Source organism: Flavobacterium kochi (assembly GCF_048286715.1).
GTDB lineage: Bacteria > Bacteroidota > Bacteroidia > Flavobacteriales > Flavobacteriaceae > Flavobacterium.
Window position 1 is genome coordinate 1 of record NZ_JBLVPW010000005.1, and the last position, 230,686, is coordinate 230,686.

Genomic DNA, 230,686 nt, shown 5'->3' on the forward strand with positions numbered 1-230,686 from the left:
TATCGGCTGAATAGGTCAATTTACAAAGATTCTATTTTTGATAATATATTCAAACGATTAGTCTCACATCCGCATCGGGGCTGGAAACAAATCGTAGTGATTAAGTAAGTAACTCGAAAAAATTAATTGGCAAGCGCATTCAAATGTCCCTTATCAATAACAAAACTCGTGAGCTATGGTCCCATTTTATGCCAAGACGAAAAGAAATACAAAACAACATTGACACTAATCTTTATTCGATACAGTTATATGACCCCTTGTATTTTAATAATTTCAATCCAAACACCACTTTCGAGAAATGGGCTGCAATAGAAGTTCCCGATTTTAATACTATTCCCTATGAAATGGAAACCTTTACCTTGCTAGCAGGATGCTACGCCGTCTTTCAACATAAGGGACAAAGCACTGCTATCTTCGAAACTATTTTCAGGACATGGTTACCGAATTCAGAATACCTTTTAGATAACAGACCTCATTTTGAACTGTTAGGAGCAAAATATAAAAACAACGATCCCGATTCGGAAGAAGAAATTTGGATACCCATAAAAGCTAAATAAGCAGCATTATATACCTTTAACTTTTTGATACCGATGATAACGTATTAATATGCCCAATCAGGCAAAAAATAATTTTCAGGAACCGCTTTTTCAATATTAAAAATGAATATATTCATGTTAAAATTATGTTAAAATAAAACTAAACAACTGTTTAAGTTAAACGGTTGTTTAATTTTGTGACACTATTTAAAGTGTATGGGTTCAGTTACTAATTTTAACGAAAAACAAATTAAGATACTTGAGGTAGCGGAAACGCTATTTGCTGAAAAAGGTTTTGATGGCACTTCAATCAGGAACATCGCTAAAGAAGCTAAAATAAACATAGCCATGGTTTCCTATTATTTTGGATCCAAAGAACGCTTACTGGAATCCCTAATTATATATAGAACTTCCGATTTAAAATCTCAATTAGATACATTAATGCAAGAAAACCTCGAGCCGATTGAAAAAATCAATAAGTTAATCGAGCTGTATATTAATAGAATCAATTGTAATAAAGGAATATACAGAATTCTACATTTCGAGTTTGCCACAAATAAACGGGACTTAAATTTTCAATCTTTCACTGAATTAAAAAAAGGAAATCTAAAATCCTTGGAATCCATTATCGAAGAAGGTCAAAAAAAGGGCGTTTTTCGAAAAGATATTATTATTCCGCTGATAACTCCAACAATCCTTGGTACGTTCTTTCATTTTCACATGAACAAACCTTTCTTCGAAAATTTACTAAACTTGAAAACCGAAGACTTATATAATAATTACATTAAAACCAATTTGACAAAACACATCCAACAAACAATAAAAGCCCTTCTGATATATGAAAGTTAGTCAATTAATGCTCTTTGGGATTTTCTTTATCGGAATTTCATCCATAGATGCACAAGAAAAAACGAGTTTAACGCTCGACGAAGCCATCCATTTGGCTTGGACAAAAAGCAATGAAGTTAGTTTAGCCAATACTAAAGTGGCTACTAAAAAATATGAGTTGCAATCGATAAAAAACAATCAATATCCTGATTTAAAAGTCTCAGGGCAATATCAAAGATTGGCAAAGGCTTCTGTCAATCTAAAAATAAACAAAAGCGATAATTCTGAACCGATGCCAGTTGTAGATCAATTGATGATTGGTCAAGTCAACGCCAGTGTTCCTGTTTTTGCCGGTTTTAAAATCCAAAACAGCATTAAGGTTTACGATAATTTATACCAGGCAGAAACAGCAACGGCTTCGCAAACAAAGGAAGAAATTGCAATGAGAGTGATTAATAGTTACGCCAGCCTGTACAAAGCGCAAAAAACCATAGAATTATTAAAAGAAAATCAAAAAAGTGCACAACAACGTGCTACTGACTTTGGTGAATTAGAAAAAAACGGTATCATTCCAAGAAACGATTTACTGAAATCTCAGTTACAGGTTTCTAAAATTCAATTGTCAATTGACGAGGCTGCCACTAATTTGAGCATCGTAAATTTCTCTTTGGTTACCTTGTTAAAATTACCCGTTGAAACACAACTAGAAATTCGAGAAAGTGATTTTGCCAACTTTCAGATGGATAATGTCCCAGCTAATGAAGAGCCGGCATTACAAAATCGTAAAGATTTAGAAGCAATTCGGTTTCAGGAAAAAGCAAGTCAAGCCAATATAAAAATGGCAAAAAGCGCTTATTATCCGGCTGTGTCACTTATTGGAGGCTATACCGCATTAGACTTAAAAAATGTAGTTACGGTTCAAAATGCAATGAATTTTGGAGTTGGTATTTCGTATGATTTAAGTTCAATACTTAAAAACGGAACCATGGTGAAACTAGCGGAAAGTAAATCACTGGAAGTACAAAACTCTGAAGCAATCCTTACCGATTATATCAAAATTCAAGTCCAAAAGGCAATTGAAGATTACAATTTAGCCTTAAAACAAAATGTAGTTTATGGACAGGCAGTAGAACAATCGGCAGAAAATTACAGGATCATAAAAGACAAGTACGACAACGGGCTTTCTGATACCAATGATTTACTGGAAGCAGACGTAGAGCAGCTGGGGTCAAGAATTAATAAAGCATTAGCAAAAGCAAATATTATTCAGAAATATTACGAACTGCTTTCTGTTACCGGACAATTATCACAATCATTCAATCTTTCAAAAATATAATTATCAATCACATGGAAAAGAAAAAAACAAATACAAAATTTATTATTATCCTAGTGGCTTTGATCGTATTAGGCGGAACTTATGGAACCTATAAATACATGCACTCCTTATCGCACGAAGAAACCGATGATGCGCAGATTGAAAAAAACATGAATCCTATTATTCCTAAAGTTTCAGGATATGTGGATAAAGTATATATAAAAGACAATGACTTTGTAAAGAAAGGTGATACGCTTTTTACCATTGACAAAAGAGATTATCAATTGAAAATTGATGAAGCGGTTGCTTCATTGCTGGCTGCAGAAGGAAATTTTGAAGTTTCAAAAGCAGATATCGGTAGCGCTTTGGCAAACATTTCTGTTTCTGATGCGAATGTACAATCGGCTGGTGGAAATCTTGAAACTGCAAAAATCAGATTAGGCAGAATCACCAGTGATTACAATCGTTATGAAAATTTATATAAAAATCATTCGATAACGAAACAACAATATGAACAAGCTTTAGCTGCCAAACAAGAAGCAGAAACTCAAATTCGCATTTTAAAACAACAAGAAAAAGCGAGTTCGTATCAAAAATCAGTTATTGTAGCCAAATCAAAAGTTTCTGGTAAACAAACTGAAGTGGCTGCTGCCAACATTAAAAGAGCGGAAGCCATGCTTGAGGCTGCAAAATTAAATTTATCCTACACTGCAGTTACCGCGGCTATTGATGGTCAGGTTTCAAAAATTGATATCCAACCGGGGCAATTAGTACAACCGGGACAATCTCTCTTTTATATCATTAATAATTCTACAGCTTGGGTAATTGCTAATTTTAAGGAAACGCAATTGAACAAAATGATTATTGGGCAAAAAGTAACCATCAAAGTTGATGCTTATCCTGATTATGATTTTGAAGGTTCCGTTACTTCATTTTCTCCTGCAACCGGTTCCCGTTTTTCTATCCTGCCTCCGGACAATGCAACTGGAAATTTTGTAAAAACCATTCAGCGATTACCTGTAAAAATAAGCCTGAATGCATCCAATGATGTTGAAAAAATAAAATTATTACGACCGGGAATGAATGTTGATGTTGATGTACATTTAAACTAAAATGGTACAAGTAAAAGAAGAAGATGATTTAGTAGAATACGGTTACAGACGAGTTCTAATTACGATTACAGCAGTACTTTGTGCATTGCTGGAAATCGTAGACACCACTATTGTCAATGTAGCCTTAACGAACATGAGAGGAAGTCTGGGCGCAACATTAAATGACGTGGCCTGGGTTATTACTGCCTATGCTATTGCAAATGTTATCGTAATCCCAATGACAAGTTGGCTTTCACAACAATTTGGGAGACGAAATTATTTTGTTGTGTCCATCATTATTTTTACCGTTTCCTCCTTTTTATGTGGTAATGCCAATAATATATGGGAACTGATTGCCTTTAGATTTATTCAAGGTCTGGGTGGTGGTGCCTTATTAGTTACGGCTCAAACTATCATAACGGAGAGCTATCCCGTTGCAAAACGTGGCATGGCGCAGGCTATTTATGGAATGGGGGTAATTGTTGGGCCTACTTTAGGCCCGCCATTGGGTGGTTACCTTGTCGATAATTTTTCCTGGCCTTATATTTTTTATATCAATATTCCTCTTGGAATCATTGCCACCATTTTGGCATTGAGTTTTGTAAGAAGCCCTAAATTTGGTGAAAAATTAAAAGCCAAGCAGGTCGATTGGCTGGGGATTTTTCTTTTGACGGCTTTCATCGGTTCTTTACAGTTTGTGTTAGAACACGGTCAGCAAGATGATTGGTTCAATAATAAGGTAATTACATTTTTAACCGTAGTATCCGTTTTTGGTTTAATATTGTTTATTTGGAGAGAATTGACCTACAAACATCCTATTGTGAATTTAAGCGTTCTAAAAGATGGAAATCTAAGAATAGGAACCTTAATGTGTTTCATTTTAGGATTTGGACTCTATGGTTCGACTTTAATTATTCCAATTTACACACAAGCCATTTTAGGATGGACAGCCACAGATGCGGGTTTATTGCTTATTCCAGGTTCAATTACCACCGCTATTATGATGCCCATTATTGGTAAATTAATTCAGAGAGGCGTTCCCCAAGGTTATATGGTTGGTATTGGATTTTTAATATTCTTTTTCTTCACCCTTATGATGCACAATAGCATGACGCCCAGTACCGGAGTGGAACATCTTTATTGGGGATTGATTTTAAGAGGAATCGGATTAGGATTACTTTTTGTGCCAATAACAACCCTTTCGCTGTCAACATTAAAAGGGAAAAACATTGGTGAAGGCGCTGCTTTTACCGGAATGATGCGACAATTAGGAGGTTCCTTTGGAATCGCAATTATCACTACTTTCATCACAAGATTCAGTCAGGAACATCGGGTGAATTTGGTTTCCCATTTAGATGGAAGCAGATTAGAAGTACAACAACGCGTAATGATGTTGCAAAAAGGTTTTATGTCAAAGGGATTTTCGACTAACGAATCGTTAAAAAAAGCCTATCAAGTCATTGATTATTCAGTCATGAGACAAAGCACCGTCTTATCCTATATGGATATTTTTCTTTACCTCGGCGTTATGTTTTTATGTTGCATTCCAATAATCTTTTTAATTAAAAAAGGGAAGAACAAAATTAATCCTGCAGATGCAATGCATTAATGGCAAATTAAAAAAATGCCGGTTTTCAGTACGAAAATCGGCATTTTTTTAAATAGTGAGATCCTATTATCGAGTAAAAACCAAATGATTCCCTTTTGATAAATTAGCATCAAATTGATAGCCTTCATAATTGAAACCTTTTAAATCATCAATTGTTTTTGCACTGGTATCAATGATATAGCGGACCATCATTCCCCTGGCCTTCTTGGCAAAGAAACTGATTATTTTTAGTTTTCCATTTTTATAATCTTTGAATTCCGGAGTAATTACCGGAACTTTCAGGGCTTTTACATCAATCGCCGAAAAATATTCTGTACTGGCTAAATTGATAAATAATTCTCCTTTTTTAAGTTCTTTATTTAATGTTTTTGTAATGGTTGGTTTCCAAAATTCGTATAAATTTTTGCTTCCGCCTATAGGCAGTTTCGTCCCCATTTCCAATCGATAGGCTTGTATCAAATCCAATGGTTTCAATAATCCATATAAACCGGATAGTATTCTCAAATTATCTTGCAACATTTCTAATTTTTCTATCGGAATCGAATAAGCATCTAATCCGGTATATACATCTCCGTCAAAAGTAAAAACTGCCGGACGTGCATTTTCTGCCGTGAACGGTGTTTTCCATTCCTGGTTGCGTTTCCAGTTCAAATCTGCGAGTTTATCTGAAATACTCATTAAATCAGACAGCTGGGCAGGCTTCTTTTCTTTTAAAACTTTATGCACTTGTCGTGATTCTTTTAGAAACTGGGCATCTGTGTGAAGTGAAGTGGGTAACTCTTTTTCAAAATTTAAGGATTTGGCTGGCGATATAACAATTTTCATATACTATACTCTTTCAAGTTCTTTTATTAATTGTTTCAAAAGTACAAATTGAAAACAAGAAAGTAGGAATCTATGAATTGATTTGTTGAATACTATAATAGAAAATGAAAATTGCCATCAAAATTATTTGTGTATTTTTGATTTTTGAAACAAACCAAACCATCATTCCCATTATGAATTCAACTGAAATTAGAAAAGCCACGCTATCCGATCTTGAAGCAATACAAAATATAAGTACCCAAACTTTTATCGAAACATTCGCAGCTGTAAATACTCCCGAAAACATTGCTAACTATATAACGGAAAGTTTTAATTCTGAACGATTAACGGCTGAATTAAACAATATAAATTCTCATTTTTATCTAGCCACTATAGGGAACGAAATACTGGGTTACTTGAAAATAAATTTTGGCGAAGCCCAAACCGAAACCATAAATAAAAATGCTTTAGAAATACATCGAATTTACGTTTCACAAGCTTTTCACGGAAAAAATATAGGTCAATTATTGATTGACGAAGTAAAAAAAATTGCACAACAAACTGGTGTTGATTACATTTGGCTTGGTGTCTGGGAAGAAAATCACAGAGCACTTAGATTCTATTCCAAAAATGGTTTTCTCGAATTTGACAAACATGTTTTTACATTAGGAAACGAAGAACAAACCGACTTATTGATGCAATTTGTACTAAATAAAAAAAAGTAATGAGCACTAATCCATCCCTTGACATAAATAAACCAACCCGTATTCTTAATGCCGCCGTAATTGTGGCAGCACTGGGTTATTTTGTTGATATTTATGATCTATTACTTTTTGGCATTGTCCGTACCGATAGTTTGAAAGAACTTGGAATTACAGGTGATGCGATACGGAATCAAGGCGAATATTTGATTAGCATGCAAATGTTTGGGATGCTCTTTGGTGGTATTCTTTGGGGAGTTTTAGGTGATAAAAAGGGACGGATTTCAGTTTTATTTGGTTCCATCTTAATTTATTCTGCAGCGAATATTGCCAATGGAATGGTAACTACGGTCGATGGCTATGCTTTTTGGAGATTGATTGCCGGAATTGGTCTTGCAGGAGAATTAGGTGCCGGGATTACTTTGGTTACCGAATCCTTACCGAAGGAAAAACGAGGTTATGGAACTATGATCGTCGCTTCTGTGGGGGTTTCCGGAGCGGTGGCTGCTTATTTAGTCTATCAGATTTTTCAGGACTGGCGTTTGTGTTACTATGCCGGTGGCATTCTAGGAATACTTTTACTCTTTCTAAGAATCAGCATTACTGAATCTGGAATGTTCAGAAAAGTACTGGAGAGTGAAGAAAAGAAAGGTGATTTTTTGTCTTTATTCACTGATAAAAAGCGGTTTTCAAAATATTTTCAGTGTATTCTTATAGGAGTCCCTCTATGGTTTTTAGTTGGAGTTTTAATTACTTTTTCCCCTGAATTTGCCAAAGCTCTTGGTGTACAGGGTTTCGAGACTATTGCTGCGGGGAAAGCGATTGCTTTTTGCTATGCGGGATTAGTTTTTGGGGATATTGCCAGCGGTTTATTAAGCCAGCGGCTGAAAAGTCGAAAAAAGATCATGCGTTTGTTTTTGATATTTAATCTAATTATGGTTTTCGTGTATTTGAATGCCTTTGGAATTACAGCTTCCACTTTCTACATACTTTGTTTTATTATGGGATTCTCTGTAGGTTACTGGGTCCTATTCGTGACCATTGCAGCGGAACAGTTCGGAACCAATATTCGGGCAACGGTAACGACAACAGTTCCTAATTTTGTTCGTGGTTCCCTTCCATTAATTATCTTGATTTATGGCTTTTTCAGAGACCATCTTTTTGATGGTAATATTCTCAATGCAGGTATGATTGTAGGATCAATTCTGTCTGTGACGTCAATTTTAGCTCTTGCAAAATTAAAAGAAACCTTCCACACTGATTTGAATTATACTGAAAATAGTTTTTTATAAAAGGAATAATATTTGTGTTTGAAAAAGGATACGTTTAATTTTACCAATGCATCTTAGCATGCCAAATTAGTTATTTACAAATGACCAAAAATACACATTGGAACATACTTTTATCGAATCGGGTAGATAAAAAAGTCTTTATTGAAACTTTGATTTCAGGAGAAGCCAAAGGAGAATTAATTGCTTTTAATGAACTCAAAGGGATTCTTTTTTCTGCCATCGCTATTGAAAAATTCATCGAAAAAGAAGATCGATACGATAGTGTTGAAGCCGCTCACCAATCAAACCGAAAATTACGTACGTTTTCCTCCGGTGAACAAAAAAAGGAGTTTTTACGCTATTGTATCAATCAAAATCCGGATTATATCATTTTTGACAATCCTTTTGATCATCTAGATCAATCCTCGCGGGCCGCACTATTCAGTTCACTCGAGAAATTATCGGCTTCCGTCCGCATCATACAATTGGTTAATCGCGCAACTGATTTGCTTCCTTTTATTCAAAATAAAAGGCATATAACTGATAATTCTTTTGCTTTAAACAAAATTAGTGCAGCAGAAACAAATCAAAAAACAGCGGTAAAGCCCCTGCTGCCAAAATCCTTGAAACCTTTTGATTATAAAGAAAGTATCCTGATAAAAATGAATGGGATTTCCGTAAGTTATGACAACAGAACTATTGTGGATTCAATTTCCTGGACGATCAAACAAGGGGAATTTTGGCAACTTGTTGGCCCAAACGGTTCTGGAAAAAGCACGCTTTTATCCATGATTACAGGAGATAATCCAAAAGGCTACGGACAAGAATTATATCTTTTTGGAAGAAAAAAAGGTAGCGGTGAAAGTGTCTGGGAAATCAAGAAACAAATTGGTATTTTCTCAACGGCAATGATGGAATTATTCCAAAGAAATAATACTTTAGAACAAATGATTCTTTCTGGATTTTTTGATTCTATCGGATTGTACACCGAACCAACCACTTTACAAAAACAAATTGTTGCGCAATGGCTTGATGTAATTCAGATGAGCCATTTAAAAAACAAAATATTCAATCAACTCTCCATGGGCCAGCAAAGAGTAGCACTGATAGTTCGTGCCGTTCTCAAACACCCGCCATTAGTCATTCTGGATGAACCAGTGGAAGGCTTGGATGATGCAAATGTAGCCCTGGTCATACAACTCATCACTATCTTAATGCAAGAAACGAAAATGACCATTCTATATGTTTCCCATCGAATAGAACCGATGCTCGCTCCTACTTCTGTTTTTGAATTAATTCCAACAGCAACGGGCTCCATTGGCAAAATAAAATTTCATTCAGAACTTAATTAAATGGCCTTGAATATTTACCACTTGCTTAAAATCAAAATATTCCCATGCCTAATATAGAAAACGGAATTGCTTAAATTTGAAAAAAACATACCTTTGATTAAAATGCGTATTGCACTTCATTAGTTTGTGGGCTAAATCCAGCTTCCTTAATCTATTATTATTTCAGCGGTCGCAATACAAACCATTCAATTGAAATTTACACTATGAAATTATTCTTAACGTTACTTTTTTCTGCTCTTTTGAATATTGGTTACGCCCAATCAGCTGATGAGTATTTCGAAAAGATTAGAAATAATGAAGCTGCATTAACTGCTTTCTTTTCTCAGATGCCAAAAGGAGGCGATTTACACCATCACTACTCCGGATCGATCTACGCTGAACCTTTATTGGAACGAGCCATTGCGGATGATTTTTATCTCAATACTGAAACCATGCAGGTGAATAAAGAAAAACCATTGGTTGGGAACTGGGAACAATTTTCAGCACTAAAAAGCAATGGTGAATTGGATGCTTACAAACAAAAAATCATGCAAAAATGGTCTGTAAAAGATTACAATCATGTGGATTATCCTTCGGACAAGTTGTTTTTTGAATCGTTTATGAAGTTTGAGCCAGCAATCAAAGGTAATTTTGGACCAGGGGTACTGGAACTAAAAAATAGAGCCATTACAGAAAACGTCAGTTATATTGAAACGCAATTAGCTACGATTCCGTGTACTATGAACACGGATGATTTGACAAAATTCAATACTCGATTACGACAATTATCAAAAATAAAAGACGAAAAAACAATTATAAAATCGCTGGATTCTGTTTATAATGTATTACTGCAAAAGAATGCGGCATCGTACGCCACTGATTTCAATGTAAACTTTGTAGCCAAACTTCATAACGACCTTAAAATTGATGATGCGAAGTTCACGATGCGTTATCAAAATTTTGTATTGCGTTTTATGGAACCGGTTGATTTATTTAAAAATCTGGTCATAGCCTTTATCTCAGCCGACAGCAGTCCGCTTATGGCGGGTGTTAATATTGTTTCACCAGAAGATGGCGAAACATCCATGAAAGATTATTGGCTGCACATGGTGATGTTTAAATATTGTCATTCTCGCTATCCAAATGTAAAATACACGCTGCATGCCGGTGAACTTACTCTTGGTTTAGTTCAACCCGAAGACCTAACCTGGCATATTAATGCCGCTGTATATCTTGCCGGAGCCAACCGTATTGGTCATGGCGTGGACATGGCGTATGAACAAAATTCGTATGATTTATTGCGTTATATGGCTAAGAAGACAATTCCCATCGAAATAAACTTAGTGAGTAATGAATTCATTTTAAAAGTAAAAGAAAACCGCCATCCGTTGACATTGTACAAAGAATTTGGTGTTCCCATTGTTATCAGTACTGATGATGCAGGGATTTTACGAACCAATATGACGGAGCAGTATGTTGTACTGGCCAAAAGATATAAAAACATCACTTACGCTGATATTAAACAATTTGTTTATAACAGTATTAATTATAGCTTTATAAAAGAAACTTCCGTAAAAAAACAACTGCTTCAAAACCTCGACTCTCGATTTAAAACTTTCGAAGCAAATTATCCTCTAAAAAAATAATTTTCAGAGCCCGTTAGCAATGGTTTTAAAAAATAAAATCAATAAAAAAGCATCACTTGGGGCCTTTTATTTCCTGTTTAACGGTTAACTATAAAAAATATTTTTCAAATAATTAATTTCACTATATTTGATATACCTACTTAATTACTATACCCTTACAATTACAAAAAAAATCATTTTATACGTTTCATTTCTTTATTTTAATTGTTTAAAAACAGGATAAATTATTGAGCAATGAGAAAATCTTTAATTTGGTATTTAAGAAGGCATCCTTTACTATACGAAGCACGATTTAGGTTATTATCTAAGAACGCATCTATTGATCGTGTAGAAAATTTTTGCTACAACAACATAAATAAGGCAGCCGACATTCCGGAAATCTACTTTGAGTTAAATCCTCTAATTTTCGATACAATAAAAGTCGCATTAAGTGATATTGATAAAGCAAAACAAATAGCCATTTGGCTTAGAAACAATATAAAAGGTGGCCCGGGACTAGGCAAATCATCTGCAATTGCCTTAAGAAAAATGATGAACGGCGAAGGAGGGGTTTGTAGCGATTTTTCGCAAGTCTTCAATAATTTTTGTGTGATAAATGATTTAAAAGTAAAAGAATGGGGGCTGAAAGTAATCTCAAATGATCCTACTCTTAAAGGCGGTCATGCGTTTAACGAGGTGTATTCCAAAGAATTGCAAAAATGGTTTATAATTGATGTTTCCAAGTCACTGCTTTTCTATCCTGTTAATCCAACCATTCCCTTATCCATTTTCGACTTGGTCACTCTAAAAAATAAAAATGAAAAAGTAAGCTTTTCGTGTTTTAACAAAAATACCGTACCTGACTGTAAGAGGATAACTGATATTTATATAACTTCTTATTCTGCGCCTTTTTTAATTACAAATTATTCCAATAAAACATACGACTCCTATTTAAACAAATTAAACTTTCTTCCAGAACCCCTTGTTCATGGATTATTATTTCTCCTTGGAAAGAGCTATGCTTTTGAGTTTCCGAAATATAAATAATAGATTCGCAAATCACGAATTTCACTATATTTTGGAAATACGAATTTATTTAGAATCCATTATGACCATTGCATGACCTATTTTTAGAATTTTTGATTATGACAAGGCCAAAGCATTTTATATCGAATGGCTAGGTTTTAAAATCGACTGGGAAAATAAACCGGACAATGCTCCTATTTATCTGCAAATATCTCTAAATGGTATTGTTATTACCAGAGCATCACGGCGATTGCAGTCCAGGAGCACGAGTACATATTGAAAATTTTCACAATCTTACAGCCTTTTACGAAAAAATTATTACCAAAAACTACAAATTCAACAGGCCCAGTTTTGACAAAGCCTCATGGAACCCCAATACTATTTGTATGCAAGCCACTGACCCTTTTGGGAATCGATTAACTTTTACGGAGGAATTATAAAATAAAACATTCAATTATCTACAGGCGGTCCGCAAAGTGTGTGATTGTCCCTAAAGAAGTTAAAAAGAGTTTAAAACGATAAAAGAGCTACGATCTGGCAGCCTCTCTATATAATTGTTTTTCCAAGTTTTAATTTGCCTGTTTATTCCTGTTTGGTCAGCCATAAAATAATACCGTATGAAGCCCAAGAATAACATCTTTTTTATTTTTTCAAAAATTTTAAAGCTTTCATTTGAAAATAATATTTAAAAAGTGATTTTTTTTATGCTTTTTCATAATATTTTCTTAAATTGGCACTATAAATGACAAGCCTTTGGATCTTTTACAAAGAAAAAAGTAGTATACCACAACAATTAGTAGCACTATTGTAAAAGTTATTTAAAAAAAGACAATCTTTATTTCCAGTATCCCGATAGTTAGCGGATAAACAAACAAATACCACAACGGCACTATGCTAAAAATAGTTAGTTCAAAATAACCATATTGGTTGTAATTAAAATAATTACAAATCAACGTGTTAAAATAATATTGAAACGAATCTAAATTTTCAAAAAACAAAACGAATAGACTTTCAGGGAATTGCCTTTAGAATATTAAAAAATAGGCAAAAAATATTCGAAGCCCAATACTTTTATAATTGCATAAGACATTTAATATCAAGATCCGAATCAATAAAATTAATTTATTTTAAAAACAGGGGCTATGAAATTCAATTTTGAAAAAAAATTAACCTTTCTATTTATTCTAACAACCCTAGTTTTAGTATTGTTATTGATGGTATTCTATAACAATAATCAAAAAATAAAAACTACGGGCAATTGGGTTGAACATACACAGGAAGTACTTCGCAAGAACGACAAGGTGCTTTTAGATGTTCTGGATATTGTAACCGGCTCAAGGGCATATTTTTTTTCAGGGGATCAAGTTTTTTTAGAACACTACTATAAATCCTCTAAAACAATAAAAGGAAATATAGCGGCACTGACAGCACTTACCAAGGATAATGTTAGGCAGCAAGCGAGAATTGATTCCTTGAAAAATATGATTGAGAAACATTTGATTTACACGAAAAAACTTATTGAAATCAAAAAAAACAGTAGCCTGAGTGAAACCGAAAAAACAGTTATCAACCATAAGGGCACTCTTTTTACCAATAAAATTCGATTATTAATTGATCAAATTAATAGTGAGGAACTTTTTTTGCTCAAACTGAGAAAAACAGAAAATGAAAAAAGTATAAAAGAATTCGAACGGCTATTTTTTATTCTTCTTTTTTTCTTTTTAGTCATCCTGTTACTGGTGAGCCTTGTAATTATTAAGAACCAAAAAACAAGAGCCAAACATGAAATAGAATTAAATAAATCAAAAGAACTTTTCTCCAATTTATTTAATCACAATCCCTCGGCTATTGTAATCAGTCGACTCAAGGATGAAAAAATAATAAATACTAATAATAGCTTTCTGGAACTATTTGGTTTTTCAAACCTTGAGGAAGTCATTGGTAAAACTGCTGCTGAATTAAATATCTTATTCAATCCGATTCAAAGAGAAGAAATTTTTCAAGTCCTGAAAGAAAATAAAATTGTAAAAGGAATTGAAACTACGATGCAAACTAAAAAGGGTGCTATCCTATGGATTTCTACCTCTATTCTTTTACTAAAAGTAGACAATACATCCTGTCTTTTTTCGGTTTCAATTGACATTACGGAGCGAAAAAAAGCGGAAGAGCAACTGTTAATAGCGAATAAAGAGTTGGAAAATTATATTCAGCAATTAGCAGAAAGTGAAGAAAAATTCCGAGTAGTCTTAGATTCTGCCCGTATTGGAGCATGGGATTTGAATTTGGTTAATGGCACCGCCTGGCGCTCCTTATTGCACGACCAAATATTCGGTTATGACGATTTTTTACCGGAATGGGGGTATGAGATTTTTATAAAACATGTAATTCCTGAAGACAGAAAATATGCTGAGCAACGATTTGAGGAAGCGTATTCCAAAGGCAAGTTCAGTATGGAATGCCGCATTAAAAAAGCAAACGATACCATTCGGTGGATTTCAGCGCAAGGCCTTGTTTATAAGAACGAAAAAGGGGAGTTAACCAAAATGATGGGAATAGTTATTGACATTACTGATCGTAAAAATTCAGAACATCAATTGAAAGTTATTACGGCAAAACTAAAAGAAGCCCAGACACTGGCAAAAGTTGGCAATTGGGATAGTAATTTAGTTACCAATACCGATACGTGGTCTGACGAAGCTTTTAAAATTTTGGGGGTTGATCCAAATACAACGGTAGCGTCATTAGAGACCTATTTTTCCTGCATACACCCAAATGATCTGGCTTTTGTAAAAGAAAAAGTAAATGAAGTTTTCACCACCTTGAAAGGAAACACATTCAATCACCGAATAAAAAGACAAGACGAAACAATCATTCACGTCCTTTCTCAAACTAATGTAGATTTTGATGAAAATAATAAACCGAGACGTTTTTTCGGAATTGTTCAGGATATAACAGAAATAAAAAATGCCGAAGAAAAATTAATTGAAATAAATCAAGAATTGGAGTCTTTTTCGTATTCCATCTCTCACGACTTACGTGCTCCGCTACGTGCCATCAATGGTTACGCACAAATACTCAATGAGGATTACGGAGAAAAGTTAGATCAGGAAGGAATGCGTATTCTTGAAACAATAAGATCCAATGCCACCAAAATGGGAACCCTCATAGACGACCTGCTTGCTTTTTCGCGTCTTGGACGAAAAGAGATGCAGAAAACCGAAGTGGATATGAATCAATTAATCGAAAGTGTCATCAATGAAACCAATAAATCAATAACGTACAAGGCCAAAATCAATACCGCCCATCTCCATAAAGTGAAAGCAGACTATAGTTTGCTTCACCAGGTAATGTTCAATCTTGTTTCGAATGCCATAAAATACTCTTCAAAGGGAGAAAATCCTATCGTGAGAATTTCTTCAGAAGAGAAAAACGGTGAAATTATATTTTCAGTAAACGATAACGGTGTAGGTTTCGACATGCAATATTCCGATAAATTATTTGGTGTATTCCAGCGCCTGCATTCCTACGAGGAGTTCAAAGGGACAGGAGTTGGCCTGGCAATTGTTCAACGAATTATTATCAAACACGGCGGAAAAGTTTGGGCAGAAGGAATAGTAAACAAAGGAGCGACATTTCATTTTTCATTAACAAAAAACTAAAACAACATGAACAACTTACAAATTCTTTTAGTCGAAGACAATATGAACGATGCCGAATTAACCATTCGAGCACTGAAAAAAAATAATCTGGCAAATAAGTTAATTCATCTTAAAGATGGAGCGGAAGCGCTGGATTTTATCTTTGCAAAAGGCGAGTATTCTGATCGAGAGATGGATAACATCCCAAATGTAATTGTTTTGGATTTGAAAATGCCGAAAGTAAATGGCATAGAAGTATTGAGGAGAATAAAATCCGATGAGCGCACAAAAAGAATCCCCGTTGTGGTACTCACCTCTTCGAAAGAAGATCCGGATATCCAGGAATGCTACAGCTTGGGCGTAAACAGTTATGTGGTGAAGCCTGTGGAATTCGACCATTTCGTTAAAGCGGTGAGCGACTTAGGATTGTACTGGATGATATTAAACCAACCACCACAATAAAATCACTATGGAAAAGATATTAAAAATATTAATACTGGAAGACAATAAAAGCGATGCAGGGTTACTCCTGTATGAACTGAATAAATCCCGATTGATTTTCACTTCGGAAATTGTCGAAACTCGTGCAGCTTTTGAAAATGCTCTTGATATCTTTAAACCTGATGTCATATTATCCGACTTCAATCTTCCCTCATTTGATGGAGCCGTAGCGTACCGCATTAAAGAAAAAAAATATCCAGAAATTCCATTTATTATTGTTTCAGGAACTATTGGAGAAGAAAATGCGGTTGAACTTATTAAAAATGGCGTTACTGATTATGCACTGAAAGATAAACTTTTTACACTACCCCTTAAAATCGAACGTGCATTGAAAGAGGCCGAAGAAAAGAAAGAAAACAAAGAGGTCAGCGAACGCTTCAGCCTGGCTGCAAGAGCTTCCAAAGACATAATATATGAATGGAAGATAAACGATGATGTAATTTGGAGAAATGATGCCTATTATAATTTTATGGAAATAGAGAAAGAAAAAGAATGGATAGACCTCGCAAGTTGGTGCAATTCCATTCATCCTGATGACCAGGAAAGAGTGACAAACAGTGTTACAGATTTTTTTAAAAGCAAAGAAATTTTTTGGTCCGGTGAATATCGTTTTCTGGATAATAAAGGAAAGATTTATTATTTTGTTGACAAGGGGTACTTACTACGAGACCAAAATGGAGCCCCCTTCAGAATGATCGGGTCGATCGCTGATGTTACCGACCTAAAAGATTACATAACCCAGCTCAAAGAAATGCTTTTTATGACTTCTCATAGAGTACGACAACCCATTGCAAATATTTTAGGGCTGTCAAATGAACTTGATGATCCATTAAATGATCCGGCAGAATTAAAACAAATAGTCGATTATATAAAATTTTCTGCAATCAATCTTGAAGAATTTACCCATGAACTAAATCATTTTATTCAAAACTCAAAAGATAAAGCAGAAAATAAAATCCAAAACTAGGAGATTTGCCAAGGGGAACGAAGTTGGTATATACTCCAATAATAAAATGAATATACTTAATCTTAGCATGATAAATAAATAAACAATACAAATCAGCATTATATTTAGCTCCTGGGAACAGCTATTTCATATTTAAGATAATACCAGCCAAAAATTATAAAAGTAAAAAGCCCCTTGGGGCTTTTTACTTTTAATCTTCTTCTTCCTCTGTGCTATGCGATTTTGAATACCCTCGCCATTTTTCAATACAATCCTGAAAATCCTGTGGAAGTTCCGTATCAAAACGCATCATCTCACCGGTTGTAGGATGGATAAATCCCAAAGTCTTCGCATGTAAAGCCTGTCTTGGCAATGCTTTAAAGCAGTTTTCTATAAATTGTTTGTATTTAGTAAACGTAGTTCCTTTCAAAATCAAATGACCACCATAACGCTCGTCATTAAACAGCGGATGTCCGATGTGTTTTAAATGCGCTCTAATCTGGTGCGTTCTCCCTGTTTCCAGTTGGCACGAAATCAAAGTTACGTAACCAAAACGCTCCAAAACTTTATAATGTGTGACGGCAGGTTTCCCTATTTCCGGATCAGCAAAAACCGCCATTTGCATGCGGTCTTTCAAGTGGCGCGCCAAGTTTCCTTCAATCGTTCCCTTTTCTTCGACAACATTCCCCCAAACCAAAGCAATATACTCCCTTTCAGAAGTTTTAGCCTCAAATTGTTTGGCAAGATGCGTCATAGCTGCTTCAGTTTTGGCAATAACCAACAGACCCGAAGTATCTTTATCAATTCTATGAACAAGTCCCGGACGTTCGCTGCTGTTCATTGGCAAATTATCAAAATGATATGCCAAGGCATGCACCAAAGTTCCCGTATAATTTCCATGACCAGGATGAACCACCATTCCCGGCAATTTGTTTATCAATAACAAAGTCTCATCTTCATAAACAATATCAAGCGGAATATTTTCCGGTATAATATGGTTTTCATAGGGAGGATGCGTAAGCATTACCCGTACAACGTCGTTGGCTTTCACTTTGTAATTCGACTTCACGATGGCATCGTTTACAAAAATATTTCCTTCCGTTGCAGCGGATTGTATTTTATTTCGAGTTGCATTTTGAATCAAGCCCATCAAATATTTATCAATTCGCAAAGGTGTTTGTCCTTTAGGAACTTCAAACCTGAAATGCTCAAATAACTCTTCTTCTAAATCTATTGTATCTATATTATTGTTCATTTTCTGGTGTTGCTTCTACCGGTTTTGCAAGACTGTCTACTGCAGCACTTTCCTCTTCATAACTCATTTTCCCGTCTCCTAAAACCAAATCGATCTTGGATGATTTCAAGACTCTGTCTCCAACTTTCAGGTTTCTGCCTTTGTAACGCATTTCCAGCACCATATCTTTTCCAAGATTGGGAACATAAGTAATAGTTCCTTCTTCCAGGCCTAAAGCTTTCAATGTTGGCACTGCTTCACGATATGTTTTTTCAATCAAATCAGGAATTCGCACAGACGAAAATCCAGAAGCGTTGATTTTGATATACACTTTTCGACCCACTTTTACTTTCGTTCCCGGCAGCGGATCCTGCTCCACCACACTAAACTTAGGAAAATCACTTCTAAAATCCACGCTGTCCAAAAGCACGTAATCTAAATCCAATTCATCCAGTTTATCCTCGACTTGTTCTTCAGTTAGCTTGCGCAAATCCGGAACAGCAATTTCATGACCATGATCCGTTGTAAACGTCAACCAGTGCATAAACAAATAGCCTAAAACAGCAATAATGGCAAGAGCAATTAATACTTGCCCAAAAAAGACACGGCTTGTAAGATACTTACGTAAAGTCATAAATTTATTTTTATATGCGGCAAAGATAAAGCTATTTCGTTTCAAAAAAAATGATAATTTTGTTTAATCGTTTTTAGGAGCTATTTCCCGCTATCCGCTTGTATTTTTCCTTTTTTAAAGAAAAAAGCAAAGGCGCTATCGGCTAGAAATCGTTTTACAAACAACTTTATTTTTTCAAAAACCTGAGAACCAAAAACCCAACACCTAAAACACAAAAAATGAAAAACATTGCCATCATCATGGGCGGATATTCCAGCGAGTATAAAATCTCACTAATCAGCGGAAACGTCGTATATCAATTTCTTGACAAAACTAAATACGACGGATTCCGAATCCATATTTTCAAAGAAAAATGGGTCTATGTTGATGCCAATGACACTGAATTCCCTATTGATAAAAATGATTTTTCAGTAACGGTAAACGGAACTAAAATCACTTTCGATTGCGTTTTCAATGCCATTCACGGAACACCGGGTGAAGATGGATTAATGCAAGCCTATTTCGAATTGTTGCAGATTCCACAAACATCCTGTGATTATTACCAGGCAGCATTAACGTTCAATAAACGTGATTTATTGTCTGTTTTAAAACCATACGGGATAAAAACGGCCATTTCTTATTACTTAAATAAAGGAGACATCATCAACACAGAGGAAATTGTCACTAAAGTAGGACTTCCTTGTTTTGTAAAACCCAATAAAGCCGGTTCCAGTTTTGGAATTTCCAAAGTAAAAACCATCGCTGAATTACCAATCGCAATCGAAACGGCATATAAAGAAGACAACGAAATCATCATAGAAAGTTTCCTTGACGGTACTGAAGTTTCCGTTGGTGTTATCAATTACAAAGGAACTGTAACCGTTTTACCAATAACGGAAATCGTTTCTGACAATGATTTCTTCGATTATGAAGCCAAATATTTGGGCAAATCACAAGAAATCACACCAGCCAGAATCTCGGATGAAATGACGCAAAAAATAAACGAAATAGCCAAACGCGCGTACAATGTCCTAAAAATGAAAGGTTTTTCAAGAAGCGAATTTATATTGGTAAACGGAGAACCACACATGTTAGAAATGAATACTATTCCAGGACTAACCACCGAAAGTTTAATTCCGCAACAGGCCAAAGCGGCTGGAATTTCGTTGGAAGACCTCTTTACTAATGCAATTGAATTAGCTTTAGTTTAAAAATAAAAAAAATGAGAAAAGCCATATTCCCGGGTTCGTTTGACCCCATCACCTTAGGTCATGAAGACATTATCAAAAGAAGTATTTCTTTATTTGATGAAATCGTAATTGCCATTGGTATCAATGCCGAAAAAAAATACATGTTTTCACTGGAAGAAAGAAAACGGTTTATCGAAGAAACATTCAAAAACGAACCTAAAGTTACGGTAATTACATATGAAGGTTTAACTATTGACCTGTGTCATAGAATTAAAGCCGATTTTATCCTTCGTGGTTTGCGCAATCCCGCCGATTTCGAGTTCGAAAAAGCCATTGCCCATACCAACAGACGTTTATCAAAAATAGAGACGGTATTTTTATTGACTGCAGCACGAACTTCGTACATCAGTTCCAGTATTGTGAGAGATGTCATTCGTAATGGAGGGCAATATGAAATGTTGGTTCCCGATGCAGTTCGAGTAAAATAGTGATCCGTAAAAAACAAGATTGTTGACTAACAAACAGTAGAATATAAATTTGTGAAAGGAGACAATTAGCTGTATTTTCACCAAAAACAAAAGCCATCAGACATGAGTATAGAAAGAGAATTAAATAAACGCAGTGGATCTAAATGTGAACTTTGTGGTGCAACTGAAAACCTAAAAGTATACCAAGTGTTACCTACAAAAAAGGGAGGAATAGATGAAAGTATTTTAGCTTGCCCCACGTGTATTGATCAAATCGAAAATCCGGATACTGTAGATTTAAACCATTGGAGATGTTTAAATGACAGTATGTGGAGTGACCATACCGCAGTACAGGTAGTAGCATGGAGAATGTTAAGTCGTCTTCGTGCAGCAGGTTGGCCTCAGGAATTACTGGACCAAATGTATTTAGATGAAGATACTTTAGCTTGGGCTCAGGCAACTGGTGAGGGTGAGGATGATGAAAACAAAGTGATTCACCGTGATAGTAACGGAGTAATTCTGGAACACGGTGATTCTGTGGTTTTAATCAAAGATTTGAAAGTAAAAGGCTCAAGTATGGTTGCTAAACAAGGAACTGCAGTTCGTAACATTAGATTAGACCATGAAAATGCTGAATACATTGAAGGAAAAGTTGATGGCCAACAGATTGTAATTATTACACAATACGTGAAAAAGATATAGTTTGCAGATTTCAATTTGCAGCAAACAAAAAAAACGTCATAATGACGTTTTTTTTGTTTTAGTTAGGAGCGATTTAACCTTCTTTATCCGAAAGCTACTCCTCTTCTTTCTTCATCACTTTTCGAGCCACTTCAATTTTAAATTTCTTGCCTTTCATTTTTTCGTCTTTGATCGCATGCAGTAAATCTTTTACTTTATTGAATTTCACGGCTGCAAAAGAGATAAAATCTTTTACTTCGATTAATCCTAAATCCCCTTTCTCTAATTTCCCTTTTTGAGAAAAGAAACCTACAATATCTATTTTATTGAGTTTATTTTTCTTTCCGCCACTAATATAAATTGTCTGGAATTCAGGAGGTTCTGGTAATGAAGTCGAATTTTCCACCTTCAAAGCTTCCACACCATAATTGATGTAATCCATCTTTTTCTCACTTTCATGAGCAATAATATAAGCCGTTCCAGATGCCAGCATACGTGCTGTACGACCGTTTCTATGGGTGAATTCGTCTTCTTTTGATGGCAGATGATAATGAATTACGTGATTCATTTCTGGAATATCAAGTCCGCGCGCAGCCAAATCAGTTGTTATTAAGTAGCTTACACTTCCGTTTCTAAACTGGATTAAAGCGCGTTCCCGCTCATCCTGATCCATTCCTCCATGATAGTACGTAGCATAAATTCCTTTTTCATTTAACGTATCGCTAATACGTTCTGCAGCATCACGATGATTACAAAAAACAATTGCCGATTGTGATTTCAAAGAACAAATCAAATTAAACAAACTTCCTATTTTATCTTTCTCCTTAGAAACAACCATTCTCATGGAAAGATTTGTTTCTTCTTCATTTTCCGGAATAAAGTCCAAAATTGTTGGGTTAACCACTTGTGTATATTTTGGAATCTCAATATCGGAAGTCGCCGAAACCAAAACACGTTTGTTCACTTTTGCCAGTTTTCCAATGATAAAAGACATTTGTTCATGGAAACCCAATTGCAATGATTTATCAAATTCATCCAGAATCAACGTTTGAATTTTATCCACACGAAAAGTTCCTCTGTCGATATGGTCTGCAATTCTCCCTGGCGTTCCTATTAAAACCGCCGGCGGATTGCTTAAATTCTTAATTTCCGTATCAATCGAATGTCCACCGTAGCAGACATTTACTTTATAATCGGTCCCCATTTTTTTCCAAACTTGTTCAATTTGCAAACCCAATTCGCGAGATGGAACCAGAATTAAGCATTGAACTGATTGAATTTCTGGCTGTAACATTTCTAAAACAGGCAGCAAAAAAGCCAGTGTTTTTCCTGAACCTGTTGGCGAAAGCAATAAAACATTGCTATCATTCAGTATAGCATCTTGCGCTACCACCTGCATTTCGTTCAGGCTTTCGATGCCTAAATTCAAAAGTATATTGTTGGAATGGTGTTTCTTATTCATTTTGCAAAGGTAATTAAAATAGTTAGCAGTTTTCACTGTTCGTCTTCAGTTTCAAGAAGGCAACTGAGAAAAGGGAATAACGGTACTTTGAGAAGATCCAAAACCAAAAAAACACAAGTATGCGATCCATTACGACTGCAAACTGCCATCGGAACGATACCCACGGGAAGGATTATTATCATCAGCGTTTAGTGATTTTCTTTAGAATCTAAGCGCAATATATGGATCACCAGACCGCATTTTAGAAAAGGGGGCTAAGTAACAACTGTTACTTAGCCCCCTTTTCTAAAATCCAAAAACAGCACTAATTTACGGATGAAGATTCTTTTCTTCTTCAAACAATAACTTTATGTTCTCGTAAGAGTTTTTTAAAGCTTCCTTAATTTGCTCCGGATTCATCCAGGCTACTTTTTCGATTCCTTCTTCTAATTGCCCTTCCGGAGTACCTTCAAAATCAGATTGCATTTCGAACCAATGTGTAATTTTTAGTTTGTACTTTCCATTGCGTTTGAAAACATGATACGTTTTTTGAAGTTTATGGGAAATTGTTAAACCATTTACACCAGTCTCCTCCTCTACTTCACGCATGGCTGTGGCTTCAATTTCTTCACCTTTTTCAATTCCGCCCTTTGGTAAATCCCATTTTCCATTTCTGAAAATGAATAAAACCTCCCCTTTTTTATTGTAAACTAAGCCTCCGCCTGCTTTGTTAACAGGAATTTTTGCTTTCAAAGTCTTCATAATCTCCTTTTCATCAGGATGATACAAGTACGCTTTTTGAATTTTATTTTGAAATATTTTTACTATAAGTTGCTCTATGTCAATACTTTCTAATAAAAAAAGTTGAAAATCAGTCTCCTTGGAGATGTGATTTGTCAAAAAAAGTGGTTTGTCGTTAACAAAAACTTTATACATTTGTACTATGATTTTTAATAAAGATACAGCCGAAAAAACAGCCGAATTGCTTTTGCAAATAAATGCAATTAAATTGAATCCAGGAAATCCTTTTACATGGGCTTCAGGATGGAAATCTCCTATTTACTGTGATAACCGATTAATACTCTCATTTCCAGCCATAAGAAATTATGTCCGGGATGAATTTGCCAAAAATATTGAAAAACAATTTGGTAAACCTGATGTTATTGCCGGAGTAGCCACTGGAGCGATAGGAATTGGAATGTTAGTTGCCGAAAGTTTAGGGTTACCATTTGTGTATGTTCGTCCAGAAGCAAAAAAACATGGAAGGTTAAACCAAGTGGAAGGTTTTTTACAAAAAGGACAAAATGTTGTTGTTGTAGAAGACCTGATAAGTACCGGAAGCAGCAGCTTACTTGCCGTTGAAGCCTTACGTGCAGCAGGAGCAAACATAAAAGGTATGGCAGCCATATTTACCTACGGGTTTGACGTAGCAAGCCAAAATTTTGCAGCCGCAAATATTGATTTATTTACACTTAGTAATTATCAAAATTTGTTGAATTTGGCTGTTGCCAAAAAATATATTACCGAACAAGAGGAACAAACCTTGAGAGAGTGGAATGTGAGTCCGTCGACTTGGAATATTGAAGTTTAAAAAATTAAAAAACACAATCCGCTAAACTATGAACTTACAAAGTCCAAAAGTTACTGTTCCTAAGCCAGCTCAAGAATTATTTAATTTATTGAGTGATGTAAAAAATTTCGAAAAATTAATGCCTGAAACAATTGCTAAATTTGAAGTTATTGGAGACGATGCCTTCATTTTTGGATTGAAAGGTATGCCGGAAATAAAATTAAAAATGAAAGAAAAAGTGGCGCCAAACAAAATTGTTTTGGGTGCTGCAAGTGATAAACTTCCATTTACTTTAATAGCTAATATTGGTTCTGTTTCTGACAATTCAAGTGACGTACAACTTGATTTTGAAGGAGAATTCAATCCAATGATGGCCATGATGATAAAAGGTCCTATTGGAAAATTTATCGAAACATTGGCCACTAACATGGCAAAACTGTAAAAACTTATTTTTTTAAAACAAATAACAACCTTTTAGTGCAAACTGAAAGGTTGTTTCGTTTACCTTAAAATCAGATCCTATCCAATGCTGTAAAAATTAATACAACATTTGAATTTCCTTGATGTCAAATTCAGAAATGGTATCATCTTCCAACAGAACCTGAAGTTTCCCCACAACAGAAACACCTTGGATAATTCCCATAAAATTCTGATTACTTTGATCCGAAAAAGGCATTGGAATTCCTTTTTTAAATAATTTTTGGATGTAATCATACCATAAAAAATTAGACACTTGTCTCCATAATTTAATATTGGATTCTATCTTTTCCAAAATTAAAAAAAGTAACTTCTCTCTGTCAAATTGTGTGTTGCAAATAACCGCTAAAGAAGATGCTTTTGGCAAATTTTCAAAATTAGTTTGATTTACATTTAGCCCTAAGCCCACAATGGAAACAATAGTACCATCACTTTTAATACTATTTTCTATCAAAATGCCACCTATTTTTTTATTGTATGACAATATGTCGTTTGGCCATTTTATGCTTAGATCAGGAATCTTATAAGTTTCCAAAACATCAATTACGGCAAGTGAAACTACGATATTCAAATTGTATATTTCACAAATATTCGATAAAAAATCCTTTATCAAAACACTCATTATTAAGTTTTTACCAACTTCAGAAGCCCAAACAGCGCCCATTTGTCCTTTACCCTTTGTTTGGCTTTCAGCAGTAACAACGGTGAAATTTTCCACTTCCTGTTTGTTCGATAACCCTTTTAGGAATTCATTTGTAGAATCTATGGCATCGAGTTTGATAACTTTCATATACGTTTTTTTGTGAAACAGAATTTAATATTATGTTAAGGTTCAAAAATAATCACAAAAAATGGTAACTTTACAAACTTATATAAAAATAATTCATGGCGAAAAAGACTATAAACAATGATGTCCTGTTGGCGAATATCATTAAAGGAATAGAAGAGGTAAAAGGAAATGATATCGATATTCTTGATTTAAGAGAAATAGACACCGCAGTTTGCGACTATTTCATCATCTGCAATGGAAATTCAAACACTCAAGTTAATGCTATCGTTAACTCTATACAAAAAACAGTTTCAAAAGAATTAAAAGACAAGCCTTGGCATGTTGAAGGAACTGATAATGCAGAATGGGTTCTTATGGATTATGTAAATATCGTAGTGCATGTTTTCCAAAAACACATACGGGAATATTACAATATTGAGAGTCTTTGGGGTGATGCAAAAATCACTACAATCGAAAACAAATACTAAAGAAACAAACTTCTAATGGCTAAAGATAATAATCCAAATTCGAATAAATTTAAAATAAGTCCTTGGTTAATTTATACAGCAATATTATTAATTTTCTTGTTTATAAGTTTTATAACCGGGGGTTCAAGTATACAAGAGCCAGCACAATTAACTTCATCTAAATTTAATAATTTTTTAGAAAAAGGTCAAATTGAAAAGGTTATTGTTTACAATAAAACAGAAGCTGAAGTATACCTAAACGCTGCAGCTCTAAAAGATCCAACACACAAAAAAGTAGCAAAAGATATTTTTGACAGACCTAATAAAGGCCCGCATTACTCCTTTGATATTGGTAATGATCAAATATTCCAGACTAAACTTGAAAAAGCGGTTAGCGAAGGCAAATTGAAAGATTTTAACTTCTTACCAAAAAATAATTGGTCAGATATTCTAATAAGTCTATTGCCCATTATCATCATTATTGGTGTTTGGATTTTCATTATGAGAAAAATGTCAGGCGGCGGCGGCGGCGGCGGCGGACAAATTTTCAATATTGGAAAATCAAAAGCAAAACTTTTTGACGAAAAAACCGACATCAAAACTACATTCAAGGATGTTGCTGGCTTAGAGGGTGCTAAAGAAGAAATTCAAGAAATTGTGGAATTCTTGAAAAACCCTGAAAAATACACCAATCTTGGAGGGAAAATTCCAAAAGGAGCTTTACTCGTAGGGCCTCCCGGAACAGGAAAAACGCTATTAGCGAAAGCCGTTGCCGGCGAAGCGCAAGTACCGTTCTTCTCTTTATCAGGTTCTGATTTTGTCGAAATGTTTGTTGGTGTAGGTGCTTCACGTGTACGTGACTTATTCAAACAAGCCAAAGAAAAATCTCCAGCTATCATTTTCATTGATGAGATTGATGCAGTAGGTAGAGCCAGAGGAAAAAGCAATATGTCTGGTGGAAATGACGAACGCGAGAACACATTAAACCAGTTACTTACTGAAATGGATGGTTTTGGAACCAACTCAAATGTAATTGTACTTGCTGCAACAAACAGAGCCGATGTTCTTGACAAGGCTTTAATGCGTGCAGGTCGTTTTGACAGACAAATTTTTGTTGACTTGCCAGATATTCGTGAGCGTGCCGAAATTTTTAAAGTACACTTGGCACCTTTGAAAAAAATAGAAGGATTGGACACTGACTTTTTAGCGAAACAAACTCCAGGTTTTTCTGGTGCAGACATTGCCAATGTATGTAACGAAGCGGCTTTGATTGCCGCAAGACATAACAAAACAGCAGTTGACAAACAAGACTTCTTAGATGCTGTTGATAGAATTGTAGGTGGTCTTGAAAAGAAAAATAAAATTGTGACTCCAGAAGAAAAGAAAGCAATCGCTATCCATGAAGCTGGTCACGCAACGGTAAGCTGGATGCTTGAACATGCCGCTCCATTAATAAAAGTAACCATTGTTCCTAGAGGACAAAGTTTAGGTGCAGCATGGTATTTACCAGAAGAACGATTAATTGTTCGTCCTGATCAAATGCTGGACGAAATGTGCGCTACTATGGGTGGAAGAGCAGCTGAAAAAGTTACATTTAACAGAATTTCTACTGGTGCATTAAGCGATTTAGAAAAAGTAACCAAACAAGCTCGTGCGATGGTCACTATTTATGGCTTGAATGAAAAAATAGGTAATGTTACTTATTATGATTCAACCGGACAGAGTGAATATAGTTTTTCAAAACCATATTCTGAAGAAACGGCTAAAATTATAGATGAAGAAATTTCATTACTTATTGAAAGCCAATACCAAAGAGCTATTGAAATATTAGAAGAAAATAAAGACAAACTAAATCAACTTGCCAATATCCTGATCGAAAAGGAAGTTATATTCAAAGATGATTTGGAAGCTATTTTTGGAAAAAGAACATTCGATAAAAATCTAGAGGAAGTAGTCTCTTAAAAAAGTACCTATTATTCAATTATTTTTAAAATCTTAATTCAAAAACCTCTTTTGAATTAAGATTTTTTTATCTTTGGACGTTTTCAAATAATAAATTAAGTAGTTTACAAGAATATGAGTCTTTTTAGAAAAATTTTTGGTTCTAGCAATCCGGCTTCTGACGAAGATAAAGAGAGTGAGTTTAGTAAGTCATTTACTGATAATGCTACCTCTATAGATGAAAAATTTATCTACAATTTTAAAAAAAATGGTGGTAAATTTTTATATTGTGAGAACTCAGAAGAAGTAAAAGAACAATTTGAAAACATACTTGAAGAAAATGACTGGTTTGAAAGTGAAGCCTTATGTTATGAGCCTGCTCTTTTTGGTATGCTGGATGACAATAAGCTTAAGTATGACAAACCTAAAAATCCAAAATTCCTGCTTGCAAGTTGTGAAAATTTAATTGCCGAAGAAGGTTCCATATTATTCTCTTCAAAGCAAATTAAACAAAACAAACCAAATGAATTACCTGCAAACATTATCATTTTAGTACATACAAGTCAGATTCTTGATGCTAAGAGCGATGGACTTAGTGCCATAAAAAAGAAATACCAAACAGATTACCCAACTAATATAACTACAATAAAATATTTCGAAAAAGCCAAAGAGGAGGATTTTACACAATATGGAAGTTCAGCAAAAAATCTATATTTATTGCTTTTAGAAGATCTTTAAAAATGAATGAAACTCTAAAACGAGGTATATCAGGAGCCATTTATATTATATTACTACTCGCTTCTATTTTATATTCAACGGAAAGCTTTTTTATTCTATTTGGAATCTTTCTTATAATTACAGTTTATGAATTTTGTAATTTAATTCAAATACATAAAGCATTTCCAATTCTTTTTGGAACCCTTTTATATACTACAATAACTTTAGTAAGCCATTACAATAAAATCACAACAGATGCCATCAATAGGGCATTCAACACTGATTTAGAAATCTCAGTAAACATTCAACAATTAGACATCGTTTTATTGGTCATAGCATTGGTCGTATCCATAAAATGTATCCTTTTCTTGTTTTATGACAATATTCAAAAAATAAGTACTTCGTCAAAATACCTGTATCTATTAGGGTATATTATATTACCATTTGTATTTATTACTAAAATTTCATTTGGAATAAATGACTATAATCCTAAAATTATAATTGGATTATTCATCTTAATATGGACCAACGATACCTTTGCTTATATCGTAGGAAAATCTATAGGCAGAACTAAATTATTCGAAAAAATATCACCTAAAAAAACGATAGAAGGATTCTTCGGCGGAATAATTTTTGCAGTTTTAGCCGGTTATTTAATATCAAAATACTACATCCGAGCCAATCCTCAATTTAGTGAGAGATCTATCTTAATTTGGACTACAATTGCTGTTATCGTTGGGATTGTAGGCACTATCGGAGATTTAATTGAATCCAAATTCAAACGTATCGCCGGTGTAAAAGATAGCGGAAGTATAATGCCAGGCCATGGAGGCATTCTAGATCGATTAGATAGTGTTATATTTGTAGCACCAATTATATTTTTATTTTACCAAATCTTAAACTATGTTTCATAAAGAAGGAACCCCATCAATTTTATTAGGCATTATTTTTACTGCCGTAGTCCTTTTATTGTCTGATAAATTCATTGACACCAATTGGATTAAAATGTTAATTCAAATAAGTGCGTTCTTGCTATTAATCATTATACTGCAATTTTTCAGAAACCCAAAAAGAACCGTAATCCTTAATGAAAATCACATTCTTGCTCCCGTTGACGGAAAAGTCGTTGTCATTGAAGAAGTATATGAAGGAGAATATTTTAAAGACAAACGTCTGCAGATTTCTATTTTCATGTCGCCTATAAATGTGCATGTAACGCGTTATGGACTAAGCGGAATTGTAAAATTCAGCAAATACCATCCTGGAAAATTCTTAGTGGCCTGGCATCCAAAAGCAAGTGAAGAAAACGAAAGAACAACAGTAGTCATTGAAAATAGAACATTCGGTGCTATTCTATACCGACAAATTGCTGGTGCTTTAGCCCGAAGAATTGTAAACTATGCTGAAGAAGGAATGCAGGTTATTCAGGGAACTGACGCCGGTTTCATAAAATTTGGATCAAGAGTAGATGTGTTTTTGCCTTTAGGTACACCAATCAATGTAGTGCTTAATCAAAAAGCAATCGGAGGAAAAACAATTATTGCCACAAAAGGATAATGATTAAAAAAAAATTAGATACCCGATTTCAAGAAGCAGTTGAAATTGCTTCTGAAATGACCCAGGCATCTTTACCACAGGATGTCCAGCTAAGACTTTATGCTTTTTATAAACAGGCTACTTTGGGAACTTTGGATCTAAAACAAACCTCAAATTACCATTTAAGAGATGCTTTCAAAATAAATGCCTGGATGCAAATAAGTCATCTTACGGCTGATGAAGCAAAAGAACAGTATATCGAAATCATCAATTCGATTTTGAAAAAATAATAGTACTCATGAAAAAGTTTAATTTTTGTATCCCTTGTATAGTATTGGTAACCCTTTTCCTTTCCTGCAATAACAAAAAACTCATTGAAGTTGTAGAGGTTCCGTTACCAACAGCTCAAGAAAAAATATCGATAGGAATTCCTGATGATGTAAAGGCTAATGAAGGCGCTTTTCAACTGGAAAAACTACCCTATTCCTATGATGCTTTAGCACCTAATATTTCGGAAGTTACGCTGGAAATGCATTATTCTAAGCATTATTTGACCTATACCAATAACCTGAATAAAGCGGTAGCCGGAACCGCATTAGAAAACTTAACTATTGAAGAAGTTTTAGCAAACTTAGATTTGAATGATGCCAATACCAGAAATAATGCCGGTGGTTATTACAATCATACTTTATACTGGCAAATTATGTCTCCTAAAGCTGGCGGAAAGCCCACAGCTATTTTAGCTGAAGCAATTACAGCAGATTTTGGTTCATTTGAAAACTTTGCGACCTTATTCAAAGATGAAGCTACAAAACAATTTGGCTCTGGCTGGGTATGGCTTGTAGTTGATAAAGCGGGTAAACTCCAAGTGACAAGCACTCAAAACCAAGATAACCCTTTGATGAAAAATGCGCTTATACCCGGAACACCGATTGTAGCTTTAGATGTTTGGGAACACGCCTATTATTTGGATTACCAATACAGAAGAAAAAATTATATCGATGCTTTTTTTAATGTAATCAATTGGAAAAAAGTGGCTGAAAATTACGATAATGCGATAAAAAAATAATACTCCAGATTTAAATTATAAAAAAATGCAGTTCAAATTGAACTGCATTTTTTGTTTCAATCCTCAGCTTAAAATCAACATTATATAAAACTAATAGCTACTGTAAATTAAGAATGGCTATTTGATTTTCGCCAATTCGTAAATAAACGATTCTGATGGCGCGATTGATATAGGAGTTCTTCCTTCCCCATTCAAAACCCGTAATTGAATACCATTTTTATGATACAACTGATCCGTTAAAGTATAATTTCCGTCTTTTAAATTCCATTTTTGAATAATCTCTGAAGGAATTTTTAGTTCAAAATTACTGGTGGTTAGCCAAGAAAAATTAGTGACCACTATCAATTTCTGTGTGTCTGACCAGCGGACGAAAGCATAAATTCCTGAATCGAAACCAGGAGTTTCATGGCGGTTAACCGTCTGGATTTCTTGGTATTTACCCATTAGCGCGGAACTTGTAAGAGAAAAATTCAGCAATCTCTTGTAAAAATCACGCAAGTCTTTTTCACTTTGCGTTAATTGACCTCCGTCAAATTTTCCTCCGTTCATCCAGCGTTGATGATTTGGAACTCCAATATAATCAAAAATTGAAGTTCTGGAATGGGTACCAAAACCTGCATTTTCGTTTCCGGCCTCTCCTACTTCCTGTCCAAAATAAATCATCGTAGGCGCAGTGCTTATTGAGGTTGAAACTACCATTAAGGGTTTCCCCTTTTCTGGCGATCCCGCAAATTCAGGACTTGCCAAACGTTGTTCATCGTGATTGTCAAGAAAATGCAGCATATGATGCTCAATATCTGCCATGCCTTTTTGTATGTCCGACAATCCATCCGGTAAGGATTTTCCACGAATGACATCTTTCAACTTATCGTACGTTTCTACCTTGTCATACAAATAATCCATTTTACCCAAACGAATGTAATTTCTATATTCATTCGGATTATAGACTTCGGCTAATAAAAAAGCATCTCGATTTTTTGTCTTTATCGCTGAATTCATATAGCTCCAAAATTCATAAGGCACCATTTCAGCCATATCGTACCGGAAGCCATCGACCCCTTTTTCAGTCCAATATAAGGCAATATCCCTGAATTTTATCCAAGAATCCGGAACCTTTTTTCCTTTCCAAAAATCGAAATGTTCTTGATATGATTTTGCATCAAAACCACTGGGAAGTTCTGGAAAATCCTTTGAACCATCAGGACGAATTCCGTAATTTACTTTTACCGTCTCATACCAATCATTGCGATCTGGTTTTGCCAGACGTGAACCGTTTCCAGTCCATTTTGCAGGATATTCTACAAACTTACCATCTGCAAGCGGATTCTTTTCACCATTTAACGGTTGATCAGTATCAGGCACTTCAAAAGGGGTATTCGGAATATAGTAAAAGTTATTATTTCTTTTATATTCCACACTTACATCATCATTTGCACCAAAATCTTTAACCCCCTTAGGATTAGTCTTTCCTTCGTATTTGCGCGCAATATGATTGGGAACAATATCTATAATCACCTTTAAACCCACTTTATGTGTTCTGGCAATTAACGCCTCAAATTCTTGTAAACGATGCACTGGATTGACAGCCAAATCAGGATTTACATTGTAATAATCTTTTACTGCATACGGTGACCCTGCTCTTCCTTTGACTATATCTGGGTCATCATTAGAAATTCCAATGGCAGTGTAATCACGTATCAAGGCATGATGCGGAACTCCAGTGTACCAAATATAGGTAACCCCCAAATCCTTTATCTCCCGTAATGCCTTATCCGTAAAATCATTAAACTTCCCTACCCCATTTTCCTCAAGGGTTCCCCAAGGTTTGTTATTGGTGTTTTTATTTCCGAAAAGACGTGTAAAAACCTGATATACAACTTCCTTCTTATTCAAGACTGTCTCTTTCGGTATTGCGTTCATTTTTAAATCTTTCATTTTACAAGCCGTTGCCAAAAGCCCCAAACTTATTCCTGCAACAATAGTTATTTTTTTTATCATACAAAATTATTTATGCTGATTTCTGTTCATTTTCCGATATTCTAAATCAAATAGAATATCAATTTTTAAATTTAATATATTTTAGAATAAAGAAGTTGCTATCGTTTGAAATTAAAATGACTCCCTTTTTCAAAACAGACACTACAACGAAAGAGTACTATTATTTGTTGATAACTTTAAAAGTAAGCAAGACGGTTTTCGGTCTCCTATCATCTAATTATAAATAAATCCTAATATGGATTAGGATTGTCTCCTTTTTCATAAATTTGACAAAAAATAAATCCCTTGAAGAAATCTCTATTTTTCATTCGTTGCTGTTTACTATTACTCTGTACTAATTTGGTTTTGGCACAGGCACCAAAAAAAATTGTTGTGGAACATTCTGATTATTTTGATGTAAACCAAGTTGAAATACCCGATGCGGTTTTGCTTACCGGAAACGTTCGCGTGAATCATGATGGAGTAGTTTTAACCTGTAATAAAGCCTATTATTTTCAAAAGGAAAATTACATTAAGGCTTTTGGAAATGTACAATTAGTTCAAGGAGACACTTTATTTTTAGACAGTAAATATGCTGAATATAACGGAAATGTAAAGAAAGCATTTGCAACTGGAAATGCAGTGATGAGTTCACCGGATGCTACATTGGCGACAGACACCATAAACTTTGACAGAAACACACAGGAAGTATTTTATAATTCACCAGGCACAATTGTAAATAAGGACAATACGTTAAAGAGTAAATCCGGAAAATATTATGTCGCTGAAAAGAAATTTCAATTTCTCACGGCAGTTACCATCACCAATCCAACGTATGTGATAAAAACAAATCATTTGGATTATTTTAGTAATTCGGGGCATTCCTATCTTTTAGGACCTTCCACAATTACCAGTAAAGCCAATTATATTTATACTGAAAAAGGATTTTATGATACCAAAAAAAATCTGGCCCATTTTCTTAATAAATCCTATATCAGATATGATGATCGGGTAATAAAAGGAGATAGTCTGTATTATGACAGAAACAGGGAATTTGCATCAGCAACACGGAATGTAAAAATAACAGATTCCATCAATCGCGGGATTGTTAAAGGAAATTACGCCGAAATATATAAAAAACAGGATTCTATGTTTGTAACCAAAAGAGCTGTGGCGGTAAACTTTGTCGAAAATGACTCGGTTTACATTCATGGAAAAAAATTAATGGTTACCGGTAAAGAAGGAAACCGAATTATTAGGGCTTTCAACAATGTTCGCTTTTACAAAAAGGACATGAGCGGAAAATGTGATTCGATACATTCGAGTTCAAAAACAGCTTTGACAAAACTGATCGGAAATCCCATACTTTGGAATGGTGAAAATCAGATTACAGGGGATATTATGCATCTTATTGGAAATAACAACACCAAAGAGCTTGATTCGCTCAAAGTTCTCAATAATACTTTTCTGGTCTCGAAAGATACATTGGGAACGGGCTATAATCAGGTAAAAGGGCAAAATCTATTTGGAAAATTTGAGGAAGGAAAATTACACGATGTAGATATAATTAAAAATACCGAAGTCATTTATTACATGCGCAATGATGCCAAAGAACTCATTGGTATCAATAAAAATGTAAGTAGTAAAATCAATATTATCTTTGATAAAAAGACAATAGAAACGATCACCTTTTTCCAGCAAGTGGATGGCGATATTTATCCTGAAAAAGATTTGCCTGAAAACGCACGAAAACTTCGGGGTCTAGTCTGGCGAGGTGATGAAAGGATAAAATCCAAAGACGACATTTTCCCCGAGGAAGAAAATGTGGATAACGATAAAATAGCCAAAGCGACCCAAGTAGAAGAGGCAAAGAAAGATCTCCCCATGAAAATCCGAAAGGAAACATTGAACTATGATAAAAAGAAAGGCAAGAAGTAGTTTGCTGATGCCGGATAACAGATTAAACAAATAGCTTTGAATAACGATTTCCTAAAATACCAAGCACAAACATCTCCCTATCCGTTGGGTATGGAAGTGTCACATGCGGTAGGCTCCTATATTTACGATTCCAATAATAAAAAATATTTAGATTTCGTGGCTGGAGTTTCCGCTTGTGCACTTGGACATCAACACCCAAGAGTCAATCAGGCTATAAAAGATCAGTTAGACAAATATTCGCATGTTATGGTCTATGGCGAATATTCACAAAGCCCGGCAGTCCAATATTGCAAACTATTAGCCTCACTCCTACCCGCCCCTTTAGACAAAACCTACTTGGTAAATTCAGGAACAGAAGCCATTGAAGGCGCTTTAAAACTCGCCAGACGAACTACCGGAAGAAGCCAATTGATTTCGTGTCACAATGCGTATCACGGAAATACTATGGGTTCCATGAGCGTTATGGGTTTTGAAGAACGCAAACAAATTTTTCGTCCGTTAATTCCTGATGTCGATTTCATTACGTTCAACAACGCAGATGATTTACAAAAAATAACAACCAAAACTGCAGGAATTATTCTGGAAACCATTCAAGGTGGCGCAGGATTTATTCAGCCACACGATGATTTTCTAAAAAAAGTACGTCAACGCTGCACTGAAGTGGGCGCGATTATGATTCTCGACGAAATTCAACCGGGTTTTGGGAGAACGGGAAAACTTTTCGGCTTCCAAAATTACGATGTCGTTCCTGATATTGTGGTCATGGGGAAAGGAATGGGCGGAGGTATGCCTGTAGGTGCTTTTACTGCCTCATCTGCCATGATGGATTTGTTGAGTAACAATCCTAAATTGGGTCACATCACGACTTTTGGAGGCCACCCTGTCATTGCGTCAGCTTGCTTGGCGACTTTGCAGGAAATTACTGAGACCAATCTCATGGCCGAAGCAATGGAGAAAGAAAAGCTCTTTAGAACACTTTTGGTACATCCTTTGATAGAAGAAATAAGAGGAAAGGGATTAATGCTGGCTGCAATGACCAAAAGTGCCGATATAACAAACGAAGTGATTCTTAAATGTCAAGACAAAGGACTCATTTTATTTTGGCTACTATTTGAAGGATGCGCAATTAGAATAACGCCTCCTCTTACCATTTCTGAAGAAGAAATACGAGAAGGCTGTAGCATCATGCTTGAAGTAATGGATGAAATTTTGAACAGGAATAATATTTAAAAATACCGCAATTGAGAGCTATTTCCTGCTATCCGTTGCACTATTTTACTTTTTTGACAGCAAAAAAGTAAAAAACTTCCACTACTAGGGCATCAGTATTAAACCAAAGCTTTTTTGTTAATTAAATTGTTCACAACAATTCTAACTTTCCCCCACATTAGAAGTACGATTACCTAAATTTATTTAGGCCAAATTAAAAACACATAGTATGCAATTAAGCAACGAAGAAGAAGACTATAACTTATCATTGTCTAAATTTGAGTCCATGTTGAAAACCAACAAAGTTCTCTTTTTTGACTCCGAAGAATTTGAAGAAATTATTCTTCATTATCTCGATATGGGTAAGGCCGCCTTGGCAAAAAAAGCGCTGAAACTAGCATTGGAGCAGCATCCAAAATCTACCGGACTAAAACTAGTCCAGGTGGAAATGCTTGTATATGATGACAAACTCGAATTAGCCGAAAAGCTATTAAATGAGTTGTACGCCATTGAACCAACCAATGAAGAAATTTACATTCAAAAAGCCAATATCTGTTCTAAAAGAGACCAGCATGAAAAGGCTGTTGAGATGTTGAAAATAGCATTACAATATACTGACGATTATGCCGACGTCTATAATTTAATAGGCATGGAATATCTTTTTATGGATAATCTTGAAATGGCAAAAGAAAGCTTTATCAAGTGTTTGGAAGAAGATTTGGAAGACCAATCAGCCTTGTATAACGTTGTGTATTGTTTTGAATTTTTGGATCAAAATCAAGAAGCTATCACCTATTTAAACATGTACATTGACAAAAACCCGTATAGCGAAATCGCTTGGCATCAGCTAGGTCGTTTGCATTATGGAGTTAAAGAATTTGAAAATGCCATTCGCGCCTTTGATTATGCCACTTTAATCGATGACGAATTCCTAGGTGCTTTTATGGAAAAAGCCAAAGCCTATGAACGTTTAAAAAAATACGCAGAAGCAATAGAAAGCTATAGCAGAACTATTGAATTAGATGATGCAACTTCGTATGCTTTACTCCGTATGGGTAAATGCTATGAAAAGTTAGGCAATAAGGTATTAGCATTAAAATATTTTAATAAAACAGTACATGAAGACCCCCTTTTAGACAAAGGATGGATTGCCATTACTGACTTTTATGTACGCCAAAAAAATTACCAGAAAGCACTATTTTATGTCAACAAAGCGTTAGCCATCGACAACCAAAATCGTTTATACTGGAAACGCTTTGCAACCATTAACAAACAAATGAACTTCTTTGAAGAAGCCGAATTTGGCTATAGAAAAGCGGTTGAATTTGGCGATTACCAGCTAGACACCTGGTTGTTTTGGGTAGATATTCTTCAATTTTTAGGGGAATTCGAAAGTGCTATCCAAACTTTATTGCAGGCTTCTGAATATTTTCCGGAAGAGAATGAAGTTGAATACCGTTTGGCAGGGTTGTATTTTATGATTTCGCAAAACACAAAAGCAAAATTCCATTTAAGTAATGCCATGCGATTGAATTTCGACAATTACATTCTTATTGAAGATTTATTTCCAGTAGTTTGGGCAAAAAAAATGGTCCAAAATTATATTGCAAAATACAAAAAATTATAATGGTTGATATAGTTAGAAAACGCTTTGGTTTATTAGGACGCAACATTAATTATTCCTTTTCGAAAGGATATTTTACCGATAAATTTAATAACGAGAACTTTACAGGTTGCACGTATGAGAATTTCGATATTCCGGAAATAGATGCTTTTCCAGAAATAACAAAAAGCACTTCAGATTTAAAAGGACTGAATGTTACGATTCCGTATAAGGAAACAGTAATTCCATTTTTAGATAAATTATCTAAAAAAGCGGAGCAAATAGGGGCTGTAAATACCATTAAAATTACCAAAAAAGGAAAGTTAAAAGGGTATAATACGGATTATTATGGTTTCAAAAAATCATTACAACCGTTATTGCAGCCACACCATAAAAAAGCCTTAATTTTAGGAACAGGAGGCGCTTCTAAAGGAGTTGCTTTTGCTTTGGGCGAACTGGACATCCCGTACACTTTTGTTTCCAGGGAAGTCAAAGAAAATGCTATCGATTATAACCGAATCAATGCGACAACATTTGACAATTACCAAATCATAATTAACTCCACCCCAGTAGGAACGAGCCCTAATGTGGAGGCGTTCCCTTTAATTCCTTATGAATTTTTCACCAATAAGCACATTGCTTTTGATTTGATTTACAATCCCGCTGAAACGCAATTCCTAAAAAAAGCAAAAGAACACGGAGCCCAAATTAAAAACGGTTTGGATATGCTTATTTTTCAAGCAGAGAAAGCTTGGAAAATTTGGAATAAATAACAATAGTTCCGTTACACTATAAATCGTCTTGTTTTAAAAACTCCTTTACTCGTTTTGTGTAATGGGTGTTTGCGCGTGCTAAATCATGACAATTTTTATCGTACAAACATAATCCATCACCATAAGTACCGATCCATATATTACCAAATTTATCTGAATAAATGACTCTAAGATCATTTCCAGCGATGCTGTTACCGCTTTTAGGATCGCCGAGGTAATGAACCATCTGATTGGTTTTATAAGTAAACCAGTTAAGCCCTCCGCTTGTAGCCAACCATAAATTGCCTTCTAAATCTTCAGCAATTTTTATAACCACATTACTGCCTATACTATTTTTATAATTCGTTTTAAAAAACTTGCATTTTCCATTTTCTAAATTGATTAAACAAAGCCCTTTCGAGGTACCCAACCAGATATTTCCAAGGCGGTCCTGAAAAATAGCATTCAGAACAAATCCTTCTAAATTATATCGGGTAAATTCATTTTTATCGCGATTAAATCTATTTAGACCTGATCTGGTAACTATCAAAAGGGCACCGGTTCTGGCTTCTAAAATATCAGTAACAAAATTATTGGAAAGAGCGAAGCGATTGCCAGGGTCATTTTTAAACACCTTAAATTTATAACCATCAAATCTATTTAAGCCATCCCGGGTACCAAACCACATAAATCCCTTACTATCTTGCAGCATCGCTGTAACAGTACTTTGAGACCATCATTAGTAGTTATTTGCTTAAAACGAAAGTCTTTTTTTTGAGCATGAGCAGCCTTTGGCAAAATCAGAAACAGAAATAATAAGTGAAGACATCTCATTTGATACTATATCAGGCAGAAAGACCAAATTACAATCAATCGTTGTTATGAATTATAAGCTAAAAACACCATTAAAAAAGAAATACCTGGTAATTTAAACACAGCTACAGGAATTATTGGTTACCATACAATTTTTGACCAGAAAATCAGCAAAACTCATAAAAATGCAAAAGCAATAAGGTAAAACAATTCAAACAAAACCGTTGTAAATAACGGCTATTTTTTAGTTAAAATTACACGCTGAAATACAATTCGTAATTAAATGAAAAAAACATAAATCTAAGCTCACCAAACTAACCGGCATCCTATTATCTCCTTTTTCAGAACTAAAAAAATAGCGAACCAATCGCAGGAAATTGCTTCAAAAAAAACAATGTTTTAACATAAAATGACTATAAATAAAGGAAATATTTTGTACTTTCATGCTCCTTTACTATCTTTCGTGTTCGATAAAAAAAATAAAAACCTTATACATTTAAAAAAATGTTAGAAGAAAAGAATGACAACCTGCTTGAAGCAGATGGAAATTTAGAAAACAATTCAGTTGAATTAAGTCAATTCGACGCTGAAGTTTTGGAAAAAACAGCATTATCTACGCCAATTGATCTGCCTGCAGAAGAAAATGTTGTTATCCCTTCTAATGAAGAACTGCCAGAGACTGAAGTTATTTCAGAGACCGAACCTACTGCAGAGACTGAAAATCAGACTGCACTGGATGCAATTGCTGAAACAAACGCAGAAGAAAGTGAAGATGAAACGCTGAAAGAGCGCCATGATATTCCAATGCAGGATTATGATAAATTGCCTCTTGAAGCACTGGTAGAAGAACTTAAGAGTTTAGTTACCAATGAAAAAGTGATGTCAGCAAAGGATCATATTGAAGAAATAAAAAAAGCATTCTTAGCGAAATACAATCATCTTCTTGAAGAGAAAAAAGAGGAGTTTCTTACTGAAAATCAAGATCCAAATGAAGAATTTCAATACCATTCTCCGTTAAAAACTCAATTTGACAAATACTACTCTCTTTTTAGAGATACTAAAAATACACATTTCAAGAGTTTACAAACGAATCTAAAAACCAATTTAGAAAATCGTCTGGCTATTGTTGAGGAATTGAAAGAATTAATCAATCCGCAAGAAAACATCAAAGACACCCTAAAACATTTTAATGATTTAAGAGAGCGATGGAAAAATGCGGGACCAATTCCAAAAGACAAATACAATCACGTTTGGAACAATTTCCATTTTCATGTGGAAAATTTCTATGATTATTTGCATCTTGACAGAGAGGCCAGAGACTTAGATTTCAAACATAATCTGGAACAAAAACAAAAAATTGTCGCGCGTGTCGAAGAATTGGTGAAAGAAGCCGATGTCAATAAAGCATTCCGGGAACTACAGGATTTACATAGAATCTGGAAAGAAGATATTGGACCTGTTTCTAGAGAACATCGTGATGCCATTTGGAACAGGTTTAGTGATTTGACTAAACAAATGCACGATAAACGAGAAGTTTTATTTGAAAATCAAAGAGGAACGGAACTTGAGAATTTAGAAAAGAAAAAAGAAATTATAGCCAAAATTGAAGTTTTAGCAACTGAAAAAGTGAATGCTCATTCGCAATGGCTGAATCAAATAGAAAAAATTGAAGCCTTAAGAACTGCTTTCTTCTCTGCGGGAAAAGTACCGTCCGATGTAAATGAGGAAACTTGGGCAAGTTTTAAAACTGCCGTTAGAAATTTTAATTCTTTCAAAAATTCATTTTATAAAGACATTAAGAAAGATCAAAACGACAATTTAACCAAAAAAACAGCTCTTGTTGCAAAAGCCAAAGAACTGCAGGAAAGTACTGATTTTGCAGCCACTACTCCAATCATGAAGCAAATTCAGGACGAGTGGAAACAAATAGGCCATGTACCCCGAAAATATTCAGATAAAATCTGGAAGGAGTTTAAAGACGCCTGTAATCATTATTTTGACAAATTAAAAGAGCAAAAGAATGAGGAAAATGGAGAAGAAGTAGAAGCTTTTGATAATAAAAAAGTCTATTTAGAAACGTTGAGAGAGTTCCAATTGACTGGTGATCATAAAACGGATTTGGATGCTATAAAATTACATATTGAAACTTGGAAAAACTTTGGAAAAGTCCCTTTCCCTAGAAGACATATTGAAGGGAAATTCAATAAAATCCTCGATGCTCTTTTTGAAAAACTAAGCTTGAGTAAAAAAGATACTGACATGATACGTTTTGCCAATAGAATGGACAATTTATCAGAAAGTAATGATATGCGTAAACTGGATAACGAAAAGATATTCCTGATGCGTAAGATTGAAGAAGTTCAGAATGAAATTTTCCAATTGGAGAATAACATTCAGTTTTTCACCAATACCAGAAATGCGAAAAAAGAAAATTCTATTGTATTAGAAGTTCGTAAAAACATCGCTATCCATAAAGAAAGCCTTGATATTTGGAAAGAAAAGCTAAAACAATTGAGAAATTTGAAAATAGAATAATTTTCAATACTAGTCAAAATCAAACCTCGCCCTTAAACAGTTCGAGGTTTTTTTATGTAAAAGCACTTCAGAATTTAAAATTTTAACTTTCATTTATTAGAAAAAATTACCTGAAATCGGTCGCAAACTTTACATTTGCACAATGGATTGGATTCGGAAAACAATTGTTTTTGTTGGACTTTTAATTGTTTTATTATTTGCTTTAACAGCAAAGCCATCCCCTATTGAAAAAGTTCAATTAGAAAAATCCGGCGCTTCCTTTTCTCCTGACTCCATTCATTCTTCGGTTTTTATTCAGCCTCAAGCAACAAGTACTTTTGGTGTAAATTATAAAACTACCGATTTTGCACTTGTAAAATATTTTGAAAATTTTCTAGTTGCAACTTCGGCTATTAAAGTCAGTACATTTTTTACTTCCTATGCGAAACAAGACATCAACCGATGTGAAATGGTTTCGCTGCTACTCTTTCCTTTTCATTTTTTTTGGTGATTTTGAGACCCTGATTCCACAATTAGAAGTACACTTATCTTCTTTTCAGAATTGATTCCATTTGGTATTCAATTCCATTTATCATGCTATACAATTCACTCAAAAAAATAAAAAAATGGATACATCCGTAACTATAATAGGCTTAATAATCACCTTCTTGATAAGCATTCCGCTCTTCTTTGTATTTCGCTCCAACGTACTCAATAAAAACAAAATCAAAGCGATAAAGCAACAATACAGCCAGAATAATCATTTCAATTTTGAATTGACTGAAACTCAAAACAAAAAAGTATTGGCTTTAGATCCAAAAAACAAAGGGTTTCTTTTAATCGATTTTAACACTGCAAAAGAATCCGTTTATTTTGTCAACTTAATTGATGTTCATTCCTGCAAGCTGGTTCTCACAACTGAAATCAATTCAGACAAAATCCTAAAAATCGAATTTGAATTCGAGCATAAGGAAACAAAAAAAAGGGAACAAATTCTTTTTTATACCATTGAAAATGAAATAGTAGATCAGGTTTGTTTGTATGAAGATAACCAGTTGGCAAAAAAATGGATAAAAATTATTCAGGATTGCATTTCCGGTTAACTATCACTTATTTTTCACTAAAGGGGCTGTTGTAAAGACAGTCTTTTTTTATGCTCCTTTTTTTAACATGATAATTATCATTTTAAATATTTAGGACTAGTGCTACTTTTGACTACTGATAAAGACTTTACTATGAAAAATTCTCTAATTCAAAAATACAATGTTCCAGGTCCCAGATATACTAGTTATCCAACGGTTCCTTACTGGGATGAAACTGATTTTTCTAATGAAATTTGGCTAGAGACACTGAAAAATTCATTTGCAGCAAGCAATGGTTCAGAGGGAATCAGTTTGTATATACATTTGCCTTTTTGCGAAAGCTTATGTACTTTTTGTGGCTGCAACAAGCGTATTACAAAAAATCATGCTGTTGAAAATCGGTATATTAATGCCGTTTTAAAAGAATGGACTTTATATTGTAAAATCCTTGGAGAAAAACCAACCATAAAAGAAATTCATTTGGGTGGTGGAACTCCCACATTTTTCTCTCCAAAAAATTTAGAAGATTTAATAAATGGTATTTTCAGCCATGCCCATAAAGCGGAAGTCCATGAATTTAGTTTTGAAGGACATCCAAACAATACTTCACATGAACATCTGCAAAAACTCTATGATTTAGGTTTCAGAAGAGTCAGTTTTGGTGTTCAGGATTATTCCGAAAAAGTTCAAAAAGCAATTCACAGAGAACAGCCTTTTCACAATGTGGCAAAAGTTACCTTTTGGGCACGGGAAATTGGTTATACTTCGATCGGTCATGATATTATTTTCGGATTACCATTTCAGGAAATTGACGGTATTATCGATACTATTGAGAAAACTAAATCTTTGCAGCCCGATCGATTGGCGTTTTATAGTTACGCACATGTACCTTGGATTAAAGGAAATGGACAACGCGGGTTTAATGAGGGTGACATTCCAAAAGATGATAAAAAGCGAATCCTGTATGAAACAGGCAAAAAATTATTGCACGAAAATGGATATCATGAAATAGGAATGGATCATTTTGCTCTAAAAACGGACAGCTTATATCATGCTTTTCAAAATGGAAAACTACATCGAAATTTCATGGGATACAGTTCGTCAAAAACACAATTGATGATTGGTTTAGGTGTTTCTTCCATCAGTGACAGTTGGTATAGTTTTGCTCAAAATGCAAAAAATCTGGAAGATTACTATCAAATCCTGGAATGGGATAAATTACCTGTTTTCAGAGGCCATTTATTGACCGATGAAGACCTCATCATCAGGAAACACATTCTAAATTTAATGTGTCAATTTGAAACTTCTTGGAAAAACAACGGCGGCTATTTTAATGAAATTCCTGAAGTTTTACTTTTACTAAAGGAAATGGAGAAAGATGAATTAGTAAACATAAATGATACTGCCATTCAGGTTACGGAAAAGGGCAAAGCTTATGTTCGCAATATTTGCATGGCCTTTGATTTGCGATTAAAAAGGAAAGCTCCGGACACTGAATTATTCTCGATGACAATCTAGCGATTGCTGCTCTTAGAAAGTAAAAGCAAGCAGTCTAGTTGCTTCGTGTTTTATTTATAAAATTTAAAATTAATGACAAATAGGTTCCGCTTGCACAAACAAACTCATAGCGGAAGGAGATATATATGGAATTCCTAATCCCAACCCTCTTAAAATAAATAACATGCCAATCACAACGGCTACATAAGGAATTGCTTTTTGGATCCTATTTCGAAGAGCAACGGTCAAAAAAGAATTTACATATACGACGCTGCTCATGAGAGGAACGGTTCCTAATCCGAATACGATCATATACAAAACTCCCAGTCCTCCGTTCTGCATGGCTACAGCGCCAAATAAGGCAACGTAAACCATTCCACAAGGTAAAAAGCCGTTGAGTAATCCAATAGTGAACAATGAGGTATAACTTTTGTTTTTAAACTGACTTCCTAAAGCTGTTTTTACTTTGGACATCAATTTAAAAATGGGCTTTGAAAAATTATATCTAGCAAAAATTTTCTCTGGAGTTAAAACCACAATAATCATGGCTATACCAATGAATATAGAAAGTTTCTGTTGTAAACCAGCCATAAAAAAACCCTTACCCAGCAATCCAAAGATAAAACCAATGGTTCCGTAAGCCACTAATCTTCCCAAATGGTACGTAATAATTTGAGTTGCTTTTTTAACCTGATTTGTTCTGTCCACGGGTAACATCATAGCAATAGGACCGCACATCCCAATGCAGTGAAAACTACTTATTAAACCAAAAATAAAAGCCGTGTACAACATTTAGATTTCAGATTTTTATAATTTAGAATAACGATTTAAAACGAATCTTTATCCTATCTCTTATTTAATATAAATTGTTTCTTTGGTCAAATAGGATTTGCCCTGATATTGCCATTCCATATTAATATCCCAACGACCGCCTGACAAACTTTTTTTAGGTATGAGCAAAGTGGCATTAGATAGTGAAATTGGAATTTCAAAATCTAATTTTTTGTTAGACGGCCTGTATAGGGATACTTTTCCTTTAATGTTTTCTGGGATAAATGCGCCAGAAAACACAATTGTAATTCCTCCTGCTGCGACACTTATTATCGGTTTTTGAACTAAATCATGCGCATTTTGACTGCGTTTCATCTCCTCTCCAAAATGAATATCATGTTTATAATATTCTTCAACAACCAATTCATTGTCATATTTTGAATCCGACTGTACTTTGAAAACAAAATATAAAATGAAAGTCATAAACAATGCAAATGCAATGACAATTCCAGTGCCCCAATTAATTTTCATGCTATTTTATTTATATAGTTTAATTCAAAAAGGATCTGCTAATCAAAACTTCGCGGACTTAAAAAACTTGTTGTGCTAGTTTCAATTTTTTCATTTCCATTGTAAACATCAATTTTTAATTTCGTTTTATCATTTTCCAATACATTTTGATTGATTTCGATAAACAAGGTTCCACCATCCATACCTTGCTTTGGAATTTTGAAATCTTGTTTACCGACTACTTTTAAAGTCCCTTCTATTCCGACTAATTTGAAATGAATATCATTGAAATCACTATTGGTCTTATTTATAATTTTAAAAGTGTATATATTACTAATAGCATCCCCTTTGTGTTGAAATAATTGTCCTGGTAATCTCAAAATACTAGCTTCGACATCTGTGCGCAGAAATAACAATCCAATTAAAATTCCTGTCAAAATAAACAATACAGCTGAGTACCCTTTCATTCTGGCTGTAAACTTGAATTTGGTTTTTTTCTCAATTTCATCTTCCGATGCATAACGAATCAGTCCTTTGGGTAAACCTACATTATCCATAATAGTATCGCATTCATCAATACATGCAGTACAATTGACACATTCTAACTGAACGCCGTTGCGAATATCAATCCCTGTTGGACAGACATTTACACATTGTTTACAATCAATACAATCTCCCTTTCCTGTTACGGTTCGGTCTTCTTGTTTATTGAATTTGGCTCTTCCTAATTCTTTTTCACCACGAACAAAATCATACGCAACATTTATTGATTTATCATCTAATAAAACTCCTTGCAATCTTCCGTAAGGACAAGCGATAATACAAACCTGTTCCCTAAACCACGCAAAAATAAAATAGAATACTCCTGTAAAAATCAACAATGAAACCAAAGTACTTACATGGTTTTCAGGTCCTTCTTCAATCATTAAAAATAATGAATCGCTACTGATAAGATAGGCCAGAAAGACATTGGCAATAAAAAAAGAAATGAGTAAGAATACAGTCCACTTCAAGCCTTTCTTTCTAATTTTCTCCGCATTCCATTCTTGTTTTTCCAAACGAATTTGAGCACCACGATCGCCTTCAATCCAATATTCAATTCTGCGGAAAACCATTTCTAAAAAAATGGTTTGCGGACAAACCCAACCGCAAAATATCCGACCAAAAATTACCGTAAAAAGAATTATGAATACGACTCCGACAATTATAAAAAGAACGAAAAGATAAATGTCCTGAGGCCAAAATGGAAATCCGAAAATATTAAATCTCCTTTCCAATATATTGAACATCATGAACTGATTGCCATTAATCTTTATAAAGGGATTGGCAACAAGAACAATCAGTAAAAAATAACTAACCCATTTTCTATAATCATAAAACTTTCCTGAAGGTTTTTTAGGGAAAATAAATTTTCGATTTCCTTCATCATCAATCGTTCCGATGGTATCTCTAAAAGCCTCGTCTGGTAATTTTGACATTTTTATATTTTTTAATATTTAATCTAAAAACTGCGTCACCGATTTCGCCTTTGACAAGTTATTAGACTAACCTATTATTATTCAACTTCAGTGCTGGAAGCGACCGTTTTAGCCGCATTCTCATCTACCCAAATTTCACCATCCGGTGCTTTTGGATCTTTGGGATTACTCCCTTGTAAAGACAATATATAACTGGCAACATGTTGAATATCTTTTGGTTTTAAAGTACCTTTCCAGGCAATCATTCCTTTTCCGTCCCGACCTCCATTTGTAATGGTATGGAATAGATTTTTAATTCCTCCACCCAAAATCCAATTCGCATCAGTTAAATTAGGTCCAATCTGGCCTCCTGCATCCGCTCTGTGACACGCTGCGCAATTAGTAGTGAAAATTTCTTTTCCCGCAGCCAAATCAGCAGGCTCGGTTAATAGCGTTACTGTCTTTTCATCCATTAAATCAGGAGCCGTTTTCATGTATATAGCAACATCAATTTTGGCTTGAGCCACCTCCTTTTGAAGTTCCACTTCTTGATTGTCAGCACCTAACACTTCGAATCGAACCATATAAACGACACCAAAAAGAATACCTGCATAGAATAAATACACCCACCATGGTGGTAAGTTGTTATCCAACTCTTTGATTCCGTCATAATCGTGTTCCAATAATAATTGAGCTTCATTTTCTAATGGTTCTGATTTGGTTAAACTTTTCATCAGATTTTTGAACCATTCTTTTTCTTTTAGCCCCAAAGAAGCAGCTGCTTCTAATTTTAGTTTTTGCCCCTCTGATAACAGCTGATACGTAATAGCATCAACAGCACTTAATGTAATTTCTATCGCTACCAAAAGGAAAAGAAATACAAACAAAAAGACAGAAACCATCGGGAATTTTATAAATGCCGGTTTATCTCCGGAATCAATAAAATATTCCATTGCTCCAAATACGGCAAAGAAAATAACCGGGACTCTAACATATGCTGGAATTAATTTTTTCATTTTCTAAATTTTAAAAAATTATACTATTTGATTGTCGTTCAAAGGAATTTGACTCAATTCATTAATCTTCTCTTTTTTATATGAGAAAACCCACATGCCAAGTCCTACAAAAAAGACGAAAAAAATTAATAAAGATAAAATTGGATATATCGCAACTCCTTCGATAGTTTCCATGTTGTGTTTTATTTGTTCGAACATGACTTTATTTATTATCTTTTACTTTAATATCTGTTCCAAGTCTTTGTATATAAGCAATCATTGCTACAATTTCTCTTTCATTCATTGGAATAAATTTTTCTCCTCTAGCTGCTGCTTTTTTCTTGCTTTCATTATAACTTTTCACAAAGTCAGGGTCATTTTTCAAGCTTTCCTCTATTTTAATGGCTTGCGTTCTTAAATCCTTCAATCCATTTGCAACTTGAATAACCGTATAAGGAACTCCAAGACTAACCATTGCTTCCATTTTCTTTTGAGTTAAAGAAATATCCATTGGTTTATTATCAAATAACCATTTGTATCCTGGCATAATTGACCCGGCAGATATACTTTGCGGACTCCAGAAGTGGTTAAAATGCCAGTTATCATTGTATTTTCCTCCTACTCTTAACAAATCCGGACCGGTGCGTTTTGAACCCCAGAGGAACGGGTGATCATAAACAAATTCCCCAGCTTTAGATTGTGGCCCATAGCGTTCCACTTCACTACGAAAAGGACGAACGGATTGAGAGTGACACCCCACGCAACCTTCACGAATATATAAATCGCGCCCTTCCAGTTCTAATGGTGAATAGGGTTTTACACTTGTAATGGTCGGAATATTAGATTTAACCATAATTGTTGGTACAATCTGAATAACACCTCCAATTAAAATCGCTATGGTCGCTAATATTGTCAGTTGGATAGGTTTTCTTTCCAACCAAGGGTGAAATTTTTCTCCTTTTACTCTTCCTGAACTGATTTTTACCAGAGCCGGGGCTTGAGCCAATTCATCTTCAATTTTAGAACCTGCTCGTAATGTTTGAACAATATTGTAGACTAAAGAGAGCATCCCTATCAGATAAAGGCTTCCTCCAATAGCTCTCATCCAATACATCGGCATAATTTGAGTCACTGTTTCAAGAAAGTTCCCGTAGGTTAAAGTTCCATCGGGATTAAACTGTTTCCACATAGATGCTTGTAAAAAACCGGCAACATACATCGGAATTGTATATAAGATAATCCCTAAAGTACCGATCCAAAAGTGAAAGTTAGCCAATTTAAGAGAGTACAAAGTACTTTTAGTCATTCTGGGTATCAACCAGTAAATCATACCAAAAGCCATAAATCCATTCCAAGCCAATGCTCCTACGTGAACGTGGGCGATAATCCAATCGGTATAATGTGCAATTGCATTTACATTTTTCAAAGACAACATGGGACCTTCAAAAGTAGCCATACCGTAACCCGTTATCGCTACAACAAAGAACTTCAAAACCGGATCTACACGTACTTTATCCCAAACCCCTCTCAAAGTTAAAAGTCCGTTTATCATACCACCCCAAGACGGAGCAATCAACATGATAGAAAAGGCAACACCTAAATTTTGTGCCCAGTTAGGCAAAGCAGAATATAACAAGTGGTGCGGTCCGGCCCAGATGTAAATAAAAATTAAGGACCAGAAGTGAACAATTGATAATCTATAAGAATATACAGGACGATTAGCTGCCTTTGGAACAAAATAATACATTAATCCTAAAAAAGGAGTTGTTAAGAAAAAGGCAACCGCATTATGACCATACCACCACTGCACTAAAGCATCCTGAACTCCTGCGTAAACCGAATAACTTTTCATGGCTGAAACGGGCAACTCTAAGCTATTAAAAATATGTAAAACAGCTATAGTTACAAATGTTGCCAAATAAAACCAGATGGCTACATACAAATGACGCTCTCTTCTTTTTATCAATGTTCCAATCATATTGATACCCATGACAACCCAAATTAAGGTAATCGCAATATCTATAGGCCATTCTAATTCAGCATATTCTTTTGAAGAACTATAACCAAGAGGCAAAGAAATCGCTGCAGCAACAATAATTAATTGCCAACCCCAAAAATGAAGATTACTTAAAAGATCACTGTACATTCTCGCTTTAAGCAGACGCTGCATCGAATAATACATTCCCGCAAAAAAAGCATTGCCTACAAAAGCAAAAATAACTGCGTTAGTATGTAAAGGTCTCAATCTGCCATAACTCAACCACGAAATTCCATCACTGATGTTTGGAAAAAGGAACATGATGGCCAATGTAAGCCCCACTAACATTCCTACCACTCCGAAGAGGATGGTTGCGTAAATGAATTTCTTTACAATTTTGTTGTCATAATAAAACTGCTGCATTTCCATAATTAAATCTGTTTTTATTTTAAATTATACTCTTTAAGGTTAAAGTTATTGGAAGTTTGCCTCCGCTTACTTTTCTTCTTGTTTTTCAACCCTTGTTGTTTTTTTGGTTGGTTTCAAAAGTTCATCGTCAAAAAGCATCCTGACCGATGGCGTATAATCATCGTCATACTGACCAGTTTTTACCGCTCGTATAAAAGCAATAAAAAAGCCAATCGCAACTACTATACTAATGGAGATTAATAAATAAATGACACTCATACCTTAATTTGTGTTAACAAAATTACTTTTATGTTTTGCAGTAAAACATGACATTTGTCATACTTACGGTTTTACGTGAAAATAGTTGTGAAAAAATAGTTGAAACTTATATAATTTTATTTATTATTTGCATAATAACTACTCATCACAGTTACAAAACTTACGATGGTTATTGTACTTAATGGCATTATAATAGCTGCGACTAGAGGCAATAAATTCCCAGTAATAGCAAATGACAATCCTACAACATTATACAATAAGGATAATGCAAAACTCATTTTGATAGTTGTTATGGCATTTTTAGAAAGCTTTAGGAAATAATTCAATTTCTGAAACTCACCGGCATCCAAAATCGCATCACAGGCAGGAGAAAAAACATTCACGTTTTCTGAAATTGAAATTCCAACGTTACTTTGTGCCAAGGCCCCGGCATCATTCAATCCATCGCCCACCATCATCACATTTTTACCTCCTTCTTGTAGTTTTTTAATGAATTTTAATTTCTCTTCGGGCTTTTGATTAAAAATTAACTCGGTGCCGCTCGGCAAAAGTTTTTCTAAAGTCGCTCGTTCTCCGTCATTGTCACCAGACAAAACCATAATGTGATACCTCCTGCTTAAATCTTTAAAAAGTTCCTCTAAACCTTCTCTATATTGATTGTTGAAAATAAATTTCCCACAATAAACTCCATTTATCTTTATATGAACAGCAGTTTGCTGATTGTTATTTTCTTCCGTTTTTTCTACAAAAACTGCAGAACCAATTCGAATTTGGCATCCAAAAATCTGAGCCTGAATACCCTTGCCTGTAATTTCCTCTAAAGCATCAACCGTTACTTTTTTGGTTTCCTTTTGTAAAATAGGTAGGGGCAAATAATCATATAGCATTCTGCTCAACGGATGATTTGAGGCGCGAAGTACATTTTTAATCAGCAACAAATTTTCATCAGAAAGAGCAGTTCCTTCATACGATATATTCGATTTTTTATTGGTGGTAATCGTTCCTGTTTTATCAAAAACAATGGTGTCCACTTTAGCCAATTGTTCAATCACTAAAGCATTTTTGAGATAGAATTTTTGTTTGCCTAAAATTCGCAATACATTTCCAAAAGTAAAGGGTGCCGTCAATGCCAAAGCACACGGACAGGCAACAATCAATACTGCAGTAAACACATTGAAAGCAGTATTAGCGTCAATAGCAATCCAATAGCCAAATCCTGAAAAAGCAATTAGTAAAAGAATAGGGGTGAAATAACGGGAAATTCGGTCTGTTATCGTTTTGTGTTTTTGCGCCACATTTTTTTGAAAAACATCATTACTCCATAACTGAGTCAAATAACTTTGTGAAACAGAATGTAAAACCTCCATTTCTATTACTTTGCCAATTTGTTTTCCTCCTGCAAATACTTTATCTCCTGATTGTTTTGTAATAGGAACAGCTTCCCCAGTAACAAAACTATAATCGATTGCTGCTTTTTCGGAAATTAAAATCCCATCAACAGGAATAAGTTCTTGATTTCTGATGAGCAATCGATCGCCTTTTTGCACTTCATAAATAGCAACACTTTCTTCTGATAAATCGGTATTAATTTTGGTAATTGCTATAGGAAAATACGATTTAAAATCCCGTTCGAAACTCAAAAACCGATAGGTTTTGATTTGGAACATTTTACCCAAAAGCATAAAGAAAATCAATCCTGTTAAGCTGTCGAAGAAACCGGAACCGTAATCCATTAAGATGTCGAATGTGCTTCGGACAAACATCACAATAATTCCTAAGGCAATAGGGATATCAATATTAAGCATTCTCGATCTGATGCTTTTATAGGCCGAAACATAGTAACCACTAGCCGAATAAAAGAAACTTGGCAACGATAAAGCAAAAATCAACCAACGGAAAAAACCGCGGTATTGATCCAGCCAAAATTCCTTAACTTCAAAATATTCAGGAAATGAAAGCAGCATGATATTTCCAAAACAAAAGAATGCAACGCCTAATTTATAGGTTATACTTCGATTGACACTGTTACTGCCCGTTTCATAATTTTCGAGACTAATGTAAGGTTCATAACCAATGGAACTCAACAAATAAACAATCGTTTTTATGGAAACAACTTCGGGATTAAAAGTGATCCGAACTCTTTTTTCAGGGAAATTGACCTGAGAAGTGCTTATCCCTTTTTGAAGACGCTGTAAATTTTCCAGAATCCAAATACACGAGCTACAATGAATATGTGGAATATTAAGTGAAATAATAGCAGTTGAATTTTCTTGAAATTCCAGCAGCTTGGATACAATACTCTCATTGTCTAAAAAATCATATTTACCATTAATATCTTGTGGGGTTGCTCCAGGGGATTTTTCAAAATCATAATAACAAGTCAAATCGTTGAGGCTAAAAATTTCGTACACGGTTTTGCAACCATTGCAACAAAAATTTCTGGCATCAAAAATAATTTCATCTTCTTTTATAATAGCTAACCCACAATGGAAACAGTTTTGCGTGTCCATAACTTTGCTCATTTTACCTGCAACAAAGGTTGTAAATAGATTACGTTAAAAACATGATATTTGTCATATAAATAGCTAACTTTGTTCAGTTATAAATGTCTTTTCTATCATGAGTAAATGTGAACAATGTATCGTTAGAGAATTCAGCTCTTTGAAAGCACTTACCAAAACTGAATTGGTGCATCTCTCGGACTGTAAAACATCTCGTATTATAAAAAAGGGCGAAGTCATTTTCGAAGAAGGTGAAAATGTAAATGGAATTTACTGCATAAAAGATGGTGTCTGCAAACTAACCAAATTGAGCCCAAACGGTAAAGATCATATTGTAAAACTTGTTACAAAAGGAGAATTATTAGGGCAACGTTCCATGATTAGTGAAGAACCGGTGAATTTGAGTGCTATTGCATTAGAAGACATGGAGGTTTGTTTTATTCCAAAAACCGAAGTAATGAGTTTCTTTGATAGGAACAATCAGTTTTCGATGAATGTGATGAAAACTATTTGTGGTGATCTAAAAGAAGCAGATGACAGCATGGTCAATCTGGCCCAAAAAACAGTCAAAGAAAGATTAGCGGAAACACTTCTTTATTTACACAATACTTTCGGTAAAAATGAAGACAACTCTTTGAAAGTCCAACTTTCAAGAGATGAATTAGCCAGTATGATTGGCACAGCCACAGAAAGCTGTATTCGCCTACTATCTGATTTTAAGAAATTAGGATTGATTGAATTATCAGGAAAAAAGATCGTTTTGAAAGAAATCAATAAGCTAAAAAAATTAGCGGAGTAGCATCATTTCTCTCGCCAAGCTGTTGTATTTGGAGAACCAGGTCTGCAACTGAATGCTACAACTTCTTCGCATCGTTCCAAAAAACATCCATTTCGGCCAAAGTCATATCCATTAATGGTTTTCCCAACTCTTCCGCTTTACTTTCTAAATATTGAAATCGTTTAATGAATTTTTTATTTGTTCTTTCCAAAGCATCTTCGGGATTTACATTAAGAAATCGGGCATAATTTATCATCGAAAATAAAACATCTCCAAATTCGGCTTCAATTTTATCCTGGTCGCCTGCTTCCACCTCAACGTGTAATTCTCCTAATTCCTCTTGCACTTTATCCCAAACCTGATGCGGTTCTTCCCAATCAAATCCTACTCCTTTTACTTTATCCTGAATTCGGCTGGCCTTTACCAATGCCGGCAAACTTTTTGGAACTCCCTCAAGAACAGATTTTTTTCCTTCTTTGAGTTTTAATTTTTCCCAGTTTTGCTTCACCTCTTCTTCGTCCTTTACCACTACATCACTATAAATATGAGGATGACGATGAATTAACTTTTCACAAATTTCATAGCATACATCCGCCATGTCAAAATCATTCGTTTCGCTTCCTATTTTGGCATAAAAAACAATATGCAATAACAAATCCCCCAATTCCTTTTTGACTTCATTTAAATCATTATCTAAAATAGCATCGCCTAGTTCGTAAGTCTCTTCTATAGTAAGATGACGCAACGTTTGCATGGTTTGCTTTTTATCCCAGGGACATTTTTCCCGCAAATCGTCCATAATATCTAATAATCTTTCGAAAGCTTGCAATTGGTTTTGTCTTGAATTCATCGGATCTGTTTTTTTGTAAAAATAAAAAATCCTGTTCAGGAAAATAGCTGAACAGGATTAAATAGTATAAAAAAAATTGAAATTACTCTTTTTTTGCTTTTGCTTTTTTTGCCGTAGCTTTCACTGCTGTCGCTTCAGCAACAGCAACAACTTCCTCCTCAACTAGTATTTCTTCAGTAGCAGCCGACACTTCGTCAATAACCAAACCTTTTGCCTGAAGCATATTGTACCAGTTTAAAACTTTCTTAATATCTGATGGATATACTCTTTCTTCATCATAATCAGGTAAAATTTCTTTAAAATAAGCCGTTAGTATAGCATTATCTTCTTTATGAGAAATTGTTTGACCTTTGTTTTCTTTATCAGCAATTTTTTGCATGATTTCAGCTAATGGTTTTTCGCCCTCATACGTATAAATTGAAATCTCCGACAACAAACTCACATTACTTTTCAAATTTACTGTGATTTTTTTTCCGTCTAATAATGATTCCGCTACAAAACCAGTACGCGTTTGTACTCTTAATACATATAAACCCGGTTTCCCAGAAATGGCTAATATTTTTTCTAAATTCATGTTTTTTTGTAATTATTATTAAGAATTTGACTTATTTATTTTTTTTCATTTATGACCAAAAACCATACCAAGATAAAGCTATAGAAGGTGATTTTACCTTCCTTTTTTACCAAAAAATTTCATTCGGTAGTCTTGGAATGTTTTCCCTTCTAAGATATTTTTAAGTTTTTTTTGAATCAGACGTTTTTTTAAGGTCGAAATTTTGTCTGTAAACAAAATTCCTTCAATATGATCGTATTCATGTTGGATTACTCTGGCAATCAATCCGTCAAAAACTTCAGTTTTCATTACAAAATCCTCTTCGCAATACTCAATAGTTATGGTTGGATTTCGATAGACATCTTCACGAACATCCGGAATGCTTAAACATCCTTCATTGAAACTCCATTCGGGACCTTCTTCTTTTATCATTTTCGCATTGATAAAAGTTCTTTTAAATCCTTTTAATTCCTGTTGTTTGGAATCTTCCAAATCTTCATCATCACTAAAAGGAGTCGTATCGATTATAAATAAGCGGACCGCCAATCCTACTTGCGGTGCAGCAAGACCAACACCAGAAGCATTATACATCGTTTCGTACATATTGGCAATTGTTTCTTTCAAGTTTGGATGTTCCGGTGAAAGAACTTCTCCTACTTTTCTTAAAACAGGATCACCATATCCTATAATTGGTAAAATCATTATTGTTATATTAAGTATTATCTTCTAGAATCTTACTACGCTTCCGTTTAATTCAGTCTGCAAAAATAGTAAAAAAATAGACAATGAATAATCCAGAATTGATAAATAGTATTTTTTTACAATTAAGTCCAAAACACCTCTCTTTATCCTTTGAATAATTCTTACAATTCTTACCTTTGTTTGTAATCCAATGATATGATTTACAGAATCCGAAAATTTACCGACAGCACCTATTTCAACAATGCACTAAAAGTAACAATAGCAGCCGTTATACCTGTTTTGTTATTTTCTTTTCTTGGCAATTTTGAAATAGGATTTACAATAGCCCTGGGCGCTTTTTTCACGTACCCAAGCGACATTCCAAGCACGCTGAAACATAAAATCAATGGTGTTCTGGTTACTGCTTTTCTAGTGGCTGGCCTCAATTTGTTAGTGAATAGCATGCATCCTTATTCTTGGATTTTTTATCCTTTTTTAGCCCTGTTGATTTTCCTGCTATCGATGCTTTCTGTATATGAAAAAAGAGCTACAGCGGTTTCTTTCTCGGCACTACTTGCCGTTGCATTGGCATTTGCACATTTGCATACCGGCTGGCAAATGATTCAATATTCAGGTCTAATTCTTACAGGAGGCTTGTTTTACCTCCTGATCTCACTTATTTTTCATTATGTAAGCCCGCATCGTTATATCGAATTACAAATTGCTGAATGTATCAAACTTACTGCAAAATACTTAAAACTAAGAGGCGATTTATGGACCATCAATGCGGATAAAAAAGCAATTATTGAAAAACAATTGCATCTTCAGGTAGAACTGAATACCATTCGCCAAAATATAAGAGAAGTACTTATTAGCAGTCATACTAATTCTGGTTCTTCTAATCAAAACCGAAAAATGCTTATTGTTTTTATTTCATTGATAGAAATTCTGGAACTTGCATTATCCACCTCTTTCGATCATGATAAACTGCATCAGAAATTTGACGATCATCCAAAGGTGTTATTAACCTATCAAAACCTGGCTTATAATCTTGCGGCAAGTTTAAAACAAGTATACAAAAGTGTACAAAACCGAACGAAATACATTTCCAAGCACAATTTACTTGGGGATTTGAATGCCTTGCAACTTGCCATTACAGAATACGAAAATGACTTAGGAAAAGTTGCTGCTTCTGAAGGTGTTTTCATGCTGACGACCATGCTTCAATATGCCGAAAAACAAGTCGAAAAAATAAAAATTGTAGAACGCGCATTTACCTTAGCTATCAATTCACTGGATTTTAAAGGAAAGGACAAAGACTTGGAGAAATTTCTAACACCACAGTACTACCCGTTGAATACGCTGATAGAAAATCTCAGTTTTTCCTCTACTATTTTCAGACATTCCTTACGTCTAACCATCACCATTCTAATTGGTTTTATCATTGGTAATGCATTGCCATTTCACAATGTCTATTGGATTTTGCTAACTATTATCGTAATCATGCGACCTGGATATGGCTTAACAAAACAACGGTCTTTTCATCGAATTTTTGGAACTATTTTAGGTGGATTAATCGCATTTGGAGTTCTTTCATTGGTACACAATAGCATTGTAATCAGTATTTTTTCGATTCTTTGTATGCTTTTGGGATTTTCATTTACACAAACAAATTATAAAGTCAGCGCTACATTTGTGACTATGTATATTGTTTTTATTTATGGAATATTAACTCCCAATATCACTGATGTTATTCAATATAGAATCCTTGACACTATTGTGGGAGCGGCTTTAGCCTTTCTTGCCAATCACTTTTTATGGCCTTCATGGGAGTTTTTAAATATCCCCATCTATTTGGAAAAATCTATTAAAGCAAATGAAAATTACCTAAAGGAAATCTCTGTTTTTTACAATAAGAAAGGAACTATTTCCACTTCCTACCGATTAGCCAGAAAGAATGCTTTTATCGAAATCGGCAATTTAATGGCTTCCTTTCAAAGAATGATTCAAGAACCCAAATCAAAACAAAAACAACTACCGCAAGTATACAAACTGGCTATATTGAATCATTCCCTACTTTCTGCTTCAGCATCGTTGGGAACTTACATTCAGTCGCACAAAACAACATCGGCTTCTGAGGCATTTAATGTGGTGGTTGATACTGTAATTAAAAATTTGGATAACGCTATTGCGCTTTTGAAAGAAAATGATTTAGATCTAAAAGAAAATCTGCCAAAAGAAGATTTAGCCATGCGTTTTACGGAGTTAAAAAACATTAGAGAAAAAGAATTAAAAGCAGGAGTTCCTATTGATGAGGAAGCATTCCAACTCAAAATGCAGGAAGCACAACTGGTAATAGAACAGTTAATCTGGCTCACTAATTTATCCGAAAACATTGTAAAGACTACAAAAGAATTAATGCAATCTTAAAACAAAAAAAACGCTGGAATAAGATTGAATATCTAAAAACCAGCGTTTTTTATTTTATAGTATAAGAACTAATTATTCAGTTTTAGAATTTCGGCAGTATTCTTTCTAATTTCCTCCAATAAAGCCGGATTCGTATTCAAAGCCTGGCCATACGACGGAATCATCATTTTTAATTTTTCCTGCCATTCCGGTCTTCTCATCTCTTCTTTGAAACACCTTCCTATTAAATCTATCATAATCGAAACTGCAGTTGAAGCCCCTGGAGAAGCTCCAAGCAAAACAGATAATGAACCGTCAGCAGTTGTGATTACTTCAGTACCAAATTCTAGTATTCCGCCTTCTTTTTCGTCTTTCTTTATAACTTGTACGCGTTGTCCTGCTCTTTCTAATTTCCAGTCCTTTGATCTTGCACTAGGAACATATTCTCTTAATGCGTTAATTCTATCTTTTGGTGATTGACGCACTTGCTCAATCAAATATTTGGTAAGGGGAATGTTTTTAATCCCGGCCGCGATCATAGGAATGATATTGTCTGGTTTTATAGACAATGGCAAATCCGAATACGATCCGTTTTTTAAAAATCGAGTGGAAAATCCTGCGAAAGGTCCAAAAAGCAATGCTTTTTCTCCATTTATCATTCGGGAATCAATATGTGGCACAGACATTGGTGGCGCACCTACGCTAGCTTTGCCATATACTTTAGCCTGGTGTTTTGCAATGACGTCCGGATTGGTACATTTCAGCCACTGTCCACTTACAGGGAAACCGCCATAACCTTTCCCTTCAGGAACGTTTGCTTTTTCTAATAATGGTAATGACCCTCCACCAGCTCCTATAAAAACAAATTTAGTATAGGCTTTTCTTTTTTGGCCTGTGGCCAAATCTGTAATTTTTATCCTCCAAGATTTATCCTCACGTTGTTTCAATTTTTTAACTTCGTGATGAAAATGTATTGTAACCCCTTCCAATTGAGTTAAATAATTGAACATGCTTCTGGTTAATTCTCCAAAATTCACATCCGTTCCAATTGCCATCGAAGTTGCCGCAACTTTCTCAGACTCCTTTCTGCCTTCCATAACTAAAGGCATCCATTGCTTTAACTGAGCAAAATCGGTACTAAAAAGCATTTCTTTGAAAAGCGGATTAGCATGTAATACTTCAAATCTTTTTTTAAGGTATGCCACATTTTTATCACCCCAAACAAAACTCATGTGTGGAATACTTTTTATAAAATTTTCAGGGGATGATACTTTTTTCTGTTGGACTAAATAAGCCCAAAACTGACGTGAAACCTCAAAAGATTCTGCAATACTGACTGCTTTTTTAGGACTAATGCTTCCATCTTCACTTTCAGGAGTGTAATTCAGCTCACAAAAAGCAGAATGTCCTGTTCCGGCATTATTCCATGCGTCAGAACTTTCAGCAGCAGCAATGTCTAATCTTTCGTAAATTTCAATTTTTATATCTGGTTGTAATTCTTTTAGGATTAAGCCAAGAGTGGCGCTCATAATTCCAGCTCCTATCAGAACTACTTCACTATTTGTACGAATGGTGGTATCGGGCATAACAATAATTTAAAGCGCAAAGATACTTCATAAAATCACAAAAATTATAACAAATTATTGTTAAAAAGTAAGATATTATGAAAATAACTCAGCCTTTTCGACTGTACTTCTGACCCCAATTTTAAAATTTTTTTCGGGTCAAATAATCCTGAAGCATTATCGTTGCCGAAATCTCATCAATAAGTGCTTTATTCTGACGTTGCTTCTTGTTCAGACCACTGTCAATCATGGTTTGGAAAGCCATTTTTGAAGTAAATCGTTCATCCACCCGAATGACTTTCATATCCGGGAAGTGATTGGTAAAATGCGTTACAAATCCTTTAATTATGGAAGCGCTTTCTGAAGGTTCACCATTCATTTGTTTGGGTTCACCGATAAGCACAGCCTCTACTTTTTCTTTGGCAAAATAAGCTGCTAAAAAAGCAATTGCTGTTGCTGATGGAATGGTAGTTAAACCCGAAGCTATGATTTGCATTTCATCGGTAACAGCAATTCCAGTACGTTTTTGTCCGTAATCTATAGCGAGAATTCTTGGCATTTGTCTATTTTTTTCAAAGGTAACTATTTTAATTTTCCGATCCTCAGCAACAAGGGAAATGTCACTTTCCTGTCATTTTTTTGCCAAGCCGTTTTTAATTCATCAGAGATCAAATCCAAAGGATTTTCATTTTTTTTTGAAATATAATGTTGTGTCGCGGACCATGTTTCCAAATATCCTATGAGCTCTTCAAAAGTCCATGTAAAATGATTTTCGAAAGGTTTTGCAACAATTTCATCAAATGGAAATGGAATCGTTTTATAATTTTCATCCAAATATTTTCGTTCTGTGTCCCAATATGGTCCTACTATATTATGATAAAAATTTTGTATTATTTTATCCGAATCCGCATTTGTGGAAAACAGTCCATAACCCAGCACAGCAAAGACTCCTTCTGGTTTTAAAATCCTGTATATTTCATTATAAAAAGAATCAAAATCAAACCAATGAACCGCTTGCGCCACTGTAATCAGGTCAAATTCACCATTTTTAAAAAAGGTGTTTTCGGCAGCAGCTATTTTATAAATGATATTCTGTGCTGAAATAGCATTATCCAGTTGGTTCTGGCTAATATCAATTCCATAAACTGTTTTAAAAAATCTGGAAAGTTTGTGTGCCACTTGTCCGTTTCCTGTTGCAATATCAAGTGCTACCCCTCTATTTTTGACAAATGAAACCAAATAGCGAATCATTTCATCAGGATATTGCGGCCTAAATTTAGAATACTCACTAGCTTGTTTAGAGAAATTATCTTTCATAGTGTCATGAATCTCATTTATTAGTCAAATTTACAACATTTAAAAAACATTAAATACAAAGCAAGTTAAATCTATAACATTTTCAAATCAATTTGCCTTTTTGCTTTTCGGTAAAAACCATATCTTTGTCAAAAATTTAATTAAAATGAATCCATTACAAACTATTATAGAACAAGCGTGGGAAAACCGTGCTTTGTTACAAGAAGCGACAACAACTGATGCTATCAGAGCAGTAATTGAATTATTAGACACAGGAAAATTGCGTGTTGCCGAGCCTGTTGGCGAGGGATGGCAAGTGAACGAGTGGGTTAAGAAAGCAGTAGTAATGTACTTCCCTATTCAGAAAATGGAAACATTAGAATCCGGCATTTTCGAATATCACGACAAAATGCTATTGAAAAGAGGCTATGCAGAAAAAGGGATTCGTGTGGTTCCTAATGCAGTAGCGCGTTACGGTGCGTATATTTCCAGCGGTGTTATATTGATGCCAAGTTATGTAAACATCGGTGCTTATGTGGACGAAGGAACTATGGTAGACACTTGGGCAACCGTAGGAAGCTGCGCTCAAATTGGTAAAAACGTACATTTAAGTGGTGGTGTCGGAATTGGTGGTGTTCTTGAACCTTTGCAAGCAGCTCCGGTAATTATTGAAGACGGTGCTTTTGTTGGTTCTCGTTGTATTGTTGTTGAAGGGGTTCATGTTGGGAAAGAAGCAGTTCTTGGTGCCAATGTTTGTTTGACCGCTTCTACAAAAATTATTGATGTTACAGGAGCAACTCCAGTTGAAATGAAAGGTTTTGTTCCAGCTCGTTCTGTTGTAATTCCTGGAAGTTACACTAAAAAATTCGCTGCTGGTGAATTCCAAGTGCCTTGTGCTTTAATCATTGGAACCCGTAAGCCTTCAACTGACTTGAAAACGTCTTTGAATAATGCGTTACGCGAATATGACGTAGCGGTATAATCCGTTTTCGTTTAAAAATCTTTATAAAAAGAGCTATTGGATATTTCAATAATTATTGTCAATTACCGTGGTTGGAAAGCCTTAGACGAGTGTTTAGAATCTATTGATACAATTATTTCGAAAACATTCTCATTCGAAGTTATCATTGTCGATAATTTTTCTAATGACGGACAATTTCCTGTTTTTAAACAAAAATATTCCAAGTTTACTTTTATACAAAATTCTGGTAATAATGGTTTCTCAAATGGCTGCAACTTTGGTGCAGCTATTGCTACGGGAAACCATTTCCTTTTTTTAAATCCAGATACAAAACTTACTCTTGAAGCCCTGGAAACGCTTTTACAAACAGCCGTTTTGCATCCTGAAATTGGCATTTTATCTTGTTTGCAAATAAATGAAAACAATGTTTTTTATAAACAGAATAATTTATTTCCGGCTTTAGGACGATTTTTCGGAATCACAAGATCATTTTTCAGAAAGCTGAACAAAGCAAAACTGGAAAGACGTTTTAACAATACCAATGATTTGTTTTACCCAGATTGGGTTACCGGAGCAGTCATTTTCATAAGCAAGAACTGGTTTAACAAAATCAAAGGTTGGAACGAAGATTATTGGCTGTATTTTGAAGATGTTGATCTTTGTAAAAAAATAGCTGATAACGGAGCAATAGTTGCCGTCACCCGAAAAGCAACCATATTCCATCAACACGGCGGTGCATCCCGATTAAATATCAAGACAAAAGCACTTACAAAAACGGAAGTGATTATTTCTAAACACGTTTATATCAGCAATCAATTTTCAATAGGAACACAAATCTATTTGCAGAGCTTATTGATTTTAGGAGTAATAAGTGAGAAAATAATCCTGTCGCTTTTAAGCTTATTTTTATTTTTTATTCCAAAATTAAAAGTGAATCGATTAATGCTTAAAAAGCTGTTCCTATATTATTTTAATGCAATACAAAAACAAACGTGGATCAGTCCTCGTGCGATGAATTACTTGAAAACAAAGGCATAATTTTTTCAAATTTACTTCGAATGAAAATACTTGTAATTCAACAAAAAATGATTGGAGATGTTTTAGTAAGCTCCTTATTATGCGACAATTTGCGTAAAGCCTATCCAAAAGCGCAAATCGATTATATGGTTTACGAATCTACAATTGCTGTTTTGCAAGGAAATACAAGTTTTGACAATCTTATCATTTTTAAAGAAAAGCATCAAAAAAGCAAATGGGAATACCTCAAATTACTAAAATCCATTCGAGCTGAAAAATATGACATTGTTATCGATGCCTATTCCAAATTAGAAAGCTGGCTTGTTGTATTATTTTCGGGTGCAAAACAAAAAATTTCTTATTGGAAAAAAGGAAGAGTCTTTCTTTATACCGATACGGTAATAAGACAAAGAACGACTAATTCTAATTTAGGTCTGATTATAGAGCAGCGATTAGCATTATTGAATCCTTTACATCTGGATAGTGTATTAGAAACATTTCCCAGAATTTTTGTAACGAAAGAAGAGAACAATTTTGCGATTTCTCTTTTTGAATCGCACGGAATAAGCCAATCCAAAAAAACTATTATGCTCAGCATAATTGGAAGCAGTTCTGACAAAACATATCCTCTGGAATATATGTCGCAGTTAGTTGATTTCATTGCAGACAAAGACGATGTGAATATTCTTTTTAATTATTTTCCAAAGCAAATTGGAGATGCAAAAACGATCTACAATGGATGTAAAGAAAGTACAAAACAGAAGATTTATTTCTCCGTCTTAGGAAAAAATATTCGTGAATTTATTGCTATAATGAATTATTGTGACATGATCATTGGCAACGATGGCGGGGCAATAAATATGGCAAAAGCATTAGAAAAACCTTCATTCATACTCTTTTCACCCTGGATTGACAAAAAAGGTTGGGCAACCTTTGAAGATGGAATCAATCATGTTTCGCTTCATTTAAAAGAGTTCAAGCCGAATTTATTTGAAGGTAAAACAGCTAAAACAATAAAAAAAGAAACCGTTTCATTTTACAAAGAGTTTACTCCAGGGTTAATTTTTCCTGCATTAAATACTTTCTTAAAAACTCATTTAAAATAATACTTAAAAGTAAAACGGAAACATATCAGAAACCTGTTTTTTTTTGTAAAACATTCAAAACTAATGAAATACAATCACAATACAAAAATTTCGGTTTTAATAATCACATTAAACGAGGGGAATCAAATGAAAGCGCTTTTAGCTGATTTGAATTTTGCTGACGAAATTATTGTTGTAGATTCATATAGCACAGACGACACAGAGGCTATTTGTAAATCATTCGAAAACGTAAAATTTATTCAAAATAAGTTTGAAAATTATAGTTCTCAAAGAAATTTCACTATTTCACTGGCAAAAAATGATTGGGTTTTATTTCTGGATGCTGACGAAAGATTAACTGCTGAGTTAAAAAATGAAATGGTGGTTACCCTAAAAAATAACCAAACATACGCTGCTTTTTTATTTCCGAGAACTTTTATGTTTGGCAACAAAGCATTGCATTTCAGCGGGAATCAAAATGATAAAATATTTAGGCTTTTCCATAAAAATTATGCTAAATATACATCAGACCGGCTGATTCATGAAAAATTAAAAGTAGACGGAAAAATTGGCATCCTTAAAAACAAACTAATTCATTATTCGTATACCAATTATGACTCCTATAAAACAAAAATAATCCGTTACGGAAAGCTTAAAGCTCAAGAGAAGTATATCAGGAAACAAAAACGTTCCTGGTTACTTCATCTCTTTCATCCAGTCTATAATTTTTTATATAATTATATTGTTCGTTTTGGGTTTCTTGATGGAAAAAAAGGAGTGATTATTTGTTATCTGAATGCCTATTGCATTCATATTAGATATCGGCAACTGCAACGACTTTGGAATAACAAACAACCGCTATCTCCAAAATAGCAGTTTCTTTTTTCTGGCGATTTTTCTATGAAATTTCAGCTGAAAATCATTGGTATAAAAACACATTTTAGTAAAAACTTCATCGTATTTCTTATTATAGAGTTTCGCGTACTCCTGACTCATTACACTCAACATTTCCGGTTTTGGCGTAAGCCTGCTAAAGTTTTTCATGCGGGAATCAAAATCCATAACGTCATGAAAATTCATCCTGTTTAAATCGACCAAGAAAAATTCATACTGATTTTGTCCCCCTTTTTTAATCAAAGTATTTCCCGGCGAGTGATCTAGAAATTCGATTCCTCTCTCATGTAGATCAAAAGTAAACTTAGTAAACTGTCTCAATATATTTTCATGGTCCGGATAATCAGGGTCCAGTACCAATTCCCTAAAAGTCAATTCAGCCTGAAGATGTTCGCTGACATAAAAACTTTCCTGTAGTCCTAACAAGGCGAAATTTTCAAGATAAGCAATGGGCTGTGGAGTTCCAATTCCCCTTTCAAGTAGCCGGTTGGCATATTCGTAAGAGCGTCTGGCCTTAGATTTTCTAAAATATTTATAGGCCACCTGATTAATAGTATTGGGAATTTTAAACGATTTTATGTTGATCATTTTACCTTCCAAATCAAATAATTTAATTTTATTACGTTTTCCATCACCAAAAAGAATCCCTGTCGAATTAAATTTGCTAATGTGATTCTTCAATTCTTTTTCTTTAGAAATGAATATAGTATTTATAAATAGTGGCATGAACAATGGGTTAGCGTATTTTTAATAAGCAAAAATAGTTAAATGCTTTTTTACTTTTTAAAAAAATAGGGCTTAAATAATTAATACTATAAATTTACATTTTAAAACAAATTAAACCTTTTACATTTATTACAGTCTAAAAAAATAAGTGTAACAAAAAAACAGTTACTGTTTATGGCTGTTATTCTAAATTATCCAATGTAATACCTATGATAAAAACTGTTTTTCTTGAAACGCATAACCTTAAAAATAAGGCAACCGGATTAGGCACTTTTAATTATGAGTTAATTAAAGGTTTGTATCAACTAGAATTTAACGGGTTGGAATTAACATTAAATACTCAAGACCCGGAAATGCTTAAGACAGAATTTGGCGATAAATTCAGCTATAACAAGTACACCAACTTGTCGCGTCATCGCATTTTCAGGACTCGAAAAAAGCATGATTTATGGCACTCAGTCAATCAAAATACAAAAGTGGAACCTTTACGAGTAGATAAATATTTGCTTACCATACATGATGTAAATTTTGTAGAGGAAATTTCATCTGACATGAATCATAAAGTAAATAAACTCCTTCTAACAAAATTAGAAAAGGCCACAGCAATTACTTACATCTCGGAATTTGCAAAAAAACAAACCCATCAATACTTTAAAGTTCCAAATGTTCCTGAATATGTAATTCACAATGGAAATCCTATTACAACCATTTTGGATACTTCTGATTTTATCTCAAACATTTCTTTAGACAAACCTTTTTTATACTCAATAGGTGACTTTCTGGAACGAAAAAATTTCCTTACGATAGTAAAAATGATGGTTCATAGTGCCGATTTCAATTTAATTATATCGGGAAATTCCGATAAGCCCTATGGAATTGAAATAGCAAAATTCATTAAAGAGAACAACTTGCAAAATCGCGTTTTTCTAACTGGAAGAGTGGATGACCGTACAAAACAATTCTATTTATCTAAATGCCATGCTTTTCTTTTCCCTTCCATTCGTGAAGGTTTTGGTCTCCCCCCTCTAGAAGCGATGCATTTTGGTAAACCTGTATTCTTATCCAATAAAACTTCCTTACCGGAAATTGGTGGAAAACACGCTTATTACTGGGATAATTTTGACCCGGAATACATGAAAACAATTCTGATGGATGGCTTAAATCATTTCTATAACAATCAAAATGAAATGGAATTACTGATGAAAGAAAGAGCTGAAAGTTTCAGTTGGACAGCTGCTGCCACCTCCTATTTGAAGGTTTATGAGAATTTTTTTTAAAAAATCAAACTGATATTTTTTAACTTAATTCTTTGCAGCAAGTCCCTAAAATATTTTTTTTCGTCCGAAAGCCACTTTGTTTTTAAAATCTTCCATTGAATCTGTACCTCTAATATCAATACGCTGTACTTCGTAACTATTTTTCAAAGGAAAAATATTGATTCTATTCCCAATCCGAAGTCCATATTTAATCCCATACTTTTTTAACAATCCAAAAAACAGCTTCTGATTAACTCCTTTTTTTCTATAATATCCCCCATAAGTATAAGCCAATGCAGGAAAGACTTTTAAATGTTCTTTTTTGACAATTTCCTGACATAATTGCAAATCTTTTTCGATTTCCTCAAGCGTTAAATCAGCGTAATTATCATGTTTAAACGTATGATATCCCAACTCAATATGGGAACCAATCTCTAATAATTGTTGCTTATTCATCAACTTCATATTCTCATTGACATATTTTCCGTTCCAATCAACATCTTGTCCTATTCTGCCTAAAACCATAAAGCAAACTGCTTTAAAATTATAGTGTTGCAACAAAGGGTACAATTCCGTATAATTATCTAAAAACCCATCATCAAAGGTAAGAACAACCATTTTTGGAGCCAACTTCTGCTTTTTGTTTTTCAACTCATCCATTTCCGACATCCAAAGAGTTGTATAATTATTACTTTTTAAATATTCAAATTGTTTAATTATTTTCTCTTTGCTAATTGTTATCTGATCTTCAAAACCATTTATAGAAATGGAATGATATTCTAAAATTCTAATTTTTGATGAAGGGAAATAAAACAATTTAAATTGAAAATTCAGAACAATCAAAAAAACAAATAAGATTAAAAACAATATTGTTATTATATAAATCATCGTATATTTTTTTTTACTGTAATTAAATCAAATTAGTATTTAATTACTTCATTCAAAACATCTAAAATTTTTGTGCCAATTATTAAACGTGTCGAAGTAGTCATCAAAAATTCATACCCATTGTTTTTGAATTTATCTTGCATAGCACTGTTCTCAATTAAAATTTCAACTTTATTGGCAAAATCCATTGCATTGCCAGCTTCTGCTAATAAACCTGTCACATTATCCAATAAGACTGTTGGGATTCCACCAGCTCTGGCAGCAACAACTGGTACATTACACGCATAGCTTTCCAATATTACGCCACCTGTCGCTTCACTTTTAGAGGTAAATAAAAACAAATCAAATTCAGGGAGACATTTATGAATATCATCTCTAAAACCTGCAAAAATAATTTCGTTCTCTAATCCCTTTAATTTAACATAATTCTTGATTTCGAGTTCTAATGATCCTTCACCAATCAAAATATATTTTGCTTTTAATCCTCTTCGATACAATTCTTCTACGGTGTTAACCCAGGTATAATGATCCTTGACTTTACAAAATGCCGAAACATTTCCAATTATTTTATACTCCAACGGTATATTAAATTCTGTATGAAGGAATCCCTTTTTTTTATTATTAACAAACCGCTCCGTATCAACAACACTTCCTATAACCGTCATTGAATCATGATTTTTTATGGAAGGTTTCAGTATATCAAACACCGAATCCGATATACATATAATTTTTTTTATGCCTTTAAAATTGTATTTATATTTTCTAAAAAAATTAGTCCCAATATTTTTAATTAAAGTTCTGCACAATACCATGGGAATTTTTAAACCAAAAAAAATAGCGGATAAAACACTTATGGTGTGTGCTTTACTATTGTGGATCATAATTACATCCGATCCATGCTCCGTTACAATTTTTTTAAATTTTTTAGCAAATCTAAGGTCATATTCCGATTTAAAATCAAATGTTTGCACTCCTAAATTTCTTGCTGTCGCCACTTTATAAATCTCTGAATCAGTCGCACATATAATCAATTGATTTTCAACAAATCCATTATCCCTAAACGATTCATAAATATCTATAATCATTTGTTCATGACCTCGCCAGACATTTGAAGTTGTAAAATGTAATACTCTCATTTGGAAGTCATTTATTGTGCGAATATAATTAATTATCTCAAAATTAAAAATTAAAAAAGATCCCAAAAAATTTTATGAATCATAATCGACTCCAAAAACCTGTAAAATCCAATTTTCCAATTTATATCTATCAAGAATTTCAGGAGCTATTTCCATATATTCTGTTTCGAAAAAACCAAGTGGAATTTCATAATTATTATCAGAAATTACAAAAACATTATTCTCATTATAAAAATCATACGTAACAATATCCTGATTATTAGTAATTAATTTTCTCTTGTAGCCTAAGGCCTCAAAAATACGAAAGCTCAATCCGTATTGATTTTCCTTTTGAACATCGACCAAAACTAAACTGCCTGCTATTATTTTTTTAACATCACTAATAGGTAAGTATTCATTAATGATCTCAATATTTTTATGATCAAATATTTTATCTTTTTTAATTATAAACCGGAAAGAAATGGAATTTTTAGCTAAATAATCAGCCACCTTTTCTAAAAAAGGGAATCTTCTATCATAGGAAGAAATATTAAAAACTTTGTTGACAATTGCATTGTTTTGAATCGTATCATCGTAAATATAATTGGTTAAAAATTGAAATTTATATTTCTCAACATCTTTTTTATCATAACTATAAACTGTATCAAAAAAAGATAAAGTCTTTTTTTGGTTTTTAAAATTTTCGATACCGTCAAATAAAAAGCAGCTCATTACTACTGATTTTTTTCTTAAAAAAACCAACGCTTTTCTCTCGAGTTTATCGGGTCTTATAATTAGAGTCTGATCAAATAAATTTTCTTTACCAATTGATTTTATAATAAAATTTGTTTTATTCTGTTCCTTTAGGCTCGGAAAAAAGAGCATTTTTAATACAAAATTATAAATTTTATACAATGTATTTTCATAAGAAAAAGGGATGCGATCAACATTAATATAAGTCAAATCAACCTTCTCCGATTCATTAAGCTTTTCAACTAAAAAATCAATATAGCCAAATGAATGCGTACTTATTACTGCTATTCGTTTAATTTTTGCCATTATTGCTATCTTTGTAAAATAATCATTTCTAGCAAAAATATAAAGTTATATTTAAATACCTAATATTATAATGAATCAGGAAATACATAATGCTTACGAAGTAATAAAAGACGGTGGAATAATCCTTTATCCTACCGATACCGTTTGGGGAATTGGTTGTGATGCCACAAATCCTGAGGCTGTTGCCAAAATATACAAACTCAAACAAAGAGCCGAAACCCAAAGCATGATTGTTTTGATGAATGGCGAAAAAATGATGTATAATGTATTTAAGGACATTCCCGAAGTCGCTTGGCAGATCATGGATTTATCCGAAAATCCAACAACTTTAGTCCTGGACAAACCAAGAAATATTGCTCCTAATTTAATTGCTCCGGATAACACTTTAGGAATCCGTATCGTGAAAGAACCTTTTTGCTTTAAATTAATGGAAAAGATGAAAAAACCATTGGTTTCAACCTCAGCAAATATTTCGGGACAACCTACTCCAAAAAGTTTCAAAGAAATTAGCCCCGAAATTATAAAAGGCGTGGACTATGTTGTAAATTTGCATCGCGAAAAAATTGCCGGAAAACCATCAACAATTATAAAATTGACGAATGATTCGCAGGTAAAAGTGATACGGAAATAAAATTACGTTATTGTTTATCATTTCGAGAAAACAAAGAAAATGAATGAATTACACAGCAGCCTTAAACAATAAAATTTTCGGAGTCATTTCTCAAGCTTCCCAAGAACTTAACATTGAAAGTTATGTAATTGGTGGTTTTGTGAGAGATTTGATTTTGAATAGAGATTTCAAAAAAGACATTGATATTGTTGCCGTTGGCAGCGGAATCGAATTAGCCTTAAAAGTATCTCAATTACTTCCAAAAAAACCAAAAGTCCAGGTTTTCAAAACCTATGGAACAGCAATGCTGCGTTTTGAAGATACCGAAATTGAATTTGTAGGCGCAAGAAAAGAATCGTATCATTTTGAAAGTCGTAATCCGGTTGTAGAAAACGGAACATTGGAAGACGACCAAAACAGACGTGATTTCACTATTAATGCGTTGGCTTTATCATTAAACACAAAAAACTTTGGCGCATTATCAGATCCTTTTAATGGTCTGGAAGATTTAAAAAATAAAAGAATCAAAACACCTCTGGATCCGGATATTACTTTCTCGGATGATCCATTGAGAATGTTGCGCGGTATTCGTTTTGCTAATCAATTGGGTTTTGAAATTGAAGAAAATTCACTAAAATCTATCGAGAGAAATGCGGAACGAATTAAAATAATTTCGGGTGAACGTATTGTCGATGAATTGAATAAAATACTTTCGACTGACAAACCTTCCGTTGGATTTTTGTTGCTATTCAAAACAGGACTGTTAGACATAATTCTACCGGAATTGACCGCTTTGAATCAGGTAGAAGAAATTGAAGGCCACACACACAAAAATAATTTCTATCACACCTTAGAGGTGGTAGATAACATTTGTCCACATACGGATGATGTATGGTTACGCTGGGCTGCCTTATTGCACGATATTGGAAAAGCGCCAACCAAGCGTTTCAATAAAAAACAAGGATGGACATTTCATGGACATGAATTTTTAGGCGGAAAAATGGCAAAGAAAATCTTTGAACGTTTGCATATGCCTTTGAACCAAAAGATGAAATTTGTGCAAAAAATGGTGATGATGAGTTCACGTCCCATTGTTTTATCGCAAGATACCGTCACTGATTCTGCTGTGCGTCGTTTAGTTTTTGACGCTGGTGAAGATGTTGAAAATTTAATGACCTTGTGTGAAGCGGATATTACCACCAAAAACCCCGGTAAATTCAAGAAATACCACAATAATTTCGAAATTGTTCGCAAGAAAATTGTGGAAGTTGAAGAGCGTGATCATGTTCGTAATTTTCAACCTCCAATATCAGGAGAAGAAATTATGGAAATCTTCAATTTAAAGCCGTCCAAAGAAATCGGAATGCTCAAAGAAGCCATCAAAGAAGCCATATTAGAAGGAGAAATTCCCAATGAATATCACGCTGCTTATGGGTTTATGTTAAAAAGAGCCGAAAAAATAGGACTAAAGATTAACGCTTGTTGAACTAAGAATTAATTGCTTTGAAATGCTTTGCATAAATTAATTACAAAATGAAAAAAGAAAATAAATCAGTTGTTATTTGGTTATTATCAGGCTGTGTATTGATATTTTTAATGGTTGTTGTAGGTGGAATTACACGTTTGACCAATTCAGGACTTTCCATGACCGACTGGCATTTGGTTACTGATACTATGCCACCGCTTTCGGAAGCAAAATGGCAGGATGCATTTGAAAAATACAAACAATTTCCCGAATATCAAAAAATCAATATCCATAACGATTTTACGCTTTCTGATTACAAATTCATTTATTTCTGGGAATGGTTTCATCGTTTTATTGGACGGATTCTGGGTTTTGTTTTCATCATTCCGTTTGTTTATTTTTTAATTAAGAAAAGAATTGACGGCGAGACCTTAAAAAAATGTGGCATTCTTCTGGGAATGGGTGCATTTCAGGGTTTTTTGGGTTGGTTTATGGTAAAAAGCGGTTTGGTAAATAACCCAGATGTAAGTCATTTTAGACTTTCATTGCATTTAACTTTTGCGTTTATCACTTTTGCCTATACGCTTTGGGTCGCCCTAGACCTACTCTACCCTGAAAAGAGAGCAATTGAAAAATCATTACGGACCATTGCCCGCGTAGCGTTAGGCTTTTTATTACTGCAAATTATATATGGCGGCTTTGTTGCCGGTTTAAATGCTGGTTTAATTCACAATCACTGGCCCTTAATGAGTGATGGACAGTTTATCCATGACAGTGTTTTTCTGGAACAAAAAAACTTGTTTTTGAGTTTTACGGAAGGAAAAAGCGGGGTTCAATTTGTACACCGAACCTTAGCCTATTTTGTCGTTGGCCTGATTGTTTTATTGTACTTCAAAAGCATTAATTTCACTTTAGACAAAGAACAAACCAAAGGAATTAAATTGCTTTTATTATTGGTTTTTGTTCAGTTTGGACTGGGGGTTTTAACATTATTATATGGCGTACCTTTGTGGCTAGGACTTTTACACCAAATTAGTGCCTTTTTCTTATTGACTGCAATGACTTTCACGTTACATCGCTTATCAAAATAATTTTTCAATAGTATACCTGACTATATTGTCGCATTTCTTTGCTCATAAACTTAAATGTCTAAACTTGCTGCTCAAGATAAATTTTTAGATTTATCCGATTACGGAAGACCTTTCGGGAAATTTTTAGCCAATCAATTAAAGAATACCCGATTTACTCCTATCCATGTTACGCTGCTTTTTGGGCTTTCAGGAGGTATTGCGATATATTGTGTTTTACAAAATCATTACTATTTAGCTAGCTTTTTCATCATCCTGAAATCGGGAATCGATGCTGCCGATGGAGAATTAGCAAGGATGAAAAACACGCCTTCCTATACTGGAAGATATCTTGATAGTGTTTTTGATATCATTTTAAACTTCCTGCTTTTTATGACCATTTTTTATGTTTCAAAAACTACAATCTGGCTTACCATTTTAGCATTTATTGGCATCCAATTACAAGGAACTTTATACAACTACTACTATGTGATTTTAAGAAACAAATCTGTTGGAGGAGATTCAACCAGTAAAATTTTCGAATATAAATCACCCCAAGCCTTACCAGGAGAAAGTCAAAAAACAGTTGATATCCTGTTCCGGATTTACACTATAGTCTACGGTATTTTTGACAAAATAATTCACACACTTGACAAAGAGGCTTACAAGGTAAAAACATTTCCACATTGGTTTATGACGTTACTTTCAATTTACGGATTAGGATTTCAATTGCTGATTATTGCCGTTATGTTACCAATGAATTTAATCGAATACATCGCTCCATTTTTTATCATTTACTCTTTCTTTATTTTCGTATTAATTGGAATCCGAAAAGCCCTTTTTAAGGTCTAAATTCACCATAGACATAATCTATACATTAATTTCATCTTACTCAACATCATGAATTTAACCATCACTACTTACCTTACTAATTTAACCAAATTTAATCATCGCATTATTTATACTAATATTTAAATCTGAACACAATTTACCAAAAATTAAACAACAAATCGTCATAATTACGCAATAATTTTTCCGTCTTCAAACACCAAATTTGTAAAAGAAATAATAGCAATTTAAAACGATACATTATGCCGAATTCAAAAGAGATTAAAGGAAACTGGAATGAATTAAAAGGGAAACTTAAACAAAAGTACGCCGACTTAACCGATGACGACCTGTTGTTTGAAGAAGGAAAAGAAGATGAAACATGGGGGAAATTGCAACAAAAATTAGGCAAAACTGAAAAAGAAATCAGATCTTTATTTGAATAATTTCAAGATCTAAAAACTATTAAAACGGTTTCAAAAGCGTTGCTGAACCTATTCCTTTTAAGGATTTTGTCTGCCGTTTTGAAACCGTTTTTTTTTACTTTAATTAGCCGATCCAGGTTTTAAATCCGGAAACTTTTTCTCGGCTTACAATCACCTCATCATCTTTATAAGAAGGCAAAATAACCTTCAAACGAGAATTACTGTATAACACAATTTCTTTAATTGCCTTAAGCGGTATAATGAATTTTCGGTTGATCCGAAAGAAATCCAGCGGATCCAATTCCTGTTCCAAAAACTCCAATGTATTTTCAATTAAATAATTTCTGTTGTCGAAAGTATGGAGGTATGTTCCTTTATTTTCACTAAAAAAACATTCGACTTCGTCGGTAGTGATTACTTTCAAATGTTGTCCGATTTTTACCGTAAAACGTTTTTTGTGATTTTTTTCAAATGGATTGGTCAGCATTTTTTTGATTTGCTCAAAGTCCAATTGTACCGTTTTCGGTTGTGGTAACCGAGTTTTAAATTTAGAAACTGCCACTTCCAAATCGTCCTCATCAATGGGTTTCAAAAGATAATCAATACTATTTAATTTGAAGGCGCGCAATGCATATTCATCATAGGCGGTTGTGAAAATTATGGCGCTTTTGATGGCTACTTTTTCAAAAATTTCAAAAGACAATCCATCCGATAACTGAATGTCCAAAAAAATCAAATCCGGATGTTCATTTTTAGTAAACCAACCAATCGATTCTTCCACGGAATGCAGCATTACTCCTACAGGAATATTAAGCTTTTCCAGTTTTCTTTGGAGTAACCTGGCGGCCGGTTTTTCGTCTTCAATTATTATTGTGGTCATTATTTAGGTTTGTTTGGGAATTAGTACTTGAATTCTGATACCTGTTAGCTGAAATTCACTCCCATTTCTCGCTTTTTTCTTTTTCCATTAACTCTTGGATTTTTTTCTCTTCCCACTTTGGTCCAAAAAATATATTTCTCCCAAAAACAGACAGTGCATGGGCTATCAAGCCAATTCCCCAAAACAAGGCTGTTGAAAAAGTTTCCCAGCGCCAGAATAGTTCTTTGTCAAGTAAACTTCGATCAAAACTGGAGATAATAATAAATGCGTTTACGACAAAATAAACCAAGAGATGAACATAAAAACCTTTAATCCTTTTTACTCTTTTATATGCTAAAGTATAGCGTTCGTCAGGATTATACGTTTCAGTATTATAATTATTATTATAATCATTTAGCCTACTTCTTCTAAATCTTCCCATTGCTTCCAATATTAATTATTTCCAAGTTTCCCTGTTTTCTTTTTCCTTATCCATAAACTCCTTGATCTTCTTCTCTTCCCAGTCTTTTCCGATAAATGGCATATAATTAAAAACTTTCATGCCATGAAAAACAACCCCAATTCCCCAACCCAACATGGGCCAATAAAACCATAAATGTTCGGGAGAAGTAAGCAGATTAATCACTACAAGTCCAATATTAACAACAATGTAGGCTACTAGATTCCCATAAAAACCTTTAATTTCTTCTACTTTCTTTTTCGCTTTGAAATAACGTTCTTCCTCTTGATTATTATTTTCCATGATCTTTCTGATTTAAAATTTGCTTCAGGTTTAGCCTTACAATCTTCCAATGGTAACGCAGTATAAAATACTATTTCCAAGCTTTTCTACTGTCTTCTCTTTGCAAAATCTCTTTAATTTTTCTTTCTTCCCACTTAGAGCTGTATCCAAAAACTTTTAAAGCATGCATGACCAATCCAAAACCCCAGCCTCCAGCTGAAAACCAAAACCATTGAAATTGTGGAGAATAAGCGAGATTAATAAACACCAAAAATGGAATAACACAACAATAAGATATCAGATTCCCATAAAATCCTTTAAGTTCTTCAACCCGTTTTTTAGCTCGGTAATATGCACTATTTTCGCTATAATTAGTATTCATTTCCATAACCGAAATTTGTTTAGTTAAAATGGGTATTTTGACCGTAAAAGTTTTTTCATTATGTTCAATCAATACTTTTCTATTGCTAATAATCCCATAGCGATCGATGATGTTTTGCAATCCCACCCCCTGACGCCCCTGTAACACTTCCTTTCTTTGATAAACATTTTGAATAACAAGATAATCTCCTTCAATAGTAATGCGAATGTGCAAAGGTCTTTGTTCACTAACCACATTATGTTTTACTGTATTTTCCAATAAAAGCTGCAAAGAAAGGGGTACAACCTTGGCTTCAGAATTTATATTTGTTGCGGGTAATTCATAAAACAAACTATTCTCAAAACGCATTTTAAGTAAGTTCATATAGGTTTTAGCGAAAGCCAATTCTTCTTCAACCGAAACTAACTCTTTATCTTTTTGCTCCAACACATAGCGGTAAATTTTTGACAATGAAGTCGTAAACCGTTGTGCATTATCTGGATTTTCTTCAATTAAAGAACTTAAAACATTCAAACTGTTAAAAAGAAAATGGGGGTCAATCTGATTCTTTAAACTTTCAAACTTCGCTGAAGCTGTTCCTGCAATTATTTTTTGTTCAGTTACTTCTTTTCGCGATGCCTGTTTCCAATTAGCCATAAAACTTCTCGCATGCATAAAAGTTGAAACACCTAGAGAAAGTATGATATAAAACAAATGAACCCAAATCATTCTCTCACTAAAAAATTCACTGGGATTCATTTTTTGAAAAACTACAAAAGTCAGATAATCAATTCCTAAAACAACTGGAACCGTATACAACACTGTAGCAATTATCCCAAAATACACTCTCAAATTAGTATGCTCCAGCCAATCCCATTTCTTATTGAGAAGCGAGTTAATTACAGCATTCCCAAAACCGATTCCAAAGGAATATAGTGAACTTACCCAAAAAGTGGTCCGTACCGTTTCGAAATCAAAACGCCCTTGAATCAAAGAAAATACAAAAGTAAAAATCAAAGCAATTTTAAGAGAAACAATTGTTCCCTTTTTAAATTCTGTGAATGTATGTATCCTTTGATTTTCCATTTTTGGCTTACGTTTTTTTAGCAATCTTATTTACAGTTTTGCAAAGCTACTGTCGCTCTGTCCAATCCCCATTTTGGAGAGAAAGGAGTTTCCGGTTTAAAAGTAGCAAAAAGACCGATTGCTTTTTCAATTTGACCACACAAAGGTTTTGTATCAATTCCTGTGTATTTCGCTCCCCCTATTTGAAATTCCGCTTTTGCGAAAACAACCCTTGGATTTTCTGGTGCAATCGCTTCAGCTTTAGCATACAATTCCATAGTTTTTGAAGATAATAAAATTCCGTTTGTCATCGGGTCAAAAACAATCCAGGCGGTGTTAATCATAGCTTGCATCACTAATAATTCCGCATTATTTGGATTTTTACCCATTTCTGTATCCAATGCATTTTGAGCTTTTGCAAGTAACAAATTCATCTTATCTTTATCGTGCGTTCCAAAAGCAGTGGTTGTGTTTACCAATGCAACATAATAATTAGGCAACCAATTCGTTTTTTCTGCTGCTGCAATTCTTTCGAATAGATCGGAAGCTTCGGTGTTTTTTCCTTCTTTCCAAAGTCCGAATGCTTTTCCCATTCCTTGCTCAAATTGTCCTTGAGCTGTTAATAAACTACATACAAATAATGCGATTGATGTGATAACTTTTGTCATGATTTCTGTTTTTAAAGGATTACTATTTTGATGATTGAAACTTTTAATTATACTTCAAAAATACCCCTGTTTTTATTCCTATTAAATTTTTACTTACCGAACTGTTGATTTTGATGGATGAATTGTAGTGTCATTAATTAAGGTAATTTCCAATGTATCCAATTTCCCAAAATACCATATACTCATGCCAGTTGAAGAAGAATGAAAAAAAGAAATGGATAAAAGGGGCAGAAAGAAAGCTTAATACGACATAAAAAAAGAGATTTGTTGAGATTCATTTTTAGAGCAATCGGTGGTAAAAAGACATTAATTAGCATTGGTATAGGATAATATATCCACCATTTTAATCCCGCGTTTGCACCATATTTCCCAAATAGCATTCCTATAACTACAACCACAATTGATAAAATATAAATCAAGTATTGCTTCTTACTAAATTCATGCCTTTTAACTACTATTCGGATTACAAACAAGAAAACAAGTAACGAGAACAGGATCATTATTGGAAATCGAGGGAGAAATGGGTTTGATAGTAAGTTCATGTCTGCGTACATAATTATTATTTGATGGCCCTTACAATTGCTTTTTTAAAGATTCTTCAATTGATTCTCTTTTTTATCATTGCTAATAGTCCAAAAGAACCCCAGAAAGAAAAAACGATCCGCTGTTGGTGTAATGGCTGCCCTATTGTAAACACCAGCTGTATTTGGATTTTTTGCATAATCGTAACCATATACATTTTGACTTCCTAAAATATTAGAAACCGAGAAATACAAAATCTTTTGCGAAGTCAATAAATAAGCCCAATTAAAACTCAAACTGTGATATGATTTTGTTTTTCCGTTCATAAACTTTGTTTCGTTTGGATTGTTGTAAGGCCGTCCCGAGCTGTATAAATTAGTAAAACCAATTTGTGATTTCCAATCGTTTATCCAATACTTGGTAACCAGCGACAAACTATGATCGGCAACAAAATTAGGAGTGACTTGAGCACTAAAGTTTTTATAATCTCGCTCGGTATCGATATACGAATACGAAACCCAATATTCTAAATTTTTAATTGATTTTCCGTCTCTCCAAAACAAATCCAAACCTTTAGCATAACCGGAACCATCATTAGAAAATTGGGAGTTGTAATGTATGGATGGTGTATCGTATTTTACTAAATTACTGTAGTCCTTATAATAGGCCTCTGCCCTGAAAGTTTTCCCGTCTTTATTATACTGATAATTCAAAATATAATGTGATGCTTTCTCACTTTCAAACTGATGAAACTTAGAATATTTGATATAATCAGCATTGGGTGTTTGGGAGAAATCTCCGTAAGCCAATGAAAGCTGGCTATTTTTAGCCATTTTGTAGGCCAACGAAATTCTTGGAGAAATGGCAGTTTCATCTAATAAATCATTATAAGAAGTTCGCAACCCCGCTTTTGCTGCAAACTTTTTTGAGAAGAAAACATCAGCTTCGGTATAGACCGCTACGATATTGGAATTATAACCATTGCTAGTTGTTGTTCCTAAATTCTCATTGAAATCCTCATTGAATTTGGTAACAAAATAATCCGCTCCAAAAGACAACTTCACTCTATCGGAAAAACTCTTTTTTAATTTAAATTTCATATGTGCGGAATTTTCATCATTTGCAACGGCATCCGAATCCAGTTTTATTTTATTTTTACTATAGCCATAACTTAAACCGGAGGTAATTTGCCAATTGCTTCCAAAAGTCCCCTTGTAAGAAGAATTAAAATAAAAATTAGCATTATTTAAATCAACCCTGGTTTTTTCTTGTGCATTGATATTCTGCTGATTAATATCGAATTTGGAAGAATCAAAAGCAGCATATACTTTTAATATCCCACTGTTGAAGTTATACCGATACACCGTTTCTCCAGATAAGGATTGATAGGGACTATTCCAGTCTACATTTTGAGGAACTATTGCCTGATATGGCGCTAAATTGATATAAGCGGTATTCACACTCAAGGCGCTTTTTTTCCATTTACGGGTGTTTCCAAAACCCAAACCAACGGTCATTAAAGCGATTTCCGTTTTGTTTTGGTCGGGTTCGTCTTGTGTATTTAACAACAAAACACTCGATAAAGCTTCCCCGTATTCTGCAGAATATCCCCCAGTGGAAAAAGATATTCCACTAAATAAAAAAGGCGAAAACCGACCGCGTGTTGGCAAGTTTTGAGCAGAAGCTCCGTACGGTTGTGCCACACGAATGCCATCCACAAACGTTTGTGTTTCATTGGCCTCGCCACCACGCACAAACAACCGTCCGTCCTCACCCACATTCTGCGTTCCCGGCAACGTTTGCAAAGCTGCAATAATATTTCCTGCCGAACCTGCAGTAGTGACAATATCCAGCGGTTTCAAAACTGAAACCCTTGCCTTATCACCTGCTTCCAAATTCCCCGCGGTAATTATTACGGCATCAAGAGCATTGACATTGTCCCTTAATCTTATGATTTTATTTTTAAAATTCGAAACGTCGATTATCATTTTTGTAGTTTCATAAACTAAAAAACTTACCACCAAAGTCTGATTACCCATGGTACTGGTTGTAAAAGTAAAATCACCTGTTTCAGAACTTGAAGTACCGTCATAAGTCCCTTCGATAAAAATGCTGGCCCCAGCTACTGGATTTCCTTTTTCGTCAACTACTTTCCCGGAAACTGTTGTTTGTGAAAATAGCGTTGCTGAGAAGAGTATAGTGGCAAGCGTATAAATAAACTTCATAATAATTGATTTTTGATCAGGCAAATATCCACTAGAAAAAAGAAACCTGAAAAAAGTTCTTGCTCAACTGTAGAAATTCCAGGATGAGTTGTTTTTTTATATCATTACTACGTGATTAAAAAATCATTTTTTTATCCGAACGTTGTATTGCATCATAAAACCTTAAATTTGTCTTCAATCCAATTTTGAAGAAATGAAAAAATCGATCCTTTTACTTTTAGTGGTATTTTCCACCGCAACACTATTTTCTCAAAAAAACGACGCTACATATAACGAAAAACTGGCCAAAACCTTAAATGCTGATGCTTATGAAATGAAGCCTGTTTTTTGTCTGCTAAAAACGGGAAGCAATACAACAGCAACGAAAGAGGAAACGAACCAATTATTTGAAAGCCATATGGCTAATATCAATCGATCAGCTGTAGCAGGAAAATTGGTTGTTGCAGGTCCTTTTATGAAAAACGGAAGAAACTACTTGAAGCAAACGCTAAAAATTCACGATAAAATCGCCAAAAATAAAATCTAATTTGGTTTAGAAAGCCTTTCTTACCAGCATCTTGAAAAGTACAGTCCGGTATTTCATTGATGACGTTCCAAAAAAAATGACCATGAAAACTGAAAAAGAAAAAATGATTGCCGGAGAACTTTACCTCTCTGGCGGTGAAGACCTTAAAAAAGAGCGCCGCAAAGCTAAAAATTTACTCCATAGTCTCAATGTAACGGAGTACAGGGTCACTAAAAAAGCCCGATTGATACTTGCAGAATTAATTCCGAATGCGGGGAAAAACCTGTACATCGAACCTCCTTTTTTTTGTGATTATGGTTACAACATCATTTGTGGTGACAATGTATATTTTAATGTAAATTGTGTTGTTTTAGATTGCAGCAAAGTAACTATCGGCTCCAATGTATTGTTTGCACCGGGTGTTCAATTGTACACTGCATCGCATCCTATGGATATTAAAAGCCGCCGCACACACGAGTTTTCGAAGCCTATTACCATTGGTGACGATTGCTGGATTGGAGGAAATGCAATTATTTGCCCTGGAGTCACCATAGGAAACGGCTGTGTTATTGGTGCTGGTTCCGTTGTAACAAAAAACATTCCAGACCATTCATTGGCAGTTGGGAATCCTGCAAAGGTGATTCGAAAACTTAACGAATAAATTTAAGATATGACACACATTTTAGCAAAACTCAAAAATGTTCCTTTGGAAGTCATCAAAGGTATTTTAGAAAAAGACAAAGCATTTCATGCCTCCCAGGGAATGTACTTAGAACACCTTTGGCAAAATGCGGACCAGGACAATGAAGTACAATTTCTTTTTAGAATTGATGACATAGAGAAAACAAAAACCTTAATCAATAAGCTTCATTCAGATGCTTTAGCGCAAGAGCCAAATGCGAATCTTCCTGAAATGACTTATTTAAAATAAACGTAAACAATTATGATTTCCATAAACAAAGTGCACCATATTGCTATCATTTGCTCCGACTATCAAAAATCAAAAACATTCTATACCGACGTTTTGGGACTCACAATTATTCGAGAAATTTACCGTGAGGAAAGACAATCCTACAAACTGGATTTGGCTTTAAATGGTGTTTATATCATTGAACTTTTTTCTTTTATAAATCCACCCCAACGTACCTCAGGACCGGAAGCGACTGGATTGCGACATTTAGCATTTGAAGTAAATAACATAGACCAGACCATTGATTTTTTAGCATCAAAAAATAGTGTAGCTGAAGCGATACGTCTTGACCCGACAACAAACAAACGTTTTACTTTTATTGCTGATCCCGATAATCTTCCGATTGAATTTTATGAAAAATAAGCGTATTGAGAGACCCACAAAAAGCATAATTCCTAAAAAAATCATAAAAAAGAACGATTATATTGATTTTTCAATTCAAATCTAAGATTCTTTCTTTAACTTTGTAATACTCTCAAAAACTTTATTTTTCAAATAAATCATTTTATTTTATCTGAAATTAAAATTTGTAAAACATTTTTTAGATGAACAATAGTGCCCGAATTAAAAAAAATTATCAATTAATCAAATTTCAAAAATTAGTCATTGTTTCTGTTCTAATTGGTTTTCTTTCGGCATTTTTAGGGATTTCATTAAAAAAAATAACCGAATATTACGAGGAAATATTTTTTCATCAAACTACTTTAAACCCAATATTCATTATCGTTTTTCCGGTTTTTGGTTTATCCATCATTTATTTCCTGAGAGAATATCTTTTTAGAAAAAAAGAGAACAAAGGGATTAAAGAAATTTTTGAAAGCACGAATTCCAAATCCAAGAATTTACCCAATTATAAAATTCCATCTCATTTTATCAATGGATTATTGACCGGTATTTTTGGAGGATCCACCGGTATTGAAGTTTCTACCGTTGTTGCTTCGGCTACTATTGGTTCTGTAGCGCAAAGAAAACAAAATGTATTCAGACAGTACAAAACCGAATTGATTTGTGCAGGAGTTGCGGCAGGAGTTACTGCTTTATTCAGTAGTCCAATTGCTGGAATTCTTTTTGCGATTGAAGTCATTTCCAGAAAAGTAACCCGAGCTTTTTTAATCAGTAATCTGATTGCGGTCGCTGTAGCTTTTAGTCTTGTCTTTTTATTGGATGAAAAACCTTTGTTTGTTGTAACGATCACCACCTGGCATTTAAAAGCGATCCCGTATTTTATTCTTTTGGGGATTTTAGCTGGTATCAATTCTGTCTATCTCACCCGCTGTGTTTTATTTTTTAAATCCCAATTTTCAAAAATAAAAATTCATTATTATAAGATTCTGATAGGCTCACTAATCCTGAGCATTTCCTTATTCTTTTTCCCACAGCTTTATGGAGAAGGATACCATGCTATCAAAACGATTTTTGTTAATTCGGATGAAGTGACACTATCCTTTCCATTAGTGTTGACATTTATCGGAATCATCCTTTTAAAACCAATTGTAACTTCGGCAACACTTGCCTCTGGCGGTGATGGTGGCGTTTTTGCACCAAGCCTTTTCATAGGTGCCTTTTTAGGATTACTTGTTGCTTTGCTTTTAAACTCTTATTTGTATGCTAATGTCATCCCTGTCAACTTTATGGTTATTGGAATGGCCGCAGTTTTAAGCGCCAGTATTCATGCGCCTTTCACTGCGATTTTCTTAGTTTGTGGATTAACGAATGATTATACTTTATTTCTTCCCATTTTAGTTGTTTGTCTGATTTCAAAATATACAGCGAAAATGATTTATCCGTTTACAGTATACTCCTATTCTACCAGTCTATCAAAATAATAGTTTTATGCCAATTCAAAAAATAAAAAGGAATTATCGCAAAACAAAGTACATTTTATACAAAGAAACTTTAGTTGATTTTAAAGAACATTTTTGGGCTTTTTTAGGTTCATTTATTGGTATTGGATTTATAGCTTACATGCAATCTAAATCTTTATTGCATTCTGATGTGGTATACCTGATTGGTTCTTTTGGTGCTTCGAGTGTTTTGGTTTATGGAATCATCCAAAGTCCATTGGCGCAACCCAGAAATCTGGTTGGCGGCCATTTGGTTTCGGCAATTGTAGGAGTTACTGTCGCCAAATTCACACCGGATATTTTATGGTTAACAGCGCCGCTTGCGGTATCACTTTCCATTGTGTTAATGCAAGTGACAAAAACACTGCATCCGCCGGGAGGAGCCACTGCATTAATTGCCGTAATAGGTTCTCCAAAAATTAAAATGCTGGGCTACTGGTATGTACTTTATCCTGTGTTAAGCGGCGTACTTATCCTTTTGATCGTAGCTTTAATTTTCAATAACATGACCTCGAACAGAAGCTATCCAAATCATAAAAAGTATCACATCCTTAGAAAAAGACTGACCAGTAAAATTAAAAAAAGCATATCGTAAATTAGTCACCTGACCAGCCTTAATTGAAACCGATATTTTTGAAAAAAATCAATATTTCGTACTGCAAGCTATTGCTTGCATTTCATAATAAGGAATTACTTACGCGCTATCCCTATTTATACGCAAAAAAAAATCAACAAATCTGAAATCCGAAATCTAAAATCTAAAATTAAATTTTACCTTTGACCTTTCAACAAAAACAAAGATTATGGTTTATAAATTTAGAGTAATTCTAGACGCAGAAGATGATGTTTTTAGAGACATTGCAATACTTGAAGACGATACTTTAGAAGATTTACACAATGCTATCTTTAATTCCTTTGGTTTTGACGGAATGGAAGTGGCTTCATTTTATACTTGTGATGAAACATGGAATCAGGAAGACGAAATTTCGCTTTTTGATACTGGAGATATTCCAGGTGAGCAAAAAGTAATGAGCGATTATCAGTTATCAGATATTTTAGATAAAAAAAATACCAAAATTATTTATGTCTATGATTTCATCAACATGTGGACTTTCCTTGTAGAATTAGCTGCAGTAGAAGACCAGGTTGTTGGAAACTTATATCCTGAAACCATTTTTTCTCACGGTGAAATGCCTGATGAAGCGATGGAAAAAAGTTTTGAGGCTGATATGCATGATGATATTTACGGTGAATTTGAAGATGATATTGACGAAGAAGATCTGGACATGTTTGAGGGAGATGATAGTTTTGAAGACTTTGGATTTGAAGAGAATTGGAATTAAAAAAATAAGCGATTAAAAATCAAGAACCAAGATGAAAGACAGTAAAAATCTCTTTTATCTTGGTTCTTTTATCTAAAAAAAACATAAAATATGATCAATTTATATAATACACACATCGAAACCTTATCAATTCATAGAGTTGGTAATAAAAGTAGGAATGAAGCACTATTCTTATCGGAGCAACTCTTTAATTTGAATGACGAAATCGTTCCGTTGATGAAGGAATTTTTCTTTAAACCCTTTAGAGAAAAAGAAGAAAATTATTTTCAATTTGCTCATGAAATTGATTTGGATTACAACGACATGTTCAAATTTGCAACAGAAGTTTTTGAGAATCCAAGTACCATTCATGAAGTTTCTAAAAAGATCACAAAGCATTTATTTGAGCAATCCAATCATCCGCACATCAAGAACGGCGAAGTATATGTTACTTATTTAACTAACGTAAGCATTGACAACAATGTTGTTGATGCCATAGGAATTTTCAAAAGCGAGATACAAGCTGATTTTTTACAATTTGAAGAAAAAGAAACGCACCTGGAAATGATTTTGCAACAGGGTGTAAGTTTAAATAAATTAGATAAAGGTTGCTTGATTTTTAATTATAAAAAAGAAGAAGGATATAAAATACTAACGGTAGACAGCAACCGTTATGACGCCAGATATTGGTTGGAACATTTCCTTTCCGTTGATGCTTTTGAGGATGAAAATTTCATCACTAAAAAGTATTTGAAATTCTGTCAGAACTTCGCTAAAGACGTTGTTTTCCCTGCGGAAGACAAAAAAGAAGAAGTGATGTTCATGAACCGTTCTGTAAATTATTTTGCAAAAAATGATCAGTTCGAGGAAACTAATTTCTTAAATGAAGTTTTGGACAATCCTGATTTGATACCAGAATTTAAGAATTACAAAATAGACAAAGGAGAGAAATACAGCATTGAAGATGTAACCTCATTTCCTATTGCCAATGCAGCAGTTTCTGACGCTAGAAAGTCAATTAAAAACGTAATCAATTTAGATACGCATATCCAAATAAAAATGGATTTCATCAATCCTGAAAGTGCCGAAAAATTTGTGGAAAAAGGTTGGGATGAAGAAAAACAAATGTATTATTACCTAGTTTATTTTAATAAAGAAGAGAAGAGCTAGTTTAAGTTCACCTCATTATAGCTATTCAGTCCCCAATTACGAAAAAGTGATTGGGGATTTTTTTGTTTTGCGATAAAAGAATTAAACTAATCACTTTATCGTTACATTTATAGGAATATTAATACTTATTTCGATATTAAATGTATTTAATCGAGTTTATTTGATATTTAAACGGTTAATAACTACGTTTAAGTCCCCAAACCTGAATAACCTAAATAACCTAATATGAACCCATTCGAAATCAAAGAAAAATTTTTAAGTAAAAAAATCCTATGCTCATTATTTGGACATAAAATCATCACCACCAGGAATGTAACAAATCATTTCAAGGAATACAAATGCACCGTTTGCAATCTGGAATTAACTAATGATGAAAAAGGCCAAAAAACATTTCTCACACCAGAACTAAAAGAAATAAATGAAACACTGATCGGGTTTTATAAAAAAAGAGTTCATGTTGTTTCAAACCAGTTTTAACACGCTTATTTACAATTTGAAAGCTGTAATCATCAGCTTTCTATTACGGTCAATTTCATTACATTAAAGTACCTAAGAATTAAACTCAACGTATTGCTAACTTTCTGAAAACCTTAAAAAGATGCTAATCCTTCTCTTACTCCAATCTATAATCGTGTTAAGACAAAAAAATAAATTAAAAAAAAATCTCGTGAATTCAAACATTTACTTCATTAATAAATCATAATTGATTTAAACAAACATCAGTTGCTTACAGTCCTAATTAGAACTTTAGTGCTTTTTTTGGTCCATTAAAGTATAAATTTATTGCAAACGAATTAAAAGCTACTTCTGAAGTATTGATTTCTATTTATTTGTAAATTTACATCTTCATAAAGAAAAGAAGATGACTAATAATCTATTTACAAATAGCCCATTCAAGACCTTAATTTCGTTTCATAAACTTATTGAATCCTTGGAAGAAATTGCGAAAACCAATGTGGATTATCGATCAAATTACGCCAAAGCAGTACTCAAAGAAATCGAACCTTTTCCGCAATTCAGAACAGGGATTGAAAATTTTAATTTGATTCATGAGAACGAAACACTGATAAAATATTTATTAGCAGATCTATTTCCTACCGCCCTGACACAGAACGAAATCAAAGCGGTTACCATCCCTTTTCAAAACTTTACGTTTAATTATACCGAAAGATTCAAAAAAATACTGAGTAATGCCGGAGCAACTTTCGACATGGAAATCAGGGATTTTGATGACAATCAATTCTACATCATGAATTGTATTTTGATTTTGAATACCGTCTATCATCAGCATTTTGATTTCAATAAACCTCTGTTTTACGATATTCCAGATGCAAATGCCATTATGAAGCATTATAGAATTCTGTATAATGCCGATTTTATGGAAATTATTCCTACTGATAAAGCAATACCATTAACCCCTGAAGACATCGATTTATTGATGGATAATTATGATAGTATCGCTTTATGGAAAGAAAAATTTCCATCCGAAAGTTGGATTTTAAAAGGCTTTGGTATCGTTTCTCTATTTGATGCTTCCATAGAAAGTGCCGTTTCAAACTTGAAAAGCAATCTTCTGAAATCAGAAATGGGGCAATCGGATATTAAAGAAAATTTCGAAACCATTTTCCGTTCTATTTTCAAAGTACCCGATTTAAAAATTGGTTTCATCATTTATAATGAAGAGGAAGAAAAGTTTGTAAAACCGCATTATCATGATAAAAAAATGGGCAGTTTCATTCTTGATGAAATGCAAGAAACCGATTGTAAAAATGCCCTTTTTGGTTGTTCTTTGGAAACCATTTTAGAACAAAACAAACCTTTTATAATTTCAAACGTTGAAAAATTTGCCACAACGCCAGGAAATGAAAAATTGGCAGCACATTTTATAAGGCTAAATATCCAAAGCTGTATTCTTGCCCCGGTAATAAAGGATGATAAACTTTTGGGGATTATAGAATTGGTTTCAGCAAAGCCAAGAGAACTTAACAGTATTAATGCAAACAATCTAAATTTGGTTTTACCTTATTTAGTTGATACATTGGAGCGCTACGACAATGATATGCAACACCATGTCGAAGCTATTATTCAGAGGGAGTACACAGCCATTCACCCAAGTGTCTACTGGAAATTCAAAAGAGAGGCGCTCAAATATTTTCAAACTAACAATCCAAATAAAGACTATATCTTTAAAGAAATTGTATTCAAGGAAGTATACCCTTTGTATGGACAAATTGATATTAAAGGCTCCTCAAATCATAGAAATGAAACCGTAAAAGAAGATTTAAAAAACCAGCTGGAGGCTCTTGTTCAAATCTTTGAAAATCAAAATTCAAACAACAACCTGGTTTTATTGGAACAACGAAAATTTGAATTGCAATCGTTACAAGAGCAACTGGAATCTCCACTAAAAGCGGATACCGAACAACAAATTCAACTTTATATTGAACAAGAGATTCATCCAATTTTAAGGAATACAAAAACAAATGTCATCGGAGAAACACTGGAGCAAAATTATTTTGCGAGTTTGGATGAAAAAACAGGAATGTTTTACCAGTCGAGAAAGAAATTTGATAATGCCATGTCTATTGTCAATAAAAAATTAGCTTCAATTCTTGATAAAAAACAGGTAGAAGCGCAAAATATTTTTCCTCATTATTACGAGCGTTTCAAAACTGATGGGGTGGAACACAATCTTTATATAGGTGCTTCCATTACGCCAAATAAAGATTTTGACAGCATATACCTGCATAATTTAAGATTGTGGCAATTGCAAACGCTGTGTGAAATGGAATTGGAACACCATCAACTCAAATCTTCCCTGCCTTACGAACTTGATGTCACTTCGTTAATTTTAGTATTCAGTTCCGCTATTTCAATCCGATTTAGAATGGATGAAAAACGTTTTGATGTAGACGGCACCTATAATGCCCGCTACGAGGTCGTAAAAAAACGCATCGACAAAGCCAATATCAAAGGAACCGAAGAAAGAATAACCGAAAAAGAAAAAATTACCATCGTCTATTCTCATAATAGCGAGGAAACTGAATATTTGAAATACATCAAATTTTTGCAATTCAAAACTATTTTAGAACCCGAAATAGAGCAATTTGAAGTGGAAGAATTACAAGGCGTTTCGGGTCTGAGAGCCATTAGAGTAAAAGTAATTAACAAAAACACAGCCCCTGATTCTAAAAACTATTCCTATCAGGATTTATTGGATGAATTGAGCTAAACTCCAGCCATTTTGAATGCAATGATAAAAGCAATAACTGAGACAACTAATCCTATCATAAAAAGATTATAGGCTATTCGCAATAGCCTATATTTCTTCTCTAAAACTATTCCTAAGAAATATAAATCTTTAATCATCGAATTATAAATGTACTCTCTGTCTTTCATCATTTCGTTCATAGCCCATTCATAGTCTTGCAAAGCCATTTTATAGAAATTACCAAAGAAAAGTAAATTCACTTTTTTATTTTCAATGTCTTGTTTAGAAAAAACGCCTCTTGTTACTTTTGGACGTGTAGAAAGTATGGCAAAAATGATAGTGATTACGCTAGAAATTATCATAATAAAGGTTGGAATCACCAAATGGGCATTTTTTGGGCTATCTAGTTTTGGAATAATCGTAGAAAGTGCAATAGAAATAATAATAGCATTTACAGAAAGTAGAATATTAGCCTTACTATCTGCAATACCGCTCAAACGTGTATGATTACCAAGTGTAACTCTAAAAACAGTATCAATACCTCGCTCCGGCTTTTCCTCTTTTTCTTTCTTTTTATCTTTTTTTTTCAATTTTTTATCTCTTTTATTTTCAGTTACATCGATTTTTTTCTGAAGCCGTTTTATGTTTTCATCCTTTAAAGGCTGCCAATTTTTCAAAGCAAAATCCGTATAAAAACGATGTTTATTCATCAGAAAATCCAGGTTTTCAGTAAACCAATCTTTATCTGACAACACTTTATTTTCTGTATTTTCCCATTCTTTTCTCAACACTTCACAACTGGAGAAATAATCGGCACTAAAAAGATGATAATAGTCAGCGTCTTTTATTATTTTTTCGAGAAGAGTTTGCGGCACATATTCCTTTACTGTAGCTTTAATTAAGTTGACGATTTTTGTGATATAGGCTGCCGATTTTCCTTTTTCTTCCAAAAACGTTGTAACTATAGCACTGCTGCAATTCTCGTGATTGGTACAACCATCAATGTACCCCGTATCATGGAACCAAGCTGCAACAAGCAAAATTTCTTTATCCTCAGCAGCTACATTCATTCCTTCAGCAAGTACCAAAACTGCGGCAACCATCTCACGTGTATGCTTAATATTATGGTAAGTATATGAATTAGAAAGTTTATCTTTGAGTAATTTTACGACAAAATCTCCGGATTGTTCTATAAGATTCATAAGAAATAATTATACTACTAAATTATGGAATTGTTTTTGGATAATCGTTTTAAAAATGGGAATAAAATAAATTTCGGTTTTATTCTTTTGTTTTTACTGCTTCAATCTTGCGCTACACATCATGCGCAGTTTGGTAAAAACATCAAAAATCCGCTATCAGTAAACGCAAGAGATAGCGCAAAAATTGCGCACACCTTTTATTTAATTGGTGATGCGGGCAATGCCAATGAAAAAAGTGCACAGCAAACGATTGGTTTACTGGAAAATCAATTAGAAAAAGCAACCAAAAATTCGACTCTTTTGTTTCTTGGTGATAATATTTACCCAGAAGGATTACCTAATACTGACAATCCAAGTGAGCGACTTAGTGCAGAAAATAAGTTAACTAAGCAACTAAAATTAGCTAAAAACTTCAAAGGCCAAACCATTTTCATTCCTGGAAATCATGACTGGTACAATGGAATCAAAGGATTACAACGCCAGGCTTCCTTTGTAACAGATTATCTGAATGATAAAAAATCATTCTTACCAAGAAAAAGCTGCGCCATTGAAGATTTGGAAATAAATAAAAATTTGACACTTATCACTATAGACAGCCAATGGTTTTTAGAAGATTGGGATAAAAACCCCACTATAAATGATGACTGTGACATCAAAACACGAGAAGCTTTTTTTCTTGAACTAGAAAACATTTTCAATAAAAATCAGGAAAAAACAGTAATTCTGGCACTTCATCATCCGTTGATGAGCAACGGGACGCACGGTGGTCAGTTTTCATTAGAAAAGCAACTTTTTCCACTGGAGCAAAAAATTCCGCTTCCGGTCATCGGTTCCCTGATTAATCTTATCCGAAAAACATCCGGAATAAGCCCTCAGGACATTCAAAACAAAAGGTATACCCAATTTATAAAACGTATAAAAACGCTCCTTCAAAGCCAGAATAATTGTATTGTGGTTTCGGGTCATGATCATAATTTACAATACATCGATAAAGACAATATAAAGCAAATCATCAGCGGAGCCGGTTCGAAATCAGAAGCTGCTAAAGCTGTTTTCCCTAATGACTTTTCTTATGGTGGAAATGGGTACGCCACCCTAGCTGTTTATGAAAATGGTGCTGCAAAAGCGTCCTTTTATGGCCAGGAAAATAATAAAGAGAAACTGATTTTTGAGCAATTCGTATTAGATAAAAAAAAGGATTATAGTACCAAAAAAATTCCAAGCTCATTTGCTAAAACAACAATCGCATCAATTTACTCAGAGCAACAAACCAAAAAATCAGCATTTTATAAATTCCTTTTTGGAAACCATTATCGAAAGTACTACAGTTTACCAATAGAAGTAAAAACGGCTACTATTGATACCCTGTACGGAGGCCTAACACCGAAACGTGCCGGAGGTGGTCATCAATCAAAATCATTACAACTTTTTGATAAAAATGGTAAAGAATATGTAATGCGTGCCCTGAAAAAAAGTACCGCGCGTTTTTTACAGTCGGTGGCTTTTAAAGACCAATTTATCCAAAACGAATTTGAAGATACCTACGCAGATGATCTTTTATCCGATTTTTATACAACTTCACATCCTTATACTCCTTTTACTGTCGGCAATTTAGCAGAAAAAATTGGAGTTGCACATACCAATCCCGTATTGTATTATATTCCAAAACACCAAGCATTAAAAGAATTTAATGCTAGTTACGGTGATGAATTGTATATGGTGGAAGAACGTCCCAATGACAGTCAAATTGCCGTAAAAAGCTTTGGAAAACCAACTGCAATTATCAGTACTGCTGATGTATTAAAAAATCTTCACAAAGACGAAAAATATACTGTGGACGAAAGCAGCTACATCAAAGCCAGACTGTTTGACATGCTCATTGGCGATTGGGACAGACACGAAGACCAATGGCGATGGGGGGAATATAAGGAAGGTAAAAAAATAATTTACAAACCTATTCCTCGAGACAGGGATCAAGCTTTTACAAAATACGATGGTGTCTTACTTTCCATTTTAATGAATATGCCCGCTTTGCGCCATATGCAAACTTTTAAGGCGAAAATTAAAAATGTGAAATGGCTCAATCGTGAACCTTATCCGTTAGATCTGGCCTTCCTTAAAACTGCCAATGAAAAACAATGGGTGCAACAGGCACTATACATTCAGGAAAACCTTTCAGACGCAGCTATAGATGACGCTTTTAATTCATTACCGGCAGCTGTTCAGGATAAAACTATCGAAAGTATTAAACAGCAATTGAAAGTTAGAAAAACACAATTGCAGCACTATGCCACTGACTATTACAAAGTGCTGCAAAAGACGGTTCTACTTGTTGGAACAGATAAAAAAGATAAATTTATAATCCGGAACAAAGCTAAGAATATCCTTAAAATCGAAGTATACCGTTTGAAAAATGAAAGCGAAGAATTACTGTACACCAAAGACTTTACTGCTGGAAAAACCAATAACATTTGGATTTACGGATTAGATGATGACGATATTTTTGAAGTAAAAGGAAAATCAAATTCTGGTATCAATATTCGATTAATCGGAGGACAGGACAACGATTCCTATGTGGTTGAAAACGGAAACAAGGTGAAGATTACTAATTTTAAATCAAAAGCAAATACCTATAGGTTAGATTCTAAAACTAAAGTTCTTTTGACGGATGACTATGAAACTAGCCTCTATGATTATGCAAAACCAAAATACAATGCTTTTTCAGGATTACCGAGCATAGGTTATAATCCTGATAATGGGATAAAATTAGGTTTTATAGCGAACTACACCATTACTAAATTCAATCAAAATCCGTACACGCAAAAACACATCTTGAAAGCGAATTACTTTTTTGCCACCGATGGATATGAGCTGAATTATACTGCTCATTTTCCAAAATCAGCAGGCAAATGGGATTTAGATCTGGAAGCCGAATTCACGAGTCCGAATTTTACAATTAATTATTTTGGTTACGGAAATGAGTCTGTAAATAATGACGAAACTTTTGGAATGGATTACAATCGGGTGCGCCTCAGAACAATAAGGGTTATGCCGTCGATAAAAAAATTGGGAAAATACGGTAGTTCCATCTTTTTTCAAACCTCTTTTGAAAGAATCAGTGTAGAAGAAACGCCTGACCGATTTATAAACATTCCCGGAATCGTAAATCCGGACGTTTTTAACAGTCAAAAATTTGCCGGTGCAACACTGAAATACAGTTTTGAGAATTATGACATCCCATCCTTTCCTACTATGGGAATGGGATTTTCCATCGCCGGAAGCTGGAAAATGAATTTAAATGACACCAAAAGAAATTTTCCTTCGCTAGAAAGCAAACTAAATTTCAACCATAAAATTGATGCCAACGGCAAAATAGTTTTAGCCACTATTGTGAAAGCAAAAGTGTTATTAAATAACAATTTTGATTTTTATCAAGGCGCAACTTTAGGTGGGGATTATGATTTGAGAGGTTTTAGAAATGAACGATTTCTAGGGAACCAATCTTTTTATCAAAGTAGCAATTTACGCTGGAATTTAGGCCAAATAAAAAGAAGTGTTTTACCAATGACTTACGGAATTTTAGGTGGTTTTGATTATGGCAGAGTGTGGCAAAAAAACGAAAATTCCACTAAATGGCATCAATCTTTCGGAGGTGGATTGTGGCTCAACAGTCTAAATGCACTTACCGCGAGAATAACCTATTTTAAAAGTACTGATGAAGAAGCTCGAATCTCTTTTGGTTTAGGATTTGGATTTTAGCTTTTTGACACTAATATGATACACATTTCCGCCAACACTTTTGGTTCTTTCATCGGCTATCAGTAAATCATTATTATCACTGAAGCAAACCGCTTCTTTTTGGGAAAAATGGTTTAATTCTAGTATTGTTTTTGTCCCATGCAAAAAATCATCATCGTTAAAATTTTCGAATAAGAAAACTTTATCATGGGTCAAAATAGCTACTTTCGATTCATCCGGACTTATCGTTGCACTAGTAATAGCGCAATGATTATAGTTGCCGCAAGTTTTGAATTCCCCCATTAAAATTGCCTCATGAAACCCATCCCTATTCGGGATTTTGTATACTAAAGCAGTACCGTCAAATCCTTTGCTTCTGTTTTTGGTGAAGAGATAAAAATTATTTTTAAACTCAAAAAAACCTTCTACATCATAGAACATCGCTGACTTTTTTGGCGGAAAATCCTTTTGTTGCGGATAAGTAAATGAGATTTTATAAGCTGGAACGGCACTTTCAGTTTGTAATGAATTCTTGTCTATTTTATAAATACACAAATCTTTTCTTTCATTGTCATTATTACCAAAATCACCAATATACAAATTTCCATCCTTATCCCTAGTAATATCTTCCCAATCAATATTTTCTGTATTTTCAATGTTGAGCGTTTTTTCAATTTTACCAGTATTGAAATTTAAACCATAAATCGCATTGGCATTACCCTGGTCTTCCAGTGTCCAAAGCAAATTTGTTTCTGACGAATACGTAATCCCGGAAACCTCTTTTAGTGTATTGGGCAAAGAATATAGCTTTTCCAATGCATCCGGATCCTGTTGACAGGATAAAAAAGCAAAAGTAACGAGCACCGAAATATAGTTTTTCAAATTCATGGTATTAGAAATGTAAAGTTATAAAAGGTTAAAATCCAGTATTGAATAAATTTGTGTTTTTAAAATTTCTAGTTATAAATTCAAAAGCGGCACTCATCACATTTCCCATGGATTTTGCTTTTTTAAAATTTAAGTCATTTGTATAACTGTATATTTCTAATTTCAACTGATTCAAATGTTCATCAGTCGATATGGTATCGGAGCCCATGATTTGCAATAATCTTTTGATACGGTTTTCGGCAGAATGTATCCTTTTGGCTAAAACGGCCCGCTCTTCATCTTTATACTGCTCTATAGAACTGCGTTGCAGTTTTTCTTTAACCAACTTTACCATTGGATAATTTTCTTTGAAAAACTGAGGGCGATACACTTTGAAATTTCCTTCATAGCATTGCTGGTCAAAATCAATAGCACGAATTCTATAAACCACCTGATCAAAATCGTGAATAGGAACAATCACATAATTATAAGAACGCATATCACCCAACAATCGAATCATGCAGCGCTCATTGAACTTGACAAATTCTTTTGCAATTTGTGATTTTTCGGTTTCGGTACAATCAGCCAGAAGTGTTTTAATGAACACATCCCCGGCAATTCCCATTATATGTTCTTCGATTAAAGTGTCTTTGTAAACTAAAAAATTTATTTTATCCGGTGACAGAATATGCTCCAATTCCAGTCCGTAAACACGCGAAGCATCCGCTTTCTTAATATAAAAATGCGTGTAATTATCATTCAAAATATTTCTGACTTTGATTCGAAAAGGTTTCGAATTTCCAAAAGTGCAATAATCGATCGAATCAACATTAAGAAATTTAATAATTCCCAAATTACCATCCGAATGTAAAAGAGAATAGATTTTCATCAAAGTCAAATCAATTTCTTTTCTTTCAAATTCATTATAATACACCCGAATCCATAAGGTGTCCTGATCACTTTTATCATATACATTTACAGAACCAGAAAAACGCAACAAATCATCATAAAAAATAGGCACTTTGGAGATTCGGTCAAATCGTTCCAAATAATCCAAAAGCGAATTGTTTATAGGATAAGATGGTTTTTTAAAAAGCATTATTGGCTCACTCATTCGAAATATATTTACTGCAAAATTACAATAAAAATAGAATTCAATAACATCCTAATTTCGAACCTATTCCTGCTTCGTAAATCCAAATGAAAATGTTTTTTTTTATAGAAAGCTTGTGCGACGAAAAAGCAAAAGCGTGCTATTTGTCGTTTTTCCCATGCAAACAAAAATCGTAAAACAAGTTAATAATCCCTTTCCTGGCAGAAGAATATAGAGCCATTTTGTAGGATTTTATTGTAGAAATAATACTACAAAAAAATAAAAAATAAGTTTTTGGTCGACTTAATTTGATTTTTAGCGAATTAATAAATATTTTTATTATTTTAGATATTTCTGTTGCAACAGTGTACCTACTAAAATTGCGGTTTTGCAAAAATAGTGGTGCGTTTTTCAAAATTATTACAAAAAAGAGGGATGTCCTCTTTGTCAATTGTAATTTTATTCAACGATTAAAAAAAAGGACCTGTAACTTAGTCATCTTAGCCTGTAAGAAAATTATTGTGTTAAATAGAATTTTGTTAAAAAAACAGATCAATTAGGAAGCTGATTTAGAAAAAAAAGTTTGTTTTTGGTACAAACAAAAAAAATACTTTTTAACGTTAAATTAAAAAAACACAAATATTTAATTGTCCCCAAGACATTGAAATCTATTTAATACCTACTATGACAAATAAACTTGAACTCTATTTCAAAGCCGCGCAATCAGCTAAAATAGGGATTTGGAAATTGAACTTAAAAACGAATCAGGTATTTTGGGATGCCGTTACAAAAAGTATTCTTGAAGTACCTGAAGATTTCATTCCGGTACAGGAAAGTGAAATTTATTTTTACACAACGGGAGAAAATAGAGACAAAATCAAAAACCTGATCGAGAAAGCTATTAATGAAGGGATTTCTTTTGAAGACAAATTTCAAATCACCACCGTTAAAAATAACATCAAGTATATAGAATGTATCTGTCAGGTAGTCCTGAAAAAGGGAAAACCTGCACAATTATTGGGCACTTTTCAAGACATCACAAAGAAGCAAAATTTAATTAACGAACTTCAATTAATTGTTGAGAAGTTTTCATCAGTTTTTTCCAGTGCCAATGATGCAATTATCGTTATTGATACTTTAAATGGAATCATATCGGATTGTAATACCAGAGCATCCGAACTGACAGGATATGATAATTCAGAATTAATAGGCTTGAACAATTCAGAATTATTTCCCATAAAACACAGAGAAAAAGGGGATGTTTTTATTTCGGATCATTTAATAAAAAATGATTACACAGTTAATGAGACCTATATAATAACCAAATCCGGAGATCTGATACCTGTGGAAGTAGCCTCGGGAAAAAAATTCATGGTCAATGATAAAACGTACCTGGTCTGTTTCTTTAGAAATATCACAGACCGAAAAAATGTTGAGGAACAGCTAAATTTGCTCTCGCTTGCCGCTTCAGAAACGACTGATACCATTGTAATTGCAAATCCAAACGGCGAAGCAATATGGGCAAACAACGCCTATTTAGATCTGACAGGTTTAACGATAGAAGAAGTGATCGGACAAAAGCCCGGATATTTATCTAAAGGCGCTGAAACAGATGTACAAGCTACAGCCATAATGAGAAAAGCAATTCAGGATAAAAAAAGCATTAAAATTATCATTCTGAATTACAATAAGAAAAAAGAAAAATATTGGTTTGAATTGAATATTACTACCGTATTTGACAGTCAAAATAATTTAATCAATTTTGTTGGTGTCGGACGCAATGTTACTTTCAGAATCGAAAAGGAAATGAAACTTAAGCAGCTATTAGAGGTAACCAGCCAGCAAAACAAAAAGCTATATAACTTTGCTCATATTGTTTCCCATAACATTCGTTCCCATACCAGCAATTTAGCGATGATTGTCGATGTGATTGAAAATACCGAAAATACAGCGGAAAAACTCTCCTATTTTGATTTATTTAAAGAAGGAACGGAAAAGCTGTCAGAAACAATTGAATATCTAAATGAAATTATAACTATACAGCAAAAAACCAATATTAATAAAACTAAGATTCGTTTAAAAGACGAAATCGAAAAAACAAAAAAGGCATTGAGTCTGGTTATCAAACAAAGTCAGATAACAATAATCGATACTATTCCCAACGAATTAATAGTGAACGCCATCCCCGCCTACTTAGACAGTATTTTACTCAATTTGTTTACAAATGCAATAAAATACAAATCCCCTACACGTAAAGCTATTTTAGAAATAGGTTATGAAGTTAACGAAAACTTTACCATTATAACTTTTAGGGATAATGGCCTAGGATTAAATTTAAAAAAAAACAGTCATAAAATTTTTGGTATGTATAAAACTTTTCACGGCAATGACGATGCCAAAGGAATTGGATTATTTATAACCAAAAACCAACTTGAGGCAATGGGTGGAAAAATTGAAGTGGAAAGTGAAGTAGGTTTTGGCTCCGTTTTTAAAATTTATTTAAATGAAAAATAAGCTGACTTATATTATTGATGACGATAAACTAACAGTAAAATTACTATCCAAGCTTATTTCAAAAAATGAATTTTGCGAAGAAATCAACTCCTTTTTTAATGCCCAATACGCTTTAGACGAATTAAAAAAGAACTATTCAAATATAGAAAATTTACCCGATGCGATTTTGCTTGATTTAAATATGCCCGTCATGGACGGTTGGCAATTTCTGGACGAGTACATTCTATTGCCAATAAAAAAAGAAATTTCAGTTTTTATTGTCACTTCTTCAATTGACCCTGCTGACATAGAAATGTCAAAAAAATATAATGTGGTAAAAAACTACATTATTAAGCCAATTACCGCTGAAAAACTAGAAGCTGCCTCGCTGTTAATGGTTGCAAAAAAACTAATTCCCGTTTAATAGTAACAAATCTTTATTTTGTTCGTCCTATATAAAACTAAAAAAAGGGGAGCTTTGGAAATCATACTCACTATTAAAAATCTCAACAAACGTTATGGCAGTGTACAAGCCTTGAAAGACGTTTCATTCGAAATCTACAAAGGTAATGTTTACGGGATTCTTGGTCCTAATGGTAGCGGAAAATCGACAACATTAGGGATTGTTCTGAATGTGGTAAATAAAACCTCGGGAGCATACAGCTGGTTTGGAGGTACAATACAAACGCACGAAGCACTAAAAAAAGTGGGAGCCATTATCGAAAGACCCAATTTCTATCCGTACATGACGGCAAAGGAAAATTTAGAATTGGTTTGCAAAATCAAAGGGATTAACTATGCAAAAGTAACCGAAAAGCTGGAATTAGTTGGTTTAACAGACCGCCAAAACAGTAAATTCAGCACGTTTTCTCTTGGGATGAAACAGCGATTAGCAATAGCTTCTGCCCTGTTGAACGACCCTGAAATTTTAATTCTTGATGAGCCTACTAACGGATTAGACCCACAAGGAATTCATCAAATTCGTGATATAATCAAACAAATAGCCTCAAAAGGAACCACTATTTTACTGGCTTCCCATTTATTGGACGAAGTAGAAAAGGTATGTACACATGCCCTCGTTTTAAGAAAAGGTGAAATTTTATATACTGGTTTAGTTGGTGGAATGTCTGCAAATGAAGGATTCTTTGAATTGCAAGCGGATGATGTTGAAAATTTGATATTGGTATTAAAAACACATCCTGCTGTAAAAAGTGTTGTAAATGAAGGAGGAAAAGTTTTGGTTTATTTAAAACAGGATTGGGATGCAAAGGAGCTGAATGAATTCCTTTTTGAAAAAAAAATTGTATTAAGTCATTTGGTTAAGCGTAAAAACAGCTTAGAAGAGCAATTTTTAGAATTAACAAATAACGCAAAACCAACTATCAAAAACTAAAATAATGAAACGACTTCTCTCAATAGAATTACAAAAAATATGGAAAAACAAAGCCAGCCGCGTTTTGACTTTGACTTATTTTATTCTCTTAACTTTTATTGCGTTAATTGCTTCAATCAAATTTGATCTTGGGATTTTCAAGCTTCATCTTGCCGAAATGGGCATTTTTAATTTTCCTTTCATCTGGCATTTTAATACCTACATTGCAGCAATTTTAAAACTATTCCTGGCGATTGTTATCGTTTCAATGATGGCAAATGAATATAGCTACGGTACATTGAAACAAAATTTAATAGACGGAATGAGTAAAAAAGAATTTATTCTTTCTAAATTTCTGACAATCGTTTTATTTGCTGTGATCTCAACCCTTTTTGTGTTTATGATGTCATTAATTCTCGGCTACAGCTTTTCTTCCTACACTGAAATCGGCATCATTTTTTCTGGTTTGCAATATCTTTTGGCTTATTTCATAAAATTAATTGGATTTTTCTCTTTCTGTTTATTTTTAGGAGTATTGGTAAAACGCTCGGCATTTGCGCTTGGATTTCTTTTAGTTTGGAATATTATTGAAGGAATTGTCAAAGGAATTTTAACTTTTAAAATATTTCCCGACAGCAATACGGCATACTATATTACACAATTTTTGCCTTTGGAATCCATGTCTAATTTAATTGTGGAACCTTTCTCCAGATTATCAATTATTAAATCTATTGGAAACCAAATTGGAATGGAGAACACCAAAGATTATAGTGTCCATTTTTCATCTGTTCTAATCGTTTTATGCTGGACTTTCATTTTTTCATTCTTATCGTATCGCGTATTAAAAAATCGAGATTTGTAGTATCTTTACGGAGCTATGAAACGGGTAAAAACAATTTTATTTTACATCCTTATTTGTTGCTCCATATTTAGTGCGGCTGGGCAATCTATTTCAGTAAATGACTCTTATACAGCCCAACAACTTGTAGCGAATATTTTAGTTAACGGTTCTTGTGCTACTATTTCGAATGCAATCGCAACAGGAGATACATTTACTGCCGGTAAAAAAAGCTATGCCTATTTTAATAATCAAGCAGGCAGTTTTCCTTTTACTGAAGGCGTGCTTTTAAGTTCCTGGAGTAGTAAATATTCTGAAGGCCCTTTTCTAAGAGAACCTACCAATGGACCTAACAGTGGGGCATCAACTTGGCTAGGAGATTTAGACTTAGAGCAGGCCTTAGGAATTACGGACACTCGTAATGCAACAGTTTTAGAATTTGATTTCGTATCGCTGACAAATCAAATTAGTTTTAATTATTTATTTGCTTCTAATGAATACCAAGATGATTTCCCTTGCCATTATTCCGATGGTTTTGCCTTTTTAATCAAAGAAACAGGAACAACTACCTATCAAAATTTAGCAGTAATTCCAGGTACCACCACCCCGGTTTCATCACAAAATATCCATCCGCTGATCAATACGTTCAATAGTACCACAGGGCCTAAACCTGGATGCCCGGCGATAAACGATACTTATTTTGGAGGTTTAAATACAAGTCCCACAAACACCAGTCCCATTAATTATAGCGGACAAACAGTGGTGATGAATGCGCAAACCAACGTTATTGCAGGAAAAATGTATCATATCAAACTGGTAATTGCTGATCAGGGGGGTAATTTTTATGACTCCGCCATTTTTCTACAAGCAAAGAGTTTTTCTCCAAAAATCGACTTAGGTCCAGACAGATCAATCACGAATAACCCAATTTGTTTTGGCGAAAGCTATACCATTGACACTAAATTGCCGGCAAGTTATACTTATAAATGGTTTAAAGATTCAATAGAAATAATAGGAGAAACTAGTCCGTCGCTTACCGTTACAGCTACTGGTAACTACAAAGTGGAAGTAACTTTGGCCCCCTCTACCTGTATGGCTACAGATGAAATAAAAGTAGAATATGCTCCAGAAATCATTTTGAATGACACAACACTTTCGCAATGTGATGCTAACAATGATGGAATTACCGTTTTTGATTTGACCCGAGCTGATGCATTGGTAAAAAACAATGCTTCCGGTTTAAGTAACATTGTATATTATGAATCTTTAGCCGATGCCAAGGCACAACTCAATCCAATTGCGAACGCCACAAATTATCAAAACAAAACAACAAACCAAACGGTCTTCGCAAGAACTACAAATTCGTATGGTTGTGCCAATTATGCAAAAGTTACCCTTACAATTTCAAATAATATGATAACTCCTCAAAATCCAATTACAACCTGCGACGGAGATACCGTTCAAGATGGTTTGTATCATTTTGATTTGAACGCACAAGTGACACCCCAAGTTTTGAATGGGTCGCCACCCGGATTAATTGTTGAATACTATTTGAATACCATTGATGCTGTTGCTCAAAAAAATCCTTTACCAAACGTTTTTAATACTACAGTCGCCAATCAACAAATTATTTATGCCCGAATTGTAAATGGTTCTGATTGCTACGCAATTAGTTCTGAAACACTGATAATTAAGACTTTTAATCCACCAAATTTTCAAGAAGAACATGCTAGTTTATGTAATGGAAGTTCCGTTAACTTAGTTGTTAATACCGGATTTTCAGGATATTTATGGAATACTGGAGCAACTACAAATTCAATTACTGTGACTATACCCGGTAATTATTCCGTAAAAGTTACTAATCCAAATGGCTGCACTGCAACGAAGAATTTTGATGTAACGGCATCTGGAATTGCAACCATAACCGGAGCGGCAATAAATGATTTTGATGGAAACGGAAATTCAGTTTTAATTGAATATACAGGAGCAGGCAATTATGAATTTTCACTTGATGGATCGTTTTTTCAAGATGCCCCCCTTTTTAATGCAGTTGCCGCTGGAGATTATTTGGTTTATGTCCGGGATAAAAATGGTTGCGGCCTGTCAAATCCATTTCAAATTTACGTACTCGATTATCCTCGCTATTTCACTCCGAACGGAGATGGATATAATGATTTTTGGAAAATTAAAAACCTTGATCTGTTGCCTAAATCCACCATAACAATTTTTGATCGCTACGGTAAATTATTAAAAGAACTTAGTTCATCTAGCTTAGGTTGGAATGGAAATTTTAATGGATATGCTTTGCCTGCTGATGATTATTGGTTTCATTTAACTTTTGAAGATGGAAGAATAATAAAAGGGCATTTTTCCTTAAAAAGATAAACCTTAATTTCCTATTTTTAGCGAATGAAAAAAAAATTACTTCTTTTCTTTATTTTTTTATCAATTGGCTGTTTTGCCCAATTTAGTAAAACCCACTATATTCCCCCTTTAACCTGCGCCACAAATTTGGCAGGTGATCACTATTTATATATCTCTACGCCAAGTACTATCGATGTCAATTTTAAAATTATAGCCAATGGGGGTAGTATAATAACAGGCGTAGTTAATAAAAGCACCCCCTATATTTATTCTATTGGACAGGGGCAAAATACCCAACTGTTCACTCCAAAAACAAGTATTGGAATTGTAAAAAACAAAGGATATGTAATTGAAGCTGAAGATTTAATTTATGTAAGCGTTCGTGTCAATGCAGGTTTTAATACACAGAACAACGCCTATTCTCATGCTGGTGGACTGGTGTCCAAAGGGAATAGCGCTTTAGGCAAAGTGTTTCGACTGGGCGGCATGTTAAATCCCCTTTTTGACACTACTTTATTAAATTTCGCATCGATACTATCGACGGAAAATGGCACAACAGTGACTATTTCCAATATTGAAGTCGGCACAGTCTTGTCCAATGGCACCACCATTACCGGACCCATAACAGTTACTTTAAACAAGAACGAAAGTTATGTTTTGGCTTTAGAAAATTACAGCGGTAGTGTTTCCAATAGCTCCAAAATGATCGGCGCCTTAGTTGCATCGGATAAACCAATAGTAGTCAATTCCGGTTCATTCGCAGGCAGCAATAGTACAAATCAAATGGGAAGAGATGTGGGATTTGACCAAATAGTTCCTGTTGAAAAGACAGGAAAGGAATACATCTTTGTCAAGGGAAGAGGAACCGATGAACTGGAACGTGTTCTATTGATTGCAAATGTGGATAACACCAAAATTTATATTGATGGCACAAACCTTTTTACAACAATTAATAAAGGAGACCATGCTGATATTGACGGGAGTGCTTTTACCAATGGGAATTTGTACGTTACGACCTCTGAAAGTGTTTTTGCTTATCAAAGTATTGCAGGGTCCCCAGCTCCCGCCAATCAAAATCTTTTTTTTGTACCACCATTAAACTGTGCTACACCAAGCGTTGTTGACAATATCCCGTCCATTGAATCCATAGGAAATATATCGTATACGGGTGGCTTAAATATTGTTACGGAAGCTGGTGCTGTGGTAACTATAAACAATAATCCCATCAACAGTACCCCTGTTGGTGTGGTTGGCAATCCTAATTTCGTCAGGTACACCCTAGATAATCTCACGGGAAATATTGCAATAAAATCGAACAGACAAGTCTATGTTTCTTATTTTGGCACTAACATAAATGCTACCTATGGCGGATATTATTCCGGTTTTGATACTAAACCTGAAATTGTTACTGATAAAATTACTGTGTCCAATTCCGCCTGCATTCCAAATGTAAAGTTAAAAATCAGTACCTTATCGTCTTATGATACCTTTCAGTGGTATTTCAATGATAATCCAATTCCTAATGCCAATTTAAATTCATATACACCTACGCAACCTGGCTATTACCAGGCAAAAGGAAGTATTGTGGGATGCCCCAGCACAATTCCTATTTTTTCTGATAAAATTCCGGTAAGTGACTGTCCGTTGGATTCAGATAATGACGGAACCAATAACAATATCGATATTGATTTGGATAATGACGGTATACCAAATGCTCTAGAAGCCAATACCTCACTTTTGAACCAGTCCAATGCAATCACAAACCCTGCTTATACTGCTACAATAACAGGAAGTGGAACTATTAGCGGAAAACCATTGTATGGATTTGTATCAGAAGTTCCTGCTGGACGGGCAAATTCAGTTGCCTACACGCTAAATCTAACAAAACCGGAAAGTATTAGCATGAATTACATTGGTCAGGATAATTCAAACCAAACTACAGCGGTTTCCGAATATTTGAATACCGAAGGCGATTTTATTTTACAAGTCCCCTCAGATAAAACTATTACCTTAACTGATCCGCAAAATCAATTGCTCATAGACACTAATTATGATGGGATTTATGAAAGCGGAGTGACTGAATTTTCTTCTTTTGAAATCCGTTTCCGTTTGAAAAGTACAACACCATTAGCTCCAGGTTTGGGTAGCTTCCAGTTTTCATCCTATTTAACAAACTCACTTACTTTTACCCATACCAATCTATCCGACACCAGTATCAATAAAGCTATCCTCATGATTAGTCACACTGAAACTTTTGATTCGGATGCTGATACAGTTCCTGATTTATTGGATACAGACAGTGATAATGATGGAATTCCTGATACCATTGAAGCTCAGGGAAAAGGTTTTAAAGTTTTTTCAGGGACTGATTCCAATAAAAATGGATTAGACAATGCTTTTGAGCCTGGTCTAATACGAGTCAATACAGACAACGATATTTTCAGCACTTTCCCTGGTGTCTACGATGTACTCGATTTAGACAGTGACAATGACGGTATTTATGACTTGGTCGAATCAGGAAGTAATGCGATTGATGCCAACAAAGATGGAATTATAGATGGGTTGCCGGTTTCTTTTGGCTCCAATGGCCTGTTTGATGGACTTGAGACCAGTCCAGATAGTAGTAAATTGAATTACCCCGTTACAGATACCGATTCAGACGGAAATTTTAACTATATCGATTTGGATAGTGATAATGATATTTGTTTTGACGTTTTTGAGGCTGGTTTTAACGACCCTGACAATGATGGCATATTAGGAAATAATCCAGTGATTGTCAATCCAAATGGCAAGGTTACTAGTGGTGTGGGTTATAGCAATCCGAATAATAATTACATCATTGGCGCACCAATTGAAATCACTGCACAACCGCAATCAAAACCAACATGTGAATTACAAAACACAACAATTACAGTATTTGACAATGGAGGAAATACCTACCAATGGCAAGTTTCAACTGATGGAACTACCTGGAACAACATTTCAAATAATACAATTTACAGCGGAGTTACCACAAATATTTTGTCCTTAAAAAGTTTGACAAATGCGATGAACGGATATAAATACAGAGTGAAACTGGAAAAAACCGGCAATTCCTGCGGGGTAATTTCTTCCGAAACAACTTTGACGGTTTACCCCTTACCAGTGGTTAATGAGGTCACTATTGTTCAATGTGACGATGATACTGATGGCTTTTCAGATTTTAATTTAACGGTAAAAAACAATGTTATCTCCTCTAATTTTGCATCCGAAACTTTCACCTACTACACCACCCTTTTAGGAGCTCAAACAACCGATACCGGAAAATTAATTCCTAATCCTTTAGCTTTTAGAAACACAATAGCCACTGGCATGCCTATTTGGACCAGGGTAGAAAATACAAAAGGATGTTACTCCATAGCCAAAATTGCATTAGTAGTTTCCACTACCCAAATTCCAGCCTCATTCAGTCGTACTTTTTCAAACTGCGATGACTTAGGCATAGCCAATGACGATACTGATGGAATCGCAACTTTTGATTTTAGCAGTGCAACAACTGATATACTGGCACTTCTTCCCATTCCAAGTTCTTCATATACTGTAAAATATTACAAAAATGAAGCGGATGCCTTATCAGAAAGCGATGAAATTGTAAATACTACGGACTATAGAAATACAGGGTATCCAATGGAACAAAAAATATGGGTTCGTGTAGAAAGTACCGCTGATAATGCTTGCTATGGTTTAAGCCCCCGAATTACATTAAAAGTAAATCCAAAACCTGCTATTGATACCAACGAGGATTTTGAAGAAAACGAATTGGTGTGTTCTAACCTTCCCACGTTCTTTGTAACACTAGATTCAGGAATTATAGATGGTTCGCCAACAAGTAATTATACTTACGTTTGGAAAAAAGATGCAATTATTTTACCAAACGATACGGCACCAACATTGAATGTAAATCAAGAAGGTAACTATACAGTAATCGTGAGCACTCTTGCCGGCTGCAGCAGAACACGAACGATGAAAGTTACCGCTTCGGACGTTGCTAAAATTGCTAATGTTGGTATAGTTGATTTATCCGATTCAAATTCTGCAACAGTAAATGTGACTGGGCAAGGCCAATATGAATACAGCCTGGATGCTCCTTTTGGGCCTTTCCAAGAATCTAATTTCTTCGATAATGTATCCGCCGGGATTCATGAAGTCTTCATTAATGACAAAAATGGTTGCGGAACCGTTAGTCAGACAATAGCTGTGATTGGCGTTCCTAAATTTTTCACGCCTAATGGTGACGGACAAAATGATTATTGGAATATAAAGGGAGTCAATGCTAATTTCAATAAAAATTCAACCATCTATATTTTTAATCGGTACGGCAAACTTCTAAAGCAAATAGTTGTGTCCAGTCAAGGTTGGGACGGTACTTTTTCAGGAGAACTGGTGCCGTCTGATGATTATTGGTACACGATAAAATTAGATGACGGAAGAGAAGTTAAGGGGCATTTTAGTTTAAAAAGATAAAAATATCAAACAATATCCCTGACTTATGTTACTATTTTTTTTTCATATTGATATTAACTATATTTGTTAGTTTATAATAAACATGAAATATAGTCCATTTTTAGCCCTCATCCTTTTTATAATGGCGGTGCCTGCTTTTGCTCAAAAAGAAGCGGCAAATTGGTACTTTGGGGAACAAGCTGGTTTGGATTTTAATTCCGGAAGCCCCGTTGCTTTAACAAATGGTCAATTGAATACTTCAGAAGGATGTACCACTATTTCTGACAAAAATGGGAACCTCCTTTTTTATACTGATGGTTCCATAGTATATGACAAATCACATCAGGTAATGCCTAATGGATACGGTTTATTAGGTCACAACTCAAGCACACAGTCCGCTATTATTGTTCCAAAACCGAGCAACCCCAATTTGTACTATATATTTACAGTAGATCAACCCAATCCTAAAAATGTAGATGATAATCCCTTAAATAATGAAGACCCACCAAATAATGGATTAAATTATTCCTTAGTCGATTTAAGATTAAATAATGGTTTAGGAGATATTTCCACCAAAGAAAAAAACATACATCTTATAACCTATGATACCAATAATGATGAAGAGGTAAAATTTAAATGTTCCGAAAAAATTACGGCCGTACAACACAGTGACGGTATTTCTTTTTGGGTAATTACCCATTTTAAAAGCACTTTTTATTCCTTTAAAATAAGTACGCAGGGAGTCGACAAAAAACCAGTACAAACCACTACACCTTTAAACGTACCCACAGGTGGCTATATTTCTAATGCGATAGGATATTTAAAAACATCCCCAAATGGAAAAAAAATAGCTATAGCAAATTCGTCAGTAAAGCCAAACGATGAATTAGGACCAAAGAACGAAGTCAGAAGAAATACTGGTAATGTTTGGCTTTTTGATTTTGATGCAGCAACAGGAAAAGTAAGCAATGGACTTTCAATTCTAAACGGAACCAATCCTTATGGTGTAGAGTTTTCAGCAAAATCAAAAAAACTATATGTGACCGTCAACCGATTTGATCCAGGAGGGGTTTCTTTGGGAAGTTCATTGATTCAATTCGATCTTAAAAGCGCTAACATTATTGCTTCAAATACAACAATAAATTCCTCTACTAATGTGGCAGGGGCGTTACAATTAGCTCTTGATGAAAAAATATATCGCTCCGGATATGCCGTTCTCACTGATGGCAGTAATAAATTATCGGTAATAAACAATCCGGAATTAGACGGATCAAATTGTAATTTTTTACAAAATGAAATTGATTTGGCCAGAAAAACAGCTAAATTAGGATTACCTCCCTTTATCACCTCTTTATTTCTGTATGCTTTTAGTTATGAGTTTAATTGTGTAGGACAAGCTACACATTTTTACACTAATTCTGTTGAAAAAATAGATGCTGTGCTTTGGGATTTTGGAGATGGGACAACCTCTACCAACAGAGATACATATCATACTTACCCAAAAGCTGGAGATTATAAAGCAACTTTAATAAAAACAGTAGATGGAGAAGATAAAGAGCCTCTTGAAAAAACAATTACTATTTATGAGGTTCCCAAAATACTTTCAACACCCTACAAATTAATTCAATGCGATACACAAGACAGCTCCCCTACCGATGGATTAGCGCTGTTCAATTTGGCTCTAGCCAATGAACCAATAACTTTAGGCCAAAAAGACTTTGAAGTACATTACTATTATAGTGTTAGCGATGCCGAAAATGATAGTCATAATACTTTGTCAATTCCTATAAATTACCGCAACAGTATTCCTGATGAAATGCTATTTGCAAAAGTTACTCAACCCAACTCTGACTGCTATAGTATAGGAAGCGTAATTTTACATGCTACTAAAAGTATTACAATACTACCCGAAGCAATGCACGAATGTGATCTTGGCGAGGGGAAAGGATTGTTTGATTTAGAAGAAAAAAAAGACTTAATAAAAACCGAATTGAATTTACCTCCCGATGTTCGCCTCTTTTTTTATGCTACAGCAGTTGATGCTTCATTGGGAGAAAATGAGCTTGAAGCACGGTATGTATCAGTTTCCAAAACAATATTTCTACGAGCTGAAAATAATGAAGGGTGTTATGGAACTGGAGAATTTGAAATTATAGTGGAACCCGCTCCAAAAATCAATGTTTTAGAAAACCTAATTCTATGCGAAGGACTTACAAATCCTTCTTTAGTACTGGATGCCGGAATTTTGGCTCCGGCACGCATCAGTGACTACACTTATTTATGGTCAACCGGTGAAACAAGCCCCACGATATTGGTAAACAAACAAGGGGAATATAACGTTGTTGTAAAAAACAAATCAGGTTGTTTCACCACGCGAAAAAACATTGTAAAGCTTTCCTATTTAGCAAGAATAAACAACATAATAGTACACGATCTACAGCCAATAAACCAGGTAATCATTGAAGCAACAAATCCAGGTGATTATAAATATATGATTCGGTTTCAAAACAGCAGTGAAACCCCTTTTCAAAGTTCAACCATTTTTGAAAATGTACCAGGTGGCTTTCATGAATTGATAGCTGAAAACAATGACGGATGTGGCCAAATAATGAAAAGTTTCGCAGTATTAGATGCACCAAAATTCTTTACTCCAAACGGTGATGGATATAACGATCATTGGAACTTAAGAGGAATAGATACCATTTTTTACAAAAATGCAGTTATATACGTTTTTGACCGCTATGGAAAATTACTCCGACAATTATCGCCATCAAGCCCGGGTTGGGATGGTACCTTTCACAAAGAACCATTACCGGCAGATGATTATTGGTTCACCATAAAATTAGAAGATGGTAGAGAAGCTAAAGGGCATTTTAGTTTAAAGCGATAGCGTTTTTGATACGACCTTCAAATCTCATATTCGTACTCCATTATTTGGAGATTTGTAGTCATTCCACATAATTCATGCCACTTCAATGCATAAAAAACGGATAAACAGCTAAAACGAAACCATAAAAAAAGCCATTTGAATAAACAAATGGCTTTTATATTTATTAAAAAAATAAAATTAGAATTTAAATCTTTTTCTATCAGTTTCAGTCAAATATATTTTTCTCAAACGAATAGATTTTGGTGTAACCTCTACATATTCATCTTTTTGAATGTATTCTAACGCTTCCTCAAGAGAGAAAATAATTGGAGGAATAATCCTTGCCTTTTCATCATTTCCAGATGAACGAACATTAGATTGTTTTTTCATTTTAGTCACGTTAACACACATATCATCGCTGCGAGAGTTCTCTCCAATTACTTGACCTTCATAAATTTCATCATTAGGATTAACGAAGAATTTACCACGATCTTGCAATTTGTCGATAGAATAAGGAATAGCTTTTCCATTTTCCATAGAGATCAATGAACCGTTGTTACGTCCAGGAATATCTCCTTTGAAAGGCTCGTACCCTATGTAACGGTGTGACATGATAGCCTCACCTGCAGTAGCCGTAAGCAATTGGTTACGCAATCCAATGATTCCACGTGATGGAATGTTGAATTTTATGATCATACGCTCTCCTTTGGCTTCCATGCTTAACATTTCTCCTTTACGGATAGAAACAAACTCTACTGCTCTACCTGAAAGATTTTCTGGTAAGTCAATAGTTAATTCCTCAATTGGCTCACATTTTTTACCATCAATTTCTTTGATAATAACTTGTGGTTGACCAATTTGTAATTCATACCCTTCTCTTCTCATCGTTTCAATAAGAACAGACAAGTGAAGTACACCACGACCAAAAACCATAAACTTATCAGCTGAATCAGTTTCACCCAATTTCATCGCTAAGTTTTTCTCTAATTCTTTTGTCAAACGGTCTCTAATATGACGAGAAGTTACAAATTTACCCTCTTTACCAAAGAAAGGAGAGTCATTAATTGTAAACAACATACTCATTGTTGGTTCGTCAATAGCAATTGTTTGTAAAGCTTCCGGGTTTTCAAAATCAGCGATAGTATCTCCAATCTCAAAACCTTCAACCCCAATGATCGCACAGATATCTCCTGCAATTACTTGTTCTACTTTCTTACGTCCAAGTCCTTCAAAAGTATGAAGTTCTTTAATTCTGGATTTTATTATTTTACCATCTCTTTTTACTAATGAGATTGGCATTCCTTCATTTAAAATACCTCTTTCCAAACGACCAATAGCAATACGACCTGTAAATGCTGAGAAATCTAAAGATGTAATTAACATTTGAGGAGTTCCTTCTGATACTTTAGGAGCTGGTACATTTTTAATAACCATATCCAATAGTGGTTCAATGTTTTCAGTCATAACATTAAAGTCATATGACATCCAGTTATTTTTAGCAGAACCATATACTGTTGGAAAATCCAATTGTTCTTCAGTAGCACCTAATTCAAACATTAAGTCAAAAACTTTTTCATGAACTTCTTCAGGAGTACAGTTTTCTTTATCAACTTTATTAATAACTACGCATGGTTTCAAACCAAGATCTAGTGCTTTTTGAAGCACAAAACGAGTTTGAGGCATTGGACCTTCAAAAGCATCTACAAGTAGACAAACTCCATCAGCCATGTTCAATACACGTTCTACCTCACCACCAAAATCGGCGTGACCAGGAGTATCAATAATGTTGATTTTTGTTCCTTTGTAAACTACAGAAACATTTTTAGAAGTAATAGTGATACCTCTTTCACGCTCTAAGTCGTTGTTATCAAGGATTAAGTCACCTGTGTTTTCGTTGTCACGAAATAACTGACAGTGATACATAATTTTATCAACCAAAGTTGTTTTACCGTGATCGACGTGGGCAATAATTGCAATGTTTCTAATAGATTCCATCTGTGATTTTTAATGGGTGCAAAGGTACACTTTATTTTGACATAAAAAATATTTATGCAATAGTTTACCTATTCTTAACCTTTTAGATCCAAAAAGACTTAATAAATAAAGCTTAAAAATAAGTTTCATATGATGTTTAATAATTAAACATTATTTAATTATATTTGAGTAATGAAAAACAAAACCAATCAAATAACCTTTACCTATATCCTTATCTCCATATTTATGGCTATTGTTTACCATAAATTATTTAAAAATGACGGCCACAATATTAATTACCAATACTATAACTTTATAAAAGATTTATTATTTATTTGCCTGACAGGTATAACTTATAAATTTATTTTATCAAAAAATGACAATAGAAATATAACCATTTTTGAAAGATTAAAGAATACAAATGACGAAATTAAGGAGTCGAATGAAAAATATGACATCGTAGCAAAAGCAACAAGTGACACCATTTGGGATTGGAAAATACAGGAAGACAACTTATCGTGGAACAAAGGAATTGAAACGGTTTTTGGTTACAAAGAAGATCAGGTAGGCGATAGCTCAACGTGGTGGTTTGATAAAATCCATCCTGAAGACAGTATTAAGATGTCTATCAAACTCTATTCATTCATAGAACAAAAAACAGAAAAATGGCAAGATCAGTATCGATTTAGATGCGCTGACAACTCCTACAAATACGTTCTTGACAGAGGATTTCTTCTTAAGGACGAAGACGGAAAAGCCATAAGAATGATTGGAGCAATACAAGACATAACAAAACAAAAAGAAGAAGAACAAAGACTTAAACTATTAGAAACCGTAATTACCCAATCCAAAGATTCCATAATTATAACCGAAGCCAATTTTAACAACGCCCGAATTCCAAAAATAATTTATGTCAATCCCGCTTTTACTATCATGTCCGGGTATAAATCTGAAGAAATTATTGGAAAAACCCCCAATCTTTTTAAAGGCCCCAATTCCGATAAACAAGAGTACAAAAAATTAATTACCGCTTTAAAAAACAAGGAAGAGTGTTTAATTGAGACCATTAGCTATAAAAAAAGCAAAGAAGAATATTGGGTTCGCTTTTCTATGATCCCTATATACAATTCAGAAAATGAACTTTCACACTGGATTTCAATCCAAAGAGATGTTTCTGAAGAAAAGAAACAAGAAAAGGAAAAAGAGCAGCTTATCCGAGAATTAACACAAAACAATAAAGACTTAAAACAATTTTCTTACATTACTTCTCATAATCTTAGAGCACCATTATCTAACCTGACCGGTCTTTTAAACTTAATCGAAGACATCCCTATAGAGAATCAGGAATTAAAAGAAATTCTAAATGGTTTTAATAAATCAACGCATTTATTAAACGAAACAATTAATGACTTAGTAAAAGTAATTATCATTAAGGACAATCCTTCTATTCAAAAAGAAGCCGTACTTTTAAAAGATATCTTTGAAAACGTTTTTAATCAACTCAGTTTTCAAATTGAATTGTATAAACCAATAATTAAACTTAATTTCGAAAAAGTTTCTGTTTTCAATACAAACAAAGCCTACATAGAAAGCATACTATTAAACCTATTGACCAATGCTATAAAATACAAATCTGAAAATAGAAAGCTTAAAATAACAATTAACGCTAATGAAGTTGACGACACTGTTTATCTAATATTCAAAGACAACGGAATAGGCATCGATTTAGAAAGGAACAGAGACAAAGTTTTTGGACTCTACCAGAGATTCCACAATTATCCTGACAGCAAAGGACTGGGCTTATATCTCGTAAAATCTCAGGTTGAAACCATGGGAGGAACGATTAGTATTGAAAGTGAGGTAAACAAAGGAACTACATTCACATTAACATTTAAAAACAAACAATAATGTTAGATCAAATTTTATGCGTTGACGACGACCCCATAACACTTATGTTATGCAAAAAAGTAATCACCAAAGCATCTTTTTCAAATGAAATAATTACTTCTCAAAACGGAGAAGAAGCACTTGATTACTTTAATAAACTAAAACAGATTAACGCTGACGCTGAAAGCAAGTCAAATCATCCTCAATTAATCTTTTTAGATTTAAACATGCCAGTAATGGGAGGGTGGGAGTTTTTAGATATTTTTACTACCAGCGAGTATTCAGAATTCAACACTATAAAAGTAGTCGTTCTTTCTTCCACAATAGACCCTGAAGACTTAGAAAAAGCAAAATCCTATACTATGGTCATTGATTTTCTATCAAAGCCTATAACCACATCAATGCTTGAATACCTAAAAAACAAAATATAAACTATAGATACATAAAAAAAGCTCTCAATAAATTGAGAGCTTTTTTTATGTATATTTTGAAAAATTGTACTAATTACAATTTAGCAACATGTTTCGTTAATTTAGACTTTAAATTAGAAGCTTTGTTATCATGAATGATATTTTTCTTAGCTAATTTATCAATCATAGATATTACACTTGACAATTTAGAAGTAGCATCTACTTTATCAGTAGCTATTCTTAACGCTTTAATAGCATTACGAGTAGTTTTGTGTTGGTATCTGTTTAATACTCTTCTCTTTTCGTTACTTCTGATTCTCTTTAGAGCTGATTTATGATTTGCCATTTTATTGCTTTTTTATCTTTTACTATTTTTTTGTAGTCCGTAAGGGAATCGAACCCCTGTTACCAAGACGAAATCTTGGCGTCCTAACCCCTAGACGAACGGACCATTACCCTCCTAAGTTTTTATCAATCTAAATTGAAATTGTAGCCCGTAGCGGAATCGAACCGCTCTTACATGGATGAAAACCATGCGTCCTAACCGATAGACGAACGGGCCCTTTTTCCCTCTAAGTTCAGGAAAACTTTAACATGCAAAAAAAATAGTAGCCCGTAGCGGAATCGAACCGCTCTTACATGGATGAAAACCATGCGTCCTAACCGATAGACGAACGGGCCCTGCTTCTCTAATGCGGATGCAAAAATACAACTATTTTTGAAACGCACAATAGTAGATGCAAAAAAAATTATTTTTTTTTAATATGCCTTTGCAAACAACACTCTTCCTACCGAGCTTTTCCCAGTAAAAACACAGCTTCCCGCCTCTTCTACTCTATCTAAAGGGATGCATCTGATGGTAGCTTTAGTCAAGTCTTTAATCTTCTCTTCAGTCGCAGCAGTTCCATCCCAATGAGCTGATACAAAGCCTCCTTTAGTATCCAAAACTTGTTTGAATTCATCAAAACTATTTACTTCGGTAATATGGGTGTTGCGATAATTTAAAGCCTTTTCGAACAAATCAATTTGAATTTGCGCCAATAAATCGCTGATATAAGTTACAATTCCATCTTTAGAAACAATCTCTTTAGTCAAAGTATCTCTTCTTGCCACTTCAAAAGTACCATTCTCTAAATCTTTAGGACCAACTGCAATTCTAATAGGCACCCCTTTCAATTCATATTCATTGAATTTGAAACCTGGTTTTTGCGTGGTTCTGTCATCGTATTTAACCGCAATTTTTAATTCCCTCAATTGAGAAACTAAATCAGCAACGACAGTTGATATTTCCTGCAATTGTTCGTCCGTTTTGTGAATTGGAACAATTACCACTTGTATAGGTGCCAAATTTGGCGGTAAAACCAATCCTTTATCATCTGAATGCGTCATCACTAAAGCTCCCATTAATCGCGTAGAAACCCCCCATGAAGTCCCCCAAACATGCTCTTGCTTTCCTTCGGCATTAGCAAATTTAACATCAAATGCTTTAGCAAAGTTTTGTCCTAAAAAGTGAGACGTTCCGGCCTGCAATGCTTTTCCATCCTGCATTAAAGCCTCAATGCAATAGGTCTCCTCAGCTCCAGCGAAACGTTCCGTTTCAGTTTTAAAACCTTTAATTACCGGTATTGCCATAAAATTCTCTGCAAATTCAGCATATACATGCATCATTTTTTCAGATTCTTCAATAGCTTCCGCTTTCGTAGCGTGAGCAGTATGCCCTTCTTGCCATAAAAATTCTGCAGTACGTAAAAACAATCTTGTTCTCATTTCCCATCGTACAACATTTGCCCATTGATTAATCAACAAAGGCAAATCTCTATAGGACTGCACCCAACCTTTGTAGGTTGACCAAATAATAGCTTCACTGGTTGGACGAACAATCAATTCCTCTTCCAGTTTTGCATTAGGGTCTACCATGAGTTTTCCTGGCCTATCCGGATCATTTTTCAATCTATAATGAGTTACAATAGCACATTCTTTTGCAAATCCTTCCGCATTTTTCTCTTCTGCTTCGAACATACTTTTTGGAACAAATAAAGGAAAATAAGCATTTTGATGCCCCGTTTCTTTAAACATTCGATCCAGCTCCGCTTGCATTTTTTCCCATATTGCATAACCGTACGGCTTGATTACCATACAGCCTCTAACTCCTGAATTTTCGGCTAAATCGGCTTTTACAACCAACTCGTTATACCATTTTGAATAATCTTCTGATCTTGTAGTTAAGTTCTTACTCATATTGAATAGTTTGGCACAAATTTTGTTTTAATAATTTTAACTAAATAGTTCCGCAAAACTAACTATTTTTGTATTGTCCAACAATAAAAAACCCCATAGATATGAAAACTAGTACTTTTTCCCTCAAAAACACATCAATTTATTATGTGGTTGGTTTTTTGAGCATTCTGTTAACCTCATGCGGCTCCTATCAAAATAGCTCTTACTACGACGGGGATGGAATTTATGGAAATACAAACCGCAAAACCATTGAAAGAGAGACTCAAAACAACCCAAATAATTACTACAAAAATTATTTTGGCTCTTTACAGGACGGCAATCAATCTTCCGAAATTTTTACTGATGTGGATAGCTACAATACCTATAACGATAGCATCCAAGGCACCAATAAAAATTATGGCGGATGGGGAAGTAATTCCCGTGAAACCATAATAAATGTATCGCCTAATTACTGGGGGCTTTCTTTAGGATACGGAATGGGATATCCTTATTATGGTTATGCAAATTACGGCTATGGTTATCCCTATTATGGTTATGGCTACGGCTACCCTCATTATGGTTATGACTTTTCTAGTTTTGGCTGGGATTATCCCTATTATGGATTTGGATTCGGATTTGGGTACGGATATTCTAATTATGGATATGGGTATAGCCATGGGTATTATAACAATAATTACTCTTACAATCCAAGCAGAAGAGGTTCCTCCCATTCCAATAGCGTAAATGGCAGCAGAAACTATACCAGCAGAAGCTCTAGAGATTACTCCCAAAATGAAACCAATAGTTACAGAGGATCAAACTATAGAAATTCCACTTATAATAGCACCAGAACAAGTCCTACCTTTACAAGAAATCAAAACAATACTTTCAGCAATTCTAACCGAAGAACAAGCACAAACAACTATCGAAGCGAAAGCAACAACACTGCAAGATCTTACACACCAAGCCCAAGAAGCGACAGTAATTCTTCAACTTCCAGATCATATAGCCCGACCTCAAGTGGTTCCAGCTATGGTGGTGGCGGTGGCGGTGGCGGAAGATCATCTGGCGGCAGCGGAAGAAGATAACTTTTACATCTATTTTGAATAAAAAACTAAAACTTACCTGAAATAAAAATGAAAAAATACTTATTCCTACTAATAACCGGCTTCACTTTTGGTGCTGCACAGTCACAAGAAATAACAGACGCAATGCGATATGCGCAGGACAATTTGAATGGAACAGCACGTTTCAGAGCCATGGGCGGCGCTTTTGGAGCGCTTGGTGGGGATTTATCTTCTTTGAATATAAATCCTGCAGGTTCGGCTGTTTTTTCAAATAACCAAATAGGCATGACTTTGAGCAGTTACAACACGAAAAATAATTCCAGCTATTTTGGCACAGAAACCACTGGGAAAGAGAATTCATTTGATTTAAATCAAGCTGGAGGTGTTTTTGTTTTCAAGAACAGAAACACAAATAGCAACTGGAAAAAGTTTTCAGTGGGAGTGAATTATGACAATATCAATAATTTCAACAATTCGTTATTTTCTGCGGGAACCAATCCAAACAATTCAGTTGATAATTATTTTCTAAGTTTTGCCAACGGAGTCCCATTAGATGTATTAGAAAACTCTAGCTATGGAAATTTAGATCATGGGGCACAACAAGCTTATTTAGGATATCAAGGCTATATTATCAACCCTGACACCAACGATCCAAATAATACGCAATACAGTTCAAATGTACCTGCAGGGGGAAATTATTATCATGAAAATACGGTTAGTTCAAATGGTTATAATGGAAAACTATCTTTTAATGCTGCTACATCTTACAAAGACCAATTATATATAGGTGTTAATTTAAACTCTCATTTTACAGATTACAGACAATCCTCTAGTTTTTACGAAGAGAACAGCGCTCCATTAACTTCGAAGTATACCGTGACTAATTTACGTTTTGACAACGAACTTTATACTTATGGAACAGGATTTTCATTCCAAGTGGGTGCTATTGCTAAAATCACCAACGAAGTTCGTTTAGGACTAGCCTATGAATCATCTACCTGGTACCATTTAAGTGACGAGTTCTCACAAAGATTAGTTGCCGTGAGTAGCGCAACAAACCTACCTGATACCAATGATGTTGTCGATCCTCAAGTTACGAATTACTACGAACCTTACAAATTACAAACACCAAGCAAACTTACCGGAAGTTTTGCGTATGTTTTTGGTAAATCGGGGCTGATAAGCATTGATTATGCGATGAAAGATTACAGCAATACAAAATTCAAACCAGAAAATGATTCTTATTTCCGTGATGTAAACAGCTACATGAATTCTGTTTTGGATAAAACCAATGAAGTGAGGGTGGGCGCCGAATACAAAATCGATCAATTGAGTTTAAGAGCAGGATACCGTTACGAACAAAGCCCTTATAAAAACAAAACAACTGTAGGTGATTTAACGGGATATTCAGGAGGTTTAGGATATAATTTTGGTTCAACTAAAGTAGATTTATCGTATTCATCTTCAGAAAGAAATTCTCAACAGGGTTTTTTCAACCAAGGACTTACAGATGGTGCTAAAATAAATACTATCAATAACAATGTTTCTTTGACACTATTATTTGAATTGTAATTTCTCAAAGTAAAAAGAAAAAAAAGAAAAAAAAGAAAAAAAATGACTAACTCCGTTTCATTACAGGGAACGGATTTTTTTTAGCGCTGATAGCAGTGAAATCTTCTTGATTTTTTTTCGAAAGATTGCAACCTGCCGCAGGACCAGCTTCATAAAATACACAAAGATTTATGGTCCTAAAAATAAAAATTGTAATTTTGCAAAATTCCCAAATTATCGGGACTATAATGCTATGAGAACGAAGTCTTTAAAAAAGAATAAAATCAACGTGATCACTCTTGGGTGTTCGAAAAATGTATATGACAGTGAAGTGCTTATGGGACAGCTTCGCGCAAGCGGGAAAGATGTCACGCATGAAGCACCGGAAGCTGAAGAAGGAAATATTATTGTTATAAATACCTGTGGATTTATTGATAACGCTAAGGCAGAATCAGTAAACATGATTTTAGAGTATGCTGATAAAAAAGAAAGAGGCTTAGTTGACAAAGTATTTGTTACCGGATGTTTGTCAGAACGTTACCGACCTGATTTAGAAAAAGAGATTCCAAATGTGGATCAGTTTTTTGGCACTACCGAGCTACCACAATTATTGAAAGCTTTGGGAGCTGATTATAAGCATGAACTATTGGGAGAGCGCTTGACTACAACACCTAAAAATTATGCGTATTTAAAAATTTCCGAAGGCTGCGACCGACCTTGCAGTTTTTGTGCAATTCCATTAATGCGAGGAAAAAACGTTTCACAAACTATTGAAAAATTGGTGAAAGAAGCGGAAGGTTTAGCTAAAAATGGCGTAAAGGAATTGATTTTGATCGCTCAGGATTTGACGTATTACGGTCTGGATCTTTACAAAAAGAGAAATCTTGGAGAATTATTGGAAGCTTTGGTAAAAGTAGAAGGAATTGAATGGATTCGTTTGCACTATGCCTTTCCTACCGGTTTTCCAATGGACGTTCTGGAAATCATGAAACGCGAACCTAAGATTTGTAATTATATCGATATTCCGTTGCAACATATTTCAGATTCTATTTTAAAATCGATGCGTCGCGGAACAACTCAGGAAAAAACAACAAAATTATTAAAAGATTTCCGTGAAGCAGTTCCCGGAATGGCCATTCGTACGACTTTAATTGTAGGATATCCTGGAGAAACACAAGAGGATTTCAACATATTGAAAGATTTTGTTCAAGAAATGAAATTTGACAGAATGGGTTGTTTTGCTTATTCCCATGAAGAAAACACGCATGCGTATTTATTAGAAGATAATGTTCCGGATACAGTAAAACAGGAGCGAGCCAATGAAATTATGGAATTACAATCTCAAATTTCCTGGGATTTGAACCAAGAAAAAGTAGGACAAACATTTAAATGCATCATCGACAGAAAAGAAGGTGGTCATTTTGTGGGCCGTACTGAATTTGACAGCCCGGATGTTGATAATGAAGTTCTTATTGATGCTTCTAAACATTATGTAAAAACAGGGGAATTTGTAATGATAAAAATTATCGAGGCTACAGAATTTGATTTGTATGGTGAGCCCGCTTAGATTTATAATATAGTTTTTGAAAACCTTTTTAAAACATTTAATATGAAAATAGTTCAGTCATTTGTAGTGGGTGCATTTATGTTATTAGCCAGTAACACTATTTCCGCACAATATGGAAATGGATACGGTGGAGGTGGTTATGGCGGTTACGGCGGAAATGGCTATGGAAGCGGTCGTATGAATAGCAGCATGGACCAAGGCAGAAGTCAGGAAAAACCAAAAGAAATTCCTGTTGAAGAGACTGTAGGGAAAATCATGGAGAAAATAAAACCCACACTTACGCTTGATGCGCTTCAAGAAATTGCCATATCGAATATTCTGATTGAAAGCATAAAACGCCAGGGAGTAATCCTAAAACAGGATACCAATCAAAGCGATCAGATGCAAGACATCAAAATACTCAACGAAAACACCGAAAGAAAGATTGTGGAGTTACTGAATGATGATCAAAAAGAAAAATATAAGATTCTTAAGGAAGAAAGTAAAAATCCAAAAAAATCGAAAAAGAAATAGATAGCTCGTATTTTTGGTACATAAAAATGAAATTTAAAATATGAGAAAATCCTTTTACTGCCTGATTTCGGCCATTATAATTACATCCTGCTCTACCAATCCTTACAAAGCCAGTGAGAAAGTATATGACGAAAAACTCAAAACATTAAAGGATCAGATTTCAACTAAAGAATCACAACCTTTGCCTTTTGTGACCGAAGCTGCAATAAGCATTGATACTTTATACGCAAAACAATTGCATATTTTTAAGGATTCTATTTCAAAAATGGGGTCTACCCCTTTGCAGAATGGCATTAATACAGAATGGATAGGTACCGTAAATTTTAATTTACGAAAACCTAACTTCATAATTATTCATCATACTGCTCAAGATTCTTTACAGCAAACCGTAAAAACATTTACAAAAACAGAAACACAAGTAAGCTCCCATTATGTAATTTCAGATAATGGAAAAGTTGTTCAGATGTTGAATGATTATTTAAGAGCCTGGCATGCCGGCACTGGTTCATGGGGGAAAAATACTGATATCAATTCATCCTCTATAGGAATTGAGTTAGACAATAACGGTACAGAACCGTTTACTGAATTACAGATAAACAGTTTACTGGCGCTTCTGACTAAATTAAAAAAAGATTATAATATTCCTGTCCAAAATATCATTGGCCATTCAGACATTGCTCCAACCAGAAAAAAAGACCCCAGTGCTTTATTTCCCTGGAAAATTTTAGCTGAAAAAGGTTTTGGAATTTGGCCTGATGCATTATTACAAACAGCTCCATTAGATTTTAATATCGAACAGGGATTGCGAATTATAGGCTATGATACTAAAAATATTTCAGCCGCAGTAACTGCATTCAAGTTACATTATATTCAATCTCAGGTCGACGATACAATCGATGAAAACACTAAGAATACCATCTACTCTATTTATATGAAACAATAATTTTTTACCTCTAAATAAAATATAGCAGATCGGCTTTTGAAAGATTCAAAAGCCGATTTTTTTTTGTCTGCTACTGTTGTATCAAATAAATTATAAAATGCTTCCTGAAATCAGCCTAAATTATCAATAAGACAGCACAAAAACCCTTACTATCACCTGTCTTGAACCGTCGACGAAGAACTAACTTTGACGGTAAGGGCATCGTCTTTCCAAAGACAAATTACAGTACTTTTTCACCAAAACGCACTTGCATTAGTGAAAATTTACTTTGGTTCCATAAAAAAAGCTGCCAAAATACTTAAAAAGCATCTTGACAGCAAAAAAAAAAATATTATTTTCTGTAGTTAATTAAAAACTATAAGTTGTTCCAAGTAAAACATATGCATTAGAACTTGTTGGAAGTGCATCACTATCCATAAATATATCCTCTGATGAAAGATCAACTCTTACCTCAGGAATAATAGTTAAATTACCAACTTTGTAGTTCAGTGAAAGTGTGTTCCCTACTATACTTGATCCACCCAAAGCAGAAAGAGTTACCGCAGCATCCGTTGCATCAAAATATTCTAATCTGTATGCCAAACTAAGATTGTCTTTTGCTGCATAACTAGCATATCCGATTAAAGCAAACCACTTTTCATCGTTTGCACTCGTCACATCATCATTTATTAGAGCATACGTTCCATTGAATCCTAAAGAGAATTTATCAGAAATCTTTTTAGAAGCCACTATATCGAATTGTGTTTTATTAACAGTAGTTGCAGGATTTGCGCTACCAGACGTTGCATTAAAATAAATACTTCCCGAATCACCAACATAAGCAACCTGTCCTATGAATGTTTTTTGAGTAGAACCCGCTTCAATAGCAGTTTTGAAATCCGTTGGATTAGTTACTCCAGCCATAAAACTAACTTTTCCAGTAGTATATTGCGCTTTTACACCTGTATTAAAAAATGGTCCGTTTGTGAAAGCATAAGACATACTGTAGTTTTTATTATCCACAGCGTCCAACAACTCATATCCTATGTGAGTACCAAAGCTACCTGCAGTAACTTTAAATTTATCAGAAAATTCATACGTAAAATTCAATTGTTTAATCATAAATGAACTTGCATTATCATTGTATGTAAATTCTTTGGCTCTATTTCCAAAACCTAAATCTACAAACACAGATCCTTTCCCCATTTTATGAGACGCCTCAATAGAAGCCATCCCTAACTCAAATGAGTTGTGAGAATTAGTAAAACTAGTTTTACCATTTCCTGCCAAATTAGCAAAATCATATTTGTAATACATATCTGCTGACCCTCCAAAAGTAGTTGCTGGTGCTGGCGTATCTTGTGCAAATGTCATGCTCGTCGTTAGTAAAATTACTAAAATAGTTACTGCTTTTTTCATGTTTAATTTAGTTTTAGTTAGTATTCCGGTTGGTTATTATTTTTATTTAACGCTTATAAACATTCAAATTCGGTACTTTTAATTAGTTGTTCTATTAAAAAAACAGTCCAAATTATTCTTTTACCGCGAGTAAAAGACCTTTTCCTTTTGGCGAATTTATTAACTTTTATTTTACTTGAATAATTAATAATTACTTTTTTAGCTCTTTCTGATAAGAATTATTGATAACAAAAAATCAATAGCGAATAATAGATATTCAATATTAATATTGAAGTATTTTAAAAAATTCACAATGGAAATATTCAAAGACCCCTACTTTTTAATACATTTTCATTAAATATTTCCATAAAAAATGATTTTTTAAACTATTTTTCACTAAAAATACTTTCACACCCCCCTATTTTTTTTGCTAATGTAATTTAAATTATCTTTTCACACTACAAAACAAGAAGCTAATATTACCACGCAATTTCTGATAAAAAAATCAAACTGCAAACAAAAAAATTTCTGATCTATTTAAAAGTGCAAGAAATAAAACGTCTTGCGATGCAAAAAATAGAATTTTACCGAAATTCTTTTTTTTAGGATCAAATAACAATCAATAAATCATAATAATAATTGCGCCAAGAATACGATCCTGCAAACCTCCCTACATTTTGATGAGCGGAACAGATGTTAATTTTATTTTAAATTTCATAAAGTAGTATTGATTTCATTTGTTAAATTCTATTTTTGCAGCAATGAAGCTAATCGCACAAATATTATTGTTTGTTTTTATTGCTTTTCTTTTAACACCAACAATTGTTAGTGCGATACAGAAAAGTAGTGATACTTCTATTACCTATAGTTTTTCTGAGGAAGAACAATTACACAAACAGATTAAAGCAATTTGTCATTTTGATATAGCTTATGAAATAATCAATTTATCGGAGCTAACCTCAAGTCTTATTTTATCTGAGAATTTGTCCAAGCACGATATAATTGCTTCTTCTATATTTATTCCCCCACCCGACCAGGTTTAATACAATCTTGATTTTAAAATTTTAAAATCCAATTCTCACATTATAACAATGTGAACCATTCTTTGTATTCAATTTTCAGTAAGGTATTATGACAAAAAAAATCAATCTTTTTGCTAACCTTAAATCCGATTTCGCATCTGGTTTAGTGGTTTTCTTGGTGGCGCTTCCATTGTGTTTGGGTATCGCAATGGCTTCTGGTGCACCATTATTTTCGGGAATAATTGCAGGTGTTATAGGCGGAATCGTCGTGGGTTATTTGAGTAAATCCCATTTAAGTGTCTCGGGTCCGGCAGCAGGTTTAACCGCTATTGTTCTCACTGCAATTACAGATTTAGGTGCTTTTGATATTTTTCTAACGGCAGTTTTTATTGCAGGTTTAATCCAATTAGCATTGGGATTCATCAAGGCGGGAACCATTTCAAATTATTTTCCAACCAATGTCATCGAGGGGATGTTGGCTGGAATTGGAATTATTATTATTCTTAAACAACTGCCCCATGCTTTTGGTTACGACAGTGATTTCGAGGGAGATCAAGCCTTTTTAGAATTGGGAGGAAGCAATACATTTTCTGCCTTATCGAGCATTTTTAATTACATCCAATTGGGTTCCATAATCATCACGGTACTTTCATTACTAATATTGATTGCCTGGGATAAGGTTCCTTTTTTGAAAAAATTAAAATTAGTTCCCGGTGCACTTGTAGCCGTAGTTGTTGGTGTTCTTTTGAATGAGATTTTTACATCAGCCGGCAGCTCTTTGGCTATTGCCAAAGAACATTTAGTTTCACTACCCGTTCCCACGTCTTTGGAAGAATTCAAACAAATAATTGTCACCCCTAATTTTTCAGGAATTACAAATTCTAAAGTTTGGGTTATCGCCTTTACTATTGCCATTGTTGCTTCGATAGAAACTTTATTAAGTATTGAAGCGGCTGACAGAATGGACGTCCAAAAACGGTATACCGATACCAATGTAGAACTTAAAGCTCAAGGAATTGGAAATATGGTGAGCTCCCTTTTAGGTGGTTTACCATTAACATCTGTAATTGTACGTTCGTCCGCAAATAGTAATTCGGGTGCAAAATCTAAAATGTCAACCATCATTCATGGCTCTTTATTATTAGTAAGTGTCGTAACTGTTCCATTAATCCTGAACAAAATTCCATTGGCAACATTAGCGGCTATATTACTGTTGGTAGGATATAAACTGGCTAAACCGGCAACATTTAATCATTTTTGGAAAAAAGGAAAATATCAGTTTGTACCCTTCATCGCTACATTATTGGCCGTTGTATTTACCGATTTATTAAAAGGAGTGGCTTTGGGAATTATCATCAGTATTATATTTGTTTTAAAGGGGAACTTGAAACGAGCTTACCATTTTAGAAAAGAAGAATATGCAGATGGTGATGTCATTCATATTGATTTAGCACAAGAAGTTTCTTTTTTGAATAAAGCGGCAATTAAATCTACTTTGAATGACATTCCGGAAAACTCAAAAGTAATTATTGATGCAACAGATACGGTTTATATTGCCCATGATATTCTTGATTTGATCCATGAATTTAAAACCACCAGGGCCAAAGAGGATCATATAAAAGTTAAGCTTAGAGGGTTTAAAAAAGCTTATCAGTTAGAAAACAGTGATGAAACGCCAAACAAAGTTACTTTTGAGCATTATTATGATGCGGCGAAAAGAAAAACAGTTCAAAGAGAAATCCTTTCTGAGGATTTTCTTAAGTAATTAATTTTTAACAAAATCTCTTTCCCTTAATAATCATTTTAAAACACTAAAAAAGAGACTATTCAAATTTAACAAAACAAAAAAATGAGCGATTTTTATAAAAAAATATTAGATAACAACAAAAAATGGGTCGAAACCTCTTTGGCTAACGATCCGAATTATTTTGAAGATTTAGCCAAAGGACAAACACCCCCATTATTATGGATTGGCTGTTCAGACAGCAGGGTTCCGGCAAACGAAATAGTTGGAGCCAAACCGGGAGAAGTATTTGTTCATAGAAATATTGCCAATATGGTCGTCCATACGGATATGAATATGTTGAGTGTTCTGGATTATGCCGTAAATGTTTTAAAAGTAAAACATGTACTTGTTTGTGGCCATTATGGCTGTGGTGGCATAAAGGCTGCCATGGGGAATGATTCAATTGGTATTATTGACAATTGGATTCGACACATAAAAGATGTTTACAGATTACACGATCAGTATTTAAATTCAATTACTGATGAGACGGACCGCTTCAATGCTTTTGTCGAAATCAATGTCAAAGAGCAGGTTTTTGATTTAGCCAAAACGTCAATTGTCCAGGCGGCATGGAAAAACGGACAAGATTTAACGCTACATGGCTGGGTTTATGGACTGAATTCAGGTTTTGTAACTGATTTAAATGTAAATATAAGTTCGGAAAAAGATTTGGACGAAGTGTACCAATTGAGATTCTAAAGTAAAAAAATCGCCTTCGGGCGATTTTTTATTACAAATGGTTTATAGGAAACCTATCAAGAATTCAAATTACCTGATAGTGAATGTAACACCCGTTGAAAAGAAATTTCTCACCGTTTTAGTACGATTATCATTCGCGTCAAATTCTTGAACTCCGTAGTCATTATTGGTATATCGAACAAAAACCGGCAAACTAAATTTATCGGTAATTTTAAACTCCTTAGCCACATTTACACCTACATTAGTAAAAGTAAAGCCTGCTTTTCCGTTCGCATCTGCGCCATAATAACCGCCATTTATAACTGCTGCTCCAACAAAAGGTCTTACATCAATACCCACTTTTTCAATAGAACAGGTATATCCCATTTCAGCATAACTAGAAAAGGCCCGAGTCCTTTCATCATTCTCATCATACTTATAATCATTACCTCCTACAATAGTACTCCATTGAAAATCAATTGGTACTCCTTTTTCAGTAAAGTTCAGTAGTACCGAAAAATCTAAAGTCTGAGCAGAACCCTCAGAATAATCAAAATAACTGCTCCGCTCCCAGTCCCTATTTTTTTTGGTAGCTGGCCAATAATAATCACTCAACATTACGCTGACAACCGGTGATAATTGATAGGAGATATTCCAATCGAATTCGTTGTAGGCGTCTGCTGCATCAGAAAAGTTTGTTGTTGCCCATACTCCAACAGACAATTTATCTGTAACGGCATAAGAAAGATACGGTTGAAAAGCGATTTTATCGCCATAATATCTAATTCCTCTCCACAAATAGGGATAGACGATATCCACGCCTGCCGTAAATTTACTTTCAGGGGTTTCTGGTTCGGCGAAAAGCGCACTAACTGGTGCTTCTTGTGCAAATGCCAGACCACCTTTTACTAATAACGCTAAAATCAATAGTGCTTTTTTCATTTTCAATTTTTATTCTTAATTATAATTATTCGATAATTACCGATTTCATATTCATAAATTCCTTGATACCAATTTCAGACAATTCTCTTCCGTAGCCTGATTTTTTGATTCCTCCAAAAGGAATTCTGGAATCAGAACGTGCCAATGAATTTATAAAAACATTTCCAGCTTCAATTTTTCTGGCCAGGCGATAGGCATTTTCACGATCTTCCGTCCAAATAGCCGAAGCCAACCCATATCTATGGTTATTGGCAATCGCGACAGCATCAATTTCATCCTTGGCTCTAATTATGGTTGCCAATGGACCAAAGGTCTCCTCCTGAAAAGCAATATTACCAGGATCGACAAAATCAATCAATGTGGGTTCGAAATTACAATGCTCTCGTTGTCCCCCTAGTACCAATTTTGCTCCCTGCTGTAGCGATTTTTCTAATTGACCACTTAATTTTTCGGCCAAATCCAGTCGCGCCAAAGGCCCCATATTGATTCCATCCTGTAACGGATTTCCCTGATTCAAAGCATTTACTTTTTGGGCAAAAAGGGCCACAAATTCATCCGCTACTTTATCGGTAACGATAAAACGTTTGGCGCAAATGCAAGCCTGTCCCGCATTTAACATTCTGGATTGAGTAGCAACAGTAGCAGCTTTTTCTAAATCGGCATCATTCAGAACAATAAATGCATCCGACCCCCCCAACTCCATAACGGACTTTTTAATATACTTTCCAGCCAACGAAGCCACAGAAGAGCCTGTCATTTCGCTACCAGTCAACGTAATTCCATGAACAATATCGGAAGCGATTACACTTTCGACATGCGTAACATCTATGGTTATTTGCTGAAAAACTCCCTCTGGAAAACCTGCTTCCAGAAATGCATTTTCGATAGCTTTAGCACAACCAATAACATTTCGAGCATGCTTTAAAAGCGTCACATTACCCGCCATAATTGCCGGAGCCGCATAACGGAGTACTTGCCAAAAAGGGTAATTCCAAGGCATAATCGCAAAAACAGTACCCATCGGGTCGTAAACCGACATGCTTGTAAAAGGCGTATCGTATGTTTCGTCTTTCAGCATTTTTTCTGCATTGGCTGCATAGAAATCACAATTTCCTGCTGATTTTTCGACTTCACTAATTGCTTCGGATATAATTTTACCCATTTCACTAGTAATCAATAAACCCAACTCCTCTTTATTAGCTCTCAAGATGTTAGCCAGCTTTTTCATTTTATCAGCTCTTTCCTGAAAAGACGTGATACGCCAGTTCTTAAAAGCATTTTCTGATAATTCCAATTTATGATTCAATTGGCTGTTCGTCAATACCTCGTGTTCCCCTATAATTTCCCCTGAAAATGGATTTATTGATTTGAATATCATTTTATTTTCTATTTAAAATTTACTCCCATATCCCACATTATTTACGCCAATTCCACCTGCACACGAATCAGTTCCCTTTCGCCAGCATCAATAATTTTGACATCTTTAGCCGATACCGGATGGGTTGAAAATTACACAAACGTTTAGGTTACTTTGTTGCTCTTATAATGTAGGGCATTATTCATTTTGCTTGCCTGATAATTTCGCGAATTCCAAATCAGGTTGCGCGAATTTATAAATTTTCATATACATATTTGTTTTGGTATCGAAAACACCTTCCAAAATATGAATTTTGCCTCCCAATAATGCATTCAGATGTTCCATATCACGACACATAACATTGGCTTCTATATCATAGTCCCCTGAAACGGATGCCAAAAAACTGATTTCGGGCAGTTTTGTCAATTCTTCAAAGATAGTGTTCAGATGTGATTTTGGCTTGACTGAAATCAAAACACTTGCGTAAGCATTGAAACCAATTTTATTTGGATCTACCCTTCCTATTATTTTTAAAGTCCCATCTTCAACCAAGTTGATGTAACGGTGCCGTATCGTACTTACAGCCACATTAATTTCTTTTGATATTTCGGTAAATGACATTCTCCCGTCTTTTTGAAGCAATGTCAATATTTGGTAATCCAATTCATCATCTAATACACTCATTTTTTTCTATTTTTAACAACGCTCTGAAAGAACTGTCAGTTTAATAATTTTTTCATACCTTAATTCCATCCAAATTTCGTTGGCTTCAATGGTAAAAACAACATCGTATTTATTAACCCATATTTAATCGCAACTAACTCATATTGTAAATAAATTAATATATTAGTAATTATTTTGTAAATCTAACGATATTTATAATTTATAAAAAAAATACTGTTATATTTTTACTAAATTTTGTATTTTTAAAAAATTAAAAAAGCATAATTATGACATTTGATGAAGTAAAAAACTTTATAAATGGAGAGTTTAGATCAGGAAGCTCTGCCAAAATCCATACTGTTATATCACCTTTAGATGGAAATGAATTGACTACTTTCAAAGAATCCACAATGGAAGATTTGAATACGATTATCCGTTTTGCGCAAAAAGCACAAAAAGCCTGGCAAAAAGTTACCTTAAAGGAACGTGTACAGGTTTTCTATAAATACAAACAATTACTGGAGCAAAACAGTGCTGAACTAACCGAAATTATTTACCGTGAAAACGGAAAAACTCATAGTGAAGCCAAAACCGAAATTGACAAAGCAATTGAACTGACTGAATTTGCCTGTTCACTACCGCAATTTGTAAATGGAGAAAATATGGAAGTAAGTAAAGGAGTCTATTGCTCCTCGACTAAACTACCATTGGGAATTGTAGCTTCAATTGTTCCTTTTAATTTTCCAACTATGGTGCCCCATTGGACTATTGTCAATGCTATCGCATTGGGAAATGCCTTTATTTTGAAACCATCCGAAGCGGTACCCATTAGTAGCCAGTATACAGCAAAATTATTGAAGGAAGCCGGCCTTCCTGACGGTTTATTCAATATTATAAATGGAACACAATCAACTGTTGAGAATCTTTGTGATCATCCGGATATCAAAGCCATTACTTTTGTAGGTTCTACAAAAGTGGCAAAAATAGTATATCAAAGAGCAAGTCATAATTTGAAACAAGTTTTAGCACTTGGCGGAGCAAAAAATCATATCATTCTGCTTCCGGATGCGCATCCAGATATGGTCTCTTCTAATATAGTTGCTTCCATGAGTGGTTGTGCAGGGCAAAGATGTATGGCAGCGGCTACTTTAATAGCTGTTGGAAATTGCAGTGCTATTTTAGACAAATTAATCGATGATGCTAATAAAATTCAGTGCGGAACAACATTGGGCGCCGTGATTTCAAAAGCAGCCAAAGAAAGAATTGAGTCTTATATCACGGAAGCCGAACAACAAGGTGCCAAAATCCTTTTGGACGGTCGCAATACAATTGTTACCGGAAAGGAAAATGGTTTTTATGTTGGCCCAACTATTATAGATTACGCAACCGCCGATATGCGTGTGGCAAAGGAGGAAATATTTGGTCCCGTACTTACTATTGTTCGCGTTAACACGATTGATGAAGCTTTGGCACTTGAAAATGCAAATCCTTATGGAAATGCCTGTTCTGTATTTACACAAAGTGGCGCTTTGGCAAATTATGTTACTGAAAATGCTTCAGCGGGAATGTGTGGCGTTAATATTGGCGTTCCTGTTCCCCGAGAGCCTTTCGGTTTTGGAGGATGGAATGAATCCCGTTTTGGTTCAGGAGATATTACAGGAAAAAGTGCCATTGGATTTTTTACCAAAGAAAAGAAAACGACTACCAAATGGAATCCTGATGCGGGCACCAATTGGATGAGCTAAAATTCTTACCAATCCCGAAGTCACAGGACGCTTCAAAGGAGAGGACGATGAATATTAAATAATAATTTGTATTTTTAATACCCAACCATTAAAAAATAGACAGTTATGATACGAAAAGCTACTTTACAAGATTTAGACCAATTGACGCCATTGTTTGATCAATACTTGGTTTTTTATGGAAAACCCTCCAATTATGAAAAACACAAATCCTATTTAAAAGAACGATTAGAAAATAACGAAGCTATTATTTTTTTAGCTTTTGATGACGATGATAAAGAAAAAGCCGTCGGATTTACTTTAATTTACGTCACCTTCTCTTCTTTAGCGTTACATAAAATACTGATTTTAAATGATTTATTTGTTGACCCAACTGTCCGAAAAAAAAGAATTGGAGAACAATTAATTCTAAAAACTGTTGATTTGGCTAAAGAATTAGGTTCCGATTTAATTCGATTGAGAACAGCAAAAAATAACATCATAGCACAAGGACTCTATCACAAAATGGGGTTCAAAAGAGAGGAATACCTCTACTCGTATGATCTTGCTGTAAAATAAACTAAACCATATCAATAAGAGCATGTTGACTAAAGAGCAAATAATAAACGATAGTAAACAATTCAGCCTGTTTACCTGGGTTGCCCAAAAAAATGTAAATCCCATTCCAATTGAAAGAGCCGAAGGTGTTTATTTATATGAAACAGGCGGAAAAAAAATCATCGATTTCTCCAGCGGATTAATGTCGGTGAATATAGGTCATGGCGACCAGCGCGTTACTGATGCCGTAGTCGAACAAATGCAAAAAGTGAGTTATGTAACCCCTTCATGCACCACCGAAATTCGAGCAAAATTAGCAAAAAAATTAGCAGAGATTTGTCCTGGAGATTTAAACAAAGCTTTTTTTACGCTTTGTGGTGCTTCCTCAATTGAAAATGCCATAAAACTAGCCCGTCTCTATACTGGAAAACATAAAATATTTGGAAGATACCGCGGCTTTCACGGAAATTCTTCTGCAAGTATGACTGTGGGTGGAGATCCCAGAAAACAATATACCGATGCACAGCAATCGACTAATATTTTTCATCTTGACGATCCCTATGATTTTTATGGTTTAAGCGATCAAGACGAAGACACGAGATTAAAATGGAGTTTAGATGCGGTAGAAAGAATCATCTGCTATGAAGGTGGACATACAATTGCCGCCTTTGTTTTCGAAGGAGAAAGCGGTTCTTCCGGTTGCCTTCATTATCCAAAAGGGTATCTAAAAGGGATTAAAGCGTTATGCGAAAAATATGAGATGCTGTTTATTGCCGATGAAGTAATGAGTGGCTTTGGAAGAACCGGAAAATGGTTCGGATTTGAACATAGCGACATTATACCTGACATGATTTGCATGGCAAAAGGCCTGACATCCTCGTATTTACCATTGGGTTGCTTAATGGTTTCAGATAAAATTGCCGCAAAATTCGACGATTCTCCTTTATGGTTGGGATTAACGTATAATTCACATCCCGTTTCTTTGGCTGCGTCACTGGCTGTTGTCAACATTTACGAAAGTGACAACTTAATCGAAAACACCAATAAAATGGGTGCTTATCTGGAGAAACGCATCAACGAAATGCGTTCACAACACCCTTCAATGGGCGATTTTAGAAACAGAGGATTATTGGGTTGTTTAGATGTTGTCAAAAGTAAAGAACCCTATCAATTGATGGCGCCTTTCAATGCTAATGCTGCCGAAATGGAAGTTATGAATAAAGTGGGCGCCAAGTTAAGAGAATTAGGGCTGTACACCTTTGTTCGTTGGGGTTATATTTTTATAGCACCACCTCTAATTATTAACGAAGCTCAAATAGATGAAGGCTTAGCAATTATCTCCCAGGCATTAAGCATTGCTGATGAATCGATAAATTAATAGATTTTTTTTATAATAGTGTAGTACTGAATTAGCTTCTTTTAGCCTTAAAAAAAATATTTTGAAATACTGTCTTAATTAATACAAATAAATTTTATCAATCGGTTTATAATGTACAGAATCACCGGTATTGTAAGGATATAAGATACTGTATTGTTTTTGACTATTTTCTCTTTAATTTTAAACCGAAAAAAAAAAATAAATCATTTAAACTCCAAACTTTCGTTTAGAGTTTAAATGATTTATTTTTCGATGTTATACTTTCGTAAAAGTTCCCGAACCTTAAGCTCGCATTTTGATAATCCTTTGACCGAAAAAAATGTTTGGGACACCACTCCAAAATCGTTGGCTTTGGCTTTATCTGAAGGAGAAAGTCATGAAAAATTTAAATCCTGGTTAGATGAAGCAGCAAAATATATTTTAACTTTAAAAGATGAAAAACGGAAAACCAATTCCTATGCTATATAGCCCCTTTCATGAACTTATAGGAAACTGGTTTTGGTGGTGCAAAAACAATGGAAACCCGACGGAAATCAAAACTTTATGGAAATTCACCATTGATTATTTACAAAAAAAAAGAGGGGGGGGGGGGGGGGGGCATAATTTAATATATATGTACAATACCGCAGATTTCAAAACGAAAGAAGATTTTTCGGAATACTACCCTGGTCCAAATTATGCTGATATTTTGAGTTTTGACACAAAAGATAATTCCTTTATTAAAAATTGCCAAAGACAATTCAAAATAATGGATGAAGTAGCGAAAGAGCAAAATACGATCATGGCTTTTGCCGAAACAGGGTATGAAGCGATTCCTTATGATAAATGGACCGATACGCTTATAAAAGCCATCGGTGATTATAAAATTTGCTATGTATTAGTCTGGAGAAACCGCGGATGGCAAGAAAAAGAACAAAAAATGCATTACTATGCCCCTCATAAAGGACAGCTGAGCGAAAAAGACTTCATAGATTTTTACAATCTTGATACCACTTTATTCGAAAAAGAGGCTGCGAAAGAAAACCTATATAAAAAATAATTAATTGCCTTTATACCTTTAAACAAAAAAAAAAAATGCACAATAAAATAAGTATAAAAGAAAAAGTGGGTTATGGATTGGGAGATGCTGCCTCCTCGATGTTCTGGAAGATTTTCAGTATGTATCTCCTGTTTTTCTACACCGATGTTTTCGGTTTGGCACCTGCTGTTGTAGGGACTATGTTCCTGATCACCAGAATCTGGGATTCCTGTTTTGATCCTCTCGTAGGAATTATTGCGGACCGAACAAAAACACGTTGGGGTAAATTCAGACCTTATTTACTATGGACGGCCATACCCTTTGCAGTAATAGGAATTTTAACATTTTGCACCCCTGATTTTGATCAAAAAGGAAAAATAATCTACGCTTATGTTACCTATTCCCTAATGATGATGGTGTATTCCATCATAAATGTTCCTTATGCGTCCCTTTTGGGTGTTATGTCTTCAGATAGAAAAGAGCGGACCACTCTTTCTTCCTATCGAATGGTTTTTGCTTTTGGCGGCAGTTTATTAGCCCTTTGGTTAATTGAGCCGCTGGTAAATCATTTTGGCGGCAACATGAATTCAAAAATAGGTTGGCTATACACCATCACTATTTTTGGAATGATTACTACCCTATTTTTCTTGGGCTGTTTTTTTCTAACTAAAGAACGTGTTCTACCCATTTCAGATGAGAAACATGACTTAAAAGAAGATCTGAAAGATCTTTGGAAAAACAAACCCTGGTGGATTCTCCTTGGTGCCGGAATTGGAGCCCTAATATTCAATTCCATCCGTGACGGAGCGGCAGTATATTACTTTAAATATTATGTGAGTAATACAGTCAGTTATAGCTTCAATCTTTTTGGAGAACCTTTTGCCATGACTCCAACTTCCCTATACTTAGTGTTGGGTCAGGCAGCAAATATTATCGGTGTGATTGCCGCGACTCCAATAGCAAATACGATTGGTAAAAAGAACACCTTTTTCGGCGCTATGTCTTTAGCTGCTATTTTAAGCGTGATTTTCTATTTTTTCGGAAAAGAAGACATACTGCTGATTATGGTTTTCCAAGTATTAATCAGTATTTGCGCAGGTTGTATTTTCCCATTAATATGGTCAATGTATGCCGATAGCGCTGATTATTCCGAATGGAAACAAGGAAGACGCGCTACAGGACTTGTGTTTTCTGCTTCTTCGATGTCCCAAAAATTTGGATGGACAATAGGAGGCGCAGCAACCGGATGGCTTTTGGGATACTATGGTTTTCAAGCCAATATTGAGCAGACCGCAGTTACTCAAAATGGAATCCAACTGATGTTAAGCATTCTTCCCGCTGCTGCTGCAGTCATTTCCATGCTTTTCATTTTATTCTATCCGCTTACAGAAAAAAAATTACAGATTATCGAACAAGAACTTAGCAACAAAAGAAATTTAACTAATTAATACTTGGTTTTAGAACTTTCAATCATGACTACAAAAAACAATACCTACCGATTTCCAAAAAAGAAAAATCGAAATTGAAACCGAATTTCCACAAATAGCTCTTAAATAAAAAACCATGAAGAATTTAATTTCAAAAATAATACTGTGTTCTTTTTACGTTTGGACAATTACTTGTTCGGCACAAAAACAAGCACCAATAACAGTAAAAGGAACTCAATTTTACAAAGGTGACAAACCGTATTCGTATGTTGGTGCCAACTATTGGTATGGCAGTTTATTGGGTTCTAAAAAAGTAGGGGACCGAAAAAGACTCTTTCGTGAATTGGATTTAATGCAGAAAAATGGAATTGACAATCTTAGAATATTGGTGGGGGCCGACGGAGGGACATATGATTATACCGTGAGTCCGGCTTTGCAATACGAACAAGGAAAATACAATGAGGATGTATTGGACGGTTTGGATTTTCTGATTTCGGAAATGGGAAAACGTAATATGTATGCGGTTTTATACCTCAACAACAACTGGGAATGGTCTGGTGGAATGTCACAATATTTAGAATGGAATGGCTATGGAAAAATTCCGAATCCGAACATTCAGTCCAACACCTGGCCGCAATTTATGGATTATGTGAAGCAGTACCACAGTTGTGAACCGTGTATGGCAGCTTTTGAAAATCATATTAAATACATTTTGGGCAGAACAAATACGTATAATAATAAAAAATATACCGAAGACAACGCTATTATGGCTTGGCAAATAGGTAATGAACCCCGCGTTCTTAGTATTGAAAATGAAGAAAAATTTACGCTATGGCTGAACAAAACGGTTGATTTGATTGATCGTTTAGACCCAAATCACTTGATTTCGACAGGTTCCGAAGGAAAAGTAGGCTCTAATGATGATTTGGCTACTTTTGAGCGCACACACAGCAATGCAAAAATTGACTATTTGACGATGCACATTTGGCCAAAAAACTGGGGTTGGTTCAAGGCTGAAGATCCGAAGTCCACTTTGCCAATCGCAATTGAAAAGGCAACGCAATACATCGACGAACATATTGCTGTGGCAAAAAAATTAGACAGACCAATTGTTATTGAAGAATTAGGTTTTCCAAGAGCAAACGAGAGCCTTTCACCTAAATCATCCGTTGTGGACAGAAATGCATTTTACAAAGCTTTCTTTGACCGACTAATAAAAAGTCATGCCAATAACGAAACGTTGCAAGGAATTAATTTTTGGGGTTTTGGTGGCGAAGGAAAAGCGGTTAACCCTAGTGGGAAATGGAATATCGGGAACCCTTTTACTGCCGATCCTCCGCAAGAGCCACAAGGTTTAAACTCCGTTTTTTCTTCGGATCGATTGACATTGGAAATGGTGAAAATGTACAATTTGAAATTGAAATGATGTTTGTTTAAAATGATTGAAACATCTCACTTAAAAATAAAATCATACACTATTCTTCAACCAAAAAATAACAGCTGCTATTAAAATAAAAAAAGGTAAAATCAAAAATTTCACCTTTTTTTATTATCCCAAAATACTTTCAATGTCGGCTAATTCTTCTTTGGAAAAATCCAGATTTTGCAAACTGTCAATATTGTTATTTAATTGGCCCACGGAACTCGCGCCAATCAAAACAGAAGTGATTCGGTTGTCTTTTAATAACCAGGCCAAAGCCATTTGAGCTAACGATTGATTTCTTTGCTGTGCAATGGCATTCAGTTGAATGATTTTCTGAATTCTTTCCTCCGACACTTCATCCGTTGTTAAATGTCCGTTTGGATTGGAAGCCCTTGAATTTTTCGGAATTCCTTTCAGGTATTTGTCCGTTAAAAGTCCTTGTGCCAAAGGTGAAAATGCAATACAGCCTACACCTTTTTCTTCCAGAACGTCGAGTAAACCGGCTTCTGGCTGTCTCACAAACATCGAATATTTCACCTGATGAATTAAACAGGGTGTTCCCAAACGTTTTAGGATTTCGGTAGCTTCCCTTGTTTGTGCTGCATTATAATTGGAAATTCCGGCATACAATGCTTTTCCGCTTCGTACGGCATAATCCAATGCCATCATGGTTTCTTCCAAAGGCGTTTCCGGATCAAAACGATGCGAATAAAAAATATCTACATATTCCAGATTCATACGCTTCAAACTTTGGTCTAAACTCGATAATAAATATTTTCGGGAACCCCAGTCTCCATAGGGTCCATCCCACATCGTGTAACCGGCTTTGGTAGTAATTACGATTTCATCGCGCAGGTTTCCTTGAAAATTATTTTTTAGAATTTTACCAAAATTAGTTTCCGCAGAACCCGGAACCGGGCCGTAATTGTTGGCCAAATCAAAATGGGTAATTCCTTTGTCAAAAGCGGCTTTAACAATATTTTCTCCATTTTCAAAATTATCTACCGAACCGAAATTATGCCATAAGCCAAGAGAAATTTGAGGTAATAACAAACCACTTTTCCCACATCTGTTGTATTTCATTGTATCAATTTAAAGATTTGATTTTTCAATTTTATAATTTGTAAAATTCGCATTCGTATGTATATAATGCAAATAAACCCGACCTGTTTTTCATACAAATCGGGTTAAATTTATTATATTTAATTTTAAGTAATACAAACTATAGTAAACATTCCTTCTCCCTCTTCTTTGGGAAGTTCGGATGCTTAAGGAAAACCAAAGTATTATTCGCAATCTGAACGTAGTAAAACGGAAACTCATAATTCCATAATTTTCTCCAAGAAGTAATTAAAGCTGAAAAGGTTTTGTTATAAACCGGTGAACCTACATTCGATTCGCCCTAATAGCAATCACACTCGCAATTTTAAATTCCACCAAAGGATAAATCATCACATTAAAAGCCCTCCCTGGTTGGTTTTGGCACTTTCCAATAAAACAGGATCCTTTTGAATTACATCTTCCGGCATCCAAATCTCCGCCGGCGTTCCTCCACAATTCGAGCCGATCAAACCGATAGGCACATTTTTTAAATCCTCCTGCAATCGTTTGGCGAAAAAATAACCTACCGCACTGAAATTTCGTTTCAGGCGTGCATTCTGTCCCTTTACCTGATACATTATTTTACCGCAAATTTGCCATCAGTTAAGGAATAATAAAAAATCGGATATTCGGATTCGTGGCATTCTTCACCTCTTCATCACCGTTTTCAATGCCCCAACTAGCGGACATTTCCATATTGGATTGTCCCGAGCAAATCCACACTTCCCCAATCAAAATATTCTTCAATACAATTTCTTTGCATGCTAACAAAGTCATGTTAATAAGATAATTCTTAAGGGCGGATTGTTTTAGTTATTTTTACATAAATAATCTATATTTTTAATTACATATAAATTAAATGTTGAAAGCGATTTCAGTATAAAAACAACTATAAAAATAGTATGAGTGGAAGTAAAACATCCTTTTTTTTCTGTTTGATAGTAGCTATTAGTATTTCCGCCTGTTCGTCTAAAAAAGCTATAACGCCTTTGTATAATTACACTCCTGACAATCCAGAGCTATACAAGACTATCGTAGCTATGGACAGTGTGTTTTTTGAAGCCTATAACACCTGTAATCTTGACAAGCAAGCGGAAATTTACTCTGATAAAATAGAATTTTACCACGATAAAGGCGGACTGATGACAGCTAAACAGGAAATTTTAGACGGCACAAAAAAATACGTTTGTGGTAAAGTTACCAGGGAATTAGTCAAAGGAAGTATTGAAGTATATCCAATTAAGGATTTTGGAGCTATCGAAATGGGACTTCATAAATTTCACAACAATACCGAAAAGGCTGGAACGCCATCTCATGCAAGTAAATTTATAATCTTTTGGCAGAACAATAATAACGATTGGAAAATAACAAAAGTAGTAAGTCTTCATTAACAACTTTCTTTTCATAATCCTCCTTTTTGTCATTCTAACAAGAAGGGACTCTCCGCTATAATTTTCTTCTATAACACAAAAGCCACCTTTGTCATCAGGTGGCTTTTCAATTTCTGTCCAATACTTACAAAGGAATATTTCCATGTTTTCTTTTAGGAGTCACGCTAACTTTACTTTCAAGCATGCTAAAGGCTTTTATCAATTTGCGTCGGGTATCCTGTGGGAGGATTACCTCATCTACAAAACCGCGTTGGGCTGCGGTATATGGATTTGCAAACAAATCGGCATATTCTGCTTCTTTCTCCAAAAGTTTTGCTTCGTGGTCTTCGGCATCGTTAATTTCTTTTTTAAATATAATTTCAGAGGCGCCTTTGGCTCCCATAACTGCAATTTCAGCTGTTGGCCAAGCAAAATTCATGTCGGCACCAATGTGTTTGGAGTTCATCACATCATAGGCTCCACCGTAGGCTTTACGCGTAATCACAGTTATTCTGGGTACGGTTGCTTCGCTTAAGGCATATAACAATTTCGCCCCATGAACGATAATCCCGTTCCACTCTTGATCAGTTCCCGGTAAAAAACCCGGGACATCCACTAAAACCAATAACGGAATATTAAAACAATCGCAAAAACGGGTAAATCGCGCCGCTTTTTTCGAACTGTTCACATCAAGACAACCGGCTAAAATCATCGGTTGATTGGCTATAATCCCAATGCTTTTTCCTGCTAATCGTGCAAAACCCACCAGGATATTTTCAGCATAATTTTTATGAATTTCAAAAAATGAATCTTCATCAATAATTCCTCCAATCACCTCATGCATATCGTAGGGCTTGTTCGGATTTTCGGGAATAATAGTCGCCAATTCAATACGTACCTCATCGTTCAGTTCATAGGGCAAATTGCGAGGCATTTCTTTATTGCTTTGTGGCAAATAACGCAACAATCGTTTCAAATCTTCCAGACATTCCACATCATTTGCCGAGGTGCAATGCGCCACACCGGATTTAGTGGAATGCGTACTCGCCCCTCCCAATTCCTCCGAAGTTACGGTTTCATTAGTCACAGTTTTTACCACATTGGGGCCTGTTACAAACATATAGCTGGTGTTTTCGACCATCATCGTAAAATCAGTCATAGCAGGAGAATAAACGGCTCCACCGGCACAGGGCCCCATAATAGCCGAGATTTGTGGAATCACGCCCGAAGCTTGCACGTTTCGGTAAAAAATATCGGCATAACCTCCTAAAGAACGGACGCCTTCCTGAATACGTGCACCACCAGAATCATTCAGTCCAATCATGGGCGCTCCCATTTTGACCGCCATATCCATGACTTTACAAATTTTCTCTGCATGCGTTTCGGATAGCGAACCACCAAAAACGGTAAAATCCTGAGCAAAAATATAAACCAATCGTCCATTTATGGTTCCATATCCTGTAATGACTCCGTCACCATAATACAGCTCTTTTTCCATTCCAAAATCAGATGTACGGTGCGTTACCAACATCCCAATTTCTTCAAAAGAACCTTCGTCCATCAAATAATTGATGCGTTCTCTTGCTGTCAGTTTTTTATTGGAATGCTGTTTTTCGATCCGTTTTTTACCACCTCCCAAATGAGCTTGGCCAATTTTATCGTTTAATGTATTTATTTTGTCCTTCATACTGTTCTTTTTTAACCGCCGTTCCCTAATTTTAATTTTTTTTTAATCATTAAGGTATTACCTGTTTTTTTTCACAAAATCAAACTTAATCTCTTAATGGTCCAACAACTATTTTAATTTAGTAAGCGTACGATTTTTTGATCTTCAAAATACTGTTTTAGCGCCACCAAAGCAGCAATTTCAGCTTCTTGTGCCATTTGTTTTTTCAACACATCGGCATTGTAATAATTCTTTACGAAATGAGTGTCAAATTTTCCGGAACGAAAGCCCTCGTGTTCAAAAACAAATTTACCGAAAGGCAACGTGGTGCGAACGCCTTCCACCTGATAGTCTTCAATGGCTTTTAGCATAATTTGAATTGCTTCCTCACGGGTTTCGCCATAAGTGATTAATTTTGCCAGCATTGGATCGTAATAGATGGGAATATCCATGCCCTGCTCAAAACCGTTATCTACACGAATACCCTCACCCTCTGGCAATTGATACACATCCAAATGACCTACGCTTGGTAGAAAATCATTCATGGGATCTTCGGCATACACACGCAATTCCATTGCGTGTCCTTTTATTTTTAAATCTTCCTGTTTGATTGCCAATACTTCTCCTCTTGCCACTCTGATTTGTAATTCAACCAAATCAGTTCCTGTAATCCATTCCGTAACGGGATGCTCAACCTGCAAACGGGTGTTCATCTCCAAAAAGTAGAAATTATTATTTTCGTCCAATAAAAATTCGACTGTTCCCGCTCCTAAATAATCACAGGATTTGGCAACCAAAACGGCTGCCTCACCCATTTTTTTTCGCAGTTCGGGTGTTAAAACCGAAGAAGGAGCTTCTTCTATCACTTTTTGATGACGACGCTGGATACTGCATTCTCTTTCGAATAAATACAAAACATTACCATGACTGTCCGCCATTACCTGAATTTCGATATGTCTTGGTGAGGCTACATATTTTTCTATAAAAACGGAACCATCTCCGAAAGCGGAAATTGCTTCACTGATAGCTCTGTCCATTTGGGATTTGAAATCTGTTTCACTTTCTACAACACGCATTCCTTTTCCACCACCTCCAGCAGAGGCTTTAATCAGAATAGGAAAACCAATTTTCTTGGCAACTACTTTAGCTTTTTCGACATCGGTAATCGCTTCGTCAAAACCGGGAACCATTGGAATATTGTATTGCTTAACGGCATCTTTGGCCGCTAATTTACTTCCCATAATTTTTATTGCTTTCGACTTGGGACCAATAAAGATGATGTTATTTTTTTCTGCTTCTTCCGCAAAATCAGCATTTTCGCTTAGGAATCCATAACCCGGGTGAATCGCATCCACGTTTAAGGCTTTGGCCACTTCAATGATTTTGCTTCCTAATAAATACGACTGATTCGAAGGTGCTTCACCAATCCAGACGGCTTCATCCGCAAATTTTACATGAGGCGCATTTCTATCAGCAGTAGAATATACCGCCACGGTTTTAATGCCCATTTTTTGTGCGGTTTTCATCACCCTAATGGCAATTTCTCCTCTATTGGCAACTAATATTTTTTTCATATTTTAATAAGCAATAAATCGTTTTACTGCAGCACTACAGAAGCTGTAAATACTTGCTGCTCCTTTATTCGAATTCAATTAATAACTGTCCTTTATCTACTGCATCTCCCATCACTACCGAAATCGTTTTGATAACGCCGTCACGAGGAGAAAGAAAACTGTTTTCCATTTTCATGGCCCCCAAAATAATTAAGTTGTCGTTTTCTTTTACACTTTGCCCCACTACAACGCTAATTTCCAGAATCAATCCAGGCATCGGTGCTTTGATAAAATTGACTTGTTTGGTAAGCCCCACTTCAAACCCCATTTCTTTGATGAGAATATCCAAAGGGTTTGAAATTGCAACAACATAGGTGTTGTTATTTACCTTTACCGTGTAGCTTTTTTGAAGAAAATCGGAAGTTAGAATTTCCGCTTTATAAGGGATATTCTGATGCAGTATATGAAATTTATTAGCTGCTACACTAACTGCATCCAGCTGTGAAATACTTTCCATTTCCAAATCAAAATGAAAAGCATCATTAACATTTGCTTTATAACCAATACTCATACATTTATTTATTTAATTGGTTGTAAAAATAAGTAAAGAAAACGTTTTCGTAATCGAAAAATAAAAGTTTTATGCTAATTTGAAATAGATCTCTTAAAATAAATTTACAACATTAACAATCCAAATTCTCTTAGGGTTTTAATTGGTTTTGAGTACCAAAACAATTCAAAGTCTTCCAGTTGCATTTCAAAATCTGTTTTTATTTCTTGAAACGTGTGGATTTTAATATTCGAGACAGCTATTTTCTGAAGCATATTAACCAGCCATTCTCCTTCACTTTTATTGGTTTGAATAGCGAAACTTTCTTTTTTATCATGGAAAGTTAACGACATTAGCTCCCAGGAATTCCCTTTTTTAGACTTAGTAAAATGCTCAACAAATGGCTTCCCTCCTAACCAGACAATTTTGGCAGTGGGCTTACTATTGAAGTTATCGTCTTCTTGCAAAGCATCAAAAATAAAATCAGGAGCTACTTTTGTTTTTGGAATTTTAAATTCAAACCAATCCTGCAACTCATAATCAAAACAGATTCCATGCATGAAATTGAACAAAGATTTCTTGAGTCCAAAACTGAATTTATCATGATCGATTCCTGTTGAATCAGTATAATTAATATCATTGTTGGCAAAAGTTCCTAAGATTTCGGTTTCTTTTACTACACCAAATTTCTCCGGATACAAGCCTACGGGACTGTGCGCCGTCATAGCAAACTGATGCCAAAACCCGGATTGCAACACGCCTACTTCAAATAATTGTCGCACCATTTCGAGACTGTCTACGGTTTCCTGAATAGTTTGTGTGGGGTAACCGTACATCAAATAGGCATGAACCATTACGCCTGCTTCGGTAAAATTTCGGGTGACTTTAGCAACCTGTTCCACCGTCACTCCTTTGTCTATTAATTTCAATAATCTATCAGAAGCTACTTCGAGTCCGCCAGAAACGGCGATACAGCCTGAAGCTTTTAAAAGCAAACACAAATCTCTGGTAAAGCTTTTTTCGAAACGAATGTTCGTCCACCAGGTCACTGCTAATTTTCTTCGAAGGATCTCGAGAGCCAAAGCGCGCATCAAAGCCGGAGGTGCCGCTTCATCTACAAAATGAAATCCGTTCTCACCTGTTTGGGCTATCATCTCCTCCATCCGGTCGCATAATAAACTGGCGGCAACGGGTTCATATACTTTGATATAATCTAAAGAAATATCGCAAAAAGTACATTTTCCCCAATAGCAACCGTGTGCCATGGTGAGTTTATTCCAGCGACCGTCGCTCCACATGCGGTGCATTGGATTCACAATTTCGATAACCGAAATGTATTTATCCAACAACAAATCGGAGTAATCAGGCGTACCCACTTGGGATTGTTTGTAATCGTGTTTTAGGGAATTATTTCTATAGACCACTTTTCCATTTTCTAGCAGAAACGTTCGTTTATAGGAATTGTAATCTGGATTTTCAATAGTAGAAATTAATTCTTCGATTGGCATTTCACCATCGTCCAATGTAATAAAATCGAAAAACTCAAATACACGAGCATCCGAAAGCGAACGCAATTCAGTATTCGGGAAACCACCGCCCATAGAAATCTTAATGTTCGGATAATGCTTTTTCATCCATTGTGCCGAGCGAAAAGCCGCATATAAATTCCCTGGAAACGGAACAGAAATCAGGAATAATGTCGGCTGGATCGTTTCTATTTTTTCTTTTAGAATCGAAAGAAGTAGGTTATCAATATACGTTGGTTCTTGTTGCAAGGCTTCATACAACTCGTCAAAAGAATTCGCACTTCGTCCCAAGCGTTCTGCATAGCGGCTGAACCCAAAATTTGAATCAACGCATTCCACAATAAAATCCGAAATATCTTCGAGGTATAAGGTGGCTAAATGTTTTGCTTTGTCCTGTGTTCCCATTGTTCCGAAAGCCCAATCCAATTCTTCCAATTGTGCAAATCGTGATGCTTCCGGCAAGAAATCTTCCTGACAAATTTGAAGGGCCAATGTTGGATTTTTTCCTTGTAGAAAAGCAATTACTGGATCGATAGTTTTTAGATATTCATCTCGTAGTGCAAGAATTCTTTGACTATTTGGTGTTAGGTTTATTTCTCCTGTTCGGACAGTGCTTTCGCATTGAGTATTCGGTATTGGAAAAGTAAATACCTGGTCCAAACCTTCCTTCGAAAACAATTTCAAAATCACTTCAATTCCCAAATCTGCCTGAATGGATTCAATGTTTTTAGTATTCAGAAAACCTTTGATATAAGCGGTTGCCGGATACGGTGTATTCAGTTGGGTAAAAGGAGGCGTAATTAGAAATAATTTGGTTTTCAAAAGGAATAAGTTTTGTGCAAAAATAAGGGATATTTATGTTCTTTCCACAAAAGTAAAAGTCTGCATTATTATTTATTTCTTGGATCCAAATATAAAACACAGTCCTTTTCAATTTTTATGCAATTTGTAGATATTTAATTACATTTACATTGTATAAATCATTTCCATGAAACATAAATTACTTTTACTGCTATTATTAATCGTTGTCTCATTATTTGCCCAAAATAAAAACCAATCTATTGGTTTCAAAGAAAATAAAGGTCAAATTATTGATCAAAAAGGAAAACCGAATGCGGCGGTAAAGTATCTATTAAACTCAAAAGGATTAAATGTTCAGCTAAAAAAGAATGGATTTTCGTATGACATTTATGAAACTAAAAAAAAGCCTATTAAACAGAATATCGAAGAAAACCTTACTTCTTCTCTATTAGAAAATAATAAAGGCAAAACTTCTAATTACAGGGTAGAACACGTTTTTCATAGGGTAGACATTGATTTTGTCAATGCTAATCCTAATGTAGAATTAATTGCAGGTGAAGCATCAAAAGATTATGATAATTATTACAATGTGCCGAATAAACCTGAAGGTGTTCTTAACGTGCATCAATACCAGCAAATTACTTATAAGAATATCTATCCCAAGATTGATGTAATTTTTTCCATTCCAAAAGACACTTTAAAAACAGTCGAATATAATTTTGTAGTTCACCCGAAAGGCAAAATATCGAACATTCAATTAAAATTTAATGGCTCTAAAACCGATTTAGTTGACAATAAAATTCGAATGAGCGTTCGTTTTGGTGAAATGGAAGAGACCCTTCCTGCCAGCTGGACGGAAGATGAAATTAGTAAAAAGGAAATTAGTATTGGTTACAAAAAAATCAAGAACAATATTTATGGATTTGAAACAGCAAGTACTATTTCGGATAAAACGGTAATTATTGATCCGGTTCCTGTAAGGTTATGGGGAACTTATTATGCCGGAAATAATCAAGATTTCGCAACTGACATTTGTAATGACAACAACAACAATGTATATTTTTCGGGATACACATGGAGTAATTCAAATATTGCTACAGCTGGAACTTACATTGTATCAACGTATACCTATTATTATGGAAATGGTTTTATTGCAAAATTCAATAAAGATGGAGCTAGAATATGGGGAATATATTATCCTGTTGTGCCCACAACCATAAAAGTAGATTCTAATGAGAATTTATATTTTACAGGAAGTGGCGTTGGTATTGGTGTAGCAAATGTATCCACTTCGGGCTCCCATCAGCCCTTACATTCGGGCTATTATGATAATGCCTTTCTAGTAAAAATAAATTCATTAGGAACAAGAGAATGGGGAACCTATTATGGTGGTAATTCATCCGACAGAGGTAAAGATATTAGTTTTGACAATCAAAATAATGCCTATCTAGTTGGTGTTGCAGGAAGCGTGGAAAACATAGCAACTAATAATACCCATCAGCCTACTCATGCATCAGGCTATCTTGATGACGATGGTTTCATTGCAAAATTTACACCTCAAGGAGTTAGAGTTTGGGGTACTTATTTTGGTGGTACTGAAAGCGACGAGATTATTTCTTCAAACATTTCTGACGATGGATTTTTATATGTAACGGGAAATACCCGAAGTAATAGCGGCATATCAACTTCAAGTTCTTATCAACCAAATATAATTGGATATGCCTCAGGGATGATTGCCAAATTTACTTTAGATGGACAAAAAGTTTGGGGGACTTATTTTACAGGAAATACAAGTGCCACTATTACAAAATCAAAATTAAAAAACAATTTTTTATACCTCACTGGTATAACGAACAGTCATGATAATTTGAATAGTATCGGAACTTTTAATCAAAATTTCCAAGACTTACCAATGCATTACGGTTTCAGTAGCTATATTTCAAAATTTGATGTTAACTCACAAAGTCAAGTGTGGGGAACCTATTTTGGAGAGTTCATACAGGATTTAGAAGTTAATTCAAATAATAAAGTTCTTATTACAGGATGTACAGATCAAATTACAGGGATTGCAACTTCTGGAGCATATTCTTCTATTAGTGAAAGAGGAGATGCTTATGTAATAAAGTTAAATGAAATCGGACAAAGGGAATGGGGTACCTATTATGGAGGAAATGGTAGCGAAGGATATAATGGCGCAGCAAATGTTTGTAATAAAATGTCGCTGGATCTCTTGGACAACATCTATTTAGTAGGTAATACAAATAGTACGACCAGAATTTCAACCCCTGGTGCACATCAAGAAAATTATATACTAAATCCATTAGGTGGACTTTATAATATATATTTAGCAAAGCTTCAAGATTGTTCATCCAATCCTACAATAACCTCCAATTCTCCAATTTGCGTAGGCAAAACTATAGAACTAAAAGCATCTGGCGGAACGGACTATGCATGGACGGGACCAAATGGATTTACATCTGCTTTACAAAATCCAGCTATAGTAAATACAACCGCTTTAAATAGTGGCCTATACAGTTGTAGCATTACCGGAACCGGAGGTTGTGACGATACAAAAAAAGTTGCTGTAATTGTCGGAGATATTGAACCACCTATTCCTGACCTTACGACCCTTCCAGTAATAACAGGCGATTGTAATACCATAATTACAACAATACCTACAGCAACAGACATTTGTGCTGCAGTAATTACAGCAACGACCTCAAGTCCGCTCTCGTATAGCTTACCGGGAACATACACCATTATTTGGAAGTATAATGATGGGAATGGAAACACGTCAACACAAAACCAGACCATTATAATTAGTACCCAGCCATTACCAACTGCAGCTTCTACCCAGTCGTTCTGCAGCAACCAAAATGCAAAATTAAACAACGTCGCAATAACTGGTCAAAACATAAAATGGTATAACACATTAGTAAATGGAACACCCCTACTAAATACAACTTCATTACAAAACGGAACTATTTATTATGCTTCACAAACGATTAATGGCTGTGAAAGTGAAAGAACTTCTATTACAATCAATATCCAAAATACCCAAGCTCCAATCGGGAGTGGAGATCAAACTTTTTGCACGAGTCAGAATCCAACTTTAGATACTATGGTAGTTTCAGGAACTGCGATAAAATGGTATAATAGTGTTGGAGTTATTTTATCTACTTCAACTCCTTTACAAGATGGAGCTATTTATTATGCTTCACAAACTGTGAGCGGATGTGAAAGCACAACAAAACTGGCTATTACTGTTTCCTTAATACGCACTTTACCGGCAAATAATTATGCCGAACTATTTTGCGATGATTTGAATGACGGCTTCGAGAAAGTGAATTTATCAGACTACAATTCAAAGTTGATTTCAAATACATCAGGGCATACCTTTTCTTATTATTCGACTTTTTCAGGTGCAGAAAATCAATTGGTAACCAATCAAATTACTACCTTTTCAAATTACAACTTAGCTTTAGAGGATAACAAAATATACGTTCGTATCAATTCGAATACTCCTTGTTACGCGATTGTCGAATTAAAACTAATCCTTTTATCTAAACCAAAAATAACGATTCCAGATGTTATTCCCATTTGTAAAAATAATTCAATTGTGATTGATGCCGGTGCAGGTTTCAATAGTTATTCATGGTCAAACGGAGCTAATACACAGTCTATAATTGTTACGAATCCCGGAAATTTTTTTGTAACAGTAACTGATGATTATGATTCCTTTTATTGTTCGAGCACAAAAAATTTCATAGTAAAAAATTCAAATATCGCCACAATTACTTCCATTGAAACACAAGACTGGACGGACAATCAGAATGTGATAACAATTTATGTTACTGGTGCAGGAGATTTTGAATACTCCATTGACGGAATTCATTTTCAGGATACCAATAAATTTTCGAACATCATTAATGGACAATATACCGTTTCTGTCAGAGACAAAAATGGGTGTGGAACTGTAACCGATGAAGTTTATGTAATGATGTATCCAAAATTCTTTACTCCTAACGGGGATGGCCATAATGACAGTTGGGAAATCAAATTTTCAGATTTTGAAGTTGGTCTAATCGTTAAAATATTTGACCAATATGGAAAATTCATTACAGACTTACAGCATACTACTGGTTGGAACGGGACTGTAAATGGTCAGCCGGCTCCGGCTTCTGATTATTGGTTTGTAGTAAAAAGAGCCAATGAAAAAGAATATCGAGGTCATTTTAGTTTGAAACGATAGTATGATCAAAACTTATGCTCCTTTTTACTAATCATCAACAACGAAAACAAAGAGATACAGGCTGCGGTACTCAGATAAAAACCAACATAGGTCAAACTATAATGTGTCGCCAACCAAATTGCAATCATAGGCGCAAAAGCTGCTCCGATGATTCCTGCCAAATTAAATGCCAAAGAAGTACCCGAATAACGAACGGTTGTAGGAAACAATTCCGACAAGAAAGTACCCAAAGGGCCATAAGTAAATCCCATCAAAGCCATTCCAACACATAAAAACAAAGTCACAAGAAAGGTACTGCCTGAGTTTAAGAAAAAAGAAAATGCAAAACCAAAAATAGCTATAGCAGTTGTGGCATAAATTAGCATCTTTCTACGCCCGATACGATCCGCAATTAGAGCCGAAACAGGAATAAAAAGTGCAAAAAACAATACCGAAAACAATTGCATTAATAGAAAATCTCTTTTGGAATAACCCAAATCAGAAGTTGCCCAGCTGAGTGTAAATACCGTCATGAGATAAAACACTAAGAACGTAGTAATAGCAGCAAATGTGCCAAAAATCAATTGGTTTTTATAAAATTTTAATAAAGTAAAAAATGGGATTTTCACTTCTTCTTGTTCTTTTTTGGAATTTTCGAAAGCGGGAGTTTCGGTAATTTTTAAACGGATATAAAAACCTACGACAACCAATAACGAACTCGCTATAAAAGGGATTCTCCAGCCATAATCTAGAAAAGCATCGGCACTCATCGTATCGGTCAAAACCAAGAAAGTCCCTCCCGAGAGCAATAAGCCTATTGGAGCTCCCAATTGCGGAAACATACCATACCAAGCGCGTTTATTAGGCGGAGCATTTTCGATGGCCAATAATACGGCTCCACCCCATTCCCCACCTAAACCAACTCCCTGACCAAATCGGCACAACATTAATAATAAAGGGGCAGCAATTCCAATGCTGGCATAACTTGGTAAGAAACCAATACTCACCGTTGAAATACCCATGGTCAACAAAGCGATTACTAAGGTAGTCTTGCGTCCAATTTTATCTCCATAATGACCAAAAACTGCAGAACCAATAGGTCGAGAAAGAAACGCTATCGAAAAGGTTGCTAGGGATAGCAAAACCGAATTGGTACTGTCTGCTGAAGGAAAAAATAGTTTCGGAAAAACCAAAACGGCTGCATTTGCATAAATATAAAAATCGAAAAACTCTATCGTTGTACCTATTAAACTGCCAAAAAGAACATGTTTTAATGAATTTTCTTTATTCGAATTTGAATTATCTTTCATGTGAATGTTAAAATATTTCGATAAAAATGGTACTATTTTTCGAAAGTAACAAATATTATAGTTCCAATTATTATTGGTAATTTAGCAACATATAAAAATTTATTATGCCAACCGACTGTATCAGCTATCAGAATTCCGGGTATTTCTCTCCTTTGATGAATGATTATTTAGACCAAAAGACAAACTTAAAACCCTTATATAACAGATTTCCAGCACTTGAAAACTTTGAAGGACAAATACTGGAGAAGCAAGAAAATTTTGATGATACTTCCCGAAAAATATTGGTTTCCGTTTTACAAAAACAATATTTAAATATTGAAACTTCGGTTTTGACCAAACAAAATATTGATGCTTTAGGCAATACAAATACATTTACTGTTACGACAGGACATCAATTAAATTTATTCAGTGGCCCCTTATATTTCTTGTATAAAATAATTTCAACTATTAATTTGACAGCCGAATTAAAAGCGAAATATCCAACGTATCACTTTGTTCCCATTTATTGGATGGCAACCGAAGACCATGATTTTGAAGAAATCAACTATTTCAATTTTAAAGGGAAAAAATTTCGATGGAATAAAGAAAGTACCGGTCCTGTCGGGAGATTATCCACTGAAGGCTTGGATGAGTTCTTTGAACTATTTGGATTGGAAATTGGCTCAAGTTTGAATGCAAACACAATAAAAAAAATATTTGAAGATTCGTACATCAAACATACTAATTTAGCTGATGCTACACGATCTTTAGCCAATACATTGTTTGGAACTTACGGCTTAGTTATTCTTGATGCTGACAATCAAGATTTAAAACGCAACTTCATTCCTTTTGTAAAAGAAGAATTACTGCAGCAGTCTTCTCATTCTTTAGTGCTTGAAACTGCCGAGAAACTAAAAGATTATTTCATTCAAGTAAATCCGCGTGAAATCAATTTGTTTTATATCGAGGATAATTTACGCGAGCGCATCATTTTTGAAAATGGGAAATACAAAGTAAATCATACCAAAATTGAATTTTCGCAAACGGAAATTCTACGTCATTTAGAAAATCATCCTGAAAAATTTAGTCCTAATGTGATTATGCGCCCGTTGTATCAGGAAGTGATTTTACCCAATTTATGTTATATCGGTGGAGGAGGAGAAATTGCGTATTGGTTGGAATTGAAATCCTTTTTTGACGCAGTAAACATTACTTTTCCAATACTTCTATTAAGAAATTCGGTGCTGCTAGCATCAGAAAAACAAGCTAAAAAAGCCGACAAATTGGATTTGACCTGGAAAGATTTATTTTTAAAGCAAGCACATTTAATAAATTCCAAAACCAAGCAATTGTCGGAATTCCCAATCGATCTGGCCAATCTGAAAGAGCAATTACAAAAACAATTTGAAATACTTTATGAAATAGCAAACAAAACAGATGACTCTTTTATTGGCGCGGTTAAAGCGCAAGAAATAAAACAAACTAAAGGATTGGAAAATCTGGAAAAACGATTGCTGAGGGCGCAAAAAAGAAAATTAAGCGATATTTTACATCGTATCACCGATTTGCAAAACGAATTGTTTCCCAATCAAAGTCTACAGGAACGCCAAGCAAATTTTTCGGAATTCTATTTAGAAAACGGAGCACTTTTAATTCCTGCATTGTTACAACAATTAAAACCTTTACAATCTAATTTTGAAATAATTACGGTGTGTTAAAAATCAAAATAACCGCCAAAAAAGAAGAATCAAAGAGCGCCTAATTTGGATGTTTTTGGAGGATTTACTATTTTATTAACTGACCATTGTCTACCATCCGGAAAATTAGACATCGGCATATCCTCCTTTATTACATTCTCAGTGGAATGGCTGTACTGCCACCGATTCGGATTGCTCCTTTTTTCAATAATCCCATGACAGTATCCTGGCTACAACTTTAATTTATGCAACCATTGGCCTTTTATTTTAAGGTCATTTTGTGAACATAAATTAATCTTTAAGGTTTAAATTAAAAAAAATCAGCGTTAATCTTAAATAAACACCTTTTTATTGGTGATTTATTAAAACAAAAACATAAAAAAAGTCTACTTTTGCACCCAAATATAAAAACACAAAAAATGGCTACGAATAGAACTTTTACAATGATTAAGCCTGATGCTGTCGCTAACGGACACATCGGAAACATACTTGCTATGATTACTACTGCAGGTTTCAAAATTGTTTCTTTGAAATTAACACAATTAACTGTAGCTGACGCTCAAGCATTTTATGAAGTTCACGCTGCAAGACCATTTTATGGCGAATTAGTGGAATTTATGTCAAGAGGACCAATTGTTGCTGCTATTTTAGAAAAAGACAATGCTGTTGAAGATTTCAGAACTTTAATTGGTGCTACAAATCCTGCTGAAGCTGCTGAAGGAACAATCCGTAAAGCATACGCTACTTCTATTGGAGAGAATGCAGTTCATGGTTCTGATAGTGATGAAAATGCAGCTATCGAAAGTGCTTTCCATTTTGCAGGAAGAGACCAATTCTAATATTCAGATGACAGTTAGTAGTAACCTGCGTATATTGAATAATTACAAAAAAATCCCATTGATGGGATTTTTTTGTAGCTTTAAAATTCTGAAAATCTGCTATCTCAGAACCACATCCTTCACCACATCACGACGCAGTTCTTCGTTAATCATCGCAACGATTTTTGATTTTCCGTGACTAAGTTCTTCCCTTAATACTGAAGAAGTCAACTCTACATACAAAGTGCTTCCTTTCAAAACTACATTATTGGTATAACTATTCACTCCGTTCCCCATAAGATTTTTCCATGCGTCTTTAACGTCAATTTGATCCATTCCAGGTTGGAGTTTATTCACTTGGATAATTTGTTTCAAAACGTCCCCTATCGTACTTTGATTATTTAACCTTTTTGCCATCACCCAGTAAATTTATTGGTCCCGTTTTCTTGTAATGATATTCCTTTTTCTCTGCATTCAGCAACACTAATTCATCATCCGACAAAGTGATTAATTCCTCACTCCATTTTGTAAAAGGAGTTGAATAATCGATATAAACTTTATCTTCTTTAAATCGTACCGTCACATTTTCATAAGCATCATTCACCAAAAAAGTTCCATCCAATTGTGGCATTACCTTCTTCCGAATTCCTTTATTATTTTTGTTGATTTTAAAATAATCATAGCTTTCATTGATGCTATAATTCTTATCTTTTTCCTTATCAAAAGTGACCTTTTCGATTTCCCAATACCCATTCATTTTAGAAATATCAGTCGGCTTTATCCTTTGCTGACAAGCCACAAACAAGAGTGATATAAAAAGAATCGCAAATGTGTTTTTCATATAATTATTATTTTTAGGAGCTATTTCCAGCTTTCCGCTTCTCTCTTTTTATCTGCTGAAAAAGTAATCAGGGCCTTGGCATTTGAATAAAAGAAGCTTTATTCTATGCACAAAGTTAAACTTAATAAATTCAAAGAAAACAAAAATATTAAAAACACATTAAACTATTTCATATATTTTTGGTCTTAAAGGAATTAGAAATAAATCCCTAAATAAGATGCCAAAAACAATCTACAGCCTGTTTTTCCTATTTTTATGCATGAGCTGCAGTTCAGAATCTGCAGACCCAACTCCTACACCGCCAGAAACACCCTATTTTCCTCCGTTAACAGGTACAACTTGGAAAACAAAATCAATTGCAAGTTTGGGTTGGAAACAAACTGCTGTTCAGCCCCTTTTGGATTATTTAGAATTGAAACACTCTAAAAGCTTCATTATTCTAGTCGACGGCAGAGTTGTAATGGAAAATTATTTCAATGGACATACTGCAACGACAAATTGGTATTGGGCAAGTGCCGGAAAAACGTTAACATCAGCTTTAACCGGAATTGCACAACAAGAAGGATTATTAGACATCAATAATAAAGTTTCGCAGTATATTGGGACTGGCTGGACAAGTGAAACTTTAGCCAAAGAAAACGGCATCACCTGCAAAAACTTGCTCACCATGACCTCAGGACTGGAGGACATTGCTAATGGCGATGCTGTTTCCCCTACAAATCTCCAGTACAAAGCCGACGCAGGAACACGTTGGGCGTATCATAATGTATATGTAAAATTACAAGATGTGGTTGCTCAGGCAAGCGGTCAAACTTGGACAACTTATTTCAATGCCAAATTAAGAGACAAAATAGGAATGGATGGTGCTTGGTTTCAGTCTGGCAACAATTCTGTCTATGGAAGCACGACACGAAGTATGGCACGTTTTGGTTTATTGATGTACAACAAAGGAAAGTGGGACAACACTATTGTCCTAAATGAAAACTATTGCAACGAAGCAACAACCACTTCACAAAACATAAACCTTGGATACGGTTATTTGTGGTGGCTCAACGGAAAAACCAGCTACCATTTACCCCAATCACAACTTACAATTCCCGGAAGTATTATTCGTGGCGCTCCTAATGATATGTTTATGGCTTTAGGAAAAAATGATCAAAAAATCTATATCATTCCAAGCAAGAAAATGGTAGTCATCAGAATGGGAGATGCTGCCGACAATGTCAGCCTGGCCTTGTCCGATTTTGACGAAACGTTATGGGAGAAAATTAATGCTTTGTATCTTAATCTATTTCGTTTTCAATCGTTTCATAAAACCTAAAACAAAGAAAACCAAACCAATTACCAACAAGAAATAATAAAAACCAATACTTTTATCTCGGATAAGATTTGCCAATATAAAGGAAATAATACTTACAAAATAAAAATAAATTGGATTGCTGTTTTTGATGGAAGAAAAATTCATTATCGTATTATTATTTAAAAAAACTATCTACAAACTCATATTTATTAAAAACCTGCAGATCTTCAATTCCTTCTCCAACACCAATGTATTTTACCGGAATTTGAAATTGATCCGAGATTCCAATGACAACTCCACCTTTGGCGGTTCCGTCTAGTTTGGTAACAGCTAAACAAGTAACCTCTGTAGCAGCAGTAAATTGCTTTGCTTGCTCAAAAGCATTCTGCCCGGTAGAACCATCCAAAACCAATAATACATCATGTGGCGCATCACCAACAACTTTTTGCATCACTCGTTTTACTTTGGTCAATTCATTCATTAAATTAATTTTATTATGCAAGCGCCCTGCAGTATCAATAATCACAATATCGGCATTTTGAGCAACAGCTGATTGTAAAGTATCAAAAGCTACTGAAGCTGGATCGCTTCCCATTTCCTGACGAACAATAGGCACTCCTACTCTATCTGCCCAAATCTGTAACTGATCGATCGCAGCAGCACGAAAAGTATCCGCTGCACCCAGAACCACTTTATAACCTGCTTTTTTAAACTGAAACGCTAACTTACCAATAGTAGTAGTTTTACCAACTCCGTTTACTCCTACAACCATTAAAACGTAAGGTTTTGTTTGAGTCGGAATTACAAATTCAGTTGCTTCACCGGAGTTGGTCTCCGATAATAACGAAGCGATTTCTTCTCGCAAAATTTGATTGAGTTCCTCAATGCCCAGGTATTTATCTGAGGCAACGCGGTTTTCTATTCGAGTGATTATTTTCAATGTAGTATTCACACCGACATCTGAGGCAACAAGGATTTCCTCTAAATTATCTAAAACTTCATCATCAACTTTTGACTTTCCGGCAACGGCTTTAGTTAACTTCGAAAAGAAATTTATTTTTGATTTTTCAAGACCTTTGTCTAATGTTTCTTTTTTCTCGGGAGAAAATATTTTTTTAAAAAAACTCATTTTATAAATAGTATTAAGAATGAAGTATAAAGTAAAAGAACCGAATACTATTTTCTGACTGTAAATATAAAAAATAAAAAAGCTACTTCCGAATGAAAGTAGCTTTTCTATATAATGCTATTGTAAATTACTTCTTTTTCAAGAATTCATCAACTGCTTCTGGAGTCATAATAGATTCTACGAATGTATATGCTCCTGTTACTGGAGATTTCACCATTTTAATGGCTTTTGATAATCTCTTAGAAGATGTCTGTAACGATGCTACTGTTTTCTTTGCCATGACTAATTATTATTTAATTTCTTTATGAACAGTTACACGTTTCAAGATTGGATTAAATTTTTTAATCTCTAATCTGTCCGGAGTATTTTTTTTGTTCTTTGTTGTTATGTATCTTGAAGTCCCTGCAACACCTGATGTTTTGTGTTCAGTACATTCTAAAATTACCTGGATTCTATTACCTTTCTTTGCCATCTTGCTATTTTTTTATTTTGGAAGGGATTATTTGATAAATCCTTCTGACTGCGCTTTTTTCAAAACTGCAGCGATTCCATTTTTATTAATTGTTTTTATCGTAGATGCAGCTACTCTTAGAGTAATCCATCTATCTTCTTCTGGAAGATAAAAACGCTTTTTAACTAAGTTCACAGAAAATTTTCTCTTAGTTTTGTTCATAGCGTGAGAAACGTTATTTCCTACCATCGCTCTTTTACCTGTAAGGTCACAAACTCTTGACATTATACTTATCTTTTATCGTTATTCAAAATCAGGGTGCAAAGAAAAGAAAAATAAACCTATTAAGCAAAGAAAATATTACACATTTTTCAAAATTTCTTTCTGCAATAGCTCTAAACTTTTAATTACCGCTCTATCTATCACTTTTTCACGGGGTTGGCCAAAATTAAATTCTTCAACAATTACTTCGCTCGGTGTAGCCAATGCGATAAAAACACTACCAATTTCCGCATCAGAATCCCCTTTTAATGGTCCTGCGTTTCCAGTTGTAGCAATTGCATAATCCGTTTTCATCATCTTTTTAATACTCAGAGCCATAGCTGAAACTACTTCGCTACTCACAACAGAATGCTTTTTTATCAGACTTTCTGGAATACCCAATACATTAATTTTAACTTCTGTCGCATACGAAACCACACTTCCCTTAAAATATTTGGAAGAGCCTGAAACCGAAGTCAAAACTTCAGCGATTTTTCCTCCGGTGCAACTTTCGGCAGTTGAAATGGTTTTATGTTGTTTTCTTAATATTTTTCCTACTACAACCTCAAGGGTTTCATCATCATCAAAACCAACGATAATATCATGAATTATTGCGTCCAGCGCTACTACATTTTCTTCAATGGCGGCTTCTAATTTTTGTTTATCAGTGCCTCTTGCTGAAAGCCGCAAACGAACTCTTCCCGGCGCAGGCAAATAAGCCAATTTGATAAATTCGGGAAGGTTATTTTCCCATTGTTCAATACGTTCGGCAACCATACTTTCTCCTTGACCGTAAGTAAGAATTGTTTTATGAAGAATGTAAGGACGTTTGTATTCACGGACTACTTTTGGAATAATTTCATTTTCAACTAAATACTTCATTTCGAAAGGCACTCCGGGAAGCGAAACAAAAACAGTATTTTCTTTTTTCATCCACATTCCTGGGGCCGTACCTACCTGATTATGAAGCACGGTACATTTTGACGGAACTAATGCTTGATCTTTATTGATTTGAGTAATGGTCCGCTTATAAAAACCTTCGATAAGCTGGGTAACATGCGCCAGAACCTTCTGATCCACAATTAATTCATCTTCAAAATAATCACAAAATGTTTTCTTGGTAACATCATCTTTTGTCGGTCCTAGCCCACCCGTAATAATAACCAAATCCACTTCGTTTTGAAGCTTTACAAACGTATCCAAAATGTGTTTTTTATCGTCGCTTATCGAAATCATTTCATTGATTTCTACTCCAATTTTATCCAACGATTTTGCGATAAAACCAGAATTTGTATCGACAATTTGACCTATCAGAATTTCGTCACCTATAGTAACTATGGTTGCTTTCATTTTTCTTAAGTGAATTTTTTTTTGTGAGATTAATCTAAAAAAGGAACAGCTGCATTAAGTACTCCTTTTTTTTACGTACAGGATAAAAGTAAAAATTCTCCCGATTTCTTCGGGAGATTACTTCGTCACTTCGCTTCGCTCATGTATAACGCATAGCCGAACCTTATTTTTCAACTGGTCACGTCCAAATTTCACAAATCAAAGTCTTTTTTAATTTCTTTAATAGCATCGTTGACCTGAGTCTTAACGCTCTTAAAAGTTTCTTTAATATCTTTCTTTTTACCTTCGACTTTAGTCCAGGCTTCAATTTGAAGAATTTCTTCAAAAGCCACATTTAACCCCATCAAATCCAGCGTTGGTTTTATCTTGTGCGCATAAGCATAAGCATGCTTATGGTCTTTCTTTTTTATTCCTTCTTTGATTTGCAATAAATCTTCTGGAACTTCAGTAACGAACAAAGTCAAAATTTCATTCACAAATTCTGGATCGTTGTCTGAAAGTGCGTACACTTTTGAAAGGTTGTAGTTTATAGCCATTATTTTACTTGTATTCTAAATAGTTGTTGTCCTTCTAAAAACCCTTCTAAAACGTCATCTGGCTTTACAGCAGCGACCCCTTCTGGAGTTCCTGTAAAAATAATATCTCCAATTTTTAAGGTAAAAAACTGAGAAACATACGAAATTAGCTCATCAATTTTCCACAACATACGATTAGAATTTCCTATTTGTACCGTTTTATTATTGTTGGTTAATTCAAAAGTAATATTTTCTAATGAACTAAATTGATTTTTCGGTAAAAATTCTCCTATAACAGCAGAGCCATCAAACGCCTTGGCTTTTTCCCAAGGCAAGCCTTTAGCTTTTAATTTATTTTGCAAATCACGTGCAGTAAAATCGATTCCTACGCTAATTTCGTCATAATATTTATGAGCGAACTTAGGTTCGATGTATTTACCAACCTTATTTATTTTGACAATAATTTCAATTTCGTGATGAACATCTTCCGAAAATTCAGGGATCACGAAAGGATGTTGCTTTAACAAAACAGCCGAATCCGGTTTCATAAAAACCACAGGCTCCGTAGGTCTTTCGTTGTGCAATTCCTCTATATGGCTGGCATAATTTCTACCAATGCAGACTATTTTCATAACTTGGGCTTTGAATTTGCTCCGCCTGCTCGAGCGGAGCTCTCGGGTTGGATTCTGTTTTTTTTTGGAATGTCTTGCACCAATACCTATTACCTAATCCTATTTGGTATTCAGTTTTCGAAGTTTAATGGCCGTTAAAACTTTTTTGGTATACAAAGGGAAATCAGCATTTTGTATCCAACTGAAATAACCTGGCTCTGTTTCCAGAATTTTATCAACCTTCACTCCTTTATGTTTTCCAAAAGTAAAAATCTCCTCATTGTCTTTATCAAAGGCAATCATTCCTGCAAAATCAGCAATCTTCTTTCTTGTAGTGAATTCCGATAAGGATTTCATATCATTTTCCAATTCAGGATAACGATCCAATTGCGCTTTTAATATTTCATAAGTCGCCATGGTATCCGCTTCTGCAGAATGCGCATTTTCAAGTGTTTTTCCACAGTAAAATTTATGTGCAGCGCCTAAAGTACGTTCTTCCATTTTATGAAAAACAGTTTGCACATCAACCGAAACTCTATTTTTCATATCAAAATCGACTCCGGCACGCAACATTTCTTCTGCTAACAATGGAATGTCAAAACGATCCGAATTAAATCCAGCTAAATCGCTGTCTTTAATCATATTATAAACTTGCGTTGCCAATTCATTAAAAGTAGGTTCATTCGCCACTTTTTCATCAGTAATTCCATGAACAGCTGTTGTTTGTGGCGGAATTGGAATAGTTGGATTCACCAACCAAGTTTTACTTTCTTTGTTTCCGTTCGGAAAAACTTTGAATATTGAGATTTCTACAATCCTATCTTTTCCGATATCAATTCCTGTGGTTTCAAGATCGAAAAAGCAAATTGGTTTATTGAGTTTAAGTTCCATTTTTAATTTTTGTATGAGTACAAATATATAGGTTAAACCCGAAATTCACGAATTATAGCGAATTAATTTCATGCAAAAAATCGTGTTTTGCGAGTAAAAAAACGTTCTAAAAACAAAACCCGGCCAATTTTTAAAATCGGCCGGGTTTAAATTGTATTGCACCAATTTTAAAAATCTCTGTCTATATCGAAAGCTTCAAGATACTCCGCCACTCGTTTCACAAAACTTCCTCCTAACGCTCCATCTACAACTCTATGATCATAACTGTGCGACAAGAACATTTTCTGACGAATACCAATAAAATCTCCTTCTGGAGTTTCGATTACTGCTGGCATTTTGCGGATTGCTCCAAGAGCTAAAATCCCCACTTGCGGCTGATTAATGATTGGCGTGCCGAAAACACTGCCAAAAGTTCCTACATTCGTAACCGTATAGGTCCCGCCTTGCGTATCGTCTGGTTTTAGTTTTCCTGCTTTTGCACGACCGCCTAAATCGTTTACTGCTTTTGCCATTCCAACTAAATTTAACTGATCCGCATTTTTAATAACTGGAACAATCAAGTTTCCGTTTGGTAATGACGCTGCCATCCCAAGATTAATGTTTTTCCTCTTGATAATAAAATCACCATCTACAGAAATATTCATTCCCGGAAAATCTTTTATTGCTTTTGCAACTGCTTCCATAAAAATTGGAGTATAAGTCAACTTCTCTCCTTCTCTCTTTTCGAAAGCAATTTTATTTTTTTCTCTCCATTTTACAATATTAGTCACATCCACTTCGATAAATGATTGCACATGAGCCGACGTTTGCACCGAAGCGACCATATAACCAGCAATTAGCTTGCGCATTCTGTCCATTTCAATAATTTCATCACCACCACTTAAAGAGACCGGAGCTGCTTTTTGAGTAATTGGAGCTGTAATTGTTTTTTGAACTGCAGCAACCGGAGTTGCTACTACAGGCTGACTTGTTCTATTTTTTACGTAATCTAAAATATCATTTTTAGTAACCCTTCCTTCTTTTCCTGTTCCGGAAATCGCTTCCAGTTCCGCAAGAGTAACACCTTCTTCTTTGGCTATATTTTTAACCAAAGGCGATAAGAATTTTTCAGAATTTGAGAAATCTGCTGGAACAGCAACCGCTTCCTTGACTGCTTCAACTGTTTTTTCAATTGCTGCCACCTCAACCGAAACCGCAATTTCTTTTGCTGTCTCATTAACAACTGCACCGTCGGTTTCAATAATAGCGATCGTTTGCCCCACCTGAACCAAATCATCTTTACCAAACAATTGTTCCACTAAAACACCCGAAACTTCACTTGGCACCTCGCTGTCTACTTTATCAGTAGCAATCTCGAGTACCGCCTCATCGGCATCAATTTTGTCTCCAACTTGTTTCAACCAATTTGTAATGGTCGCTTCTGCAACGCTTTCTCCCATTTTTGGAAGCTTTAATTCAAATCTTGCCATATTGTTAATCTAAAAGGTGATTTTGATTTTCAGTTTGCGAAATTACTAAATATTTTAAATATAAATTACATTTAATGTAATTTTTCACTCTATTTTTATAATCTCACCTCTTTCGTTACTATTATTACTTCCAATTAAAAACTTAGCGTTTTTTGGTATAATCTTAAAGGTAAATCCTTTATTTCTTGAAGATTCGAGAATTGCAATGCTTTCTTTGAAAGAAACGAATTCGTTATCCAAAATAATTTCGGTCCCTTCCCCGCTCCTTAGCGAAGACGAAATTACCATTTTTTCTGTTTTCAAATCATGAAATGATACTTTTTTTTGCAAAACCAAAGCCAATTTACCTACTAATTTTTCATTTGAGGAATACAGTATGAATGATTTTGGAGCGATTTTTATTCGGGGTTTCCCTTGAAACATTTTAATAAAAGAAAAAAAGACAATCCCTACTTTCATAAAAACACTAAACAGTTCAGAAGCTTTAAAATGTTTTTTATAAAAAAAATGCATCGCCTCTTGAAAACGTTTCATGTAGGTTTCATCCTTAATAGTGCTTTCCCCTTTGTAATGAATAACGGTCGTTTCATGGAAATAATAATTAGACATTCCTTTTTGCAAAACCCTATATGATAAATCAATATCATCCGCATACATGAAACAATCTTCATCAAGACCACCTACTTCAAGATACAAATTTCTTTTCATGAACATAAAGGCACCTACAAGGACAGCTACTTTTCCAGTTTGATTTTCGTTTAAATGCTGTGCATAATACTTCCCGAATGTTCTTGATCTTGGAAACAACTTGTATAAACCAGTAATTTTTGTAAAAGCTACCCATGGTATCGGAACACCCCTCTTACTTTCGGGCAGAAAATTTCCGGTTCCATCGATGAGTTTACACCCTATGATTCCTAAATCGGATTGATTTTCGGCAAAAGTCAATACTTTCGTAAACGTATCTTCTGCGACAACCGTATCAGGATTGAGAATACAGATATAGTCGCCTTGAGCTTGTGCGATTGCTCTGTTATTGCCTTTTGGAAAACCTAAATTCTCGTTGTTTTGAATGAGTCTTACATTTGGGAAACGCTTTTTCATCATTTCGCAACTGCCGTCCTGAGAATTATTATCGATTACAATAATTTCCCCGTCAATAGTTTTCAATGCATTTTGAACACTTAAAACACATTGCTCCAGAAAATACCGAACATTGTAATTGAGAATGATGACGGATAGCTGCATTTTTCAAAGATATATTTTAAGATGCAAAGACACAAAGGTTCAAAGTTTAAAAAATACAAAAAATCGCCTTTTCATTTTTCTCAAAAAAAAAAAAAAAAAAAAAAAAAAAAAAAAAAAAAAAAAAAAAAAAAAAGATTAAACAAAAAAAATGCGAAAGACAATTCCAGACAGACCCGAATCATTAACTTTCGATTTTAATCTTTAAAATCAATTACTTTTAAAGAATAAAACTAATAACGATTCTCTATATTTTTTAAATTCATTGAAAAAGATATTCCTATTATTACTGTTGATTTCTAGTCATTATACGCAGTCCCAAATTTCGGGCTGTACTGATCCACTTTCCAAAAACTACAATCCTATTGCTACTTTTAATGACGGAAGTTGTGCCTATCCACCGGTAAAAATTAAACCACAATATTCCATTATATTAGATGCAATTCTAAAAGAAACTTCTGGCTTAACGCAAAGCGATACTCTTTTATGGACCACTAACGATGACACCGATACAGCTATTTATGCGATGGACACCAAAGGTATTATTCACAATAAAATTCAACTTAAGAATACAATCAATAAGGACTGGGAAGAAATTTCGCAAGACAGTCTTTATTTTTATATTGGCGATTTCGGGAATAATGCCTGCGGAAACAGGAATGACCTGCATGTATTGCGAGTTGAAAAACATTCGCTCTCACAGAACAATCCGAAAATTGACACCCTTTCGTTTTCCTATTCAAATCAAAAGGATTTTACAAAAAAACCACAAAACACCTCTGATTTTGATTGTGAAGCCTTTGTTGTTTCTCAGGACAGTATTTACTTATTTACAAAACAATGGAAACAATCTAAAACAAGCGTATATGTCATACCAAAAATTCCCGGCAATTATATTGCAAAGCTAAAGGAATCCTATGACATAAAGGGATTGATTACTGCAGCAACCTATTTGCCTAAAAAAAAGCTGCTCGTCCTTTGCGGCTACAATACATTTCTATCCCCTTTTATATATCTCTTTTACGATTACAATGATTCCGGTTTTTTTTCTGGGAATAAAAGAAAGATCACTATTGCGCTTCCATTTCATCAGATGGAAGGTATCACCACCCAAGACGGTCTTCATTACTATCTTACCAATGAAAATTTCGCCAGAAAACCAATTATAAATATCCCTCAAAAGTTACATCAATTCGATTTAAGTGCGTTTCTAACCAATTATCTGAAACAATAATTGTTAATGAAAACTTAGATTCCACTAAACTATTGGCAAATCGACATTTAATAGCTTACTTTTGCAAAAAATTTAGCCTTGTGAATTACCTATCTGTCGAAAATATCTCTAAATCTTTTGGAGAAAGAACACTTTTTGAAAATATTTCTTTTGGGATTAATAAAGACCAAAAAATCGCTTTTATTGCCAAAAATGGCTCTGGAAAAACGACCATTATGAGTATTATTAATGGTTTAGACGAGCCTGATACTGGACAGGTCGTTTTGAGAAAAGGCATAAAAATGGCTTTCCTTTCGCAAAACAACAATTTGCAGGACGAACTGACTATTGAAGAAAGCATTTTTGCTTCGGATAATGAGACCTTGAAAGTCATTGAAGCCTATGAAAAAGCATTAGAAAATCCTGAGGATGAAGAAGCATATCAAAAAGCTTTTGACGGAATGGATCAACACAATGCTTGGGATTTTGAAACGCAATACAAGCAAATTTTGTTTAAACTGAAGTTGGAAGATTTTAAACTGAAAGTAAGGAATCTTTCCGGCGGACAGAAAAAACGTTTGTCACTGGCTATCATTTTAATTAATCGTCCAGATTTGCTGATTTTGGACGAACCTACGAATCACCTGGATTTAGAGATGATTGAATGGCTAGAAAGTTATTTTGCTAAAGAAAATATTACGTTGTTTATGGTAACACACGACCGTTTCTTCCTGGAGCGTGTTTGTAACGAAATCATTGAATTAGACAATGGAAAATTATACCAATACAAAGGAAATTACTCCTATTATTTAGAGAAAAAAGAGGAACGTATCGCATCCGAAAATTCAAGTGTGGATAAAGCGCAAAACCTTTTCGTGAAAGAATTGGAATGGATGCGCCGTCAGCCAAAAGCGAGAACGACCAAATCGAAATCGCGGCAGGATGATTTTTATGATATTAAGGAAAAAGCACAAAGTCGCCGCCGTGAAAACAAAGTAGAGCTTGAAATTAACATGGAACGTATGGGAAGCAAGATCATTGAGCTTCACAAAATTTCCAAAAAATTCAAAGATCATGTGATTTTGAATAATTTCAGTTTTGATTTTCAACGTGGAGAACGCATTGGAATTATTGGAAAAAATGGAACTGGAAAATCAACTTTCTTGAATTTATTGACGGGTACTCTTCCGCTTGATGGTGGAAAAGTAGTGATTGGTGAAACGATAAAAGTAGGATACTATACCCAAAGCGGGATTAACCCGAAACCCGGACAACGCGTTATTGATGTGATTAAGGAATACGGAGAATTCATTCCGTTGATGAAAGGAAAATTGATTTCGGCTTCGCAATTATTAGAGCGTTTTCTATTTGATTCTAAAAAACAATATGATTTTGTAGATCGATTGAGCGGCGGGGAATTGAAACGTTTGTACTTGTGTACTGTTTTGATTCAGAATCCTAATTTCCTTATTCTTGATGAGCCTACGAATGATTTGGATATTGTAACCCTGAATGTTTTGGAAAGTTTTCTTTTAGATTATCCTGGTTGTCTTTTAGTGGTTTCTCATGACCGCTATTTCATGGATAAAATTGTAGATCACTTATTCATTTTCAGAGGTGATGGTGTAATTGAAGATTTCCCTGGAAATTATTCTGATTTCAGAGCGTATGAAGACAGCGCCGATGTAGCACAGAAAGAAGAAAACAAAGCAGATAAGAAAGATTGGAAACAAAACAATCCGATAGGAAACCTCACATTTAATGAGCAAAAAGAATTTCAAAAAACGGAACGAGAAATCAAAGATTTAGAAATTCAGAAAGCGACTATTGAGCAATTGTTCTCGGACGGAAAAATTGCTGAAGGCGATATTGAAAAGAAAGCCAACGAATTGAAAAACATCATCAATAAAATTGAAGAGAAAGAGGAAAGATGGTTTGAGCTTTCCGCTAAGATCGAAGCATAAAACCTATTTTATACTATTTACAACCCCAACACTTTTAGCGGTAACGTCTAAAATTGTTGGGGTTGTTTTTTAGAAAAAAAATAATCCATAAAAAACCACATCAAAATCCAAATGCTGTTGTGGTTTTTTCATATGTGTTTTATTTTATAAACTCGTATTGCTTGTAATTGATTTATGCAATAAACAAGGTATGCTTGTGGTAGTTATATAAAATCAAATCGTAAGGAACTAATTTAGGTGCTACTTTTTCTGAAGAAGCATCAAAACTAATATTGTTGTGTTTTCTGAACAAGTAAATTTCTTTCAAACAATTGGACAACCTTTTGTGAATTAATGTCTTAAAAGTCGGCAATTGCTTGTCTCCTACTAACAAATCAATTTGGTAATTAGAACTCGTTTTCGATAGATTATTTCCGATGATTCTTATAGTAAATTTTGTCGGAATTCCGTCTTGTTCCCCTTGATATTGTACTACCATACTATTTAATATTAAAATGTGGTTAAATTAAATTTTATATCTCAACTTTTATATTTGTTGAATTCTGAATTAAAGTTAATAAAGAAAAGAAAACTGCATAATAATAGACCCTAAATTATTAATTTACAACAAAACTAACTAATAAAATGTTTTCAAACCCAATTTAATATTCTAAAAATTTCATAAACTTTATAGTTTTTACCAAGGAATCGGATTGTAATCTTTCAAAAACTTCCCGCACCAATGTTTTCCTGTATTGATACCGTCAAACAAGGGATCCATAACCCGTGCTGCACCATCAACAATATCTAATGGCGGTTGAAAATCTTCTTCTTCCTGTTTTCTTTTGGCTAATTCTGCCGGATCTTCATCAGTAACCCAACCCGTATCTACCGCATTCATAAAAATACCGTCTTTTGCCAAAGTACCGGAGGATGTATGGGTCAGCATATTCAAAGCGGCTTTAGCCATATTGGTATGTGGATGACGGTCTTCCTTAAAAAAGCGGTGGAATTTTCCTTCCATAGCCGAAACATTAATAATGTGTTTTTGTCCCGTATTGTCTTTCTTCATTACTTCTGAAAGGCGGTTGCACAATACAAAAGGCGCCACCGAATTTACAAGTTGCACTTCAATCATTTCGGTCGTTTCGATTTGTCCCAACCGCAATCGCCAGCTATTGGTCTTTCTCAAATCTACCTGCTGCAAATCGGCGTCGAGTTCCCCTTCCGGGAAAACTTCATTCGCTACCAACGCATTATCAAAAGAATATGGAATTTGCGATAATTTGGCAGAAGCCCTTAAACCAATTCCCGGTTCCGGTCCGTGCCAAGTCACAGGCATATTTTGATTCGAAGAAACTCCTGTCGTCAATACTTTTAATTCTTCGAGACAATGGGTATGATCCAGCAACACCTCTTGCGCTTGTTTGGGCAAAGAAGTTATGCAGCGCACTTCGTTTTCCATTAAATGGGTATAGAATCCGGATGGACGTCTCACGGTTTGTGCCGCATTATTGATCAGGATATCCAAACGCTCGTATTTTTGCTCAATAAAATTGCAAAAAATCTCCACACTGGGAATATGTCGTAAATCCAATCCGTGAATTTTTAAACGATGTCCCCAATCCCTGAAATCTTCCTCCTTAGAAAAACGCAATGCTGAATCCACCGGAAAACGTGTCGTAGCAATAACAGTTGCTCCCCCACGCAGCAGCATCAAAGTAATGTGATACCCTATTTTTAGACGGGAACCTGTAATAACGGCTACTTGTCCCTTTACATCTGCCATTTGAAAACGTTTGGCATAGTTAAAATCGCCACAATCGGTACACATCGTATCATAAAAATGATGCATTTTAGTAAACTCCGTTTTACAGACATAGCAATTTCTGGGAGTTTCTAACTCTAATTGTTCTCTTTGATCGAGATGGTTCATCGCCAATAATTTTGGCGCGACAAAAACACTTGCTTCACGGGCGTGACGAATTCCGGTCTCTTTACGAGCGGTTCTGTCCCGCTTTTCCATTTTTCGTTTAATTGCCAGCTTTCCGTTCTTTTTTCTACGGGAAAGTTCGTCACGATCCGGTCTGGAAAACATACCTGCGGCTTTGATTAAAGCGGTTCTTTGCTCTTTCGGGATATCAAATATTTGGTCTGTATCGGTATTCAATTGTGCTAAAATGGCGATGCATCGGTCAATTTCTGCTGAACTTATTGCAATCACATTCTCTATTTCTTCCTTCACCATCATAAAAACGTATATTTTTCTTGGTATCAATTCCAAGGCGGCAAATATAGTCTTTAAAGTCATAACGTCATGATCTTGATTTTCAACTAGCGACTTTTTTGTATCTTCGCGCCTACTTTGCAAATGTCTTTATGTTATTTCAAATAAAACCCTACTTACTATTTCTTTGGCGCTCTAAAAATGAGCATGCCGTACACTCGCCGTTTGTATTTAACGTATTGACCAAATGTTTTTATGACAAAAAATCAAAACCGGAATATGCTATTTTAAGGAATTTCAGAAATTCACTTTTAGAAAATAAAAACGATATTGAAGTAACCGATTTTGGTGCAGGTTCGAAAGTTTTTAAATCCAATACAAGAACAATTTCCAAGATTGCCAAAACTGCAGGAATTACTGCGGGGCGAGCCCAATTATTATTTAGAATTATACATTATTTTCAGCCTGATACTATTTTAGAAATAGGTACCTCATTAGGATTAGCAACTTCCGCCCTATCTTTAGGTAATTTAAAAGCAAAAATAATCACCTTGGAAGGTTGCCCCGAAACTGCAAAAATTGCCCAGGAACAATTCAGACAATTTGGCTTAACAAATATAAATTCAGTTATAACAGAATTTAGTCTGTATTTAAAAGATCAAAACCTAAAATGCAACCCGGGAGTTCTGTTGGATCAGGCAAAGCAAACCCAAAGCCTAATCTATTTCGACGGCAATCACTCCAAAAAAGCCACATTAGATTATTTCGAATTATTACTCCCTACAATAACTAACGAATCCGTTTGGATATTCGATGATATTCATTGGTCATCAGCAATGGAAGAAGCTTGGGAAATCATCAAAAAACATCCAAAAGTAACCGTAACTATTGACACTTTTCAATGGGGACTGGTATTTTTTAGAAGAGAACAGGAAAAAGAGCATTTTGTGATTCGAATTTAGATTTTGTACCTTTAAACTTCAAAACAACACTCATGGACATCAAACAAATTTTTAAGAATAATCGCAACTGGATTGCCAAACAACTTCAATCTGACGAAAATTACTTTAAAAAATTATCAGAAGGGCAAGCTCCTGAATTTCTTTATGTGGGTTGTTCTGACAGCCGTGTTTCTGCTGAAGAACTCATGGGCTTGCAACCAGGACAGGTTTTTGTACATCGAAACATTGCCAACATAGTTCCCAATACTGACCTGAACTCCATGTCAGTTATTAATTATGCCGTAGTGCATCTAAAAGTAAATCATATTGTAGTTTGTGGTCATTATGGATGTGGTGGTGTGCATGCCGCCATGCAACAATCTGATTTGGGCATTCTGAATCCCTGGTTAAGAAATATTCGCGATGTGTACCGAATTCACAGAAAAGAATTGGGCTCCATAACAAATGAGGAAGAAAGATATAAAAGACTTGTGGAATTGAATGTGCAGGAACAATGTATCAATATCATAAAAACTGCCGAAGTTCAAAAAGCAAACAGCGAACGCGATTTAAAAGTTTACGGATGGATTTTTGACATCCACTCCGGTACACTAATTGACCTAAAAATAAACTTTGATGAAATATTAAAGGATATTAAAGAAATCTACAAAATAGCAACATAATTAACTATTCTTTTAAATAACATTTAAACGACAACATAAAGAATCAATATTGGAAAAACTAAGACGTAAAAAAATGACAGCCATCGCTGACTGTCATCTTTCCTTTGAATTAGTAATTCCTTATTCTTTAGCTCTTTTCATTTCTCCTGCTTTCGCCCCCATTCTATTCACTTTCAACATTGGAGCAAATTTGAATTTTAAACCTGCAATTTTTCTATTATCTTCAGATGACAGACCTTCTTTTTCAACAGTGTTTTTTCTACTGTCAAGTGCTTCGTACATTAATTTAATTTCATCCCAGTCTTCACGTGAATAACTGTCTTTGTTATCTTCAACAGTATGGATGAATTGTTGGTAAACGCTATGTATATTATCTTTGTTTACCCAACTAAAATTCATATCATCCCCAATTTTTCCTTGACCAAACAACGCATTTCTTAATTGCTGTTTTGGATTTACTGGTGCAGCAGTAACAGCAGTAACTTGTTGCTCTGCTTTTTCAGCTTCATATTTAACTTTTAAAGCTTCGTATTTGGCTCTACTTGCATCAAGACGCTCCTGCGCTTTTGCGTTATCTTTCATGTTTGCTATGGCAGCTTCAGCTTCTCCACTTTTTAATTCATAAGTAGCCTCAATTCCCTGCCAGTTACCTTTAGCATCTTCTGCAGCAACATTACCAACTGAATCTACGTACATAACGTAGCTATCAACTGTTTTCTCTGCCTGTTCAGCTTTTTCATCCTTACAAGATGTAAATCCTAAAGCGATTACCGCTATACCTAATAATAACTTTTTACTTTCCATAATTTCCTGATTTTGATTAAATATTATTCAAACAAAGTTAAGCAACATTGCTAATAAACCAATGCAAATACAAAAATTTCATAAAATATTCATGTAATTATGAAATAAAAAGAAATAAAGTGTGAATTATATAAATTATTGCTATAATAGTATAAAACAATAAAGAACGATTTTATTTATTAAAAATCGCGTTTTTAAGAGAAATCCCAAAAACCAAAATTGACACTTCTATATAAATTATTTTGCCATTTCAAATTGAAGCGAAAAATTGTAACAAATTTAAAAAATAACTACTTATTACTAATTCAAAAGTCTTTTGTACTTTTAAAATCTAAAATTTAAAATCTCCCTAAGCGCAAACTAAGGGCAAAAATCATAAATCCTAATGACAAACCCGCTAATAAAAATAACCAATATCAAACGAGATTTTGTACTCGGTAATGAAATCGTTTATGTTCTTAAAGGCATTGATTTAGCAATAAATAAAGGTGAATATGTGGCATTAATGGGGCCTTCAGGATCTGGAAAATCTACTTTAATGAATTTATTAGGTTGCTTGGACACACCAACTTCCGGGAGTTACATTCTAAACGGAAAAGATGTAAGCCAGATGAAAGATGATGAATTAGCTGAAATTCGTAATAAAGAGATAGGATTTGTTTTCCAGACTTTTAACCTTTTACCCAGAACAACCGCACTAGACAATGTGGCCTTACCCATGATTTATGCAGGATTTTCAAAATCAGATAGAAATAAGCGAGCCACTGAAGTTTTGGAACAAGTAAATCTTGCCGATAGAATGGACCACCAACCCAACCAACTTTCCGGTGGGCAACGCCAGCGTGTAGCTATCGCTCGTGCTTTAGTCAACAAACCATCTATCATTCTTGCTGATGAACCTACCGGAAATTTAGACAGTAAAACATCGCTTGAAATCATGAAACTTTTTGGAGACATTCATGCCAACGGCAACACGGTAATTCTGGTAACTCACGAAGAGGAAATCGCGGCTTATGCGCACCGAATCATTCGTTTAAGAGATGGAATGATAGAAAGTGACACTACCAAATAGTTTTTTCAGCAATCATTTACTTTGTCAGTCTGCTCCGCTCGTGTCCGGCTATTCGCCTGTATCTCTTTTTATAAAGAAAAAGAAAGAAGACACCGCTATAATCGAGGGCTAGACAATCCAAATTACAATAGTATTTAAAATTCGAAATAACACCTGGCATACAATGAAAATCGCAATACTGACCTGTGAAAAACTCCCCGATTTAAATCCGGAAGATCGAAAAATAATTCCTGCATTAGCAATATATAACATCGAAGCCAAAGCAGTAATTTGGAGTGACAAAACCATCAACTGGACAGATTTCGACTATTTAATTTTTCGCAATACTTGGGACTATTTTGAAAAAGAAGCCGAATTTACCATTTGGCTGAACCAAATAGTAAAATTAGGAATTAAAACATTAAACCCCATTGAAGTAATCAAGCAAAATATACATAAGTTTTATTTGCGAAAAATAGAAAAGCAGGGAATTTTAATTCTTTCGACTGTTTTTATTGATAAAACCGACAATCTGAATCTCCAGAAACTTATTCCCTCACATTGGAAAAAAGCAGTCATAAAACCTGCCTTCTCAGCGGGCTCTTATCTCACGGAAGTATTTGAAGTATCGGATATTGCCAATATAAACGAACGCTATGCAGCAATAGCTTCGGAGAAAGAATTGCTTCTACAGGAATTCATGCCCCAAATTCAGACTTTGGGTGAAACCTCTTTCATCTTTTTTAATAAAAAATTCTCCCATGCTGTAAATAAAAAACCTGTTGACGGAGATTTCAGAGTACAATCTCAATTTGGAGGAAAATACAGTTTGGTTCAACCAAATCAGGCACTTATTGAAAAAGCGCTAAAAATTGTCCATACTTTTCAAGATAATTTACTATACGCCAGAGTTGACGGAATAGTAATTGACAATGAATTGCACTTAATGGAAATTGAATGCATTGAACCGGACTTGTATTTCAATCTTAGTGACGGCTCACTGGAACGATTTGTTACAGCAATAGTGGAATTAATACAGTAAATTTGTTCTTTTAAAATCAAAGAAAACCTTAGATGAAAGTATACACAAAAACTGGGGATAAAGGAACAACAGCTCTTTTTGGCGGAACCAGGGTCCCAAAAGACCATGCCCGTATAGAAAGTTACGGTACAGTTGACGAATTGAATTCCCACATAGGTTTAATTCGGGATCAGGAAATGAATAGTCATTACACAGAAATCCTTCTAGAAATTCAAGATCGATTATTTACCGTTGGTGCCCTATTGGCTACGCCTCCGGAAAAAGAGATAATGAAAAATGGCGCATTGCGCTTAAAAAAACTGGGAATTATAGAATCCGATATTGAATTACTGGAAAATGAAATTGACGCCATGGAAGAAGCATTGCCGCCAATGACCCATTTTGTGCTTCCTGGCGGACATACTACTGTGTCATATTGTCATATAGCGCGTTGCGTTTGTCGCAGAGCAGAGCGTTTAGCAGTGCATTTAAGCCACAATGAACCCGTTGCTGAAATCGCGATCAAGTACCTGAACCGACTTTCTGACTATCTTTTTGTGTTGGCACGAAAGTTGTCTCATGATTTGAACGCTGAAGAAGTTCAATGGATTCCAAGGAAATAACATTTTTGATATCAGAGTACTATTTTTTGATGTCACATTTTTAAAAACTTAGAAATTCATAGGTAATAGATTGAACAACATTATTTTAAAAGATTTAATTACTATTTTTTTTAAATCAAAAAGCGTTAATCTAAAATCAGAAATCAGCAATAAAAAAAACGTTCTTAACTTTTTATTAAAATAAATCGATTTTTACTTGTCTTTTTCAGTAAAAAATTTATTTTTGCACAAAACTAAATCGACAACAGATGTATTGGACATTAGAATTAGCATCATATTTAAGTGATGCCCCGTGGCCTGCTAACAAAGACGAACTTATTGACTACGCTATTAGAGCAGGAGCTCCATTAGAAGTAGTAGAAAACCTTCAATCTATAGAGGATGAAGGCGAGATATATGAATCAATGGAAGAAATTTGGCCAGATTATCCTACAGACGAAGATTATCTTTGGAATGAGGATGAATATTAAAAAAGTAAACCAAGAAAAAGTCTCAAAAGAGGCTTTTTTTTTGTTTAAATTTACACAATTACACAAACAGAAATAAAAACATATTATGAGTTTTATAAACAGTATCATTAAAGTCTTTGTTGGAGATAAATCTCAAAAAGATGTCAAGGCTTTACAACCTTATCTTAACAAAATTAAAACTTTTGAAAACCCTCTAATGGCATTATCTAATGATGAACTTAGAGCGCGTACAGCATTTTTCAAAGAAAAAATAAAACAAGCCCGTTCTGAAAAAGATGCTAAAATTAACGAACTAAAACAGGAAGTTGAAAGCATTGAAGACATTGATAAAAGAGAAGATATTTATATCGCTATTGATGCGCTGGAAAAAGAGGCTTACGATATTTCGGAAAAAACATTAATGGAAATTCTTCCTGAAGCATTTGCTGTCGTAAAAGAAACGGCAAGACGATTTAAAGACAACACTCAAATCGTTGTAACTGCAACTGCAAAAGACCGTGAATTTTCGGCAACTAAAAGCTATATCACTTTAGATGGCGATAATGCCATCTGGGCTAATTCATGGAGTGCTGCGGGTAAAGAAATTACTTGGGACATGATTCACTATGACGTTCAATTAATTGGCGGAATGGTTTTGCATGAAGGAAAAGTAGCTGAGATGCAAACCGGTGAAGGAAAAACATTGGTAGCAACCTTACCTCTTTATTTAAATGCTTTGACTGGAAACGGAGTGCATTTGGTAACTGTGAATGATTACTTGGCAAAACGTGATAGTACATGGAAAGCGCCTTTGTTCGAATTTCATGGATTGACTGTTGAATGTATTGACAATTACCAACCCAGTTCTGAAGGAAGAAAAAAAGCATATAATGCTGACATAACTTACGGAACGAATAATGAGTTTGGTTTTGATTACTTAAGAGATAACATGGCCCATACGCCAGATGAGCTAGTTCAAAGAAAACACAATTACGCCATTGTCGATGAGGTCGATTCTGTTTTGATTGATGATGCAAGAACACCATTGATTATTTCAGGACCAGTTCCACAAGGAGATCGTCATGAATTCATGGAGATGAAACCAAAGATTGAAAACTTAGTTAGTTTACAACGTCAGTTAGCTAACGGTTTTTTATCAGAAGCTAAAAAATTAATTAAAGAAGGAAATACCAAAGAAGGTGGATTCTTATTATTAAGAGCTTACAGAAGTTTACCTAAAAATAAAGCTTTAATTAAGTTTTTGAGTGAAGAAGGAATTAAACAATTGCTTCAAAAAACGGAAAACCAATACATGCAGGACAACAATCGTGAAATGCATAAGATTGATGAAGCGTTGTATTTTGTAATTGAAGAAAAAAATAACCAGGTTGAATTGACTGATAACGGAATAAAATTCCTTTCAGGAGATACTGATTCTGACTTTTTTGTCCTTCCGGATATTGGAACCGAGATTGCAGCTATCGAAAAGAAAAAATTGGATAAAGATACTGAAGCGGAAGAAAAAGAAAAATTATTCCAAGATTTCGGAATTAAAAGTGAGCGTATTCATACGTTGACTCAACTTTTAAAAGCCTATACTTTATTTGAAAAAGATGTAGAATATGTAATCATGGACAATAAAATCATGATTGTTGATGAGCAAACAGGCCGTATTATGGATGGTCGTCGTTACTCTGATGGATTGCACCAGGCAATTGAAGCTAAAGAAAACGTAAAAATCGAAGCTGCCACGCAAACATTTGCAACAGTAACTTTACAAAACTATTTCAGAATGTACAGCAAACTTGGCGGTATGACTGGAACAGCAGTAACTGAAGCGGGTGAGTTATGGCAAATATACAAACTGGATGTTGTTGAAATTCCTACTAACAGAGGAATGTCCAGAAAAGACAAAGAAGATTTTATTTATAAAACCACTCGTGAAAAATTCAATGCCGTAATTGAAGATGTAACCCAATTATCTAATGCCGGAAGACCTGTATTAATTGGAACAACTTCGGTAGAGATTTCGGAATTATTAAGCCGAATGTTAAAAATGAGAGGGGTTACGCATAATGTATTGAATGCAAAAATGCACAAACAAGAAGCTCAAATTGTTGAAGAAGCAGGAAAATCAGGTGTTGTGACGATCGCTACTAACATGGCCGGTCGTGGTACCGATATCAAATTATCTGCTGAAGTAAAAGCTGCGGGCGGATTAGCTATTGTAGGAACGGAACGTCACGATTCGCGTCGTGTCGACCGTCAGTTACGTGGTCGTGCAGGTCGTCAAGGTGACCCTGGAAGTTCTCAGTTTTATGTTTCACTTGAAGACAACCTCATGCGTTTATTTGGTTCTGAAAGAGTTGCAAAAGTGATGGATAGAATGGGATTACAAGAAGGCGAAGTGATTCAGCATTCTATGATGACCAAATCTATCGAACGTGCTCAGAAAAAAGTAGAAGAAAACAATTTTGGTGTTCGTAAACGTTTATTGGAATACGATGACGTTATGAATGCACAACGTGAAGTAGTTTACAAACGTCGTCGTCATGCGCTGTTTGGAGAACGTTTGAAGTTGGATATTGCCAACATGCTTTATGACACTTGCGAATTGATTGTTGATGAAAACAAAGCAACAAATAATTTTAAAAACTTTGAATTCGAATTAATTCGTTATTTCTCTATCACTTCTCCGGTTACCGAAAGTGAGTTTGTGAAATCGAATGAAATGGAATTAACAGGAAAAGTATATAAAGCTACACTTGAATTTTATACTGAAAAAACAGAAAGAAGTGCAAGAGAAGCATTTCCTATCATAAAAAATGTCTACGAAGATAAAAACAATCAGTTTGAGCGCATTGTAGTACCATTTACTGATGGAATCAAGACCTTAAATGTGGTTACCGATTTGAAGAAAGCATACGATACTGAAGGGGCACAACTTGTTGCTGATTTTGAGAAAAACATTACTTTGTCTATAGTGGATGAAGCTTGGAAAAAACACTTACGCAAAATGGACGAGTTGAAACAATCCGTTCAACTTGCAGTTCACGAACAAAAAGATCCTTTGCTAATTTACAAACTGGAAGCTTTTAATTTGTTTAGAGCTATGTTAGACAATGTGAATAAAGAAGTTATCTCATTCTTGTTCAAGGGTGATTTACCAGCTCAAGAGAATCAACAAATTCAGGAAGCAAAAGAAGTTCGTCAGAAAGAAGATTATAAATTGAGCAAAGACGAAATTCCGAATAGCGAAAATATAAATCGTGAAGCTGGCGAAACGCAACAACGACAAGTAACTGAAACTATTGTGAGAGACATGCCAAAAATCAATCGCAATGACAATGTTACCATTAAACAAGTAGCTACCGGAAAAACAGAAACTATGAAGTTCAAAAAAGCGGAAAACCTACTGTCATCTGGAGAATGGGTTATTGTGAATGAATAATCGTTCTGAAACTGCTAAAAATAAAATCCCTAATTACGAAAGTAGTTGGGGATTTTTCATTTGATCCTAATTAAGAAGTGTATTATCGAAATTATTTCACATTTTCCGCAAAATACCGTTCCTCTATTCTTTTAATATCTTTTATCGAATTCTTGGCCCACGCTAATCTTTTTACCAAAATTTCTTCTTCGGATAAATGCCAGTCCAGGTTTGAATTACGCAATCGATTCGTCAAATTTTGAATAATGATTGCCGCTGAAACCGAGATATTCAAACTCTCCGTAAAACCAACCATCGGAATTTTCAGAAAACCATCAGCGCGTTGTAAAATTTCTTCAGACAATCCGTCTCTTTCTGTTCCAAAAAACAAAGCACTCGGTTTTGAGATATCAAAATCCTCTAGCAGACAATCATTTTCATGAGGTGTAGTGGCAATAATCTGATAGCCTTTACTTTTTAATGTATCCACACAGTTGACTATACTGTCAAATGTATTAATATCAACCCATTTTTGAGCACCCATCGCAATTTCCTTATCGATACTTTTTCCGTAACGCTGTTCAATGACATTCAATTCCTGAATTCCGAAAACTTCACAACTGCGCATTACCGCACTGGTATTGTGCATCTGAAAAATATCTTCAACGGCAATAGTAAAATGATTGGTTCTGTTTTCCAATACTTTCAGAAATTTTTCTTTTCGGTTTTCGGTAAGGATATTTTCTAGAAAATTAAGATAATCGATATCAATCATTATGGGTGTTTTTTTGGTAAAAATACTAAAAAAGACTAGCTTTATTCTCTTAATGCATTGTACAAATGAAAAAGAAATTAGTGGTTTTAACAGGAGCGGGAATAAGTGCTGAAAGTGGTATTAAAACTTTTCGTGATAGCGACGGGCTTTGGGAAGGTCATAACGTTATGGATGTTGCAACACCCGAAGGTTGGCATAAAAATCCGGCTTTAGTGCTTGATTTTTATAATCAAAGACGAAAACAACTCAAAGAAGTCCAACCGAATAGAGGACATCAAATTTTAGCAGAATTAGAAAATGAATTTGACGTATATATTATTACCCAAAATGTAGATGATCTACACGAACGTGCTGGAAGCTCTAACGTCCTACACCTTCATGGCGAATTATTGAAAGTGAGAAGCTCTAAAAATGTTAACTACATCCTGGATTGGCAAGATGATTTGAATTTTGGCGATTTCGATAACAATCAAAACCAACTAAGACCCCATATTGTCTGGTTTGGAGAAGCCGTTCCAGCACTTGACGAAGCAATTGCAATAACACAAAAAGCGGATTATTTTGCTGTCATCGGCACTTCGTTGCAAGTCTATCCTGCTGCAGGATTAATCGATTTCACAACTCAAGAAACACCTATTTTTTATATTGATCCAAAACCCATAAAGATCCCGAATCTCCGAAATCCATTAGATGTGATTCCTGAAGTGGCTTCTAAGGGAGTGAAAATACTAAAAAAGAAGCTAATCGGCTTTATTTAAAAACCATTCGTTTTCTATTTTGTCGCGAAAGGTTTATATTTGTGCCTTTCGAACAAACAACACAACAATGACTACTTTAAACGAATTGAATGCTATATCGCCAATAGACGGAAGATATAGAAACAAGACTATTTCGCTGGCTCCATTTTTCTCTGAAGAAGCTTTAATCAAATACCGCGTATTAGTTGAAATTGAATATTTTATTGCTTTGTGCGAAGTTCCTTTGCCACAACTTAAAAATGTAAACCCGAATTTATTCGAAAGCTTACGCAACATTTATAAAAATTTCTCTACCCAGGATGCACTTTGGATAAAAGAAACCGAAAAAGTAACCAATCACGATGTAAAAGCGGTTGAATATTTCATTAAAGATGCTTTTGAGAAATTAGGTTTGTCACAATTCAAAGAGTTTATTCACTTTGGATTGACTTCTCAGGACATTAATAATACTGCAATTCCGCTTTCTACAAAAGAAGCTTTCGAAAAAGTATACATGCCTTCTTTGATTACTTTAACTTCAAAGCTGAAAGATTTAAGTATGGAATGGAAGGACATTCCTATGCTTGCCCGTACACATGGACAGCCTGCTTCTCCAACTCGTTTGGGTAAAGAAATTTGTGTTTTTGTAGAACGTCTGGAAGAACAAATGCGTTTGTTGTTTAATATTCCTTTTGCAGCTAAATTTGGCGGTGCAACAGGGAATTACAATGCCCATCATGTGGCCTATCCACAAATTGACTGGAGAAATTTTGGAAGGAAATTTGTTGAAGAAAATCTGGGTTTACACCACTCCTTCCCCACTACACAAATTGAACATTATGATCATTTCGCAGCATTTTTTGATGCTTTAAAAAGAATAAATACGATTATCATTGATTTAGACAGAGATATTTGGACGTATGTTTCAATGGAATATTTCAAGCAAAAAATCAAAGCGGGAGAGATTGGCTCTTCGGCGATGCCACATAAAGTAAACCCTATTGATTTTGAAAATTCGGAAGGGAATTTAGGGATTGCAAATGCTATTTTTGAACATTTATCAGCTAAATTACCATTGTCAAGATTACAACGTGATTTAACAGACAGCACGGTTTTAAGAAATATTGGTGTACCAATGGGACACACCATAATCGCTTTTGAAGCTACTTTGAAAGGATTAAACAAATTGTTATTGAACGAACCAAAATTTCACGAAGATTTAGAAAAAAACTGGGCGGTTGTTGCTGAAGCGATACAAACAATTTTACGTCGCGAAGCCTATCCTAATCCTTATGAAGCATTGAAAGGATTAACAAGAACCAATGAAGCGATTGACAAAAAAGCAATTCATGGTTTTATTGCAACATTAGAAGTTTCAAATGAAATTAAAGCAGAATTAATGCAAATCACTCCAAGTAATTTCTTGGGTATTTAAACAAAAAACAACTACAAAGTGCAAAGCAATACGAACAAAAAACTCTTTAAATTCATATTACTTTGCACTTTTTTTTTATTTTCCTGCGAGAATAAAAAGCCTTATATAAAAAGCAAAACCACTGATTCTAATGCCGGCGTTGTAATCTCATTTGACGACACCAGTGTAAATGAATGGTACCAGGCAGATAAAACATTACGTAAGTATTCCTGGAAAGCTACTTTTTGCGTTTCTAAAATCAATACGTTAAATCATTCCGAAATAACTAAACTTTTGGCATTGCAAAATGAAGGTCATGAAATTTCAGGACATGGCCTGCATCATTTTGATGCTCCTAAATATGTTGCCAAAAATGGAATTGACGCCTATATTAATCAGGAAATAAATCCAATGCTTGCTTTAATGCATTATTATTCCTTTAAAGTAACTTCATTTGCATATCCTTTTGGCTTTAGAAATCCTGATACAGATGTTGCCCTTTTAAAAAAATTTAAAATTATTAGAGGAACAACTTACGGCGCTGAAGATCCTTTTTTCCAAAATTGCTATTTTAATAATACAAAATTAGTTTTTGCAATAGGCATTGATACAGATCATCCTAATTTCAGCATTCCGTATCTTATAAAACTATTAGATTATGCCAAACGAAAGCATAAAATCCTACTATTGTTTGGTCATAAACCCGTCGTGAATGTTACAGCCAATTATCAGACCAAAATGGAAACATTAAAACTGATTTGCAATTATGTCAAACGGCATAATATGACATTTTATAGTTTATCTGAATTGAGCAATTTAAAATAAGATATCATTCATTGCAACAGTGAAATGTATTAATTTTATAAAAACACAAATACTTCTGGCAAAATAGCCCAGACAGGTAGTGAAAATCCTCGAAAAAAAAGATTATGGGCGGGTCCCAAAACTTCGGGATTGAAATGCAGGGCTGGAAGAGCTTCTAAAAATAAAAACCTATGAGTACAGTAGCAGCAGTAGCGGAAGCATCACATCACTTGAAGCCATTAATAAGCGATTTGGGACTAATCCTCATGACAGCAGGGGTTGCTGTTTTATTGTTTAAAAAAATCAGGCAACCGCTCGTTTTGGGTTATTTAATTGCTGGATTTTTGGCTGGAAATCATTTTGATTTTTTTCCTTCCGTGACAGATATTAAAAGTGTGGAGGTTTGGGCAGAAATTGGAGTGATCTTTTTACTGTTCAGTTTAGGATTGGAATTCAGTTTTAAGAAACTGATGAAAGTAGGCGGAACTGCATCTATTACCGCAATTACTCAAATTTTGACCATGGTGCTTGTTGGTTTTATCGTAGGACAATGGATGGATTGGTCAAAAATGGACAGTATCTTTTTAGGCGTTATTCTTTCGATTTCGTCAACGACAATTATTCTGAAAACATTTGATGAATTGGGTGTAAAAGCACAAAAGTTTGCAGGAATAGTAATAGGTTCGCTTATTGTTCAGGATATCATTGCCATTTTGATGATGGTTTTACTTTCTACTGTTGCAGTGAGCCAACAATTTTCAGGAGGAGAATTATTTCAATCCGTTCTGAAATTAGTATTCTTCTTAACGATATGGTTTGTTGGAGGCATCTTTTTTATTCCAACACTACTCAAAAGAGCGAAACATTTATTGTCAGATGAAATGTTGCTTATTATTTCACTCGCCTTATGTTTGATGATGGTAATTCTTGCGGCGGATGTTGGTTTTTCACCAGCTCTTGGTGCGTTTATCATGGGTTCAATCATTGCTGAAACAACGCAGGCAGAACATATTGAACATTTAGTAAAGCCTGTTAAGGATTTGTTCGGAGCTATTTTCTTTGTGTCAGTAGGAATGTTAATTAATCCGCAAACACTGTATGCGCACGCAATTCCTGTAATGATTTTGACATTCGTTACTATTTTTGGTCAGTCGATAAGTTCAACAATTGGCGCATTGCTTTCCGGACAACCTTTAAAACAATCGGTACAAACGGGAATGAGTTTGTCACAAATTGGTGAATTTTCATTTATCATTGCAACATTGGGAATGACACTACATGTAACAAGTTCTTTCTTGTATCCTATAGTGGTAGCGGTTTCGGCGGTAACGACATTTACCACTCCTTTTATGATAAAAATGGCTACTCCGTTTTCAGAATTTTTGGCAAAAAAATTGCCCAGAAAATGGACTAAAAAAATTGAACGATATAGTGCGAATGCACAGGCCATTAAATCAGTCAGTAATTGGCAGATTGTAATCAATGCTTATATCGTTCAAGTTGTTGTTTACTCCGTAATTATATTTGCTACTATTTTACTTTCATCGAAATATCTTTTGCCATTGGTTACTGATTTTAAATTTGGTAAGGTATTAGGAGCATTAATTACTTTAGTAGTACTTTCTCCTTTCCTATGGGCACTTTCATTACGTCGTGTTGCAGTAAATGAAGTAGCCATTTTACTGGAAGAACGAAAATATCGTGGGCCAATTGTGATGATGTTTCTTTTTAGATTACTGCTTACCATATTTTTCATCGGCTTTTTTTTAAATATTTTCTTTTCTCCAATTGTTGCTTTCATCACGTTGATTGTAGCGTTAGCCGTTTATTTTGCTTTTCAAAAAAGATTAAATGCACAGTATCATAAAATCGAAAATCATTTCTTAAAAAATCTACATGCCCGAGAAATTACAAAAGCCAAAAGAAGCCGAAGCGATTTATCCCCTTGGGATGGGCACATGACTTTTTTCGATATTGCAAATGAGTCCAACATTGCAGGAAAGACATTGGAAGAATTAAAAATCAGAGAGCAAATAGGAATAAATATTGCATTTATCAAGCGAGGCGATATTATGATCAATATTCCCAACAAAAACGAACGCTTATTTCCAGGCGATGAAATATGCGTGATAGGAACCGATTCTCAAGTAGCAGCATTTAAATCCTATTTGGACCAGCATGAAATAGATGTTCCAGATGCATTATCCGAAACTGAAATCGTATTGCGACAAATAGAATTGAAGAACGAAGCATTCATTGGAAAAAGTATCCGTCAATCACAATTACGAGAAAAAACTAGTGGACTGATTGTAGGAATAGAAAAAAAAGGAAACCGAATTCTTAATCCGGAATCGAATATTATTCTTGAGAAAAATGACATCCTCTGGATTGTAGGTGACAAAAAATTGTTAGCCGATTTGGTTCATAATTAGACCTAAAAAAAGTGCAAGAAATAAATCCTTGCACTTTTTTATTTTTATCTTCAGACTATTTTATCTTGAATAATTTGGAGCTTCTTTTGTTATCGTTACATTATGTGGATGACTTTCGTTGATTCCACTTGCAGTAATACGAACAAAACGACCCGTTTCTTGCAAAGTTGGAATATCTTTTGACCCACAATAACCCATTCCGGCACGAAGACCACCAATGAATTGTTGCATGCTTTCATTCAATTCTCCTTTGTAAGGAACACGTCCCACGATTCCTTCCGGCACCAATTTCTTAACATCATCTTCCACATCCTGAAAATAACGATCTTTAGATCCTTCCTGCATCGCTTCAACAGAACCCATTCCGCGGTATGATTTGAATTTTCTTCCTTCGAAAATAATAGTTTCTCCAGGAGACTCCATTGTTCCGGCTAGTAAAGAACCTAACATCACACAATCCGCACCCGCAGCAATAGCTTTGGGAATATCACCTGTATACCGAATTCCCCCATCAGCAATTACGGGAACACCAGTGCCTTTAATTGCTGCAGCCACTTCAAGTACTGCAGAAAATTGAGGAAACCCAACACCTGCAACGATGCGAGTAGTACAAATAGAACCAGGTCCTATTCCAACTTTCACACCATCCGCACCATTTTCAACAAGATATTTGGCTGCTTCAGCAGTGGCAATATTACCAACAATAACGTCTAATTCAGGGAATTTAGCTTTAACTAATTTCAGTACATCTACCACTCCTTTTGTATGTCCGTGAGCGGTATCGATTATAACTGCATCTACCCCCGCATTAACCAAAGCAGTAGCTCTTTCAACAGCATCTGCAGTAACACCTAATGCAGCCGCTACGCGTAAACGTCCATATTTGTCTTTATTTGCATTTGGTTTTTGAGTCAATTTGGTAATGTCTCTAAACGTAATTAAACCTACTAATTTATAATCAGCATTTACTACTGGAAGTTTTTCGATTTTATACCCTTGCAAAACAACTTCAGCTTGTTCCAGCGAAGTTCCTTCGGCAACTGTTACCAAGTTTTCACTTGTCATTATCTCAATAATAGGTCTGGCATTATTTTTTTCGAAACGTAAATCTCTATTGGTAACAATACCCTTAAGTTTTTTATTTTCATCAACAATTGGAATACCACCAATCCCGAATTCTTTCATAGCATTTTTAGCATCGGCTACAGTCGAAGTCAACGGCAAAGTCACAGGATCTATAATCATCCCCGACTCGGCACGTTTTACTTTACGTACTTTAGCAGCTTGTTGCTCGATAGTCATGTTTTTATGTAAAACACCAATCCCTCCTTCTTGCGCCATAGCAATAGCCATTGCACTTTCGGTAACCGTATCCATAGCTGCGGATACAATAGGAACGTTAAGCGTTATATTTCTTGAAAATTTTGATTGGATACTCACTTCGCGTGGAAGAACATTTGAGTAATTGGGAACTAATAGTACATCATCGTAAGTTAATCCTTCACCGATAATCTTAGAATTGTGTGCGATCATTGCAATTTGTAGTTGTAGTTAAATTGCGTGCAAATATACACAATCTTAAGCAAAAAACCACTACCTATTATAATAAATGATTAAATTGCAGTTTAAAGCATTTAAATTAGATGTTTTTCCTACCTGTTTACGCTCTATAAATTTGATTTATTCTTATCCAATGACAGAAACTAAACAAGAAATAAAAGGACTTTCAGATACTGAAGTTTTGCAATCAAGAGCAAAGTACGGTTCTAATTCTATCTCTCATCAGGATACAAATAATTTTTGTACTTCTTTAATCGAAATGATTAAAGAACCTATGTTTTTGTTACTTATAACTGCAACCAGCACCTATTTTATTACAGGAGATTTTGGTAATGAAATTTTCATGGCCGCAGCTATAGTATTGGTTTCTGCTATTTCGCTTTATCAGGAATCAAAAAGCAGATATGCGATTGAAGCCCTCAAAAAATTATCTCAGCCCAAATGTAAAGTCATTCGTAACAGCGAAATTATCGAAATCCCAAGCGAGGAAATTGTTGTTGGTGATTTCATTCAAACAGAAGAAGGCACCTTTGTACCTTAAAATCAGCACATATAGGAATTGCCATGGGTAAAAAAGGAACCGAAATTGCCAAGCAGGCAGCCAATCTTATCCTTATTGACGATGATTTTTCTAAAATGATAGATGCCATTGCTATGGGAAGATATATATATTAATCTAAAAAAAGCCATACAATACATCATTTCCATACACATCCCAACCATCATGATTGTCTTGATTCCTTTGGCATTAGAATGGATTTACCCAAATATTTTTTCACCGGTTCATGTCATTTTTCTAGAGATAATTATGGGGCCAACCTGCTCTATCATTTATGAAAATGAACCAATGGAGCCCAATTTGATGTTACTCAAACCAAGACCTATTACCAATACTTTTTTTAATCTTAAAGAGATTGCCATTAGTATTGTCCAAGGCCTAATAATTACAATTGGACTTTTATTCGTCTATCGCTATTGCGTGGCAGAACATTGCTCCGAAAGTGCGACAAGAACCACCGTTTTCCTTACGCTGATTACGGCAAATATTTTACTGACACTTACCAACCGATCTTTCCATTATTCGATAGTTACCACAATCCGATATAAAAACAATTTAGTCCTAATGATCATCGGGGTAACGATTCTAATCACAGCTTTATTACTGTTTGTTCCCCTACTTGCTCATTTTTTTCAATTCGAAAGAGTTTCTGCTTTTCAAATAGTTTTGAGTATTCTAGTTGGATTTGCTTCGGTGCTCTGGATAGAAATTCACAAATGGTTTCAAAGAAAAAATCATACCTAAAACTCCGTCAACACAAAAGACAATATGGTAATAATCTAATTTTCCTCTTTAAAAAATCCCTCATGATCTTTAAAAATAACATTAAGTCCCAATTGAAAAGAAAGACTATTGGCTTTCGACAGGTCATGATAGGCTAACAGATTATCTGCCAGGGCATATAAATTGAGCTTTCCAAGTTGTGCGGACAGTCCCAATCCAATATTTTTATAAGAATACGAATCTAAAGTATAGGTAGCTTTCATTTGCAAATTATTAAGAATATTCCTTCTGTAATAAGTCGTAAAAGCTATAAAAGGCGTCCTTGGAGTTGACATAACAAATAATTGAGCGCCGATAGCATTTCTATAACTGGAATCACTGCCACTGCAATTACAGCCTTCACTTCTTGAATCGTCAAACGAATATTGAAGAGATGAATTAAACTTCGCCGGACGCCAGGTCGTATATTTAGTATATAGTGTATCTAATGGAATCGCGTCTTTAAATTCCTGATAAACATTTCCTCCTGAATTCCCATTTGTAAATTTCGGAGTTATCCCATCATATTTATAATACCCTTTTAGTGTAAAAGTCTCCACATCTTTAGCATGTTTTATAAATCCAACGTCAACAATACTTGCCGTAAACTGAATATTTTTTTTGGGATAATAGGTCAGCCCGGCGTCAAAACCAAGTCCTAAATCACCTCCAAAAAAAGCTTTTTTAGAAAAATCTTTTGCTGCGTCTCCTGAATAATTCTCATCAATATATTTTGAAATCCCAGAAGTATTGAGTTCTAAATTCGAAGAAATAACTTGCTCGTATATGCCATTATTAGAAGGAATGGTATAAATATATCCAGCATTTTTAGTCGATGTAGCATTAAAAGCGCTGGAATAAATCTTTCCTCTAACCCCAATAATTAAATTTTCATTTATATTCTTATGATATCCGATATGAAGAACCGAAAGCATTTCAGCCTTTACGTTTAAATCCCCCAAATCAAACACTTTTCCCAAATAATTTTTATTCCCATCCAAAGCAAGTATGGCTAAATCTTTCGGCATGAAACTCAGAAAATCAAATTCGTGGTACATCCCAAAAGAAATATATGCTTTGTCTTGCCAGTCCCCTATTTTAAAACCACCATTGAATAATTCTATTTGCTCATTTATTGTAGCTTTATCCCTTCTGGTAGTTGAGAATACTACATTTCGCAATTTTACATTAAAATCAACCCCGTCATTTGCAAATAAATCATAAGCCGAGAATCCGCTCGAGCCTATGTTGGCGGAAATACCAGATAATAAGGGAATTCCAAAATACCACTTGTACTTCACATCAGAACCCGGATTTGTCATTAAAGACTGCGGTACTGAAGTGAAATTATATAAAATTTGTTTGTTTTGAGAAATACATTCGGCCGATACAAATAGAACAAAAAGCAAAATTATTTTTTTCATTCTACAATTAAATAAGCGGTTACACTTGAACGTAATTTTAAACTCCCTGTGCTGCTCTCACTTAAAACAGGACCGGGAAGCATTTTAAGAATGAAAGCAATTTTAGTGGTTCTTTTTAATAAATCAAGTTTAGCATTTGCAAATACATCAGTTTTACGGACCAGGTTTTCGACACCAGTATAAGCGGGTATAGCAAAGGTAGTAGAATATAGAGTCTGATTATTTTTGTCCAGATAGACCAGATCTAAAGTATAGGCTCTAGTTATAGTATTATTGATTTCAAAATAGAATTCGGCTTTTGTTAAATTGTCTTTAAAAAAAGCATCATTAAAAATATCAATCGTTGGTGTGTCAACCGTTAAAGTCTGTTCTACACCATTCGTAACAAATTGATTTGCGGGAACGTCAAAATAGGCTAAATTCGTAATAAAAACAGGTTCTAATTTCAAATCATTGACCTGATTAAAGTCAAGATCACTTGTACATGAAAAGAAAAGCAGTACCGGAATTAGCATTCCTAAAACCCTATTAAACACCAGTGGTTTCATTTTATTATTTGTTAAAATAAATCTCATAACTACTAAATTGCGAACACATCAAAGTTCTTCTTTTTATTATTATTTGTCACTATTTTAAATCTAAAATACTTCTTTTTTTTTAATGAAACGCTCCAAACAACTTAGAAGCCTCATTATAAGCACTTTCAAAACTCATCGGACTAACATTTGTATTTTCCTTTTGCGAAGTGAAATAAGACAATAATTTCTCCGTAGGCATATTCCCTGTTAAGTCATCCGTTGCCATTGGACACCCGCCAAAGCCTTGAATAGCACCGTCAAAACGACGGCAACCGGCTTTGTAAGCGGCATCTATTTTCTCAAACCACTTATCAGGTGTGGTATGAAGATGAGCGCCAAACTCTATTTCAGGATATTTTGGAATTAAATTGGAAAATAAATAGGAAATCACATTTGGTGTTGAACTACCCACCGTATCCGAAAGCGAAAGAATTTTAACTCCCATATCAGATAATTTTTGCGTCCATTCACCTACTATTTCCGTGCTCCATGGATCACCATAGGGATTACCAAAACCCATAGAAAGATAGGCCACCACTTCTTTATTGCTTTTATAGGCAATTTCCAGAATTTCTTGTAACGTGATTAAAGATTCTGCTATTGTTTTGTGTGTATTTCGCATTTGAAAATTCTCAGAAATTGAAAACGGAAAACCTAAATAGTGTATTTCAGGATGAACAGAAGCCAGAGAAGCACCTTGTGTATTGGCAATAATTGCAAGAAGTTTGCTGCTGGTCTGAGACAAATCAAGCTGTGCCAGAACTGCTGCGGTATCCTGCATTTGCGGAATCGCTTTTGGCGAAACAAAACTCCCAAAATCTATGGTATCAAATCCTACGCGCAATAACGATTGTATGTAAGACACCTTTCGTTCTGTCGGAATAAATTGTTTAATACCTTGCATGGCATCACGTGGACATTCTATAATTTTTATTGGCTCCATAGAAAACCAAAGATAGAAAAACAATTATGAATTTTAAATTTCATTGCATTGATATTATTACATCTTTTAGTAACAATTAAAATAGCACTTAATTTGGCAATAAATAGCTTTTTAATTTTTTAAACGGGACATCATTTTTTAATTATATTTGAAATATGATAAATATAATCATTGTGACAGAAACCTGCCATCTAAACTTTGGACGAGAAGCAAAAAAAAACAGGGACTTACTGAATAGGTCTTTATTGGTACACTATTGAGTTTCGGAATCGCAATCGTGACAGGTCTTTAGTAGCATCCGGATTACTGCAATCTTTCCAAAATTTTCTTGTTTATTGCTTTTACTAAAGCTGGCCCTTCATAAATAAAGCCGGTATACAATTGCACCAAACAGGCCCCCGCTTCTAGTTTTTCTATAGCATCGTCAGCAGAATGGATTCCTCCTACTCCAATAATTGGGAAGGCTTTATTGCTTTTTTCTGATAAAAATCGGATCACTTCGGTAGAACGTTTTGCCAATGGTTTTCCTGACAACCCGCCCATTTCTGATTTGTTTTCCGATTGTAATCCTTCCCGTGAAATGGTGGTATTAGTTGCAATAACCCCTGCGATTTTAGTTTCTTTGATAATAGCTATAATGTCCAGTAATTGCTCATCGGTTAAATCGGGAGCAATTTTCAGGAGAATTGGTTTTTGCTTTGGCTTGGCCAAATTCTTATTTTGCAATGTTTGTAATAATTGTGTCAACGGCTCCTTGTCTTGTAAAGCACGAAGATTCGGCGTATTTGGAGAACTCACATTCACCACAAAATAGTCCACATAATCATATAAAGCTTCAAAACAAATTTCGTAATCTGAAGTTGCTTCTTCATTTGGTGTCAGCTTGTTTTTTCCAATATTTCCACCGATTAAAACATCTTTATTGCTTTTCAATCGTGCTACAGCTTCCTGAACACCACCATTATTAAATCCCATTCTATTGATAATCGCGTTATCCTCTTTAAGACGGAACAAACGCTTTTTAGGGTTTCCTTCCTGTCCTTTTGGGGTAAGAGTACCTATTTCGATAAAACCAAAACCAAAGCTGGATAATTCTTTATACAACTTGGCATCTTTATCAAAACCAGCAGCTAAACCTACCGGATTTTTAAATTTTAATCCAAAAACTTCGGTTTCTAATCTTGGGTCATTTACCTCGTATAGCAATTTAAAAACAAATGAAAATCCCGGAATTTTAGACAAGAAACGGATCAATGAAAAAGTAAAATAGTGAACCTTTTCGGGATCAAAACAAAAAAGTACCGGGCGAATAAGTAATTTATACATGGTTGTTGTGTTGGTGCTGCAAAAATAGAACTATCTATTCGATAATTAAATATTTGGAAAATAATTTTACAAATCATTTTCATTTATTTGGAAACAATCATTAACTGCATAAATGCCATTACCTTTTTATTAAATCGCAAACCAATACTAACCGTCTTATCTTCAAAACTATAGGATACTTTAATTAATTACTGTTCGTGTTTTATATTAAACTAAAAAAACTGATCCCTTATAAGATTTTTTGTATCCGCTAAAACACATATATTTACTCTAAATACATTTCAGTTAAATGTTTATAGCCTTTGGATAAATGCAGGATTTTCATCTAAGGGCAACAATTCGTTAAACTTAATTTTAATATTATAATTAAACTCTTTTTTAAATTAAACTAAATGTTATACCTATGATTAATCACAAAAACTGGCACGAAAAACACATTGAAACATTAAGCGTTGGCAGCCGTTTAGCGGATTCAGTGGCAAAAGGAATGGGTTCATGGAAATTTATTATTGTTCAAACCATTTTAGTAATGCTTTGGATGGCATTAAACCTGGTTGGCTTTATGTATCACTGGGATGTATATCCATTTATTTTACTAAATCTTCTTTTTTCAACACAGGCAGCATATGCTGCACCTATTATTATGATGTCGCAAAACAGACAAAGTGATAGAGACAGGGTACAAGCACAGGCGGATTACCAAACGAATATAGAGGCGAAACTTGAAATTGAAGCTTTGACGCTAAAATTGAATAAATTAGAGGTAGAAAAATTAGATGTGATTATTGCAATATTGCAAGAAATGAAGAAAAGTTCAGTGCAATAAAAGCTACAAATCTTCTGAAGCAGTTTAGGACAAATTCTAGCTATTATAATCATTGGAAAAGCATGTCATTTCTTCATTTATTATGTTAAGTATTTAATCAAATCTTAGGTTTTTAGCGTATTCATTCCGTTTCGTTTTAATAGAAATAAAGAAAAGACAAACCCATCCAGGCCGGAATGATTCTCTAAATAAACTGTATATTTGTCTTTCATTAAAAAACCTTTTATGCAACATATTATTGACCGTTTTGTCAGTTACGCAACCATAGATACAGAATCTGATCCCAACTCAGAAACCACACCCAGCACTGAAAAACAATGGAATTTAGCCAACAAACTAGTTGAGGAATTGAAAGCTATTGGAATGCAAGAAGTGACAATAGACGACAAAGCCTATATCATGGCTACTTTGCCAAGTAATGTAGAGCATCAGGTGCCTACGATTGGGTTTATTTCTCACTTTGATACTTCTCCAGATTTTAGCGGTGCCAATGTGAAACCTCAAATTGTTGCTAATTATGATGGCAAAGATATTGTGTTAAATGCCGATAAAAATATTGTACTATCACCTGCTTATTTTAAAGATTTGTTGCTTTACAAAGGGCAAACTTTGATTACCACCGACGGAACAACCCTGTTGGGAGCCGATGATAAAGCAGGAATTACCGAAATTGTTACCGCAATGGAATTCCTTATCAAAAATCCAGATATCAAACACGGAAAAATTAGAGTCGGCTTTACACCAGACGAAGAAATAGGTCGTGGTGCTCACCATTTTGATGTGGACAAATTTGGAGCTGAATGGGCCTACACTATGGATGGTAGCCAAGTAGGCGAATTGGAATATGAAAATTTTAATGCGGCTGGCGCCAAAATCATTTTCAAAGGCAAAAGCGTTCATCCAGGATATGCTAAAGGCAAAATGATTAATTCCATGTTGATTGCCAACGATTTTATAAATGAATTACCAAAAGAGGAAACACCCCAAGAAACTAGAGGTTATGAAGGTTTTTTCCATGTGCATCATTTAACGGGAAGCATTGAAGAAACGGTATTGGAACTTATCATTCGGGATCATAACAAGAAAAAGTTTGAAAAACGCAAAGAATTAATCGAAAAAATTACTCGAAAAATCAATAAGAAATTTGCGAAACAATTTGGCGAAGATATTGTTATTACTGAGATAAAAGACCAATATTACAATATGAAAGAAAAGGTTTTACCAGTAAAACACATTGTGGATATTGCAGAAAAGGCTATGAGACAATTGGACATAAAACCACTTATAAAAGCTATTCGTGGCGGAACAGATGGTTCTCAATTATCGTATAAAGGGTTGCCTTGTCCAAATATTTTTGCCGGCGGTCATAATTTTCACGGAAAATATGAATATGTCCCTGTAGAAAGCATGCAAAAAGCAGTTAACGTAATTGTAAAAATTATTGAATTGACTGCGGCAGGTGATTTCACTAAAACGGAAGAAACAGCTAAAAAGAAAAAATAATTGGAGCCACCTAAAACCAATACAACGATCTGGGACAAAGTCAATAATTGGTCGGAAGAACTAGAATTTCTGAAATCAATTATTGCTCAAACAGAACTTATTGAAACCACGAAATGGGGCGGTTCTGTTTATGTACTCAATAGTAAAAATGTGCTCGGAATTGGAGGGTTCAAAAACTATTTCACTATTTGGTTTTTTAATGGTGTTTTTCTTAAAGATGAAAAACAGGTTTTGGTTAATGCGCAGGAAGGCGTTACTAAATCATTACGTCAATGGCGTTTTTCATCAAAAGAAGAAGTCGATGAGGCTGTAGTGCTACATTATATCCATGAAGTCATTGAAAATGAAAAACAAGGAAAAAATCTTAAACCTGAAAAAGGAAAAAAAATAGTTTCTGAACTTTTACAAAAGGAATTAGACGCTGATACAAATTTAGTGGAAGCTTTTCTAAAATTCTCTCCTTACAAACAAAAGGAATTCCTAGAGTATATTGAAACGGCAAAAAGAGAAGAAACCAAACATTCCCGAATCGAAAAAATAAAGCCAATGATTATAGAAAACATTGGGTTAAATGACAAATACCGATAAAATCAAATCCCATCTCTGGAAAGCCAGGTTGGGATTTTTTTATGACCTCAATAGAATAAAACAAGGTACTCCACCATTCAGCTTGCACTGTCGCTATACCCGTTTCGCTTTCCAAAGATCTCCTTAAAGCTTTTAAAAAAGAAATCCTGCCAATTTAAACTTTCTTTATTGGTTTCAAATTTGATAACATTTTTTTTTAACTGTACTGAAAAACTTAACATTAACCAGTCCATTAAATCACTATATTTACTTATAACACTTTTCATTTTGTTAAAACCATAACAACTATTGGTTAATTATATTAAAATAATACTAATAATACTAAAATATGACACAAAAGAAAGAAGCGGAAACTGTTCCAATAGCTACCGCAAAACCAGCAATTGCCAAGCCAATTAGGGCTAGACAAACTAAAGTAACCAAACCTTCAGAACCTGTTGAAGTAATAGCACCGGTAACCGAGCCGGCAATTGAAGAAATTACAACAGAAACTATAGAGTTTTCTGCCATTAGTCTCGATCAAGACAATGCTATTTCAGATAAGAAAGACAGTAAAAAGAAGGCTAAAAAGAAATTAAAAATGAAAGAAAAAGACAAAAAAAAGGCTAAAAAAGCCGCTGCGAAACAAAAAGCTAAAGTAAAAGCAAAAAAGGCAAAAAAAGCCAAAAAGGATAAAGCTAAAAAAGCAAAAGTCAAAGCGAAGATAAAAGCTAAAAAGGCCAAAGCAAAATCTAAAAAAGCAAAAAAAGCGAAGAAGAATAAAAAATAATCTATTTATTTTTTATTTGAAAAAGTCCCAATGCGAATGGAATCGGTTGGGACTTTTTTAATTCATTAAAGCGAAATTATTTTTTGCTCAATGACGCACTCATTTCCATAGAAATAGCAGAACGCTCCATCTTAAGTTTACCTGACATCGTTTCAACAACGACAGTAGTATCAGCTAACTCAGAAACTTTTCCGTGAAGACCACTTTTGGTAATGATTTTGTCTCCTACTTTCAAAGTGCTTTCAAATTCTTTTTCGTTTTTAGCTTTTTTTTGTTGTGGTCTGATCATAAAGAAATAGATTACCACAAACATTAATAGAAACGGCGCAAATTGAGTTAATTGTCCCATAATTTTAATTCTCTTTTTTATTTATAAATATTACATTAAACCACGACCAGCCTTAATAATTTTCTTGCTGGCCTCAAGTTCTTTCACTAAATTATCTAAAATTCCATTGATAAAAATACTACTTTTTGGCGTAGAATATTCCTTAGCAACTTCTAAATATTCATTCAATGTTACTTTCACAGGAATAGATGGGAATTTTAAAAATTCACAAATTGCCATTTTAAGAATAATGGTGTCAATTTCTGCAATTCTATCACTATCCCAGTTTGGTGTTTTATCAATATACTCTTTGGCTAATTCCGCTTCATTTAAGACCGTTTTTCTGAACAAATCCTTAACAAAATCTTTATCCTCATTGTCTTTATACAACTTCGGAACTCTGAAATTATCATCCTCACCCGATTTAATCGCTTTTAACTGTTTGATGATATGCGTATTTACTACCGGAATATCATCAACCCAAGTCAACTTATCGTCCTCCAAATATTCGTATAATTTTTCATTCGGAACAATTACTTCCATGAACAAATCAACAATAAATTGCCTATCTTCTTCAAACGTATTAGTAGCGTCACTCATGTATTTAGCATACAATTTACTCGCTTTTATATCATTAAGAAGCAATAAAATATAATCGTCATTTAAAGTCCAATTATTGATTTTACGGTTTTCCAGTGCAATATTTAGTGAATTATTTTCTGAAAGAATTTGAAAAATTTGATTTTTGATGAATTTTTCGTTGGGTTTGCGCTCCTCAGGAGTCGCAAGATGTTTCAGACTTGATTTATGCAAAAAGACCGTTTCTTTTTTACAAATTTCAATCAGTGAAGAAAGCATTATAAGGTATAGATCTTGAATATTGTCGATACTGTAAAAAAGGAATTTTTCTTCTTTCTCCAGATTATCTGAACCGCTTTGATGCATCGCATAAATGGACTGCATGACTTTAACGCGTATGTGTCTTCTATTTACCACCTTGTAAGAACTTTTATTAATTAGTCTGCAAAAATAAGAATTTCATTTTTTAAAATAAAATTAAAACGTTAAAAAAAGCTTTCAGTACTAATTTAGATTAACCTATAAGAAAACAGTCGCAGCATTCAGTCGCAGTTTCGGTTTAAACACGAGAACTGTGACTGCAAACTGCGACTGCATAACAACAAACCAACCTAGTTTTTACTCGTTTCCAGCTTTCTTTGGTCAATTCTATTTTGAGCAATCGTCAAAGCGGCATGATGCGTGGTCATCTTGTTAGCAATAGCAAAAGCAATAATTTCCAAAGTAGTGTTATAAATATTTTCTGTTTTACGCATGATTTCAGCTTTATCATAATGAGCTAATTCTGCATAAACATTGATAATTCCACCAGCATTAATCAAGAAATCCGGTGCATAAAGAATTCCACGTTCCTGCAAAATTGCTCCATGAATATTCTCATTTGCCAGTTGGTTATTAGCCGCTCCAGCAATTACTTTTGCTTTAATTTTATGTACAGTTGCATCATTTATAGTTGCTCCCATAGCACAGGGTGCATAAACATCAACATCAGCACTATATAAATCCTCTCCTGTAAATATTTTTGCGCTGTATTTTGCTCCTACTTCATACAATCTTTCTTCATTAATATCAGTAATGGTTACCAGTGCTCCTTCTTTAGTCAAATAATCCACCAACATTTCTCCCACATGACCAATTCCTTGTACCAATACTTTTTTTCCATCTAAAACGTCAGAACCAAATTGTTTTTTTACAGCCGCTTTCATACCTAAATATACGCCATAAGCAGTCACAGGAGATGGATTTCCAGCGCCACCTCTTTCTTCAGAAATTCCAGTAACATAGGGCGTCACGTCTCTTACAATATCCATGTCCCTGGTTTCCATTCCTACATCTTCAGCAGTAATATATCTTCCGCTTAATGAATGAACAAATTCCCCAAACTTACGCATCAGCTCAGGTGTCTTTTGGGTTTTGGCATCACCAATAATAACGGCTTTACCTCCGCCAATATTCAATCCCGTTATGGCTGCTTTATAAGTCATGCCACGAGAAAGTCGCAATACATCGTTCAGCGCTTCCCATTCATTGGAATAATTATACATCCGTGTACCTCCTAAAGCAGGACCCATAACCGAATTATGAATACCAATAATTGCTTTTAAACCTGTATCTTTGTCGTTGCAAAATACAATTTGTTCATGATCATCAAATGATAATTGACCAAAAACAGGATCCATTTTTTGAAGTTCCTTTCCAGTTGTGAAAGCTGCATTCATAGTGTTAATTTTTATAGTGATGAAATTACGAAATCGTCAAAAAGACAAATCAAATTTACATAAAAAATAAACATATCCTAATATTAGTGCGTTAAATTATCAATTTCATAATTATCGAATAGAATTGGTTAATTTTCAACAATATCAAAAATTGATTATTAATCGAAAAACAAAACTTTTTCAACACAGAATATCTTAAAAAAATGAAAGAATTACGTTATTTAAACAAATATTTCATCAAATACAAATACAGCTTTTCCCTTGGTATTTTATTTACAATTATAGCACAAATATTTTCTCTGTTTACACCAAAATTGATTAGCAAATCATTTAAGGTAATTGAATCCTTTTCAAAGGATAAAACAGTGACGGCGGATGTCATTCGGGAAGAGTTAATTTCAAACATTTTACTGATTATTGCGACTACAATTATAGCTGGTTTTCTTACATTTTTGATGAGACAAACTCTTATTGTAATGTCACGACATATTGAATTTGATTTAAAAAACGAAGTCTTTAGACAATATGAGAACCTATCGCAAAATTTCTATAAACAGAATCGTACGGGTGATTTGATGAACCGTATCAGTGAGGACGTTTCTAAAGTAAGAATGTACGTGGGACCCGCAGTAATGTATACTATTAATACGTTTATACGTTTTGCAATTGTGATTGGTTACATGTACAATGTATCACCCAGATTAACATTATACACCATTCTTCCGTTACCAGTACTATCGTATTGCATCTTCAAATTAAGTTCCGAAATCAATAAGAGAAGTACTATTTTCCAGCAATATTTATCCAAGGTTTCCAGTTTTTCACAAGAAATATTTTCTGGAATCCGAGTGATTAAGGCGTACTCATTAGAAGACCAACATCAAAACAACATGGTCGATTTGGCAAATGAAAGCAAAAGTAAGAGTTTAAATTTGGCAAAAGTGCAGTCTTTATTTGGCCCATTAATGCTGGCTCTGATAGGAATTAGCAACTTAGTTGTGATTTATTTTGGTGGTCTAATGTATATAAATGGTACTATAAAAAGCATTGGAACTATAGCTGAATTCATTTTATATGTAAACATGCTAACTTGGCCTGTTGCCTCATTAGGATGGGTTTCGTCAATGGTTCAAGAGGCCGAAGCTTCACAAAAACGTCTTAATGAATTCCTCAAAATCGAACCTGAAATAAAAAATAAAAACCTGAACAAATCTATTATTGAAGGTACTATCTCCTTCGAAAATGTAAGCTATACTTATGAAGACACAAATATAGAAGCATTAAAAAATATTTCTTTTAAAGTAAAAAAGGGCGAAACGCTGGCGATTCTTGGAAAAACAGGATCTGGAAAATCGACTATTTCTTCTTTAATCTCTCGCTTGTACGAAGTTACCAGTGGAAAAATAACTGTTGATGGAAATGAAATAAGTACTTTGAACCTATATGATTTAAGAAACAGCATTGGCATTGTTCCACAGGATGCCTTTTTATTTTCGGACAGCATCAAAAACAATATTAAGTTTGGTAAAGAAAATGCAACGGATGAGGAAGTAGAGACGGCGGCAAAAAATGCGGTGGTACATGACAATATCGTTGGTTTTAACAAACAGTACGACACTATTCTTGGCGAACGAGGAATCACACTTTCAGGTGGACAAAAACAACGTGTTTCCATAGCTCGAGCCATTATTAAAAACCCGGCTATTTTACTTTTTGATGATTGTTTATCGGCAGTTGATACAGAAACTGAAGAAGCCATTTTGAACAACTTACACGAAATTTGCAAAGACAAAACCACTATTATTGTTAGCCATAGGGTTTCATCTGCTAAAAATGCGGATAATATTATCATTCTTGAAGATGGAAAAATTATCCAACAAGGTTCTCATAATCAATTGATAAATCAAGAAGGATATTATGCATCCTTATATTTAAAACAACTTTCAGAAAAAGAATTACTATAATTGTTGTTTAATACATAAATTTTTATGATTTTTGATTGCTATTAAATAAAAATTGACAGAAAGGATTATGAGAGAAAATGACATGTTAGAAAAAGAAGAGATATTTTCTAAAGTTTTACGTGCTGGAAGAAGAACCTATTTCTTTGACGTAAGAGCTACAAAAGCTGATGATTATTACATAACGATTACCGAAAGCAAAAAATTCACAGAAGAAGATGGATCGTTTCATTTTAAGAAACACAAGATTTACTTATACAAAGAAGACTTTGCTGCTTTCGCAGAAATTCTCGACGAAATGACTTCTTATGTTTTGAACCACAAAGGCGAAGAAGTAATCTCTGAAAGACACCAAAAAGATTTCAAAAAAGAATACGCAGCTGACAAAACAGATGATGACGAAATTCTACCACAAACATCAACTTTTACAGATATAGAATTTGATGATATTTAATTCTTAGTTAGCTATATATCAAACAAAAAAGTCCAAAAGTCAACTGATTTTTGGACTTTTTTGTTTCTTTAAAAAAAGCAACTACGCCACCAAAGCTCACCAATTGGAATCATTTCAGCCTTAAAACCTGATTTAAGCGCCTAACAGTATCATTCCCATTTTTAAATTTGTTACTTTCCATATCAAATAGTCGTATCCATAAAATCACTAACTTTGATAAGCACCCGGATAACATGCATTTTACGACTTATTGTAATTTTTCTCTATCCTTTTAACAAAAAAAACTCCATTGCTTTTCTAATTGACAGTTTAAAAACTTAAAAAATTAGTCTTTATGCAAACATCATCAACAGATAATTTTTGGCAATTTGACACCAACTATTGGTTCCAAAAACTAAATAGCAGCGACAAAGGGCTATCCAAAACAGTTGCCGAGAAAATCCTGTCACAATCCGGACAACATAAAAAAAATAAATCTGTTTTAAAGAAGGACTTTTTCCTTTTTATAGGACAATTTAAAAGTCCGTTGATGTTGCTTCTAATTGCCGCAGTAATACTATCAGCCTTTCTTGGCGACACAACTGATGTTTTTATTATTCTTTTTATTGTTTTATCCACGGGCTTGCTTAGCTTTTTTCAGGAAAGAAATGCCGGTCGTTTTGTAGCGAATTTACAATCAATGATTGCCTTAAAAAGTCTTGTTTTAAGAGATGGAAAAGAACAAGAAATTCTTTCCTCCACTATCGTTCCTGGTGACATTATTTTCTTGAAAGCCGGGGATATGTTACCAGCCGACTGTTTAATTATTGAATCCAATGAGTTGCACGCCAATGAAGCTAGCTTGACAGGAGAATCCTATCCAACAGCAAAAATAGCGGGGATTTTAGACGAAAAGACCGAGCTAACCAAAAGATCAAACTCCCTTTGGGAAGGAACAAATATAGTCAGCGGCACGGCTGAAGCTTTGGTAATTAATGTCGGAACCAATACCATTTTTGGCTCTATAACCAAAAGTGTTTCCTCCACAGTAGAAACTAAATTTGAAAAAGGAATCAAAGACTTTGGTTATTTCTTAATGAAAATAACATTAGTCCTTTCTATTTTCATACTGATTGTCAACTTATTAAATCATAAAAGCGTAATTGAATCTGCCTTATTTGCTTTGGCTTTAGCGGTAGGAATGGCACCAGAATTACTTCCCGCCATCACCACAATCGCAATGAGTGCCGGAGCCAAAAGAATGTTAGACAAGAAAGTAATCGTTAAAAAACTAGCTTCCATTCAAAACTTGGGAGAAGTTAATTTATTATGCACTGATAAAACAGGCACAATTACAGAAGGGGCTATTATAGTGGCTGGAACAGTTGATGGGCTTGGCACCGAAAATGAATTTGTAAAAGAACTTGCGTATTGGAATGCTTTTTTTGAAACGGGTTATGCTAACCCCATCGATGAAGCTGTAAAAAAGTTACAACTGGCAACAAAAACCAACGTTGCAAAATTAGATGAAGTTCCTTATGATTTTATACGCAAAAGATTAAGTATCGCTATTAAAACTGATACCGAAAAACTATTGATTAGCAAAGGAGCGTTTAGCAATATCATGAGTATTTGTGCTACTGTAAGATTAAGTGATGGCAGGATTGAAGTCATGAAACAGCATCAAGCCGAAATTGAGAACAAATACGAAGAATTTGGAATCAATGGCTTACGAACAATAGGCGTCTGTTATAAACAAATCAGTACCGATTCGATAACTAAAGAAGATGAAACTGCCATGATTTTTGCCGGCTTTATTTTATTGGAAGATCCTGTCAAAAAAGGAATTACCGAAACCATTGAGGAACTAAAAAAACTTCAAGTACATCTCAAAATAATATCTGGAGACAATAAAAATGTTGCCCGATCCATCGCTTTAAAAATTGGTATTAAAAATCCTGTGGTAATGACAGGACAAGAACTTTTTAATACAAGTCCTGAGGCATTAAACCATTTGGTACGAAAAACACACATTTTCGCCGAAGTCGAACCGCAACAAAAAGAGCATATTGTTCAGGCTTTACGAAAAACATATACCGTTGCCTATGTGGGTGACGGCATTAACGATGTGTCGGCCTTGAGTACTGCTGATATTGGAATATCCGTTGAAAATGCTGTTGATGTGGCTCGAGAAGTATCCGATTTTGTTTTGATGGAAAAAGATTTAGCGGTTATTATAGATGGAATTAAAGAAGGGCGAAAAACTTTTGCAAATACTTTAAAATACATTTTCATCGGCACAGGTTCTACTTTTGGTAATATGTTCAGTGTGGCCATCGCTTCTCTTTTACTACCATTTCTCCCAATGCTTCCGAAGCAAATTTTACTAACCAATTTCATTACTGATTTCCCCTATCTCTCCATTGCATCAGACAATGTGGACCAAGAACAATTGAATAGACCTGGAAAATGGAATTTAAAACTGATCCGAAATTACATGGTTGTTTTTGGGATTCACAGTTCATTTTTCGATGTGGTTACTTTCCTGATTCTTCTGTATGTTTTAAAAGTAAAAGAATCTGCTTTTCAGACTGCCTGGTTTGTAGAATCTGTACTCACGGAATTATTCATACTGTTCATAATACGAACACATAAAAACTTCTTTAAAAGCAAACCAAGTAAGTACCTTTTCATTTTAAGTATTCTTGGATTAATAATTACAATCACACTTCCATATCTTCCTATTGCCGGTAAAATAGGATTGTCGCCGTTGCCATTGCTCAATCTTGGCATCATGCTAATTATTGTGCTGGTTTATATCATTACAGCAGATTTATTAAAAGTTTGGTTTTTCAAAAAGCACGCCTGGACTTGATAGTTACTAGATTCATAAAGCAAGTTTTTTTATTTCTAAAAATCATTTTTATTTCGATTTAATTATATATTTTTATTCCAAAATAATTCTTCTAAACACTTTTTAGATGAATTTATATTAGTCAAGTAATAAGAATGGAAATAAAATTATTAATCATCCCAGGGCTGGGTGATTCCGGAGAAAGTCATTGGCAAAGCTATTGGCTTAAGAAATACAAAAATAGCACTAAGGTAGTTCAGGACAATTGGGACGAGCCCGTAAGAGAAGAATGGCTCAAAAGATTGAACGAAGCAATGCAGAAATTAGATTCTCCAACAATTTTAGTAGCTCACAGCCTTGCGGTTTCTTTAGTAATGCACTGGGCTTCTACTAATAGCAATCCTAATGTAGTGGGCGCGCTATTAGTTGCACCTGCTGATGTAGATTCTCCCGAACATACACCAGAAAAAATCTGGAACTTTTCACCAATACCATTGTCAAAATTGAAGTTTCCATCCATAGTGGTAACCAGTGAAAATGATCCCTATATAGCGTCACAAAGAGCAGCGTATTTTTCTAAAATGTGGGGAAGTGATTTTATAAATATTGGTAAAAAAGGACATATCAATTCGGAATCAAATCTTGAATTTTGGGAAGAAGGACAATTGATATTGCAGCAATTGATTGATAAAATTAATAGCTAGGCGTACGATCCAATATATTACCTTTTATACAGGCCTACTAAATCTCCCGAGGAAATAACATGTCCTATCATCGCATGTACGAGTTCCTTTTCACCCGTTTTTGATGGTAAATTAAGTTTCGTATTTAAAGCATACACTTTAAAATGATAATGGTGCGTACCACTTGGAGGACATGGACCAAAATATTTATTTTCATGCATACTGTTGGAACCTACTGTTCCAGGTTTACTGTCTTCTTTTATAGCATTTTTTGGAGCAATATCCCATAATAGCCAGTGGCAAAATGTTCCATTTGGAGCATCTGGATCATCCACAATAATGGCCAGACTTTTTGCATTAGCAGGAATATCCTCTATCCGCAGTTCTGGATTTATATTTAACCCATCACAAGTATATTTTGACGGGATAAATTCATTGTTTTTAAAAGCGGGACTTTTCACTGTCAAGGTGGTACTTATTATTGCAGACATGATATAAAGTATAATAAGGTTCATAATTGTACTTATTAAAAGGGAATTTTAAGCATTTTTGGTTTATTTTTTTTTCGGAAACCTTTTGGTGAGTAATCCTCGATTGTTTGCCCACGTTTTTGCATGACTGATTGCTGTAGCAACAATTCTGCCCTCCGCTATGCTTCCTTTTTTGAACAATGCATTAGCAATTTCAATAGCTTTATTGCGAACCGCTTGAGGAAGATTCCTTAGAGAATTCGGATAATTTGTTTTTGTCCAAGGCATGACATTCCATTATCGTTTGTTTTGAAACCTAATAATAGCTATCGTTATTGTTAATATTATGAAATAACGATAGCTATTTTCCTAGTGTGCCAATTGTTGCTCATTGCACATTTCTGCGCATTTATGACATGCCTCAGCACATTTTTTACAGTGCTCCATTTGTGGATATTTTTCACATTCGGCAGCACACCTTTCGCACATTTCTGAACACAATTTTAAAAAGACATCTGTATTCTCAGAGTTCCTATCCAATAATTGCGCCGTCAAACGGCATATATCAGCACAATCCTGATCGTTCATCATACAGCGAGACATATCCATTTCCTTTTCTAAATGGCATGCATCATAACAATGTGTGCATTGTGCAGCACAAAAATGCAATACGTCAATCATTTTTTGCTTTTCCATTTTTCAATGTATTTAATTTATAGTCCTGTTTTTGAATCAACGGGCTGATTAGCCCAATTTTTTTTACTTTTAGGAAATCCAACTAATACTTAAATTTCCGTTAATTATTTAAAGGATTAGAAATAGTCAAATGACAAGAATACGTAGAGCGAACCAATTGGACCCCTAAATTTATACGCGAAGTAAATTTACGATATTTTTAAATTCAAATTATTAAAAATCAACGTATTAACATTTTTATAACTGCAATTAAAATGGTAAATTCAGCTATTTTACAACTCCTTTTGAACTTACCCAATTCGCAATCCATTTTCAATTTTGAAATCAGGCGCCAGTAAAATTACATCCCCTGCTGAACCTACAGCTCCCAATACGAGACATTCACTCATGAATTTCCCAATTTGCTTTTTAGGGAAATTGACCACGGCAACAAGCTGTCGGTTCAGCAAATCTTCTCTTTGATAGCGTTGGGTGATTTGTGCAGAAGTTTTTCTAATTCCGATTACCGGACCAAAATCTATTGTTAACTGATAAGCCGGTTTTCGGGCTTCGGGAAAATCATTTACTTCCAGAATAGTTCCCACTCGCATATCCACTCTTTCAAATTCAGACCAGGTTAGCATCATTCTTATTTAAGTTTAAAGTTGTAAACCAAACGTTTCGTAATCTAAATTAACATATAAATTTAAAACACAATCCTTTTTTCTTAACTTTAAACCTTAAATTCTAAACGAGAAAAACTTCAATGTCAAAAACTGCTTCAAAGATGGTGCCCCTTGGAACCGTTGCTCCCGAATTTTATTTGAGAGACACTAATTCAAGCGAATGGTTTTCCTTTTCAGATTTAAAAGGAGAAAAAGGGACTTTGGTATTATTCATTTGTAATCATTGCCCATTTGTACGTCATGTGATTGAAGAAATTGTTATGATCGCTAATGATTATCGCGTACAGGGAATTGGTATTATTGCCATTTCCAGTAATAACGCCGAAAAACAACCCCTAGATGCTCCGGAATTGATGACGGAATTCGCTTTCGAAAACAAAATGGAATTTTCGTATTTATATGATGAAACTCAAGAAGTTGCTAAAGCATACGGCGCAGCTTGCACTCCCGATTTTTTCTTGTTTGACAGCCAAAATAAATTAGTTTATCGCGGTCAATTGGATGACAGCCGACCCGGAAATGGAATTCCGCTTAGTGGCAACGATTTACGTGGTGCGATTGACAGCGTCATTTATAATCGAATAATCAATCCCAATCAAAAAGCAAGTATCGGCTGTTCGATAAAATGGAAATAATTGCCATTATAGAAAAAGCATACTGACATTCAACAGTATGCTTTTTTTATTTGTCCCAAAACAAAAAAATTACAACTATTCGCAGTAATTCTGTAATAGTGTTTTGTAAAATACCTCTAATTTTGTAACTATTTAGGAATACTAAATTTATCTTGAAAACAGTAATTGTTATGGAAACGAATCAAATTAACAGAAGCGAATCACTTAGTGAAGATAATTTTTCCGAATTTAAAATGGCAACGGATAAATACATTGAGACAGCACCAAATGTAAAACTATATGTAAAAGATTATGGTGAAGGCAAACCAGTGATTCTTATTCATGGCTGGCCTTTATCCAATGAAATGTGGGAATATCAAATTGACACACTGGTTCAAAATAACTTTAGAGTTATTGCGTATGACCGTCGTGGTTTTGGAAAATCCTCACAACCGTGGAATGGCTACGATTACGACACTTTGGCTGATGATTTAAAGGCTATTATTGATCAATTAAATTTAAAAGAAGCTACACTTGTAGGGTTTTCTATGGGAGGTGGCGAAGTGGTGCGTTATTTCAGTCGTCATGGTGGAAAAGGAGTTTCAAAAGCGGTGTTTATCTCTTCCGTGACTCCATTTCAACTAAAAACAGATTCTAATCCTGATGGTATTCCACAAGAAAAATATGATGGTATGGCGGAACAGATTAAAGAGGACCGAATTGGTTTTCTGGATAGTTTTGGAAAAACATTTTTCGGTGTAAGTTTTATCAGCAAACCTGTAAGCACCCCTTTGCTGGATTATTATAGAATGCTGGGTTCTTTTGCGTCGCCACGTGCTACATTAGAATGTGCAAAGTCATTTTCCTCAACCGATTTCCGAAGAGAAATGGCTTTGGTAAATGTCCCTACATTAATCATTCATGGCGATGAAGACAAAACCGTCCCTATTGAAATCACTTCTGAGATAGCAACAAAATTAATACCGGACAATAAATTTATTGTTTATGAAGGAGCTCCACATGGTTTATTTTACATTGAAAAAGATAAATTAAACAAGGATTTGCTTGAATTTTTAAATTCATAGATTTGAATTTACTCGAATTCCCAAAAAGCAACAAGTCCATTTATTACATAAAAAAAACCAAAACTCTCGTTTTGGTTTTTTTTATCTGACAACTGAAATCTGTGATCTGAATTAGACTATTTTACGTCCATTAATTCTACGTCAAAAATCAATGTAGCATTTGGTGGAATTGCTCCTCCAGCGCCACGAGATCCGTAACCTAAATTAGCCGGAATCACGAAACGTGCTTTATCACCTACGCGTAACAAGGCAATTCCTTCATCCCAACCTTCAATAACATTTCCTTTTCCTAATGGAAATTCGATTGGTTTTTTACGAGGATATGAACTGTCAAAAACTTTGCCGTCTGGAAGTTGTCCTGTGTAATGTACCGAAACTATTTTTCCGTTCTCCGCTTTTTTACCTTCACCTCTTTGGATGAATTGGTAACGCAAACCGCTTTCCGTTTTTTCAAAACCAGCAGCTAGTTTTTCCATTGCTGCTTCAGCGTCTGCTTTTAAAGCTGCATCACGTTTGTTACGTGAACCTTTAAAAGTGATAAAAGCTTCAATTGCATTCCAATTTTTAGCTTCTTCACCTACTCTGATAATTTCTAAAGATTCCAAAACATCACCTTGCTGTACGGCATCAACAACATCCTGACCTTCTACTACATGACCAAAAACAGTATGTTTGTTATCTAACCATTCTGTTGGAATGTGTGTAATATAAAATTGAGAACCATTTGTTCCTGGTCCTGAGTTAGCCATAGCCAAAACTCCCGGACGGTCGTGTTTCAAACTTGGATGAAATTCATCATCAAATTTATACCCTGGATCTCCTGTTCCCGTTCCTAGTGGACAACCACCCTGGATCATGAAATCTGGAATTACCCTATGGAATTTTAATCCATCATAAAATTTAACCCCTTGTGGTTTTACTTTATTTTCTAAGTTTCCTTCTGCCAATCCTACAAAGTTCCCAACTGTTCCTGGAGTCAAATCGTGCGTTAGTTTTACTAAAACAGCACCTCTTGTGGTGTTGAATTTAGCATATATTCCGTTTTCCATTTTTGTTTAATTTTTATTGAAGGGCAAATTTACGAAATTAATTTTAAAAAGGGAATTGAGGCGTTGATTTGGTTATTTGAAAGTTTGCAGACAAAAAAGGTATGCAAATTAAAAAACCTTTCAAACTTGATAACGCAAAGACCTCGGTTAGAGAGCATCCTTTTTATTTCCTTTAAAATAAAAAAATTGCAAGGAATGGCAGGAAATAGCTTCTGAAAAAAAACTTTGTACCTTTGCCCTTTGAAACTTAGAAAAGAAATTATGCGCATTGATATTGTTACCGTTCTCCCAGAATTATTGCGAAGTCCATTTGAGGCTTCAATTATGAAACGTGCCATCGATAAAGGATTGGTGGAAGTCCACATTCATAATTTAAGGGATTATACAACCAATAGACAGAAAAGCGTGGACGATTATCCTTATGGTGGTGGTGCCGGAATGGTAATGACGGTGCAACCCATTGATGCTTGTATTACACATTTGAAAAGCGAAAGAACCTACGACGAAATAATTTATATGTCGCCAGACGGGGAAACCCTGAACCAGAAAATGGCGAATACCATGTCGATGTATGAGAATATTATTATTCTTTGCGGACATTATAAAGGCGTAGATCAACGGGTACGCGACCATTTTATTACGAAGGAAATTTCGATTGGCGATTATGTATTGTCCGGTGGAGAATTAGGAGCTTTAGTATTATCGGATGCTTTAATCCGATTGATTCCAGGCGTTTTGAGTGATGAAACTTCAGCATTGACCGATAGTTTTCAGGATGGATTATTATCCGGTCCTATTTACACACGCCCAGCAGATTATAAAGGATGGAAAGTTCCTGATGTTTTAACCAGCGGAAATTTTGCCAAAATTGATAAATGGCGGGAAGATATGGCGTATGAACATACTAAGAATAGAAGACCTGATTTGCTGGACGAATGAAAATCACTATAAATAGTGTATTTTAAATCCCAAAGATCTCAGTATAAGGATTCAAATAATTCAAAATTTATAATTTATAATCCAAAATATTTTTTTACTTTTGCGCCCACATTAGATTAACCTCTGGCGAGATCCGTGAATGTTGATTTAATAAAAAACCATAATTAAAATTATCATGGCAGATTTAATGAAATTCGTTCAAGACGAATTAGTAGCTAGAAAAGATTTCCCTGTTTTTGGAGCTGGTGATACTATCACAGTTTACTACGAAATTAGAGAGGGTGAAAAAACTAGAACTCAGTTTTTCAAAGGAGTTGTTATTCAAAGAAGAGGTTCTGGTAACACAGAAACTTTTACTATTCGTAAAATGTCAGGTGCTATTGGAGTGGAGCGTATCTTCCCAGTAAACTTACCCGCTTTACAAAAAGTTGAAATCAACAAAAAAGGTGCTGTTCGTAGAGCTAGAATTTTCTACTTCAGAGAACTTACTGGTAAAAAAGCTAAAATTAAAGACAAAAGAAGATAGTCAACGATCTCTTTATTATAAAAAAGTCTCAACAAATGTTGGGACTTTTTTTTTGCTAATTTTTCCTCATATAAATTCCTAATTTGGGATTTAAGGCTGTATAAAATTAACAAATTCAGAATAACTAGTTAGAATTTGAAAATTCGTGTTTTTCTATGTAAAATGAGCCTTCTATTACATCTGATTTTCATATATTTGTCCGCCTTATTTCAAGTGAAACACCTTATTTAAGCTACATTTAACCGTGATTAGATTATAAAAATACAAAAATGACACAGAAATCAAAAATTTTTTACACCCTTACTGATGAAGCGCCTTTGTTGGCAACATATTCATTTCTACCTATTGTACAAGCATTTACATCAACTTCTGATATTGAAATTGAAACTAGAGACATTTCTTTAGCCGGAAGAATTTTAGCAAACTTTCCTGAGTTTTTGACTGAAGATCAAAAAACTGCTGATGCTTTATTAGAACTTGGACAATTAGCAACAACCCCAGAGGCAAACATCATAAAATTACCAAATGTTTCTGCATCTGTTCCTCAGTTAAAAGCGGCTATTGCTGAATTACAATCTCATGGTTATAATTTACCAGACTTTCCTGAAGAGCCGCAAAACGAAGCTGAGATAACAATCAAAGCTAAATACTCTAAAATTTTAGGTTCTGCCGTAAATCCAGTTTTACGTGAAGGAAACTCTGACCGTAGAGCCCCTAAAGCAGTTAAAAATTACGCTAAAGCAAACCCACATTCTATGGGAGCTTGGTCTTCTGACTCAAAAACAAAAGTAGCGTCTATGGAAAGTGGTGATTTTTACGGAAGTGAAAAATCAATCACCGTTGCTGATGCAACTGATGTGAAAATAGAATTTGTTGGTAAAGATGGTTCAATTACTGTTTTGAAAGCGAGCACTCCATTAAAAGCAGGTGAAATCATCGACAGTGCTGTAATGAACCTGAATGCTTTACAAAGCTTTGTTGCTAAAACAATCAAAGAAGCTAAAGAACAAAACGTTTTACTTTCAGTTCACCTGAAAGCTACTATGATGAAAGTTTCTGATCCAATTATTTTTGGAGCAATAGTAGAAGTTTATTTCAAGGAAGTTTTCGAAAAATATGCTGCACTATTCAATGAATTGAATATCGACACCAGAAATGGCTTGGGTGATGTTTATGCAAAAATTGCAGGACACCCTATGCAGGCTGAAGTGGAAGCTGCAATAAACCAAGCTATAGAAAATGGACCAGCGCTGGCCATGGTAAATTCTGAAAAAGGAATTACCAATCTTCATGTTCCTTCGGATGTGATTGTAGATGCTTCTATGCCGGCAATGATCCGTACTTCAGGACAAATGTATAACAAGGAAGGAAAATCACAAGATACTATTGCGATTATACCAGACCGATCTTATGCTGGAATTTATACTGCGACTATAGATTTTTGTAAAAAACACGGGGCTTTCGACCCAACAACTATGGGAAGTGTACCAAACGTAGGTTTGATGGCACAAAAAGCAGAAGAATACGGTTCACATGACAAAACATTCCAAATAAATGAGGAAGGAATTGTTCGTGTTGTTGATACCAACGGAACTGTTCTAATGGAACAAGCCGTTGAAACAAAAGATATTTTCAGAATGTGTCAGGCAAAAGATGCTCCGATTCAGGACTGGGTTAAATTAGCAGTAAACAGAGCTCGTTTATCAAATACTCCAGCAGTTTTTTGGTTAGATGAAAAAAGAGCACATGATAAAGAATTAATCAAAAAAGTAACAAAATACTTAAAAGATTACGACACTACAGGTTTGGACATCCGTATTCTTAATCCTATTGCGGCAACTAACTTCACATTAGAAAGAATCATTAAAGGATTGGATACTATTTCTGTAACAGGAAACGTATTGCGTGATTATTTAACTGACTTATTTCCTATTTTGGAAGTCGGCACATCGGCCAAGATGTTATCTATCGTTCCGCTGATGAATGGTGGTGGTTTATTTGAAACAGGTGCAGGTGGATCAGCTCCAAAACATGTCGAACAATTTACACAAGAAGGTTATTTACGTTGGGATTCACTTGGTGAGTTCTTGGCTTTAGGAGCTTCATTAGAACATTTAGGTCAAACGCTAAACAACGCTAAAGCAATTATTTTAGCTGAAACCCTTGATGTAGCTACTGAAAAATTCTTGGCAAATGACAAATCACCAGCCCGCAAACTGGGAGAAATTGACAACCGTGGTTCCCAATTTTACTTGGCAATGTATTGGGCAGAAGCATTAGCAGCGCAAGATAAAAATGACGAACTGAAAGCTATCTTTACTCCTATTGCAGCCGCATTTGCAGCAAACGAAGCTAAAATCAATGCAGAGTTGATCGGAGCACAAGGAAAACCACAAAATATTGGTGGTCATTACCAGCCTAATCCGGAATTAACAACCAAAGCGATGCGTCCTAGCGAAACATTTAATGCTATTCTGGACAGAATTGCTGTTCCTGCAAAAATAGCTTAATAAAGTAATTTCGTACAGTAAAAAAGACGACCCCACGGTCGTCTTTTTTTATACTCGTTTTGCAACTTTGAAATCAGAAGTAATAATTTTTTTATGTTTTATAGTTCCTAAACTGGTAGAGACAAACAAAAAAATTAAGTCTCTTTTTTTCATAATTGAAAAGCAAACTATAGTAGCCGGCAAATGAATAGGTCAATCAACAATTTAGACTTCCGTTAAAAGCTCATCGTTCAATTTTACGCTTTAGAGCCTCTTTATCTACAACTGCTTTGTCAGGGAATCAAATTGCATACGGATTAGGGTTTTGAATATTCCTAATCGTTCAGCAAGTTATCCAAAACCAAGACTGATTTTTTGCCATTGAAATTTAGACAGTCATTCCATTAAGCAATCACTCCTCTTAAATAGCTTTAGTATAAATGGGCCGTAAAACCAAAACGACCGATTTATACATTTGCACCCTTGAAAGTTATTTTTTTTTGTAAAAAATATTTTTTATGTAAATAAGCGAACATTCATTTATAATTAATACTTTTGCTTCGTTTTAAACACGAAACAATGCGAACAAGAGATCCAAACAAAGAAGAGATAGTCAAACAGAAAGCCATAGAAATGCTGGTAAAACTTGGCATTGAAGGCTTTGGAATGAATAGATTAGCAAAAGAAAGTGGTGTTTCAGTAGCAACATTATACATCTATTACACTGATAAAGACGATTTAATAAAAAAAATCGGGATAGAAATTGGACAAAATTTCTTTAATGAAATGGTCAAAGGTTTCTCGACAACAATGCCTTTTGAGGTTGGTTTACGCAAACAATGGGAAAACAGATCTCGATTTGCAACCACCTATCCTTTGAAAGTTGCTTGTTGGGAACTCTTAAGTCACTCCAGTTATCGAGACTGCATTTTAGAAGAAACCTTGGCTGATTTCAAAACATTAATGGGTGATTTTTTAAAGAATGCCATTGAAAAAAAAGAATTAATCCCTATATCCAAAGAGGTATTTTGGAGTATTGCTTACGGGCCGTTATATACTTTGCTTCGTTTTCATAACGAAGGAAAAAGCATGGGAGGACTTCCTTTTAAACTTACCCAGGAAACTACTGACAAAGCATTTGAATTAGTCATAAAAGCATTGACACCATAAAAAAAAATTAACTATGAAAAACCATTTCGAGAACATACTGGTCTTTGCAACCAATATTGCATCGGAAAACGATAAGCAAAAAGTAAGTAATGTACTGCATGAGCATTCTGAAATCTATCAATGGAATATTGATCTAGAAGATGTTGATTGTGTTTTGCGAATCGTAAGCAAAACTTTATCAGAAGAGCAAGTGATACAGCTTATAGAGATACAAAATTTCAAGTGCACAATATTAGAATAAACAAAAGAAAATGACCGAGCAAGAACTACAATCAACAGCATTAACAGGCTACCAAAAATTTGCTATTTTTATATTAGCCATCACTCAGTTTACTGTAATACTAGATTTTATGGTCATGTCTCCATTAGGTGATATCCTAATGAAATCATTAAGCCTAAAACCATCCCATTTTGGATTAGTTGTATCTGCCTATGCTTTCAGTGCAGGAATTTCAGGTCTTCTTACTGCCGGTTTTGCAGATAAATTCGATCGTAAAAAACTATTACTATTCTTTTATGTCGGTTTTATAGCAGGAACAATTTTATGTGGAATGGTCACTTCATATCCATTACTTGTAGCAGCCAGAATTGTTACGGGTTTGTTTGGTGGAGTTATCGGCTCAATATCAATGGCAATTGTTGCTGATTTATTTACACTTCACCAGCGAGGTCGGGTAATGGGATTTATTCAAATGGGATTTGGAGCAAGTCAAATTTTAGGCATCCCTATTGGTTTATATCTTGCGAATGCTTGGGGTTGGCACGCACCTTTTTTATGGGTAGCTGCTATGGCTGCTATTGTGGCCCTCCTGATTGCCATTAAATTAAAACCCATAAATAAGCATCTTGGCATCAAACAAGAAAAATCACCATTTGCACACTTAACACACACTATAGCAAAAAAAGACTATAGAATTGGTTTCACTTCCACTGCGTTGCTTTCAATAGGTGGCTTTATGATGATGCCCTTTGGCAGCGCTTTTGCAATAAACAATTTACATATCACACAACATCAGTTACCTATTTTATTTATGATTGCCGGATTATCTACATTAGTAGTAATGCCATTAATTGGAAAATTGAGCGACAAAATAGATAAGTTCAAAATATTTGTATATGCGTCTATATGGTCAATAGTAATGATAGCAATTTATACTAATCTAAGTGTTACCCCACTTTGGTTAGTCGCTCTTTTAAATGTACTTATGATGATGGGGATTATGAGTCGCATGGTGCCTTCAACAGCGTTGTCAACATCGATACCTGTAATGCAAGACAGAGGAGCATTTATGAGTATAAATTCATCACTGCAACAAATAGCTGGTGGTATTGCAGCTGCTTTTGCAGGAACTATTGTCGTACAAAAAGATGAATTTAGCCCATTAGAACATTATAATACATTAGGAACTATAATAATTATCATTTCAATTATTTCAATATTTTTTCTATTTCGAGTTGATAAACTTGTAAAAAAGAATGCCGAAGAAAAACTACAAAACATTCCTAATATTCCGGAAATATAGGTTTTACAGGAAAAATTGAAAAAGAAATTTCTGAATGAATTAAAAATTGGATTGCCATTTAAAATTAAGCAACTTAGCAAAAATTAATACCTTTTCAATTGGTATTCCTTTTATAATTAATGTAATTTGTATTTCAAAATCCAGAGATGATTTCAAAAAAAATTGGCACACTCCTGCTTTTATTTTTAACAGCCCTAAACTCCTTTTCACAAGACAGGGAACTGGCAAAGCAAAAATTTACCCTTAGCGGAATTATTATCGATGCCAACAGTAATGAAACCCTAATAGGAGTGAATGTAGTAATCCCAGAATTAAAAACAGGTCTTACTACCAATGAATATGGATTTTACTCAATCACGGTTCCAAAAGGAAATTACACTATTCAAATCAGCTATTTAGGATATCAAACGATAGAGGAACCGATAAATTTAGACCAAAACATAAAGAATAATTTTAAATTAGTAAACAATGAAACCATATTAAAGGAAGTGGTCATTATTGATAATAAAACTAAAACCGACATTCACAAACCTGAGATGAGTATCAACAAACTCGCCATTTCAGCTATCAAGAAAATGCCGGTTGTACTAGGCGAGGTTGATGTTCTCAAATCTATTTTATTGCTTCCAGGAGTTACTAATGCGGGTGAAGGCGCATCCGGATTTAATGTACGTGGTGGTGCTGCAGACCAGAATTTAATTCTATTGGACGAAGCTACCATCTTTAATTCCTCACATGTTTTTGGCTTTTTCTCTGTTTTCAACCCCGATGCAATAAAGGATTTAAAGTTATACAAGGGCGGAATTCCGGCTCGTTTTGGAGGAAGAGCTTCTTCGGTTTTGGACATTTATCAAAAAGACGGAAACAGCAAAGATTTCCACCTAAATGGAGGTATCGGATTAATCTCGAGTAGAATTTTGGTCGAAGGACCAATAGTTCAAGACAAAGGTTCTTTCCTTATTGGCGGAAGAAGTTCGTATGCTCATTTATTTTTAAAACTCTCTGAAGAACAAAAAAACAACTCCGCTTATTTTTATGATTTGAATACCAAGTTGAGTTATAAATTGAACCCCAATAATAATCTGTATTTTTCGGGATATTTTGGAAGAGATGTTTTTAGCCTGAACAAAAGCTTTACAAATATTTATGGAAACTCCACTTTAAACCTGCGTTGGAATCATTTATTTTCAGCTAAATTATTTTCGAATTTATCACTAATCTACAGCGACTATTATTATGGATTGGATTTGGATTTTGTAGGTTTTAAATGGGATTCCGGCATCAAGAATTACAATATCAAATACGATTTTAAAAATTATATTTCTGACAAATTCAAATTGAATTACGGTATAAATGCCATTTATTACAATTTTAATCCAGGAACCATAAGACCATCTAATACAGATTCCGGAATTAATTTTGATCAATTGGATAAAAAATACGCTTTCGAACCCGCCCTATATATCAATGCGGATCATGAAATTTCGAATAAGATTTCGCTTTCTTATGGTTTACGATATAGTATATTTTACCGTTTAGGACAATCTACCGTAAATATTTATCAGAATGACACTGCTGTAACTTTCAATCCGGATTTACAGATTTATGAAAAAGCGACGCCTATTGGCACTAAATTTTATAAGAAAGACAAAGTGATCGAGAGCTTCAATAATTTAGAACCCCGTTTTTCTTTTGTCTATCAAATCAACGATGACCAATCTATAAAAGCCAGCTACAACCGAATGGTACAATATTTACAATTGATTTCCAACACCTCCTCTCCTACTCCGCTTGATGTTTGGACTCCGAGTGGTACATTCATTAAGCCTCAAATTGCGGATCAGGTGGCTTTGGGTTACTTTAAAAATTTCAAAAAAGGAATGTATTCTTTAGAGGTAGAAACGTACTATAAAAAAGTAAAAAACAGATTGGATTATATTGACGGCGCAAATCTAATTGCTAACAAGGCAATTGAACAAGTAATCCTTAATGGCAAGTTAAGATCTTACGGTTTGGAAATTATGTTCCGCAAAAACGAAGGCAAATTAAACGGTTGGATTTCCTATACTTTATCAAAATCCGAACAACAAACATCAGGAAGAACTCCAATAGAAACAGGAATTAACAACGGAAATTGGTACAATTCTGTTTATGACAAATTGCATAATATTGCAATTACAAGCTCCTATAATCTAAATGACAAATGGTCTTTTGGAGCTAATTTTGCATTACAGACCGGACAACCCGTAACCTATCCAAATGGACAATACGAATACCTTGGAATAACCGTTCCAAGTTATGATTTAAGAAATGAAAACCGGCTTCCGGCCTACCATCATCTCGACATTGCTGCAACATGGACTCCGCGTAAAAATAGGGACCGAAAGTGGAAAGGAGAATGGGTTTTTAGTATTTACAATTTGTACAATAGAAAAAATGCGGCTTCAGTCAATTTTAGAGAAAATATGGACACTGGTACTAATGAGGCCGTAAAAACTTCCATTTTCGGAGTTGTTCCTGCCGTCAGTTATAACTTTAAATTTTAATTTTCATGAAAAAAATAGGCCTGTTTTTAGTCATTATAATAGCTTTGTTTTTTAATAGTTGTCAGGAAGTTATCCCTTTAGATTTGAATACTGCCTCGCCGAAACTGGTTATAGAAGCTTCCATAAACTGGAAAAAAGGAACAAATGGAAATCAACAAAAAATAAAATTAACGACAACCACTGATTATTTTGGCACTGTAGTTCCAAAGGTTTCCGGAGCCACTATTTTCATTAAGAATAGCGCTAATACACTATTTAATTTTGCGGAATCATCTGTCAAAGGAGAATACATTTGCAGCAATTTTATACCAGTCATTAACGAATCCTACACTTTAACTGTTAGAAGTGAAGGCGCAACATACAGCGCTACCGAAACATTAAAATCAGTAGCGCCAATAACTGAAATCATTCAAAATAACGAAGGAGGTATTACAGGAAAAAATATAGAAATCAAATCCTATTATACAGATCCTGCGAACGAACCCAATTACTATTTTTACAAATACATCTATTCCAATCAGGTCAAATCTAATTTCTATGTAGACCAAGATGAGTTTTTTGACGGAAATAAATTCTTTAGCATTTCCCAAAATGAAGATTTAAAATCGGGTGATGCAATAGAAGTCAGCCATTACGGAATTTCGAAATCCTACTACAATTACGTTAGTGTTTTAGTAAGTATCGCAGGAAACAATAGAGGCGGTCCATTCCAATCTCCACCTGCAACAGTAAGAGGAAATATCGTTAACACTACTAATCTGGCTAATTACCCATTGGGCTATTTTTCGCTGAGTGAAGTTGACATTAAAAATTACAAGATACAATAAGGAACTTCATTTGACCGCTCTTCTGTCCGAGCAAAACTAAAGTTTGAGACTTTTTTACTTTTCATTTCTATGGTCCGTTTACATAAGAGATAAAATGATAACTTTTATTTACTTTTACATCATAAATTTTAATTGAGCAATTTTAAATCCTACATCCAAATGTCCTCACATCACATTGTTCGCGACGACCAAGAACCTGCTTTAATTATTGCCAATGGTGCATCTTGTAATCCAGAATTATTAGGACAATTATTAGAATGGTCTCCTTTGGTAATTGTATTGGATTCGGCTATGGAAAGAGTCATGGAATTAGATATAAAAGTGGATGTGCTTTTAGGAGATTTCGACAGAGGATTTGATCCGGAACAATACCAGACTTCGCAATATCCAATTGAGATTATCCATGCACCTGACCAAAACAAAACCGATTTAGAAAAGGCTTTTGATTATTTAATTCACCGAAAAATTCCAGCCGTAAATGTCGTTTGGGCAACAGGAAGAAGAGCCGATCATACTATCACCAACCTTACTAACATTGTTCGATACAGAAATCTATTGAAAATTGTTATTTTAGATGATCATTCGAAAATATTTTTGTTGCCAAACAAATTCGAAAAATGGTACACTGCTAATACCCCGATTTCGTTAATTCCAATAGGACATGTTACCGGAATACACTCCACTAATTTATTTTATCCATTAAAAGACGATAGTTTAACCATTGGCTATAGAACCGGAAGCAGCAATCATGTCATCAAAGACGGCATAGTCACAATTGAACACAGTGAAGGCGATTTATTGTTGATGGAATGTATCGATTAATGACTAAAAATCCATTTATAATCTCTTCCTTTAATTTGACAAGAAGAGATTGACTATCTTTGCGCGGAAATGGAAAAAATAAAACCAAAAACGATTATCGAAAAGACCAATTTGCATCCTAGAAATCTAGATCGATTTGGATATGATTTTGAACAATTAATCAAAAATTGTCCTGAATTAAAGAATTTTGTTTCTGTTAATGAGCATCATATAGAAACTATTGATTTTAGTGATCCCGAAGCGGTAAAATCGCTAAACAAAGCCTTACTGATAACTCATTACAATATACAGGATTGGGACATTCCTAAAAACTATCTTTGTCCGCCCATTCCCGGAAGAGCCGACTACATTCACTATATAGCCGATTTATTAGCTTCCAGTAACAACGGAGTCATACCGGAAGGTGAAACAGTTCAAGGTTTAGACGTTGGCATTGGAGCCAATTGTATTTACCCGATAATTGGTCATTCCGCTTACGGTTGGAGTTTTGTGGGAACTGATATTGATATAAAAGCAATTGAAAACTGCAGCAAAATCATCGAGTCGAATCCAAAATTAATCGATGCCATTAGTTTGCAACAACAAACAGAAGCCCTTTTTATATTTAAAAACATAATTACGCCTGAAGATAAATTCACTTTTACGATCTGTAATCCTCCTTTTCATGCCTCACAACAAGAGGCTACTAAAAGTACTTTACGAAAAATAAATAATCTGGAGCAAACAAAAACTACAAAACCTGTTTTAAATTTTGGTGGTCATAACGCCGAATTATGGTGTGAAGGGGGCGAACTAGGTTTCGTAACCCAAATGATTTACGAAAGTGCAAAATACCCTATGCAATGTTTGTGGTTCACAACTTTGGTTTCTAAAAAAGAAAATCTCTCCAGTCTTTATAAAACCTTAAACAAAGTTGGCGCTGCTGAAGTAAAGACAATTGATATGGCTCAAGGCCAAAAAACGAGCCGAATTGTAGCTTGGACTTTTTTGAGCGAAGCACAGCAAAAAGCTTGGGAATTTTAAAAAACAACTCCCTATTCAAAAAAATAAAAGAGTTGTTTTTAGCTATGATTTTTTATTTCTAAAAAAACAGTTCTGTAATTAATCTTTATTTCCAATTTTGAAACCATTGATATATTCAAGAGGTTTTTTACCGTCGTAGGACATATTGTCTATAAAATCAGTGGTTGCCGGCTTAAAACCATCTGTTTCAGGAATATCGATTTTGGCTATAAAACCTTCCTCTAACAACAATTTAGCTGCTTTATTCCATATTTCAGGCTTATACACTTCCATAATTTTATCAGTATACCATTCGGCAGGTTTTGATTCCGAAATTTGTCCCCATCGTCGCATTTGTGTTAAAAACCAAATTCCATCAGAATAGTAAGGATAAGTCGCATTGTACCTAAAAAAAACATTGAAATCCGGCAAAGACCTAACGTCCCCTTTTTCGAATTCAAATGTCCCTAACATGGAATTATCAATCACCCTTTTAGCGCCATCAACATAGGCTGATTTTGATAATATCCGGGTTGCTTCTTTTCTATTTTCGGGCTTATCCAACCATTTTCCCGCTTTAATCAATGCCTTTGTAATAGCAATTGCAGTATTTGGGTATTTTGTAACAAACTCTTTGGTCATCACAAACACTTTTTCGGGATGATTTTTCCAAATCTCCCTGCTGGTCACGACGGGAACACCAATACTTTCCTCAACTGCCTGCTGGTTCCATGGTTCGCCAACACAATAGCCATTGATCGTTCCTGCTTTTAATGTTTGAGGCATTTGTGGTGGGGCTGTGATATTCAGCAGTACATCTGCTCCTATATTTCCTTTGCTTCCCTGAATGTTATTGTTATTGTAAAATCCAGGATTTATACCACCTGCTGCCAGCCAATAGCGCAATTGATAATTATGGGTTGAATAGGCACCTACGATACCAAATGTAAAAGGTTTGTTCCCTTTCTTATAATAATTTAGAGCAGGTCTTAAGGCATAGGCAGGGATAGGATGTACGGGTCTGCCATATTCCTGTGGTATACTATCCACCATTTTTGACCAAACATCATTGGATACTGTTATGGCATTTCCATTCAAATCCATCGAATAGGAAGTAACAAGTTGGGCTTGTCTGCCAGATCCCACGGCCGCGGCAATAGGTTGTCCGGCTAGCATTTGGGCTCCGTCTAATTGATTGTCAATCACCTTGTCCAAAATATCCCTCCAGTTGGCTTGGGCTTCCAGGTTTACGGCGAGTCCTTCTTCATCAAAATAGCCTAAGAACTTTGCAATGGCAAGCGGTGCCATATCGGTAAGTTTTATAAATCCAAAAGTTAGGCTTGGTTTTTCTAAAGGTAACTTCTTAGTTTTGGGAGGATCTATAGCTTGTTTTTTAAAATACCCATCTATTTTATAAGAGACATTAAAACTTAAAACGAAGAATGACAATAGCATAACCAATGATAATCTGAGTATCTTTTTTTCCATAGTATAGTTTTTAAAATAGTATTGGATCAAAATTAAGTATATATACGTAGTTAAAATATGTAAAAAAACAGGTTTCGTCCTTTTTAATGCCATTTTCTAAATAAATTAATTTTACTATTGATTATTAAGCTACAGCTTCGCCGAATTTTTTTATTATGAAAACCATCCTGCTAAGCGTTATGTTTTTTTTGGCTTAAACTTTGCTTAAAAAAGAATCCAAACTTTGTACCTTTGTTGCTCTTAATCTTAGGCCCTTTTTTTAAATGAATTTCCAAGTAGTATCTGATTACCAGCCCAAGGGCGACCAACCTCAAGCGATTGAAAAATTAGCCCAAGGGATTCTTGATGATGAAAAATTCCAAACTTTATTAGGAGTTACCGGATCAGGAAAAACATTTACTGTCGCCAATGTAATTCAGGAGGTGCAAAGACCAACTTTGGTTTTGGCGCACAACAAAACTTTGGCAGCACAATTATACTCAGAATTCAAACAATTTTTTCCGAACAATGCGGTTGAATATTTCGTTTCTTATTACGATTATTACCAACCCGAAGCTTTTATGCCCGTAACCGGTGTTTTCATTGAAAAGGATTTATCTATCAATGAAGAATTGGAAAAAATGAGAATGTCAACAACTGCTTCGTTGCTTTCCGGACGACGGGATATTTTGGTCGTTGCATCAGTTTCCTGTTTGTACGGTATAGGAAATCCTATAGAATTTCAAAAAAACTTAATTCCGGTTGAGAAAGGACAAATCATTTCCAGAACCAAATTACTGCATCAACTGGTGCAAAGTTTATATTCCAGAACCGAAGCAGATTTTAATCCTGGAAGCTTCAGAATAAAAGGAGACACAGTAGATATTTATCCTAGCTATGCGGATGAAGCTTACCGAATCCACTTCTTTGGTGATGAGATCGAGGAAATTGAAAGTTTCGATGTGACGAATTCCAAAGTCCTTGAAAAATTCGATAAATTGACGATTTACCCTGCCAATATGTTTGTCACTTCGCCAGATGTTTTGCAAGGTGCAATTTGGGAAATCCAACAGGATTTGGTAAAACAGGTCGATTATTTTAAGGAAATCGGAAAACATTTGGAAGCGAAACGATTGGAAGAACGTACCAATTTTGATTTGGAAATGATTCGCGAACTTGGATACTGTTCTGGAATTGAAAATTATTCCCGCTACCTTGACGGTCGTTTACCAGGAACAAGGCCTTTTTGTTTATTGGATTATTTTCCGAAAGATTACTTAATGGTTGTAGACGAAAGTCACGTGACACTTTCTCAAGTTAGTGCTATGTATGGTGGAGATCGAAGTCGAAAAGAAAATTTAGTGGAATACGGTTTCCGACTTCCCGCCGCAATGGATAACCGTCCTTTGAAGTTTGAAGAATTCGAAGCAATGCAAAACCAGGTAATTTATGTTTCAGCAACTCCTGCCGATTATGAATTGCAAAAAACCGATGGTGTTGTTGTTGAACAAGTGATTCGTCCGACAGGATTATTGGATCCAATTATTGAAATTCGACCAAGTTTAAACCAAATTGATGACTTAATTGAAGAAATTCAAGTTCGGGCCGAAATTGACGAACGGGTTTTGGTCACCACTTTAACCAAAAGAATGGCGGAAGAATTAGCTAAATATTTAACCAAAGTGAATATCCGTTGTCGTTATATTCACTCTGAAGTAGATACTTTGGAACGAATAGAAATCATGCAGGATTTGCGAAAAGGAATTTTTGATGTATTAATTGGGGTGAATTTACTTCGTGAAGGCTTGGACTTACCTGAGGTTTCTTTAGTAGCAATTTTAGATGCTGACAAAGAAGGATTTTTACGAAGTCATCGTTCTTTAACTCAAACTATTGGTCGCGCAGCAAGAAATCTAAATGGAAAAGCGATTATGTATGCTGATAAAATTACGGCAAGCATGCAGAAAACTATTGACGAAACCAATTATCGCAGAACAAAACAAATTAATTACAACACTGCGAATAATTTGGTTCCTCAAGCCTTGAATAAAAAAATAGAAAGTGCATTTACCAAAAACCCTTTGGCAGATTATGAATTAGGGTATACTATTTTAACTGCTGCCGAACCAGTGAAAGAATACTTATCAAAACCTGATATTGAAAAACGAATTCGTGAAAAACGAAAAAGCATGGAAAAAGCTGCTAAAGAATTGGATTTTATGCAAGCGGCAAAATTACGTGATGAGATAAAGGCGCTCCAAGGACAATTAACTTAATTATGTTGCTCCTGAAAAATATTCAATAAGACTTCGGAATCAATAATTGCATTTGGTGCTTCTTTCATTAACGTTAGAATACGTTTCGTTGCTGTGGGATTTAAGCCCATATCGATTGCTATTTGTTGGATCGCGACAGCTTCTTTTTTATGCAAAACTCCGTCACTATGCATCAACAAAGCCAGTCTATAAAATTGTTGAATACGTTGAAACTCGGATTTAATTGGTAATTGGGGTAATTCCTGATGAAACAAATCATTAAATCCTCCTTTTTCTATATTTAATTCATTGGCTACAATAAACAAAAAATCGTATTCTCTCTTATGCAATTGTCCGTCAATAGTAGAAAAAGCAATCATCTCTAAAAGTAAGCTTCTTTTTTCCTCGTAAGTATCCATGAAATTATTATTTTTAGCTAAAATATTGATTTTTTAAATAAAAACACAAAATAAGACTAATGATTCAACAGTTCAAGTTAATTCTTTTTATAATACTTTTTGTGACAGCGCAAAATTTCGCTCAGCAAAGCACTGCATCAAAACAGGTTTCTACCTTTACTATAGAGGCGCCACAACTACAAACGTCAAAAAAAATTTGGATCTATTTGCCTAAAAACTATGTAACTTCAAAAAAAAAATATTCAGTTATATACATGCATGATGCTCAAAATTTATTTGATACTAAAACTTCCTATTCCGGCGAATGGAATGTCGATGAAAAATTGGACAGCCTCAATGCACAAGTTATTGTGGTAGGAATCGAACATGGAAATGATAAACGATTAGAAGAATTAACCCCTTTTAAAAACGAAAAATATGGTGGAGGAAAGGCCTCTAATTATTTAGAATTCATTGTGAAAACGCTAAAACCAAAAATTGACGAATCATATAGAACGAAACCGGAGAAGAAAAACACTATTATTATGGGAAGTTCTTTGGGAGGTCTGACTTCTTTTTATGCTACCCTAAAATATCCTGAAGTTTTTGGTAAAGCAGGTGTTTTTTCACCTGCCTTCTGGATTAATCGAAAAGAAATTTTTGAATTGGAAGAAAAAAATAAAAAGCAAAAAACGAAATATTATTTTCTTTGCGGAGATAAAGAAGGAGATGATGATGCTATGGTTAGCGACCTTAATAAAATGGAAAATGTAATTAATACTAAAAGATGCTATTGTTTAAATTTAAATGAAAAGAAAATCGTAAAAGGAGGACAACACAATGAAAAGTTGTGGCGCGATGGTTTTGTAAAAGCAGTTTTATGGCTCGGTTACTAAATCCCTCTTCATTTAAAGCTAAATAATAATTTCACCTACTAAAATCAGATTAAAATGGAACTAATCTTAAGAGAATACAACCTTAAACTAAAACACACATTTACGATTTCAAGAGAATCGATAGACTTTCAACCTTCATTGATTGTAGCGTTAAGAGAGGACGGATATTCAGGTTTTGGTGAAGCAACTTCCAATCCGTATTACAAGACAACAGTTCCGGTGATGATGCAGGATTTAGAAAAAATCCGTACTGTAATTGAAGCAACTACAAATGAAACACCTGAAGATTTTTGGGCAAAAATCCATCCTTACTTAAAACATGACATGTTTGCATTGTGCGCTTTAGACATGGCCTACACTGATTTGTACGCTCGCAGGAAAGGAAAAAAATTGTACGAATTATGGAATTATACTACCAATAATAATCCATTGACTGACTACACAATTGGAATTGCTTCCATTGAAAAAATGGTCTCAAAAATGAAGGAACTACCTTGGCCGATTTATAAAATAAAATTGGGAACCAAAGAAGATATTGCCATTGTAGCTGAATTACGCAAACATACCAATGCAATTTTTAGAATCGATGCTAATTGCGGTTGGGGTGTCGAAGAAACCATCAATAATGCAATCGAACTAAAAAAACTGGGGGTGGAATTCTTAGAACAACCCATGAAAGCAGACAATTGGGAAGGACATAAGGAAGTTTTTAAACATTCCGTTTTGCCAATAATCGCCGACGAAAGTTGCATACTAGAAGAAGATGTGGCCAAATGTCATCATCATTTTCATGGCGTAAATATCAAATTAGTAAAATGCGGAGGACTGACTCCCGGAAGACGAATGATTCAGGAAGCCAAGAAATTGGGTTTAAAAACAATGGTGGGTTGCATGACTGAATCAACTGTAGGAATTTCTGCGATTGCTCATTTATTACCGCAACTGGATTATGTGGATATGGATGGCGCACTACTTTTGGCTGAAGACATTGCAACTGGTGTAACAATAGATTTTGGCAAAGTAACCTATTCAGATTTAAATGGTACTGGCATAACTTTAATTTAATTCTAAATGAAAGTTCACCAATTTCCAGATCGGATAATAGAAATCGACAATAATGAATATCTGTATTTTGGCGGAACGGCGTATTTGGGCTTGCCAACTCATCCCGAATTTCAAAAACGGCTCATCAAAAACATTTTACAATGGGGAACGGCCTATGGAAGCTCCAGAAGTGCAAACATTCAGTTAACTGCCTACGAAAATGGAGAACGCTTTTTAGCCAGTTACATCAAAGCCGATGCAGCTCTTACAGTTTCTTCTGGCATGCTGGCGGGGAAATTAGTAATTGAGGCATTAATACCTCAAACTGATTGCTTTTTTCATTTTCCCGATACGCATCCTGCCATCAAAGCTCCCAATAGCCTTCCTTTTTTTATTGGAGAACAATTAAATCCCCGCCTGACGGATAACGTAATTGAAAAAATTACGATTCTAACTGATGCGGTCCCTTCTTTTCATATTGAACCAATCGATCTTTCTGTTCTAAATTCGATTTCCTCAACTAAAGAAATTACTATGATCATTGATGAATCACATTCCCTTGGGATTTTAGGTGCCAAGGGTTGCGGGATTTTTTCAACTATTGATCTTCCTGTTATTAAAAGGAAAATTATGGTGTCGTCTTTAGGGAAAGCTTTCGGATTGACAGGAGGCGTAATTGCCAGTGACGTCGATTTCATTAATCAAATGTCAAACCAGGACAGTTTTGTTGCAAGTGCAGGAATGAATGCGGCCTTTGTCCAAACCATGGCCGATACTGAAGAAATTTATGTTACGCAACATCAAAAATTAAAAGACAATTTAAGCTTCATAGCCGCACATTTAATTAAAAATGAAGCAGTTCATTTTAATCCAGATTACCCCCTAATTTACCCTGAAATTGAAGGGCTAAATGCTATTTTTACCGCTAATAAAATCATCGTGACTAATTTTAAATACCCTACAGACACCAAGGATTTAAATCGAATTGTAATTACTGCCAATCACAAAAGAGAAGATTTGATTAAAATAATTCACATTCTAAACCAAAACCAATTCTAAATCTAAAATTGCTATCTAATTGCTTTTTAACCGTACCTTTGTAAAAAATAAAAATGATGACTAACAACGATATCTTTAAAAAACTTCGCGTAGCATTAATGTTGCGTGACGATCAAATAGTTGAAATACTAGAATTGGTAGATTTTAGGATCACTAAATCAGAATTGGGTGCTTTTTTCCGTGATGAAAAACATGAGAATTATATGGAATGTGGCGACCAAGTGTTGCGCAATTTCTTGAATGGATTGGTAATTCACTTGCGTGGGACAAAAGAAAATCCAAAAAACCCAACTGATGTTTTAGCCAAACACAAAGCTCAAATTCCTGTAAAAGAAGGAGCTTCAGAAAGAGCTGAATTCAAACCAAAGCCAAAAGACGAGGATAGAGCCAGAGGCGACCAAAAGCCGGGCAAATCACCTGCTGCTAAGAAACCATTCAAAAAACAAAATTCAAAAGGCACTCCAAAGATTCAGGTAGTGGAAAAAGTGAAATTTAATTTCGGTAAGAATAAAAAATCCTAACTGTGAAAACGGCTTCGATTATTGGAAGTACCGGTCTAGTAGGTTCAAAGCTATTGAACTTACTTTTAGAAAGTCCACATTACGCTAAAGTAATCACTTTTGATAAAAGAGATACGGGAATAATACATCCAAAATTAACGCAGCACATCATTGACTTTGACAAGCCGGAAAGCTATCGCGAATTAGTCGTTGGGGATGATTTCTTTTGTACCATTGGCACAACAATAAAAAAAGCAGGAAGTAAAAAAGCTTTTAGAAAAGTGGATTTTGAATATCCACGACAGTTTGCCGCTTTTGCATTACAAAATAAGGTTAAACAATTTCTGATTATTTCATCTCTTGGTGCAGATCCAAATTCTGGAAATTTCTATTTGAAAACAAAAGGTGAAATTGAAGATTTTCTTAAAGATTGTAATTTTGAAAGTGTTGCTGTATTGCAACCTTCGCTTCTTTTAGGAGATCGAGCCGAATTTAGACTAGGAGAAAAAGCAGGTGCTTTTTTTATGAAAACACTTTCTTTCCTATTCGTTGGAAATTTAAAAAAGTACAA

At 34.7% G+C, this 230,686-nt stretch carries 207 protein-coding genes, 3 tRNA genes and 2 pseudogenes (1 of these 212 cut by a window edge); 127 read left to right on the plus strand and 85 right to left on the minus strand.

Features of this window, described 5'->3' with window-relative positions; all coding sequences use genetic code 11:
* Positions 1-125 precede the first annotated feature (125 nt).
* The 5 genes from ACNQGH_RS05620 to ACNQGH_RS05640 all read left to right on the plus strand — a co-directional run bounded on the left by ACNQGH_RS05620 (position 126) and on the right by ACNQGH_RS05640 (position 5,379).
* Positions 126-557, plus strand: coding sequence for a GyrI-like domain-containing protein (locus ACNQGH_RS05620; protein WP_417955208.1), 432 nt, complete (start codon positions 126-128; stop codon positions 555-557).
* 195 nt (positions 558-752) lie between these two features.
* Entirely contained in the window at positions 753-1,385 is a 633-nt protein-coding gene (locus tag ACNQGH_RS05625) for a TetR/AcrR family transcriptional regulator (RefSeq protein WP_417955009.1), read from the plus strand.
* The gene (locus tag ACNQGH_RS05630; protein ID WP_417955010.1) at positions 1,375-2,700 is read left to right on the plus strand and encodes a TolC family protein; all 1,326 of its coding nucleotides are present in this window, start codon (positions 1,375-1,377) and stop codon (positions 2,698-2,700) included. Before ACNQGH_RS05625 ends, ACNQGH_RS05630 begins: the two co-directional genes overlap by 11 nt.
* Before the next feature lie 11 nt (positions 2,701-2,711).
* A complete protein-coding gene (locus tag ACNQGH_RS05635; protein WP_417955011.1) occupies positions 2,712-3,791 on the plus strand; it encodes an HlyD family secretion protein in 1,080 nt (359 codons plus the stop codon).
* Between the two features lies 1 nt (position 3,792).
* A complete protein-coding gene (locus tag ACNQGH_RS05640; RefSeq protein WP_417955012.1) occupies positions 3,793-5,379 on the plus strand; it encodes a DHA2 family efflux MFS transporter permease subunit in 1,587 nt (528 codons plus the stop codon).
* A gap of 66 nt (positions 5,380-5,445) precedes the next feature.
* On the opposite strand, the gene yaaA is transcribed toward ACNQGH_RS05640, so the two are convergent.
* Entirely contained in the window at positions 5,446-6,204 is a 759-nt protein-coding gene (gene yaaA / locus ACNQGH_RS05645) for a peroxide stress protein YaaA (RefSeq protein ID WP_417955013.1), read from the minus strand.
* Positions 6,205-6,308: 104 nt separating this feature from the next.
* Between yaaA and ACNQGH_RS05650 the strand changes: the two genes are divergently transcribed.
* The 9 genes and pseudogenes from ACNQGH_RS05650 (at position 6,309) to ACNQGH_RS05690 (ending at position 17,243) form a co-directional block, all read left to right on the plus strand.
* On the plus strand, positions 6,309-6,908 hold the full coding sequence (locus tag ACNQGH_RS05650; protein WP_417955014.1) for a GNAT family N-acetyltransferase: 600 nt from the start codon (positions 6,309-6,311) through the stop codon (positions 6,906-6,908).
* Positions 6,908-8,176, plus strand: coding sequence for an MFS transporter (locus ACNQGH_RS05655; RefSeq protein WP_417955015.1), 1,269 nt, complete (start codon positions 6,908-6,910; stop codon positions 8,174-8,176). Before ACNQGH_RS05650 ends, ACNQGH_RS05655 begins: the two co-directional genes overlap by 1 nt.
* 80 nt (positions 8,177-8,256) lie before the next feature.
* Entirely contained in the window at positions 8,257-9,507 is a 1,251-nt protein-coding gene (locus tag ACNQGH_RS05660; RefSeq protein ID WP_417955016.1) for an ATP-binding cassette domain-containing protein, read from the plus strand.
* Positions 9,508-9,710: 203 nt separating this feature from the next.
* Positions 9,711-11,132: an adenosine deaminase gene (locus tag ACNQGH_RS05665; protein WP_417955017.1), complete on the plus strand. Its 1,422-nt coding sequence runs from the start codon at positions 9,711-9,713 to the stop codon at positions 11,130-11,132.
* A gap of 234 nt (positions 11,133-11,366) precedes the next feature.
* Positions 11,367-12,158 carry a transglutaminase domain-containing protein gene (locus ACNQGH_RS05670; RefSeq protein ID WP_417955018.1) on the plus strand — a complete coding sequence of 264 codons (792 nt, stop codon included), beginning with the start codon at positions 11,367-11,369 and terminating at the stop codon, positions 12,156-12,158.
* 121 nt (positions 12,159-12,279) lie between these two features.
* Positions 12,280-12,577, plus strand: a pseudogene (locus ACNQGH_RS05675) (glyoxalase superfamily protein).
* A gap of 702 nt (positions 12,578-13,279) precedes the next feature.
* Positions 13,280-15,796: a PAS domain-containing protein gene (locus ACNQGH_RS05680; RefSeq protein ID WP_417955019.1), complete on the plus strand. Its 2,517-nt coding sequence runs from the start codon at positions 13,280-13,282 to the stop codon at positions 15,794-15,796.
* Positions 15,797-15,802: 6 nt separating this feature from the next.
* A complete protein-coding gene (locus ACNQGH_RS05685) occupies positions 15,803-16,237 on the plus strand; it encodes a response regulator (RefSeq protein ID WP_417955020.1) in 435 nt (144 codons plus the stop codon).
* Between the two features lie 7 nt (positions 16,238-16,244).
* Positions 16,245-17,243, plus strand: a complete 999-nt coding sequence (locus ACNQGH_RS05690; protein WP_417955021.1) for a PAS domain-containing protein — start codon at positions 16,245-16,247, stop codon at positions 17,241-17,243.
* A gap of 190 nt (positions 17,244-17,433) precedes the next feature.
* Here ACNQGH_RS05690 and ACNQGH_RS05695 read toward each other — a convergent pair whose 3' ends face one another.
* Positions 17,434-18,477 (minus strand): RluA family pseudouridine synthase, encoded by a 1,044-nt coding sequence (locus ACNQGH_RS05695; RefSeq protein WP_417955022.1) that lies wholly within the window; start codon positions 18,475-18,477, stop codon positions 17,434-17,436.
* Complete coding sequence (locus ACNQGH_RS05700) at positions 18,467-19,090, minus strand: PASTA domain-containing protein (RefSeq protein WP_417955023.1); 624 nt, start codon at positions 19,088-19,090, stop codon at positions 18,467-18,469. The genes ACNQGH_RS05695 and ACNQGH_RS05700 overlap by 11 nt, the downstream gene beginning before the upstream one ends.
* A gap of 218 nt (positions 19,091-19,308) precedes the next feature.
* Between ACNQGH_RS05700 and ACNQGH_RS05705 the strand changes: the two genes are divergently transcribed.
* The 3 genes from ACNQGH_RS05705 (at position 19,309) to ACNQGH_RS05715 (ending at position 21,428) form a co-directional block, all read left to right on the plus strand.
* Positions 19,309-20,280 (plus strand): D-alanine--D-alanine ligase, encoded by a 972-nt coding sequence (locus ACNQGH_RS05705; RefSeq protein WP_417955024.1) that lies wholly within the window; start codon positions 19,309-19,311, stop codon positions 20,278-20,280.
* An 11-nt stretch (positions 20,281-20,291) separates the two neighbouring features.
* A complete protein-coding gene (coaD, locus tag ACNQGH_RS05710; protein WP_417955025.1) occupies positions 20,292-20,747 on the plus strand; it encodes a pantetheine-phosphate adenylyltransferase in 456 nt (151 codons plus the stop codon).
* Between the two features lie 102 nt (positions 20,748-20,849).
* Positions 20,850-21,428 (plus strand): PhnA domain-containing protein, encoded by a 579-nt coding sequence (locus ACNQGH_RS05715; protein WP_417955026.1) that lies wholly within the window; start codon positions 20,850-20,852, stop codon positions 21,426-21,428.
* 94 nt (positions 21,429-21,522) lie between these two features.
* On the opposite strand, the gene ACNQGH_RS05720 is transcribed toward ACNQGH_RS05715, so the two are convergent.
* Positions 21,523-22,869: a DEAD/DEAH box helicase gene (locus tag ACNQGH_RS05720; RefSeq protein WP_417955027.1), complete on the minus strand. Its 1,347-nt coding sequence runs from the start codon at positions 22,867-22,869 to the stop codon at positions 21,523-21,525.
* A gap of 309 nt (positions 22,870-23,178) precedes the next feature.
* Positions 23,179-23,784, minus strand: a complete 606-nt coding sequence (locus ACNQGH_RS05725) for an NUDIX hydrolase (protein WP_417955028.1) — start codon at positions 23,782-23,784, stop codon at positions 23,179-23,181.
* 7 nt (positions 23,785-23,791) lie between these two features.
* Here ACNQGH_RS05725 and pyrE point away from each other — a divergent pair, with 7 nt between their 5' ends.
* On the plus strand, positions 23,792-24,439 hold the full coding sequence (gene pyrE / locus ACNQGH_RS05730) for an orotate phosphoribosyltransferase (protein ID WP_417955029.1): 648 nt from the start codon (positions 23,792-23,794) through the stop codon (positions 24,437-24,439).
* A 28-nt stretch (positions 24,440-24,467) separates the two neighbouring features.
* Positions 24,468-24,860 (plus strand): SRPBCC family protein, encoded by a 393-nt coding sequence (locus ACNQGH_RS05735; protein ID WP_417955030.1) that lies wholly within the window; start codon positions 24,468-24,470, stop codon positions 24,858-24,860.
* 96 nt (positions 24,861-24,956) lie between these two features.
* Here ACNQGH_RS05735 and ACNQGH_RS05740 read toward each other — a convergent pair whose 3' ends face one another.
* A complete protein-coding gene (locus ACNQGH_RS05740) occupies positions 24,957-25,685 on the minus strand; it encodes a biotin--[acetyl-CoA-carboxylase] ligase (RefSeq protein WP_417955031.1) in 729 nt (242 codons plus the stop codon).
* A gap of 95 nt (positions 25,686-25,780) precedes the next feature.
* On the opposite strand from ACNQGH_RS05740, the gene rsfS reads away from it, so the two are divergent.
* The 7 genes from rsfS (at position 25,781) to ACNQGH_RS05775 (ending at position 31,394) form a co-directional block, all read left to right on the plus strand.
* Positions 25,781-26,152: a ribosome silencing factor gene (rsfS, locus tag ACNQGH_RS05745; RefSeq protein ID WP_039109645.1), complete on the plus strand. Its 372-nt coding sequence runs from the start codon at positions 25,781-25,783 to the stop codon at positions 26,150-26,152.
* A gap of 15 nt (positions 26,153-26,167) precedes the next feature.
* Complete coding sequence (gene ftsH / locus ACNQGH_RS05750) at positions 26,168-28,093, plus strand: ATP-dependent zinc metalloprotease FtsH (protein WP_417955033.1); 1,926 nt, start codon at positions 26,168-26,170, stop codon at positions 28,091-28,093.
* A 114-nt stretch (positions 28,094-28,207) separates the two neighbouring features.
* On the plus strand, positions 28,208-28,810 hold the full coding sequence (locus tag ACNQGH_RS05755) for an LUD domain-containing protein (RefSeq protein WP_417955034.1): 603 nt from the start codon (positions 28,208-28,210) through the stop codon (positions 28,808-28,810).
* A gap of 2 nt (positions 28,811-28,812) precedes the next feature.
* Positions 28,813-29,703 (plus strand): phosphatidate cytidylyltransferase, encoded by an 891-nt coding sequence (locus tag ACNQGH_RS05760; RefSeq protein WP_417955035.1) that lies wholly within the window; start codon positions 28,813-28,815, stop codon positions 29,701-29,703.
* Positions 29,693-30,346 (plus strand): phosphatidylserine decarboxylase family protein, encoded by a 654-nt coding sequence (locus tag ACNQGH_RS05765; RefSeq protein ID WP_417955036.1) that lies wholly within the window; start codon positions 29,693-29,695, stop codon positions 30,344-30,346. Before ACNQGH_RS05760 ends, ACNQGH_RS05765 begins: the two co-directional genes overlap by 11 nt.
* Positions 30,346-30,615 (plus strand): acyl-CoA-binding protein, encoded by a 270-nt coding sequence (locus ACNQGH_RS05770; RefSeq protein ID WP_417955037.1) that lies wholly within the window; start codon positions 30,346-30,348, stop codon positions 30,613-30,615. Before ACNQGH_RS05765 ends, ACNQGH_RS05770 begins: the two co-directional genes overlap by 1 nt.
* An 8-nt stretch (positions 30,616-30,623) precedes the next feature.
* A complete protein-coding gene (locus tag ACNQGH_RS05775) occupies positions 30,624-31,394 on the plus strand; it encodes a superoxide dismutase (protein WP_417955038.1) in 771 nt (256 codons plus the stop codon).
* Between the two features lie 117 nt (positions 31,395-31,511).
* Here ACNQGH_RS05775 and ACNQGH_RS05780 read toward each other — a convergent pair whose 3' ends face one another.
* Complete coding sequence (locus tag ACNQGH_RS05780; RefSeq protein WP_417955039.1) at positions 31,512-33,392, minus strand: alpha-amylase family protein; 1,881 nt, start codon at positions 33,390-33,392, stop codon at positions 31,512-31,514.
* A gap of 285 nt (positions 33,393-33,677) precedes the next feature.
* Here ACNQGH_RS05780 and ACNQGH_RS05785 point away from each other — a divergent pair, with 285 nt between their 5' ends.
* The 4 genes from ACNQGH_RS05785 to ACNQGH_RS05800 all read left to right on the plus strand — a co-directional run bounded on the left by ACNQGH_RS05785 (position 33,678) and on the right by ACNQGH_RS05800 (position 38,894).
* Positions 33,678-35,309, plus strand: a complete 1,632-nt coding sequence (locus ACNQGH_RS05785) for an OstA-like protein (protein WP_417955040.1) — start codon at positions 33,678-33,680, stop codon at positions 35,307-35,309.
* 36 nt (positions 35,310-35,345) lie between these two features.
* The gene (locus ACNQGH_RS05790; protein ID WP_417955041.1) at positions 35,346-36,539 is read left to right on the plus strand and encodes an aspartate aminotransferase family protein; all 1,194 of its coding nucleotides are present in this window, start codon (positions 35,346-35,348) and stop codon (positions 36,537-36,539) included.
* A 208-nt stretch (positions 36,540-36,747) separates the two neighbouring features.
* Positions 36,748-38,145, plus strand: a complete 1,398-nt coding sequence (locus ACNQGH_RS05795) for a tetratricopeptide repeat protein (RefSeq protein WP_417955042.1) — start codon at positions 36,748-36,750, stop codon at positions 38,143-38,145.
* On the plus strand, positions 38,145-38,894 hold the full coding sequence (locus tag ACNQGH_RS05800; protein WP_417955043.1) for a shikimate dehydrogenase family protein: 750 nt from the start codon (positions 38,145-38,147) through the stop codon (positions 38,892-38,894). Before ACNQGH_RS05795 ends, ACNQGH_RS05800 begins: the two co-directional genes overlap by 1 nt.
* Positions 38,895-38,910: 16 nt before the next feature.
* Here the strand turns inward: ACNQGH_RS05800 and ACNQGH_RS05805 are convergent, their stop codons facing one another.
* Together ACNQGH_RS05805 and ACNQGH_RS05810 are read right to left on the minus strand one after the other, a co-directional pair.
* Positions 38,911-39,561 (minus strand): ligand-binding sensor domain-containing protein, encoded by a 651-nt coding sequence (locus ACNQGH_RS05805; protein ID WP_417955209.1) that lies wholly within the window; start codon positions 39,559-39,561, stop codon positions 38,911-38,913.
* A pseudogene (locus tag ACNQGH_RS05810) lies at positions 39,547-39,600 on the minus strand (two-component regulator propeller domain-containing protein); the annotation flags it as partial. The pseudogene ACNQGH_RS05810 and the gene ACNQGH_RS05805, both read right to left, overlap by 15 nt.
* Positions 39,601-40,190: 590 nt before the next feature.
* Here ACNQGH_RS05810 and ACNQGH_RS05815 point away from each other — a divergent pair.
* The 4 genes from ACNQGH_RS05815 (at position 40,191) to hemN (ending at position 44,800) form a co-directional block, all read left to right on the plus strand.
* Positions 40,191-42,221, plus strand: a complete 2,031-nt coding sequence (locus tag ACNQGH_RS05815; RefSeq protein WP_417955044.1) for a DUF349 domain-containing protein — start codon at positions 40,191-40,193, stop codon at positions 42,219-42,221.
* Positions 42,222-42,363: 142 nt separating this feature from the next.
* Positions 42,364-42,711 (plus strand): hypothetical protein, encoded by a 348-nt coding sequence (locus tag ACNQGH_RS05820; RefSeq protein WP_417955045.1) that lies wholly within the window; start codon positions 42,364-42,366, stop codon positions 42,709-42,711.
* A 115-nt stretch (positions 42,712-42,826) separates the two neighbouring features.
* On the plus strand, positions 42,827-43,303 hold the full coding sequence (locus ACNQGH_RS05825) for a hypothetical protein (RefSeq protein ID WP_417955046.1): 477 nt from the start codon (positions 42,827-42,829) through the stop codon (positions 43,301-43,303).
* A gap of 132 nt (positions 43,304-43,435) precedes the next feature.
* Positions 43,436-44,800 carry an oxygen-independent coproporphyrinogen III oxidase gene (gene hemN / locus ACNQGH_RS05830; RefSeq protein WP_417955047.1) on the plus strand — a complete coding sequence of 455 codons (1,365 nt, stop codon included), beginning with the start codon at positions 43,436-43,438 and terminating at the stop codon, positions 44,798-44,800.
* 69 nt (positions 44,801-44,869) lie between these two features.
* On the opposite strand, the gene ACNQGH_RS05835 is transcribed toward hemN, so the two are convergent.
* The 8 genes from ACNQGH_RS05835 to ACNQGH_RS05870 all read right to left on the minus strand — a co-directional run bounded on the left by ACNQGH_RS05835 (position 44,870) and on the right by ACNQGH_RS05870 (position 53,687).
* Positions 44,870-45,571 (minus strand): sulfite exporter TauE/SafE family protein, encoded by a 702-nt coding sequence (locus tag ACNQGH_RS05835; protein WP_417955048.1) that lies wholly within the window; start codon positions 45,569-45,571, stop codon positions 44,870-44,872.
* 60 nt (positions 45,572-45,631) lie between these two features.
* Positions 45,632-46,081, minus strand: coding sequence for a FixH family protein (locus ACNQGH_RS05840; RefSeq protein WP_417955049.1), 450 nt, complete (start codon positions 46,079-46,081; stop codon positions 45,632-45,634).
* 38 nt (positions 46,082-46,119) lie between these two features.
* Entirely contained in the window at positions 46,120-47,538 is a 1,419-nt protein-coding gene (gene ccoG / locus ACNQGH_RS05845; protein WP_417955050.1) for a cytochrome c oxidase accessory protein CcoG, read from the minus strand.
* A 77-nt stretch (positions 47,539-47,615) separates the two neighbouring features.
* Positions 47,616-48,533, minus strand: a complete 918-nt coding sequence (locus ACNQGH_RS05850; RefSeq protein WP_417955051.1) for a cbb3-type cytochrome c oxidase N-terminal domain-containing protein — start codon at positions 48,531-48,533, stop codon at positions 47,616-47,618.
* Positions 48,534-48,551: 18 nt separating this feature from the next.
* The gene (locus ACNQGH_RS05855; protein WP_417955052.1) at positions 48,552-48,731 is read right to left on the minus strand and encodes a CcoQ/FixQ family Cbb3-type cytochrome c oxidase assembly chaperone; all 180 of its coding nucleotides are present in this window, start codon (positions 48,729-48,731) and stop codon (positions 48,552-48,554) included.
* A 4-nt stretch (positions 48,732-48,735) separates the two neighbouring features.
* Complete coding sequence (gene ccoN / locus ACNQGH_RS05860; protein WP_417955053.1) at positions 48,736-50,919, minus strand: cytochrome-c oxidase, cbb3-type subunit I; 2,184 nt, start codon at positions 50,917-50,919, stop codon at positions 48,736-48,738.
* Between the two features lie 66 nt (positions 50,920-50,985).
* Positions 50,986-51,177 (minus strand): cbb3-type cytochrome oxidase assembly protein CcoS, encoded by a 192-nt coding sequence (ccoS, locus tag ACNQGH_RS05865; protein WP_417955054.1) that lies wholly within the window; start codon positions 51,175-51,177, stop codon positions 50,986-50,988.
* Positions 51,178-51,293: 116 nt separating this feature from the next.
* A complete protein-coding gene (locus ACNQGH_RS05870; protein WP_417955055.1) occupies positions 51,294-53,687 on the minus strand; it encodes a heavy metal translocating P-type ATPase in 2,394 nt (797 codons plus the stop codon).
* A 109-nt stretch (positions 53,688-53,796) separates the two neighbouring features.
* On the opposite strand from ACNQGH_RS05870, the gene ACNQGH_RS05875 reads away from it, so the two are divergent.
* Positions 53,797-54,477, plus strand: a complete 681-nt coding sequence (locus tag ACNQGH_RS05875) for a Crp/Fnr family transcriptional regulator (RefSeq protein WP_417955056.1) — start codon at positions 53,797-53,799, stop codon at positions 54,475-54,477.
* A 55-nt stretch (positions 54,478-54,532) separates the two neighbouring features.
* Here ACNQGH_RS05875 and mazG read toward each other — a convergent pair whose 3' ends face one another.
* The 3 genes from mazG to def form a co-directional block, all read right to left on the minus strand.
* Complete coding sequence (gene mazG / locus ACNQGH_RS05880) at positions 54,533-55,306, minus strand: nucleoside triphosphate pyrophosphohydrolase (RefSeq protein WP_417955057.1); 774 nt, start codon at positions 55,304-55,306, stop codon at positions 54,533-54,535.
* An 82-nt stretch (positions 55,307-55,388) separates the two neighbouring features.
* Positions 55,389-55,880 (minus strand): DUF5606 family protein, encoded by a 492-nt coding sequence (locus ACNQGH_RS05885; RefSeq protein ID WP_417955058.1) that lies wholly within the window; start codon positions 55,878-55,880, stop codon positions 55,389-55,391.
* A 93-nt stretch (positions 55,881-55,973) separates the two neighbouring features.
* Complete coding sequence (def, locus tag ACNQGH_RS05890) at positions 55,974-56,561, minus strand: peptide deformylase (protein WP_417955059.1); 588 nt, start codon at positions 56,559-56,561, stop codon at positions 55,974-55,976.
* 195 nt (positions 56,562-56,756) lie between these two features.
* On the opposite strand from def, the gene ACNQGH_RS05895 reads away from it, so the two are divergent.
* A complete protein-coding gene (locus ACNQGH_RS05895) occupies positions 56,757-58,970 on the plus strand; it encodes an FUSC family protein (RefSeq protein ID WP_417955060.1) in 2,214 nt (737 codons plus the stop codon).
* A 68-nt stretch (positions 58,971-59,038) separates the two neighbouring features.
* On the opposite strand, the gene ACNQGH_RS05900 is transcribed toward ACNQGH_RS05895, so the two are convergent.
* The 3 genes from ACNQGH_RS05900 to ACNQGH_RS05910 all read right to left on the minus strand — a co-directional run bounded on the left by ACNQGH_RS05900 (position 59,039) and on the right by ACNQGH_RS05910 (position 61,831).
* Positions 59,039-60,535, minus strand: a complete 1,497-nt coding sequence (locus ACNQGH_RS05900) for a malate:quinone oxidoreductase (RefSeq protein ID WP_417955061.1) — start codon at positions 60,533-60,535, stop codon at positions 59,039-59,041.
* Positions 60,536-60,656: 121 nt separating this feature from the next.
* Positions 60,657-61,073 (minus strand): Holliday junction resolvase RuvX, encoded by a 417-nt coding sequence (ruvX, locus tag ACNQGH_RS05905; protein ID WP_417955062.1) that lies wholly within the window; start codon positions 61,071-61,073, stop codon positions 60,657-60,659.
* A 23-nt stretch (positions 61,074-61,096) separates the two neighbouring features.
* Positions 61,097-61,831: a class I SAM-dependent methyltransferase gene (locus ACNQGH_RS05910; RefSeq protein WP_417955063.1), complete on the minus strand. Its 735-nt coding sequence runs from the start codon at positions 61,829-61,831 to the stop codon at positions 61,097-61,099.
* 145 nt (positions 61,832-61,976) lie between these two features.
* On the opposite strand from ACNQGH_RS05910, the gene ACNQGH_RS05915 reads away from it, so the two are divergent.
* The 4 genes from ACNQGH_RS05915 to ACNQGH_RS05930 all read left to right on the plus strand — a co-directional run bounded on the left by ACNQGH_RS05915 (position 61,977) and on the right by ACNQGH_RS05930 (position 65,746).
* Positions 61,977-62,792 (plus strand): 2,3,4,5-tetrahydropyridine-2,6-dicarboxylate N-succinyltransferase, encoded by an 816-nt coding sequence (locus tag ACNQGH_RS05915; protein ID WP_417955064.1) that lies wholly within the window; start codon positions 61,977-61,979, stop codon positions 62,790-62,792.
* 36 nt (positions 62,793-62,828) lie between these two features.
* Positions 62,829-63,809 (plus strand): glycosyltransferase, encoded by a 981-nt coding sequence (locus tag ACNQGH_RS05920; protein ID WP_417955065.1) that lies wholly within the window; start codon positions 62,829-62,831, stop codon positions 63,807-63,809.
* Between the two features lie 20 nt (positions 63,810-63,829).
* Complete coding sequence (locus tag ACNQGH_RS05925; protein WP_417955066.1) at positions 63,830-64,894, plus strand: glycosyltransferase family 9 protein; 1,065 nt, start codon at positions 63,830-63,832, stop codon at positions 64,892-64,894.
* 63 nt (positions 64,895-64,957) lie between these two features.
* Positions 64,958-65,746 (plus strand): glycosyltransferase family 2 protein, encoded by a 789-nt coding sequence (locus ACNQGH_RS05930; RefSeq protein ID WP_417955067.1) that lies wholly within the window; start codon positions 64,958-64,960, stop codon positions 65,744-65,746.
* Here ACNQGH_RS05930 and ACNQGH_RS05935 read toward each other — a convergent pair.
* Positions 65,732-66,493: a lipopolysaccharide kinase InaA family protein gene (locus tag ACNQGH_RS05935; RefSeq protein WP_417955068.1), complete on the minus strand. Its 762-nt coding sequence runs from the start codon at positions 66,491-66,493 to the stop codon at positions 65,732-65,734. The two genes, ACNQGH_RS05930 and ACNQGH_RS05935, sit on opposite strands and share 15 nt — an antisense overlap.
* 209 nt (positions 66,494-66,702) lie before the next feature.
* Here ACNQGH_RS05935 and ACNQGH_RS05940 point away from each other — a divergent pair, with 209 nt between their 5' ends.
* Positions 66,703-67,770 (plus strand): glycosyltransferase family 4 protein, encoded by a 1,068-nt coding sequence (locus tag ACNQGH_RS05940; RefSeq protein WP_417955069.1) that lies wholly within the window; start codon positions 66,703-66,705, stop codon positions 67,768-67,770.
* A 45-nt stretch (positions 67,771-67,815) separates the two neighbouring features.
* Here the strand turns inward: ACNQGH_RS05940 and ACNQGH_RS05945 are convergent, their stop codons facing one another.
* The 3 genes from ACNQGH_RS05945 to ACNQGH_RS05955 form a co-directional block, all read right to left on the minus strand.
* Positions 67,816-68,637, minus strand: coding sequence for a polysaccharide deacetylase family protein (locus ACNQGH_RS05945; RefSeq protein ID WP_417955070.1), 822 nt, complete (start codon positions 68,635-68,637; stop codon positions 67,816-67,818).
* A 32-nt stretch (positions 68,638-68,669) separates the two neighbouring features.
* Positions 68,670-69,773: a glycosyltransferase gene (locus ACNQGH_RS05950; protein WP_417955071.1), complete on the minus strand. Its 1,104-nt coding sequence runs from the start codon at positions 69,771-69,773 to the stop codon at positions 68,670-68,672.
* 72 nt (positions 69,774-69,845) lie between these two features.
* Positions 69,846-70,811: a WaaS/CpsH family glycosyltransferase gene (locus ACNQGH_RS05955; RefSeq protein ID WP_417955072.1), complete on the minus strand. Its 966-nt coding sequence runs from the start codon at positions 70,809-70,811 to the stop codon at positions 69,846-69,848.
* A gap of 70 nt (positions 70,812-70,881) precedes the next feature.
* On the opposite strand from ACNQGH_RS05955, the gene ACNQGH_RS05960 reads away from it, so the two are divergent.
* The 5 genes from ACNQGH_RS05960 to ACNQGH_RS05980 all read left to right on the plus strand — a co-directional run bounded on the left by ACNQGH_RS05960 (position 70,882) and on the right by ACNQGH_RS05980 (position 75,227).
* Complete coding sequence (locus tag ACNQGH_RS05960) at positions 70,882-71,442, plus strand: L-threonylcarbamoyladenylate synthase (RefSeq protein ID WP_417955073.1); 561 nt, start codon at positions 70,882-70,884, stop codon at positions 71,440-71,442.
* Positions 71,443-71,485: 43 nt separating this feature from the next.
* Entirely contained in the window at positions 71,486-72,907 is a 1,422-nt protein-coding gene (locus tag ACNQGH_RS05965; RefSeq protein ID WP_417955074.1) for a CCA tRNA nucleotidyltransferase, read from the plus strand.
* A 47-nt stretch (positions 72,908-72,954) separates the two neighbouring features.
* Entirely contained in the window at positions 72,955-73,977 is a 1,023-nt protein-coding gene (locus tag ACNQGH_RS05970) for a COX15/CtaA family protein (RefSeq protein ID WP_417955075.1), read from the plus strand.
* Positions 73,978-74,031: 54 nt separating this feature from the next.
* Positions 74,032-74,805 carry a CDP-alcohol phosphatidyltransferase family protein gene (locus ACNQGH_RS05975; protein ID WP_417955076.1) on the plus strand — a complete coding sequence of 258 codons (774 nt, stop codon included), beginning with the start codon at positions 74,032-74,034 and terminating at the stop codon, positions 74,803-74,805.
* Between the two features lie 239 nt (positions 74,806-75,044).
* A complete protein-coding gene (locus tag ACNQGH_RS05980) occupies positions 75,045-75,227 on the plus strand; it encodes a CsbD family protein (RefSeq protein ID WP_417955077.1) in 183 nt (60 codons plus the stop codon).
* A 103-nt stretch (positions 75,228-75,330) separates the two neighbouring features.
* Here the strand turns inward: ACNQGH_RS05980 and ACNQGH_RS05985 are convergent, their stop codons facing one another.
* The 6 genes from ACNQGH_RS05985 to ACNQGH_RS06010 all read right to left on the minus strand — a co-directional run bounded on the left by ACNQGH_RS05985 (position 75,331) and on the right by ACNQGH_RS06010 (position 81,648).
* Positions 75,331-76,086: a LytR/AlgR family response regulator transcription factor gene (locus ACNQGH_RS05985; protein ID WP_417955078.1), complete on the minus strand. Its 756-nt coding sequence runs from the start codon at positions 76,084-76,086 to the stop codon at positions 75,331-75,333.
* A 55-nt stretch (positions 76,087-76,141) separates the two neighbouring features.
* Complete coding sequence (locus ACNQGH_RS05990; protein WP_417955210.1) at positions 76,142-76,507, minus strand: 2TM domain-containing protein; 366 nt, start codon at positions 76,505-76,507, stop codon at positions 76,142-76,144.
* Between the two features lie 15 nt (positions 76,508-76,522).
* On the minus strand, positions 76,523-76,828 hold the full coding sequence (locus ACNQGH_RS05995) for a 2TM domain-containing protein (protein WP_417955079.1): 306 nt from the start codon (positions 76,826-76,828) through the stop codon (positions 76,523-76,525).
* A 70-nt stretch (positions 76,829-76,898) separates the two neighbouring features.
* Positions 76,899-78,254, minus strand: coding sequence for a histidine kinase (locus tag ACNQGH_RS06000; protein ID WP_417955080.1), 1,356 nt, complete (start codon positions 78,252-78,254; stop codon positions 76,899-76,901).
* A 26-nt stretch (positions 78,255-78,280) separates the two neighbouring features.
* Positions 78,281-78,901, minus strand: coding sequence for a hypothetical protein (locus ACNQGH_RS06005; RefSeq protein WP_417955081.1), 621 nt, complete (start codon positions 78,899-78,901; stop codon positions 78,281-78,283).
* Positions 78,902-79,488: 587 nt separating this feature from the next.
* Positions 79,489-81,648 carry a TonB-dependent receptor gene (locus ACNQGH_RS06010; RefSeq protein WP_417955082.1) on the minus strand — a complete coding sequence of 720 codons (2,160 nt, stop codon included), beginning with the start codon at positions 81,646-81,648 and terminating at the stop codon, positions 79,489-79,491.
* A gap of 193 nt (positions 81,649-81,841) precedes the next feature.
* On the opposite strand from ACNQGH_RS06010, the gene ACNQGH_RS06015 reads away from it, so the two are divergent.
* The 10 genes from ACNQGH_RS06015 to ACNQGH_RS06060 all read left to right on the plus strand — a co-directional run bounded on the left by ACNQGH_RS06015 (position 81,842) and on the right by ACNQGH_RS06060 (position 90,691).
* Complete coding sequence (locus ACNQGH_RS06015) at positions 81,842-82,174, plus strand: hypothetical protein (RefSeq protein ID WP_417955083.1); 333 nt, start codon at positions 81,842-81,844, stop codon at positions 82,172-82,174.
* 82 nt (positions 82,175-82,256) lie between these two features.
* The gene (locus ACNQGH_RS06020) at positions 82,257-82,814 is read left to right on the plus strand and encodes a sugar O-acetyltransferase (RefSeq protein ID WP_417955084.1); all 558 of its coding nucleotides are present in this window, start codon (positions 82,257-82,259) and stop codon (positions 82,812-82,814) included.
* Positions 82,815-82,823: 9 nt separating this feature from the next.
* Positions 82,824-83,084, plus strand: a complete 261-nt coding sequence (locus ACNQGH_RS06025; RefSeq protein ID WP_417955085.1) for a hypothetical protein — start codon at positions 82,824-82,826, stop codon at positions 83,082-83,084.
* 12 nt (positions 83,085-83,096) lie between these two features.
* Positions 83,097-83,486, plus strand: a complete 390-nt coding sequence (gene gloA2, locus ACNQGH_RS06030) for an SMU1112c/YaeR family gloxylase I-like metalloprotein (RefSeq protein ID WP_417955086.1) — start codon at positions 83,097-83,099, stop codon at positions 83,484-83,486.
* Between the two features lie 182 nt (positions 83,487-83,668).
* Positions 83,669-84,949 (plus strand): chloride channel protein, encoded by a 1,281-nt coding sequence (locus ACNQGH_RS06035; RefSeq protein ID WP_417955087.1) that lies wholly within the window; start codon positions 83,669-83,671, stop codon positions 84,947-84,949.
* Between the two features lie 7 nt (positions 84,950-84,956).
* Positions 84,957-85,562, plus strand: a complete 606-nt coding sequence (locus ACNQGH_RS06040) for an HPP family protein (RefSeq protein ID WP_417955088.1) — start codon at positions 84,957-84,959, stop codon at positions 85,560-85,562.
* Between the two features lie 208 nt (positions 85,563-85,770).
* Positions 85,771-86,310, plus strand: a complete 540-nt coding sequence (locus tag ACNQGH_RS06045; RefSeq protein WP_417955089.1) for an IS1096 element passenger TnpR family protein — start codon at positions 85,771-85,773, stop codon at positions 86,308-86,310.
* Positions 86,311-86,400: 90 nt separating this feature from the next.
* Positions 86,401-87,459 (plus strand): nucleoid-associated protein, encoded by a 1,059-nt coding sequence (locus ACNQGH_RS06050; RefSeq protein ID WP_417955090.1) that lies wholly within the window; start codon positions 86,401-86,403, stop codon positions 87,457-87,459.
* A gap of 225 nt (positions 87,460-87,684) precedes the next feature.
* Positions 87,685-87,936: a DUF1660 family phage protein gene (locus ACNQGH_RS06055; protein WP_417955091.1), complete on the plus strand. Its 252-nt coding sequence runs from the start codon at positions 87,685-87,687 to the stop codon at positions 87,934-87,936.
* A 385-nt stretch (positions 87,937-88,321) separates the two neighbouring features.
* Positions 88,322-90,691 (plus strand): GAF domain-containing protein, encoded by a 2,370-nt coding sequence (locus ACNQGH_RS06060; protein ID WP_417955092.1) that lies wholly within the window; start codon positions 88,322-88,324, stop codon positions 90,689-90,691.
* Here ACNQGH_RS06060 and ACNQGH_RS06065 read toward each other — a convergent pair.
* Positions 90,688-91,872, minus strand: a complete 1,185-nt coding sequence (locus tag ACNQGH_RS06065) for a Pycsar system effector family protein (RefSeq protein ID WP_417955093.1) — start codon at positions 91,870-91,872, stop codon at positions 90,688-90,690. The two genes, ACNQGH_RS06060 and ACNQGH_RS06065, sit on opposite strands and share 4 nt — an antisense overlap.
* Positions 91,873-91,896: 24 nt before the next feature.
* On the opposite strand from ACNQGH_RS06065, the gene ACNQGH_RS06070 reads away from it, so the two are divergent.
* A complete protein-coding gene (locus ACNQGH_RS06070) occupies positions 91,897-95,631 on the plus strand; it encodes a metallophosphoesterase (protein ID WP_417955094.1) in 3,735 nt (1,244 codons plus the stop codon).
* On the opposite strand, the gene ACNQGH_RS06075 is transcribed toward ACNQGH_RS06070, so the two are convergent.
* Together ACNQGH_RS06075 and ACNQGH_RS06080 are read right to left on the minus strand one after the other, a co-directional pair.
* The gene (locus ACNQGH_RS06075; RefSeq protein ID WP_417955095.1) at positions 95,614-96,498 is read right to left on the minus strand and encodes a hypothetical protein; all 885 of its coding nucleotides are present in this window, start codon (positions 96,496-96,498) and stop codon (positions 95,614-95,616) included. The two genes, ACNQGH_RS06070 and ACNQGH_RS06075, sit on opposite strands and share 18 nt — an antisense overlap.
* Positions 96,499-96,526: 28 nt before the next feature.
* Positions 96,527-97,591 carry a hypothetical protein gene (locus ACNQGH_RS06080; protein WP_417955096.1) on the minus strand — a complete coding sequence of 355 codons (1,065 nt, stop codon included), beginning with the start codon at positions 97,589-97,591 and terminating at the stop codon, positions 96,527-96,529.
* A 663-nt stretch (positions 97,592-98,254) separates the two neighbouring features.
* Here ACNQGH_RS06080 and ACNQGH_RS06085 point away from each other — a divergent pair.
* The 7 genes from ACNQGH_RS06085 (at position 98,255) to ACNQGH_RS06115 (ending at position 112,009) form a co-directional block, all read left to right on the plus strand.
* Positions 98,255-100,084, plus strand: coding sequence for a PAS domain-containing sensor histidine kinase (locus ACNQGH_RS06085; RefSeq protein WP_417955097.1), 1,830 nt, complete (start codon positions 98,255-98,257; stop codon positions 100,082-100,084).
* A complete protein-coding gene (locus tag ACNQGH_RS06090) occupies positions 100,074-100,487 on the plus strand; it encodes a response regulator (protein ID WP_417955098.1) in 414 nt (137 codons plus the stop codon). The genes ACNQGH_RS06085 and ACNQGH_RS06090 overlap by 11 nt, the downstream gene beginning before the upstream one ends.
* A gap of 54 nt (positions 100,488-100,541) precedes the next feature.
* Positions 100,542-101,456 (plus strand): ABC transporter ATP-binding protein, encoded by a 915-nt coding sequence (locus ACNQGH_RS06095; protein WP_417955099.1) that lies wholly within the window; start codon positions 100,542-100,544, stop codon positions 101,454-101,456.
* Between the two features lie 4 nt (positions 101,457-101,460).
* Entirely contained in the window at positions 101,461-102,297 is an 837-nt protein-coding gene (locus tag ACNQGH_RS06100) for an ABC transporter permease (protein WP_417955100.1), read from the plus strand.
* 15 nt (positions 102,298-102,312) lie between these two features.
* On the plus strand, positions 102,313-104,658 hold the full coding sequence (locus ACNQGH_RS06105; protein WP_417955101.1) for a choice-of-anchor L domain-containing protein: 2,346 nt from the start codon (positions 102,313-102,315) through the stop codon (positions 104,656-104,658).
* A 24-nt stretch (positions 104,659-104,682) separates the two neighbouring features.
* The gene (locus tag ACNQGH_RS06110) at positions 104,683-109,140 is read left to right on the plus strand and encodes a T9SS type B sorting domain-containing protein (protein WP_417955102.1); all 4,458 of its coding nucleotides are present in this window, start codon (positions 104,683-104,685) and stop codon (positions 109,138-109,140) included.
* Positions 109,141-109,222: 82 nt separating this feature from the next.
* Positions 109,223-112,009 (plus strand): T9SS type B sorting domain-containing protein, encoded by a 2,787-nt coding sequence (locus ACNQGH_RS06115; protein WP_417955103.1) that lies wholly within the window; start codon positions 109,223-109,225, stop codon positions 112,007-112,009.
* Between the two features lie 177 nt (positions 112,010-112,186).
* On the opposite strand, the gene typA is transcribed toward ACNQGH_RS06115, so the two are convergent.
* Complete coding sequence (gene typA, locus ACNQGH_RS06120; RefSeq protein ID WP_417955104.1) at positions 112,187-113,983, minus strand: translational GTPase TypA; 1,797 nt, start codon at positions 113,981-113,983, stop codon at positions 112,187-112,189.
* A gap of 171 nt (positions 113,984-114,154) precedes the next feature.
* On the opposite strand from typA, the gene ACNQGH_RS06125 reads away from it, so the two are divergent.
* Complete coding sequence (locus tag ACNQGH_RS06125) at positions 114,155-115,870, plus strand: PAS domain-containing sensor histidine kinase (protein WP_417955105.1); 1,716 nt, start codon at positions 114,155-114,157, stop codon at positions 115,868-115,870.
* On the plus strand, positions 115,870-116,280 hold the full coding sequence (locus ACNQGH_RS06130) for a response regulator (protein WP_417955106.1): 411 nt from the start codon (positions 115,870-115,872) through the stop codon (positions 116,278-116,280). The genes ACNQGH_RS06125 and ACNQGH_RS06130 overlap by 1 nt, the downstream gene beginning before the upstream one ends.
* A 73-nt stretch (positions 116,281-116,353) precedes the next feature.
* Here the strand turns inward: ACNQGH_RS06130 and rpsT are convergent, their stop codons facing one another.
* The 5 genes from rpsT to proS form a co-directional block, all read right to left on the minus strand.
* Positions 116,354-116,605 (minus strand): 30S ribosomal protein S20, encoded by a 252-nt coding sequence (gene rpsT / locus ACNQGH_RS06135; RefSeq protein WP_039109573.1) that lies wholly within the window; start codon positions 116,603-116,605, stop codon positions 116,354-116,356.
* A gap of 33 nt (positions 116,606-116,638) precedes the next feature.
* Positions 116,639-116,710, minus strand: a tRNA-Glu gene (locus tag ACNQGH_RS06140).
* Between the two features lie 39 nt (positions 116,711-116,749).
* A tRNA-Glu gene (locus tag ACNQGH_RS06145) sits at positions 116,750-116,821 on the minus strand.
* A gap of 47 nt (positions 116,822-116,868) precedes the next feature.
* Positions 116,869-116,940 (minus strand) — tRNA-Glu (locus tag ACNQGH_RS06150).
* 78 nt (positions 116,941-117,018) lie between these two features.
* Positions 117,019-118,497, minus strand: a complete 1,479-nt coding sequence (proS, locus tag ACNQGH_RS06155) for a proline--tRNA ligase (protein ID WP_417955107.1) — start codon at positions 118,495-118,497, stop codon at positions 117,019-117,021.
* 101 nt (positions 118,498-118,598) lie between these two features.
* Between proS and ACNQGH_RS06160 the strand changes: the two genes are divergently transcribed.
* The 5 genes from ACNQGH_RS06160 (at position 118,599) to ACNQGH_RS06180 (ending at position 124,117) form a co-directional block, all read left to right on the plus strand.
* A complete protein-coding gene (locus ACNQGH_RS06160; RefSeq protein ID WP_417955108.1) occupies positions 118,599-119,564 on the plus strand; it encodes a hypothetical protein in 966 nt (321 codons plus the stop codon).
* A 48-nt stretch (positions 119,565-119,612) separates the two neighbouring features.
* A complete protein-coding gene (locus tag ACNQGH_RS06165) occupies positions 119,613-121,115 on the plus strand; it encodes an OmpP1/FadL family transporter (RefSeq protein WP_417955109.1) in 1,503 nt (500 codons plus the stop codon).
* A gap of 232 nt (positions 121,116-121,347) precedes the next feature.
* A complete protein-coding gene (gene rimO, locus ACNQGH_RS06170) occupies positions 121,348-122,661 on the plus strand; it encodes a 30S ribosomal protein S12 methylthiotransferase RimO (RefSeq protein WP_417955110.1) in 1,314 nt (437 codons plus the stop codon).
* Between the two features lie 42 nt (positions 122,662-122,703).
* Positions 122,704-123,174, plus strand: coding sequence for a hypothetical protein (locus ACNQGH_RS06175; protein WP_417955111.1), 471 nt, complete (start codon positions 122,704-122,706; stop codon positions 123,172-123,174).
* Between the two features lie 40 nt (positions 123,175-123,214).
* Entirely contained in the window at positions 123,215-124,117 is a 903-nt protein-coding gene (locus tag ACNQGH_RS06180; protein WP_417955112.1) for an N-acetylmuramoyl-L-alanine amidase, read from the plus strand.
* Positions 124,118-124,465: 348 nt separating this feature from the next.
* On the opposite strand, the gene ACNQGH_RS06185 is transcribed toward ACNQGH_RS06180, so the two are convergent.
* The gene (locus tag ACNQGH_RS06185) at positions 124,466-125,515 is read right to left on the minus strand and encodes an outer membrane beta-barrel protein (protein WP_417955113.1); all 1,050 of its coding nucleotides are present in this window, start codon (positions 125,513-125,515) and stop codon (positions 124,466-124,468) included.
* A gap of 740 nt (positions 125,516-126,255) precedes the next feature.
* Between ACNQGH_RS06185 and ACNQGH_RS06190 the strand changes: the two genes are divergently transcribed.
* The 3 genes from ACNQGH_RS06190 (at position 126,256) to can (ending at position 129,001) form a co-directional block, all read left to right on the plus strand.
* A complete protein-coding gene (locus tag ACNQGH_RS06190; protein ID WP_417955114.1) occupies positions 126,256-126,537 on the plus strand; it encodes a hypothetical protein in 282 nt (93 codons plus the stop codon).
* A gap of 88 nt (positions 126,538-126,625) precedes the next feature.
* On the plus strand, positions 126,626-128,281 hold the full coding sequence (locus tag ACNQGH_RS06195) for a SulP family inorganic anion transporter (RefSeq protein WP_417955115.1): 1,656 nt from the start codon (positions 126,626-126,628) through the stop codon (positions 128,279-128,281).
* Between the two features lie 84 nt (positions 128,282-128,365).
* A complete protein-coding gene (can, locus tag ACNQGH_RS06200) occupies positions 128,366-129,001 on the plus strand; it encodes a carbonate dehydratase (protein WP_417955116.1) in 636 nt (211 codons plus the stop codon).
* 69 nt (positions 129,002-129,070) lie between these two features.
* Here the strand turns inward: can and ACNQGH_RS06205 are convergent, their stop codons facing one another.
* The 3 genes from ACNQGH_RS06205 to ACNQGH_RS06215 form a co-directional block, all read right to left on the minus strand.
* Positions 129,071-129,922: a TorF family putative porin gene (locus ACNQGH_RS06205; protein WP_417955117.1), complete on the minus strand. Its 852-nt coding sequence runs from the start codon at positions 129,920-129,922 to the stop codon at positions 129,071-129,073.
* Between the two features lie 25 nt (positions 129,923-129,947).
* Entirely contained in the window at positions 129,948-131,300 is a 1,353-nt protein-coding gene (locus ACNQGH_RS06210) for an NAD-dependent succinate-semialdehyde dehydrogenase (RefSeq protein ID WP_417955118.1), read from the minus strand.
* A 177-nt stretch (positions 131,301-131,477) separates the two neighbouring features.
* The gene (locus tag ACNQGH_RS06215; protein WP_417955119.1) at positions 131,478-131,963 is read right to left on the minus strand and encodes an Lrp/AsnC family transcriptional regulator; all 486 of its coding nucleotides are present in this window, start codon (positions 131,961-131,963) and stop codon (positions 131,478-131,480) included.
* 266 nt (positions 131,964-132,229) lie between these two features.
* On the opposite strand from ACNQGH_RS06215, the gene ACNQGH_RS06220 reads away from it, so the two are divergent.
* The 7 genes from ACNQGH_RS06220 to ACNQGH_RS06250 all read left to right on the plus strand — a co-directional run bounded on the left by ACNQGH_RS06220 (position 132,230) and on the right by ACNQGH_RS06250 (position 139,470).
* On the plus strand, positions 132,230-133,687 hold the full coding sequence (locus tag ACNQGH_RS06220; protein ID WP_417955120.1) for a CoA-acylating methylmalonate-semialdehyde dehydrogenase: 1,458 nt from the start codon (positions 132,230-132,232) through the stop codon (positions 133,685-133,687).
* 105 nt (positions 133,688-133,792) lie between these two features.
* The gene (locus tag ACNQGH_RS06225; RefSeq protein ID WP_417955121.1) at positions 133,793-134,242 is read left to right on the plus strand and encodes a GNAT family N-acetyltransferase; all 450 of its coding nucleotides are present in this window, start codon (positions 133,793-133,795) and stop codon (positions 134,240-134,242) included.
* Between the two features lie 22 nt (positions 134,243-134,264).
* A complete protein-coding gene (locus ACNQGH_RS06230; RefSeq protein WP_417955122.1) occupies positions 134,265-135,599 on the plus strand; it encodes an aminotransferase family protein in 1,335 nt (444 codons plus the stop codon).
* Between the two features lie 252 nt (positions 135,600-135,851).
* Positions 135,852-136,067 (plus strand): hypothetical protein, encoded by a 216-nt coding sequence (locus ACNQGH_RS06235; RefSeq protein ID WP_417955123.1) that lies wholly within the window; start codon positions 135,852-135,854, stop codon positions 136,065-136,067.
* Positions 136,033-136,638, plus strand: coding sequence for a glycoside hydrolase family 26 protein (locus ACNQGH_RS06240; protein WP_417955124.1), 606 nt, complete (start codon positions 136,033-136,035; stop codon positions 136,636-136,638). The genes ACNQGH_RS06235 and ACNQGH_RS06240 overlap by 35 nt, the downstream gene beginning before the upstream one ends.
* A gap of 35 nt (positions 136,639-136,673) precedes the next feature.
* On the plus strand, positions 136,674-138,065 hold the full coding sequence (locus ACNQGH_RS06245; RefSeq protein ID WP_417955125.1) for an MFS transporter: 1,392 nt from the start codon (positions 136,674-136,676) through the stop codon (positions 138,063-138,065).
* A gap of 115 nt (positions 138,066-138,180) precedes the next feature.
* Entirely contained in the window at positions 138,181-139,470 is a 1,290-nt protein-coding gene (locus tag ACNQGH_RS06250; protein WP_417955126.1) for a glycoside hydrolase 5 family protein, read from the plus strand.
* Between the two features lie 123 nt (positions 139,471-139,593).
* On the opposite strand, the gene ACNQGH_RS06255 is transcribed toward ACNQGH_RS06250, so the two are convergent.
* From ACNQGH_RS06255 to ACNQGH_RS06265, 3 genes are all read right to left on the minus strand, one after another.
* Positions 139,594-140,550 (minus strand): aldo/keto reductase, encoded by a 957-nt coding sequence (locus ACNQGH_RS06255; protein ID WP_417955127.1) that lies wholly within the window; start codon positions 140,548-140,550, stop codon positions 139,594-139,596.
* A gap of 368 nt (positions 140,551-140,918) precedes the next feature.
* Complete coding sequence (locus ACNQGH_RS06260; RefSeq protein ID WP_417955128.1) at positions 140,919-141,146, minus strand: hypothetical protein; 228 nt, start codon at positions 141,144-141,146, stop codon at positions 140,919-140,921.
* Between the two features lie 25 nt (positions 141,147-141,171).
* On the minus strand, positions 141,172-141,345 hold the full coding sequence (locus ACNQGH_RS06265; protein WP_417955129.1) for a hypothetical protein: 174 nt from the start codon (positions 141,343-141,345) through the stop codon (positions 141,172-141,174).
* A gap of 125 nt (positions 141,346-141,470) precedes the next feature.
* Here ACNQGH_RS06265 and ACNQGH_RS06270 point away from each other — a divergent pair, with 125 nt between their 5' ends.
* On the plus strand, positions 141,471-141,959 hold the full coding sequence (locus ACNQGH_RS06270; RefSeq protein WP_417955130.1) for a nuclear transport factor 2 family protein: 489 nt from the start codon (positions 141,471-141,473) through the stop codon (positions 141,957-141,959).
* A gap of 124 nt (positions 141,960-142,083) precedes the next feature.
* On the opposite strand, the gene ACNQGH_RS06275 is transcribed toward ACNQGH_RS06270, so the two are convergent.
* The 4 genes from ACNQGH_RS06275 to ACNQGH_RS06290 form a co-directional block, all read right to left on the minus strand.
* Positions 142,084-143,625, minus strand: a complete 1,542-nt coding sequence (locus ACNQGH_RS06275) for an acyl-CoA carboxylase subunit beta (RefSeq protein WP_417955131.1) — start codon at positions 143,623-143,625, stop codon at positions 142,084-142,086.
* A 113-nt stretch (positions 143,626-143,738) separates the two neighbouring features.
* Positions 143,739-145,178 carry an acetyl-CoA carboxylase biotin carboxylase subunit gene (gene accC / locus ACNQGH_RS06280; protein ID WP_417955132.1) on the minus strand — a complete coding sequence of 480 codons (1,440 nt, stop codon included), beginning with the start codon at positions 145,176-145,178 and terminating at the stop codon, positions 143,739-143,741.
* Between the two features lie 64 nt (positions 145,179-145,242).
* On the minus strand, positions 145,243-145,728 hold the full coding sequence (locus ACNQGH_RS06285; protein WP_417955133.1) for an acyl-CoA carboxylase biotin carboxyl carrier protein subunit: 486 nt from the start codon (positions 145,726-145,728) through the stop codon (positions 145,243-145,245).
* Positions 145,729-145,832: 104 nt separating this feature from the next.
* Positions 145,833-148,055 carry a B12-binding domain-containing radical SAM protein gene (locus ACNQGH_RS06290; protein WP_417955134.1) on the minus strand — a complete coding sequence of 741 codons (2,223 nt, stop codon included), beginning with the start codon at positions 148,053-148,055 and terminating at the stop codon, positions 145,833-145,835.
* A gap of 166 nt (positions 148,056-148,221) precedes the next feature.
* Here ACNQGH_RS06290 and ACNQGH_RS06295 point away from each other — a divergent pair, with 166 nt between their 5' ends.
* Positions 148,222-152,286, plus strand: coding sequence for a DUF7948 domain-containing protein (locus ACNQGH_RS06295; RefSeq protein WP_417955135.1), 4,065 nt, complete (start codon positions 148,222-148,224; stop codon positions 152,284-152,286).
* A 5-nt stretch (positions 152,287-152,291) separates the two neighbouring features.
* Here ACNQGH_RS06295 and ACNQGH_RS06300 read toward each other — a convergent pair whose 3' ends face one another.
* Complete coding sequence (locus ACNQGH_RS06300) at positions 152,292-153,575, minus strand: MFS transporter (RefSeq protein ID WP_417955136.1); 1,284 nt, start codon at positions 153,573-153,575, stop codon at positions 152,292-152,294.
* Positions 153,576-153,679: 104 nt separating this feature from the next.
* Between ACNQGH_RS06300 and bshC the strand changes: the two genes are divergently transcribed.
* Both bshC and ACNQGH_RS06310 read left to right on the plus strand, forming a co-directional pair.
* Positions 153,680-155,272 (plus strand): bacillithiol biosynthesis cysteine-adding enzyme BshC, encoded by a 1,593-nt coding sequence (gene bshC, locus ACNQGH_RS06305; protein WP_417955137.1) that lies wholly within the window; start codon positions 153,680-153,682, stop codon positions 155,270-155,272.
* Between the two features lie 398 nt (positions 155,273-155,670).
* Positions 155,671-156,090, plus strand: a complete 420-nt coding sequence (locus ACNQGH_RS06310; protein ID WP_417955138.1) for a nucleoside-diphosphate kinase — start codon at positions 155,671-155,673, stop codon at positions 156,088-156,090.
* 99 nt (positions 156,091-156,189) lie between these two features.
* On the opposite strand, the gene ACNQGH_RS06315 is transcribed toward ACNQGH_RS06310, so the two are convergent.
* Together ACNQGH_RS06315 and ACNQGH_RS06320 are read right to left on the minus strand one after the other, a co-directional pair.
* Positions 156,190-156,486, minus strand: a complete 297-nt coding sequence (locus ACNQGH_RS06315) for a DciA family protein (RefSeq protein ID WP_073355171.1) — start codon at positions 156,484-156,486, stop codon at positions 156,190-156,192.
* Positions 156,467-156,910 (minus strand): lipocalin family protein, encoded by a 444-nt coding sequence (locus ACNQGH_RS06320; RefSeq protein WP_417955139.1) that lies wholly within the window; start codon positions 156,908-156,910, stop codon positions 156,467-156,469. Before ACNQGH_RS06320 ends, ACNQGH_RS06315 begins: the two co-directional genes overlap by 20 nt.
* Positions 156,911-157,127: 217 nt before the next feature.
* On the opposite strand from ACNQGH_RS06320, the gene ACNQGH_RS06325 reads away from it, so the two are divergent.
* Complete coding sequence (locus tag ACNQGH_RS06325) at positions 157,128-158,231, plus strand: serine hydrolase domain-containing protein (RefSeq protein WP_417955140.1); 1,104 nt, start codon at positions 157,128-157,130, stop codon at positions 158,229-158,231.
* A 154-nt stretch (positions 158,232-158,385) separates the two neighbouring features.
* Here ACNQGH_RS06325 and ftsY read toward each other — a convergent pair whose 3' ends face one another.
* From ftsY to ACNQGH_RS06375, 10 genes are all read right to left on the minus strand, one after another.
* Positions 158,386-159,339 carry a signal recognition particle-docking protein FtsY gene (gene ftsY / locus ACNQGH_RS06330; protein WP_417955141.1) on the minus strand — a complete coding sequence of 318 codons (954 nt, stop codon included), beginning with the start codon at positions 159,337-159,339 and terminating at the stop codon, positions 158,386-158,388.
* Positions 159,340-159,466: 127 nt separating this feature from the next.
* On the minus strand, positions 159,467-159,619 hold the full coding sequence (locus tag ACNQGH_RS06335) for a DUF4295 domain-containing protein (protein WP_143386768.1): 153 nt from the start codon (positions 159,617-159,619) through the stop codon (positions 159,467-159,469).
* A 9-nt stretch (positions 159,620-159,628) separates the two neighbouring features.
* Positions 159,629-159,811: a 50S ribosomal protein L33 gene (rpmG, locus tag ACNQGH_RS06340; RefSeq protein ID WP_017495179.1), complete on the minus strand. Its 183-nt coding sequence runs from the start codon at positions 159,809-159,811 to the stop codon at positions 159,629-159,631.
* Between the two features lie 27 nt (positions 159,812-159,838).
* A complete protein-coding gene (gene rpmB / locus ACNQGH_RS06345) occupies positions 159,839-160,075 on the minus strand; it encodes a 50S ribosomal protein L28 (RefSeq protein WP_024980263.1) in 237 nt (78 codons plus the stop codon).
* A 75-nt stretch (positions 160,076-160,150) separates the two neighbouring features.
* Positions 160,151-161,401, minus strand: a complete 1,251-nt coding sequence (locus ACNQGH_RS06350) for a CinA family nicotinamide mononucleotide deamidase-related protein (protein WP_417955142.1) — start codon at positions 161,399-161,401, stop codon at positions 160,151-160,153.
* A 191-nt stretch (positions 161,402-161,592) separates the two neighbouring features.
* On the minus strand, positions 161,593-161,937 hold the full coding sequence (locus ACNQGH_RS06355; RefSeq protein WP_417955143.1) for an Hpt domain-containing protein: 345 nt from the start codon (positions 161,935-161,937) through the stop codon (positions 161,593-161,595).
* Positions 161,937-162,548: a fumarylacetoacetate hydrolase family protein gene (locus ACNQGH_RS06360; protein ID WP_417955144.1), complete on the minus strand. Its 612-nt coding sequence runs from the start codon at positions 162,546-162,548 to the stop codon at positions 161,937-161,939. The genes ACNQGH_RS06355 and ACNQGH_RS06360 overlap by 1 nt, the downstream gene beginning before the upstream one ends.
* 99 nt (positions 162,549-162,647) lie before the next feature.
* Positions 162,648-163,418, minus strand: coding sequence for an exonuclease domain-containing protein (locus ACNQGH_RS06365; protein WP_417955145.1), 771 nt, complete (start codon positions 163,416-163,418; stop codon positions 162,648-162,650).
* A 167-nt stretch (positions 163,419-163,585) separates the two neighbouring features.
* Positions 163,586-164,887: a dihydrolipoamide acetyltransferase family protein gene (locus ACNQGH_RS06370; protein WP_417955146.1), complete on the minus strand. Its 1,302-nt coding sequence runs from the start codon at positions 164,885-164,887 to the stop codon at positions 163,586-163,588.
* Between the two features lie 84 nt (positions 164,888-164,971).
* Positions 164,972-166,135, minus strand: a complete 1,164-nt coding sequence (locus ACNQGH_RS06375) for a glycosyltransferase family 2 protein (protein ID WP_417955147.1) — start codon at positions 166,133-166,135, stop codon at positions 164,972-164,974.
* 262 nt (positions 166,136-166,397) lie between these two features.
* Between ACNQGH_RS06375 and ACNQGH_RS06380 the strand changes: the two genes are divergently transcribed.
* Together ACNQGH_RS06380 and ACNQGH_RS06385 are read left to right on the plus strand one after the other, a co-directional pair.
* Positions 166,398-167,366: a T9SS C-terminal target domain-containing protein gene (locus tag ACNQGH_RS06380; RefSeq protein ID WP_417955148.1), complete on the plus strand. Its 969-nt coding sequence runs from the start codon at positions 166,398-166,400 to the stop codon at positions 167,364-167,366.
* An 80-nt stretch (positions 167,367-167,446) separates the two neighbouring features.
* Positions 167,447-169,309 (plus strand): ABC-F family ATP-binding cassette domain-containing protein, encoded by a 1,863-nt coding sequence (locus ACNQGH_RS06385; protein ID WP_417955149.1) that lies wholly within the window; start codon positions 167,447-167,449, stop codon positions 169,307-169,309.
* A gap of 172 nt (positions 169,310-169,481) precedes the next feature.
* Here ACNQGH_RS06385 and ACNQGH_RS06390 read toward each other — a convergent pair whose 3' ends face one another.
* Together ACNQGH_RS06390 and ACNQGH_RS06395 are read right to left on the minus strand one after the other, a co-directional pair.
* Complete coding sequence (locus ACNQGH_RS06390; protein WP_417955150.1) at positions 169,482-169,787, minus strand: hypothetical protein; 306 nt, start codon at positions 169,785-169,787, stop codon at positions 169,482-169,484.
* A gap of 198 nt (positions 169,788-169,985) precedes the next feature.
* On the minus strand, positions 169,986-171,536 hold the full coding sequence (locus ACNQGH_RS06395) for an SDR family NAD(P)-dependent oxidoreductase (RefSeq protein ID WP_417955211.1): 1,551 nt from the start codon (positions 171,534-171,536) through the stop codon (positions 169,986-169,988).
* A 131-nt stretch (positions 171,537-171,667) separates the two neighbouring features.
* Here ACNQGH_RS06395 and ACNQGH_RS06400 point away from each other — a divergent pair, with 131 nt between their 5' ends.
* Together ACNQGH_RS06400 and ACNQGH_RS06405 are read left to right on the plus strand one after the other, a co-directional pair.
* Complete coding sequence (locus tag ACNQGH_RS06400) at positions 171,668-172,477, plus strand: O-methyltransferase (RefSeq protein WP_417955151.1); 810 nt, start codon at positions 171,668-171,670, stop codon at positions 172,475-172,477.
* A gap of 32 nt (positions 172,478-172,509) precedes the next feature.
* Entirely contained in the window at positions 172,510-173,139 is a 630-nt protein-coding gene (locus tag ACNQGH_RS06405; protein ID WP_417955152.1) for a carbonic anhydrase, read from the plus strand.
* 120 nt (positions 173,140-173,259) lie between these two features.
* Here ACNQGH_RS06405 and ACNQGH_RS06410 read toward each other — a convergent pair whose 3' ends face one another.
* Positions 173,260-173,943: a hypothetical protein gene (locus ACNQGH_RS06410; protein WP_417955153.1), complete on the minus strand. Its 684-nt coding sequence runs from the start codon at positions 173,941-173,943 to the stop codon at positions 173,260-173,262.
* Between the two features lie 385 nt (positions 173,944-174,328).
* Between ACNQGH_RS06410 and ACNQGH_RS06415 the strand changes: the two genes are divergently transcribed.
* From ACNQGH_RS06415 to secA, 5 genes are all read left to right on the plus strand, one after another.
* Positions 174,329-175,015 carry an ABC transporter ATP-binding protein gene (locus tag ACNQGH_RS06415; protein WP_417955154.1) on the plus strand — a complete coding sequence of 229 codons (687 nt, stop codon included), beginning with the start codon at positions 174,329-174,331 and terminating at the stop codon, positions 175,013-175,015.
* Positions 175,016-175,178: 163 nt separating this feature from the next.
* On the plus strand, positions 175,179-176,036 hold the full coding sequence (locus ACNQGH_RS06420) for an ATP-grasp domain-containing protein (protein ID WP_417955155.1): 858 nt from the start codon (positions 175,179-175,181) through the stop codon (positions 176,034-176,036).
* Between the two features lie 32 nt (positions 176,037-176,068).
* Positions 176,069-176,638, plus strand: a complete 570-nt coding sequence (locus ACNQGH_RS06425; protein ID WP_417955156.1) for a cob(I)yrinic acid a,c-diamide adenosyltransferase — start codon at positions 176,069-176,071, stop codon at positions 176,636-176,638.
* Between the two features lie 248 nt (positions 176,639-176,886).
* Positions 176,887-177,108, plus strand: coding sequence for a DUF2795 domain-containing protein (locus tag ACNQGH_RS06430; RefSeq protein WP_007138072.1), 222 nt, complete (start codon positions 176,887-176,889; stop codon positions 177,106-177,108).
* An 85-nt stretch (positions 177,109-177,193) separates the two neighbouring features.
* A complete protein-coding gene (gene secA / locus ACNQGH_RS06435) occupies positions 177,194-180,538 on the plus strand; it encodes a preprotein translocase subunit SecA (RefSeq protein ID WP_417955157.1) in 3,345 nt (1,114 codons plus the stop codon).
* A gap of 91 nt (positions 180,539-180,629) precedes the next feature.
* Here secA and ACNQGH_RS06440 read toward each other — a convergent pair whose 3' ends face one another.
* A complete protein-coding gene (locus ACNQGH_RS06440) occupies positions 180,630-181,292 on the minus strand; it encodes a TrmH family RNA methyltransferase (RefSeq protein ID WP_417955158.1) in 663 nt (220 codons plus the stop codon).
* 65 nt (positions 181,293-181,357) lie between these two features.
* Here ACNQGH_RS06440 and ACNQGH_RS06445 point away from each other — a divergent pair, with 65 nt between their 5' ends.
* The 4 genes from ACNQGH_RS06445 to ACNQGH_RS06460 all read left to right on the plus strand — a co-directional run bounded on the left by ACNQGH_RS06445 (position 181,358) and on the right by ACNQGH_RS06460 (position 186,679).
* A complete protein-coding gene (locus tag ACNQGH_RS06445) occupies positions 181,358-182,050 on the plus strand; it encodes an SIR2 family NAD-dependent protein deacylase (RefSeq protein ID WP_417955159.1) in 693 nt (230 codons plus the stop codon).
* Positions 182,051-182,117: 67 nt separating this feature from the next.
* Positions 182,118-183,464, plus strand: coding sequence for an adenylosuccinate lyase (gene purB, locus ACNQGH_RS06450; protein ID WP_417955160.1), 1,347 nt, complete (start codon positions 182,118-182,120; stop codon positions 183,462-183,464).
* A gap of 18 nt (positions 183,465-183,482) precedes the next feature.
* Complete coding sequence (locus ACNQGH_RS06455) at positions 183,483-184,268, plus strand: polysaccharide deacetylase family protein (RefSeq protein WP_417955161.1); 786 nt, start codon at positions 183,483-183,485, stop codon at positions 184,266-184,268.
* A 170-nt stretch (positions 184,269-184,438) separates the two neighbouring features.
* A complete protein-coding gene (locus tag ACNQGH_RS06460; RefSeq protein ID WP_417955162.1) occupies positions 184,439-186,679 on the plus strand; it encodes a cation:proton antiporter domain-containing protein in 2,241 nt (746 codons plus the stop codon).
* A 60-nt stretch (positions 186,680-186,739) separates the two neighbouring features.
* On the opposite strand, the gene guaB is transcribed toward ACNQGH_RS06460, so the two are convergent.
* On the minus strand, positions 186,740-188,212 hold the full coding sequence (guaB, locus tag ACNQGH_RS06465) for an IMP dehydrogenase (protein WP_417955163.1): 1,473 nt from the start codon (positions 188,210-188,212) through the stop codon (positions 186,740-186,742).
* Positions 188,213-188,372: 160 nt separating this feature from the next.
* Here guaB and ACNQGH_RS06470 point away from each other — a divergent pair, with 160 nt between their 5' ends.
* A complete protein-coding gene (locus ACNQGH_RS06470) occupies positions 188,373-188,780 on the plus strand; it encodes a cation-transporting P-type ATPase (protein WP_417955164.1) in 408 nt (135 codons plus the stop codon).
* A gap of 102 nt (positions 188,781-188,882) precedes the next feature.
* The gene (locus ACNQGH_RS06475; protein WP_417955165.1) at positions 188,883-189,542 is read left to right on the plus strand and encodes a cation transporting ATPase C-terminal domain-containing protein; all 660 of its coding nucleotides are present in this window, start codon (positions 188,883-188,885) and stop codon (positions 189,540-189,542) included.
* 35 nt (positions 189,543-189,577) lie between these two features.
* On the opposite strand, the gene ACNQGH_RS06480 is transcribed toward ACNQGH_RS06475, so the two are convergent.
* The 4 genes from ACNQGH_RS06480 to ACNQGH_RS06495 form a co-directional block, all read right to left on the minus strand.
* Positions 189,578-190,984 (minus strand): DUF5723 family protein, encoded by a 1,407-nt coding sequence (locus ACNQGH_RS06480; protein ID WP_417955166.1) that lies wholly within the window; start codon positions 190,982-190,984, stop codon positions 189,578-189,580.
* Positions 190,981-191,532 (minus strand): hypothetical protein, encoded by a 552-nt coding sequence (locus ACNQGH_RS06485; RefSeq protein ID WP_417955167.1) that lies wholly within the window; start codon positions 191,530-191,532, stop codon positions 190,981-190,983. The genes ACNQGH_RS06480 and ACNQGH_RS06485 overlap by 4 nt, the downstream gene beginning before the upstream one ends.
* Positions 191,533-191,641: 109 nt before the next feature.
* The gene (locus ACNQGH_RS06490) at positions 191,642-192,505 is read right to left on the minus strand and encodes a hydroxymethylglutaryl-CoA lyase (protein ID WP_417955168.1); all 864 of its coding nucleotides are present in this window, start codon (positions 192,503-192,505) and stop codon (positions 191,642-191,644) included.
* 303 nt (positions 192,506-192,808) lie between these two features.
* The gene (locus tag ACNQGH_RS06495) at positions 192,809-193,831 is read right to left on the minus strand and encodes a quinone-dependent dihydroorotate dehydrogenase (RefSeq protein ID WP_417955169.1); all 1,023 of its coding nucleotides are present in this window, start codon (positions 193,829-193,831) and stop codon (positions 192,809-192,811) included.
* A gap of 403 nt (positions 193,832-194,234) precedes the next feature.
* Between ACNQGH_RS06495 and ACNQGH_RS06500 the strand changes: the two genes are divergently transcribed.
* The 4 genes from ACNQGH_RS06500 (at position 194,235) to ACNQGH_RS06515 (ending at position 197,517) form a co-directional block, all read left to right on the plus strand.
* Positions 194,235-194,657, plus strand: coding sequence for a DUF1003 domain-containing protein (locus ACNQGH_RS06500; protein ID WP_417955170.1), 423 nt, complete (start codon positions 194,235-194,237; stop codon positions 194,655-194,657).
* Between the two features lie 225 nt (positions 194,658-194,882).
* The gene (gene pepT, locus ACNQGH_RS06505; protein WP_417955171.1) at positions 194,883-196,160 is read left to right on the plus strand and encodes a peptidase T; all 1,278 of its coding nucleotides are present in this window, start codon (positions 194,883-194,885) and stop codon (positions 196,158-196,160) included.
* Positions 196,161-196,748, plus strand: coding sequence for a YdeI/OmpD-associated family protein (locus ACNQGH_RS06510; RefSeq protein ID WP_417955172.1), 588 nt, complete (start codon positions 196,161-196,163; stop codon positions 196,746-196,748).
* A gap of 328 nt (positions 196,749-197,076) precedes the next feature.
* Positions 197,077-197,517, plus strand: coding sequence for a hypothetical protein (locus ACNQGH_RS06515; RefSeq protein ID WP_417955173.1), 441 nt, complete (start codon positions 197,077-197,079; stop codon positions 197,515-197,517).
* Positions 197,518-197,593: 76 nt separating this feature from the next.
* Here the strand turns inward: ACNQGH_RS06515 and yajC are convergent, their stop codons facing one another.
* The 3 genes from yajC to ACNQGH_RS06530 all read right to left on the minus strand — a co-directional run bounded on the left by yajC (position 197,594) and on the right by ACNQGH_RS06530 (position 200,142).
* On the minus strand, positions 197,594-197,866 hold the full coding sequence (gene yajC / locus ACNQGH_RS06520; RefSeq protein ID WP_417955174.1) for a preprotein translocase subunit YajC: 273 nt from the start codon (positions 197,864-197,866) through the stop codon (positions 197,594-197,596).
* A gap of 30 nt (positions 197,867-197,896) precedes the next feature.
* Positions 197,897-198,808, minus strand: coding sequence for a transcription antitermination factor NusB (gene nusB / locus ACNQGH_RS06525; RefSeq protein ID WP_417955212.1), 912 nt, complete (start codon positions 198,806-198,808; stop codon positions 197,897-197,899).
* Between the two features lie 227 nt (positions 198,809-199,035).
* Complete coding sequence (locus ACNQGH_RS06530; RefSeq protein ID WP_417955175.1) at positions 199,036-200,142, minus strand: Glu/Leu/Phe/Val family dehydrogenase; 1,107 nt, start codon at positions 200,140-200,142, stop codon at positions 199,036-199,038.
* A 203-nt stretch (positions 200,143-200,345) separates the two neighbouring features.
* Between ACNQGH_RS06530 and ACNQGH_RS06535 the strand changes: the two genes are divergently transcribed.
* From ACNQGH_RS06535 to ACNQGH_RS06550, 4 genes are all read left to right on the plus strand, one after another.
* Positions 200,346-202,106 (plus strand): ABC transporter ATP-binding protein, encoded by a 1,761-nt coding sequence (locus ACNQGH_RS06535; RefSeq protein WP_417955176.1) that lies wholly within the window; start codon positions 200,346-200,348, stop codon positions 202,104-202,106.
* Between the two features lie 67 nt (positions 202,107-202,173).
* Entirely contained in the window at positions 202,174-202,557 is a 384-nt protein-coding gene (locus tag ACNQGH_RS06540; RefSeq protein ID WP_417955177.1) for a PUR family DNA/RNA-binding protein, read from the plus strand.
* A 334-nt stretch (positions 202,558-202,891) separates the two neighbouring features.
* A complete protein-coding gene (mgtA, locus tag ACNQGH_RS06545) occupies positions 202,892-205,411 on the plus strand; it encodes a magnesium-translocating P-type ATPase (RefSeq protein WP_417955178.1) in 2,520 nt (839 codons plus the stop codon).
* A gap of 134 nt (positions 205,412-205,545) precedes the next feature.
* Complete coding sequence (locus tag ACNQGH_RS06550) at positions 205,546-206,094, plus strand: RBBP9/YdeN family alpha/beta hydrolase (RefSeq protein WP_417955179.1); 549 nt, start codon at positions 205,546-205,548, stop codon at positions 206,092-206,094.
* A gap of 17 nt (positions 206,095-206,111) precedes the next feature.
* On the opposite strand, the gene ACNQGH_RS06555 is transcribed toward ACNQGH_RS06550, so the two are convergent.
* The 4 genes from ACNQGH_RS06555 to ACNQGH_RS06570 form a co-directional block, all read right to left on the minus strand.
* Entirely contained in the window at positions 206,112-206,564 is a 453-nt protein-coding gene (locus ACNQGH_RS06555) for a YbhB/YbcL family Raf kinase inhibitor-like protein (RefSeq protein ID WP_417955180.1), read from the minus strand.
* A 63-nt stretch (positions 206,565-206,627) separates the two neighbouring features.
* Positions 206,628-206,831 carry a DUF2188 domain-containing protein gene (locus ACNQGH_RS06560; RefSeq protein WP_417955181.1) on the minus strand — a complete coding sequence of 68 codons (204 nt, stop codon included), beginning with the start codon at positions 206,829-206,831 and terminating at the stop codon, positions 206,628-206,630.
* 81 nt (positions 206,832-206,912) lie between these two features.
* Positions 206,913-207,239 carry a four-helix bundle copper-binding protein gene (locus ACNQGH_RS06565; RefSeq protein ID WP_417955182.1) on the minus strand — a complete coding sequence of 109 codons (327 nt, stop codon included), beginning with the start codon at positions 207,237-207,239 and terminating at the stop codon, positions 206,913-206,915.
* A 290-nt stretch (positions 207,240-207,529) separates the two neighbouring features.
* Complete coding sequence (locus ACNQGH_RS06570; RefSeq protein ID WP_417955183.1) at positions 207,530-207,865, minus strand: tRNA-binding protein; 336 nt, start codon at positions 207,863-207,865, stop codon at positions 207,530-207,532.
* Between the two features lie 119 nt (positions 207,866-207,984).
* Between ACNQGH_RS06570 and ACNQGH_RS06575 the strand changes: the two genes are divergently transcribed.
* Positions 207,985-208,539: a thioredoxin family protein gene (locus ACNQGH_RS06575; protein WP_417955184.1), complete on the plus strand. Its 555-nt coding sequence runs from the start codon at positions 207,985-207,987 to the stop codon at positions 208,537-208,539.
* Positions 208,540-208,709: 170 nt separating this feature from the next.
* The gene (locus ACNQGH_RS06580) at positions 208,710-209,603 is read left to right on the plus strand and encodes an alpha/beta fold hydrolase (RefSeq protein WP_417955185.1); all 894 of its coding nucleotides are present in this window, start codon (positions 208,710-208,712) and stop codon (positions 209,601-209,603) included.
* A gap of 116 nt (positions 209,604-209,719) precedes the next feature.
* Here ACNQGH_RS06580 and ACNQGH_RS06585 read toward each other — a convergent pair whose 3' ends face one another.
* Positions 209,720-210,652, minus strand: coding sequence for a peptidylprolyl isomerase (locus ACNQGH_RS06585; RefSeq protein WP_417955186.1), 933 nt, complete (start codon positions 210,650-210,652; stop codon positions 209,720-209,722).
* A 261-nt stretch (positions 210,653-210,913) separates the two neighbouring features.
* On the opposite strand from ACNQGH_RS06585, the gene trmD reads away from it, so the two are divergent.
* The 10 genes from trmD to rlmF all read left to right on the plus strand — a co-directional run bounded on the left by trmD (position 210,914) and on the right by rlmF (position 222,517).
* The gene (gene trmD, locus ACNQGH_RS06590) at positions 210,914-211,591 is read left to right on the plus strand and encodes a tRNA (guanosine(37)-N1)-methyltransferase TrmD (RefSeq protein ID WP_417955187.1); all 678 of its coding nucleotides are present in this window, start codon (positions 210,914-210,916) and stop codon (positions 211,589-211,591) included.
* Between the two features lie 175 nt (positions 211,592-211,766).
* The gene (rplS, locus tag ACNQGH_RS06595; protein WP_416843693.1) at positions 211,767-212,117 is read left to right on the plus strand and encodes a 50S ribosomal protein L19; all 351 of its coding nucleotides are present in this window, start codon (positions 211,767-211,769) and stop codon (positions 212,115-212,117) included.
* A 269-nt stretch (positions 212,118-212,386) separates the two neighbouring features.
* Positions 212,387-214,627, plus strand: coding sequence for an NADP-dependent isocitrate dehydrogenase (locus ACNQGH_RS06600; protein WP_417955188.1), 2,241 nt, complete (start codon positions 212,387-212,389; stop codon positions 214,625-214,627).
* Positions 214,628-215,185: 558 nt separating this feature from the next.
* Complete coding sequence (locus tag ACNQGH_RS06605) at positions 215,186-215,776, plus strand: TetR/AcrR family transcriptional regulator (protein ID WP_417955189.1); 591 nt, start codon at positions 215,186-215,188, stop codon at positions 215,774-215,776.
* A gap of 13 nt (positions 215,777-215,789) precedes the next feature.
* Complete coding sequence (locus ACNQGH_RS06610; RefSeq protein ID WP_417955190.1) at positions 215,790-216,017, plus strand: hypothetical protein; 228 nt, start codon at positions 215,790-215,792, stop codon at positions 216,015-216,017.
* Positions 216,018-216,027: 10 nt separating this feature from the next.
* Positions 216,028-217,299 (plus strand): MFS transporter, encoded by a 1,272-nt coding sequence (locus ACNQGH_RS06615; protein WP_417955191.1) that lies wholly within the window; start codon positions 216,028-216,030, stop codon positions 217,297-217,299.
* A 146-nt stretch (positions 217,300-217,445) separates the two neighbouring features.
* A complete protein-coding gene (locus ACNQGH_RS06620; RefSeq protein WP_417955192.1) occupies positions 217,446-219,845 on the plus strand; it encodes a TonB-dependent receptor in 2,400 nt (799 codons plus the stop codon).
* A gap of 5 nt (positions 219,846-219,850) precedes the next feature.
* On the plus strand, positions 219,851-220,672 hold the full coding sequence (locus tag ACNQGH_RS06625; RefSeq protein ID WP_417955193.1) for a DUF4249 domain-containing protein: 822 nt from the start codon (positions 219,851-219,853) through the stop codon (positions 220,670-220,672).
* A 159-nt stretch (positions 220,673-220,831) separates the two neighbouring features.
* Positions 220,832-221,494, plus strand: coding sequence for a thiamine diphosphokinase (locus ACNQGH_RS06630; protein WP_417955194.1), 663 nt, complete (start codon positions 220,832-220,834; stop codon positions 221,492-221,494).
* A gap of 69 nt (positions 221,495-221,563) precedes the next feature.
* Entirely contained in the window at positions 221,564-222,517 is a 954-nt protein-coding gene (gene rlmF, locus ACNQGH_RS06635; RefSeq protein ID WP_417955195.1) for a 23S rRNA (adenine(1618)-N(6))-methyltransferase RlmF, read from the plus strand.
* 78 nt (positions 222,518-222,595) lie between these two features.
* Here rlmF and ACNQGH_RS06640 read toward each other — a convergent pair whose 3' ends face one another.
* Entirely contained in the window at positions 222,596-223,984 is a 1,389-nt protein-coding gene (locus tag ACNQGH_RS06640) for a CmpA/NrtA family ABC transporter substrate-binding protein (RefSeq protein WP_417955196.1), read from the minus strand.
* A 263-nt stretch (positions 223,985-224,247) separates the two neighbouring features.
* On the opposite strand from ACNQGH_RS06640, the gene uvrB reads away from it, so the two are divergent.
* A complete protein-coding gene (gene uvrB, locus ACNQGH_RS06645; RefSeq protein WP_417955197.1) occupies positions 224,248-226,239 on the plus strand; it encodes an excinuclease ABC subunit UvrB in 1,992 nt (663 codons plus the stop codon).
* On the opposite strand, the gene ACNQGH_RS06650 is transcribed toward uvrB, so the two are convergent.
* On the minus strand, positions 226,236-226,637 hold the full coding sequence (locus ACNQGH_RS06650; protein WP_417955198.1) for an excinuclease ABC subunit B: 402 nt from the start codon (positions 226,635-226,637) through the stop codon (positions 226,236-226,238). The genes uvrB and ACNQGH_RS06650 overlap by 4 nt on opposite strands.
* Positions 226,638-226,696: 59 nt before the next feature.
* Here ACNQGH_RS06650 and ACNQGH_RS06655 point away from each other — a divergent pair, with 59 nt between their 5' ends.
* The 5 genes in view from ACNQGH_RS06655 to ACNQGH_RS06675 are tightly spaced (at most 56 nt apart) and all read left to right on the plus strand, a layout consistent with a single transcriptional unit that may run on beyond the window.
* Entirely contained in the window at positions 226,697-227,512 is an 816-nt protein-coding gene (locus tag ACNQGH_RS06655) for an alpha/beta hydrolase (RefSeq protein ID WP_417955199.1), read from the plus strand.
* Between the two features lie 54 nt (positions 227,513-227,566).
* Positions 227,567-228,577 carry a dipeptide epimerase gene (locus tag ACNQGH_RS06660; RefSeq protein WP_417955200.1) on the plus strand — a complete coding sequence of 337 codons (1,011 nt, stop codon included), beginning with the start codon at positions 227,567-227,569 and terminating at the stop codon, positions 228,575-228,577.
* A gap of 6 nt (positions 228,578-228,583) precedes the next feature.
* Positions 228,584-229,615: an aminotransferase class I/II-fold pyridoxal phosphate-dependent enzyme gene (locus ACNQGH_RS06665; protein WP_417955201.1), complete on the plus strand. Its 1,032-nt coding sequence runs from the start codon at positions 228,584-228,586 to the stop codon at positions 229,613-229,615.
* A 56-nt stretch (positions 229,616-229,671) separates the two neighbouring features.
* Positions 229,672-230,136: a DUF1456 family protein gene (locus tag ACNQGH_RS06670; RefSeq protein WP_417955213.1), complete on the plus strand. Its 465-nt coding sequence runs from the start codon at positions 229,672-229,674 to the stop codon at positions 230,134-230,136.
* Between the two features lie 2 nt (positions 230,137-230,138).
* Positions 230,139-230,686: the 5' portion of an NAD(P)H-binding protein gene (locus ACNQGH_RS06675; RefSeq protein ID WP_417955202.1), read on the plus strand. It continues 109 nt past the right edge of the window; the window shows 548 of its 657 coding nt (coding positions 1-548); the start codon lies at positions 230,139-230,141; the stop codon falls past the right edge of the window.

Coding starts and splice junctions, on each gene's coding strand:
- ACNQGH_RS05625 (WP_417955009.1), top strand. CDS start 753: ATGGGTTCAGTTACTAATTTTAACGAAAAACAAATTAAGATACTTGAG.
- ACNQGH_RS05630 (WP_417955010.1), top strand. CDS start 1,375: ATGAAAGTTAGTCAATTAATGCTCTTTGGGATTTTCTTTATCGGAATT.
- ACNQGH_RS05635 (WP_417955011.1), top strand. CDS start 2,712: ATGGAAAAGAAAAAAACAAATACAAAATTTATTATTATCCTAGTGGCT.
- ACNQGH_RS05640 (WP_417955012.1), top strand. CDS start 3,793: ATGGTACAAGTAAAAGAAGAAGATGATTTAGTAGAATACGGTTACAGA.
- yaaA (WP_417955013.1), bottom strand. CDS start 6,204: ATGAAAATTGTTATATCGCCAGCCAAATCCTTAAATTTTGAAAAAGAG.
- ACNQGH_RS05650 (WP_417955014.1), top strand. CDS start 6,309: ATGAAAATTGCCATCAAAATTATTTGTGTATTTTTGATTTTTGAAACA.
- ACNQGH_RS05655 (WP_417955015.1), top strand. CDS start 6,908: ATGAGCACTAATCCATCCCTTGACATAAATAAACCAACCCGTATTCTT.
- ACNQGH_RS05660 (WP_417955016.1), top strand. CDS start 8,257: ATGACCAAAAATACACATTGGAACATACTTTTATCGAATCGGGTAGAT.
- ACNQGH_RS05665 (WP_417955017.1), top strand. CDS start 9,711: ATGAAATTATTCTTAACGTTACTTTTTTCTGCTCTTTTGAATATTGGT.
- ACNQGH_RS05670 (WP_417955018.1), top strand. CDS start 11,367: ATGAGAAAATCTTTAATTTGGTATTTAAGAAGGCATCCTTTACTATAC.
- ACNQGH_RS05680 (WP_417955019.1), top strand. CDS start 13,280: ATGAAATTCAATTTTGAAAAAAAATTAACCTTTCTATTTATTCTAACA.
- ACNQGH_RS05685 (WP_417955020.1), top strand. CDS start 15,803: ATGAACAACTTACAAATTCTTTTAGTCGAAGACAATATGAACGATGCC.
- ACNQGH_RS05690 (WP_417955021.1), top strand. CDS start 16,245: ATGGAAAAGATATTAAAAATATTAATACTGGAAGACAATAAAAGCGAT.
- ACNQGH_RS05695 (WP_417955022.1), bottom strand. CDS start 18,477: ATGAACAATAATATAGATACAATAGATTTAGAAGAAGAGTTATTTGAG.
- ACNQGH_RS05700 (WP_417955023.1), bottom strand. CDS start 19,090: ATGACTTTACGTAAGTATCTTACAAGCCGTGTCTTTTTTGGGCAAGTA.
- ACNQGH_RS05705 (WP_417955024.1), top strand. CDS start 19,309: ATGAAAAACATTGCCATCATCATGGGCGGATATTCCAGCGAGTATAAA.
- coaD (WP_417955025.1), top strand. CDS start 20,292: ATGAGAAAAGCCATATTCCCGGGTTCGTTTGACCCCATCACCTTAGGT.
- ACNQGH_RS05715 (WP_417955026.1), top strand. CDS start 20,850: ATGAGTATAGAAAGAGAATTAAATAAACGCAGTGGATCTAAATGTGAA.
- ACNQGH_RS05720 (WP_417955027.1), bottom strand. CDS start 22,869: ATGAATAAGAAACACCATTCCAACAATATACTTTTGAATTTAGGCATC.
- ACNQGH_RS05725 (WP_417955028.1), bottom strand. CDS start 23,784: ATGTATAAAGTTTTTGTTAACGACAAACCACTTTTTTTGACAAATCAC.
- pyrE (WP_417955029.1), top strand. CDS start 23,792: ATGATTTTTAATAAAGATACAGCCGAAAAAACAGCCGAATTGCTTTTG.
- ACNQGH_RS05735 (WP_417955030.1), top strand. CDS start 24,468: ATGAACTTACAAAGTCCAAAAGTTACTGTTCCTAAGCCAGCTCAAGAA.
- ACNQGH_RS05740 (WP_417955031.1), bottom strand. CDS start 25,685: ATGAAAGTTATCAAACTCGATGCCATAGATTCTACAAATGAATTCCTA.
- rsfS (WP_039109645.1), top strand. CDS start 25,781: ATGGCGAAAAAGACTATAAACAATGATGTCCTGTTGGCGAATATCATT.
- ftsH (WP_417955033.1), top strand. CDS start 26,168: ATGGCTAAAGATAATAATCCAAATTCGAATAAATTTAAAATAAGTCCT.
- ACNQGH_RS05755 (WP_417955034.1), top strand. CDS start 28,208: ATGAGTCTTTTTAGAAAAATTTTTGGTTCTAGCAATCCGGCTTCTGAC.
- ACNQGH_RS05760 (WP_417955035.1), top strand. CDS start 28,813: ATGAATGAAACTCTAAAACGAGGTATATCAGGAGCCATTTATATTATA.
- ACNQGH_RS05765 (WP_417955036.1), top strand. CDS start 29,693: ATGTTTCATAAAGAAGGAACCCCATCAATTTTATTAGGCATTATTTTT.
- ACNQGH_RS05770 (WP_417955037.1), top strand. CDS start 30,346: ATGATTAAAAAAAAATTAGATACCCGATTTCAAGAAGCAGTTGAAATT.
- ACNQGH_RS05775 (WP_417955038.1), top strand. CDS start 30,624: ATGAAAAAGTTTAATTTTTGTATCCCTTGTATAGTATTGGTAACCCTT.
- ACNQGH_RS05780 (WP_417955039.1), bottom strand. CDS start 33,392: ATGATAAAAAAAATAACTATTGTTGCAGGAATAAGTTTGGGGCTTTTG.
- ACNQGH_RS05795 (WP_417955042.1), top strand. CDS start 36,748: ATGCAATTAAGCAACGAAGAAGAAGACTATAACTTATCATTGTCTAAA.
- ACNQGH_RS05800 (WP_417955043.1), top strand. CDS start 38,145: ATGGTTGATATAGTTAGAAAACGCTTTGGTTTATTAGGACGCAACATT.
- ACNQGH_RS05805 (WP_417955209.1), bottom strand. CDS start 39,561: ATGTGGTTTGGTACCCGGGATGGCTTAAATAGATTTGATGGTTATAAA.
- ACNQGH_RS05815 (WP_417955044.1), top strand. CDS start 40,191: ATGTTAGAAGAAAAGAATGACAACCTGCTTGAAGCAGATGGAAATTTA.
- ACNQGH_RS05820 (WP_417955045.1), top strand. CDS start 42,364: ATGGATTGGATTCGGAAAACAATTGTTTTTGTTGGACTTTTAATTGTT.
- ACNQGH_RS05825 (WP_417955046.1), top strand. CDS start 42,827: ATGGATACATCCGTAACTATAATAGGCTTAATAATCACCTTCTTGATA.
- hemN (WP_417955047.1), top strand. CDS start 43,436: ATGAAAAATTCTCTAATTCAAAAATACAATGTTCCAGGTCCCAGATAT.
- ACNQGH_RS05835 (WP_417955048.1), bottom strand. CDS start 45,571: ATGTTGTACACGGCTTTTATTTTTGGTTTAATAAGTAGTTTTCACTGC.
- ACNQGH_RS05840 (WP_417955049.1), bottom strand. CDS start 46,081: ATGAAAATTAATTGGGGCACTGGAATTGTCATTGCATTTGCATTGTTT.
- ccoG (WP_417955050.1), bottom strand. CDS start 47,538: ATGTCAAAATTACCAGACGAGGCTTTTAGAGATACCATCGGAACGATT.
- ACNQGH_RS05850 (WP_417955051.1), bottom strand. CDS start 48,533: ATGAAAAAATTAATTCCAGCATATGTTAGAGTCCCGGTTATTTTCTTT.
- ACNQGH_RS05855 (WP_417955052.1), bottom strand. CDS start 48,731: ATGTTCGAACAAATAAAACACAACATGGAAACTATCGAAGGAGTTGCG.
- ccoN (WP_417955053.1), bottom strand. CDS start 50,919: ATGGAAATGCAGCAGTTTTATTATGACAACAAAATTGTAAAGAAATTC.
- ccoS (WP_417955054.1), bottom strand. CDS start 51,177: ATGAGTGTCATTTATTTATTAATCTCCATTAGTATAGTAGTTGCGATT.
- ACNQGH_RS05870 (WP_417955055.1), bottom strand. CDS start 53,687: ATGGACACGCAAAACTGTTTCCATTGTGGGTTAGCTATTATAAAAGAA.
- ACNQGH_RS05875 (WP_417955056.1), top strand. CDS start 53,797: ATGAGTAAATGTGAACAATGTATCGTTAGAGAATTCAGCTCTTTGAAA.
- mazG (WP_417955057.1), bottom strand. CDS start 55,306: ATGAATTCAAGACAAAACCAATTGCAAGCTTTCGAAAGATTATTAGAT.
- ACNQGH_RS05885 (WP_417955058.1), bottom strand. CDS start 55,880: ATGAATTTAGAAAAAATATTAGCCATTTCTGGGAAACCGGGTTTATAT.
- def (WP_417955059.1), bottom strand. CDS start 56,561: ATGATTTTACCAATTATAGGATATGGTGATCCTGTTTTAAGAAAAGTA.
- ACNQGH_RS05895 (WP_417955060.1), top strand. CDS start 56,757: ATGATTTACAGAATCCGAAAATTTACCGACAGCACCTATTTCAACAAT.
- ACNQGH_RS05900 (WP_417955061.1), bottom strand. CDS start 60,535: ATGCCCGATACCACCATTCGTACAAATAGTGAAGTAGTTCTGATAGGA.
- ruvX (WP_417955062.1), bottom strand. CDS start 61,073: ATGCCAAGAATTCTCGCTATAGATTACGGACAAAAACGTACTGGAATT.
- ACNQGH_RS05910 (WP_417955063.1), bottom strand. CDS start 61,831: ATGAAAGATAATTTCTCTAAACAAGCTAGTGAGTATTCTAAATTTAGG.
- ACNQGH_RS05915 (WP_417955064.1), top strand. CDS start 61,977: ATGAATCCATTACAAACTATTATAGAACAAGCGTGGGAAAACCGTGCT.
- ACNQGH_RS05925 (WP_417955066.1), top strand. CDS start 63,830: ATGAAAATACTTGTAATTCAACAAAAAATGATTGGAGATGTTTTAGTA.
- ACNQGH_RS05930 (WP_417955067.1), top strand. CDS start 64,958: ATGAAATACAATCACAATACAAAAATTTCGGTTTTAATAATCACATTA.
- ACNQGH_RS05935 (WP_417955068.1), bottom strand. CDS start 66,493: ATGCCACTATTTATAAATACTATATTCATTTCTAAAGAAAAAGAATTG.
- ACNQGH_RS05940 (WP_417955069.1), top strand. CDS start 66,703: ATGATAAAAACTGTTTTTCTTGAAACGCATAACCTTAAAAATAAGGCA.
- ACNQGH_RS05945 (WP_417955070.1), bottom strand. CDS start 68,637: ATGATTTATATAATAACAATATTGTTTTTAATCTTATTTGTTTTTTTG.
- ACNQGH_RS05950 (WP_417955071.1), bottom strand. CDS start 69,773: ATGAGAGTATTACATTTTACAACTTCAAATGTCTGGCGAGGTCATGAA.
- ACNQGH_RS05955 (WP_417955072.1), bottom strand. CDS start 70,811: ATGGCAAAAATTAAACGAATAGCAGTAATAAGTACGCATTCATTTGGC.
- ACNQGH_RS05960 (WP_417955073.1), top strand. CDS start 70,882: ATGAATCAGGAAATACATAATGCTTACGAAGTAATAAAAGACGGTGGA.
- ACNQGH_RS05965 (WP_417955074.1), top strand. CDS start 71,486: ATGAATTACACAGCAGCCTTAAACAATAAAATTTTCGGAGTCATTTCT.
- ACNQGH_RS05970 (WP_417955075.1), top strand. CDS start 72,955: ATGAAAAAAGAAAATAAATCAGTTGTTATTTGGTTATTATCAGGCTGT.
- ACNQGH_RS05975 (WP_417955076.1), top strand. CDS start 74,032: ATGTCTAAACTTGCTGCTCAAGATAAATTTTTAGATTTATCCGATTAC.
- ACNQGH_RS05980 (WP_417955077.1), top strand. CDS start 75,045: ATGCCGAATTCAAAAGAGATTAAAGGAAACTGGAATGAATTAAAAGGG.
- ACNQGH_RS05985 (WP_417955078.1), bottom strand. CDS start 76,086: ATGACCACAATAATAATTGAAGACGAAAAACCGGCCGCCAGGTTACTC.
- ACNQGH_RS05990 (WP_417955210.1), bottom strand. CDS start 76,507: ATGGGAAGATTTAGAAGAAGTAGGCTAAATGATTATAATAATAATTAT.
- ACNQGH_RS05995 (WP_417955079.1), bottom strand. CDS start 76,828: ATGGAAAATAATAATCAAGAGGAAGAACGTTATTTCAAAGCGAAAAAG.
- ACNQGH_RS06000 (WP_417955080.1), bottom strand. CDS start 78,254: ATGGAAAATCAAAGGATACATACATTCACAGAATTTAAAAAGGGAACA.
- ACNQGH_RS06005 (WP_417955081.1), bottom strand. CDS start 78,901: ATGACAAAAGTTATCACATCAATCGCATTATTTGTATGTAGTTTATTA.
- ACNQGH_RS06010 (WP_417955082.1), bottom strand. CDS start 81,648: ATGAAGTTTATTTATACGCTTGCCACTATACTCTTCTCAGCAACGCTA.
- ACNQGH_RS06015 (WP_417955083.1), top strand. CDS start 81,842: ATGAAAAAATCGATCCTTTTACTTTTAGTGGTATTTTCCACCGCAACA.
- ACNQGH_RS06020 (WP_417955084.1), top strand. CDS start 82,257: ATGAAAACTGAAAAAGAAAAAATGATTGCCGGAGAACTTTACCTCTCT.
- ACNQGH_RS06025 (WP_417955085.1), top strand. CDS start 82,824: ATGACACACATTTTAGCAAAACTCAAAAATGTTCCTTTGGAAGTCATC.
- gloA2 (WP_417955086.1), top strand. CDS start 83,097: ATGATTTCCATAAACAAAGTGCACCATATTGCTATCATTTGCTCCGAC.
- ACNQGH_RS06035 (WP_417955087.1), top strand. CDS start 83,669: ATGAACAATAGTGCCCGAATTAAAAAAAATTATCAATTAATCAAATTT.
- ACNQGH_RS06040 (WP_417955088.1), top strand. CDS start 84,957: ATGCCAATTCAAAAAATAAAAAGGAATTATCGCAAAACAAAGTACATT.
- ACNQGH_RS06045 (WP_417955089.1), top strand. CDS start 85,771: ATGGTTTATAAATTTAGAGTAATTCTAGACGCAGAAGATGATGTTTTT.
- ACNQGH_RS06050 (WP_417955090.1), top strand. CDS start 86,401: ATGATCAATTTATATAATACACACATCGAAACCTTATCAATTCATAGA.
- ACNQGH_RS06055 (WP_417955091.1), top strand. CDS start 87,685: ATGAACCCATTCGAAATCAAAGAAAAATTTTTAAGTAAAAAAATCCTA.
- ACNQGH_RS06060 (WP_417955092.1), top strand. CDS start 88,322: ATGACTAATAATCTATTTACAAATAGCCCATTCAAGACCTTAATTTCG.
- ACNQGH_RS06065 (WP_417955093.1), bottom strand. CDS start 91,872: ATGAATCTTATAGAACAATCCGGAGATTTTGTCGTAAAATTACTCAAA.
- ACNQGH_RS06070 (WP_417955094.1), top strand. CDS start 91,897: ATGGAATTGTTTTTGGATAATCGTTTTAAAAATGGGAATAAAATAAAT.
- ACNQGH_RS06075 (WP_417955095.1), bottom strand. CDS start 96,498: ATGAATTTGAAAAACTATATTTCGGTGCTCGTTACTTTTGCTTTTTTA.
- ACNQGH_RS06080 (WP_417955096.1), bottom strand. CDS start 97,591: ATGAGTGAGCCAATAATGCTTTTTAAAAAACCATCTTATCCTATAAAC.
- ACNQGH_RS06085 (WP_417955097.1), top strand. CDS start 98,255: ATGACAAATAAACTTGAACTCTATTTCAAAGCCGCGCAATCAGCTAAA.
- ACNQGH_RS06090 (WP_417955098.1), top strand. CDS start 100,074: ATGAAAAATAAGCTGACTTATATTATTGATGACGATAAACTAACAGTA.
- ACNQGH_RS06100 (WP_417955100.1), top strand. CDS start 101,461: ATGAAACGACTTCTCTCAATAGAATTACAAAAAATATGGAAAAACAAA.
- ACNQGH_RS06105 (WP_417955101.1), top strand. CDS start 102,313: ATGAAACGGGTAAAAACAATTTTATTTTACATCCTTATTTGTTGCTCC.
- ACNQGH_RS06110 (WP_417955102.1), top strand. CDS start 104,683: ATGAAAAAAAAATTACTTCTTTTCTTTATTTTTTTATCAATTGGCTGT.
- ACNQGH_RS06115 (WP_417955103.1), top strand. CDS start 109,223: ATGAAATATAGTCCATTTTTAGCCCTCATCCTTTTTATAATGGCGGTG.
- typA (WP_417955104.1), bottom strand. CDS start 113,983: ATGGAATCTATTAGAAACATTGCAATTATTGCCCACGTCGATCACGGT.
- ACNQGH_RS06125 (WP_417955105.1), top strand. CDS start 114,155: ATGAAAAACAAAACCAATCAAATAACCTTTACCTATATCCTTATCTCC.
- ACNQGH_RS06130 (WP_417955106.1), top strand. CDS start 115,870: ATGTTAGATCAAATTTTATGCGTTGACGACGACCCCATAACACTTATG.
- rpsT (WP_039109573.1), bottom strand. CDS start 116,605: ATGGCAAATCATAAATCAGCTCTAAAGAGAATCAGAAGTAACGAAAAG.
- proS (WP_417955107.1), bottom strand. CDS start 118,497: ATGAGTAAGAACTTAACTACAAGATCAGAAGATTATTCAAAATGGTAT.
- ACNQGH_RS06160 (WP_417955108.1), top strand. CDS start 118,599: ATGAAAACTAGTACTTTTTCCCTCAAAAACACATCAATTTATTATGTG.
- ACNQGH_RS06165 (WP_417955109.1), top strand. CDS start 119,613: ATGAAAAAATACTTATTCCTACTAATAACCGGCTTCACTTTTGGTGCT.
- rimO (WP_417955110.1), top strand. CDS start 121,348: ATGAGAACGAAGTCTTTAAAAAAGAATAAAATCAACGTGATCACTCTT.
- ACNQGH_RS06175 (WP_417955111.1), top strand. CDS start 122,704: ATGAAAATAGTTCAGTCATTTGTAGTGGGTGCATTTATGTTATTAGCC.
- ACNQGH_RS06180 (WP_417955112.1), top strand. CDS start 123,215: ATGAGAAAATCCTTTTACTGCCTGATTTCGGCCATTATAATTACATCC.
- ACNQGH_RS06185 (WP_417955113.1), bottom strand. CDS start 125,515: ATGAAAAAAGCAGTAACTATTTTAGTAATTTTACTAACGACGAGCATG.
- ACNQGH_RS06190 (WP_417955114.1), top strand. CDS start 126,256: ATGAAGCTAATCGCACAAATATTATTGTTTGTTTTTATTGCTTTTCTT.
- ACNQGH_RS06195 (WP_417955115.1), top strand. CDS start 126,626: ATGACAAAAAAAATCAATCTTTTTGCTAACCTTAAATCCGATTTCGCA.
- can (WP_417955116.1), top strand. CDS start 128,366: ATGAGCGATTTTTATAAAAAAATATTAGATAACAACAAAAAATGGGTC.
- ACNQGH_RS06205 (WP_417955117.1), bottom strand. CDS start 129,922: ATGAAAAAAGCACTATTGATTTTAGCGTTATTAGTAAAAGGTGGTCTG.
- ACNQGH_RS06210 (WP_417955118.1), bottom strand. CDS start 131,300: ATGATATTCAAATCAATAAATCCATTTTCAGGGGAAATTATAGGGGAA.
- ACNQGH_RS06215 (WP_417955119.1), bottom strand. CDS start 131,963: ATGAGTGTATTAGATGATGAATTGGATTACCAAATATTGACATTGCTT.
- ACNQGH_RS06220 (WP_417955120.1), top strand. CDS start 132,230: ATGACATTTGATGAAGTAAAAAACTTTATAAATGGAGAGTTTAGATCA.
- ACNQGH_RS06225 (WP_417955121.1), top strand. CDS start 133,793: ATGATACGAAAAGCTACTTTACAAGATTTAGACCAATTGACGCCATTG.
- ACNQGH_RS06230 (WP_417955122.1), top strand. CDS start 134,265: ATGTTGACTAAAGAGCAAATAATAAACGATAGTAAACAATTCAGCCTG.
- ACNQGH_RS06235 (WP_417955123.1), top strand. CDS start 135,852: ATGTTATACTTTCGTAAAAGTTCCCGAACCTTAAGCTCGCATTTTGAT.
- ACNQGH_RS06240 (WP_417955124.1), top strand. CDS start 136,033: ATGAAAAACGGAAAACCAATTCCTATGCTATATAGCCCCTTTCATGAA.
- ACNQGH_RS06245 (WP_417955125.1), top strand. CDS start 136,674: ATGCACAATAAAATAAGTATAAAAGAAAAAGTGGGTTATGGATTGGGA.
- ACNQGH_RS06250 (WP_417955126.1), top strand. CDS start 138,181: ATGAAGAATTTAATTTCAAAAATAATACTGTGTTCTTTTTACGTTTGG.
- ACNQGH_RS06255 (WP_417955127.1), bottom strand. CDS start 140,550: ATGAAATACAACAGATGTGGGAAAAGTGGTTTGTTATTACCTCAAATT.
- ACNQGH_RS06260 (WP_417955128.1), bottom strand. CDS start 141,146: ATGTATCAGGTAAAGGGACAGAATGCACGCCTGAAACGAAATTTCAGT.
- ACNQGH_RS06265 (WP_417955129.1), bottom strand. CDS start 141,345: ATGACTTTGTTAGCATGCAAAGAAATTGTATTGAAGAATATTTTGATT.
- ACNQGH_RS06270 (WP_417955130.1), top strand. CDS start 141,471: ATGAGTGGAAGTAAAACATCCTTTTTTTTCTGTTTGATAGTAGCTATT.
- ACNQGH_RS06275 (WP_417955131.1), bottom strand. CDS start 143,625: ATGAAGGACAAAATAAATACATTAAACGATAAAATTGGCCAAGCTCAT.
- accC (WP_417955132.1), bottom strand. CDS start 145,178: ATGAAAAAAATATTAGTTGCCAATAGAGGAGAAATTGCCATTAGGGTG.
- ACNQGH_RS06285 (WP_417955133.1), bottom strand. CDS start 145,728: ATGAGTATTGGTTATAAAGCAAATGTTAATGATGCTTTTCATTTTGAT.
- ACNQGH_RS06295 (WP_417955135.1), top strand. CDS start 148,222: ATGAAACATAAATTACTTTTACTGCTATTATTAATCGTTGTCTCATTA.
- ACNQGH_RS06300 (WP_417955136.1), bottom strand. CDS start 153,575: ATGAAAGATAATTCAAATTCGAATAAAGAAAATTCATTAAAACATGTT.
- bshC (WP_417955137.1), top strand. CDS start 153,680: ATGCCAACCGACTGTATCAGCTATCAGAATTCCGGGTATTTCTCTCCT.
- ACNQGH_RS06310 (WP_417955138.1), top strand. CDS start 155,671: ATGGCTACGAATAGAACTTTTACAATGATTAAGCCTGATGCTGTCGCT.
- ACNQGH_RS06315 (WP_073355171.1), bottom strand. CDS start 156,486: ATGGCAAAAAGGTTAAATAATCAAAGTACGATAGGGGACGTTTTGAAA.
- ACNQGH_RS06320 (WP_417955139.1), bottom strand. CDS start 156,910: ATGAAAAACACATTTGCGATTCTTTTTATATCACTCTTGTTTGTGGCT.
- ACNQGH_RS06325 (WP_417955140.1), top strand. CDS start 157,128: ATGCCAAAAACAATCTACAGCCTGTTTTTCCTATTTTTATGCATGAGC.
- ftsY (WP_417955141.1), bottom strand. CDS start 159,339: ATGAGTTTTTTTAAAAAAATATTTTCTCCCGAGAAAAAAGAAACATTA.
- ACNQGH_RS06335 (WP_143386768.1), bottom strand. CDS start 159,619: ATGGCAAAGAAAACAGTAGCATCGTTACAGACATCTTCTAAGAGATTA.
- rpmG (WP_017495179.1), bottom strand. CDS start 159,811: ATGGCAAAGAAAGGTAATAGAATCCAGGTAATTTTAGAATGTACTGAA.
- rpmB (WP_024980263.1), bottom strand. CDS start 160,075: ATGTCAAGAGTTTGTGACCTTACAGGTAAAAGAGCGATGGTAGGAAAT.
- ACNQGH_RS06350 (WP_417955142.1), bottom strand. CDS start 161,401: ATGAAAGCAACCATAGTTACTATAGGTGACGAAATTCTGATAGGTCAA.
- ACNQGH_RS06355 (WP_417955143.1), bottom strand. CDS start 161,937: ATGGCTATAAACTACAACCTTTCAAAAGTGTACGCACTTTCAGACAAC.
- ACNQGH_RS06360 (WP_417955144.1), bottom strand. CDS start 162,548: ATGAAAATAGTCTGCATTGGTAGAAATTATGCCAGCCATATAGAGGAA.
- ACNQGH_RS06365 (WP_417955145.1), bottom strand. CDS start 163,418: ATGGAACTTAAACTCAATAAACCAATTTGCTTTTTCGATCTTGAAACC.
- ACNQGH_RS06370 (WP_417955146.1), bottom strand. CDS start 164,887: ATGGCAAGATTTGAATTAAAGCTTCCAAAAATGGGAGAAAGCGTTGCA.
- ACNQGH_RS06375 (WP_417955147.1), bottom strand. CDS start 166,135: ATGCAGCTATCCGTCATCATTCTCAATTACAATGTTCGGTATTTTCTG.
- ACNQGH_RS06390 (WP_417955150.1), bottom strand. CDS start 169,787: ATGGTAGTACAATATCAAGGGGAACAAGACGGAATTCCGACAAAATTT.
- ACNQGH_RS06395 (WP_417955211.1), bottom strand. CDS start 171,536: ATGGTGAAGGAAGAAATAGAGAATGTGATTGCAATAAGTTCAGCAGAA.
- ACNQGH_RS06400 (WP_417955151.1), top strand. CDS start 171,668: ATGTTATTTCAAATAAAACCCTACTTACTATTTCTTTGGCGCTCTAAA.
- ACNQGH_RS06405 (WP_417955152.1), top strand. CDS start 172,510: ATGGACATCAAACAAATTTTTAAGAATAATCGCAACTGGATTGCCAAA.
- ACNQGH_RS06410 (WP_417955153.1), bottom strand. CDS start 173,943: ATGGAAAGTAAAAAGTTATTATTAGGTATAGCGGTAATCGCTTTAGGA.
- ACNQGH_RS06415 (WP_417955154.1), top strand. CDS start 174,329: ATGACAAACCCGCTAATAAAAATAACCAATATCAAACGAGATTTTGTA.
- ACNQGH_RS06420 (WP_417955155.1), top strand. CDS start 175,179: ATGAAAATCGCAATACTGACCTGTGAAAAACTCCCCGATTTAAATCCG.
- ACNQGH_RS06425 (WP_417955156.1), top strand. CDS start 176,069: ATGAAAGTATACACAAAAACTGGGGATAAAGGAACAACAGCTCTTTTT.
- ACNQGH_RS06430 (WP_007138072.1), top strand. CDS start 176,887: ATGTATTGGACATTAGAATTAGCATCATATTTAAGTGATGCCCCGTGG.
- secA (WP_417955157.1), top strand. CDS start 177,194: ATGAGTTTTATAAACAGTATCATTAAAGTCTTTGTTGGAGATAAATCT.
- ACNQGH_RS06440 (WP_417955158.1), bottom strand. CDS start 181,292: ATGATTGATATCGATTATCTTAATTTTCTAGAAAATATCCTTACCGAA.
- ACNQGH_RS06445 (WP_417955159.1), top strand. CDS start 181,358: ATGAAAAAGAAATTAGTGGTTTTAACAGGAGCGGGAATAAGTGCTGAA.
- purB (WP_417955160.1), top strand. CDS start 182,118: ATGACTACTTTAAACGAATTGAATGCTATATCGCCAATAGACGGAAGA.
- ACNQGH_RS06460 (WP_417955162.1), top strand. CDS start 184,439: ATGAGTACAGTAGCAGCAGTAGCGGAAGCATCACATCACTTGAAGCCA.
- guaB (WP_417955163.1), bottom strand. CDS start 188,212: ATGATCGCACACAATTCTAAGATTATCGGTGAAGGATTAACTTACGAT.
- ACNQGH_RS06470 (WP_417955164.1), top strand. CDS start 188,373: ATGACAGAAACTAAACAAGAAATAAAAGGACTTTCAGATACTGAAGTT.
- ACNQGH_RS06475 (WP_417955165.1), top strand. CDS start 188,883: ATGCCATTGCTATGGGAAGATATATATATTAATCTAAAAAAAGCCATA.
- ACNQGH_RS06480 (WP_417955166.1), bottom strand. CDS start 190,984: ATGAAAAAAATAATTTTGCTTTTTGTTCTATTTGTATCGGCCGAATGT.
- ACNQGH_RS06485 (WP_417955167.1), bottom strand. CDS start 191,532: ATGAAACCACTGGTGTTTAATAGGGTTTTAGGAATGCTAATTCCGGTA.
- ACNQGH_RS06490 (WP_417955168.1), bottom strand. CDS start 192,505: ATGGAGCCAATAAAAATTATAGAATGTCCACGTGATGCCATGCAAGGT.
- ACNQGH_RS06495 (WP_417955169.1), bottom strand. CDS start 193,831: ATGTATAAATTACTTATTCGCCCGGTACTTTTTTGTTTTGATCCCGAA.
- ACNQGH_RS06500 (WP_417955170.1), top strand. CDS start 194,235: ATGATTAATCACAAAAACTGGCACGAAAAACACATTGAAACATTAAGC.
- pepT (WP_417955171.1), top strand. CDS start 194,883: ATGCAACATATTATTGACCGTTTTGTCAGTTACGCAACCATAGATACA.
- ACNQGH_RS06515 (WP_417955173.1), top strand. CDS start 197,077: ATGACACAAAAGAAAGAAGCGGAAACTGTTCCAATAGCTACCGCAAAA.
- yajC (WP_417955174.1), bottom strand. CDS start 197,866: ATGGGACAATTAACTCAATTTGCGCCGTTTCTATTAATGTTTGTGGTA.
- nusB (WP_417955212.1), bottom strand. CDS start 198,808: ATGCAGTCCATTTATGCGATGCATCAAAGCGGTTCAGATAATCTGGAG.
- ACNQGH_RS06530 (WP_417955175.1), bottom strand. CDS start 200,142: ATGAATGCAGCTTTCACAACTGGAAAGGAACTTCAAAAAATGGATCCT.
- ACNQGH_RS06535 (WP_417955176.1), top strand. CDS start 200,346: ATGAAAGAATTACGTTATTTAAACAAATATTTCATCAAATACAAATAC.
- ACNQGH_RS06540 (WP_417955177.1), top strand. CDS start 202,174: ATGAGAGAAAATGACATGTTAGAAAAAGAAGAGATATTTTCTAAAGTT.
- mgtA (WP_417955178.1), top strand. CDS start 202,892: ATGCAAACATCATCAACAGATAATTTTTGGCAATTTGACACCAACTAT.
- ACNQGH_RS06550 (WP_417955179.1), top strand. CDS start 205,546: ATGGAAATAAAATTATTAATCATCCCAGGGCTGGGTGATTCCGGAGAA.
- ACNQGH_RS06555 (WP_417955180.1), bottom strand. CDS start 206,564: ATGTCTGCAATAATAAGTACCACCTTGACAGTGAAAAGTCCCGCTTTT.
- ACNQGH_RS06560 (WP_417955181.1), bottom strand. CDS start 206,831: ATGCCTTGGACAAAAACAAATTATCCGAATTCTCTAAGGAATCTTCCT.
- ACNQGH_RS06565 (WP_417955182.1), bottom strand. CDS start 207,239: ATGGAAAAGCAAAAAATGATTGACGTATTGCATTTTTGTGCTGCACAA.
- ACNQGH_RS06570 (WP_417955183.1), bottom strand. CDS start 207,865: ATGATGCTAACCTGGTCTGAATTTGAAAGAGTGGATATGCGAGTGGGA.
- ACNQGH_RS06575 (WP_417955184.1), top strand. CDS start 207,985: ATGTCAAAAACTGCTTCAAAGATGGTGCCCCTTGGAACCGTTGCTCCC.
- ACNQGH_RS06580 (WP_417955185.1), top strand. CDS start 208,710: ATGGAAACGAATCAAATTAACAGAAGCGAATCACTTAGTGAAGATAAT.
- ACNQGH_RS06585 (WP_417955186.1), bottom strand. CDS start 210,652: ATGGAAAACGGAATATATGCTAAATTCAACACCACAAGAGGTGCTGTT.
- trmD (WP_417955187.1), top strand. CDS start 210,914: ATGCGCATTGATATTGTTACCGTTCTCCCAGAATTATTGCGAAGTCCA.
- rplS (WP_416843693.1), top strand. CDS start 211,767: ATGGCAGATTTAATGAAATTCGTTCAAGACGAATTAGTAGCTAGAAAA.
- ACNQGH_RS06600 (WP_417955188.1), top strand. CDS start 212,387: ATGACACAGAAATCAAAAATTTTTTACACCCTTACTGATGAAGCGCCT.
- ACNQGH_RS06605 (WP_417955189.1), top strand. CDS start 215,186: ATGCGAACAAGAGATCCAAACAAAGAAGAGATAGTCAAACAGAAAGCC.
- ACNQGH_RS06610 (WP_417955190.1), top strand. CDS start 215,790: ATGAAAAACCATTTCGAGAACATACTGGTCTTTGCAACCAATATTGCA.
- ACNQGH_RS06615 (WP_417955191.1), top strand. CDS start 216,028: ATGACCGAGCAAGAACTACAATCAACAGCATTAACAGGCTACCAAAAA.
- ACNQGH_RS06620 (WP_417955192.1), top strand. CDS start 217,446: ATGATTTCAAAAAAAATTGGCACACTCCTGCTTTTATTTTTAACAGCC.
- ACNQGH_RS06625 (WP_417955193.1), top strand. CDS start 219,851: ATGAAAAAAATAGGCCTGTTTTTAGTCATTATAATAGCTTTGTTTTTT.
- ACNQGH_RS06630 (WP_417955194.1), top strand. CDS start 220,832: ATGTCCTCACATCACATTGTTCGCGACGACCAAGAACCTGCTTTAATT.
- rlmF (WP_417955195.1), top strand. CDS start 221,564: ATGGAAAAAATAAAACCAAAAACGATTATCGAAAAGACCAATTTGCAT.
- ACNQGH_RS06640 (WP_417955196.1), bottom strand. CDS start 223,984: ATGGAAAAAAAGATACTCAGATTATCATTGGTTATGCTATTGTCATTC.
- uvrB (WP_417955197.1), top strand. CDS start 224,248: ATGAATTTCCAAGTAGTATCTGATTACCAGCCCAAGGGCGACCAACCT.
- ACNQGH_RS06650 (WP_417955198.1), bottom strand. CDS start 226,637: ATGGATACTTACGAGGAAAAAAGAAGCTTACTTTTAGAGATGATTGCT.
- ACNQGH_RS06655 (WP_417955199.1), top strand. CDS start 226,697: ATGATTCAACAGTTCAAGTTAATTCTTTTTATAATACTTTTTGTGACA.
- ACNQGH_RS06660 (WP_417955200.1), top strand. CDS start 227,567: ATGGAACTAATCTTAAGAGAATACAACCTTAAACTAAAACACACATTT.
- ACNQGH_RS06665 (WP_417955201.1), top strand. CDS start 228,584: ATGAAAGTTCACCAATTTCCAGATCGGATAATAGAAATCGACAATAAT.
- ACNQGH_RS06670 (WP_417955213.1), top strand. CDS start 229,672: ATGACTAACAACGATATCTTTAAAAAACTTCGCGTAGCATTAATGTTG.